Source organism: Microvirga lotononidis, assembly GCF_034627025.1.
Lineage (GTDB): Bacteria > Pseudomonadota > Alphaproteobacteria > Rhizobiales > Beijerinckiaceae > Microvirga > Microvirga lotononidis.
Genome location: NZ_CP141050.1, coordinates 564,373 through 793,039, shown reverse-complemented (window position 1 = coordinate 793,039; position 228,667 = coordinate 564,373). Strand labels below are relative to the sequence as shown.

The 228,667-nt window shown below is 61.4% G+C and carries 212 protein-coding genes, 10 pseudogenes and 2 riboswitches (2 of these 224 running past the window's edge); of the genes and pseudogenes, 109 read left to right on the top strand and 113 right to left on the bottom strand.

From position 1 onward, the window contains the following. The 4 genes from virB10 to U0023_RS33385 form a co-directional block, all read left to right on the top strand. A protein-coding gene (gene virB10 / locus U0023_RS33400; protein ID WP_009762566.1) for a type IV secretion system protein VirB10 crosses the window boundary here: on the top strand, nucleotides 1-231 show its 3' end. The gene continues 1,017 nt to the left of window position 1, outside the view; only the last 231 of its 1,248 coding nucleotides appear in the window; the start codon falls outside the window, past its left edge; its stop codon occupies nucleotides 229-231. Continuing rightward, entirely contained in the window at nucleotides 197-1,267 is a 1,071-nt protein-coding gene (virB11, locus tag U0023_RS33395) for a P-type DNA transfer ATPase VirB11 (RefSeq protein WP_009762565.1), read from the top strand. The genes virB10 and virB11 overlap by 35 nt, the downstream gene beginning before the upstream one ends. After that, entirely contained in the window at nucleotides 1,264-3,354 is a 2,091-nt protein-coding gene (locus U0023_RS33390) for a type IV secretory system conjugative DNA transfer family protein (protein WP_009762564.1), read from the top strand. The genes virB11 and U0023_RS33390 overlap by 4 nt, the downstream gene beginning before the upstream one ends. Nucleotides 3,355-3,485: 131 nt before the next feature. Next, nucleotides 3,486-3,565, top strand: a riboswitch (ZMP/ZTP riboswitch). A gap of 15 nt (nucleotides 3,566-3,580) precedes the next feature. Beyond that, the gene (locus U0023_RS33385; protein ID WP_009762563.1) at nucleotides 3,581-4,183 is read left to right on the top strand and encodes a hypothetical protein; all 603 of its coding nucleotides are present in this window, start codon (nucleotides 3,581-3,583) and stop codon (nucleotides 4,181-4,183) included. 54 nt (nucleotides 4,184-4,237) lie between these two features. On the opposite strand, the gene U0023_RS33380 is transcribed toward U0023_RS33385, so the two are convergent. From U0023_RS33380 to U0023_RS33365, 4 genes are all read right to left on the bottom strand, one after another. After that, nucleotides 4,238-5,173: an IS30 family transposase gene (locus tag U0023_RS33380; RefSeq protein WP_456085533.1), complete on the bottom strand. Its 936-nt coding sequence runs from the start codon at nucleotides 5,171-5,173 to the stop codon at nucleotides 4,238-4,240. 302 nt (nucleotides 5,174-5,475) lie between these two features. Next, nucleotides 5,476-6,438: an MBL fold metallo-hydrolase gene (locus U0023_RS33375; protein ID WP_009762562.1), complete on the bottom strand. Its 963-nt coding sequence runs from the start codon at nucleotides 6,436-6,438 to the stop codon at nucleotides 5,476-5,478. Between the two features lie 637 nt (nucleotides 6,439-7,075). Next, the gene (locus U0023_RS33370; RefSeq protein WP_009762561.1) at nucleotides 7,076-7,876 is read right to left on the bottom strand and encodes an alpha/beta fold hydrolase; all 801 of its coding nucleotides are present in this window, start codon (nucleotides 7,874-7,876) and stop codon (nucleotides 7,076-7,078) included. 589 nt (nucleotides 7,877-8,465) lie between these two features. Continuing rightward, nucleotides 8,466-9,101 carry a transposase gene (locus U0023_RS33365; RefSeq protein ID WP_009762560.1) on the bottom strand — a complete coding sequence of 212 codons (636 nt, stop codon included), beginning with the start codon at nucleotides 9,099-9,101 and terminating at the stop codon, nucleotides 8,466-8,468. Between the two features lie 664 nt (nucleotides 9,102-9,765). On the opposite strand from U0023_RS33365, the gene U0023_RS33360 reads away from it, so the two are divergent. Both U0023_RS33360 and U0023_RS33355 read left to right on the top strand, forming a co-directional pair. After that, complete coding sequence (locus U0023_RS33360; protein WP_083861453.1) at nucleotides 9,766-10,737, top strand: alpha/beta hydrolase; 972 nt, start codon at nucleotides 9,766-9,768, stop codon at nucleotides 10,735-10,737. A 114-nt stretch (nucleotides 10,738-10,851) separates the two neighbouring features. Continuing rightward, nucleotides 10,852-11,334, top strand: a pseudogene (locus U0023_RS33355) (DUF2585 family protein). 79 nt (nucleotides 11,335-11,413) lie between these two features. On the opposite strand, the gene U0023_RS33350 reads toward U0023_RS33355, so the two are convergent. From U0023_RS33350 to U0023_RS33335, 4 genes are all read right to left on the bottom strand, one after another. Continuing rightward, the gene (locus U0023_RS33350; protein ID WP_040638589.1) at nucleotides 11,414-11,725 is read right to left on the bottom strand and encodes a hypothetical protein; all 312 of its coding nucleotides are present in this window, start codon (nucleotides 11,723-11,725) and stop codon (nucleotides 11,414-11,416) included. A 160-nt stretch (nucleotides 11,726-11,885) separates the two neighbouring features. Then, nucleotides 11,886-12,539 (bottom strand): TetR/AcrR family transcriptional regulator, encoded by a 654-nt coding sequence (locus tag U0023_RS33345; RefSeq protein ID WP_009762556.1) that lies wholly within the window; start codon nucleotides 12,537-12,539, stop codon nucleotides 11,886-11,888. A 156-nt stretch (nucleotides 12,540-12,695) separates the two neighbouring features. Next, nucleotides 12,696-14,360, bottom strand: coding sequence for an MFS transporter (locus U0023_RS33340; RefSeq protein WP_009762555.1), 1,665 nt, complete (start codon nucleotides 14,358-14,360; stop codon nucleotides 12,696-12,698). Next, a complete protein-coding gene (locus U0023_RS33335; protein WP_009762554.1) occupies nucleotides 14,357-15,391 on the bottom strand; it encodes an HlyD family secretion protein in 1,035 nt (344 codons plus the stop codon). Before U0023_RS33335 ends, U0023_RS33340 begins: the two co-directional genes overlap by 4 nt. Before the next feature lie 281 nt (nucleotides 15,392-15,672). Between U0023_RS33335 and U0023_RS33330 the strand changes: the two genes are divergently transcribed. Further along, entirely contained in the window at nucleotides 15,673-16,299 is a 627-nt protein-coding gene (locus U0023_RS33330) for a TetR/AcrR family transcriptional regulator (protein ID WP_009762553.1), read from the top strand. Here the strand turns inward: U0023_RS33330 and U0023_RS33325 are convergent. After that, nucleotides 16,283-17,392, bottom strand: a complete 1,110-nt coding sequence (locus U0023_RS33325) for an adenylate/guanylate cyclase domain-containing protein (protein ID WP_322883912.1) — start codon at nucleotides 17,390-17,392, stop codon at nucleotides 16,283-16,285. The genes U0023_RS33330 and U0023_RS33325 overlap by 17 nt on opposite strands. 571 nt (nucleotides 17,393-17,963) lie before the next feature. Here U0023_RS33325 and U0023_RS33320 point away from each other — a divergent pair. The 5 genes from U0023_RS33320 (at nucleotide 17,964) to U0023_RS33295 (ending at nucleotide 21,859) form a co-directional block, all read left to right on the top strand. Continuing rightward, a complete protein-coding gene (locus U0023_RS33320; RefSeq protein ID WP_322883874.1) occupies nucleotides 17,964-18,317 on the top strand; it encodes a hypothetical protein in 354 nt (117 codons plus the stop codon). An 845-nt stretch (nucleotides 18,318-19,162) separates the two neighbouring features. Next, nucleotides 19,163-19,699, top strand: coding sequence for a hypothetical protein (locus tag U0023_RS33310; protein WP_040638588.1), 537 nt, complete (start codon nucleotides 19,163-19,165; stop codon nucleotides 19,697-19,699). A gap of 20 nt (nucleotides 19,700-19,719) precedes the next feature. Continuing rightward, nucleotides 19,720-20,136, top strand: a complete 417-nt coding sequence (locus tag U0023_RS33305) for a response regulator (RefSeq protein WP_195904194.1) — start codon at nucleotides 19,720-19,722, stop codon at nucleotides 20,134-20,136. Between the two features lie 196 nt (nucleotides 20,137-20,332). Next, entirely contained in the window at nucleotides 20,333-20,668 is a 336-nt protein-coding gene (locus U0023_RS33300; protein WP_154661077.1) for a hypothetical protein, read from the top strand. A 165-nt stretch (nucleotides 20,669-20,833) separates the two neighbouring features. Next, complete coding sequence (locus U0023_RS33295) at nucleotides 20,834-21,859, top strand: IS110 family RNA-guided transposase (protein ID WP_009762545.1); 1,026 nt, start codon at nucleotides 20,834-20,836, stop codon at nucleotides 21,857-21,859. A gap of 467 nt (nucleotides 21,860-22,326) precedes the next feature. Here the strand turns inward: U0023_RS33295 and U0023_RS33290 are convergent, their stop codons facing one another. Further along, nucleotides 22,327-22,782, bottom strand: coding sequence for a carboxymuconolactone decarboxylase family protein (locus U0023_RS33290; RefSeq protein WP_009762544.1), 456 nt, complete (start codon nucleotides 22,780-22,782; stop codon nucleotides 22,327-22,329). A 175-nt stretch (nucleotides 22,783-22,957) separates the two neighbouring features. On the opposite strand from U0023_RS33290, the gene sigJ reads away from it, so the two are divergent. The 5 genes from sigJ to U0023_RS33265 all read left to right on the top strand — a co-directional run bounded on the left by sigJ (nucleotide 22,958) and on the right by U0023_RS33265 (nucleotide 30,765). Beyond that, nucleotides 22,958-23,890 (top strand): RNA polymerase sigma factor SigJ, encoded by a 933-nt coding sequence (sigJ, locus tag U0023_RS33285; RefSeq protein ID WP_040638587.1) that lies wholly within the window; start codon nucleotides 22,958-22,960, stop codon nucleotides 23,888-23,890. Nucleotides 23,891-24,586: 696 nt separating this feature from the next. Then, complete coding sequence (locus U0023_RS33280; protein WP_009762541.1) at nucleotides 24,587-26,746, top strand: mechanosensitive ion channel family protein; 2,160 nt, start codon at nucleotides 24,587-24,589, stop codon at nucleotides 26,744-26,746. A gap of 241 nt (nucleotides 26,747-26,987) precedes the next feature. Beyond that, nucleotides 26,988-28,280, top strand: a complete 1,293-nt coding sequence (locus U0023_RS33275) for a flagellar hook protein FlgE (RefSeq protein WP_322883873.1) — start codon at nucleotides 26,988-26,990, stop codon at nucleotides 28,278-28,280. A gap of 26 nt (nucleotides 28,281-28,306) precedes the next feature. Then, nucleotides 28,307-28,783, top strand: coding sequence for a hypothetical protein (locus U0023_RS33270; RefSeq protein WP_009762539.1), 477 nt, complete (start codon nucleotides 28,307-28,309; stop codon nucleotides 28,781-28,783). 398 nt (nucleotides 28,784-29,181) lie between these two features. Next, on the top strand, nucleotides 29,182-30,765 hold the full coding sequence (locus U0023_RS33265; RefSeq protein WP_009762538.1) for a winged helix-turn-helix domain-containing tetratricopeptide repeat protein: 1,584 nt from the start codon (nucleotides 29,182-29,184) through the stop codon (nucleotides 30,763-30,765). A gap of 145 nt (nucleotides 30,766-30,910) precedes the next feature. Here the strand turns inward: U0023_RS33265 and U0023_RS33260 are convergent, their stop codons facing one another. Then, nucleotides 30,911-32,392, bottom strand: coding sequence for a mechanosensitive ion channel family protein (locus U0023_RS33260; protein ID WP_009762537.1), 1,482 nt, complete (start codon nucleotides 32,390-32,392; stop codon nucleotides 30,911-30,913). A gap of 541 nt (nucleotides 32,393-32,933) precedes the next feature. Between U0023_RS33260 and U0023_RS33255 the strand changes: the two genes are divergently transcribed. The 6 genes from U0023_RS33255 (at nucleotide 32,934) to U0023_RS33230 (ending at nucleotide 40,869) form a co-directional block, all read left to right on the top strand. Further along, nucleotides 32,934-33,704, top strand: a complete 771-nt coding sequence (locus tag U0023_RS33255; protein ID WP_009762536.1) for an SDR family oxidoreductase — start codon at nucleotides 32,934-32,936, stop codon at nucleotides 33,702-33,704. Nucleotides 33,705-33,819: 115 nt separating this feature from the next. Beyond that, a complete protein-coding gene (locus U0023_RS33250) occupies nucleotides 33,820-35,112 on the top strand; it encodes a cytochrome b (protein WP_009762535.1) in 1,293 nt (430 codons plus the stop codon). Nucleotides 35,113-35,400: 288 nt separating this feature from the next. Next, complete coding sequence (locus tag U0023_RS33245; RefSeq protein WP_009762534.1) at nucleotides 35,401-38,919, top strand: PAS domain-containing sensor histidine kinase; 3,519 nt, start codon at nucleotides 35,401-35,403, stop codon at nucleotides 38,917-38,919. Nucleotides 38,920-39,137: 218 nt separating this feature from the next. Beyond that, on the top strand, nucleotides 39,138-39,785 hold the full coding sequence (locus U0023_RS33240; protein ID WP_009762533.1) for a response regulator transcription factor: 648 nt from the start codon (nucleotides 39,138-39,140) through the stop codon (nucleotides 39,783-39,785). Then, entirely contained in the window at nucleotides 39,782-40,159 is a 378-nt protein-coding gene (locus U0023_RS33235; protein WP_009762532.1) for a response regulator, read from the top strand. The genes U0023_RS33240 and U0023_RS33235 overlap by 4 nt, the downstream gene beginning before the upstream one ends. A 2-nt stretch (nucleotides 40,160-40,161) precedes the next feature. Then, on the top strand, nucleotides 40,162-40,869 hold the full coding sequence (locus U0023_RS33230) for a response regulator transcription factor (protein ID WP_009762531.1): 708 nt from the start codon (nucleotides 40,162-40,164) through the stop codon (nucleotides 40,867-40,869). A 6-nt stretch (nucleotides 40,870-40,875) separates the two neighbouring features. Here the strand turns inward: U0023_RS33230 and U0023_RS33225 are convergent. After that, nucleotides 40,876-41,675, bottom strand: a protein-coding gene (locus U0023_RS33225; protein ID WP_085985158.1) for an IS5 family transposase whose coding sequence is annotated in 2 segments (ribosomal slippage) — nucleotides 40,876-41,348 and nucleotides 41,348-41,675 — 801 coding nt in all. Because the reading frame shifts where the segments join, the coding sequence is not laid out codon by codon here. Between the two features lie 314 nt (nucleotides 41,676-41,989). On the opposite strand from U0023_RS33225, the gene U0023_RS33220 reads away from it, so the two are divergent. The 6 genes from U0023_RS33220 (at nucleotide 41,990) to U0023_RS33195 (ending at nucleotide 48,800) form a co-directional block, all read left to right on the top strand. After that, nucleotides 41,990-42,517 carry a carboxymuconolactone decarboxylase family protein gene (locus U0023_RS33220; protein ID WP_009762529.1) on the top strand — a complete coding sequence of 176 codons (528 nt, stop codon included), beginning with the start codon at nucleotides 41,990-41,992 and terminating at the stop codon, nucleotides 42,515-42,517. A gap of 74 nt (nucleotides 42,518-42,591) precedes the next feature. Continuing rightward, a complete protein-coding gene (locus U0023_RS33215; RefSeq protein ID WP_009762528.1) occupies nucleotides 42,592-43,347 on the top strand; it encodes an SDR family oxidoreductase in 756 nt (251 codons plus the stop codon). A gap of 51 nt (nucleotides 43,348-43,398) precedes the next feature. Continuing rightward, nucleotides 43,399-43,821 (top strand): cupin domain-containing protein, encoded by a 423-nt coding sequence (locus tag U0023_RS33210; protein WP_009762527.1) that lies wholly within the window; start codon nucleotides 43,399-43,401, stop codon nucleotides 43,819-43,821. 297 nt (nucleotides 43,822-44,118) lie between these two features. Further along, complete coding sequence (locus U0023_RS33205) at nucleotides 44,119-44,955, top strand: alpha/beta fold hydrolase (RefSeq protein ID WP_040638840.1); 837 nt, start codon at nucleotides 44,119-44,121, stop codon at nucleotides 44,953-44,955. A gap of 157 nt (nucleotides 44,956-45,112) precedes the next feature. After that, nucleotides 45,113-45,751, top strand: coding sequence for an HD domain-containing protein (locus U0023_RS33200; RefSeq protein ID WP_154661075.1), 639 nt, complete (start codon nucleotides 45,113-45,115; stop codon nucleotides 45,749-45,751). Between the two features lie 376 nt (nucleotides 45,752-46,127). Next, nucleotides 46,128-48,800 (top strand): PAS domain S-box protein, encoded by a 2,673-nt coding sequence (locus U0023_RS33195; RefSeq protein ID WP_009762524.1) that lies wholly within the window; start codon nucleotides 46,128-46,130, stop codon nucleotides 48,798-48,800. Between the two features lie 728 nt (nucleotides 48,801-49,528). On the opposite strand, the gene U0023_RS33190 is transcribed toward U0023_RS33195, so the two are convergent. Continuing rightward, nucleotides 49,529-50,320 (bottom strand): alpha/beta fold hydrolase, encoded by a 792-nt coding sequence (locus U0023_RS33190; protein WP_009762523.1) that lies wholly within the window; start codon nucleotides 50,318-50,320, stop codon nucleotides 49,529-49,531. An 847-nt stretch (nucleotides 50,321-51,167) separates the two neighbouring features. Here U0023_RS33190 and U0023_RS33185 point away from each other — a divergent pair. The 4 genes from U0023_RS33185 to U0023_RS33170 all read left to right on the top strand — a co-directional run bounded on the left by U0023_RS33185 (nucleotide 51,168) and on the right by U0023_RS33170 (nucleotide 56,909). Continuing rightward, the gene (locus tag U0023_RS33185; RefSeq protein WP_009762522.1) at nucleotides 51,168-52,220 is read left to right on the top strand and encodes an alpha/beta fold hydrolase; all 1,053 of its coding nucleotides are present in this window, start codon (nucleotides 51,168-51,170) and stop codon (nucleotides 52,218-52,220) included. Nucleotides 52,221-53,043: 823 nt separating this feature from the next. Then, nucleotides 53,044-53,793: an SDR family NAD(P)-dependent oxidoreductase gene (locus U0023_RS33180; protein WP_009762521.1), complete on the top strand. Its 750-nt coding sequence runs from the start codon at nucleotides 53,044-53,046 to the stop codon at nucleotides 53,791-53,793. Between the two features lie 103 nt (nucleotides 53,794-53,896). Next, complete coding sequence (locus U0023_RS33175) at nucleotides 53,897-55,468, top strand: Re/Si-specific NAD(P)(+) transhydrogenase subunit alpha (protein ID WP_009762520.1); 1,572 nt, start codon at nucleotides 53,897-53,899, stop codon at nucleotides 55,466-55,468. A 10-nt stretch (nucleotides 55,469-55,478) separates the two neighbouring features. Continuing rightward, nucleotides 55,479-56,909, top strand: coding sequence for an NAD(P)(+) transhydrogenase (Re/Si-specific) subunit beta (locus U0023_RS33170; RefSeq protein WP_009762519.1), 1,431 nt, complete (start codon nucleotides 55,479-55,481; stop codon nucleotides 56,907-56,909). Between the two features lie 351 nt (nucleotides 56,910-57,260). On the opposite strand, the gene U0023_RS33165 is transcribed toward U0023_RS33170, so the two are convergent. Then, nucleotides 57,261-58,172: a LysR family transcriptional regulator gene (locus U0023_RS33165; RefSeq protein WP_009762518.1), complete on the bottom strand. Its 912-nt coding sequence runs from the start codon at nucleotides 58,170-58,172 to the stop codon at nucleotides 57,261-57,263. Between the two features lie 389 nt (nucleotides 58,173-58,561). Here U0023_RS33165 and U0023_RS33160 point away from each other — a divergent pair, with 389 nt between their 5' ends. The 3 genes from U0023_RS33160 to zwf all read left to right on the top strand — a co-directional run bounded on the left by U0023_RS33160 (nucleotide 58,562) and on the right by zwf (nucleotide 63,764). Further along, on the top strand, nucleotides 58,562-59,314 hold the full coding sequence (locus U0023_RS33160) for an SDR family NAD(P)-dependent oxidoreductase (RefSeq protein WP_009762517.1): 753 nt from the start codon (nucleotides 58,562-58,564) through the stop codon (nucleotides 59,312-59,314). A 1,943-nt stretch (nucleotides 59,315-61,257) separates the two neighbouring features. Further along, complete coding sequence (gnd, locus tag U0023_RS33155) at nucleotides 61,258-62,253, top strand: phosphogluconate dehydrogenase (NAD(+)-dependent, decarboxylating) (protein ID WP_009762515.1); 996 nt, start codon at nucleotides 61,258-61,260, stop codon at nucleotides 62,251-62,253. Further along, nucleotides 62,250-63,764 carry a glucose-6-phosphate dehydrogenase gene (gene zwf / locus U0023_RS33150; protein ID WP_009762514.1) on the top strand — a complete coding sequence of 505 codons (1,515 nt, stop codon included), beginning with the start codon at nucleotides 62,250-62,252 and terminating at the stop codon, nucleotides 63,762-63,764. The genes gnd and zwf overlap by 4 nt, the downstream gene beginning before the upstream one ends. Nucleotides 63,765-64,176: 412 nt before the next feature. On the opposite strand, the gene U0023_RS33145 is transcribed toward zwf, so the two are convergent. Beyond that, nucleotides 64,177-65,214 (bottom strand): IS30 family transposase, encoded by a 1,038-nt coding sequence (locus U0023_RS33145; RefSeq protein WP_009762513.1) that lies wholly within the window; start codon nucleotides 65,212-65,214, stop codon nucleotides 64,177-64,179. A gap of 714 nt (nucleotides 65,215-65,928) precedes the next feature. Here U0023_RS33145 and U0023_RS33140 point away from each other — a divergent pair. Both U0023_RS33140 and U0023_RS33135 read left to right on the top strand, forming a co-directional pair. Further along, nucleotides 65,929-66,399: a gluconate 2-dehydrogenase subunit 3 family protein gene (locus tag U0023_RS33140; protein ID WP_195904164.1), complete on the top strand. Its 471-nt coding sequence runs from the start codon at nucleotides 65,929-65,931 to the stop codon at nucleotides 66,397-66,399. Beyond that, the gene (locus tag U0023_RS33135; RefSeq protein WP_009489791.1) at nucleotides 66,392-68,035 is read left to right on the top strand and encodes a GMC family oxidoreductase; all 1,644 of its coding nucleotides are present in this window, start codon (nucleotides 66,392-66,394) and stop codon (nucleotides 68,033-68,035) included. The genes U0023_RS33140 and U0023_RS33135 overlap by 8 nt, the downstream gene beginning before the upstream one ends. Nucleotides 68,036-68,046: 11 nt before the next feature. Here U0023_RS33135 and U0023_RS33130 read toward each other — a convergent pair whose 3' ends face one another. Further along, nucleotides 68,047-69,558, bottom strand: a complete 1,512-nt coding sequence (locus U0023_RS33130) for a M81 family metallopeptidase (protein ID WP_009489790.1) — start codon at nucleotides 69,556-69,558, stop codon at nucleotides 68,047-68,049. Nucleotides 69,559-69,968: 410 nt separating this feature from the next. Here U0023_RS33130 and U0023_RS33125 point away from each other — a divergent pair, with 410 nt between their 5' ends. The 9 genes from U0023_RS33125 to U0023_RS33085 all read left to right on the top strand — a co-directional run bounded on the left by U0023_RS33125 (nucleotide 69,969) and on the right by U0023_RS33085 (nucleotide 81,475). Then, nucleotides 69,969-71,186 (top strand): ABC transporter substrate-binding protein, encoded by a 1,218-nt coding sequence (locus U0023_RS33125; RefSeq protein ID WP_009489789.1) that lies wholly within the window; start codon nucleotides 69,969-69,971, stop codon nucleotides 71,184-71,186. A gap of 243 nt (nucleotides 71,187-71,429) precedes the next feature. Beyond that, nucleotides 71,430-72,320: a carbohydrate ABC transporter permease gene (locus U0023_RS33120; protein ID WP_040638068.1), complete on the top strand. Its 891-nt coding sequence runs from the start codon at nucleotides 71,430-71,432 to the stop codon at nucleotides 72,318-72,320. Beyond that, nucleotides 72,317-73,147 (top strand): carbohydrate ABC transporter permease, encoded by an 831-nt coding sequence (locus U0023_RS33115; RefSeq protein ID WP_009489787.1) that lies wholly within the window; start codon nucleotides 72,317-72,319, stop codon nucleotides 73,145-73,147. The genes U0023_RS33120 and U0023_RS33115 overlap by 4 nt, the downstream gene beginning before the upstream one ends. Nucleotides 73,148-73,189: 42 nt before the next feature. Continuing rightward, complete coding sequence (locus U0023_RS33110) at nucleotides 73,190-74,350, top strand: ROK family transcriptional regulator (RefSeq protein WP_009489786.1); 1,161 nt, start codon at nucleotides 73,190-73,192, stop codon at nucleotides 74,348-74,350. A gap of 94 nt (nucleotides 74,351-74,444) precedes the next feature. Beyond that, entirely contained in the window at nucleotides 74,445-75,809 is a 1,365-nt protein-coding gene (locus U0023_RS33105; RefSeq protein WP_009489785.1) for a M24 family metallopeptidase, read from the top strand. A 40-nt stretch (nucleotides 75,810-75,849) separates the two neighbouring features. Then, the gene (locus U0023_RS33100; RefSeq protein ID WP_009489784.1) at nucleotides 75,850-76,944 is read left to right on the top strand and encodes an ABC transporter ATP-binding protein; all 1,095 of its coding nucleotides are present in this window, start codon (nucleotides 75,850-75,852) and stop codon (nucleotides 76,942-76,944) included. 28 nt (nucleotides 76,945-76,972) lie between these two features. Next, nucleotides 76,973-77,998 carry an aldo/keto reductase gene (locus U0023_RS33095; protein WP_009489783.1) on the top strand — a complete coding sequence of 342 codons (1,026 nt, stop codon included), beginning with the start codon at nucleotides 76,973-76,975 and terminating at the stop codon, nucleotides 77,996-77,998. 12 nt (nucleotides 77,999-78,010) lie between these two features. Further along, on the top strand, nucleotides 78,011-80,341 hold the full coding sequence (locus tag U0023_RS33090; RefSeq protein ID WP_009489782.1) for a molybdopterin guanine dinucleotide-containing S/N-oxide reductase: 2,331 nt from the start codon (nucleotides 78,011-78,013) through the stop codon (nucleotides 80,339-80,341). A 6-nt stretch (nucleotides 80,342-80,347) separates the two neighbouring features. Then, nucleotides 80,348-81,475: a M20/M25/M40 family metallo-hydrolase gene (locus U0023_RS33085; RefSeq protein WP_009489781.1), complete on the top strand. Its 1,128-nt coding sequence runs from the start codon at nucleotides 80,348-80,350 to the stop codon at nucleotides 81,473-81,475. Between the two features lie 43 nt (nucleotides 81,476-81,518). Here the strand turns inward: U0023_RS33085 and U0023_RS33080 are convergent, their stop codons facing one another. Further along, complete coding sequence (locus U0023_RS33080) at nucleotides 81,519-82,157, bottom strand: nitroreductase family protein (RefSeq protein ID WP_009489780.1); 639 nt, start codon at nucleotides 82,155-82,157, stop codon at nucleotides 81,519-81,521. Nucleotides 82,158-82,377: 220 nt separating this feature from the next. Between U0023_RS33080 and U0023_RS33075 the strand changes: the two genes are divergently transcribed. Continuing rightward, entirely contained in the window at nucleotides 82,378-83,982 is a 1,605-nt protein-coding gene (locus tag U0023_RS33075) for an ABC transporter substrate-binding protein (RefSeq protein WP_009489779.1), read from the top strand. Nucleotides 83,983-84,105: 123 nt separating this feature from the next. Beyond that, complete coding sequence (locus tag U0023_RS33070; RefSeq protein WP_009489778.1) at nucleotides 84,106-84,927, top strand: creatininase family protein; 822 nt, start codon at nucleotides 84,106-84,108, stop codon at nucleotides 84,925-84,927. Nucleotides 84,928-85,082: 155 nt separating this feature from the next. Here U0023_RS33070 and U0023_RS33065 read toward each other — a convergent pair whose 3' ends face one another. After that, nucleotides 85,083-88,136 (bottom strand): LPD7 domain-containing protein, encoded by a 3,054-nt coding sequence (locus U0023_RS33065; protein ID WP_009489777.1) that lies wholly within the window; start codon nucleotides 88,134-88,136, stop codon nucleotides 85,083-85,085. After that, nucleotides 88,133-88,525: a plasmid mobilization relaxosome protein MobC gene (gene mobC, locus U0023_RS33060; RefSeq protein ID WP_009489776.1), complete on the bottom strand. Its 393-nt coding sequence runs from the start codon at nucleotides 88,523-88,525 to the stop codon at nucleotides 88,133-88,135. Before mobC ends, U0023_RS33065 begins: the two co-directional genes overlap by 4 nt. Nucleotides 88,526-89,073: 548 nt before the next feature. Here mobC and U0023_RS33055 point away from each other — a divergent pair. Then, a complete protein-coding gene (locus tag U0023_RS33055) occupies nucleotides 89,074-89,778 on the top strand; it encodes a ParA family protein (RefSeq protein WP_009489775.1) in 705 nt (234 codons plus the stop codon). A gap of 61 nt (nucleotides 89,779-89,839) precedes the next feature. Further along, complete coding sequence (locus tag U0023_RS33050) at nucleotides 89,840-90,274, top strand: hypothetical protein (RefSeq protein WP_009489774.1); 435 nt, start codon at nucleotides 89,840-89,842, stop codon at nucleotides 90,272-90,274. A 512-nt stretch (nucleotides 90,275-90,786) separates the two neighbouring features. On the opposite strand, the gene U0023_RS33045 is transcribed toward U0023_RS33050, so the two are convergent. Continuing rightward, nucleotides 90,787-91,176 (bottom strand): type II toxin-antitoxin system VapC family toxin, encoded by a 390-nt coding sequence (locus U0023_RS33045; protein ID WP_009489772.1) that lies wholly within the window; start codon nucleotides 91,174-91,176, stop codon nucleotides 90,787-90,789. Beyond that, nucleotides 91,176-91,439, bottom strand: coding sequence for a type II toxin-antitoxin system VapB family antitoxin (locus tag U0023_RS33040; RefSeq protein WP_009489771.1), 264 nt, complete (start codon nucleotides 91,437-91,439; stop codon nucleotides 91,176-91,178). The genes U0023_RS33045 and U0023_RS33040 overlap by 1 nt, the downstream gene beginning before the upstream one ends. Before the next feature lie 42 nt (nucleotides 91,440-91,481). Between U0023_RS33040 and U0023_RS33035 the strand changes: the two genes are divergently transcribed. Beyond that, a complete protein-coding gene (locus tag U0023_RS33035) occupies nucleotides 91,482-91,700 on the top strand; it encodes a hypothetical protein (protein ID WP_009489770.1) in 219 nt (72 codons plus the stop codon). 327 nt (nucleotides 91,701-92,027) lie between these two features. On the opposite strand, the gene U0023_RS33030 is transcribed toward U0023_RS33035, so the two are convergent. The 3 genes from U0023_RS33030 to U0023_RS33020 all read right to left on the bottom strand — a co-directional run bounded on the left by U0023_RS33030 (nucleotide 92,028) and on the right by U0023_RS33020 (nucleotide 94,577). Then, the gene (locus tag U0023_RS33030) at nucleotides 92,028-92,399 is read right to left on the bottom strand and encodes a DUF2958 domain-containing protein (RefSeq protein ID WP_009489748.1); all 372 of its coding nucleotides are present in this window, start codon (nucleotides 92,397-92,399) and stop codon (nucleotides 92,028-92,030) included. Between the two features lie 750 nt (nucleotides 92,400-93,149). Then, nucleotides 93,150-93,872 carry a hypothetical protein gene (locus U0023_RS33025; RefSeq protein ID WP_040638065.1) on the bottom strand — a complete coding sequence of 241 codons (723 nt, stop codon included), beginning with the start codon at nucleotides 93,870-93,872 and terminating at the stop codon, nucleotides 93,150-93,152. Between the two features lie 183 nt (nucleotides 93,873-94,055). Further along, complete coding sequence (locus U0023_RS33020; protein ID WP_009489744.1) at nucleotides 94,056-94,577, bottom strand: GNAT family N-acetyltransferase; 522 nt, start codon at nucleotides 94,575-94,577, stop codon at nucleotides 94,056-94,058. Between the two features lie 325 nt (nucleotides 94,578-94,902). Between U0023_RS33020 and U0023_RS33015 the strand changes: the two genes are divergently transcribed. After that, the gene (locus tag U0023_RS33015; protein WP_009489742.1) at nucleotides 94,903-95,931 is read left to right on the top strand and encodes an IS110 family RNA-guided transposase; all 1,029 of its coding nucleotides are present in this window, start codon (nucleotides 94,903-94,905) and stop codon (nucleotides 95,929-95,931) included. A 326-nt stretch (nucleotides 95,932-96,257) separates the two neighbouring features. Further along, nucleotides 96,258-96,623: a VOC family protein gene (locus U0023_RS33010; protein WP_040638092.1), complete on the top strand. Its 366-nt coding sequence runs from the start codon at nucleotides 96,258-96,260 to the stop codon at nucleotides 96,621-96,623. Nucleotides 96,624-96,691: 68 nt separating this feature from the next. On the opposite strand, the gene U0023_RS33005 is transcribed toward U0023_RS33010, so the two are convergent. Both U0023_RS33005 and U0023_RS33000 read right to left on the bottom strand, forming a co-directional pair. Further along, the gene (locus U0023_RS33005; RefSeq protein ID WP_154660944.1) at nucleotides 96,692-96,964 is read right to left on the bottom strand and encodes a hypothetical protein; all 273 of its coding nucleotides are present in this window, start codon (nucleotides 96,962-96,964) and stop codon (nucleotides 96,692-96,694) included. Between the two features lie 73 nt (nucleotides 96,965-97,037). Continuing rightward, nucleotides 97,038-97,526, bottom strand: a complete 489-nt coding sequence (locus U0023_RS33000) for an NUDIX domain-containing protein (protein ID WP_009489736.1) — start codon at nucleotides 97,524-97,526, stop codon at nucleotides 97,038-97,040. A 227-nt stretch (nucleotides 97,527-97,753) separates the two neighbouring features. On the opposite strand from U0023_RS33000, the gene U0023_RS32995 reads away from it, so the two are divergent. Next, on the top strand, nucleotides 97,754-99,052 hold the full coding sequence (locus U0023_RS32995) for an ISNCY family transposase (protein ID WP_009489734.1): 1,299 nt from the start codon (nucleotides 97,754-97,756) through the stop codon (nucleotides 99,050-99,052). Here the strand turns inward: U0023_RS32995 and U0023_RS32990 are convergent. The 5 genes from U0023_RS32990 to U0023_RS32970 form a co-directional block, all read right to left on the bottom strand. Beyond that, nucleotides 99,049-100,245 carry an IS256 family transposase gene (locus U0023_RS32990; RefSeq protein ID WP_009489732.1) on the bottom strand — a complete coding sequence of 399 codons (1,197 nt, stop codon included), beginning with the start codon at nucleotides 100,243-100,245 and terminating at the stop codon, nucleotides 99,049-99,051. The genes U0023_RS32995 and U0023_RS32990 overlap by 4 nt on opposite strands. Before the next feature lie 1,396 nt (nucleotides 100,246-101,641). Next, nucleotides 101,642-102,226 (bottom strand): dihydrofolate reductase family protein, encoded by a 585-nt coding sequence (locus U0023_RS32985; RefSeq protein WP_009489768.1) that lies wholly within the window; start codon nucleotides 102,224-102,226, stop codon nucleotides 101,642-101,644. Further along, nucleotides 102,226-102,741: an SRPBCC family protein gene (locus U0023_RS32980; protein WP_009489767.1), complete on the bottom strand. Its 516-nt coding sequence runs from the start codon at nucleotides 102,739-102,741 to the stop codon at nucleotides 102,226-102,228. Before U0023_RS32980 ends, U0023_RS32985 begins: the two co-directional genes overlap by 1 nt. Then, on the bottom strand, nucleotides 102,741-103,076 hold the full coding sequence (locus U0023_RS32975) for an ArsR/SmtB family transcription factor (RefSeq protein ID WP_040638066.1): 336 nt from the start codon (nucleotides 103,074-103,076) through the stop codon (nucleotides 102,741-102,743). The genes U0023_RS32980 and U0023_RS32975 overlap by 1 nt, the downstream gene beginning before the upstream one ends. Before the next feature lie 291 nt (nucleotides 103,077-103,367). After that, a complete protein-coding gene (locus tag U0023_RS32970; protein ID WP_009489764.1) occupies nucleotides 103,368-103,544 on the bottom strand; it encodes a hypothetical protein in 177 nt (58 codons plus the stop codon). Between the two features lie 480 nt (nucleotides 103,545-104,024). On the opposite strand from U0023_RS32970, the pseudogene U0023_RS32965 reads away from it, so the two are divergent. From U0023_RS32965 to U0023_RS32955, 3 genes and pseudogenes are all read left to right on the top strand, one after another. Further along, nucleotides 104,025-105,015: pseudogene (locus U0023_RS32965) on the top strand (DDE-type integrase/transposase/recombinase). A 540-nt stretch (nucleotides 105,016-105,555) separates the two neighbouring features. Further along, nucleotides 105,556-110,496, top strand: a complete 4,941-nt coding sequence (locus tag U0023_RS32960) for an Ig-like domain-containing protein (protein WP_009489762.1) — start codon at nucleotides 105,556-105,558, stop codon at nucleotides 110,494-110,496. A gap of 104 nt (nucleotides 110,497-110,600) precedes the next feature. Next, nucleotides 110,601-111,365, top strand: a complete 765-nt coding sequence (locus U0023_RS32955) for an outer membrane protein (RefSeq protein ID WP_009489761.1) — start codon at nucleotides 110,601-110,603, stop codon at nucleotides 111,363-111,365. A gap of 212 nt (nucleotides 111,366-111,577) precedes the next feature. Here the strand turns inward: U0023_RS32955 and U0023_RS32950 are convergent, their stop codons facing one another. The 4 genes from U0023_RS32950 to U0023_RS32935 all read right to left on the bottom strand — a co-directional run bounded on the left by U0023_RS32950 (nucleotide 111,578) and on the right by U0023_RS32935 (nucleotide 113,394). Continuing rightward, nucleotides 111,578-111,931, bottom strand: coding sequence for a transposase (locus tag U0023_RS32950; RefSeq protein WP_280940660.1), 354 nt, complete (start codon nucleotides 111,929-111,931; stop codon nucleotides 111,578-111,580). Beyond that, nucleotides 111,928-112,455: a helix-turn-helix domain-containing protein gene (locus U0023_RS32945; protein ID WP_322883872.1), complete on the bottom strand. Its 528-nt coding sequence runs from the start codon at nucleotides 112,453-112,455 to the stop codon at nucleotides 111,928-111,930. The genes U0023_RS32950 and U0023_RS32945 overlap by 4 nt, the downstream gene beginning before the upstream one ends. 295 nt (nucleotides 112,456-112,750) lie before the next feature. Continuing rightward, on the bottom strand, nucleotides 112,751-113,146 hold the full coding sequence (locus U0023_RS32940; RefSeq protein WP_009489756.1) for a type II toxin-antitoxin system VapC family toxin: 396 nt from the start codon (nucleotides 113,144-113,146) through the stop codon (nucleotides 112,751-112,753). Continuing rightward, entirely contained in the window at nucleotides 113,146-113,394 is a 249-nt protein-coding gene (locus tag U0023_RS32935; RefSeq protein WP_009489754.1) for a hypothetical protein, read from the bottom strand. Before U0023_RS32935 ends, U0023_RS32940 begins: the two co-directional genes overlap by 1 nt. Nucleotides 113,395-113,477: 83 nt before the next feature. On the opposite strand from U0023_RS32935, the gene U0023_RS32930 reads away from it, so the two are divergent. Then, entirely contained in the window at nucleotides 113,478-113,678 is a 201-nt protein-coding gene (locus U0023_RS32930; RefSeq protein ID WP_009489752.1) for a hypothetical protein, read from the top strand. Between the two features lie 323 nt (nucleotides 113,679-114,001). Here U0023_RS32930 and U0023_RS32925 read toward each other — a convergent pair whose 3' ends face one another. From U0023_RS32925 to U0023_RS32890, 8 genes are all read right to left on the bottom strand, one after another. Then, a complete protein-coding gene (locus tag U0023_RS32925; RefSeq protein WP_009489748.1) occupies nucleotides 114,002-114,373 on the bottom strand; it encodes a DUF2958 domain-containing protein in 372 nt (123 codons plus the stop codon). 312 nt (nucleotides 114,374-114,685) lie between these two features. Beyond that, entirely contained in the window at nucleotides 114,686-115,018 is a 333-nt protein-coding gene (locus tag U0023_RS32920; RefSeq protein ID WP_009489794.1) for a hypothetical protein, read from the bottom strand. Next, nucleotides 115,011-115,145 (bottom strand): hypothetical protein, encoded by a 135-nt coding sequence (locus U0023_RS32915; protein WP_009489795.1) that lies wholly within the window; start codon nucleotides 115,143-115,145, stop codon nucleotides 115,011-115,013. The genes U0023_RS32920 and U0023_RS32915 overlap by 8 nt, the downstream gene beginning before the upstream one ends. A 279-nt stretch (nucleotides 115,146-115,424) precedes the next feature. Continuing rightward, a complete protein-coding gene (locus U0023_RS32910; protein ID WP_009489796.1) occupies nucleotides 115,425-115,799 on the bottom strand; it encodes a helix-turn-helix domain-containing protein in 375 nt (124 codons plus the stop codon). A gap of 9 nt (nucleotides 115,800-115,808) precedes the next feature. Beyond that, entirely contained in the window at nucleotides 115,809-116,060 is a 252-nt protein-coding gene (locus tag U0023_RS32905) for a type II toxin-antitoxin system RelE family toxin (protein ID WP_009489797.1), read from the bottom strand. 18 nt (nucleotides 116,061-116,078) lie between these two features. After that, a complete protein-coding gene (locus U0023_RS32900) occupies nucleotides 116,079-116,531 on the bottom strand; it encodes a bile acid:sodium symporter (protein ID WP_009489798.1) in 453 nt (150 codons plus the stop codon). A 42-nt stretch (nucleotides 116,532-116,573) separates the two neighbouring features. Further along, nucleotides 116,574-117,365, bottom strand: coding sequence for a YoaK family protein (locus tag U0023_RS32895; RefSeq protein ID WP_009489799.1), 792 nt, complete (start codon nucleotides 117,363-117,365; stop codon nucleotides 116,574-116,576). A 3-nt stretch (nucleotides 117,366-117,368) separates the two neighbouring features. Beyond that, nucleotides 117,369-117,521 (bottom strand): hypothetical protein, encoded by a 153-nt coding sequence (locus U0023_RS32890; protein WP_009489800.1) that lies wholly within the window; start codon nucleotides 117,519-117,521, stop codon nucleotides 117,369-117,371. 104 nt (nucleotides 117,522-117,625) lie between these two features. Here U0023_RS32890 and U0023_RS32885 point away from each other — a divergent pair, with 104 nt between their 5' ends. The 6 genes from U0023_RS32885 to U0023_RS32860 all read left to right on the top strand — a co-directional run bounded on the left by U0023_RS32885 (nucleotide 117,626) and on the right by U0023_RS32860 (nucleotide 123,221). After that, nucleotides 117,626-118,327 (top strand): FadR/GntR family transcriptional regulator, encoded by a 702-nt coding sequence (locus U0023_RS32885; protein WP_009489801.1) that lies wholly within the window; start codon nucleotides 117,626-117,628, stop codon nucleotides 118,325-118,327. A 159-nt stretch (nucleotides 118,328-118,486) separates the two neighbouring features. Further along, on the top strand, nucleotides 118,487-120,040 hold the full coding sequence (locus U0023_RS32880) for a sensor histidine kinase (protein WP_009489802.1): 1,554 nt from the start codon (nucleotides 118,487-118,489) through the stop codon (nucleotides 120,038-120,040). Further along, on the top strand, nucleotides 120,037-120,663 hold the full coding sequence (locus tag U0023_RS32875; RefSeq protein WP_009489803.1) for a response regulator transcription factor: 627 nt from the start codon (nucleotides 120,037-120,039) through the stop codon (nucleotides 120,661-120,663). Before U0023_RS32880 ends, U0023_RS32875 begins: the two co-directional genes overlap by 4 nt. 110 nt (nucleotides 120,664-120,773) lie before the next feature. Further along, nucleotides 120,774-121,262, top strand: coding sequence for a GlcG/HbpS family heme-binding protein (locus U0023_RS32870; RefSeq protein WP_009489804.1), 489 nt, complete (start codon nucleotides 120,774-120,776; stop codon nucleotides 121,260-121,262). A gap of 56 nt (nucleotides 121,263-121,318) precedes the next feature. Further along, nucleotides 121,319-122,011 (top strand): ankyrin repeat domain-containing protein, encoded by a 693-nt coding sequence (locus U0023_RS32865; RefSeq protein ID WP_009489805.1) that lies wholly within the window; start codon nucleotides 121,319-121,321, stop codon nucleotides 122,009-122,011. A gap of 277 nt (nucleotides 122,012-122,288) precedes the next feature. Continuing rightward, nucleotides 122,289-123,221, top strand: a complete 933-nt coding sequence (locus U0023_RS32860) for a LysR family transcriptional regulator (protein ID WP_009489806.1) — start codon at nucleotides 122,289-122,291, stop codon at nucleotides 123,219-123,221. A gap of 56 nt (nucleotides 123,222-123,277) precedes the next feature. Here the strand turns inward: U0023_RS32860 and ctaD are convergent, their stop codons facing one another. Further along, nucleotides 123,278-124,903 (bottom strand): cytochrome c oxidase subunit I, encoded by a 1,626-nt coding sequence (ctaD, locus tag U0023_RS32855; RefSeq protein ID WP_009489807.1) that lies wholly within the window; start codon nucleotides 124,901-124,903, stop codon nucleotides 123,278-123,280. Nucleotides 124,904-125,193: 290 nt separating this feature from the next. Between ctaD and U0023_RS32850 the strand changes: the two genes are divergently transcribed. The 13 genes from U0023_RS32850 to U0023_RS32790 all read left to right on the top strand — a co-directional run bounded on the left by U0023_RS32850 (nucleotide 125,194) and on the right by U0023_RS32790 (nucleotide 134,127). Next, on the top strand, nucleotides 125,194-125,325 hold the full coding sequence (locus U0023_RS32850; RefSeq protein ID WP_280940661.1) for a hypothetical protein: 132 nt from the start codon (nucleotides 125,194-125,196) through the stop codon (nucleotides 125,323-125,325). A gap of 36 nt (nucleotides 125,326-125,361) precedes the next feature. Further along, nucleotides 125,362-125,694: a hypothetical protein gene (locus U0023_RS32845; RefSeq protein ID WP_009489809.1), complete on the top strand. Its 333-nt coding sequence runs from the start codon at nucleotides 125,362-125,364 to the stop codon at nucleotides 125,692-125,694. Nucleotides 125,695-125,786: 92 nt separating this feature from the next. Further along, nucleotides 125,787-126,119 carry a carboxymuconolactone decarboxylase family protein gene (locus U0023_RS32840; protein WP_009489810.1) on the top strand — a complete coding sequence of 111 codons (333 nt, stop codon included), beginning with the start codon at nucleotides 125,787-125,789 and terminating at the stop codon, nucleotides 126,117-126,119. Nucleotides 126,120-126,182: 63 nt separating this feature from the next. Next, entirely contained in the window at nucleotides 126,183-126,587 is a 405-nt protein-coding gene (locus tag U0023_RS32835; protein ID WP_009489811.1) for a DUF488 domain-containing protein, read from the top strand. A gap of 128 nt (nucleotides 126,588-126,715) precedes the next feature. Next, nucleotides 126,716-127,408: a CBS domain-containing protein gene (locus U0023_RS32830; RefSeq protein WP_009489812.1), complete on the top strand. Its 693-nt coding sequence runs from the start codon at nucleotides 126,716-126,718 to the stop codon at nucleotides 127,406-127,408. A gap of 854 nt (nucleotides 127,409-128,262) precedes the next feature. Then, nucleotides 128,263-128,682 (top strand): DUF5602 domain-containing protein, encoded by a 420-nt coding sequence (locus U0023_RS32825; RefSeq protein ID WP_009489814.1) that lies wholly within the window; start codon nucleotides 128,263-128,265, stop codon nucleotides 128,680-128,682. Continuing rightward, nucleotides 128,682-129,209, top strand: a complete 528-nt coding sequence (locus U0023_RS32820; RefSeq protein ID WP_009489815.1) for a plastocyanin/azurin family copper-binding protein — start codon at nucleotides 128,682-128,684, stop codon at nucleotides 129,207-129,209. The genes U0023_RS32825 and U0023_RS32820 overlap by 1 nt, the downstream gene beginning before the upstream one ends. A gap of 91 nt (nucleotides 129,210-129,300) precedes the next feature. Then, complete coding sequence (locus tag U0023_RS32815; RefSeq protein ID WP_009489816.1) at nucleotides 129,301-131,103, top strand: family 1 glycosylhydrolase; 1,803 nt, start codon at nucleotides 129,301-129,303, stop codon at nucleotides 131,101-131,103. Continuing rightward, on the top strand, nucleotides 131,096-131,644 hold the full coding sequence (locus U0023_RS32810) for a hypothetical protein (RefSeq protein ID WP_009489817.1): 549 nt from the start codon (nucleotides 131,096-131,098) through the stop codon (nucleotides 131,642-131,644). Before U0023_RS32815 ends, U0023_RS32810 begins: the two co-directional genes overlap by 8 nt. 84 nt (nucleotides 131,645-131,728) lie before the next feature. Beyond that, nucleotides 131,729-132,439 (top strand): RNA polymerase sigma factor, encoded by a 711-nt coding sequence (locus U0023_RS32805; protein ID WP_009489818.1) that lies wholly within the window; start codon nucleotides 131,729-131,731, stop codon nucleotides 132,437-132,439. 141 nt (nucleotides 132,440-132,580) lie between these two features. Then, on the top strand, nucleotides 132,581-133,057 hold the full coding sequence (locus tag U0023_RS32800) for a DUF2231 domain-containing protein (RefSeq protein WP_009489819.1): 477 nt from the start codon (nucleotides 132,581-132,583) through the stop codon (nucleotides 133,055-133,057). Between the two features lie 40 nt (nucleotides 133,058-133,097). Then, nucleotides 133,098-133,538 (top strand): PAS domain-containing protein, encoded by a 441-nt coding sequence (locus tag U0023_RS32795; protein ID WP_040638102.1) that lies wholly within the window; start codon nucleotides 133,098-133,100, stop codon nucleotides 133,536-133,538. Between the two features lie 7 nt (nucleotides 133,539-133,545). Beyond that, complete coding sequence (locus tag U0023_RS32790) at nucleotides 133,546-134,127, top strand: DUF488 domain-containing protein (RefSeq protein WP_009489821.1); 582 nt, start codon at nucleotides 133,546-133,548, stop codon at nucleotides 134,125-134,127. Here the strand turns inward: U0023_RS32790 and U0023_RS32785 are convergent. The 3 genes from U0023_RS32785 to U0023_RS32775 all read right to left on the bottom strand — a co-directional run bounded on the left by U0023_RS32785 (nucleotide 134,061) and on the right by U0023_RS32775 (nucleotide 136,180). Next, nucleotides 134,061-134,558, bottom strand: a complete 498-nt coding sequence (locus U0023_RS32785) for a nucleoside deaminase (protein WP_009489822.1) — start codon at nucleotides 134,556-134,558, stop codon at nucleotides 134,061-134,063. The genes U0023_RS32790 and U0023_RS32785 overlap by 67 nt on opposite strands. Before the next feature lie 23 nt (nucleotides 134,559-134,581). Continuing rightward, nucleotides 134,582-135,217, bottom strand: a complete 636-nt coding sequence (locus U0023_RS32780; RefSeq protein ID WP_245272879.1) for an ankyrin repeat domain-containing protein — start codon at nucleotides 135,215-135,217, stop codon at nucleotides 134,582-134,584. A gap of 153 nt (nucleotides 135,218-135,370) precedes the next feature. Continuing rightward, nucleotides 135,371-136,180, bottom strand: coding sequence for a pseudouridine synthase (locus tag U0023_RS32775; protein ID WP_009489824.1), 810 nt, complete (start codon nucleotides 136,178-136,180; stop codon nucleotides 135,371-135,373). Nucleotides 136,181-136,813: 633 nt separating this feature from the next. Between U0023_RS32775 and U0023_RS32770 the strand changes: the two genes are divergently transcribed. The 3 genes from U0023_RS32770 to U0023_RS32760 all read left to right on the top strand — a co-directional run bounded on the left by U0023_RS32770 (nucleotide 136,814) and on the right by U0023_RS32760 (nucleotide 138,059). Further along, nucleotides 136,814-137,263 carry a GreA/GreB family elongation factor gene (locus U0023_RS32770; protein ID WP_009489825.1) on the top strand — a complete coding sequence of 150 codons (450 nt, stop codon included), beginning with the start codon at nucleotides 136,814-136,816 and terminating at the stop codon, nucleotides 137,261-137,263. Nucleotides 137,264-137,280: 17 nt separating this feature from the next. Further along, nucleotides 137,281-137,715, top strand: coding sequence for a GreA/GreB family elongation factor (locus U0023_RS32765; protein ID WP_009489826.1), 435 nt, complete (start codon nucleotides 137,281-137,283; stop codon nucleotides 137,713-137,715). A 164-nt stretch (nucleotides 137,716-137,879) separates the two neighbouring features. Next, nucleotides 137,880-138,059 (top strand): hypothetical protein, encoded by a 180-nt coding sequence (locus U0023_RS32760; RefSeq protein WP_009489828.1) that lies wholly within the window; start codon nucleotides 137,880-137,882, stop codon nucleotides 138,057-138,059. Between the two features lie 74 nt (nucleotides 138,060-138,133). Here U0023_RS32760 and U0023_RS32755 read toward each other — a convergent pair whose 3' ends face one another. From U0023_RS32755 to U0023_RS32725, 7 genes are all read right to left on the bottom strand, one after another. Further along, complete coding sequence (locus U0023_RS32755) at nucleotides 138,134-138,859, bottom strand: uroporphyrinogen-III synthase (protein ID WP_009489829.1); 726 nt, start codon at nucleotides 138,857-138,859, stop codon at nucleotides 138,134-138,136. Continuing rightward, nucleotides 138,859-139,314 (bottom strand): GreA/GreB family elongation factor, encoded by a 456-nt coding sequence (locus U0023_RS32750; RefSeq protein WP_009489830.1) that lies wholly within the window; start codon nucleotides 139,312-139,314, stop codon nucleotides 138,859-138,861. Before U0023_RS32750 ends, U0023_RS32755 begins: the two co-directional genes overlap by 1 nt. A gap of 33 nt (nucleotides 139,315-139,347) precedes the next feature. Further along, nucleotides 139,348-139,812, bottom strand: coding sequence for a RidA family protein (locus tag U0023_RS32745; protein WP_009489831.1), 465 nt, complete (start codon nucleotides 139,810-139,812; stop codon nucleotides 139,348-139,350). A gap of 106 nt (nucleotides 139,813-139,918) precedes the next feature. Beyond that, the gene (gene speE, locus U0023_RS32740) at nucleotides 139,919-140,803 is read right to left on the bottom strand and encodes a polyamine aminopropyltransferase (protein ID WP_009489832.1); all 885 of its coding nucleotides are present in this window, start codon (nucleotides 140,801-140,803) and stop codon (nucleotides 139,919-139,921) included. Next, the gene (gene speD / locus U0023_RS32735) at nucleotides 140,800-141,318 is read right to left on the bottom strand and encodes an adenosylmethionine decarboxylase (protein WP_009489833.1); all 519 of its coding nucleotides are present in this window, start codon (nucleotides 141,316-141,318) and stop codon (nucleotides 140,800-140,802) included. Before speD ends, speE begins: the two co-directional genes overlap by 4 nt. Nucleotides 141,319-141,428: 110 nt before the next feature. Beyond that, nucleotides 141,429-141,854, bottom strand: coding sequence for a nucleoside diphosphate kinase regulator (gene rnk, locus U0023_RS32730; protein WP_009489834.1), 426 nt, complete (start codon nucleotides 141,852-141,854; stop codon nucleotides 141,429-141,431). A 538-nt stretch (nucleotides 141,855-142,392) separates the two neighbouring features. Next, nucleotides 142,393-142,935 (bottom strand): PTS sugar transporter subunit IIA, encoded by a 543-nt coding sequence (locus U0023_RS32725; protein WP_280940667.1) that lies wholly within the window; start codon nucleotides 142,933-142,935, stop codon nucleotides 142,393-142,395. A gap of 526 nt (nucleotides 142,936-143,461) precedes the next feature. Between U0023_RS32725 and rnk (U0023_RS32720) the strand changes: the two genes are divergently transcribed. Then, entirely contained in the window at nucleotides 143,462-143,941 is a 480-nt protein-coding gene (gene rnk, locus U0023_RS32720) for a nucleoside diphosphate kinase regulator (RefSeq protein WP_009489837.1), read from the top strand. A 44-nt stretch (nucleotides 143,942-143,985) separates the two neighbouring features. Here the strand turns inward: rnk (U0023_RS32720) and hpf are convergent, their stop codons facing one another. Continuing rightward, nucleotides 143,986-144,333, bottom strand: a complete 348-nt coding sequence (gene hpf / locus U0023_RS32715; protein ID WP_009489838.1) for a ribosome hibernation-promoting factor, HPF/YfiA family — start codon at nucleotides 144,331-144,333, stop codon at nucleotides 143,986-143,988. Between the two features lie 281 nt (nucleotides 144,334-144,614). Then, nucleotides 144,615-144,803, bottom strand: coding sequence for a hypothetical protein (locus tag U0023_RS32710; RefSeq protein WP_009489839.1), 189 nt, complete (start codon nucleotides 144,801-144,803; stop codon nucleotides 144,615-144,617). A gap of 512 nt (nucleotides 144,804-145,315) precedes the next feature. On the opposite strand from U0023_RS32710, the gene U0023_RS32705 reads away from it, so the two are divergent. The 12 genes and pseudogenes from U0023_RS32705 to U0023_RS32650 form a co-directional block, all read left to right on the top strand. Then, nucleotides 145,316-145,567, top strand: a complete 252-nt coding sequence (locus U0023_RS32705) for a helix-turn-helix domain-containing protein (protein ID WP_009489840.1) — start codon at nucleotides 145,316-145,318, stop codon at nucleotides 145,565-145,567. A 12-nt stretch (nucleotides 145,568-145,579) separates the two neighbouring features. After that, on the top strand, nucleotides 145,580-145,801 hold the full coding sequence (locus U0023_RS32700) for a hypothetical protein (RefSeq protein ID WP_009489841.1): 222 nt from the start codon (nucleotides 145,580-145,582) through the stop codon (nucleotides 145,799-145,801). Between the two features lie 274 nt (nucleotides 145,802-146,075). Next, the gene (locus tag U0023_RS32695) at nucleotides 146,076-146,975 is read left to right on the top strand and encodes a CBS domain-containing protein (RefSeq protein ID WP_009489842.1); all 900 of its coding nucleotides are present in this window, start codon (nucleotides 146,076-146,078) and stop codon (nucleotides 146,973-146,975) included. A gap of 17 nt (nucleotides 146,976-146,992) precedes the next feature. Continuing rightward, a complete protein-coding gene (locus U0023_RS32690; RefSeq protein WP_009489843.1) occupies nucleotides 146,993-147,202 on the top strand; it encodes a hypothetical protein in 210 nt (69 codons plus the stop codon). 229 nt (nucleotides 147,203-147,431) lie between these two features. Beyond that, nucleotides 147,432-148,250 carry a TIGR02587 family membrane protein gene (locus U0023_RS32685; RefSeq protein ID WP_009489845.1) on the top strand — a complete coding sequence of 273 codons (819 nt, stop codon included), beginning with the start codon at nucleotides 147,432-147,434 and terminating at the stop codon, nucleotides 148,248-148,250. Between the two features lie 7 nt (nucleotides 148,251-148,257). Continuing rightward, entirely contained in the window at nucleotides 148,258-148,677 is a 420-nt protein-coding gene (locus U0023_RS32680) for a Protein of unknown function (DUF2393) (RefSeq protein WP_009489846.1), read from the top strand. A gap of 1,103 nt (nucleotides 148,678-149,780) precedes the next feature. Continuing rightward, nucleotides 149,781-150,518 carry an ABC transporter ATP-binding protein gene (locus U0023_RS32675; protein WP_040638106.1) on the top strand — a complete coding sequence of 246 codons (738 nt, stop codon included), beginning with the start codon at nucleotides 149,781-149,783 and terminating at the stop codon, nucleotides 150,516-150,518. Further along, a complete protein-coding gene (locus U0023_RS32670) occupies nucleotides 150,515-151,270 on the top strand; it encodes an ABC transporter permease (protein ID WP_009489848.1) in 756 nt (251 codons plus the stop codon). Before U0023_RS32675 ends, U0023_RS32670 begins: the two co-directional genes overlap by 4 nt. After that, entirely contained in the window at nucleotides 151,267-152,061 is a 795-nt protein-coding gene (locus tag U0023_RS32665; protein ID WP_009489849.1) for a nucleoside phosphorylase, read from the top strand. Before U0023_RS32670 ends, U0023_RS32665 begins: the two co-directional genes overlap by 4 nt. Nucleotides 152,062-152,085: 24 nt before the next feature. Continuing rightward, nucleotides 152,086-153,087 carry an ABC transporter substrate-binding protein gene (locus U0023_RS32660; protein WP_009489851.1) on the top strand — a complete coding sequence of 334 codons (1,002 nt, stop codon included), beginning with the start codon at nucleotides 152,086-152,088 and terminating at the stop codon, nucleotides 153,085-153,087. A gap of 49 nt (nucleotides 153,088-153,136) precedes the next feature. Beyond that, nucleotides 153,137-153,907 (top strand): ABC transporter permease, encoded by a 771-nt coding sequence (locus U0023_RS32655; protein WP_009489853.1) that lies wholly within the window; start codon nucleotides 153,137-153,139, stop codon nucleotides 153,905-153,907. Nucleotides 153,908-154,091: 184 nt separating this feature from the next. Then, nucleotides 154,092-154,371 (top strand): annotated as a pseudogene (locus U0023_RS32650) (transposase); the annotation flags it as partial. Nucleotides 154,372-155,521: 1,150 nt separating this feature from the next. Here the strand turns inward: U0023_RS32650 and U0023_RS32645 are convergent. From U0023_RS32645 to U0023_RS32635, 3 genes are all read right to left on the bottom strand, one after another. Next, nucleotides 155,522-156,682, bottom strand: a complete 1,161-nt coding sequence (locus U0023_RS32645) for a hypothetical protein (protein ID WP_009489859.1) — start codon at nucleotides 156,680-156,682, stop codon at nucleotides 155,522-155,524. 8 nt (nucleotides 156,683-156,690) lie between these two features. Continuing rightward, nucleotides 156,691-156,831: a hypothetical protein gene (locus U0023_RS32640; protein ID WP_154660949.1), complete on the bottom strand. Its 141-nt coding sequence runs from the start codon at nucleotides 156,829-156,831 to the stop codon at nucleotides 156,691-156,693. 127 nt (nucleotides 156,832-156,958) lie between these two features. Beyond that, the gene (locus U0023_RS32635; RefSeq protein ID WP_009489861.1) at nucleotides 156,959-157,114 is read right to left on the bottom strand and encodes a hypothetical protein; all 156 of its coding nucleotides are present in this window, start codon (nucleotides 157,112-157,114) and stop codon (nucleotides 156,959-156,961) included. Nucleotides 157,115-158,041: 927 nt separating this feature from the next. On the opposite strand from U0023_RS32635, the pseudogene U0023_RS32630 reads away from it, so the two are divergent. Next, a pseudogene (locus tag U0023_RS32630) lies at nucleotides 158,042-159,724 on the top strand (type IA DNA topoisomerase); the annotation flags it as partial. Nucleotides 159,725-159,733: 9 nt separating this feature from the next. Here U0023_RS32630 and U0023_RS32625 read toward each other — a convergent pair. Both U0023_RS32625 and U0023_RS32620 read right to left on the bottom strand, forming a co-directional pair. Beyond that, nucleotides 159,734-160,294: an IS630 family transposase gene (locus U0023_RS32625; protein ID WP_083861334.1), complete on the bottom strand. Its 561-nt coding sequence runs from the start codon at nucleotides 160,292-160,294 to the stop codon at nucleotides 159,734-159,736. Then, nucleotides 160,266-160,799, bottom strand: coding sequence for a winged helix-turn-helix domain-containing protein (locus U0023_RS32620; protein ID WP_009489870.1), 534 nt, complete (start codon nucleotides 160,797-160,799; stop codon nucleotides 160,266-160,268). Before U0023_RS32620 ends, U0023_RS32625 begins: the two co-directional genes overlap by 29 nt. A 1,020-nt stretch (nucleotides 160,800-161,819) precedes the next feature. On the opposite strand from U0023_RS32620, the gene U0023_RS32615 reads away from it, so the two are divergent. After that, nucleotides 161,820-162,140 (top strand): hypothetical protein, encoded by a 321-nt coding sequence (locus tag U0023_RS32615; RefSeq protein ID WP_009489874.1) that lies wholly within the window; start codon nucleotides 161,820-161,822, stop codon nucleotides 162,138-162,140. A 185-nt stretch (nucleotides 162,141-162,325) separates the two neighbouring features. On the opposite strand, the gene groL is transcribed toward U0023_RS32615, so the two are convergent. Then, complete coding sequence (gene groL, locus U0023_RS32610) at nucleotides 162,326-163,975, bottom strand: chaperonin GroEL (RefSeq protein ID WP_009489876.1); 1,650 nt, start codon at nucleotides 163,973-163,975, stop codon at nucleotides 162,326-162,328. A gap of 45 nt (nucleotides 163,976-164,020) precedes the next feature. Then, entirely contained in the window at nucleotides 164,021-164,335 is a 315-nt protein-coding gene (groES, locus tag U0023_RS32605) for a co-chaperone GroES (protein ID WP_009489878.1), read from the bottom strand. A gap of 223 nt (nucleotides 164,336-164,558) precedes the next feature. Here groES and U0023_RS32600 point away from each other — a divergent pair, with 223 nt between their 5' ends. Next, nucleotides 164,559-164,840, top strand: coding sequence for a hypothetical protein (locus U0023_RS32600; RefSeq protein ID WP_009489880.1), 282 nt, complete (start codon nucleotides 164,559-164,561; stop codon nucleotides 164,838-164,840). Nucleotides 164,841-165,019: 179 nt separating this feature from the next. On the opposite strand, the pseudogene U0023_RS32595 reads toward U0023_RS32600, so the two are convergent. Then, a pseudogene (locus U0023_RS32595) lies at nucleotides 165,020-165,379 on the bottom strand (molecular chaperone HtpG); the annotation flags it as partial. A gap of 58 nt (nucleotides 165,380-165,437) precedes the next feature. Beyond that, nucleotides 165,438-166,067: pseudogene (locus U0023_RS32590) on the bottom strand (IS6 family transposase); the annotation flags it as partial. Between the two features lie 139 nt (nucleotides 166,068-166,206). On the opposite strand from U0023_RS32590, the gene U0023_RS32585 reads away from it, so the two are divergent. From U0023_RS32585 to U0023_RS32575, 3 genes are read left to right on the top strand one after another with little or no spacing between them, the layout of a single operon-like run. Beyond that, nucleotides 166,207-166,713, top strand: a complete 507-nt coding sequence (locus tag U0023_RS32585) for a GNAT family N-acetyltransferase (protein WP_083861314.1) — start codon at nucleotides 166,207-166,209, stop codon at nucleotides 166,711-166,713. Then, nucleotides 166,682-167,338: a hypothetical protein gene (locus tag U0023_RS32580; RefSeq protein ID WP_009489884.1), complete on the top strand. Its 657-nt coding sequence runs from the start codon at nucleotides 166,682-166,684 to the stop codon at nucleotides 167,336-167,338. The genes U0023_RS32585 and U0023_RS32580 overlap by 32 nt, the downstream gene beginning before the upstream one ends. A gap of 43 nt (nucleotides 167,339-167,381) precedes the next feature. Beyond that, a complete protein-coding gene (locus tag U0023_RS32575; RefSeq protein ID WP_009489887.1) occupies nucleotides 167,382-168,167 on the top strand; it encodes a Protein of unknown function (DUF3624) in 786 nt (261 codons plus the stop codon). Between the two features lie 419 nt (nucleotides 168,168-168,586). Here the strand turns inward: U0023_RS32575 and U0023_RS32570 are convergent. Further along, a protein-coding gene (locus tag U0023_RS32570; protein ID WP_085985140.1) for an IS3 family transposase occupies nucleotides 168,587-169,689 on the bottom strand; the annotation gives its coding sequence in 2 pieces (ribosomal slippage) (nucleotides 168,587-169,428 and nucleotides 169,428-169,689; 1,104 coding nt in all). A 97-nt stretch (nucleotides 169,690-169,786) separates the two neighbouring features. Here U0023_RS32570 and U0023_RS32565 point away from each other — a divergent pair. After that, nucleotides 169,787-170,976, top strand: a protein-coding gene (locus U0023_RS32565; protein ID WP_407667448.1) for an IS3 family transposase whose coding sequence is annotated in 2 segments (ribosomal slippage) — nucleotides 169,787-170,039 and nucleotides 170,039-170,976 — 1,191 coding nt in all. Because the reading frame shifts where the segments join, the coding sequence is not laid out codon by codon here. Nucleotides 170,977-171,350: 374 nt separating this feature from the next. On the opposite strand, the gene U0023_RS32560 is transcribed toward U0023_RS32565, so the two are convergent. The 7 genes from U0023_RS32560 to U0023_RS32530 all read right to left on the bottom strand — a co-directional run bounded on the left by U0023_RS32560 (nucleotide 171,351) and on the right by U0023_RS32530 (nucleotide 181,533). After that, nucleotides 171,351-171,656, bottom strand: a complete 306-nt coding sequence (locus U0023_RS32560; RefSeq protein WP_009489897.1) for a hypothetical protein — start codon at nucleotides 171,654-171,656, stop codon at nucleotides 171,351-171,353. Between the two features lie 766 nt (nucleotides 171,657-172,422). Then, nucleotides 172,423-173,745 carry an MFS transporter gene (locus U0023_RS32555; RefSeq protein ID WP_245272880.1) on the bottom strand — a complete coding sequence of 441 codons (1,323 nt, stop codon included), beginning with the start codon at nucleotides 173,743-173,745 and terminating at the stop codon, nucleotides 172,423-172,425. A gap of 186 nt (nucleotides 173,746-173,931) precedes the next feature. After that, nucleotides 173,932-174,318 (bottom strand): tautomerase family protein, encoded by a 387-nt coding sequence (locus tag U0023_RS32550; RefSeq protein ID WP_009489901.1) that lies wholly within the window; start codon nucleotides 174,316-174,318, stop codon nucleotides 173,932-173,934. Between the two features lie 181 nt (nucleotides 174,319-174,499). Further along, a complete protein-coding gene (locus tag U0023_RS32545; protein WP_083861315.1) occupies nucleotides 174,500-175,126 on the bottom strand; it encodes an LbetaH domain-containing protein in 627 nt (208 codons plus the stop codon). A gap of 92 nt (nucleotides 175,127-175,218) precedes the next feature. Then, on the bottom strand, nucleotides 175,219-179,676 hold the full coding sequence (locus U0023_RS32540) for an autotransporter domain-containing protein (protein ID WP_322883871.1): 4,458 nt from the start codon (nucleotides 179,674-179,676) through the stop codon (nucleotides 175,219-175,221). A 267-nt stretch (nucleotides 179,677-179,943) separates the two neighbouring features. Next, nucleotides 179,944-180,870 (bottom strand): MarR family transcriptional regulator, encoded by a 927-nt coding sequence (locus U0023_RS32535; RefSeq protein WP_009489908.1) that lies wholly within the window; start codon nucleotides 180,868-180,870, stop codon nucleotides 179,944-179,946. 225 nt (nucleotides 180,871-181,095) lie between these two features. Further along, the gene (locus U0023_RS32530) at nucleotides 181,096-181,533 is read right to left on the bottom strand and encodes a GNAT family N-acetyltransferase (protein WP_009489909.1); all 438 of its coding nucleotides are present in this window, start codon (nucleotides 181,531-181,533) and stop codon (nucleotides 181,096-181,098) included. 119 nt (nucleotides 181,534-181,652) lie between these two features. On the opposite strand from U0023_RS32530, the gene U0023_RS32525 reads away from it, so the two are divergent. Beyond that, nucleotides 181,653-182,180 (top strand): GNAT family N-acetyltransferase, encoded by a 528-nt coding sequence (locus U0023_RS32525; RefSeq protein ID WP_009489911.1) that lies wholly within the window; start codon nucleotides 181,653-181,655, stop codon nucleotides 182,178-182,180. 22 nt (nucleotides 182,181-182,202) lie between these two features. Here the strand turns inward: U0023_RS32525 and U0023_RS32520 are convergent, their stop codons facing one another. From U0023_RS32520 to U0023_RS32510, 3 genes are all read right to left on the bottom strand, one after another. After that, nucleotides 182,203-182,562 (bottom strand): hypothetical protein, encoded by a 360-nt coding sequence (locus U0023_RS32520; protein ID WP_009489913.1) that lies wholly within the window; start codon nucleotides 182,560-182,562, stop codon nucleotides 182,203-182,205. 156 nt (nucleotides 182,563-182,718) lie between these two features. Next, complete coding sequence (repC, locus tag U0023_RS32515) at nucleotides 182,719-183,873, bottom strand: plasmid replication protein RepC (protein WP_322883870.1); 1,155 nt, start codon at nucleotides 183,871-183,873, stop codon at nucleotides 182,719-182,721. Nucleotides 183,874-184,048: 175 nt separating this feature from the next. After that, on the bottom strand, nucleotides 184,049-184,189 hold the full coding sequence (locus U0023_RS32510; protein WP_009489918.1) for a ribbon-helix-helix domain-containing protein: 141 nt from the start codon (nucleotides 184,187-184,189) through the stop codon (nucleotides 184,049-184,051). Nucleotides 184,190-184,886: 697 nt separating this feature from the next. Here U0023_RS32510 and U0023_RS32505 point away from each other — a divergent pair. Further along, nucleotides 184,887-185,066 (top strand): annotated as a pseudogene (locus tag U0023_RS32505) (aldehyde dehydrogenase family protein); the annotation flags it as partial. 266 nt (nucleotides 185,067-185,332) lie between these two features. On the opposite strand, the pseudogene U0023_RS32500 reads toward U0023_RS32505, so the two are convergent. From U0023_RS32500 to U0023_RS32490, 3 genes and pseudogenes are all read right to left on the bottom strand, one after another. Then, nucleotides 185,333-186,796: pseudogene (locus U0023_RS32500) on the bottom strand (MFS transporter); the annotation flags it as partial. A 6-nt stretch (nucleotides 186,797-186,802) separates the two neighbouring features. Continuing rightward, nucleotides 186,803-187,363, bottom strand: coding sequence for an IS630 family transposase (locus tag U0023_RS32495; RefSeq protein WP_322883911.1), 561 nt, complete (start codon nucleotides 187,361-187,363; stop codon nucleotides 186,803-186,805). After that, the gene (locus U0023_RS32490) at nucleotides 187,335-187,868 is read right to left on the bottom strand and encodes a winged helix-turn-helix domain-containing protein (RefSeq protein ID WP_009489928.1); all 534 of its coding nucleotides are present in this window, start codon (nucleotides 187,866-187,868) and stop codon (nucleotides 187,335-187,337) included. The genes U0023_RS32495 and U0023_RS32490 overlap by 29 nt, the downstream gene beginning before the upstream one ends. Nucleotides 187,869-188,343: 475 nt before the next feature. Here U0023_RS32490 and U0023_RS32485 point away from each other — a divergent pair, with 475 nt between their 5' ends. Beyond that, nucleotides 188,344-188,472 carry a hypothetical protein gene (locus U0023_RS32485; protein ID WP_280940663.1) on the top strand — a complete coding sequence of 43 codons (129 nt, stop codon included), beginning with the start codon at nucleotides 188,344-188,346 and terminating at the stop codon, nucleotides 188,470-188,472. Between the two features lie 663 nt (nucleotides 188,473-189,135). Here U0023_RS32485 and U0023_RS32480 read toward each other — a convergent pair. The 3 genes from U0023_RS32480 to U0023_RS32470 all read right to left on the bottom strand — a co-directional run bounded on the left by U0023_RS32480 (nucleotide 189,136) and on the right by U0023_RS32470 (nucleotide 192,206). Continuing rightward, a complete protein-coding gene (locus U0023_RS32480) occupies nucleotides 189,136-189,489 on the bottom strand; it encodes a hypothetical protein (protein ID WP_154660954.1) in 354 nt (117 codons plus the stop codon). Beyond that, nucleotides 189,482-191,620 carry a cadherin domain-containing protein gene (locus tag U0023_RS32475; protein WP_009489931.1) on the bottom strand — a complete coding sequence of 713 codons (2,139 nt, stop codon included), beginning with the start codon at nucleotides 191,618-191,620 and terminating at the stop codon, nucleotides 189,482-189,484. The genes U0023_RS32480 and U0023_RS32475 overlap by 8 nt, the downstream gene beginning before the upstream one ends. Nucleotides 191,621-191,981: 361 nt before the next feature. Next, the gene (locus U0023_RS32470; protein WP_009489933.1) at nucleotides 191,982-192,206 is read right to left on the bottom strand and encodes a hypothetical protein; all 225 of its coding nucleotides are present in this window, start codon (nucleotides 192,204-192,206) and stop codon (nucleotides 191,982-191,984) included. A gap of 118 nt (nucleotides 192,207-192,324) precedes the next feature. Here U0023_RS32470 and U0023_RS32465 point away from each other — a divergent pair, with 118 nt between their 5' ends. Both U0023_RS32465 and U0023_RS32460 read left to right on the top strand, forming a co-directional pair. Beyond that, on the top strand, nucleotides 192,325-192,696 hold the full coding sequence (locus U0023_RS32465; RefSeq protein WP_009489935.1) for a response regulator: 372 nt from the start codon (nucleotides 192,325-192,327) through the stop codon (nucleotides 192,694-192,696). Nucleotides 192,697-192,740: 44 nt separating this feature from the next. Continuing rightward, a pseudogene (locus U0023_RS32460) lies at nucleotides 192,741-192,890 on the top strand (DUF1330 domain-containing protein); the annotation flags it as partial. 116 nt (nucleotides 192,891-193,006) lie between these two features. Here U0023_RS32460 and U0023_RS32455 read toward each other — a convergent pair. The 11 genes from U0023_RS32455 to U0023_RS32405 form a co-directional block, all read right to left on the bottom strand. After that, nucleotides 193,007-193,768 (bottom strand): ABC transporter ATP-binding protein, encoded by a 762-nt coding sequence (locus tag U0023_RS32455; protein ID WP_009489937.1) that lies wholly within the window; start codon nucleotides 193,766-193,768, stop codon nucleotides 193,007-193,009. After that, nucleotides 193,765-194,796, bottom strand: coding sequence for a FecCD family ABC transporter permease (locus tag U0023_RS32450; RefSeq protein WP_052600459.1), 1,032 nt, complete (start codon nucleotides 194,794-194,796; stop codon nucleotides 193,765-193,767). Before U0023_RS32450 ends, U0023_RS32455 begins: the two co-directional genes overlap by 4 nt. Next, complete coding sequence (locus tag U0023_RS32445; protein ID WP_009489941.1) at nucleotides 194,793-195,803, bottom strand: ABC transporter substrate-binding protein; 1,011 nt, start codon at nucleotides 195,801-195,803, stop codon at nucleotides 194,793-194,795. Before U0023_RS32445 ends, U0023_RS32450 begins: the two co-directional genes overlap by 4 nt. 151 nt (nucleotides 195,804-195,954) lie before the next feature. Next, nucleotides 195,955-196,157: riboswitch (cobalamin riboswitch) on the bottom strand. A gap of 28 nt (nucleotides 196,158-196,185) precedes the next feature. Then, nucleotides 196,186-197,496: a hypothetical protein gene (locus U0023_RS32440; RefSeq protein ID WP_009489943.1), complete on the bottom strand. Its 1,311-nt coding sequence runs from the start codon at nucleotides 197,494-197,496 to the stop codon at nucleotides 196,186-196,188. Between the two features lie 735 nt (nucleotides 197,497-198,231). Then, a complete protein-coding gene (locus tag U0023_RS32430) occupies nucleotides 198,232-198,537 on the bottom strand; it encodes an integration host factor subunit alpha (protein ID WP_009489949.1) in 306 nt (101 codons plus the stop codon). 224 nt (nucleotides 198,538-198,761) lie between these two features. Then, the gene (locus tag U0023_RS32425; RefSeq protein WP_009489952.1) at nucleotides 198,762-199,463 is read right to left on the bottom strand and encodes an IS6 family transposase; all 702 of its coding nucleotides are present in this window, start codon (nucleotides 199,461-199,463) and stop codon (nucleotides 198,762-198,764) included. A 90-nt stretch (nucleotides 199,464-199,553) separates the two neighbouring features. Beyond that, nucleotides 199,554-202,538, bottom strand: a complete 2,985-nt coding sequence (locus U0023_RS32420; RefSeq protein WP_322883869.1) for a hypothetical protein — start codon at nucleotides 202,536-202,538, stop codon at nucleotides 199,554-199,556. A 33-nt stretch (nucleotides 202,539-202,571) separates the two neighbouring features. After that, a complete protein-coding gene (locus U0023_RS32415) occupies nucleotides 202,572-204,053 on the bottom strand; it encodes a beta strand repeat-containing protein (RefSeq protein ID WP_322883868.1) in 1,482 nt (493 codons plus the stop codon). Nucleotides 204,054-204,499: 446 nt separating this feature from the next. Then, a complete protein-coding gene (locus U0023_RS35845) occupies nucleotides 204,500-204,790 on the bottom strand; it encodes an FCD domain-containing protein (RefSeq protein ID WP_083861320.1) in 291 nt (96 codons plus the stop codon). A 69-nt stretch (nucleotides 204,791-204,859) separates the two neighbouring features. Further along, nucleotides 204,860-205,168, bottom strand: a complete 309-nt coding sequence (locus U0023_RS32410; RefSeq protein WP_009489958.1) for a hypothetical protein — start codon at nucleotides 205,166-205,168, stop codon at nucleotides 204,860-204,862. A gap of 193 nt (nucleotides 205,169-205,361) precedes the next feature. Then, nucleotides 205,362-205,727, bottom strand: a complete 366-nt coding sequence (locus U0023_RS32405; protein ID WP_009489960.1) for a nuclear transport factor 2 family protein — start codon at nucleotides 205,725-205,727, stop codon at nucleotides 205,362-205,364. Between the two features lie 220 nt (nucleotides 205,728-205,947). Here U0023_RS32405 and U0023_RS32400 point away from each other — a divergent pair, with 220 nt between their 5' ends. Continuing rightward, complete coding sequence (locus tag U0023_RS32400; RefSeq protein WP_009489962.1) at nucleotides 205,948-206,448, top strand: cupin domain-containing protein; 501 nt, start codon at nucleotides 205,948-205,950, stop codon at nucleotides 206,446-206,448. A 72-nt stretch (nucleotides 206,449-206,520) separates the two neighbouring features. Here U0023_RS32400 and U0023_RS32395 read toward each other — a convergent pair whose 3' ends face one another. Both U0023_RS32395 and U0023_RS32390 read right to left on the bottom strand, forming a co-directional pair. Beyond that, entirely contained in the window at nucleotides 206,521-206,754 is a 234-nt protein-coding gene (locus U0023_RS32395) for a hypothetical protein (protein WP_009489964.1), read from the bottom strand. Nucleotides 206,755-207,303: 549 nt separating this feature from the next. Continuing rightward, nucleotides 207,304-207,495, bottom strand: a complete 192-nt coding sequence (locus U0023_RS32390) for a hypothetical protein (RefSeq protein ID WP_009489966.1) — start codon at nucleotides 207,493-207,495, stop codon at nucleotides 207,304-207,306. 398 nt (nucleotides 207,496-207,893) lie between these two features. Between U0023_RS32390 and U0023_RS32385 the strand changes: the two genes are divergently transcribed. Further along, entirely contained in the window at nucleotides 207,894-208,592 is a 699-nt protein-coding gene (locus U0023_RS32385; RefSeq protein ID WP_009489968.1) for an IS6 family transposase, read from the top strand. Between the two features lie 220 nt (nucleotides 208,593-208,812). On the opposite strand, the gene U0023_RS32380 is transcribed toward U0023_RS32385, so the two are convergent. From U0023_RS32380 to U0023_RS32320, 13 genes and pseudogenes are all read right to left on the bottom strand, one after another. Beyond that, complete coding sequence (locus U0023_RS32380; RefSeq protein ID WP_009489970.1) at nucleotides 208,813-209,301, bottom strand: chemotaxis protein CheW; 489 nt, start codon at nucleotides 209,299-209,301, stop codon at nucleotides 208,813-208,815. 2 nt (nucleotides 209,302-209,303) lie between these two features. After that, nucleotides 209,304-212,090 carry a hybrid sensor histidine kinase/response regulator gene (locus U0023_RS32375; protein WP_009489972.1) on the bottom strand — a complete coding sequence of 929 codons (2,787 nt, stop codon included), beginning with the start codon at nucleotides 212,088-212,090 and terminating at the stop codon, nucleotides 209,304-209,306. Between the two features lie 219 nt (nucleotides 212,091-212,309). Beyond that, the gene (locus tag U0023_RS32370; RefSeq protein WP_009489973.1) at nucleotides 212,310-212,978 is read right to left on the bottom strand and encodes a response regulator transcription factor; all 669 of its coding nucleotides are present in this window, start codon (nucleotides 212,976-212,978) and stop codon (nucleotides 212,310-212,312) included. 405 nt (nucleotides 212,979-213,383) lie between these two features. Further along, nucleotides 213,384-213,479: pseudogene (locus U0023_RS35970) on the bottom strand (IS6 family transposase); the annotation flags it as partial. 154 nt (nucleotides 213,480-213,633) lie between these two features. Beyond that, complete coding sequence (locus U0023_RS32360) at nucleotides 213,634-213,828, bottom strand: type II toxin-antitoxin system ParD family antitoxin (protein WP_009489977.1); 195 nt, start codon at nucleotides 213,826-213,828, stop codon at nucleotides 213,634-213,636. A 575-nt stretch (nucleotides 213,829-214,403) separates the two neighbouring features. After that, complete coding sequence (locus U0023_RS32355; RefSeq protein ID WP_009489979.1) at nucleotides 214,404-215,258, bottom strand: PCC domain-containing protein; 855 nt, start codon at nucleotides 215,256-215,258, stop codon at nucleotides 214,404-214,406. Nucleotides 215,259-215,337: 79 nt separating this feature from the next. Next, nucleotides 215,338-216,219 (bottom strand): alpha/beta fold hydrolase, encoded by an 882-nt coding sequence (locus tag U0023_RS32350; RefSeq protein WP_009489980.1) that lies wholly within the window; start codon nucleotides 216,217-216,219, stop codon nucleotides 215,338-215,340. A gap of 33 nt (nucleotides 216,220-216,252) precedes the next feature. Then, nucleotides 216,253-217,056: an SDR family NAD(P)-dependent oxidoreductase gene (locus U0023_RS32345; RefSeq protein ID WP_009489982.1), complete on the bottom strand. Its 804-nt coding sequence runs from the start codon at nucleotides 217,054-217,056 to the stop codon at nucleotides 216,253-216,255. Between the two features lie 11 nt (nucleotides 217,057-217,067). Next, on the bottom strand, nucleotides 217,068-217,868 hold the full coding sequence (locus tag U0023_RS32340; protein ID WP_009489985.1) for an SDR family NAD(P)-dependent oxidoreductase: 801 nt from the start codon (nucleotides 217,866-217,868) through the stop codon (nucleotides 217,068-217,070). 74 nt (nucleotides 217,869-217,942) lie between these two features. Continuing rightward, nucleotides 217,943-219,580, bottom strand: a complete 1,638-nt coding sequence (locus U0023_RS32335; RefSeq protein ID WP_009489986.1) for an acyl-CoA synthetase — start codon at nucleotides 219,578-219,580, stop codon at nucleotides 217,943-217,945. Beyond that, nucleotides 219,577-220,746 carry an acetyl-CoA acetyltransferase gene (locus tag U0023_RS32330; RefSeq protein WP_009489988.1) on the bottom strand — a complete coding sequence of 390 codons (1,170 nt, stop codon included), beginning with the start codon at nucleotides 220,744-220,746 and terminating at the stop codon, nucleotides 219,577-219,579. The genes U0023_RS32335 and U0023_RS32330 overlap by 4 nt, the downstream gene beginning before the upstream one ends. Before the next feature lie 89 nt (nucleotides 220,747-220,835). Further along, nucleotides 220,836-222,731 (bottom strand): TRAP transporter large permease, encoded by a 1,896-nt coding sequence (locus U0023_RS32325; RefSeq protein WP_009489991.1) that lies wholly within the window; start codon nucleotides 222,729-222,731, stop codon nucleotides 220,836-220,838. 5 nt (nucleotides 222,732-222,736) lie between these two features. Continuing rightward, a complete protein-coding gene (locus tag U0023_RS32320; protein ID WP_009489993.1) occupies nucleotides 222,737-223,756 on the bottom strand; it encodes a TRAP transporter substrate-binding protein in 1,020 nt (339 codons plus the stop codon). Between the two features lie 196 nt (nucleotides 223,757-223,952). Between U0023_RS32320 and U0023_RS32315 the strand changes: the two genes are divergently transcribed. Further along, complete coding sequence (locus U0023_RS32315; RefSeq protein ID WP_009489995.1) at nucleotides 223,953-224,825, top strand: IclR family transcriptional regulator; 873 nt, start codon at nucleotides 223,953-223,955, stop codon at nucleotides 224,823-224,825. A 543-nt stretch (nucleotides 224,826-225,368) separates the two neighbouring features. Here U0023_RS32315 and U0023_RS32310 read toward each other — a convergent pair. The 5 genes from U0023_RS32310 to U0023_RS32290 all read right to left on the bottom strand — a co-directional run. Beyond that, nucleotides 225,369-226,181: a transporter substrate-binding domain-containing protein gene (locus U0023_RS32310; protein WP_009489997.1), complete on the bottom strand. Its 813-nt coding sequence runs from the start codon at nucleotides 226,179-226,181 to the stop codon at nucleotides 225,369-225,371. Between the two features lie 78 nt (nucleotides 226,182-226,259). Beyond that, a complete protein-coding gene (locus U0023_RS32305; protein WP_009489999.1) occupies nucleotides 226,260-226,988 on the bottom strand; it encodes an amino acid ABC transporter ATP-binding protein in 729 nt (242 codons plus the stop codon). Continuing rightward, the gene (locus U0023_RS32300; RefSeq protein ID WP_009490001.1) at nucleotides 226,972-227,613 is read right to left on the bottom strand and encodes an amino acid ABC transporter permease; all 642 of its coding nucleotides are present in this window, start codon (nucleotides 227,611-227,613) and stop codon (nucleotides 226,972-226,974) included. The genes U0023_RS32305 and U0023_RS32300 overlap by 17 nt, the downstream gene beginning before the upstream one ends. Before the next feature lie 20 nt (nucleotides 227,614-227,633). Next, nucleotides 227,634-228,317 (bottom strand): amino acid ABC transporter permease, encoded by a 684-nt coding sequence (locus U0023_RS32295; RefSeq protein WP_009490003.1) that lies wholly within the window; start codon nucleotides 228,315-228,317, stop codon nucleotides 227,634-227,636. 43 nt (nucleotides 228,318-228,360) lie between these two features. Further along, a protein-coding gene (locus U0023_RS32290; RefSeq protein WP_009490005.1) for an SDR family NAD(P)-dependent oxidoreductase crosses the window boundary here: on the bottom strand, nucleotides 228,361-228,667 show its 3' portion. It continues 458 nt past the right edge of the window; 307 of the gene's 765 nt are visible here — the last part of the coding sequence; its start codon lies off the right edge, out of view; its stop codon occupies nucleotides 228,361-228,363.

The window sequence follows — 228,667 nt, the reverse complement described above, 5'->3', positions numbered from 1 at the left end:
ATCCAGCAGCAGGCGCAAACCCAAGCGCAACAGACCATCGCTCAAACGATGTCCGACCTTGCCAACCAGGCGCTCAAGGACTCGATCAACATCCCGCCGACCATCCACGTCGATCAAGGAACGCGGATCATGGTCTTCGTGCGCAGAGACCTTGATTTCTCCGGTCTGTATCAAGATCCGGTCAAAGAGGCATTGAATGAACTACGTCGTTCAAAAGCCGTCTACAAGTGAGCCGGTGAGCGTGTGGCACACGCTCCCGGTTTTCCTGCGGCAAGCCTGCGAGCCGATTAGGCCCTGGCTCGAAGATCCCCAAGTGATCGAGATCATGTGCAATCGGCCTGGGGAGGTCTGGATTGAATCCACCCGCCATGCCGATATGCAGCGCCATGAGGTCCTGGCCCTGTCGAGCCTCCAGATCCAGCGCATCGCGCAACAGGTTGCGAGCTACACCAACCAGTCTGTGAATGAGGTCACGCCGCTTCTCTCGGCCGCCATGCCATTCGGGGAACGGTTTCAGGGCGTGCTTGCGCCTGCGACCCCAAGCGGTGGGGCCTTCTCGATCCGCAAGCAGGTGATCCGCGATTACTCGTTGGAGGATTACCTTGCGAGGGGGGCGTTCGATGCCGTCAAGGCGTCAGGACCGCATGAGGTCGACCCTGACGACATCGACGCAACCGATGAGGTCTTTCTTGAACTCCTGGGCGATCCAAGCCCGCAAGGGCGCATGAGGGCGCTCAAGTTCGCCGCCGAGAACAAATATACGATCCTCGTCTCGGGCGGCACGTCCTCGGGCAAGACAACCTTCCTCAATGCGCTGCTCAAGGAAGTTCCGCTACGCGAGCGCATTGTCACGCTCGAAGACACGCTAGAGCTCAAGCCGCCGCAACCCAACTGGCTCTCCCTCCTGGCCTCGAAGGGCGATCAGGGGCTCGCCAAGGTGACGGTCCTGGATCTGATGGAAGCCGCCTTGCGCTTTCGGCCGGACCGGCTCCTCCTCGGGGAAATCCGCGGGGCGGACGCCTTCACCTTTCTCCAGGCGGTCAATACCGGGCACCCCGGCTCCCTGAGTACGGTTCACGCCAACTCGCCTCAGACGGCGGTCATCCGGGTCGCGATGGCCTGTTTGCAAGCCGGTCTCGGCCTGACCAAAGCCGAACTGATGGACATCATTCGCGCCACGGTCCCGGTCATTGTCCAACTCCGCAAAGAGCCGACGCGCGGCGTGGCGGACATCTATTTCAGCAAGTTCAAGAGGGCAGGGCGGTGAACAGGAAACTCGGCCGGTATGTGAAAGCCGGCGCTCTCGTCGTGTGCGCAATCGCAGTCCTGAGCGGGGCGTTCGTCGTCTGGTCGTTCAACTATGCGGCCGCCACGTACCTCCTGAGCCGCCAAACGGCCATGTGGAAGGCTGTCGTCGTTGATGGCTCTTGGCGCGCGGCTCTTGACCAGGTGGTTGCCTATTGGGGGCATCCCATGGTCATGAAGCTTGTCACGGTCTCAACGGTCGCCCTCTTCTGTGAAATCCTCGCCCTGGTGGCGATCGGCGCGTTGATCTACTTCCAGCCCTGGAAGGTGAAGGCGCCCAAGGGCGCGGCACGCATTGCGACCGAAGCCGACTTGAAGAAAGCCGGTCTTCTCGATGGGGTGCCGGGCAAGTCTATCGTCCTCGGCTCCTACAAGGGCAAGAAGATCCGCTACAGCGGCGATAGCCATATCTATGTGAACGGCCCTACCCGCTCCGGTAAGGGCGTCGGCTTCGTCCTGACCAATGGTCTCGAATGGCGCGGCTCGCTGATTGCCCTCGATGTCAAAAAGGAGATGTGGCAGGAGGTCGGGCCTGCGCGCCTCGCCATGGGCCAGGAGGTCTTTCTGTTCAGCCCTGGCTCGGCCGAGTCCCATTGCTGGAACCCGCTCGATAGCGTGTCGGACTGGCCGCGCCGCTCCACGGAAATTGAGAATATCGCCAATACCCTGATGCCGTCACCGGAGAAGGGAGACGCCTTCTGGACCGCGACCGCGCGAAGCGTGTTCGCGGGGCTCTTAGGGTACGTCCTCGACAGCAAGCGGATGGAACGGCGGCGGACAATCCGCTCCGTGGTCCGGCTCTTTAGCACCGGCAAGGACCTGGCCTCCGTCATGAAGACGATCTTGAATGAGGAACCGGACCTGCACCCTTATGTGGCGGACAAGTTTCGGCAACACATAAGCCGCGATCCCGAGCAACGGCCCTCGTTCGAGGCCCATATCATGACCGCGCTCAACGCCTGGAACGGCGCACTCATGGCGGCCGCCACAAGCCGGAGCGACTTCGATATTGCGCAACTGCGCCGGAAACCCTTCACGGTGTTCATTGGAACGCCTGCCGGCGATCTCGGGTCGGCGGAAGCCCTCATTCGCCTGTTCATCCAGCAGGTTCACGATGTCCTCATGCGCGAGCTGCCGGGGAAAGATGAACCTCACAAGCTCCTCATGATGCTCGATGAGTTCTACCAGTTCGGACGCCTGCCGGAGATTGTCGACAAGACGCCGCTCGTCGCCGGCTACGGCTTCAAGATTGCCATTATCGCCCAAAACATCCCGCAATTGGATGCGCGCTACGGCAAGCCCATCCGTGAAATGCTCCTCGGCAACATGGATGTGAAACTCAACATTGCGGTCGGTGACAAGGCCACGGCGGATTACGTCTCGGAAGAGCTCGGCCGCCACTACATACTGCGGGAAGGATGGAGTTCGTCACCGGGGAAGGGGGGCATGGGGCTTCGCTCCAACTCCCGATCCGGCCGGTTTGAGGCGGAACCTCTCATTAGCTCGGACGCGGTTCGCCGCTTCGACAACCGCAAGTCTCTGCTCCTCGTGCGCGGTCACAACGGCGCGGTCCTCGACAAGCTGCATTTCTTCTTGGATCGGGACTATATCGAGGCGCGCAAGAAAGTGGCGGGCTTCGGCGAGGCGCTGAATGTGCCGGTCCTCGAACCGCTCAAAGAGGGGCCGCTGTTTGAACCGGCTCCCGAGGCCGTGACGGCTGCACCCGAGCCAGAGTCTGTGAAACCGGCGATTGCCGCGCCGGAACCTGTAGCGGCGATTGCGACCCCAATCTCTGAGCCGTATGCCGTCGAAGTGCTAGAGCGGACTGCCTCTGAGGGCGTGGTGGCCGCAACTGCTGTCGAGGATGAAGAGGAGGTAATCAGCCTCGATCTGCCTGCCTTCGGTAGCCTAAGGAAGCTGCTGAGCGAGTCGGAAGCGGTAGCGAAAACCCATCCTGTCGTCGCACGGCTTCGGAACGTGGTTGCAGAGGAGGCGAGAACCGGATTTTTGGAGCCGGGAACGGACATAAGCGCCTTCATTCGCGCCTGAGCCGCGCCCTAAAAACCGTGCCAATGCAAGATAGAAATGTCCCGCTTCCTGCCAAATAGACAGGTCAGTCGAAGGGCAGGGCGGAGGGACTTGGATCAGACTTGCTATCGTCCTCGCTGCCCTTCACAATGGACTGTCTGCGTGACTGGCGACCGAGGTGGATACCACCGGGGAGCGCAGATCGATGATGCCGCTCGCCTGGGCACCCTTCCGACTCTGGTGACCCATGACTGCATCAACCAATATGCCTTCCTTTGCCACCCACTATTACCTTGGCTCCCGTTGTCCCTTCCTGAACCTCTCAGACCTGTCGGAAGCCGAGCTGGTCCGGGTCCTGAGCGAACTTAACCGGCAAGGGGCTTCCGGCTCGTCCAAACGGATCTTCGGACGGCGCTACATGGAGTTGAGGCGGCTAACAGAGACAAAGTTGCGACGGCTCTTCATTGAGGTGGGAGGCCAGCCGGAGCGTCATGCACCTCACTATCTGATCCTGGGGCAATCTGAGTGGTTCAAGGGGCTCAGTCCAGATACCCGGGAGCTTCGCATTCCCCTGTCCCAACTCCCGACGCATGTAACGAGCGCAACTTACCCTGACAGCTTTACGGCCATGGCCTATGGCCCTCAATTCAGCCTTCCATACGAACCAAAGCCCTATCACGAGAAAGCCTTCAGGCTCGAAGAGTTGCCAGCCCTTGTCCAAGAGTACGGCCTGCCTAGTGATGTGGATGAGCACGGATATGACGGTTACTCTCAGCGCCCCTTCGAAAAATACATCGAAATCCAGGTCTGGTCAGACGCTCCGCTGCGATCCTTCCTTGAGGGGAGATGACGCTGTGGAATCAAGCCGAAGTGCGACGGTTGGCGGGCATCGGTTCCCGGTCGGTCAGGGACTGCCGGGGCGGAGCTGATCAGGGTTGCACAGCTCCGGCAGTCCCGGATCCAGAGAACTCATCAGGACCTCTTTGGGTGTGCGATAGCCCAGGCACTTGCGCGGTGTCCCGTTGAGCCGATCACAGATCTCAAGCAGAGCCTCCTCGGGCAAAGTGGCAATGTCCGCGTCCCGTGCCAGAAAGCGCCGAACCCGGCCATTGGTGTTCTCGACCGTGCCTTTCTGCCAGGGGGCCTGTGGCTTGCAGAAATAGCTGTCCATGCCGAGCCTCTGCTTGAGCAACGGGTAATAGGCAAACTCCGTCCCGCGGTCGAACGTGATCGACAGACGCGCCGTCTCCGGCAGGACTTTCAGCTTCTCGATCATGCCGGTCATGACCCCTGTCGAGTTGCGATCTCGGTTGCGGGTCAGGATCGTGTAACGGCTCTGGCGCTCCGTAAGTGACGTAAGGTTGTGCTTGCCCAGCTCCTTGCGAAACATCATCAGATCGCCTTCCCAGTGACCAAAGCTGGTGCGGGCTGCGATCTCCGGTGGACGCTGCTCGATGGTGTTACTCGCCGGAATGAAAAGGCCGCGAGGTTTGCGCTGGTAGCGCACACGCCGCCGGCGCCGTGCCATGGGCAGATCCTGGTACAACCCGAGCTTTTGTCCTTGGGAGCTGTAGACGAACCGGTAGATCGTCTCGTGCGACAACCGTTCAGGAGCACCGGATGCCCGCAGACGGCCAGCAATCTGCTCTGGCGACCATCCAGCTTTGAGGCGATCCATGACATAGACCGCGAGCACCGGTTTGCGGGAGAGTTTGCCCAGACGCTGACGCCGGGCGCGGGCTTGCATGTCGGCGGCCACATGGAAATAGCCGCGATACAACGGCTCTTCATCGTGAACCCAGTTCCGTTTGATCTCCCGGTATATGTAGCGAACTATCAGATGATGCCGGGCATCGGTCGAACAGAGGGTTGTGGCCGAAAAGCAGAACGGCGTGGGGACACTCTACAGACCTCCCATAACGCGCCACTTGACATGTCGAATCTGTCCTGAGTTTAGCCCTTGTACCAGCATGACGCTGGAGCAAAAGCCGGTGCGGCACAGGCGCGAGCAGGTTAACCTGCTCGCGGTAGAGGAGCCGGATTCTAGGCTGGCTAAGATACCGGCGGTGTCACACAGGGCAGCAATCGACCCGCTGTCCGATCACATGCAGTCGTCTGGTTCCGACCTAACCCAACAAATGGTCAGTAATCCCAGTAGACCGGCACCCAACGGAAAGCGTCGCCGTCGACCGCCACCCGGCCGACGGAAGGGAACGGCAGGTGAGTAGCCACCAACTGTTCGCCCGTCGCCGCCAGTTCCTTCAAAAGGCGGACGCGGACGCGGGCCGCCTCCTCGGGGTCGTGCTCGAAGCCGTTGTGCCAGTCGGGATGGTCGAACCCGACCGCGAAAACAGCGTCGCCGGCAAACGTCAGGCGGTCGCCGCCGGATGCTAGGCGGACTACGCTGTGCCCGGGAGTGTGGCCGCCGGTGCGACGGACAACCACGCCCGGCGCCACCTCGTGCTCCTCATCGAACTGCACCAGTTGGCTGCGGTACTCTTCCACGAACCGCTTGGCGGTGGCTCTAAGCGCGTCTGGGAACCCTGGCGGCATGTGGACATGGGTGAAGTCGGGCGACTCCCAAAACTTGACCTCGGCAGCGGCCACATGAATCCGCAGGTCCGGACGTAGCCGGTCCTTCACTCCTTCGACGAGGAGCCCGCCGATGTGGTCCATGTGCATGTGGGTAAGTACTACGTCGGTCACCGAGGCAAGGTCCATGCCGGCCGATTCCAGTCGCTTGATCAATTGCCCGGCCCGCGGCAAGTTCAAGTTCGGGTCTAATCCCAGCCCAGCGTCGATGAGTATGGTCTGATTGCCGCTACGGACCATGACCACGTTCAGCGCCCAATCGAAAGCGTCCGATGGCAAGAACATGTCGTTCAGCCAGGCCGCTCGCGTAGCCGCGTCAGCGTTGTATCCCAACATCTCGGTCGGAAGCGGCAGCACCCCATCGCTGACCACCAGCACGTCAATCTCACCCACTCGTACCGCATAGCGCGACGGAACCAACTCTTCGGGCCCACGTCTAACGGTGGGCGAGGTGTTGTCCAAGTTCATGTTTGTCTCCTGCTGACTAATCGCACGGGGTTTTGTTTCAGGCATCATGCGCTCCTGCTTTGCGTGATCGAGGCTTGTCGATCATGAGCCACGTCATTGACGCTATGTTGAAGCGTGTTCGCGGTCGAGCTATCCTTGGGCATACTCGGTACTCGACCTAATGCTACTGTGCTCTCAGCGGACCGCAGCGACGAATCGTTGTGAAGAGGCTGGTAAAGGAGCAGAGGCTCTCGCGCGCCGAACGATGCCGTTGACTGCGGGGTACTGCTGCACGCGATGGAACGTCACAAAAACACGCCAACAGATTTTATCGTGGTTTGGCGAGTGGCGAACTGCCAACGTAACGCACAGTGCACCTCACGACTTTCACCAGACGCTGGAAAGCAAGGCGGTTAAGGCACCGCTGTGCACTGACTAGCTTGATCTCTACTATTGACGTACAAGGAAACTCCTGTGTTTGGTTGTGAGGCGAGTGGAGCGGAAAGCGGTAATCCCTGTCGCTGCGCGTACAACCGCATTGTTATCGTGGCGCAGGTTACGAGGCCAGCCGAGGCAGCTTCATAAAAGGGAAGAGAGCGCCCCTAACGCCGCCGACGCTGACTGGCTCATCGGAAATGAAGCGATGCTTGCTACTGCGCGTCGCAAGTTGGGAAACTCCCTCGTTGGTTGCCTAAGAGACGTCTCAACCGGATCGTTCGACGTTGAACAGTCGAGCCGAAAAGCCCGCCAAATAGCGGTCAGCCCACGCTGCGATCACTCTAGCAGCAAGCTGGGCTTCGGCGGGCTGGGCGAGCAAATGATCCGCGTCACCAAGTGAGACAAAGCTCCTCGGATGTTTGGCGGATGCAAAGATACTCGAAGCGTTTGACAGCTCAACTGTATCGTCATTCGGTGCATGCATAATCAACAACGGCAGGTGAAGACGTTCGACATGCTGCTTCAAGTCATAATTCTGGACATCATCAACGAAAGACTGACGGACGATGTACGGACGACCAGCTAGATACACCTCGGCTTCGCCATCGGACCTAATCCTCTCAAGGGCCCCTTTATCGAATTGACGCAGGATATCGGCAACACGAGCTGGAGCCGCTATTGTCGCGACTGCTCGCGCAGTTCGAATTTTGTCTGCGGCTGCCAGTACTGCTGCTCCGCCCAAGCTATGCCCGATAAGCACCGACGGAGGCATGCCAGCAGCTGTCATTGCTTCAGCGGCAGCCGCTAGATCATCAACGTCAGCCGAAAAAGTTGTCTCTGCGAAATCACCGCCGCTTTTGCCGATTCCGGCGAAATCGAATCTAAGGACACCAATCCCGGCATACGCAAGGCCCCGAGCCAAGCGTGTGGCGGCGAGACTATCCTTGCCGCAAGTGAAGCAATGCGCAAGAATCGCCCAGCCCAGGGGCGTAGTCTCGGGATGCTCGACAAGTCCTGATAGCTTATTCTCCTTCGAACTCTGGAAATCGAATCGTTGGCTTGGCACTTCCGGTTTCTCTTTCTGGCCGATTTTTCTTGGCCTCAGCGCTGGCGACCGAATCTGGGACCATTGATCGCAGACGGACCTTTACCTCGCACCGAGGCTACACCGAGAACTTACGAGGCTTTGGGACTGCAGCGTGGTGTTTCCGCGTCGTACCTAGATTCTCCCTAATTCGGTTCTCCTTGAATCTCGTCAGCATCCATCTTGCGCATGAGAGATAAGTCTTGGAACCGAAAGCTGGCCCTGTCGGTTCTTAGTTGTGACGGGACTGATCTGCAGGACGCCTGTCTCATATGGTGGGCCATCCCCGAGTAGATGACCCGAGTCCCTGGCATTACCAGCCGCTGACCCACAGCGAGGCGCCGGAGATCAGGACCGCGCTACTTTGTATTTGCAGTAGCGCAGCCCGCCGGCCCGTAGTTGCCCCCACGGGTAGAAGTGCCTGGAACCCATTTCCATGTAACCCAAGCATTTATCTAGAGCTTAGAGAAATTACCCCCCAAACATAGCTATCCGGTGGTCTATAGGGATTTGTCCGTCGTATAGATCGACACACGCTCAGCGACGGCTCGATCAGACGTCAGTCTACGTATTATTGATCAGGCTCGGGCGATCTTGAACTACGCGGCATAACGGAAGGATGAATGCCCAAAGTAGCTGCGGATCCGGTCGGGCAACTTGGCGAGCCGACGCATCTAGCTGATGACAGTGCATTTGAGTTCGGGCTTGCTGCGAGCGGGCGGCTTGCGGTCGCGGCTTGCTTCAGGTCGGCGTTCAGACCCTCGTCTGGGTCGGGCTCGCGGCTGAAGGGAGGCAGGTAGAAGGCCTCGATCTGCTCCGTGTGCTCAGCCAACCAATCCTGCCGCGCCCGGGCACGAGGGACCGGCAGGTTGTCCCAGATGAGGAACACCTTGCCGTTCTGGGCCGTGAAGCCCCCGCGTGCCAAATAGGTGCTGATGGTGCGCACCGCCAGCCCGACGCTACAGTGCCGCTCGATCAGCATCTGCACCGCAGCCCGGCTCCACAGGGCGAAGGGCAGGCCGAGTTGCTCGGGCGTGTGCCGGCGGATCAGAGCGCGGATCTGCGCCTCCTGCTCGACCTCGAGAAACCGACTCGTACCGGATGCCGGGCCCCGCGGTCCACGGACCAATCCGGTCAGGCCCTGCTCGGCGAAGCCGCGGCAGATATCGAACACGCCGGTGCGGGTCAGGCCCACCTGTGCAACCATGGCCTTATAAGTCCGGCCGCTTTAACGAGGCCGACGACCTGCCGGCGACGCTCCTCTTGAGCGGCTGCTGGCAACTTGCGCATATCGACATGTTTCATCCCGCCGAACTGGATCGAGTGGACCTCGATTTCAAGGTGACCTAAGCCGGATCAAGATCATACCCTCGTGTCTTCTACAGGTAACGTTTGGGACGTGCTAAAGAGTAAGACGACTAGATGGCGGGTTATGAAAGGAAGTAGGGCGCAAGGTCTGCCTATGCTCTCGCATAGGAGAGTGTCGACTTTCAGTTGATAGCCGATCGCCTTCCGATATTGAATGGTGATTGTCGGCACAAGGAAGCGCAGGTGCGACAACGTTCGTTGGTCCTTAAAAGGAGCTCGGACAACCTCCTGCAAAGGAAAGTACGTCCCACGAGCGGAGGCCTTCCGCGTTCCAAGATTGCCAGGAATGAGGCTGAGATTGGCTTGAGGGACGCCATCCAAAATGATGGCGGGAGGAGTGGCAGGTGGCTCTTTACGAAGGAAGGACGAGCCCTATCGGTGGAGGTTGGCCGGACCTCTTTCGCGGGGTTATGATCGCTGCGCTCATGGTAGCACTCGCCGCATGTGTCACACGGCCCGGACCCGAAGTCCTGAGGCCTGCAGATGCCATGGGTAGTGGCAGGATGGTCACGATCTTTGTTGCGACACTTCGAACGCCAGACCTGCGATTAGCGACGGCTTTCGATACCGGGCAATCGCAGACGCTTCGCTTTGCCCGGTACGTGATCTCCATCCCACCAGCGCACCGAACCGATGCCATCGAGTGGCCGAGTGACCCACCTAACCCCGCCACCGATTTCGTCACAATTGAGGCAGCGCACCTCTCGGAGGCTGAGTTTCGCACCAGCATCAAGTGGGCGGGCGGCAATCGACGATCCATCCGGCTTTTCGTTCATGGATATAACAACAGCTTTCAAGAAGCAGTTTACCGGCTCGCGCAGATCACCGCGGATGCTCACGATCAACGGGTCGCGGTAGTTTTTGCCTGGCCGTCCAAGGCGACTCCGCTTAGCTACAACGCGGACCGAGCAGCGGCAGCGGCGTCAACGGAGGGCCTCGCAAGGACAATTGAGATTTTGGCTGAGCGACCACGCACGCAGATTGTATTGGTGGCACACAGCATGGGAGGATGGCTTACAATGGAGACGCTGGCGAAAATGAGCCGAGAGCATCGTCAAGCTAAGTTCCAGCAATTTTCGAACGTCATATTGGCTGCTCCGGATATCGACGTCGCCGAGATGGTCCGTCAGCTTGAGATCATCGGTCAGCTTCCTCGCCCACTCACGCTGCTGGTGTCGCGTGATGACACCGCTTTGCTGCTCTCTCGCATTATCAGCGGCGGCCGGCGTGTCGGCGCAGATGATGTGCATGATCCATGGGTTCAGGCTGCGGCCAGGCGATTTGGCGCTCGGGTTGTGGATATCTCGGAATTGACGACGGCTGACGGCCTCGGGCACGCGCGCTTCGCCGCGATGGTAGCACTCTACTCAAAATTTCATAGTCAAATCGAAGACCCGCTGAAGAGGCACTATGCTGGGCCCGGCGTGTTCGTGTTCAGAACCGCAACGTCGACGTTGGAGCCTGTCGACCGCTGAGCAGCTAATCTGATCAGACTTGTAAAAGGTGGGTCATGTCAAGATGACGCCGTCGCGCTTTTTGCGGGTCTTGCCCTGTGCCTGATCGTGCTCACGGCGGACGTCCTGCTAGTTATGGGTCCGACCCCGATCGGCAGGCGCGGTACGATTGAGCTGTGGCATGGGACGATCAACCACTCAGGCAATTCTCAGCACCTGACGGACTGGTACACTCCGCCCCCCATCATCCACGGCTTCCTGCTCTATGGTGCAACGTCGCTTACCGGTTAGGTGCGAAAGAGGTCGCCCCCGCGCGACGTGGCGCGCTTGGTCGTCCTCGGACCCGAGTGCGCGTGGGAGGTTGCCCAAAATACAGACACGGTCATTGACCGCTATCGGGCGACAAATATCGCTCTCGAATATTATGGCAACAGTGTCATCAACTCGGTCATGGACATTGGTTCGATGGTGGCCGGCTTTAGGGTTGCCCGCCCTTGTCCGGCTTGGCTGACGGTGATGCGGGCCCTTCTCATGGAACTGATCGTCAGATACTGGATCGGAGGTAACCTCATTCTCAACATCATTATGTTGATCTATCCCGGAGTGGCGATCAACTAGTGGCAAGGGGCGTGCTGACCGAGCTGCCGTCAAACGGATTCGAACACCTTGATATCTTCAAGCTGTCGGCCTGCCAGGACTACTCGCGTGATCTCAGTTCGGCGATGGCGGCAATCAACCCGGATCGATACTTCTCGCGCAGAAGCGCAACTACATTACTGGAGCTGGTCCTGCCGATCCGCTTGATCAGAAAACGGTTCAGACCGTCCTGCCTTGCACGGCATCGATCAAGTGCTTGCTCCGCAAGCCGCTCCTCCGTCTGGTTCGCCTGGAGTCTCCCGTTGATGAAGGTCGCGGCACAGGCCTGCCATTGATCGTTCAAAACTCTCGCCTCCTCATAGACGATCAGAGGGTTGAATTCGTCAGCTTGGACTGCGAGACCGCCAGTCAAGGCCGCGATCAGACCTCCAAAAGCGAGTAGGCCCTGCCATCCACTTAATCGAGTGCGAGCGGAATTTCTGATGTCCCGCCGTCTGACCAATAGAGGAGAGCGACGTGAAGGGTGCCGCAGAAGAACACTAGGGTGACGACGGGTAAGAGCAAATGGGATGTCATGCATGATGATGCGCGCCGGCTGAAATTCCTGATGCACGAAGCGCCTGCCTGACCCAAGCGGAGCAATCCGCCCCCGTATTCCGGGGACGGTCGGGCATGAGAACGCGCTCCGCCGCATGCGCCAGACACCACCTTGTGAACTGTTCGGCTGTGGCAAGACTGTCCTGGATCTGGATGCCACCAGCAGCCCCATGAGTATCGAGATACTCCGCAATCCTTTCGACCGTGGGACCAAGGCTTCGCGTCAGGAACTCCTCACCGAAATTGGGGAACCGGCCGACGGCTCCAATGATCAGGCGCAGGGTCATCACCGTGGTCGAGTCGTCCATGACCTGAAGAATGGCAATTCCGATCGGCATAAGAGCAGAGACTGAGTTGGGCTCCTCCAGGTTGGGGGAGGGCAGCTTTCCTGCGACGCGTGATGCTTCCACGTCGATCAGCGATTTGAACAGGTCATCTTTGTTACGGAAGTGGTTGTAGAGCGTGCCCTTCGAGACCCCGGCCTGGACGGCGATCTCCTCCATGCTGGCATCTGCATAGCCGTTTTGGAGGAAGATCTGTCGCGCACCGTCGAGGATCTGGCGCTTCTTGCAGACGATCCGAGGATTAGAGCTTGATCCTTTATTCAAAGAAGGAATGTTACTGAGCATGTCTCATCCTAGAGATCTGTGACGTTGATGCGAATGAGCCCTGGCTGCGGCGGCCAGGGCTCGACGGGATGCTGATGGAGCCTGTGTGGAGGGTGCACAGGTTCGCGATCTAGGCGTCCCGCATTCGGCGACCGCAGTTGGACGGCTTCGGGACCCTCAACCGAGCATCCGAAGGGGTGTCTTCTCCGCTCCTTGCTCGACTCGTGCCCGGGGTTGTAGCTCGACCGTTCGCGTTAACTTCGCAGTCTGCGATTTCGCATATCGGCCCAGGCCAATTTTGATGGCCACCAGCACAGGCGCGGCGACGACGAAGAGCAGGGCGACGGCGTTGAACGCCGTATCGAAGGCAATAACCGTGGACTGGCCCGCGACGGCCCGGCCCAGCAGGCTCAGGGCGGCGCGGCTCGCCGCGCCGGCATCCATGCCTCTTGCCAGCAGCATGGCTGTCGTGTTCGCTAATCTTTCAGCGCTCGCCGGAGAGCCTGGCGTGACGTGGGAGCCAAGCACCGCTGCGTTGGCTGTGACGTTGTGATCGATCAGCGTCTGGAGCCCGGCGACTCCCAGGAGACCACCGAGCTGGCGACCTGAGTTGAAGAGACCGATGGCGAAAGCAAGATTGTTGCCGGTGAGATTGCCGAAGGCAATCAGAGTGATCGACAGAAACAGGAAGCCGAGGCCAAAGCCGCGCAGAAGAATGGCGTTCATCATGTCGTCCGCACCGCTTTCGCTTGTCGAGCCGGACAGCATCCACATGGCGGCCATGATCATCAGAATTCCAAAGGGCACGGTCGCGAACGGAGGAACACGACGCGCCTGCATGAGGAAGGCTGCGAGAAAGAGGGTGGCGACGAAGAGGGCGCTGCTCGGCAACAGGAGCAGGCCCGCATCGGTCGGTGTAAAGGCGAGGACGGAGACGGCAAAGGAGGGTATCAGGAACGCGCTTCCGAACAGCGCGGCTCCTGCGACGAAACTGACGATGAAAGCGAACGTAAAATCCTCGGATCGGAACGCCGTCCCATCGAGCAGGCCCGGGCCGTTGGCCATGGCTTGATGGCCGAGAAAGGCCAGCAACGAGGTTGCGCCGCTCACGGTCAGCCACAGAATGCGCGGCTCCGCAAACCAGTCCCATCGGTTGCCCTGACTGAGCACATAGGTGAAGCAGAAGAGAGCGATGGACATCAGCGAGAAGCCTATCCAGTCGAACGGACGGAGCGCGACCTTTGCGGGAGGTGCCGCATCAACCATCAGCAGCAGCCCGGCGGCCGCCAGTGCAACCGGTACGACAGTGAAGAAGATCCACGTCCAGGAATGCGTGTCGAGCAGCCAACCTTGAAGGGCAGGGGCGATCGTCCCGGGGGCGACGACGGATCCTATCGCAAACAGGGCTTGCAGGATCGGCTGGAGGGACCGCGGATAGGCGAGGAACAGGAGGGCCTGGCCTGTAACAAGGAGGATGCCGCCGGACAGGCCTTGCAGAACGCGAAGCGCGACCAGCAGGTCCAACCGTGCCGTGAGGGCCGCCCAGCCGCAGGCTGCACCCATGAGGAGGGTCGCTCCGGTGATCAGGCTGCGCGGGTTGATCCGGGTCATCAGCCAGGGAGCGGCGATGAAGCCGATCAGCTTAAAAGCCGTGTAGCCGACATCCAGCCAGGCGAACTCGTCCGGCGTTGCATAGGTGTCACCGATGATGTCACCCCGCCCGAGCGACAGGATGGTGCCAGCGATCGCTTCGGTCAGCGCGGCTAGCACAATGCCTATGATGAGAAGGAGGCCTGCCGCAGGCTCAGCGCGGCTCCGCAGGGCGACGACCGCCGAGGTCATGAGCCGCTTCCTTCCGTGATCTCGACCCGCGCGGACAGGCCGGGCACGAGGCGGCCAGGCAACGGGTTGCTGGAAAACCGGATCTTGACAGGGACGCGCTGGACGACGCGTACGAAGTTGCCTGTCGCATTGTCTGCTGGGAGCAGGCTGAAGGCGGACCCGCTTCCTGGCGCGAAGCTGTCCACGACCCCCTCGAGCGCCTCACTCGGATAGCCGTCCACCGTGATCCGGGCGTGTTGACCGGCTCGGATATGTTCGAGCTGGGTTTCCTTGAAGTTCGCCACGATCCAGACATCCGCCACCGGGACGATGTCGAGCAAGGCCGTGCCCGGCGCGACCAGCCGTCCGATGCGTACCTGGCGGTTGCCAATCACCCCGCCGACCGGCGCACGGACGACGGTGTTGTCCAGATCGATCTGGGCGAGATCGCGTGCGGCCTGTGCCTGCGCAACGGCCGCCACGGCAGCTTCGCGTTGCGTGGCAAGGACGGCGATGCGGCGCTGCTGGGCCTCCACTGTCGCGGCCGCCGCCGATACGCCCGCCTCGGCGCGAGATCGGGCTGCATCGCTCTCGTCGATCTGCGCTTGGCTGACAGCATTGCTGCGGATGAGCTGGCGGTGGCGATCCGAGGCTTTGGTCGCGCGGCTCAACTCGGCCTCCGCCGATTGCTTCTGGGCCTCGGCCTGCCGGATGAGGGCATGCTGAAGTTCGCCTTCCGCATCGACATTGGTCAGGCGAGCTTGAGCCGCCTCGAGACTGGCAACGGCCTGAGCGACACGCGCGCGGTAATCGCGGTCGTCGATCCGGAACAACACATCACCCGCTTGGACGGTCTGGTTGTCCTCAACGTCGACGGCCGTGACATACCCCGCGACTTTCGGGGCAAGCGAGGTCACGTCGCCCCGGACATACGCGTTGTCGGTCGATGTTGCATCGCTCGAGTTGGCCCAACTCCACCCTGCCGCGGGGATGGCTATGGCACCGAGGCATAGCAGCAGGCCAATTCGTTTCTTTTCGCTGAGACGCGCCATGGCGCCCTCCGGTAATATACGTTACCAAAGACGTGTACGGTAATGATCGTTACCGGTCAAGGGAAGCTTACCGACGGGGACGACCGCCCCTGATTGCTGCCGGCGCATTTCCCTTAAAGATGCCGTTCCCTCGACGATCCGGCCAGTATCCGGATAGCCAGGAGGGCCTCGCGATAAATTCAGGACGGCTAGACCGAAGGTTAGGCTGGAGCCTCCGTTGACAGGATTGGTAACGAACATTACCTTCGCGGCGAAAGTGGTGCGGAGAGAGGTTGGCATCTGTGCCGGCAGCAAAGACAGCTCGGCCTAGCGGCCGTCGGGAAGCCCTCCTGCAAGCGGCAGCCGAGGTCTTTTTCGAACAAGGCTACGCGGCGACGAGCATCGACGCGATCATCGAACGCGCCGGTGGATCGAAGCGCACCATCTACAATGAATTCGGTAACAAAGAGGGGCTCTTCCTGGCCATCGTTGCCGCAAATGTGGAGGAGGCGTTATCGCCCTTGGCGATTGAGGAGATTGATGGACAGGATTTGCGAAAAACGCTCACCGCTTTCGGTCAGCAGCTTATGACCATTTACATGTCACCCGCCTTGATCGGCATTTATCGCGTGGCTGTCACCGAGGCCAATCGCTTTCCTAAGCTTGTGAAATCCTTCTACGAACAAGGACCGGGCCGGGCCACCTCCCGGCTCGCCGAGGTCCTCGACGGCGCCAGGAGGCGAGGGGACATCCGCACGGACGATTGCTTGCGCATTGCCGGACACTTCGTCAGCATGATCCGAGACAACCTTCACCTGCAGGTGGTTCTTGGGCTGCGCCCGCCGCCATCGAATAAAGAAATGCAGGCCGCGGTCAATTCGGCCGTCGAGGTCTTTTTGAACGGGGTTCGATCTAGCCAGGACAAGTAGGCGAAAGCCGGGCGTCTATGTTGCAGCAGCCGACGCCATGACTGCACGGACGGTCGACCTGATCGGCAACCACGGCGAAAACCTCGTGCTCTCCGACCAACCCTTTGAGCTCGAACCGGCCGATCGTTCGGGTGGACGTACCTGGCAGGGCAGAGGCGAAGGTTCCAGAGCACACCACCGTTTCGCCTGTCGCCTTGGCGATCCCCTCCAGCCGGCTGACCATATTCACTGCCGGTCCGACCGCGGTAAAGTCCAGGCGATCGCGGCTGCCGATATTGCCGTACATCACGGATCCGGCGTGCAACGCCGCGACGAAGGGCGGCAGATCTTCCGCCCGGGCCGCCAAGACCCGCGACGCGGCCCGCACTGCAGCCGCACAGGCGGAGGAGCAGCCATCATCGCTGACCCGAAAGATCGACAAAACCCCATCTCCGACAAACTTGAGAACGTCGCCGCCCTCCGCCCGCACGGCATCGACCACGGCTTCGAAATAGCGTCCCAGCGTGGCCAGAAGGTCCGACGGCGATGCCGTGAGCGAGAGGGGCGTGAACCCGCGCATATCCGTGAGTAGGATGGCCGCTTCCGTCTCAATGATGTTGCCGCGGCGGATTGCACCCGCTTGCACGCCCGCCGCCGGGCCCTCGCCAAGGAAGGTGGCCAGCAGGCTTGCCGTGGAGCGGCGCATGGCAATGGCTTCCAGCGCAGCCGAAAGGGGAACGGCGAGGTCCTCGATCAGAGTGATATGGTTCTCGGCAAACCCGCTGGCGTGCCGCGTGGCAAACATCGCTGCCTGGATGATCCCGTTGCCGAACGTCACCGGCACTCCGAGATAGTCGGTAAAGCCGGCATTCGCCAACTCCTGGAGAACGGTATGACCCTCGGGCTCAAGCTGATCGAGCCGCTGCCGGAACCAGGTTTGGGTCTCCATGACATGTTGATATGGGCTGCCGATATAAGCAGAGGTATCGAGCACGGCGTGGGGGATGGTAAAAATCTCGGCTGCCGTTTCCGGCGTCCAGATGATGCCCCAGGCAGTCAGCAGCGGGTTGTCGACGCGCATACCAATCCGCAGTCGGTGCAACGGAACGCCCATCGCGGTCAACCTCTGTGCAAGTCCGGAGGTGACCGCAACCGCGTCGCCGGACAGGCGAGCCGGGCCGATCAACCATGCCGCGAGTTCTTCCCTCTGGCGTCTCCAGGCGTCTGAGGCTGCGGTTCTGTGAAATGGCACCATAGCGGCGATCCTAGATCCTTGGCGATCTACTCTGGCACAAGACGTCTCCCATCCATACCACACCAAAGGACAGGTCGACCTATCCGCTCAAGCCATCCGGACTAGACTCGCTGCACGCTATCGATACGCAGGCGCCTGCGTCATCATCATCGCAAACCTATCAGCGGCAGCGGTCTCTCAGCCGCGCCCGAATCGCGTCAAAGCGGATGACCGAATGTTCAACGGCGTCCTGCCAATGTGGAGATCGTTCGAGTGCTTAAGCCAGAGCCGCTTTGTATGGGTGCAGACCTTTCCTGTTTGGCGATCGCCTGTCGGAAACAGCATTTGCTCTGCAAGCCCGTCAATGGCTCTGGCGTGGCGGAGGACCCGGTCCGATAGATTCCAGACCAGGAGCTTGGTGACAGGAGAAAGGCATAGTACGAGGGAGAAATTGACCATGCAATACTTGGAAACCGCGTCCACAGGTGTGACTTGGGCGAGACTGGATGCCGACGAGATCGAACGACGGATTATCCGGGCCTATGTGCAGCTTGCCTACAGCCCTTGGGAGAGAGGAGGCTTCCGCAGTCTGATTGTAGCCCGCCTGAGTTGGCTGGATGTGCGGTTGACCGAAGTTTCATCCGAGTTTCTGGGCATGCCGCCATTCTGGCTCGACGTGTATTCGAACGCGAGCCAATCCGTCATCGACAGCTATGGATGCTCGGGATTCGACGAGGATGACCTGGCCACGGCAGCACAGATGATCCTGAGCGCAGATCTACGGGCGCACGATCTTCGCCATTAATAGCAGGACAGCCCTAAGCCGATCGAAGACAGACATCGCCGTGAACAAGGAGTGGAGGCTGTACCACACGGACGCCTGAACGATTAATCAACCGGAGTCAATCACATGCGACTTGTCATCATAGATTCCGGCTTTGCCAGCATTTACGCGGCACTCTCCGCTGCCCGCCTGCGCGACCTCAAGGAACACATCAGCCAAGAGTAAGCGACGAAGGACCTTATGGCCGAAAAGCAACCGTCGTTGCAAATTGTCTCTTCGGCCCAACTCGGCGGCACGGTGGCCTTCCAGTGTTTGCCTGCGGCAGACCAGATCACGGGCGCGGCGATTTCCGGCGACGGAGGCTGGACGGCACGGTACCCCAACGGGTCTAATAAGGCTCTGAAAGACGAATTCCTCACCGGTACCAGCTGGGGCAGACTGGCCGACGCGAGGTTATGCAGACCGACAGATACCTCCCAAGCGCCTGGGTCCGCAGCGACGGCCGGCCTTTTCCTCGGGGCCGGCCGTTGTCATTTTTTCGGGCCACACTGCCGCCCTTGCTGCAGGTGAGTAGGCTGCACGAGGGAAGCAGCACCGCCCAATACATGGAGCACGAACTAAAACACGGCTCCGCGCGCTTCATTCACCCTCCCCACATGTGTTCGCCGTGTGCGTCGACAATCGAACGGCAGATCGACAGCCGCATGCCCAGGCCCGTCGCCTTGGTCGTATAGACGGTGTCGAACACGTGCGCCGTCATGGCCATCCTCAGCCAGGCTTGAATCTCGCACGGTAACAAGCACGTCCCCTGCGCCAGCTGTGCCGATGCTGATCAGGATGCTCCGCTCACGGTCGCTGACGCCGCTTTGGGCTTCAATGGCATTGAGGATCAGATTCAGCATGACTTGCTGCAGTTGCACGCGATCGCCGCGAATGGGCGGCAAGCCGTCCGCCAAGACGGCCGTGACGCAGACGGTGTTCTTCATCGCTACGGCGCGGGTGAGTTCAATCACCTCGCGAATGGCGCCGTTGATCTCCAGCAGATCAAGCCGCGGCGGCGCCTTCTGGATGAGGTCACGGATCTGGTGGATGACCTCCCCCGCGTGCTGCTCTTGACGATCTGGGCGAGCAACTGCCGCACCTTATCCAGAACGGGCGATCGGTTCGACGAGTTGAAGACGGGCTGCGAGACCATCTCCGCCGACGGGTTCGAGTTCGGCGGCAGCGCCGAGGGCCTGTCGAGCTACGGTAATGCCAGAAAGGCTAAACCAAAGTATCGCCCTCATGAACCTTGCGATTGCCGACATAGATGCCGGCATAGTGGGAATCGGGCAGCGGTAATTGATATACTACTAATATTGAAAGTCTCTATGGAATTACCTCTGGACTTTCCAAAGCGATGAATTGGTATCAGGAGGTTGCTTTGAATACAACCTATCAGGAACGCATCCTCATCGTCGATACCAACCCGCTGTTTCTGGAGAGGCTCGCACAGGAACTTCGGGCCAGGAACTTCGATGTCGTGGCGACCGAGTCCGGCGCACAGGCCTTCCACGTGCTGAGGGACTGGACCCATCCTGTCGACTGGCTCTTCAGCCGTGCAACGATGCCGGGCCTGATCGATGGCTGGATCCTGGCTGATGAATACCGCGACAGCCATCCCACGCGGGCTGCCGTGATTGCCACCCCGCACGCGAAGGCCTCAGCTCAAGGGCATGTTGTCCTCGAGGATCCGTCACCGGCCGTCGTGCTCGACACACTAAGGGGTATCACGGCCAAGCACCTCGTGTCGGAGACACCGAGTCAGACCAAACCCGACGAGATTCCACTGGTTGCGTAAGGATTACGATATCAGGCAATGGCCGGAGATTGACGCGAGTTCAATCCGGATTCCACTCCATCGGTCGTGCACTGATCGAGCATACGGACTAAGCCGGGAGGCTAAAGGATCTCGCGTGTACTCAACACTACGCTGAACTTCGCTTTATCCCTATCGGCAGTCTGAATCCCTGCATCCAAAAGGATTGGCAATGTCTATGAACGCGAAGCAACGATGTGTCGACAACTCCATCTTGTCCGATCTCTGTGCCGATGACGTCGAACAGGCTATCGTTCGGGCTCTGGTCCAACTCGGGTTTCAGGATGAGAAGACAAACAACTCGCGACCCGTCATGATGCGGCTCGGACCACTTAATGTCCAGCTGAGCGAGACCCCTCCAGAATACGCCACTGCCGGCCTGCCGCCATTCTGGATCGAAATCTTCGATGGGGCGAGCCAGGGTTCCATCGACAGCATTGGTTTCAACGAGCTTGACGGCGCCGAACTGGCTGCCGCTGTCGAGATGATCATTTGCGCCGCAGGCAGCCGGTAGCCCGGTGATCCCGATGAATTCTGTGCCTTGCGTGGGTAATCGCGGAGCGAGTCACCCTGGAGCCAGATAGTCATTGCATGGAAGAGCGGGTGGTTGTTCCCCGATAAGATGAAGATACGGGCTCTCGACTGGACGCCGGGCCCAAGCATCGAACGGAGAACAACCATGGGTGAGGATATCGGTCTTGACGTGTCGCTGAAAGAGACGGCGATCTCGGTGCGGCGGGACGGCAAGCGGATCTGGCGCGGCAAATGCCCGTCGGATCCAACCCTGATCGCCGAGGTCCTTCGCAAGCGTGCGCCTGAGCCCAAGCGGGTGGTGTTCGAGACCGGGCCTTTGTCGGTGTGGTTCTATCATGCGCTCCAGGCCGAGGGGCTGCCGGCAATCTGCATTGACGCTCGCCATGCCAAGGCCGCCCTCGACATGGCGCCCAACAAAACTGACGCCAACGATGCCGATGGCCTGGCCCATCTGGCCGAGGTCGGCTTCTACCGCGCGGTGCGGGTAAAGGGCTATGACAGCATGTTGGCCCGCACGCGGGTGGCCGCACGGTCCCGGTTGGTCCAGATCACAACCGAGCTGTCCAACCAGATCCGGGGGCTCATGAAGACGTTCGGGCTGGTTATACCCCGCGGCAAAGGCGCCACATTCGAAGCCGAGGTTCAGCGCCTCCTGGTCGGGCAGGATGAACTCGCCCGCATCATCCTGCCGATGCTGGAGGCCTGGCGCAGCGTGCGCAGCCGGGCATCTGCCCTGGGGCGCCAGCTTCTTGCCAGTGCCCGGCAAAGCGCGGCCTGCCAGCGGCTGATGGCGATCCCCGGCGTGGGGGCGATCACCGCCACCTCGTTCACGGCTGCGATTGAGGATCCGGAGAACTTCAAGACGTCGCGCTCGGTCGGAGCCTGGCTGGGTCTGACGACCCGACGGTACCAATCAGGCGAGGTCGATTATGACGGCCACATCTCCCGGCGCGGCGACGCTCATCTGAGAGGGCTGCTCTATGAGGCCGCGACCGTGATCCTGACGCGCAGTCATGCCGAGAGCGACCTGCGTCAATGGGGGCTGATGCTGCGCGAGCGGATCGGCTTCAAGCGGGCAGCCGTGGCTGTAGCCCGCAAGTTGGCTGTCATCATGCACGCGATGCTGAAATCCGGCGAGCCGTTCAACCGGACGGACAGCGCCACCGCCTGACCCGGAGAGTTCGATGCGCCTGCCCCGGGGCGTGCTGAGGCGTCCCTGCCGGGACGTGGACGAACCATTCCGCCGAGCCTGTTGCACCTACGCGCCCCAAGCCCGCAGCGTGCGTTTGACACCTTGGAAGGTTCCCCCTGCGAAGCCCCATCATGCGGCGACTGCTGTCGACCGCGAAGACGACACTGCTCCCGGCAAACCACAGCCTCGACACCAAAAAGGGCTTGCATTCCACCGCGCGATTAGACGACAGCCAGGGTCACGCACTGACGATCCCCTATGCTCTAGGAACGTCCGCTGCTCCCCGCGAGAGCAGACCATCGGTTTACTTCAGAGAAGTGCAATATGCGACATTCCCGGCCTCCGGGTGGAATTTCTGGTCCAGTGTCTCGCAGCCATGGGTTGGATCCTGAATGGTGGAAGCGGAACGGCGCCGGGGCCGTTCCGTGACGATACAAAGAAGCGGATTAGGCCCTGGCCTTGACCGGAAGCCGAAAGGGCGCGCCCAGCCGGTTGAACGCGTTCATTGCCGCGATTGTGATCGTGAGGTCCACGAGATCCTTGGGCGCGAAAGCCGCGCTTGCGGCCGCATAGGCTTCGTCGGAGGCGTGCGTCTCGCTGACGAGCGTGACTTCCTCCGCCCACGCGAGCGCGGCGCGGTACTTGTCGGGGAACAGGTGGGGCACCTCGGCCCAGACCGGAACGAGGGCGACCTTCTCGAACGGCATCGTGTCCAGGAGGTCCCGGGTGTGCAGGTCGATGCAGTGCGCGCAGCCGTTGATCTGCGAAACCCGCAGGAAGACAAGGTGGATCAGTTCGGGGGGTAGGTCGGTGGCCGTGGTGATGTAGTGGTGGATGCCGAAAAGGGCCTTTGCACCTTGCGGCGCCACCTCGTTCCAGACCAGCCGTTTGTTCTCGCTCATGACACATCTCTCTGTTCGGAACGCCCGAAATCGACGTTCGAAGCCATGACGGGCCAAGCGATCAGGATGTGACATGCCACTCCGCATTTCCGCTCGCAGCGGCCGATGTCACATCCGGGCCCGTCCGATCGTCTTATCCTCGGGTCCGGGATGCGCGTGCGACGGGAAAGCGGATATGGTCGGCGAGAAAACGGGGCGGATGGAGGCGATGGACGATCGGCGGACCACCGAGTTCGAGGCGGAGCGCAGGCGCCTGACACGTCTGGCCTACCGGATGACGGGCTCGCTCACCGAGGCGGAGGACGTCGTGCAGGACGCATGGCTGCGGTGGGTTGGGGTGGAGGGTGGCATCGATTCGCCTCCCGCCTATCTCACCCGCATCGTCACACGCCTGTGCCTCGACCGACGCCGCTCCGCGCGGGCGCGGCGGGAAACCTACGTCGGACCCTGGCTGCCAGATCCTCTCGTGGGTTCCGTGGAGCCGGACGAGACGGTCGTCGACGACGTCACGGTCACGTTGATGCTGGCCCTCGAGCGTCTGTCGCCTCTGGAGCGGGCCGCCTTCCTTCTTCATGACGTCTTCGACGTGCCGCTGGCCGAAGTGGCCACGACCCTCGACCGTAAGCCGGCCGCGGTTCGTCAGCTCGCGGCGCGCGCCCGCAAGAACGTGCAGGCCGCCCGTCCCCGCTTCAACGTCGAACCCGCGGATGCGGACCGGATCACTCGTGCCTTCTTCGCCGCGGCGCGCGACGGGGACGTGGCGGCGCTATCAGTGCTTCTGGCAAGGAATGTCGAGATTCATACCGATGGCGGCGGCAAGGTCCTTGCCTTCCGCAATGTCATCCAGGGTGTCGAGCGGGCCCTGCGCCTTTTTACCGGGCAGCGGCGCAAGGATGCCCTGCCGCCGACGCTGCTTCGTGTCGTCACCATCGACGGCCTACCAGGCTACGTCAGCCTTGATGGAGGCGGCGTTCTTCAGACAACCGCGCTCGACATCCGCGAAGACGGGATCACCGCGATCTACATCGTCAAAAACCCGGATAAGCTGTCTCACTTGGCGGCAGACGTGGACTTTCCAAAACGCATCTCGCCGATACCACCAGCCTGATAAGCCGTCTGCGTGACTGCAGTAAGGCGGATAACCGTTCGATAGGCGGCACACGTTGCTCGTTCACGGTCGAACGTCCCCTTGGGGGCGAACTGAGAAGTAGAGCCGAACAAAGGAAGTGCCGTTTTCAGGTCGGGATGAGGCCTTTGAGGCATCGGACTTGCTGAAGTGGCCGCTCCCACGATTGATATGGCCGGAACCGCTCCCTCGCCGAGGATCCCGAACGTTCTATGATCGATAGCGCGAAAGTTCTTTGCCCGTCTAGGCACTTAGCTGACTCTTGGTGGTCGTTGCTACCGAATGCCGGAACTGAAGGCGGATGGACGCTACCGGACTTTCCTGGAGCGCAGGGCAGGGTAGCTCCCGCTCACCGATTGTCCCGGCAGGCCCGAGCCCGTTGCCATGTGGCGCTCGAAGGACGACCGCGGCATGGGACAGCGTCCGGTTGTCAATCGGCTTCCAAGTATGACCCTCGATCAGCATCCAATTCTAACCCTGCCGCCGTCGGTCGAAGGAGCGCAAGTGGCCGTCGCCTCCGTCTTGGACGTGTTATTGGACGGCGTTCGATTTGGCTCGGGCGAGTCGAACGACTGACGGTTTCGGCGGGCAACACAAGCTCGCCGCCTCAAAGAAATCCCTGATATCGCCTGGCCCGAAATCGAGATGAGATGGTCCCTGGATTGGGGGTAGGTGACCATGGTCGTCGAGCGAGTGATTATGTTGGCACCGGCGAAACCGGGGCGATGGGCGATGCTCATCCTGCTCGCACTGGTCTTCCTTGCCGCGCCGCTTGGTGCCGTCGCTCCTGCCCAGGAAGCCCAGACACCACCGTCCGTGCAAGAATTCGTTAAGCTGCTCGAAGATCCGGCTGTGCGCGTTTGGCTGGAGCGGGCCCGGAGCGCGCAGGAGGCGCCTTCATCCTCCGAACCTATAGCCGACCGCATCCAGATGGCGTCGCGGTTGTCTGGGATCCACGAGCATTTTGCAAAGGTCGTACTGGCCATCCCACATTTTCTGTTCGAGTTGCGCCGAGCGTCCAATCGTCTGTTGCAGGAGCTCCGAAACCGCGGGCTCTCCACTGTGGTGGCGCTCATCGGTGGGTTCGCTGCTCTGGGCTATGGCTCCGAGTGCCTGTTCTGGCGCGCCACAAAGCGAAGCCGCCGCTGGATCCGACACCATCCCATGACCACCGTCGCGGACCGCTTGCGCATGATCGCCATGCGCCTTGGCTTCGGATCATTGGTTGTGGCGATATTCGGACTCGGCAGTGTCGGGGCATTCCTCTTGTTCGAATGGCCGCCGCTCCTGCGGCAGGTCGTGATCGCGTATCTGGCGGCCGCGGTGCTCTTTCGTCTGACGCTCGTTCTCGGCCGTGTGGTGCTGGTGCCGAACGGCACTGTGGAGCTGGATGATTTAGCGCGGTTCCGGGTCGTACCGATGCCAGCCGAGCACGCCCGCTTCTGGCAGCGTCGGTTGGGACTGTTCATAGGATACTGGGCGTTCGGGCGCGCCACTCTGGATCTCTTGATTGTGTTCGGCTTCAGCCCGGATCTGCACGAGGCGGCTGGCTATTTCCTCGGCATGGGACTGCTCGGGATCGCGCTGGAGGCGATCTGGCGTCGACCGTGCCCCAAAGTGGCGCCTCCGCATACCAGCTGGGGCCCTGCCTGCCTCAGCATCCTCCTCACGGCTTATGGTGTCCTGCTCTGGTTGTTGTGGGTCGCAGGCCTCGACCACCTGTTCTGGCTGATCGTGGTCGCGATGCTGCTGCCCAAAGCCATCGCGGTTGGGCAATTGGCGGTCGCGCACCTTCTGCGCCCCACGGCCGAGGATGAAGTTCCGAAGCGGGGTGTTCTGGAGGTCGCCATCAAGCGGGGATTGCGGATGGTTCTCATGCTGACTGCGGCATTGTTCCTGGCGGATGTCTGGGGCATTGACCTCGTCGCCATCACCGCGCGTGACACCCTCGCGACGAGAATGGTCCGTGGAGCTCTGACGAGCATCATGGTCCTGCTGCTGGCCGACTTTCTCTGGCATGTGAGCAAGGCCGCGGTGGATGCTAGACTGGCGGAAGCGGGTGCAGCGGCATCCCCCAACACGAAGGATGCCATTCATCAGGCACGGCTTCGCACTTTGCTGCCAATCTTCCGCAACATACTATTTGTGGTCATCACCACATTGGCGGCGCTCACTGCCTTGTCGGCGCTCGGGTTTGAGATTGGGCCGCTGATTGCAGGCGCCGGCGTGTTTGGCGTGGCTGTCGGGTTTGGCGCCCAGACAATGGTCAAGGACGTCATCAGCGGGATCTTCTATCTGCTGGATGATGCATTTCGGATCGGCGAGTATATCCAAAGCGGCTCCTACAAGGGGACGGTCGAGGCCTTTTCCCTGCGCTCGGTGAAACTACGGCATCATCGCGGGCCGGTCTACACAGTTCCGTTCGGACAGCTCGGGGCAGTACAGAACATGAGCCGCGACTGGGTCATTGACAAGTTTCAGATCAACGTCACCTACGACACCGACCTGGAGAGGGTACGCAAGCTCATCAAAACGATTGGCCAAGAGCTAGCGGAGGAATCTGAATTCTCTCAACACATCATCGATCCGCTGAAGATGCAGGGAGTTGAGCAGTTCGGGGACTATGCCATCGAGATCCGCTGCAAGATGACGACCAGACCGGGCGAGCAGTTCACGATCAGGCGCAGGGCTCTTGCCCGGATCAAGCAGGCTTTCGACGAGAGTGGCATCCGTTTCGCCACGCCGACGGTTCTGGTATCGGAGCGGGAGGCGACCGGCCCGGCCGCAGCACGACACGTGATTGAGCGCACCAGCTCCAAACGGCCTGCGGCAGAATAGCCATCCTTTAACCTCAGATCCGGCACAGGTGACTCGTGCGCGCCTCGGACAGCTTCGACGGATTCTCCGGATCGGTTCCCCAGAACTGGCAAATGCCGTCTTGGACAAATTTCCAAGATAAACTCATGAAATTTCCAAGGTCGCCGCAAGGACTTTCCGCCGGCCCATCGCCATCCTGTGTCCGAAACATAAGGTGCCGCGTCTGCCAATCGACGCGACGGCATGAAACGCATCATTAGAGATGGGGGCAAGCATGGGAATATACGGTGCAATGCGGACAAGCCTTTCAGGCATGAACGCTCAGTCCTCCAGGCTGTCGACCATCTCCGATAATATCGCCAACCAAAACACCACGGGCTACAAGCGCGCCTCAACCGAATTTGCTACGTTTGTGGCTACGAGCGGCCATGGCTCCTATGATTCTGGCTCCGTCACGAGCAGCGTCAGATACAGCATCAGCCAACAAGGGGCCAAGCAGTATACGACCTCGGCCTTCGATCTTATGATTGACGGGAATGGATTTTTCCCTGTGGTGGATGCAGGAGGAGCCGTGGCCTACACACGCGCAGGCTCTTTTGTGCCCATTGTTCGGCTCGTTGAGACAGAGGACGGCACGAAGCAGGCCGTTACCCGTCTGATCAACCCGGCCGGATTTGAGTTGCTGGGGCAGAAACTCAATGCGGATGGAACCTCCAGCGGGGCGGGGGCTCTCGTGCCGATCGAATTGCCATCGGGAGAGCTGAAACCGAATGTCTCCAGAAGCGGTGTATTCAAGGCGAACCTGCCGGCCAGCACGAGCGTCCGCTCGCCATGGACACCCCCAGCTGGCACCCTCCCTGCAGAAGGGACCTACGATATCAAGACAAGCATCGTGACCTATGATCCCTTGGGAACGAAGGTCACTCTCGATGTCTACCTTGCCAAGACGGGCGCCAACGAGTGGCAGGTGGCCGTCTACGATCGCGGCAGCGAATCCCGCCCGGCCAGCCTTCGCGGAACGAGCACGCTCGCCTTCGATCCGATGACCGGGAAAGGTTCCGGCGGATCGCTGTCATTCGACATCCCCCATGCGACGGAAACCGGAGCGACCTTTCCATTCACCCTCGATCTGACGGGCATGCAGCAGGTCGATGCTCCTTATACGGTCTACAAGGCCGAAGCGGACGGAAACGCTGCGAGCTCGCTGGAAGGCTTCGAAATTTCAACGGATGGAACCCTGTATGAGGTTTACGCGGATGGAACGCGCAATCCGTCGTACCAGATTCAGCTCGCCAGCTTTCAGAGCCCTGACCGGCTGAGCACCGAGCCAGGCAACGTCTACCGGGAAACGCAGCAATCAGGGGGCGTTAAATTCGGCACGGCGGGAAGTGCCGGCTATGGAAGCGTGAACTCGGGAACTCTCGAAGCATCGAACGTCGACCTCGGCACCGAGCTCGCGGAGATGATTCAGTCCCAGAGCGCCTACACGGCGAACTCGAAGGTCTTCCAGACCGGGTCGGAACTCCTAGACGTCCTCATCAACCTTAAGCGCTGAAGCGTCAGAACCGTCTGAGGCATATCATGCAGGCTCGTGCAGCGTCACTCATTCTGGCTGGCTTTATCGAAGCGGAGGGAGGTACCGCAACTTTAGCGCCGGACAGCTCCCGCCTCATCTCCCTTCGAGGTGTGGCTGGCGGCAGGCCATTCAACATTCATGTCGCGGGCGCCAAGCCGGGTGACGGGGCGTTCCGATGGATGATCTCGGTTCCAGGCGAGATCTTGGACGATGATTCTGGTATCACTGTGATCGGGGCGATCAAAGCGATGTCCATGGTGTGTACCTACATCTTCATGCCAAGAGTATTCCTTCAAATTCTAGGTGTGAGGCAGGGTGCGGACGTCCGTGTGGGGCTGTCGGTGAATCCATTCAAAGGCGGCTTTGTGACGGACAATCGTCCTTGGCCGATCATCCAAGGGACGTCGGAAGGGTTCCCGTTCGAGCCAAAGCCCCGTTTTGACGATGATGAAGCCGACGTCCGTCCTGCCTTCCCATCGTAGTTCAGCATGCACTCCGCTGTCGACCCTCAGCAGACACGCAAACTCCTTCGAACCGATGAGGGACGGCTCTATGTATCTGGCAGAGCAAAGCTTTACGGTTACCAGATCGGCGACGCTGTCCGTCGTCTCCAGACCCACTTCGCATTGACACCGGGTCAGCCCCCTTGCATAGCAAGAAGAGTGAATGAGCTGCCTTCCACGGCAAAACCGGATTGACGAGTTTCCGTCATGCCGCCGTTGGATCGTAAGGATGACTGCTCCTTTGAAACCGACATCGACAGAACCCGCCAGCAATCACCGGAGATCATGGTCTCCTCAGAGGCCGCATTAACAGAGTTTTCCGGACTGCAAGGGCCAATAAACCGAGCAACCGGATCAGTCTCATCAGGAGCAACCTGGTGCAATTTACTTTCGGCAGCTACAGGCTCGATCCGGATCGGCGCGAGCTCACCAGAGGACCTGATACGATCGCGCTGGGGCCAAGGGCGTTCGATCTGCTGCTCTATCTAGTTCAGCACAGCGCGCGCGTCGTCAGCAAACAGGAATTGCTGCACGTGATCTGGGGTGGGCGGATCGTCTCTGAGTCGACGATGACGAGCCACGTCAACGCTGTGCGCAACGCTATTGGCGACAGCGGGTCGGAACAGCGCCTGGTACGTACTGTCGCCCGAAAGGGGTTCCGGTTTGTTGCCGATGTCCGGGTGATCGACCGTCCAAACCAAACTGGTCTGCCCGGCCAGGATTTCACCGCAGCGACTCCGTTGCCATCATCCGTACCGAGGGTTGACAGACGGCCGTCCATCGCCGTCATGCCGTTCCTGAACCTGAGCGCGGACCCCACGCAGGAGTACTTTGCCGACGGGGTGGTGGAGGATATAATCGCAGCGTTGTCGCGCCTTGGCTGGCTCTTCGTCACCGCCCGCAACTCGAGCTTCACATACAAGGGCCGTACGGTCGACGTGACTCAGGTCGGCCGCGACCTGGGGGTCCGGTATCTGCTTGAGGGCAGCCTACGCAGGGCCGAGGATCGTGTGCGTATCACAGGTCAACTGATTGAGGCGGCCACTGGGATCACCGTTTGGGCTGAACGCTTTGAAGCCTCGCTTACTGACATCTTCCAAGTGCAAGACGAAGTAGTGGCCAGTGTTGTCGGCGCAATCGTTCCTCAACTGGAACGAGCTGAGATCGAGCGAGCCCACCGCAAGGCGAATGACTGCCTCGACGCCTATGATTACTATCTGCGCGGCATGGCGAGATTCCACCAGGGAACCAGGGAGGCCGTCAACCAGGCCCTGCCGCTGTTTTACAAGGTGATCGAGCTCGACCCAGACTACGCAGCCGGTTACGGCATGGCAGCGTGGTGCCACGTTTGGCGCAAGGTCAACGGCTGGTTGGCCGATCCCGCGCAGGATGCCGCCGAGGGCGCCAGATTGGCCCACCGGGCCATTGAACTTGGCAGGCATGACCCAATCGCCCTGACGCGCGGCGGTCACGCCCTTGGCCATTTTGGAGGCGACCTCGACGGTTGCATAGCTTTGCTTGACCGAGCGCTGGTGCTCAATCCCAACCTCTTGGCGGCGTGGTATCTCAGCGGGTTCCAGAGGATCGCCCGAGGAGAGCCAGACGATGCCATCGAGCGCTTCGCGAAGGGAATGCGACTGAGCCCCCTGGACCCTGAGATGCCTCGTATGCAGACCGGAACGGCACTGGCCCATATGCTGGCCGGAAACTATGATCACGCGTCATTATGGGCCAGCAAAGCGCTCAGAGAGTTGCCGACCTTCGCACTCGCAGCCGGAGTTCTTGCCGCCAGTGATGCACTTGCCGGTCGGACGCGTGAGGCAGCGCGCACCCTTCGCGAGTTGCGGCAACTGAATCCCTCCCTGCGAATCTCGAATATCAGTGACTGGCTGCAGCTCCGCCGGCCGGCGGATCTCGACGCTCTGACCGAAGGGTTGCGGAGATCAGGTCTGCCGGAGTAGCACCTGTCAATTAAGCGGCCGTCAGCATCGCAGCGACGAGTTCCTAAAGCATCGACCGTAGAAGCAGGACTTGGGTTCATCGTAACGATGAATGGAACTATCAGTTGAGACCTTCGGACGTCAGCGCCACTTTGCGTCCGATGGTTTAGCCACGAAAGATTGATTGGATCGCGCTAAGTAGAACCCGCCCCCCGCGGGCGTCCGACGTCGTCTGAGATTCACTCTTAGGAGATTGCTGCCCCCGCAGGGACAGCGCGCTCGTCAAGGTTCGCGTCAGAGCGGGTCGCTCTGCAAGCAACGCAGCCAATGCTTGCTGTTTGATTTCATAAACGACGACGTTCTCCAGCGCCTCCAAGGTGCAAGCCTCCTCGGTATCCACGAACAAACCGGCTCCCCCGTAATAGTCGCCAGGTGCAAGGCGGGCGATTTCCTCGTGATCCATGCGGGCTGAAATGACGCCGGAGCGCACAATCGCCAGGTTTGTGGCCGGCTTATCTCGCCGACCGATCACCTCTCCAGAACTGAACTCACGGACGATCACAGCCTCTGCTAGAGCCTTCTTTTCATCGAGATCAAGAGATTGGAAGATCGGGACGGCCTTGATGAGCTGGAGAGGTGTTACAGGCGGCGGCTCGGCGCTCTCCTCGGTTGGGAGATCACGTATTGCCACGAGAGCATCGGATGGCGTCGCAAGGAGCAGGCCGTACGATTTACAATGGCGGTAGACGAGATCGAGGATCTCGTTCTTTGCCGCCATGCGTTGAGAAATGCTTGATACCCAGAATTGCAGTTCAACCTCGAGTGCGACAGCGTCCAATGTCTTGAGGGACACGAGAGGAGCGGGCTCCTTGAGGGCTGTTCTGGAGTTCGAGAGAACTACCTTCATCACGTCGCACACGACAGACGGCATGCGTGTCGGCGCGATCCTGACGATGACGCTCATTCTGTGCGTTTCGGACGGCCGGTTTACGTTTTTGAGCACGAGCTTCGCCAGAACGCTGTTGGGCAGAACGGCGATGTTGCTTTCGGCAGTTAGAATATGGGTCGACCGCCACGTGCTTTCGACGACACGTCCTTCCGTGCCATCACTGAGGTCGATCCAATCCCCGAGCGCATAGGGGCGTCCAAGGGTCAGGGCGATGCCGGAGAACACGTCGCTCAGCGTATTCTGGAGTGCGAGGCCGAGAATGATCGCCACGACCCCGGATGTAGCCACGAGGGTTCCGATCGGGACGCCAAAGACGAAGGCGAGGACGGAAAGACCCATGCCCAAATAGACGACGCCGACGATCAAGTCCTGGACAAGGCGGGCCTCCCGCGGCTTGCCATTGAGAATGAGGTAAAGGCGGACGATGCCGATGATGGCCCAGGCAAGATGCACCCACCACAGGATCTTCGCGGATGTCAGCAGCAGGGCATTCACGTCTCGCGCGCCGCCGTCGGCATAGCTCAAGGGCGCCAGATGAGCGTGGATGAGAGCGAGGGTCATGGCTCCGAAAAAGACGAGCTCAACAAGCATCCGCTCATTCGCACGCGCCTGCGGAATCAGGTGCCATACGATGATGCCGATGACGCCGAGGGAGAAGAGCGGCATGGCCGGATCGGCAAGCATTGCGGGAAAGGACATCGGTTCACTCGAATTCAAAGGTGGATTACGAAATCCGAAAATCGCGGGGCCCGAAGGATCAGCTCACGGATGCGGCTTGCCCGGCCGGCGCATTATCACCGCCATGCCTGCTCGCATCAGCTATACCGAGGTCTAGAACCTGAATCGGGCTAATTGTCTGCGGGCCGAGTGAGTCTAATCGTGAGGATCAGGCCGACTATGCTCTGCTGCACAGAGCGAGCGATTTGAGCCTACAGGACGCGCCCAGACTTCTCATCTGCCCGCCTGTCAGGACTATAGGGATTGCGGACCTAAACCTTGGTATAGCCGCAACTGAACCTCGAGTCGTGTCGCCAGCAAGGCTGCCGGCGCGTAGAACATCAGCATTGCTCAGCTGGAATGGCCTGCCGCTGAAACCGGCGAGGATTGCCGTGGCGGTCCGCAATCTGACCGCCTCTCCGATCAAGCCTGCGGCCGCTTCTACCGGGGAGCCAAATCGGTCAAAGCGGCGTGAGCGTCAGAAGGCCGAAACCTCGCCCTATTCAGCACAGGAGTGGATCCAATGAAGGTTGTTGTGGTTGGTGGAACCGGCTTTATCGGGTCGAGGCTCGTGACGATGCTGCGAGACCGCAGCCTGGATGTGGTTGTTGCCTCGCCATCGGCGGGGGTCGACACAATCACCGGCGAAGGGCTGTCCGACGCGCTGAACGATGCCCAGGTCGTGGTGGATGTCTCGAACTCGCCGTCGCCGCAGGATGATGTCGCACTTCGGTTCTTCAATATGTCAGGGAAGCATCTCTTGGCCGCCGAGGAAGCTGCGGGTATCAAGCATCATATCGCGCTGTCCGTTGTCGGGACGGATCGCTTGCCCGAGAGCGGCTATTTCAGGGCGAAGATGGCGCAGGAGAATCTGATCCGCGGGTCACATGTCCCCTATACGATCCTGAGAGCGACCCCGTTCTTCGAGTACATCACCGGGATTGTTGAGGATGCGGCCGATGGGGATGTGCTTCGTCTCTCCCCGGCTTCGATCCAACCCATTGCGGCCGACGATGTGGTGATGGCCTTGCGGGATATAGCGCTGAGCCGCCCGCAGAACTGCGAACTCGAAATTGTCGGCCCTGACAGGTTCCGCCTCAACGAACTCGCGGAGCAAATTCTCACGGCGAACGAGGATCCTCGGACGGTGATCGCAGACGAGAAGGCTTTGTACTTCGGAGCCGTTCTGCGGGACGATACCCTGGTCCCGGGCGACCATCCGCGGTTTGCGCCGACGCGGTTCGAGGACTGGATCAGGCTGTACATTGCCCAGGAACTGGCCCCCGCCTTCTGAATATCCAAAACGAGCGTCGGCCGCGCGGAACGGTCGCCGCCACAACGCCCTGACGGCCTTTCAACGGCAGGCATGGCCATCAGTCGCCTTCAGCATAGCACGATCGGATCATGACATGAGGGATTTTAGCACCTACAGACCTGGGGGCCGGTTCGAGCGCTGGATCGATGGGAGGCTGCCCGTCATCCGCTTCGCCCACGATACGGCCGTGTCCTATCCGGTCCCACGAAATCTAAACTACTTCTGGACGTTCGGAGGAATTCTCACGTTGATGCTGGCCTCGCAGATCATGACCGGCGTCTTTCTTGCAATGCACTATGTGCCGCATGCCGCCCTGGCGTTCGATTCGGTCGAACGCATCATGCGCGACGTCAATTATGGCTGGCTGATCCGCTATCTGCACGCCAATGGCGCGTCGATGTTCTTCATGGCCGTGTACATCCATATTTTCCGCGGCCTGTACTATGGATCCTACAAAGCACCCCGAGAGATCATCTGGGTTCTGGGCATCACGAACCTCTTGATCATGATGGCCGCTGCGTTCCTGGGCTATGTGCTTCCCTGGGGCCAGATGAGCTTCTGGGGCGCCACCGTGATCACGAACCTCTTCTCGGCGATCCCGGTCGTCGGCGACACGATCGTGAGCTACCTCTGGGGCGGCTATTCGGTGGGCAACCCGACCCTAAACCGCTTCTTCTCCCAGCACTACTTGCTGCCCTTCATGCTGGTCGGCACCGTCACATTGCACATCTGGGCGCTGCACCATGTCGGGCAGAACAACCCGACAGGCATCGAGATTACCGATTTCAAGAAGGATACGGTGCCCTTCACCCCCTATGCGACGATCAAGGACACCTTCGCCATTGTCTCCTTCATGGCCTTTTTCAGCTACTGGGTGTTCTACATGCCGAACTATCTCGGCCATGCGGACAACTACATCCCGGCGAACCCGGCCGTGACGCCCGCGCATATCGTCCCGGAATGGTACTTCCTGCCGTTCTACGCGATCCTGCGCGCCATCCCTGACAAGCTCGGCGGCGTCATTGCTATGGGCATGGCGATCCTCCTTGTGGCGTTCCTGCCCTGGCTCGACACCTCGAAGGTGCGCTCGATGCGCTATCGTCCAGTCGCGCGGCCGTTGCTTTGGATGTTTGCTGCCACCTTCATAGGCCTGGGCTATCTCGGCAGCATGCCGGCCGAGGGGGGATACGTGATCGCCGCGCGGATCTTCACGGCACTCTACTTCGGGTACTTCGTTGCGCTGCCGGTGATCGGTCTGCTGGAGCGGCCATTGCCACTGCCCTTAGCCATCACCGAACCTGTGCTCGCGAGGCGGCTAGTCAACGGCCGTCCTTCGTTGCCACTGGACGATTCTGTAGGAGAGACGATCAACCGTAAGGTGTCGTAACCACCGGGTAGGAGCGCTGTTCGTGGCAGATGCCACGACCGTGCGGGGCCAAGCTATTCCTTGATATGAAGCGAGCATTCTCTACATCAGATTTATAGATCGTTATTTCGTAACAACTGTAAGCAGTCTGATACACTCACGCTATCCTGGCTCATGGATTTCCATGAGGTGCGATTAGCTCCCAGTCCGACTAAGATCGGATCGTGAGTTCGCTAACTGCATTCATGAGAACCGGTGCTATACAGGCGCTGACAGTCCCCAGGCTTTGCTTGTTTGTGGGAGAAGCCAATGACGGCAGCGCCTGACCTACCTCGCGAACCCGTCTCTGATGAGACGCGTGCGCTGCAGATTCTTGAAAGCATGCCCGGCTTCGCGTGGTCGGCGGACCCGTCCGGGCATTTCACCTATGTCAGCCCGAGCACACTGACGTTTCTCGGCCAAGTGCCCGAAGACCTTAACATGTCCGAAGGCGAGGACGAGTTTGGCTGGCGCCGGGTCGTGCATCCGGACGACTACGATCGTGTTGCAGCCCGATGGCGGCATTGTCTCAAAACCGGCGAACATTACGACACGGAGCACCGCCTGAGGCGGTCCGATGGCGTCTATCGATGGTTTCGAAACTCGGGACGCCCTTCGCGCGATGGTCAGGGGCGTATCGCCCAATGGTATGGAACAACGCTGGATATCGAGGATCAAAAGCGGGCCGAGGCAGCGTTGCACGATCGGGAGCGAGAGCTCTCCCAGCTGGTCACCATGGTTCCGAGCCATGTCTGGCGCCTGACGCCCGGAGGTGAGCCGACCTTCTTCAACAAACGCATGGTGGATTATCTCGGGCTCGATGTGACTGATACGGACAGGCTGGGAATGAGCCGGCTGGACGCTCTTATAGAAACTGTCCACCCGGACGATGCAGCAACGTTTCGAGACACACTGATGCGCTCCTTGGCGACCGGAGATAGCTTCGTCTTGCGATACCGGCTGCGCCGTGCCGATGGTGTCTTTCGCTGGATGTCGAGCCGCGCGGAACCCTTGCGAGACGAGGAGGGGCGCATCGTCCAGTGGTATGGTCTCTGCCACGACATTGACGATCAGGTGCATGCCGAGGAGGCCGTGCGGAGAAGCGAGCACCGGCTGCAACAGATGATCGATGTTGTGCCCGCGCATATCTGGTGCATGACCCGCGAGGGAAAGCCGTCCTACATCAACAAGCGTTTCATAGACACGCTCGGCGTCACCCTCGCGGACCTGACCGCGTCGGACGGATCGCGGTCCCTGGCTGATGTCCACCCGGACGACAGGAATCGTGTCGAGCACTCGCTCGCCCGGTCGGTCGAGACAGGCGAAACGTTTGCCATGGCCTTTCGGCAGCGCCGCGCCGACGGTTCGTATCGATGGGTCGAAGGGCGCGGGGAGCCGCTGCGGGACGAGACCGGTTCCATCGTCCAATGGTACGGCGTTTGCGTCGACATCGATGACCGGGTCACCGCCCAGGAGGCGCTGCACAACCGCGAGCGCGAGCTCTCGCAGCTTGTGGACATGGTCCCTGTCCATATCCGACGGTTGTCTCCGGACGGTGAGCCGACCTTCTTTAACAAGCGGTTGATCGACTTCTTCGGGTTGGACTTGGGCGACCTGGAACAACCGGGCGCGAGCCGGCTGGTGACAAACATAAACTCTCTGGTCCATCCTGACGATGCAGAGGGCCTGCTGGCCGCTGTGCGCCACTCTGTCACCACGGGCAAGCCCTATGCCATGAAGTACCGTATGCGTCGAGCCGACGGCGTGTATCGTTGGGTCGACGGCCGCGCCGAGCCGCTGCGGGATCAGCACGGGACCATCGTGCAATGGTATGCGATTTCCATTGATATCGATGACGAGATGCGCGCGCAGGAAGCCTTGCGCGACCGGGAGCGGGAGTTGTCCCAGCTTGTCAACATGGTCCCGAGCTACCTCTGGCGGTTGAGCCCGGACGGGACGCCGGGCTTCTTCAACCAGCGTCTCATCGACTTCCTAGGCTTGGACATCGCCGGAGCGGACAGGCCGGACACGAGCAGGTTGGAAGCCTTAATAGCAGCTGCCGTCCATCCCGATGATGCGGCCGGCCTCAAGGAAGCGTTCAATCATTCCTTCGCCACCGGCGAACGTTTCTCAAGGCGGTACCGTCTGCGGCGCGTCGACGGCGTCTATCGCTGGGTGGAAGGTAGCGCCGAGCCGCTGCGAGACGAGAGCGGGCGCATTATCCAGTGGTACGGACTCACGCACGACATCGACGATCAGCTGCGGGTAGAGGAGGCGCTGAGACAGAGCGAACGGCAGCTGCAGCAGCTGATCGATACCGTGCCGGTTCAGATCTGGTGTGTCACGCCCGTTGGCGAGCCGGCCTACATCAACAAGGCTATGATGGATTACATCGGGCTAGGGCTAGAGGATTTCGACGCTCAAGGCGGGCTGCCCAGCGCGATCAGCACCATTGTTCATCCGGACGACAGGGCTGCCCTGCAGCAAGCCCTGTCGCATTCCTTCCGCACGGGTGAGTCGTTCGAGCTGAAGTTCCGCAATCTTCGGTGGGATGGCTCCTACCGGTGGCAGGAAGGCCGCGCGGATCCCCTGCGCGATGAGAACGGCCGCATCATCCGTTGGTACGGGGCGAATGTTGACATCCATGATTTCGAGACCGCGCAGGAAGCCTTGCGCGAGAGGGAGCGCTCGCTCTGGCAGTTGGTCGAGACGCTGCCGATCATGATCGATTGTGCCGGGCCAGACGGAGAGCCGTTATATCGCAGCAAACAACTCCGCGATTTCCTCGGTTATGAACTTGACGCATTGGATGGGACTGGGAAGGGTCGCTTGGACGGCACCCTGGACGCTGGCGTTCATCCTGACGATCTGGCCGGCGTTAAAGAAGACTATGCCCATTCGTTGGCGACCGGAGAACCCTATGCGCGCAAGCACCGGTTGCGGCGTTTCGACGGAGAGTACCGCTGGGTCGACACGCGCGCTGCTCCCATGCGCAATGCCGAGGGGGAGATCGTGCAGTGGAATGTCGCTTGCCTCGACATCGATGGTGAGGTGCGCGCCCAGGAAGAACTGCGCCTGGCGCGAGAGAGGTTGGCGCGTGCAAGCCAGGAAGCAAGTCTTGCGGAGCTTTCGGCGTCCATCGCCCATGAGGTGAACCAGCCATTGGCCGCGATCGTCGCCAATTCCAATGCTTGCCAGCGCTGGCTCATGGCGAAACCTCCGAATCTGGAGCGTGCACAAAAAACGGTCGAGCGCATCGTGCGTGACGCAAATTCCGCCGCCGACGTCGTGAGCCGCATCCGGGCTCTGTTCAAGCAATCCATGGGGACAAGGACCAGAACGGCACTTTCCAGCGTCATGGCTGAAGCGCAGAGCCTCATGGCGGAGGAGGCCGCGCGCCGCCGCGTTCGCCTGGACGTTGCGGTCGACAGCCATCTTCCGCTCGTTGCCATCGACCGGATCCAACTCCAGCAAGTTCTCGTCAATCTTATCCGGAATGGCATGGATGCCATGGACGCTGTTCAAAGCGACAAAGTCCTCGGCATTCGCGTTCGCCAGATGGGCGATGCCGTCCAGATTGAGGTCAGCGATCGAGGCCAAGGTATTGAGTTCCCTGAGAAGATCTTCGAGCCGTTCTTCTCGACCAAGGAGAACGGCATGGGGATGGGGCTAGCGATTTGCCGGTCGATCGTCGAGTCGCATGGAGGGCGATTGTGGTCACAGGCGAACAATCCGCAGGGGGCAAGGCTCATCTTCACATTGCCCGTGGACCCGAAACCGGACGTGTGAGGTCTGCATGCCTCTGGACAAGGCATGGATTTCCATAGGATGCCCTTGGAGTGGGTCGAGAATACCATGGAACACGAGTTCAGCGGCCAAGATGAGATCAAGCGGATGTCCATGTGGTCAGATATCCGATCTCACAGTGGACGATTGTGGTCGGAGAGGAATGACCTTCGGGAATCGCCGTTCGTCTTCGCATCATCGGCTGGAGTATAAGCGCCGCCATGAATACAGAAGAGCATATCATCTTCATCGTCGACGACGATGAAAGGGTCCGCGAGGCGCTCGGGGAGCTTCTGGCCTCGCATGGCATGCGTGCTGTCGCGTTCGGCTCGGCCGGCGAGTATGTCCGCGCGGACAAGCCGGATGTTCCGGCCTGCCTCATCCTCGATGTCGAACTGCCGGATATCAACGGTCTCGAGCTGCAGCGCCAGATCGCCGAGGGCGATCATCCGGCGGTCGTCTTCATCACGGGGCACGGCGACATTCCATCGTCCGTACGAGCGATCAAGCGCGGCGCCGTGGATTTCCTGACCAAACCTTTCAGCGATGCGGATCTCATGGCGGCTATCGAGGCCGCCCTTGCCGAAGATCGGGAGGTTCGATCGGAGCGCGCTGACCTCAATTCATTGAAGCAACGCTACATCAACCTGACGCCACGCGAACGGGAAGTACTGCCGCTCGTGGTGAGCGGTCTCCTCAACAAGCAGGCGGCGGCTGAACTGGGCATCAGCGAGGTCACGCTGCAGATTCATCGAAGGAACGTGATGCAGAAAATGGCGGCGCAATCGCTTGCGGATCTCGTGCGGATCGCGGAGCGGCTAGGCATTCCGATCACTCACTCGCGCAGGACAGGAGGGGCTGGAGTGTGAGCAAGCAAAGGCCGGTCGTTGCTGTCGTCGACGATGATCCGAGGATCCTGGAGTCGTTGGAGGACCTCCTGGAATCGGCGGGCTACACGGCCTGCAGCTTCTCCTCGGCAAGGTTGCTGCTCATCAACGGACTGGCAGGTCTCGACGTGCTCATCACGGATATTGGGATGTCGGGCATGAACGGCCTCGAATTGCGTGACCTGGTGAGAAATGTGCGACCGGATCTGCCGGTTTTCCTGATCACGGGACGTCACGAGATTGCCGACCAGGGCCGAGCCCAGGGCATCAGCGGATTCTTCCGCAAGCCCTTCGACTCTCAGGCCCTCCTGGCGGCGATCGGCGATGCCCTGCCACATGAGAGAAACGGAGGATGATCATGAGAGTTGATCAGCCGAGTCGACAGGGACCGGCGTCATTGTCACTGCCAATGGCAAGGGATGCCGGGCAGCCCCTCGTCATCATCGTCGACGACGATGCGTCCGTCCGGGAGGCACTGTCTGAATTGATCCAATCGGCAGGCTTCCAGTCGGTCAGCTTCGCGTCGGCGCATGATCTGCTCGCGACACGCGTCCTGGACAATCCCGGGTGTCTGATCCTCGACGTGCGCATGCCAGGCGCAAGCGGCCTCGACCTGCAGCATTATCTCATTCGCAATGGGAGCCCCAAGCCGATTATCTTTTTGACTGGGCATGGGGACATCCCCATGACGGTTCAAGCGATGAAGGCCGGAGCGGTCGATTTTCTCACAAAGCCGTTTCGCGACCAGACGCTTCTGGACGCTGTCGCTGTCGCCATTGAAAGAGATGTTACCCAGATGGCTGATGCGCGTCGCGCCAAGGAGTGTTACGAGCGGTTCGTCACCCTGACCTCGCGTGAGCGGCAGGTCATGCGTGAAGTGGCGCGAGGGCGTCTCAACAAGCAGATTGCTTACGATCTCGGCATCAAGGAGATCACAGTCAAACTTCACCGAGGTAACGTCATGCGCAAGATGCAGGCAGCCTCACTCGGCGAACTCATCCGGGTTTGGCAGATCCTGCCTGAGGATGTCCGGGAAGAGCGACAGCCAAGAGAAATTCTCGATTAAGAGCGTCTAACAAAACTGTTTGCATTGGTTGAAGCAGATGACGGCGCCTCCAAGCGTGGTGAAAGCCAGATGGATGTCCTCGCGTCGTTCATGGCAAATGGTGAGACGGCGGAAGCGGTTGAGCCACGCCAGTGTGCGCTCGACCACCCAGCGATAGCGTCCCGGGCCCTTGCTGGCATCCACGCCGCGGCGGGCAATCCTGGGCACGATGGAGCGCCGCCGGCATTCCGCGCAGCAGCGGCGTTGGTCATAAGCTTTGTCGGCGTGCAGTTTGTCAGGGCGGCGTCGCGGGCGACCCGGTCCATGCCGCACCGGCGGCACGGCATCGAGTGTGGGTGCGAGCATGAGGCTGTCATGCCGGTTGGTCCCGCTCAGGCTCAGACCGAGCGGTGTGCCCGTCCGGTCGACCACAACATGGCGCTTCGTGCCCGGTTTGCCGAGATCCGTCGGGTTCGGGCCGGTGGCAGCGCCCCCTTTTTCGCCGCAATGGATGAGGCGTCGAGCGCAGCCCGGTTCCAGTTGAGTTTGTCGGCATCGGCCAGGCGCTCGAGCAGGATGCGATGCAGGCGCGTCCACACACCGGCTGCCTGCCAATCCCGCAACCGCCGCCAGCACGTCATACCCGAGCGGCCGATCTCAAAGGGCAACATCTTCCAGGGAATGCCCGAGCGCAGGACAAAGAGGATTCCGGCCAAGGCGGCTCGGTCATCGACCCGCGGCCGTCCTCCTTTGGGCTTGACCGGTTCACGGGAAAGGAGCGGCTCAATCACCGCCCACAGAGCATGGGAAACAAGAGGTTTGGCCATGCCAAACCAACGCCCTCACCTCGGTTTTGTTAGACGCTCTAAGTACCTCCGCTTCACCGTCAATGAATGCAGACGAGCAAAGACGAGGGATGATCCCGGCAGGGGAAGCAACTATAGTCTCTGGGTGCAGGTTCAACAAAGGCTGCTCACCCGATCGTCGGCCGTGTCTCCCAATTACGTCGTAGCCGCCCCTAAACTTCGGTCTAGGTAACGTACACTTATCGAGAGGAAGCCCAGGCCGCCGGCATAATAGCGCGAACTCCCCTTCAGAGACATGCTTCACGGGCAATGCACTCGCATCAGGGAGACAGCGCATGGACACATCGACCTCAGAATACGCCACGGCCGCTCTGGCAAAGACTTCGGCTCCACGGCTGAATTATGCGGCCATCTCGTCCGAACTTTTCAGGAAGCTGTCGGATCTCTCTACGGCTATCCGAAAGAGCAGTATCGATGAAACAGTCATCGATCTGGTGGAGATCCGCACGTCGCAGCTCAACGGCTGCAGCTTTTGTCTCGACATGCATGTGAAGCAGGCAAAGCTCCATGGAGAGCGTGAACTGCGCCTCTACCATGTTGCGACCTGGCATGAATCGCCCCTGTTCGAACCGCGCGAGCGCGCAGCCCTGGCCTGGGCGGAAGCGCTCACGAAGCTACCGGGGGGCGGGGTATCGAACGAACTCTACGAGCGCGCTCGCGGTCAGTTCTCCGACAAGGAACTCGTAGACCTGACCTTCGCTGTCATGGCCATCAATGCCTGGAACCGGGCCGGCATCGCGTTCCGCTCGGTTCCTGGATCGGCCGACAAGATCTACGGCCTGGACAAGGCCGGCTTAATCTGACGCTCAAGACGCCACCCCAAGATCTATCGGGTCTCGAACGCGACCGCAAACGCTCTGCAAAACGGAGATTCACGATGAAGATTGTTATCAATGGCGGAACCGGCCTTATCGGTTCGAAGACGGTCGCGCGCCTGCGCGACTCAGGACACGATGTAGTGGCCGCATCGCCGCAAGGTGGCGTCAATTCCGTAACAGGGGAGGGGGTCACGGAAGCGGTCAAGGGCGCACAGGTCGTTGTCGATTTGTCGAATTCTCCCTCGTTCGAGGACGCTGCTGTCCTCGACTTTTTCAGGCGCTCTACAGTCAACCTCATTGCGGCCGCGAAAGCGAGCGGAGCCAAGCACTATATTGCCCTGTCCGTCGTCGGCACGGAGCGGCTGCAGGCGAGCGGATATTTCCGGGCGAAAATGGTCCAGGAGGAGTTAATCAGGAACTCCGGTCTCGCCTACACAATCGTGCATGCAACGCAGTTCTTCGAGTTCCTGGGAGCAATCGCAAACTCTTCCAAAGCTGATGAGAAGGTTGTTGTTCCCGCGGCCTTGATTCAGCCGATTGCCTCCGACGATGTTGCCGAGGTCATGGCGGAAGTGGCGCTCCAACCACCACGCAACGGCATCCTCGAAATCGCCGGTCCGGAGCGCTTTCGCATGCGGGACCTGATCGCGCGGTATCTGACCGCGACGGGTGACTCCCGCATCGTCGAAGCCTCGACCGAGGTCCCATACTTCGGCGCGAAGCTCGAAGAGGGCACCCTTGTTTCCAACGGCACCCCCCGTCTTGGAAAGATCGATTTCCTCCAGTGGTTCGGATCCAGAGCAAAGGCGGCCTGAGCTGCCGCCATCCTCGCGACCCGACACGATTATTCCAGAAAGGCATTACCAATGATCAGAGAACTCAGCTGTGCGGCTATTCTGTTGGCTATGACTCCGGGTGCTGCCGGCGCTCACGACACTCGCGCGGCTAACGAAGCTGCCAAGGTTACGGTCGTATATGAGCAGGAGCTTCCGAACGTGCCCGGCAAGAGCATGAAGGGAGTCTTGGTTGAATACGGCCCCGGCGGTTTCGACCAAGCCCACACACATCCATCATCGGCCTTCATCTATGCGACCGTTCTGGAGGGTGCCATCCTGAGCCAGGTCAATGACGGCCCAGTGAAGACATACCGCGCCGGGGAAAATTTTTCAGAGTATCCGGGGGACCGCCACGGCGTCAGCGCCAATGCCAGCAAGACGGAACCTGCTCGATTGCTGGCGGTATTCGTCGTCAATACCAATGAGACAGAGCTGCTGACCCCTATCAAGTGAACGTTCGGCCTGGAGCTCGTTCTGGCCCAATCTTTCGGGCGAGTGCGCGCAGTAGCGATCCTGTTCCAATACTAATGCCCTAAGCAGCTGATCCGCAGGCTTTGGGATCTCACGTTTTCACGGCTTTGTCACACAGAGCCTTCGTCAAGGGAGCCGCGTATGGTCAAGCAACACTTGTTCTATCCGGTCCGGCGGGATGTGATCGGGTTCGGCCTTGGGGCCGCCCTCGTCGCCAGCCTGCCCGCGGCCGCTCAGGCAGCAATACGCGTCAGTTCGGAAGACCAAGAGGAGGCCATTATGGGTACAGTCACCACCAAGGACAATGTTGAGATTTTCTACAAGGATTGGGGTCCCAAAAACGCTCAACCCATCGTCTTCCATCATGGGTGGCCGTTGAGCTCCGACGACTGGGATGCCCAGATGCTCTTCTTCCTGAGCAGAGGCTATCGTGTCATCGCCCATGACCGCCGCGGCCACGGTCGTTCGACTCAGGTCAGCGATGGTCACGACATGGATCACTATGCAGCCGATGTCGCAGCCGTCGTTGAGCATCTCAATCTCAGGAACGCTGTTCATGTCGGTCATTCGACCGGGGGCGGAGAGGCAGCGCATTATGTAGCGCGGCAGGGGCAGGTGCATGGCCGCGTCGCCAAGCTCGTGCTGATCGGCGCCGTACCACCGCTCATGGTCAAGACCCCGGCGAACCCCGGCGGGTTGCCGCTGCAGGTGCTCGACGGCTTGCGGGCGCAGCTCGCAGGGAACCGCTCGCAGTTTTATGTCGACTTCGCGAGTGGGCCCTTCTACGGCTATAATCGCCCGGGGGCGACACCATCGCAGGGGATCATCCAGAACTGGTGGCGCCAGGGCATGGCGGGCAGTGCGAAGGCCCATTACGATGGCATTAAGGCCTTCTCCGAGACCGACTTCACTGAGGACTTGAAGGCCATTGCTGTTCCGACACTTGTCATGCACGGCGACGACGATCAGATCGTGCCGATTGCAGATTCTGCACTGCTTTCGATCAAGCTGCTGAAGAACGGCACGCTCAAGGTCTATGACAAGTTCCCGCACGGCATGTGTACCACCCACGCGGATGTGGTGAACTCCGACCTTCTCGCCTTCATCCAGGCCTGAAGACTACTGTCCGCAGGGACTGCCCGGGTCGGCCGGATATTCGGCCGACCCACCATAGGCAGCAGCGACGTTGTGAAGAATTGGCTCTGCTGTTGCAGGGTCTCTTTGACGCCGAGCGCACTGCCAATCTGACACGGGGGGTATGATGATAGCTAGGATGGATAGCAGAGCGCTTGCCGGTGTCACGGTTCCGGACACACCGATTGTTGATCGTGCACTCGAATACGCTCGGCAGAGATGCGAACCATACCTGTTCAATCATGTTGTCCGTTCCTGGCTCTTTGCCACCCGGCTCGGACAGTTACAGGATATTCCGCACGATGCTGAGGTTATCGCAGTTGGAACATTATTGCACGATATCACACTCAATGAGCGATTTGCCGGACCACGGCGCTTCGAGGTTGAAGCTGCCGATCTTGCCATTCGCTTCGCAAGGGAAAGCGGATTCGAAGAACGCCGCGCCCGATTGATCTGGGATAGCGTCGCCCTTAACTCGACCCCCTCGATCGGGCTCTACAAGGAGGCCGAGGTTGCTCTATGTACCGCCGGCATTTGCCTCGATGTCGTAGGCTGGCAGTATAACCGCATTCCGCGCGAAGAGGTGGAAAGAATTGTCGCGGAGTTCCCGAGGCTAGGAATGAAGCAGCGAATGACGCGATGCTTCTGCCATATTGCGGAAGTAAAGCCCGAACTGACCTACGATAACTTTGTTCGGGACTTCGGAGAGCGCTTTGTCTCGGGCTACAAAGCTCCTTCAGCTGCCGATTCTGTGGCGAATGCGCCGTTTCAAGAGTGACGCAGGGCGAGATGTGACGAGACACAGCGCATAGGACATCGCCGCCCGGATTGTTGTCCTGCCTGGTCACCGGGCCTAGGCCGCAATCAGCGCGATGATCGGATTGCCGTTCACGAGGGCAGCAGGTCCTAACACCGTCGGATGGATAGTGTAGCTGCAAGACCAGCCACACTTCCAGCGCCGCAGACGTTCTGTTCCGGATGACTAACCACGATATCGCGAGCATTCCAATCCAACCCGGAGGTCACGCGGACGCCGCACCGAGGACCGGGTGGATCCTGTCATCTGCTACAGTTCGGACGCTGCCGCGTGCTGTCCGAGCCAGTGTGGCAACGTCCATGCTCTACCGATCGGGGACTAGGATCAGGGTTCTTTAATGCCGACCAGATTTCTTCGCCAGCTTGCTACTTCGGACCGCGAGCGCGTCCTGGAAAGCATGCTTGAGAGTGCCATGGACTACGCGATCATTACCCTCGATTCTGGGGGCCTTATCACCGGTTGGACTGGCGGTGCCGAGGAAATCCTGGGCTGGGGCGAGGCCGAGGTGCTTGGACGTCACGCCGATCTGCTTTTCACGACTGACGATCGAGCCGCCGGCATCCCCGGAAGCGAGATGGCAAGGGCTCGTCGGACGGGAAAAGTAACCGGCGAGCGCTGGCACATCCGGAAGGGCGGCAGCCGTTTCTGGGCCGACGGGTCCCTTAGGCATTTGGTGGATGGAGACGCCTATCTCAAGATCCTGCGCGACCGCACCGCGCAACGTGAGCGGGACGAGGCTACCCGCGACAGCGAGGCCTTCCTGCGCAGCGTGCTGGAAAGCTCGGGCGACTGCATCAAAGTGCTCGACCCTGACGGACGCCTGGAGTTCATGAGCCCGGGTGGCCAAAGAGTGATGGAGGTTGATGACTTCTGCTCCATTCAGGGAAGCTACTGGCCCGACTTCTGGCAAGGTGAAGGCAGAGCCGCAGCCGAAGCCGCGATGGCGCTGGCTCATAAGGGCGGTGTCGGTCACTTCCTGGGGGTCGCTAGGACAGCCAAGGGATCATCTCGGTGGTGGGACGTGCAGGTCACACATATTCCCGCTCCCGACGGTGCATCCGGTAAGCTGCTGTCCATCTCGCGCGACATCTCGCAGGATCGCAACCGGCAGCTTGCCATCCACGCGCAGAATGCACGTCTCACGCTCCTGTCGGATATGGCCTCCCAGCTCATCGGCGGGCATGATCCCGACACGGTGCTTGAAACCCTCTTTCAAGGCGCAGCGGCTCACCTTGGCCTCGACGTTTGCCTCCACCTCACGCCTGATGCACGAGGGGCCCTGCGTCTGCAATCATGTGTCGGCATCGAGCCGGGCGAAGCCGCTCGGCTGGCGCGGCTCGACCCAGGCGAAACCATCTGCGCTTGGGTTGCTCAAACCCGGCAGCCCTTGTATCTGCAGGACGTCCAAGTGTCCCAGGAGGCCCACGCGCGCGAAGTGCAAGGTCTCGGTGTGCAAGCATACGCCTGCAATCCTCTGATCGCGAATGGTCAGTTTCTCGGTACGCTAGCGTTTGGGTCGCGCAACCGGGTCGCCTTCAGTGAGGAGGATCTCGCGTTCTTCCGCACAATCAGCACCTATGTGGCCGTCATCAAGGAGCGGATGGGGGCCGAGATTGAGCTCAGGGAGACTGAGGCAAGGCTGCGCCTGGCCGTCGAGGCCACCGACATCGGAATCTTCGATCACGATCTGACGACCGGGGTGCTGCGTTGGGACGCGCGGACAAAGGAGCTATTCGGCCTGCGCGGGGAGACAGAGGCCAGCTACGAAGGCACTTTCCTGGCTGGACTTCATCCCAATGACCGCGGGGCGGCGGATCGGGCGGTTCAGGATGCTGTTGATCCCGCAGGACCCGGGGTGTTCGACATCGAGTTCCGAGCCATCGGTCCATCCACCGGGAGCACGCGCTGGATCGCGGCCCGTGGTAGGGCTGTTCGGGAGCATGGCCACACAATCCGCCTCATCGGGACCGTCCGTGACATCACTGAGAAGCGGCAGGCGGATGAGGTCCTTAGGAGCACAGTCGAACGTCACCGCCTGGTTACGCAGGCCACCAACGACGCAATCTGGGATTGGGACCTCGTGGCCAATCATGTACTTTGGAATGAGGCACTCTGTACGGCCTATGGCTACAGCCCCGATGAGATCGCAGCAACGGGGGAGTGGTGGATCGACCATATACACCCTGACGATCGGGAGCGGGTCGAGCGGGACATCCGCGCGGTCATCACCGACAGCGCCAGCGAGTGGTCACACGAGTACCGCTTCCGGCGTGCCAGTGGTCAGTACGCAGACGTGCTTGACCGGAGCTACATGGTGCGCAGCCCGACAGGCACTCCCGTCCGAATGATCGGAGCCATGCTCGACATCACCGATCGCAAGCGCGCTGAGCAGCAGCTCCGGCTCCTGCACCGGGAGCTGGGCCATCGCCTCAAGAACGTGTTGACCATGGCGCAGGCCATCGCCACGCAGACGCTACGCAACGCTGAGTCCATGGAGGCGGCGCAAGACAAGCTGGCTGCACGTCTGGTCACCATGGGCCGAGCGCAGGATGTGCTGATTGCTGGAACCGCGGAAGAGGCCGACATCCTGACGGTGCTGGCCTCAGCGCTCGAACCTCATGATGATCCTCATTCAGAGCGCTTCCGCCTGCAGGGCCCGAAAGTCCGTCTCAACGCCAGTGCAGCGCTTTCGCTGTCCCTCCTGGTGCACGAGTTGGCCACCAACGCTCTCAAGTACGGCGCACTCTCCGCGCCACAGGGCTATGTTGAACTCAACTGGGCCCTCACGGACAATGATCAGGATCCCTGTCTCGTGCTGAGTTGGTCGGAGCACGGCGGTCCACTGGTCGTCGCCCCGAGCCGCAAAGGGTTTGGAACGCGTCTGATCACGCGCGGGCTGGCAGGCGATGTGGGGGGCAACGTCCGGCTCGACTATGCGCCGACAGGTGTGATCTGCACGCTGACGGCTCCGCTGGCTGGGCTCACAGAACCTCATCGCACCGAGAGTTGAGGCACACCGATCGCAGCGACCAAGAGGCCTTCACCCCGTCAAGTCCAACATGGGATGGGATAGAGTTAGCTAACCAAGCCATTCGACTTGGCCGTGGAGGACGAGCCAATCCTGCCCCACAATGCCCTCGGCGCGGATGATGGAGCAGGCTCTGAGTCCCGGACGTACAACGTCCCGCCACAACAGTGCGGATGTTCGAGACTCCCCGCTATGATGTACGGCTCTATGTTCGCAGATATCCGGATGCCGGAGCCGAGGCGCGAGAAGCACCTATGAGCCGTACGAGACAGCTGATTTGCTTAGCAGTGTGGGAACCGGTGCTGCAGACGATGTGGGGCCGGTGAGATGCGGCGCACGGTGGGATCTGCTCGGGTGCCTTCCAGGCCTCCGCTCGCATCGCGCACCACAATTGAGCGATGGAATAGGGGCGATGCCAGGTTCGAAGAGCGAAACCGCAGTTCCTCAAGCGATGGCGCTGTGGTCGATCGCGATGAGACGTGACGACGCCGAGCAGACATGTCTCAGCATGGCGGCTGTCCTCGCCCCATCAATGCTGCCGCCAGACTGCGAATGAGCAGGCATTGCGGTGAGCGCAGGTTAGGATCCCTTGCCCGCTGCCTCGGCCGCTTTCGAGCTCATGAGCCCGGTGTCACCGCTAACCACAATCTTCGGATCGACCCTCGCTCGCCTTTCAAGAACTAAGTTTCCAAATGAGCAGGCTGGTTGGCTCAGCGTTCCGGAGCCTTCACAGCGTCCTCGATCAGCGAAACAACCTCATTGGGATGCGAGACCATCAAGGAATGAGACGCACCTTCGATAACCATGGTCCTCACCGAGCGCGCGCGCTCCGCCATGAAGCGCATGACAGCCGGCGGAATGTTGCGGTCTTTCGAGCCGTAGATCACGTATGACGGAAGGCTCTTCCATGACGCCACTCCCGAAGCCTCAGCGAGAGCTGCCTGCGCCACAGGACGCTGGGTCGCTGCCATCAACTTGGCCTGGTCTTCCGGAAGATCCGCCGCGAACTGGGCGTGGAACATATCGGGTTTGATGTAGAGGTCTTGGCTGCCGTCCGGCAATGTGACGGCAGCAATCGCACTTGCTAAGGTGCTGCCGGGAAACTTGCCGGAGAGCGTGAGGCTGGATTCTCCCGCGTCGGGAACAAAGCCTGCCACGTAGACGAGGGCCCTCACATTGGCGTTGCCATTGGCAGCCGCAGTGATGACCGGTCCACCGTACGAATGGCCGACGAGTACGACCGGCCCCGGGATCGAATGGAGCATGGCCGAGACCGCCGCCGCATCACCAGCGACGCTGCGAAGCGGGTTGGCCGCAGCGACAGCTGTATAGCCATCCTTGCTCAATTTGGCGATGACTGCGTTCCAGCTCGATGACTCCGCGAAGGCGCCATGCACCAGCACAATGGTCGGACGGACCTGAGATCCTGCAGGCTGCGCAAGCACGCTACCCGACGCACCAAAAAACGTAGCAAGCAACAGAAATCTTGTGACCCTCTGCACTGAACTTCTCCCTAAGCCGGTAGGATCCGACGCTGGCAGACAATGCCGCCGCGCGCCGTGTTGAACCACCCTACGGAGGCAGCGGTTGCCCAATACAAAGGTCTATGATGAGGAGTTCAAAGTCGGAAACCTCTAGTCAACACGAGGCAAAGAGCATCGCCTTCATCGTTCGCTCAGATCTTGTTGGGCTAAAGCCGGCGGTGTTGCAGCACTTGATTGTAAAATGGAGTGCTGCATCAGTGGCACACACCAGCCCTTCTAACTCGGCCAAGATGCTGTGTATCTCGACGAGGCACTCGGCCGTCGTTGAGGAGACTTGCTCTATCGACACTGAAACGGGACATATACCCACGTATAGAAGACTCTCTCCGTTGATCCAATCGATCACGAGTGCCCGTCGATATAGGCTCCTCCAAGGCTGAAGGCTGTATGGGATTGATCAACCAAGTGGGGGGCGGAATGGGTCGTATGCGGAAACAGAATCGGACTCGGTTCACGATAGTATCCGCGATTCGTGTGCTGCCGGCGCGCTGTCCAGCCGGTGAAGGGAGCAGGCCGCAGGTCGCATCGCCTGAGACCTGGGACACTCATTCAAGTTGTTTCATCGGCGTTGAGACATTCGGGACCAGATCCGAGCATTCTCTCGGCGCCGCCTCCCGTGCCCACGTTGACAGGGGCGGATACTGTACGGCGTGCGAAGAGCTGGCGCTCTTCAATGCCAACCTCCGATCCGCGTTCGGACTCCTGCGCTGATCTGAAGGAGGCGAGCGATATGCACATGGTTCGGGTCGTAATGATGCGCCACACTCGATATTTCCGGTCCGAAGCCAATTGAGGAGAGAGATCAATGTCCGAACAAATCGATCAGGAACGCCGCCACTTCTTGAGCACAGCGGTCGTGACGCTTGCGGCAGCCGAACTCCCGGTGATAGGCTCGGCAAAGGCGCAACCCAGCCGAGGCAGACCGTTTGAGCCGCCTGCGTTCGGGCCAGGGACAAACAGGTCATTCGGTTCGCTGAAGCAGATCGATGCCGGCGTCCTCAACGTCAGCTACGCGGAAGCCGGACCTCCGGATGGTCCTGCGATCCTTCTCCTGCACGGCTGGCCGTACGACATTCACACCTATGTCGAAGTGGCCCCACTGCTGGCCTCGGCGGGCTATCGGGTGATCGTACCGTATTTGCGCGGCTATGGACCGACCCGTTTTCTGTCCAGTGAAACGTTCCGAAATGGCCAGCCGTTGGCACTCGCCGTCGATGTGACCGCGCTGATGGATGCCTTGAAGATCGACAAGGCTACACTCGGCGGATGCGACTGGGGCGCGCGGACGGCCAACATCGTTGCGGCACTCTGGCCGGAGCGTTGCAGGGCCATGGTGTCCGTGAGCGGTTATCTGATTGGCAGCCAGGAAGCCGGCAGGATGCCGTTGCCTCCCAAGGCCGAACTCGAATGGTGGTACCAGTTCTACTTCGCGACGGAGCGCGGTCGGATCGGGTATGACAAGAACCGGCACGATTTCGCCAGGCTCATTTGGCGGCTCGCCTCGCCGAAATGGGAATTCGACGATGCCACATTCGAGCGCACGGTAGCATCCTTCGACAACCCGGATCACGTGGATGTCGTCATTCACAATTATCGCTGGCGGCTCGGCCTGGCGGACGGCGATCCAGAGCTTCAGGACCTGGAGAAGCGTCTCGCCGCATTCCCGCCGATCAGCGTTCCGACGATCACCCTGGAAGGAGATGCCAATGGCGCACCCCACCCGGACCCGGCAGTCTATGCCCGGAAGTTCTCCGGCTGGTATGAGCATCGGCTGATCACCGAGGGCATAGGCCACAACCTGCCGCAGGAGGCCCCTCAGGCCTTTGCCAGGGCGATGCTCGACGTCGATCGCATTTGAGCGATGTCAAGTTGATGTTGCCAATGGACCTCTGGAGTTATGCTAGCCGGTAATCTTATAGAGTCCTGAGCGGCAGCAGTCGGGGAGGTGGGGTTTTGGTCAGTAGTCATGCGGGCGAAGGGGGCGCGGCTCTCCCATTTGGTCGCCTTCTCACGGAAGCATATGAGCAAGTGTCGAAAATCTTGATAGATCTTGCATCGACGACGGGTCTTTCCTGAGCGGACAGCTGATGACGAGTATAGTCGATTTGCCAATCTCAGCCCGGCCGTCAAATGCTCCACCAGTCCTCATGCTGCTTGAGGCGGAGGTCACCCGTTGCACACCGGAATCCGTCCTGATGAGATCGGCGGGTCGTATGATCGCGTTGCTGACATGGAGTTTGAGAGAATTGCCGCGACGGTCCGGAGCTTGGAGTGAGAACGCGACCGACGAGATGTTTCTGCCAAATCCCTGAAGTAAAACCCGAAGCGGCCTATGGCAAAAATGTCCTCGACTTCGGCGAGAACTGTCGATGTTGTGGCGCATGCTTGTTGCCAGAGTAATGCGGCGCTGGTGTTGACGCCCTATGCATGGGAAGTCAGCGCGAGGCGCCTCACGGCCTGCTTCGAGGACACTGCTGGCGCTCAGCTCGAGACCGCTTGTCCGGTCGGCAATGCGGTTTTGCCTGAGAGCGTCGTGGCTTCCTTGCGGAAGCGGCCGGTATACCTAGCCACGCCCTATGCTCCTGATATGTGACACGCCAGAACAACTGAATGGCACGATGAAGGACTAACGGCATCGTTTGGATAGAGCCAAAATGGGTCGTTCGATATCGGAGACGAATATGAAAGAGCTCATGAACAAGGTCGCGGTGGTCACTGGCGGAAACAGCGGCATTGGGCTCGCCGCAGCCAAGGCATTCGTTGCGGAAGGGGCCAAAGTTGTCATCGTCGGACGGCGTGATGATGCCGTTGCAGCGACCGTCGAGACACTCGGTTCCGACGCAATGGGGCTCACTGGTGACGTAGCTGAGCTAACTACCCATGATCGGCTGGTGTCGCTCATTAACAACCGGTTTGGTGGCATCGATATCTATTTCGCGAACGCTGGCACAAACATCATCACGCCAACGGAGGCAGTGAGTGTCGAGGAGTTCGACACTCAATTCGCGACGAACACGCGCGGAGTCTTCTTCGGCGTTCAGCGTGTTCTGCCGCTTATCCGTGAAGGAGGTTCCATCATCCTCACCAGCTCGATTGCCAGTGAAAAGGTCCTTGAAGGTCATGCGGTTTACGCTGGCACCAAGGCCGCAATCGAAGCGTTTGCACGAAGCTGGGCGCTGGAGCTGAAGGATCGCCGTATTCGCGTGAACGTGCTTAGCCCTGGGCCGGTCGATACACCAATTCTTGCTAAACTGGGCGTTGCTCCCGAGTCGCGTCCAGAATTCGAGGCCCAGACGGCGCAGGCAATTCCACTCGGGCGCCTTGGTCGTCCGGACGAGCTCGCTAGTGCTGCTCTGTTTCTGGCCTCAGACGACAGCAGTTTCGTGACCGGGGTCAACATCCGCGTCGATGGTGGCATGACGTTAGCCTAACACTTGGACCTGCAGGTAACCAACGGATTCCCCTTTGGGATAGCGGCGTACGGGATTTCGGCACCGCTATCGTCAAAGGTGCAACACACCGATAGGAGACGCGGTGAAAATTGGAGCATTGAGAGAAATCTCGCCAGGCGAGAACAGGGTTGCGATGACACCCGACTCGGCCACTCAATTGAACAGACTGGGATACACTTGCGTTATTCAGGCTGGTGCCGGCATGGCAGCGGGATTTTCCGACGCTGCCTATGCTGCAGTCGGTGTTGAAGTGTTTCCTTCCGCCGAAGCTGTGTTCGCAGCCGCCGATGTGGTCGTCAAGGTACGCGGGCCCGAGAGCACCGAGGCAGAAATGCTCCGCCAGGGTCAGACGCTGATCTCTTTCTTCTGGCCGGCCCAGAACTCCGATCTTCTGGAGCAGGTGAGGGAACGGGGCGCCACCGTCATTGCCATGGACATGGTCCCGCGCATCTCGCGCGCCCAGAAGATGGACGCGCTCTCGTCCATGGCCAACATCGCCGGCTACCGCGCCGTGATCGAGGCCGGCAACCACTTCGGCCGCTTCTTCACCGGCCAGGTCACCGCCGCCGGCAAGGTGCCACCCGCCAAGGTGCTGGTGATCGGCGCCGGCGTGGCCGGTCTGGCGGCCATCGGCACCGCCACCAGCCTGGGTGCCATCACCTATGCCTTCGACGTCCGGCCTGAGGTCGCCGAGCAGATCGAGTCCATGGGCGCCCAGTTCGTCTTCCTCGAGTTCGAGCAGACGCAGGACGGGGCCGCCACCGGCGGCTATGCCGCGCCATCCAGCCCGGAGTTCCGGGACAAGCAGCTCGCCAAATTCCGCGAGCTCGCGCCCGAGATCGACATCGTCATCACCACCGCCCTGATCCCCGGCCGGCCGGCGCCCAAGCTGTGGACGGCCGACATGGTCCAGGCGATGAAGCCGGGCTCGGTGATTGTCGATCTCGCGGCCGAACGGGGCGGCAACTGCGACCTGACCGTGCCGGACGAGAAGGTCGTGACGGAGAACGGCGTCACCATCATCGGCTATACCGACTTCCCCAGCCGCATGGCCGCTCAGGCCTCGACGCTCTACGCCAACAACATCCGTCACTTCCTCACCGACCTGACGCCCAACAAGGACGGGGTGATCGTCCACAACATGGACGATGACGTGATCCGCGGCGCCACGGTCACGCACCAGGGCGCGATCACCTATCCGCCTCCGCCGCCCAAGGTGCCGGCGATCGCCGCTGCCAAGCCCAAGGAGAAGGTGAGGGAGCTCACCCCGGAGGAGAAGCGGACCCAGGAGGCCGAAGCCTTCCGGAGCCAGACCAAGACCCAGGTCGGGCTGCTCGTGGCCGGTGGCCTGCTGATTGCGCTGGTCGGCGCCTATGCGCCGGCGAGCTTCATGGCCCACTTCATCGTCTTTGCCCTGGCGTGCTTTGTCGGCTTCCAGGTGATCTGGAGCGTCAGCCATTCCCTGCACACGCCCCTGATGGCGGTGACCAACGCCATCTCGGGCATCGTGGTGCTCGGTGCCCTGCTGCAGGTCGGCTCCAGCCACTGGCTGGTGGTCACCCTGGCCTCGCTCTCGTTCCTGATCGCCACCATCAACATCGTCGGCGGCTTCCTGGTCACCCGCCGGATGCTGGCCATGTTCCAAAAGTCGTGAGGATCTCGCAATGAGCTTTGGACTAGTCTCTGCCGCCTATGTGGCGGCTGCCATCCTGTTCATCCTGGCGCTCGGCGGCCTGTCGGGCCATGAGAGCGCCAAGCGGGCCGTCTGGTTCGGCATTGCCGGCATGGCGCTCGCCGTCGGGGCCACGGTGTTCGGGCCCGGCATCGGCAATTACGCCGTCATTGCCGCCATGCTGGTGATCGGCTCTGGCCTGGGCTGGTACGTAGCGAAAAAGGTCGAGATGACCGAGATGCCGCAGCTGGTGGCGGCCCTGCACTCCTTTGTGGGCTTGGCTGCCGTGTTCATCGGCTTCAACGCCGATCTCGAGCTCACCCGCGTGCTGGCGCTGGACGGAGCCTCACGGCAGGCGCTGACCGGCTTTGCCGGGGTGCTGGCGCACAAGAGCGGCGTGGAGATCGCGATCCTGAAGGTGGAGGTGTTCCTCGGCGTATTCATCGGCGCGGTGACGTTTACCGGCTCGGTGATCGCGTTTTGCAAGCTCGCCGGCAAGGTCGATGGCAAGGCCAGGAAGCTGCCCGGCGGGCATGGGCTCAATGCCGGGGCGGCGCTGCTCTCGCTGCTTCTCCTGGTGCTGTACGTCAATGGTGCTGGTATCTGGGCCCTGGCGGGCATGACGCTGCTGGCGTTCTTCATCGGCTATCACCTGATCTTAGGGATCGGCGGGGCCGACATGCCGGTGGTGGTCTCGATGCTCAACTCCTACTCGGGCTGGGCGGCAGCCGCGATCGGCTTCACGCTCGGCAATGACCTGCTGATCGTCACCGGCGCCCTGGTCGGCTCCTCGGGCGCGATCCTGAGCTATATCATGTGCAAGGCGATGAACCGGAGCTTCCTCTCCGTGATTCTAGGCGGGTTTGGCGCCACCACCGGTCCGGTGATGGCGATCGCCGGAGAGCAGATCGCCATCGATGCCGATGGGGTGGCGACGGCCCTGGAGGAGGCGGACAGCATCGTGATCGTGCCGGGCTATGGCATGGCCGTGGCGCAGGCCCAGCAATCGGTGTCGGAGTTGACCCGGCGCTTGAGAGCCAAGGGCAAGCAGGTGCGCTTTGCCATCCATCCGGTGGCCGGGCGCCTGCCGGGGCACATGAACGTGCTCCTGGCCGAGGCCAAGGTGCCGTACGACATCGTGCTGGAGATGGACGAGATCAACGAGGACTTCCCGGAGACCGACGTGGTGATCGTCATCGGCTCGAACGACATCGTCAACCCGGCCGCCCAGGAGGATCCGAACAGCCCGATTGCCGGCATGCCGGTGCTGGAGGTCTGGAAGGCCAAGCAGGTGTTCGTGTCGAAGCGCGGGCAGGGGACCGGCTACTCCGGGATTGAGAACCCGCTGTTCTACAAGGGCAACACCCGCATGTTCTACGGCGATGCTAAAGCCAGCATCGACCAGCTCGTGCAGGCGATATAGGACTTAGCTGCTGACATGAGTTCAGCCGGGAAACAACCTCCATGACGTTGCAAATCTAGCAGTTGTTGCGGGCTCGAGGAGACGTTTTGACCCGGTCGCCATAGAAAGTAGGCATTGGGATGTCCATGAGCAGGAGGATGGCGGTGCAATCTGGTGCCGCCATTCGCTTACGATACGCCTGAGGTTCCCAAACGTCTCCAATTGAACCGGTTGGCGGGGTCAATGTGCCACGTCTCTCAATGGCACGCTCATTGCTTCCGCCTCCATGTCAATGAGGGCGGTTCCCGACCTCATCCTTTTGAAAGTTTATCTGAGTGGCGAAGCACAGGCTTCACTGTCAGGCGGCACACTTCAAGCATGGATCGAATCGAGAAGCCTACGCCACTCGTGTATTCTGGCCGCTACGAAGTCGAGGAACACACGCGCACGAGATGGCATGATGCGTCCAAAAGCGTGAAGAGCCTGCACTGGGACCGACGGCATCGGGATTTCTGGCAGTACGACGCTCAACAATCCGGCACTTAGCTCCTCATGGACATTGGTACGCAGTATCTGTGCAATACCTAAACCGTTCACCGCAGCAATCCGGAGCGCATCGCCACTGTCGGCATCGAGGGCACCTTCGGGTGTCAAACTTGTTCCGTCCGCAAACGTGATGGGGAACGGCCGTCCTGCCAGCATATAGCGGACATGAGCATGATGGCGTAGGTCATCGGTACTCCGCGGCTCACCTCGGGCAGAAAGGTAAGCAGGAGATGCAACCAGAACGAGCGGCAGCTCTCCCAATGAGCGAGACATCAGACCTGTGTCAGCCACACGGCCGACCCGGATGGTCAAATCGAATCCTTCACGGATCAAATCGACATGTCGGTCGGTCAAGCTTACGTCGAGTTTCACATGTGGGTGATGGGGCAGAAATTGCGTGGTGATAGCCTGCATGAGAAATCGCCCAAGGTCAGCCGGCATGCTTAACCGAAGGCGGCCCACTGGCTCCTGCCCCGAGCGGAGACTATCACTTGCCTCTTCCAAAGCGCGCATCAAAGGGGAGATGCGGTCAAAGTAGTCTTGACCTTCGGCAGTTAGGCTAAAGGACCGGGTGGATCGATGAAATAGTCGGGCGCCGACGCGCTGCTCAAGCCGTGCTATGCTTTTTGATATGGCCGAAGGCGTCGTGCCAAGGAGCTTCGCTCCCCCTGTAAACGACCCTGCTTCCACCGCACGGACGAAAGCGCTTAAGCCCTGCAACCTTTCGATATCTGCCATTTGTGACTTACCGGCATTTGTGATTGGCCGCCTGAAGGACTAACCCTGCCTCCTGAAAAGGTCCAGATAAACCTTGTCGGAACTGGAGCGAAAGGTGGAGAAATCTGGGTGAGCAGCCACGCCAATACTAACGAAGACGATGGGCGTATGGCCATACGTTCAGCTCTCCACCCACAGATGACCCATCTCCTTCCTTTGAGGGATCAACCACCTCACTGAGACGGCTCGCACCACACGGTCTCTCAGATCCGATGAAAGCAGCGTGACAACTGTCATAAGTACTCAGCTGGATAAAAGCCAACCTTATAAGCTCGGTTGTGTAAAAGACGGTCACGATAATCGCGGGATTTCGGATGCCCGTTGTCGATATCTTACATTTGGGGATTCAAATGAGTTCGTTCGAAGGCAAAGTCGTCATCGTTACAGGCGGGGGTGCCGGCATCGGGTTAGCTGCTGCGAAACTCTTTGCATCAAGGGGAGCGCGCGTCCTTATCACAGGACGCCGTGCGAACGTCTTGCAAGAGATTACATCGACGAATCCCAATATTCTGGGCTTTGCCGCGGACGCTTCGGACCCAGACGCAGCATCGAAGACTGTCGCAGCAGCGATTGACACCTGGGGACGGTTAGACGTCCTCGTCAATAACGCAGGTGGAGGTGCTATTCAGCCTCTTGGAGGAGTCGACATCAAAACGATATCAGAGGTTTATTCCGTCAATGTCGTTGGTCCTATCCTTCTCACGGCTGTCGCCGTTCCTCACCTCGTGAAGACGAAGGGAGCAGTCGTCAACATGTCGAGCACGTTCGGAAGTAAGGTAGCTTCTGGGCTGTCCCTTTACGGGTCTAGCAAGGCAGCCATTGAGTACCTCACACGCGCCTGGGCGATTGAACTTGCGCCATTTGGTATCCGCGTCAACGCAATCGCGCCTGGCCCTGTGGAAACCGACTTTCTGCGGGAAAGAATGCGGCTTACAGACGAGGAGATTAAAGCTGTGAAGGATCAGGAGACCCGGAGAATCCCTCTTGGACGCCGCGGAGATCCGAGCGATGTCGCGCCGTGGATGTTGGCTCTTGCCGACCCTGCCACAACGTGGGTCACAGGACAGATCATCGCCGTTGACGGCGGACTGGTCAACGCGTGACTGATGCTCGTATGGCGTCGTCAGAAGAGCGGCTCGCAGAGCGCCGAAATGCATCGTAGGATAGGGGCAGGCTTTCTTGTGCGACCAGTGCCACCTGACGCCTGCAACCATTCGACGTATCATATGTGGGCCGTTCTCTTTTGCCTGAGTCTCTCATGACCTCAGTCTGACAAGCAGGGTCCAAGGACGCCGTTCCGCTTCAATCCAAGGTCTCACGCTCTTTACGTTTGCAGTGACGTCGGCGAGATCGACCACCATCGGTTCTCGTGTAATCAGGATTGCCGGGGAGGCTAGGGCGGCAAGCAGCAGTGCGCATAGAGGAGAGCATGGCTGCCTTTCCAGGCTTCGGCGATGAGTGTCATGTCTAGAGCCCCCCCCCGACCTGAGCCAACCGTAAGGCAGCACAGCGGACATGAGAATTAGCACGAGGGCGACGACGTTGCCGGAGTGCGACTGCGACTCCGGCGTGCCCAAGGAGTGCATGGCGGAGATCGTGCCCAAAAGGGTCGGCGCCAAAGACATCACTGTGGCGATTGAGAAACCATAACCATGTGAGTCTGGGCTATGGAGGTTCGGCTAAACTCAACGTCGTGCAGGTATACAATCTCGGACGACAACCGGTTCTCGTAAGCTTAGAGCGAGTGTCTTGACTTGACCTTACAGTGACGCGTCTTTGCAGAAGCTATCCATCTGATCGAGTTGCGCCAAACTCGCTTGCTCTAGGCACTTCAATGCGTTGACTGTCCGACCCGGGTTGCGACCACCATTTGTAAGGCGGAGTTGATAGAGAGCATTCGGGTTATGCAGGAGCCGGGATAGAGGCCCTCGGCGTAATCCCTACGCGGCGCACCGCTCCTTAGGATTGGCGTACTCTGGAAGTTCATGCGAATGACACTCAGTCATGATGCACCGCATAGCGTCGGGCACGGCAATGGGCGACGGGTCATCGAGGATGATATGACCTTGGGAGGAGACCCTCATGTGCGATGAGGCAATCACAGCGGGCCGATTGGAACGCCTGCCGTGAAACTCATCGGCCAAGATTCGCTCATCAATCGGTCCAAATAGAGACGCGCGGGTAAAGAGCCAGTCAATCGGGCGGCTGCAGATTCTCATAATTTGAAACGCATACAGGCCGGACTCTGTCGCTATAACGACAAAGTTTTCCGGCCGTAGTTCAAGTGCAATCCTCTCCAAGAACAGTGAGTTATCGCCCACGATGAGGATGCGTTCCTGCTTCGACGAAATCATAGCGTCGTCCCGGCAATAAGAGGATCATATAATGCGCCGTGTGAGAGTGGCAATCGCTCCTGGAAGGCTCATACTTTACAAGCAATCCGCTCCGGTTCTCTAGTGCGCTTACACATGTATGCGAAGGCGCAAACTTTCGGGAGTAATATACTATAGGCTAGGTCGGTTGCTACGAGGGTCACGCAAGGATTTAGCCTTCGAAGCCTCGATGATTGAATGCTTGATGCTTAAGGGAGTATGTTGTGGCCGTTTAACAGTTGCTTTCGGTGATGGGCCATGCACTCACTACCACAAGAGCGTCTCGTCGTTCATGGGCGTGTTCTGCCTTGCCGCCGCTCTCGACCGGCTCAATCGCTAACAGGACTCTGCAGAATGAGCCTAATCGTCTGCTCCTCGCCTTCTTTAGCGCAACCTTTCATGGTCGGCCGCATGCCTCCTTAGGTTGGGGGCAAGGCCTTCTGAATGTGCCCGTCAACGTGAGGCAAGGAAAGGTTTGGCGGGATCACGTCGATCAGACGGCAGACGTACGTCGGGGAGGAGGTCGGGGCGTCTGCGGCATTGAGATCGAGGATCTAATTCGTTTCGTTCGCAAATATGGGGATCTCGAACTATTTGATGATTGGTATCGTGGCTCATTTGACTGTGCTGAGTAGAAGCGAACCAGCGGGACCGACAGCATTGGGAGATTCAGAATGCAAGTGGGAATGGTCGGGCTCGGCCGGATGGGCGGAAACATTGTTCGCCGCCTCATGCAATCAGGGCACACGGCTGTTGTGTATGACCACCATCCAGACGCAGTCACAGGTCTGGCAGGCGAGGGCGCGACGGGATCCGAGAGCCTCGAGGATCTTGTCGCCCGGCTTGATGCCCCGCGGGTTGTCTGGGTCATGCTGCCCGCTGGTGACATCACTGAGGCCACCATCCAGCAGCTTGCTGGCCTTCTCGAGGACGGAGACACCATCATCGATGGCGGCAACACCTTCTGGCAGGACGATGTCCGGCGAGCAGGCGAGCTCCGCAGTCGCGGCCTGCACTACATCGATGTGGGCACCAGCGGTGGGGTATGGGGACTGGAGCGCGGGTACTGCCTGATGATCGGCGGCGAGACAGTCATCGTCGAACGCCTGGATCCGATCTTTGCTGCCCTGGCGCCCGGACGCGGCGACCTTCCGGTCACCCCGGGGCGCGAGGGCAGGGATCCGCGGGCCGAGCAGGGCTACATCCATGCCGGGCCGAGCGGCGCCGGCCACTTCGTCAAGATGATCCACAACGGCATCGAGTACGGCCTGATGCAAGCTTACGCCGAGGGCTTCGACATCCTGCGCAATGCCGCAAGCCCAATCCTGCCGCCCGAGCATCGCTTTAACTTCGACGTGGCCGATGTCGCCGAGGTCTGGCGCCGGGGCAGCGTGATCACCTCCTGGCTGCTTGATCTCACGGCCACCGCCCTGGCCGAGGATGAGCACCTCAGCACCTACTCAGGCTATGTCGAGGATTCCGGCGAGGGGCGCTGGACCATCCAGGCCGCGATCGATGAGGCGGTCCCGGCCGAGGTCCTCACCGCTGCCCTTTACGCCCGCTTCCGCTCGCGCCAGGAGCATACCTTTGCCGAGAAGATGCTCTCGGCCATGCGCAAGGGCTTCGGCGGCCATGTCGAGGCCAGGAAGCCGGAAGGAGAAGGGGCATGACGCAGTCTCACGCACCTGCCGCCGACCCGTGCTGTTTCGTGATCTTCGGCGCCTCCGGAGATCTGACAAGTCGTTTGCTCCTGCCGGCCCTCTACAATCTGGCCGCCACAGGCCTGCTGCCGGAGCGCTTCGCCATCGTTGGTGTCGCGCGCAGCGTCCACACGGCGGATGAGTTCCGCCAGGAACTGCTCGATGCTCTGCAAGCCCATGCAACCCAGGACGTGGATCCACAGCTGGCCGAGTGGCTGGTGGCTCATGTCGCTTACGTGTCCGGCAGCGTCGATGACCCTGAGACCTTTTCCAAGCTTACAGCGACCCTGGAGGAGATCGAGCCGACGGCCGGCACGCAGGGCAACCGGCTGTTTTACCTGGCCATGCCACCGGATACGTTCGAGCCGATTGCGCGCCATCTGGCGAGGGCCGGCCTTTCCCAGGAGGGAAACTCAGGGGGCTCGTGGCGCCGGGTGGTGGTCGAGAAGCCGTTCGGGCGAGATCTGGCCTCAGCCCGGGCCCTCAATCGTGCCCTTCTGGAGGTCCTGACCGAAGATCAGATCTACCGCATCGATCACTATCTCGGCAAAGAGACGGTCCAGAACATCCTGCTGTTGCGCTTTGCCAATGGCCTGTTCGAGCCGATCTGGAACCGCAACCACATTGACCATGTGCAGATTACCGTGGCGGAAACCGTCAACGTCGAGAGGCGAGGGCGCTTCTACGACCGGACGGGGGCCTTGCGGGACATGGTGCCTAACCACCTGTTCCAGCTACTGGCGTTGATTGCCATGGAGCCACCCGCCCGCTTTGAGGCGGAGCGGGTCCGGAATGCGAAGGCCGAGGCCCTGGAGGCAATCCGGATCCCGGGCGAGGCTGAGGCGCTGGCGAACTCGGTGCGCGGGCAGTATCGCGCCGGCCGTGTTCACGATGAGCCGGTGGTGGCGTACCGGGACGCCGAGCATGTGGCACCCAGCAGCGTCACAGAAACCTATGCGGCCCTTCGGCTTGAGGTCGACAACTGGCGCTGGGCAGGCGTGCCGTTTTACCTGAGAACCGGAAAAGCTCTCTCGGCCCGCCGCACGGAGGTGGCGATCAAGTTCAAGCAGGCGCCGATCTCGATGTTTGAGCAAACCTCCGTCGATCACCTTGGTCAGAACTTTCTGGTTTTGCGGATCCAGCCCAATGAGGGCATCACGTTGCGCTTCAATGCCAAAGTGCCTGGACCAGTGCTGGCGGCGGAGAGTGTCGACATGACCTTCAAGTACAAGGATCATTTCGACGTGGCCCCGAGCACCGGCTACGAGACACTGATCTATGACTGCATGATGGGAGATGCCCTGCACTTCCAGCGGGCTGACGGTGTAGAGGCGGGATGGGCCGTCGTTCAGCCGTTTCTTGATGCCTGGGCCAGAGATGGAGCCAAGGGACTGGAGTTCTATCCCGCCGGTTCATCTGGGCCGGAGGAGGCGGGTTTCCTGCTGGCGCGCGATGGGCGACGTTGGAGAACGATCGATTAACGGCTTCCTGTCGTTCATCATGATGGATGTAGGGATTGTATCTCCGGCGCGAGTTGGGTTTCAGGTTAGTGGCTCGCGACCGGTGAGATAGGTTTTCGGCCCCAAGCTTTGAATCACGAAAATCAACACCAGGCGGTCATGTATGCCGCCCAACTAAGCCTCGTCTCTCCATGGTCGGATATAACACATGGAGGCCTGGCGTCTGCGAAACCCTCGGCGCGGGACTGATTAATGCGCAAGCAGCGCGCTTCTGCTCCTGATTGACGCGAGACGGTTTGATTGCCTGCGTCGCTCTATTTGGTTTCCGTTTCGCCGTATTTGCTTAACGGTCCAGCTACGGTGGGACATTTTAACTTTGCGCTGTGGAATCAAGCCGAAGTGCGACGGTTGGCGGGCATCGGTTCCCGGTCGGTCAGGGACTGCCGGGGCGGAGCTGATCAGGGTTGCACAGCTCCGGCAGTCCCGGATCCAGAGAACTCATCAGGACCTCTTTGGGTGTGCGATAGCCCAGGCACTTGCGCGGTGTCCCGTTGAGCCGATCACAGATCTCAAGCAGAGCCTCCTCGGGCAAAGTGGCAATGTCCGCGTCCCGTGCCAGAAAGCGCCGAACCCGGCCATTGGTGTTCTCGACCGTGCCTTTCTGCCAGGGGGCCTGTGGCTTGCAGAAATAGCTGTCCATGCCGAGCCTCTGCTTGAGCAACGGGTAATAGGCAAACTCCGTCCCGCGGTCGAACGTGATCGACAGACGCGCCGTCTCCGGCAGGACTTTCAGCTTCTCGATCATGCCGGTCATGACCCCTGTCGAGTTGCGATCTCGGTTGCGGGTCAGGATCGTGTAACGGCTCTGGCGCTCCGTAAGTGACGTAAGGTTGTGCTTGCCCAGCTCCTTGCGAAACATCATCAGATCGCCTTCCCAGTGACCAAAGCTGGTGCGGGCTGCGATCTCCGGTGGACGCTGCTCGATGGTGTTACTCGCCGGAATGAAAAGGCCGCGAGGTTTGCGCTGGTAGCGCACACGCCGCCGGCGCCGTGCCATGGGCAGATCCTGGTACAACCCGAGCTTTTGTCCTTGGGAGCTGTAGACGAACCGGTAGATCGTCTCGTGCGACAACCGTTCAGGAGCACCGGATGCCCGCAGACGGCCAGCAATCTGCTCTGGCGACCATCCAGCTTTGAGGCGATCCATGACATAGACCGCGAGCACCGGTTTGCGGGAGAGTTTGCCCAGACGCTGACGCCGGGCGCGGGCTTGCATGTCGGCGGCCACATGGAAATAGCCGCGATACAACGGCTCTTCATCGTGAACCCAGTTCCGCTTGATCTCCCGGTAGATGGTCGACCGATGACGCTGCAGGCGGTCAGCGATCACACTGATCGGGATCTTGGCCGCGTGCATGCGGGCGATCTCACGCCGTTCAGCCAGGCTCAGATGGATGTAGGGCAGGGTCATTCAGCCTCCGAGTGCAAATCCTTTGGTTGTAACGGGATTCGCACTTCAGAATAGAATCCACCCGCCTACATCCATAATTCGCATAACCAACATTTTGACAAGAAGTCTGTAACCGGTGCCGTGGCGGTGACCTCAGCATAGGTCCAGATTGACCAGTCCGTATCGTAGAGATCCAGGCCGAGAGCTGCCCGGGGTGAGATCGATGTTCGCTGCCCAATAGGGATTGAGCGTGCCGACATCCGCGAATAAGCTCCCGCCTAAGCGGACGACCGAACGCACGAGTGCGTAAATCGGTGCGCGATCGCCTTGCCATGCCCACAAGGTACGGGAGTACACCATTCGTCGGCGAGTACACCCGCTGTGGCGCCCAGCAAGCCTTCAAGGAAGCTGCATACAGCAAGCGGAAGGCACAACAGACACATTCATCGCGAAAGAACCCCTACAATCCACCGTTCCCCTTCGTACCGTGCCTTACGATCGAATTTGCCGAATTTGCGCTATTGCGTGATGTGGCTGAAACGTTAGTCTAGACATCCAGGGCGGACCTTCCAGCTTGTTCCTGGCTAGTCTTTCCGACAGGTACCGCGCCGCATCAGACCCAGATCGATAGGCCGAAGTGTTTCACAAACTCATCTTATAATCGGCGTCTTTCCCGGAAGGTATCGCATCGTGGAAACTAGGGCCCTGAAACAGATGGAGCTCCTGCATGCGGTGATGGACCGCATAATCCCCCGCGATCAAGATCCGTCGGCGACCGATCTTGGCGTAGATCGTTACGTCCTTCATCAATTTCAGACTGGTGCCGTTCCCGAAGCGGACAAGATCCTGGACGGCCTCGCGGCATTGGCCGAAGCGGCGCACATCCGACGCGGGCACATGTTTCAGGACCTGTCTGACGACGAGCAGGACCAAGTCCTGCGGGACGTAACCTCGGAGCCATGGTTCGGTGCGCTCACCGAGCTTGTGGCTGAAGGTTATTACGCGGATCCAGGCAATGACGGCAATGCAGGCGCACGGTCCTGGGTCATGATTGGCTACGAGCATCGCCTGCCGGAGGGGCCGAGTGGTCCTGCCACCGCGGAGGCTCCTGCCGAGGCAGCACGGACCCGCACGGGAGATGCGCCGGACGATATAGAAGGCCTGCGTCCGGGTGAGACGGCACAGGGGGCCCGGAGTGATGGCTGAGTACGACGCGATCGTTGTGGGCGCAGGCGCAGGGGGCGGCATCGTTGCGGCCGTTCTGGCTGAAGCCGGGAAACGGGTGCTTCTGATCGAACGTGGATTGGCCCGCACCTATGCGAATAGCGGCCGGCGGGATCACTTGAGGAACCATCGGCTCTCGACTTACGGCCACAACACGGGCCCCGACCTCGACGGCAATCCAAGGGTTTTCGTTGACCCGAGTGGAAACGAGAAGATCGTGCGTCCTCATGAGAACGGTTATCACGCCAATGCCGCCTGCCTGGGCAGCGGGACCTTCGTGTATGGCGGGATGGCCTGGCGCTTCCTGCCAGACGACTTTCGAATGGCATCACGGTATGGTGTGCCGGAAGGCTCGTCGCTGACGAATTGGCCAGTCTCCTACGATGACTTGGAGCCGTGGTACGACCGAGCCGAGTGGGACATCGGCGTCGCAGGGTCGAATGATGGCAATGCGCTCCAAGGCCCGCGCCGACGGGGCTATCCCATGCCGCCTGTCGCGCCTCAGGCCCCTGCCCCTGTGCTCAGGCGCGGAGCTGCCGCTCTCGGCTTGCCAACATTCGTGCCACCATTGCTGATCAACACCGTGCCCCGCGATGGTCGGGAGGCCTGCGTGCAATGCGGATCCTGCGTAGGCTTCCCCTGCCCAAGCAACGGCAAGAACGGGACTCAGAACACGGTCATTCCGCGGGCTCTTGCGACAGGCCTATGCAAACTCGTCACGGGCGCAGCGGTCGAGAATGTGGATACGGATGAGCGAGGTCACGTCATCGGCGTAACCTTCGTGGAGGACGGCGAGTCGGGGCCGCGGCGAACCACGGCGCGATCGAAAGCCGTCGTCCTGTCCTGCGGCGCGATCGAAACCGCGCGCCTTCTCCTGCTGTCAGCCTCGCGCATCCATCCGAAAGGACTTGGCAACGAGCGCGATCAGGTCGGCCGGCATCTCCAGGGTCACTACTACCCAACCGCATTCGGCCTGTTCGACGAGGAAGTACACGACCCCCGCGGCCCGGGGCTGACGACGGCGACCTGCGCGTACAACCATGGCAATGACGGCATCATCGGCGGCGCCATGCTGGCAGACGATTTCATCATGCTACCGATCATCTTCTGGAAACACGCCCTTCCACCCGACCTGCCCCGGTGGGGTGCAGAGGCGAAGGAATTCATGCGCAGGAATTTTCGACGGGTGACCCAGATCAAGGGGCCCGTGCACGAGATCCCTAACCCGGACTGCAGGGTCGAGCTCGACGGGCGGGTGAAGGACCGGCTCGGCTTGCCCGTCGCACGCCTTTCAGGCGTTGCCCATCCCGAGACGGTCAGGACAGCGCGGTTCATGCTGAACCGTGCCAAAGAGTGGCTCGAGGCCGCCGGCGCGGTCCGGACTTGGGGGGTGGACCCGAAGCCGAGGCTCTCCGCCCACCAGCATCAGGCCGGCACCTGCAGGATGGGCAACGATCCCCGGCTGTCTGTTACCGATCCCTGGGGCCGTGTCTGGGGGCACGACAATCTGTTCATCTCGGACGCGTCAATCCACCCGACTAATGGCGGGTTCAATCCTGTCCTAACGATCATGGCCCTCGCCTTCCGCAACGGCCACCACGTTGCAGCCTCGCTCTGAGCGCGGCCGCGTCAGGTCGACAAGCGGGAGCGTTCTACTGAGAACAATCCTAACTCGGCGCTCCATTCCATGTCGGCATCCAGCGGGTAGACGGGCCGGATTACCTGCGAATAGGGAAGCCGGCGATAGTCCAGATCGCCGAGGCCCTCGCTGATCAGGCAGATATGCCGGTGCGCAACATCCTCGATCTGCGGATGAAGGTAGCCGAGCTTGACCACATAGATTTTGTGCTCTGTCGGACTGATGCCCATGGCCTTGAAGTGACCGAGGCCCGTGAGACCAACCCGCGCCGCATGAAACGTTGCAATCACGCCGTCGATCCGCACCCGACACCACGGTGCCTGCGATCCGCGCAGATCCGGATAGCTGCTCGTATCGAGCGACTCGCCGTAGGCCTCAATGATGGCGTCGACCGATCTGGGCTTTTGGGTGGCCGTTACATGCCGGCCGAGATCGAGGCGCACCTGCGATCCGGCGCGGCCATTCCTGCAGGCTTCCACGATGTCCGGCGCATAGATGCCGCCGACCACGATATCGCTCAGACCGAGGTCGAGAGCCTCCTGGAGCACGAAGGTAAGGTCCCCACCCGCCCCCGCCGTGACGTTGTCACCGGAATCGCTCAGATACACCGGCCCGCAGTCCGCTTCTGCCGCGCGGACAAGCCCTTCTCGGACGCCTGCTGTTTCCATGTAGAGAGCAAAACCCTTTCGGTGCGCCCAGACCTCCTCAGCAAGTTCTTTTGCATAGCGGACCGCGAGTTCCTGATCGCCCTCGCTGACGACGACTACCTCCATGCCGGCCCAAGGTCGGTCGTTCCATCCAAAACCGATGAAGAGATGCGCCTCCATGACGCCGGGACGCGCATCGTACTCGGCGAGCTTTGCGAACAGTTCCTTCGTGGGTGAGTAGGCCGTCATGGCCATTTCGCCCGGAATCAGAATGGGAATGCGAACCGCGGCCTTTTTGGGAGATAGGCCCTCCTTCATGACCCTGATGAGTTGATCGGCCGCCCGATAGCTTGTTTCGAAGTAATCCCGGTGCGGAGCCGTTCGAAGGCAGCTCAGAACCGTGATTGCATCGAGGATTTCCGGCGTGACCTGTCCGTGCATGTCGAACGGCACGGCAATTGGGGCTTCAGGGCCGATAAGGGCCCTGATAGCGAGGATATAATCAGTGTCGCCGTGGATGTTAAAGCCATCCACCTCCGCAGCGCCGTGATTAAGGACAACGATCCCGTCGAACGGGCCCTGTTCTTTCAGAAGAACGAGCGACTCGCTCTTGATCGCCTCGTAAAAGGATCGCTCAAAGGGTCCCCCAGGCAAAGTTCGCGCGATCAGAAGGGGCACGGCCTCGAAGCCCTCCTCCTCGTCAAGGCGGGCAAGTGCTCCTGACACGGGGGAGTAAGACACCTGACGCATCTCCCCGCCCCGATGAATTTGGGTCGTCGACGGATCGGTGAGGAAGGGGCACGAGATCATAGCCTCATGTCGAAAGCCGATCAGCGCAACACGTTTGGACGACATAACTGACGCTCCTAGATTCACTAGACCACGACCGCAGCTTGTTCAGATGCAGCCTCGATTAAACCGCAGGATGAAGGTCGATCCATCATACGCCTGCAGAACAGGCGGAACCGACGCCGGATCTGCGTATTGACGCGCCGCGCCGCTGCCTGTTTTGCATGCGCAGCCTGCCGCGTGAGCAGTCATTGGGATGGGAATTTGGGCGAATGCCAAAATGGGCCTGGACACGTGATTGACAACCTCCAAAAACGAAGCCTATTATTTTTTCTGACACTCGCACAAGATAATAAAAACCAAGTAAATCGGGGTAATCGATCAACCGCTCCATGATTTCCCAGGGGAAAGGGAGAACATCAGTGTTTTGGAATACGACACGTCGAGTAATGTGCCTCGCTCTCGGATTGACCCTGATGGCTCCCATCGCCCAAGCCGGGCAGGTACCCGAGTTCTGGCACTATATGGGCGCCGGCGGCGAGTATCAGGCCGTGAAGGCCATGGTAGCCGAGGTGAACAAGCAATACCCTGCTACGCCCATCACCGAGCGCGTGATCCCAGGACATGCCGCCGGGTTGCGTCAGCAGATTCAGGTCTCCCTCATGGGCGGCGACCCGCCGGCCGTCTATCAGGTGGATATCGGCGTGGAGATCAGCCTCGTGGCGAAGGCTGGCCGCGCGCTCGACATTGAGGATGTCTGGAAGGACATCGACGGCGACCGCATCTTCCCAGAAGGTCTCCGACGGATCATTACGTTCGAAGGGAAGCATGTCGCGATCCCGATCGACATGAGCATCGTCAATAACGTTTTTTACAACAAGTCTGTCTTCGAGAAGCTGGGGCTCACACCACCGAAGACTTGGGAAGAGTGGGATGCGGTCTGCGCAAAACTGAAGGCCAATAACATCGGCTGCCTCGCCAATGCGTCGAGCGGGCCGTGGAGCTTCTACAACATGTATCCGGCCCTGCTGGAGACGCTCGGCACGGACGGATATTGGAAGTTCGCGCGCGGTGAAATTTCCCTCAAAAGCCCTGAATTCCGACAGGCTCTGGAATTGTATCGGAAGAGGTTCGCGCAGAACTACGTCGCCAATTGGACCGGCGCGAAATGGTCGGACGGTGCGGATCAACTCATGCGCGGCAATGTCGGCATGTACATGGTCGGCGACTGGGCATCGGGCTACATGAAGGAGCGTGGGTTCAAGCCTGGAATCGACTACGATTTCTTTGCAGCCCCCGGAACGGAGAAGATCTCGATCTTCCAAGCCGACACGGTCGTGGCCCTCAAGGGCGAATTGGCGCCAGCCGCCAAGAACTTCATGAAGGGGGTCGCCAGCCCGCCTGCGCAGGCTGCCTTCAACAAGCTAAAGGGAGCATTGGCGCCCAACACCCAAACGCCGACAGACATCTACGATCCAATCCAGAAGAAGGAGTTCGAGAAGCTGAACGCGGCTGGCAACACGACGCTCCCCAATCTGATTATTCTGATGCCCGTCGATTACCGGACAGCACTTCGGACGGAGATCGAACGATTTGCGTCGAACCCGACGGATGAAGCGCTCAATGCCGTCATCGAGAAGATGGAGCCGCAACGTCTTCAGGCTGAAAAAGGCAATCTCTTCGTCAAGTGGTAATCCAATGACTCAGGCGGGCCCCAGCGAGGAGCAGCGGTGGAATTGCCGCTGCTCCGCCTGCAGAATGCAGGAACGTGCCCTGCGAGGTCCAAGTCCCTTCCTCAGGATCGATCGTGCTGTTCGATGAGCTTCGATGTCAGTGTTTCCGAACCCGGCCGGAGTGAGTCTGCTTTGACCCTCCCACCAACCGATTCATCCCCGTCACGGAATTCGAAATCCGCCTGGCCGACGCTCGCGGGTCGCTTGACCTACAAGCAGCAGCGTACGCTGACGTACACCCTCTTCCTGCTTGTTCCCGTCGTTCTTTTCCTGGGCGCCTTCGTCTATCCCATTATCGACACGATCATTCTGTCTTTTCATGAATGGGACGGCATCTCCCCGGAGCGGACCTTCGTCGGGCTGGAGAACTACAGAACGCTGTTCGGTCTCGAGCGGTTTCACCATGCCCTGGCCAATAACCTGAGGTGGCTGGCCTTCTATCTCGTGGTTCCCACCCTGGCCGGACTTGGGCTAGCGCTGCTGCTCGATTCCGACGTCCGTGGGACTTACCTGTTCCGGACGATCTTCTTCATTCCCTTCACGATCACGACCGTGGCTGTCGCCTCCGCTTGGCGTTGGCTCTACGAGCCGACGGCGGGCATGTTCACGACGGTTCTGACGGCCCTCGGCCTCGCGCGATACAATCAGAACTGGCTCGGCGATCCCGAGATTGTGACCTATTCGATCATGGCCGCGAAGCTCTGGGCTTGGAGTGGCTTCACGTTTCTCATCTACTTCTCTGGCCTGCGGAACCTGCCGGCGGAATACATCGAGGCGGCGCGCATCGACGGGGCCTCTCCCTTGACCATTCTGCTACGGATCAAGCTGCCGCTCCTGTGGCCGTCGACGATCGTGGTCCTGGGCATCGCAGGCGTCGATTCCATGCGCGTCTTCGACATCGTGTGGTCGATGACGCAAGGCGGACCCTTCGAGTCGTCGAGCGTACTTGCGGTAGCCATGTACGAGACATCGTTCGCCCGCTACCTCATGGGACTGGGCGCAGCCTTTGCTGTCGCTCTCCTGATGCTCGCGGCCGTGGTAGTCATGCCTTACATCTACTATCTCTCATCGCGCGTAGAGGACATCCGAGAGTGAGTGCCCGTCGCCTTTCCCGGCGCAGCATTCTACGCGCTGCCCGGTATGCCCTCCTGATCGCCCTAGCGATTGCATTCCTGATGCCGCTCCTCGTGGCGCTCAACGCCTCGTTGAAGCCACCGTCGGAAATCTCCGCCTCCATGAGCCTTCCCTCGCAGCTCTACCTCGACAATTACGTGGAAGGCTGGGAGCGGATCGGGCGTGGCGTTCTCAACAGCTTCATGATCACCGTACCGGCCGTGGTTCTATCGGTCTTCGTGGGATGCCTGGCGGCCTATCCGCTGTCCCAGCTGAAGATTCCCGGAGGCCGCGCCGTCTATATGATCCTGCTTGCCGGCATGCTGGTGCCCTATCAGGCCGTGCAGATTCCGCTCTTCCTCATTATGCGCAACCTCGGGCTCTACAACACGATCCCGGGCATGTGGCTGGTCCATACAGCCTATGCGATTCCATTCTGCACCTTCTTCATGCGCAATTTCTTCATCACCGTCCCGCGATCGATGTTCGAGGCGGCGCAGCTCGACGGCTGCGGACCGGCGGGCTACTTCTTCAAGATCCTGTTGCCGGCATCAATTTCCGGCATCGCGGCTCTCTCTATTGTCCAGAGCCGTTCGATCTGGAACGACCTGTTCTTCGGTCTGACCATCACCAACAACGTGCGCACGAATCCGGCTCCGGTGGCGCTCTACTCGATGATCGGCGGAATGGACGTGGACGAGGGGCCGGTCATGGCGGCGACCATCATCTCCATTCTGCCGATGATGATCGCATTCCTGCTATTTCAGAAGGCGTTCACCCGCGGCCTGCTCGGCGGAAGCTCCAAATGAGTGAATCCTTCTACCTCGATCCCTGGTCCGGAGGACGCTGACGTGCACCCTTCCGTGGTCCGCCAGATCCACGCGTCGCGCATCTTCCACGCGATCCGACTGTACCCGTTCATGTCCCAGAGGGAAATTGCCGAGAGAGTCGAGGCCGACAAGTCGACGGTGTCGGCCATCGTGCGCGAATTCGAGGCCAGCGGGCTCGTCGAGCGCACGCGAGGCCCCGGCACCGGGCCGGGACGCCCCGGTGAGCGCATCTCCCTCTCGCCGCACGGCGGGCTGCTGATCGGCGTCCATCCCCGCCCCAGCGAAATTCGGTTCGTCGCCGCAGGCCTCGACGGCAATCCCCTGGGAACGCTCTCCCGCCCGATGCCGTCCGCCGCCGCTGACCTGTCGCAGGCGGTGTCCCTCGGCATTCAGGATCTGACCGGTGAGATCGGGCGCCGTCCGATGGACATCCGCGCCATCGGAGTGTCGATCTCCGGCCTCGTCGACACGGAAGGTCACCTCGCCCAGTCGCCGAACCTGGGATGGCACGACGTCCCGCTGCGCAAGCTTCTGCGAAAGACGGTCAAGCACCCCCTCTATATCGGCAACAACAGCAATTCAGCTGCTATTGCCGAGCAGATGTTCGGCCACGGGACTGAGACGGACAACTTCCTGTACGTGGAAAGCGGTTCCGGTGTCGGCGGCGGCCTCATCCTCGACGGATCGCTCTACCGCGGCGCGGCCGGTTTCTCGGGCGAGATCGGCCATATCAAAGTCGTCCCCGGCGGGCGCCCCTGCCGCTGCGGCAGCAGCGGCTGTCTCTCGGCCTACGTGGCCGATCACGCCATCCTCCGGCAGCTGCAGCACGATGGCGTCGACATTCATACGCCCGCCGAGATCCTAGCCCGGGCCGAGGCGGGCGATAAGGTTACTCTGGCGACATTGGAAGAAGCCGGAAACCATCTGGGCCTCGCCCTCGCTAATCTGGTGAACCTGCTCAATCCGCCCCTGATCGTTCTCGGCGGCGGCCTTGCACGCTTCGCCCCGCACATCATGCCAAGCCTGCGCCAGACACTCAGCGCCATGTCGATGCCGGCGCCATTACGTGCCTGTTCGATCGAGGTCTCCACCGTGAGTCTCGAGCCGATCCCCAGGGGCGGCATCGCCCTCGCCCTCGAAGGCTGCACCAGCCTGGCTGCGAGCGAGGACACGCCATGGTGATGGCCACCTCCTCTTCCATCTGCTCCCGGCCGTCTGCTGGTTCCCAGCGTGCTCTTCAATCCATTGCTATCAACTTTCTGAGGATGCCTTTGCCATGACGATTCAACTCCGCTCCGTCGATGTTCCGGATTTCGGGATCCCCCTGGACCAGCCGGCCATTCCGGCAGCGACCTTCGAGGCCCGGTGCCGATCGGCCTACGAGCGGGCGGGCTGCGGCTGGGTCGTGGTCTACGCCGACCGGGAGCACTTCGCCAATATCGCCTTCATGTCGGGCTTCGAACCGCGTTTCGAGGAAGCCCTGCTTTTGCTGGGTCCTAAGGACCGCCGGATCCTTGTGGTCGGGAACGAGAATCTGAGCTACGCGCCCGTCGCCGGTCTCCCGGGCCTCGAGGTCGTTCTCAGCCAATCCTTGAGCCTCATGGCTCAGGACCGAACGCAGAAACCCAGCCTCGCGGCGGTGCTGCGGGATTGCGGCCTGGGCGCCGGACAGACCATCGGCCTCGTTGGCTGGAAATATTTCGAGGCCGAGGAATGGGACGATCCGGTGCCGGGCTTTTTCGTGCCGGCCTTTCTCGTCGCCGTGCTAACCCGGATCGCTGGCGACGCGGCGGCCATCCGCGACGTCACCCCGGTCCTCATGCACCCGGGTACGGGCCTGCGCGCCGTCGTGGATGCGGACCAGATCGCGTCCTACGAATGGGCTGCGGCCCGGGCCTCGGCAGCGCTCTGGCGGATCGTAAGGGGCGTCCGGGAAGGCGACAGCGAACTCGAAGCGGCCTCCCGCATGGGCTATGCGGGCGAGGCCCTCAACTGCCACATGATGCTGGCCTCCAGCGACGCCTCCGCGCCGGTGATCGGCCTGCGCGGCCCGACGGCCCGCATCCTGCGCCGGGGCGACGGCGTCTCATCGGCCGTCAGCTATTGGGGTGGGCTCTCCTCGCGGGCCGGATTGATCGCGGACCGGGACGATGCCTTCCTCGAGACCGCCAAGGCCTATTTCGAGGGTCTGATCGCCTGGTACGAGACTGCCGATATCAGTGTGCCGGGCGGCGCGATCTTCGATCGGGTGGTGGAAACGCTTGCCAAAGGCAACCTGCGCTCCGCTCTCAATCCCGGGCACCTGACCGGTCACGACGAATGGGTGCACAGTCCGGTCCGTCCGAACTCCACGGATACCATCGCGTCTGGAATGCCCTTCCAGGTCGATATCATTCCGGTTCCCATGCCGGATGGCTGGTCCCTCAATTGCGAGGATGCCGTCACCTTCGCGAACGAGGACTTGCGGAACGATCTCCGCACCCGCCACCCGCAGGTCTTCGAGCGCATCGAGGCCCGTCGCGCCTTCGTGCGGGACAGGATCGGCGTCGAGATCCGGGACAGCATCCTTCCGATGTCGTCGACCCCGCTCTGCCTCCCGCCGTTCTGGCTCGACTCCGATAAGCTGCTCGTGCGCGGCTGACGGGCATCCTGGACACCCGAAACCCGAAGGAGAACGGATCATGGCACGCGTGTCGCTCCGAAAAGTCACCAAAGCCTACGAGGCGTTTCCGGCGGTTCACGGCATCGATCTCGAGATCGAGGAGAACGAGTTCGTCGTTCTCGTCGGACCGTCGGGCTGCGGCAAGTCGACGACCCTGCGCATGCTCGCGGGCCTGGAGGACATCACCAGCGGCGAGATCTGGATCGGTGACCGGCTGGTCAACGACGTCGAACCGGGCGCCCGTGACATCGCGATGGTATTCCAGAACTACGCCCTCTACCCACACATGACGGTCAAGCAGAACATCGAGTTCGGTCTGAAGCAGCGCCGGTTCCCGAAGGCGGAGATCGAACGCCGGGTGGCGGATGCGGCGAGGATGCTCGACATCACGCCTCTCCTTGACCGCAAGCCGCGGGCGCTTTCTGGCAGCCAGCGCCAGCGTGTCGCTATGGGCCGTGCCATGGTGCGCAGCCCGGAGGTGTTTCTGTTCGACGAGCCCCTGTCCAATCTCGACGCGAAGCTGCGCGTGCAGATGCGCACCGAGATCAAGCGTCTTCACCAGACTATTCCTACGACCACGGTCTACGTGACCCATGATCAGGTCGAAGCCATGACCCTGGCAGACCGGGTGGTCGTGATGAACAAAGGGCTGATCGAGCAGATCGACGAGCCACAGACGCTCTATCACCGTCCGTCGAGCCGATTCGTGGCCGGCTTCATCGGCTCGCCTGCCATGAACTTCTTTGACGGGCGCCTCGAAGGAACGGAGCAAGGGCTCCAGATACGCCTCGCCGATGGCACCGCGCTGCCGGTCCCGGCGGCGCGTGCGGAGGCCTATGGGACCTATCGCGACCAGTCCATCACTCTCGGGCTACGACCGGAGCATCTGACGGCAGCGCTGGGCAAGCCCGGCAGCGCGCCGCTGACGGTGGTCGTGGATGTGGTCGAGCCCCTCGGTATCGAAGTGCTCGTCTATTTCTCCCTCGGTGGCGAACTCTACTGCGCCCGGCTCGATGCGGAGGCGCGCGTCGCCCCGGGCGAGTCGGTCCAGTTGTGGGCCGACATGAATCACATGCATCTCATCGATCCCACCAGCGGACGCGTCGTGTACTGATGGGCAAGCGGGAGCGAGACTGAAATCCATGAAAGCGACCGACCGCCGCCTGTTGGGCTCCACAGGCATGGAATGCACGGTGCTGGGCTTTGGCACATCACCTATCGGCAATCTGTTCCGGGCCATTCCGGAACAAGAGGCGCAAGCCATGCTCGATCGGGCGTGGGACACCGGACTTCGCGTCTTCGACACATCTCCTGCCTATGGAAACGGCTTGAGCGAGCTGCGCACCGGCCACAGCCTGCGCAAGCGTCCCCGTGAAGAATTCCTACTCGCCACGAAAGTAGGACGCCTGCTCAAGCCGACGCGGGAGCCCGTGGATGGCGGCAGATGCGTCGACATCCCGCCGTTCCGGCTGGTTCTAGACTACGGCTATGACGCGGCCATGCGATCCGTCGAGGACAGTCTGCAGCGCCTCGGTGCGAGCCATATCGACGTCGCTCTCATTCACGATGTCGACACCCCGAATTTCGGGCCCGAACTCCAGAAGGTTCATTTCAAGACGGCCATGGACGGGGCCTTCCGCGCCCTCTCCGATCTTCGCTCCCAGGGCGTGGTCGGGGCGGTCGGGCTTGGCGTGAACGAATGGCAGGTCTGCTACGACGCCCTCGGCCATGGAGATTTCGACTGCTTCCTCCTTGCCGGACGATATACGCTGCTGGAGCAGGAACCGATCGAGAAGTTTCTCCCCCTCTGCCTGGAGCGGAACGTGTCGCTCCTCATCGGCGGCGCCTTCAATGGCGGCATTCTGGCCACTGGGCCGGCTCCGGGAGCGAAGTACAACTACAAACCAGCGCCCGAAGCGATCCAGGAACGAACTGCAAGGATTAAGGCCGTCTGCGATCGTTACCATGTCGCCCTGCCAGCCGTCGCTCTCCAGTTCCCCCTCGGCCATCCGAGCGTGGCATCCGTGCTGCTCGGAACCCGGACCGTGAGCCAGCTCGATCTGAACATCGGATGGTTCGAAACGCCTGTTCCGGCGGATCTGTGGGAAGAACTGAAGCGCGAGGGGCTGCTGCATACCGAGGCGCCGGCGCCTCGTCTGGCTGCCTAGTGGGAGAACGTCATGGGACTGACCTCCACCCATTGGGGTGTCTACCGGATCCGCAAGTCGGAGGGACGTCTCGTCGGTCTCGATCCTGTCGAATGGGACCGAGACCCATCACCGCTCGGGCGATCCATGCCAGAGGGCGTGCGCGCTCCATCCCGCATCGCCCGTCCGGCCATCCGTGAAGGCTTCCTAAAGAATCGGGGAGCTTCCCGTGAAGGCCGCGGCAGCGAACCGTTCGTCGAAGTCGGGTGGGACGAAGCCTTCGATATCGTTGCCGAGGAGCTGCAGCGGGTCCGGAGAGATTTCGGGAACGAGGCGATCTATGGCGGGTCTTATGGTTGGTCGAGCGCGGGCCGCTTTCATCATGCACAGAGCCAGCTCAACCGCTTCCTGCGGCTGATCGGCGGCTATACCGACAGCGTCGACAGCTACAGCCTCGGCGCGGCTCGGGTTATTCTCCGCCATGTGGTGGCGCCCTGGGAGGATCTCGTCCTTTCGCATACGGGTTGGCAAACCCTTGAACAGAACACCGAGCTGTTCATGGCCTTCGGGGGATTGCCCGGCAAGAACACCCAGGTGAATCCCGGCGGCGCCAGCGAGCATATCGTTCGGCCGGCCCTTGCCCGGATGGCGGCCGCAGGCGTCCATTTCGTCAATGTAAGTCCCGTCCGCGCAGATCTTGGCGACGTGGCCCAAGCCGAGTGGGTGCCGGTCCGGCCGGGCTCGGATACGGCCCTCATGCTGGGGCTGGCCCATGTGCTGGTGACGGAGACCCTGTACGATCGCGACTTCATCGAGCGGTATGCGGTCGGGTTCGAAACCTTCCGTGACTACCTTCTCGGACACAGCGATGGCATCGCGAAGGATGCCGACTGGGCAGCGGTCCTGACGGACATTCCCGCCGGACGCATCCGTGATCTGGCGCGCGCGATGGCATCCCGCCGGACGATGATCAACGTCGCGTGGTCCCTCCAGCGCGCCGAGCACGGCGAGCAGCCGTATTGGATGGGGATCACGCTGGCGGCCCTCCTCGGCCAGATCGGTCTGCCGGGTGGCGGGTTCGGTGTCGGGTATGCCTGCATGAACAGCGTGGGAGCCGGCCGTTATCCCTTCTCCGGGCCGCGCCTGCCCCAGGGCACCAATCCGCTCGCGTCGTTCATACCGGTCGCGCGTGTGGCCGACATGTTCCTGAACCCAGGCCAGCCCTACGACTATGACGGAAAATCCTATCGGTACCCCAATATCCGCCTGGTCTATTGGGCCGGCGGCAATATCTTCCATCACCATCAGGACATCAACAAACTCATCCGGGCCTGGCGCAGGCCCGAGGTGACCATCGTGCATGACGCCTTCTGGACGGCCCATGCCAAATTCTCCGACATCGTGCTCCCCGCCACTACGACGCTGGAGCGCAATGACATCGGAAGCGCCTCCCTCGACCGGTTCATGATCGCCATGCAGAAGGCCGTGGAGCCTTTTGCCGAAGCCCGCGACGATTACGCGATCTTCAGCGGCATCGCTGCACGGCTAGGACTCGAGGAGGCCTTCACGGAAGGACGCACGCCGGAGCAATGGCTGCGCGTGCTCTATGAGGAATCGCGTCCGCGCGCGGAGACGTTCGGAATCGAACTTCCGGACTTCGACACGTTCTGGCGCGAAGGGTTCGTGGATCTGCCGAGACCGCGCACCGACTCGCTCATGCTCGACGATTTCCGCCGCGATCCCGATCGCCATCCCCTCAAGACCCCATCCGGCCGCCTGGAGATCACCTCCCAGGCCATCGGGAGCTTCGGGTATCGAGAGATTCCGGCTCATCCCGCCTGGCAGCCTCCTGCCGAGTGGCTCGGATCGGCGACGGCTGCACGCTATCCCCTCCATCTCCTCTCCAATCAACCGCGCACCCGCCTTCACAGTCAGTTCGACCATGGCGCCGTGAGCCGGGAATCGAAGATTCAAGGCCGTGAACCGCTCACCATGAACCCGGCCGACGCTGCGGCGCGGGGATTGACGCCGGGCGCCGTCGTGCGCGTCTACAACGACCGGGGCGCCTTTCTGGCGGGACTGGCCGTGAGCGACGATATCCGGCCGGGCGTGGCCCAGATCGCCACCGGTGCCTGGTACGATCCAGTCGAGCGCGGCACCGTCGGCAGTCTGGACGCGCACGGCAATCCGAACCTCGTCACGCAGGACGTGGGAGCCTCCCGGCTCAGCCAGGGCTGCGCGGCGCAGAGTGTCCTTGTCCAGGTCGAAGGTTTCGAGGGTCCGCTTCCCCCCATCACGGCCTTCGACCCGCCACCCTTCATCCAGCCGGATCTCTCCGGCATTCCGTCAACCGACAGAACGTAAACGCCCATGGATCTCAGCCATTTTCCCATCCAGCCGGATTCCATCCTCAAGCGGCTTCGCCGATGGGTTGAATGTGAAAGCCCCTCCTGGGACGGAGCAGCCGTCAGCGCCATGGCAGGCTTGGCGGCGGAGGATCTCCGGCAGATGGGTGCGACGGTGCACACGATTCCGGGCAACAAGGGATACGGCGATTGCGCTCTTGCAGAATTCGGCCCCGCTGGGGCTGGTCCGGGCATTCTCGTCCTGGGCCACCTCGACACGGTTCATGAGAGAGGCTCCCTGGCCGGACCGATGCCCTGGCGCGAGCACGAGGGACGCTGCTACGGGCCGGGCGCCTATGACATGAAGAGCGGCATCTGCCTGGCCCTCGAAGCCATTGAGCGCCTCCGCCGTGAAGGCATTTCGCCCAAACTGCCCGTGAGGGTCCTGCTCACCTCGGACGAGGAATCGGGCAGCCCGAGCACCCGGTCGCTTATCGAGCAGACAGCCCGGGAAGCGAAATACGTCCTTGTTCCGGAGGGCTCGGAGCCGAACGGAAACCTCGTGTCCGGCCGGTTTCCGACCACGAGGTTCCAGCTTTGGACCTATGGCAAGCCGAGCCATGCTCTACTCCAGCGCAGCGCAGGACGCTCGGCCATCAATGCCATGGCAGCGCTCCTGCCGAGGATCGAGGCCCTCAATACGCCGAACTGCTCGTTCACGGTCACCTACGTGCGCGCCGGACAGATGGTGGCGACCGTGCCTATGGAGAGCTATGCGGAAATCATCTGCACCGCGCGGGCGCAGGATTACCTTGACGAGGCGCGAGCACTCCTCGAGAAACTCGGGTCGGAGGAAGGCGTGGAGATCAAGGTCGACATTAAGGCCCGCCGGCCCACATGGACGCCGGGTCCGGCGGATGAACGCCTGTGGCTGCAGGCTCGGGATCTGGCCCGCAGCACGGGCCTGGAGTTGAACTGCGAGATGCTGTTCGGAGGCTCGGACGGCAATTTTACCGGCGCCCTCGGCGTTCCGACCCTCGACGCCCTCGGGCCAGTCGGGGCCGATGCGCATCAGCTGACGGAGAACATCGAGTTGAGCACACTTGTGCCGCGGGGCCGCGTCATGGCTGGCCTGCTGGCAACCTTGGAGTGAGCAGAGCTCTTCGTGGCAGAGTTCTCATAAGCCCCAAGTTGCTTCAGATGGGCGGCTCCGCATCCGGATGCCATATCTGAAGTAGTTCCGGTGCAGGCTCAGGCGGGGCTCCCTTCACCTTCCTCGGCGTACCGAGACCGACGAAGCAGAGAAGCTCTTCGTTGTTCGCGAGCCTGAAGGCATGACGCATCGCAGCCGTTGCGACCTTGCGGCCGCTCACAGCCATGGCGCCGTAGCCGAGGAGGTCAGCTGCCAAGACCACATAGCCCAGGGCAGCCCCCGCCGATGCGCGCTGCTCGATTTCGGGTACCTCATCGCTCTCCTGCAGACGGGATATGACAGCTAAAAGGACCGGCGCGTGATGGGCCTTCTCCCGGGCACGTTCCAGCCGCTCACCGCCGATACTCGGATCGAGCTCCCGCTCGGCCGCCTCGAAAACATCTGCCAAGGTTTCTCTTTCATCGGCGTTGATGACGAGGAAGCGGAACGGCCTCAGGCGTTGATGGTCTGGCGCTCGCGAGGCAGCCCGCACGAGCAACTGGATTTCGTCGTCCGTTGGTCCAGGCGCAGTCAGATGTCGGGGCGGGGTCGACCGTCTGGCAATTATATGACCCAGCAGCGTCCATCCCTCCGCTTTTCTGACTGGGTCGTTTCCGTCAGAGATGGTTCCAGAGACTGCCATCTAACATAACCTCCAGTGTTACTTGGGCAACAGTCGATGAATAAGTCACAGAGCAGCTCCAGATTGGCCACTTCGACCGTCGGGCGTAGCATCGTACACGTCTAGACGGCATTCGACCGATTTTCTTGCAGCGCCGGACGCTCGTAGAGTCCCTGTGACCTTGCTGTCTGGTTTGGGCTGGCTAAGATCGCCAAGGTGATCTGTCACTCAGGAGAACACAATGCTCTGCCGCACGTCAGCTGCCAGCTTCGCACTCTTTGCCATGATGAGCGTCGCCTCGGCTGAGACCCTGGTGGTCTGTACTGAAGCTAGCCCGGATTTCCTCAATCCGCAGTTCTCCACCGCCAACACGTCATTCGATGTCGCGGCCCAAATCTATGACAGGCTCGTGGGTGTCGAGCGTGGAGGTTCCAAGATCATTCCGGGTCTTGCCGAGTCGTGGGCCGTCTCGGACGATGGCCTCACCTATACCTTCAAACTCCGGGAGGGCGTGATTTGGCATTCGAACCGGGCGTTTACACCAACCCGCCCGTTCAATGCCGATGATGTGGTCTTCACGTTCCAGCGGATGATCGACAAGAATCATCCCTTCCACGGTGTTGGAAGGGGGAGCTACGAGTACTATGAAGGTCTGGTCGCCCCTTTTTTAAAGTCTGTCGAAAAGGTTGATGACCGCACCATACGGTTCGTGCTCAAGGAGCCTCAGGCTGCACTGCTTGGTGCGCTTTCCGTCGAGCCCATGTCCATTCTTTCGGCTGAATACGCGGATGCTATGCAGAAGGCCGGCACCCCAGATCAGGTCAATCAGGTCCCGATTGGAACAGGTCCGTTCAGCTTCGTTGCCTATCAGAAGGATGCCACTGTCCGCTTCAAGCGTTTCCCCCAGTACTGGGGCGAGGCCGCGGGTCTGTCTGATCGGACTGCTCAGGTGAGTGATCTCGTCTTTGCGATCACGCCCGATCCCAGCATCCGCTACGCCAAGGTGAAGGCTGGCGAATGCCACATCGCACGCTATCCCAATCCTGGCGATCTCGCCGCGATGAAGGCTGATCCCAACCTGAATGTGCAGTCGGGTACGATTGCGGACATGAGCTACTTGGCCTTCAACAACCAGAAAAAGCCGTTTGACGATCGCCGTGTTCGTGAGGCCCTGATCCATGCGATTAACCTGCCGGCGCTCGTCGAAACTGTGTATCAAGGTACTGGCACTCCAACTGCTGCCCTCATTCCTCCGACCCTGTGGGGCCACAGCGACGAGCTCAAACTACGCGACTATGATCCTGAGAAGGCCAAGAAGCTTCTCGCCGAGGCTGGATTTCCCAATGGGTTCAAGACAACCTTGTGGGCGATCCCAGTGGTCAGGGCGTATATGCCAAACGGACGTCGAGCTGCTGAGTTGATCCAGGCGGATTGGGCCAAGGTTGGTGTTCAAGCTGAGATCATGACGTATGAGTGGGGCGAGTACCTGAAGAGGACGCGTCAGGGTGAGCACAACGTCGCCATGAGTGGCAGTACGTGGGATTATCCGGACCCGAGCCAAATCCTGTCATTGAGCTGGAGCTGTGATGCGGTCAACACTGGGGGCAACCGAGGCCGCTGGTGCAATAAGGAGTTCTCGGACAAACTGGCCCGGGCGAACTCCGTCAGCAATCAGGAGGAGCGCACCAAGCTCTACCTGGAAGTTCAGAAGATCTTCCACAATGATGCGGCCTCACTTCTCTTCGCCAATGCCCAGGCCTTTACGCCAGTTCGCAAAGAGGTCTCCGGCTACAAAATGCACTTCTTTGGCGGGCAGCCCTTCTATGGGGTGTCTCTCAAGCAATAGGGCACGCACGACGCGGCTCTAAACCTCAGAAACTGGCAGCATCTCGGGATGCCACCAGTTCGCACCAAAGCCGCCGGGCCGCTGCGGCCCGGACCGTAACCAAGAACGAGGGGCAGGAACTCTATGACGATTGAGGTAGAATGGGCTCGGATGACCGCACCCGAGCTGAGGGCACTAGCGGCTCGCGCGAACGCGTTGGTAGTGCTTCCGGTCGGCTCTCTTGAGCAGCATGGTCCTCATCTGCCTGTGATCACCGATACAGCCAGCGCCAGCGCGGCTGCGATCCGCGCGGCGCAGCTGGTAGCCGACGACATTCCAGTGGCTGTTCTGCCAGGCCTTTGGCTCGGCATGAGCGAACATCATCTTCCATTCGGCGGCACAATCAGCCTCGACTACGACGCATATCACGGTATCCTGCGCAGCATCGTGCGCTCCTTGAAGGCCCTTGGGTTCAAGCGTCTCCTCATCGTTAATGGCCACGGTGGCAACATCGACCCGCTGGCGGTTGCCGTACGGGAGCTGGCGGTGACCTTCTCCATGCCGATCGTTGCAACCACGCCATGGATGCTGGCGTCTGACGAGATCGCAGCCATAGCCGAATCCGAAACACCAAGGCACGCCTGTGAGGGTGAAACCTCAGTGATGATGGCGATTGCCGGCGACATTGTGCGTACGGACAAATTTGACGAGGCCGTGCAGCAGGCTCCCAAGCGTGTTGAAGCACCTCCTGGCTTCTCGCGGTTTTACTCGTTCTCGGAGCGGGCTCCTGTAACTGGAACTTGGGGTGACCCGCGTCCGGCAACGCCGGAGAAAGGCGAATGCTTTCTTGCGATCCAGGCAAAAGCGTTAGTGCAAGCCATGCGCGATGAGCGCCTCTGGTCCGCACCTGATCCCGTCTGGCAGCAAGATCGGGGCCAGGGGAGCACCTCTGGAACGCTCGACTGATAGGGATGCATGTCCAACCCAGCTGAGGCTGTAAACAGCAGTTGGTCAGCTTCCAACATGCTGTCGAAAGGATGGCTCCGGCGATCCCGACGATTGCTAGAGCCCCCCAAAGTCGTATGATGCTGCATTACGCTACAAAGTAGAGAGGCAGAGGCTCAGGGCCGGTTGCGCGGCTTCTGCGTCTGACGACGCTGCTGCTCCCGGCGCTGATCCTCGGCGCGATCGCGCTCTTGGCGCTGCGCCTGCTGCTCGGCATTGGCGGAGGTCTCAGGCGCGGCGGCCTGGCCCTCCGGCTGCTCCTGCTGCACCTGGCGCACAACCTCTGTCCGCCACACGCCGCGCTCAACCGATTTCTCCTCGCGGTGAGTGACTTCGCCGGTCTTCTCGTCCTTCACAGGAACCGGCTTGGTCACATGCTCATTGCCGAGATACTGCGCCTTCACGGTCTCGCCGGATTTGGCGTCGGCGGCTTTCAGATCCTTGGCAACCTGCACGCTCCAGATCCGGTGAACGCGGCCGTCCTCGGTGCGAAGATCGACATATTGCGAAACGTCGTTCTTCGGATCGTCCTTGTAAGGCCCCTTCCCGACCTTCACCAGAACGCCAACCATGGGCGGACGCTCGGCGCTGTCCTTCTCAGGTCTCGCGGCCGGGCTCGCCTCGGCCTTCGACGCGGGGGCCTCCGGCTTGCTGGCGGTCTCGGTCTTGGGTTCGGCGGCTGCCGCGCTCGAGGTGGGATTTTGCGCGGGGGCGCCTTGGGGCTTCTGCGCCTGCGGGGCGGCCTCGCGGACCTCCGCGGTTTCCTTGACCGGCTCGGGCTTGCCAAGGCGCTGCCGCTCGGCCGCGATCCGCTCTTGCAGTTCGGGGTTTGTGATCTTGAAGCCGTGTTCGGCGGCAAGGCTCACAACCATGCTCTTGTACTCGTCGTTACCCTTGATCACCAAGCCGTTCCACTTCTCCGACGACAGTTGCAGGGCGGCGCGAACGCTTTCCCGGTCCTTCCAGTCGTAGATTTTCACTTGGCGGCCGTTATCGACAAAGGCCAGCTTCTCGCCCGTCGGCGTCTCGCGGAAGAAGTGAATGTCCGTACCCCTGGCCTTCGAGCGGAAGCCCTGAATGGTGGTGGGCAGCGGCTCAACATAACGGTCGCCCTCGATGCCCGGACGGCGGCTGTCGGCCTGCTTGCGCTTCTCGGCAACCGCCTCCTCCAGCTCCTGCATGGCTCCTACCGCCCACACCTCCAGGTTCGGACGTGTCTCCTCAGGGGCGGCCTCAATCATGGCGTCGATGTTGGTCTTGATGGAGTCAATCGTGCTCTCCATCCGCTCAAGGGTCGGCATGGTGGGCTTTCCTTTCTGCTCTGTCGGGGTTTCGGATTGCTGCTCGGCGCGCTCAATCGCCGTGCGGGTGCGGTCTCGAAGCTCCAACACCCGCCGCTCCGGTGCCGGCGTCAACGGCTGCTGCCGTGCGGCCAAGTCGCGGCTGACCGTGACGTAAGCCTCGGGGTTGGTGCGGGACGGCGTGACTTCGGACAGGCGCGACCGGGGCACGTCCACATAGGAGACGCTGCCCTTGAAGGAGGCCGCCAAGGTCTCGGCGGTGGCGCGGTCGCGGGCGAACAGGGGCGCGCTCGACGCATTCGCTCCGGGCCGCTCGGCGCGGTAAAGTCGGATCGTATCGGCGGCCTGGGTCGGCTCGGGACCGGAGGCCCGGGCAACCGCAACAGCCTGCCACCCGCGCGCAGCCTCGTTGGCGCGCTTGCGGCCTTCCTCGCGGGTCGGAATGTGAATGGCGCGGGTCTGGGCCGCCTCGACACGACGACGGGCGCTCTCGGGGGCTAGCCCACGCTCGACGCGGCGGATGTCCTTGAGCTTGTAGCCGGGAACGTTGGCCTGCTCGAACCGGCTTACCGCCTCCATGGGAATGTTCCGCTGCCGGGCTTCCTCGGCCAGGGTCTCGCGCCAACGCTGGAGGTCCTGAATGCGCGGGTCCATCTTCTTGCCGTGGCTGTCCCGCATTCTGACGGCGGCGTGAACATGGATGTGCTGCCGGTTGGTATGGAGGGCGAACACATATTCCCGGCCTGCAAATTCCCGGTCCAGGGTGGCGCGCACAGCGTCCACAAAGGCCGCTTTGTCAGTGCCGGGTTTGGCCGAAAAGATGATGTGCGCCACCTCGCGCTGATCGGTCGAACGCAGATCCCGTTTCCACGACTTTGCTTCGGACCGTGCGGCCTCCTCGCCGGTCAGAACCTTGCCCTTGCTGGTGATGACGGTCTGCTCGCCGCGCTTGGACAGGCGCAAGAGGCTGATCGACGCTCCTTCGACCCCATGCAGGAACCCTTGAGCCTGGAAGGTGGCTCCCTCAAAGGAATCCGACAGGCGGCTTTCCAGGGCGCCGAGCGATTTCTTATTGTCGAAGATCCGAACCGCCCTGCCCTGCTCGTCGCGCTGCGAGCTGGCGGCCGACATCACCACATGAAGCCGGGAGGAGGCGCCTTCCTCCTCGATGCGAAAGGCATAGCGATGACCGGCAAGCACCTCGGCAAGAGCCGCCTCGGCCTGCCTTTGTGAAACCTCGCCGTCGATCGTCAGGGTGAAGCTGAGAACGTCCTTCGACGGCTCGCGCGCGGGGGCGTCCTCCTGCCAACGGGCCACAAGCGCCTGGATGGCCTCCCTGCCCTGCACGGTGGAACCGTCCTCACGCTCAAGCGCCTCTTCGCCGTTGTGGCTCTGATAGGTCAGAAGCGCCGACACGCGGGCGCGGCCATTCGCGAAGCTGGCGAGTTTCACGACGGCGGCTTGCGATCCCAGGGCAAGGGCGGCGCGTTTCACTTCGACCGAACGCACCTCAACCGCATAAGCCTCCTGCACGGCTCCAACCGATTGCACGGCGAGGATCGGCCGCGCGGCAACGATCCCGGCTCCTCCGGCTGCGACCGGACGGCGGCGGCGCTGTTCCTCCTCGGGCATGACGATGACCCGCGACCCTGACGCGGGGCGGTAGCTCGCTGGCCGGGGCGCGCTCGATGCTGCCGGCATCCCACGGCTCGGAGTGGGGCTCTGCGGTGCAACCGAAGACCTGGCCGGAGCCTCGTCATAGAGACCGGATGCAATCGCAGCATCATTCGCCATGGCCTGACGACGGGCGCGCAAACGAAAGCTGCGAGCGCCGAAGTCGAGACCGTCAAAGACCCCTGCCCCGATCATGCCTGCTCATCCTTGAGCGAAGCGGCCGCCAATTTCCGCGACTGGGCAACCATGAAAACAAACAACTGATCGTAGCCGTCGATGGTCTCTGCGATGTCTTCCAGAACCTTGCGCAAGGTCGCATCAGCCGGAACAAGGCCCTGGTTCATGGCGCGTGCGATCTGATTGAGGTTCACGCCCACGGCGCGGGTTTGGGCGGAAAGCTCCTCGACGGCGGCCTTCGCCTCGCCGTCAAACGTCGGGCCGAGACCGCTTGCGGCACGGACCAGACGGCGCAATCCCTCGCTCTCGGTGACATTGTGAGCCTTGCATTCGGCAGCGAAACGGGCGCGCTCAGTCGGCTGGAGCCTGACCTTGATCACGTCGCTGCGCGTCTCTTTCGCGGCCAAAATTGCGGTCCTTTGTGAAGTCTGGAGGCTCCGGTTGCCGCTGGGTGGCAACTGCCGGAGCCTCGAAAACCCGCCCGGTCAGAGCACATGGAAGATTGTGTACCACGATGTTCCCTATCCTGCCATTCAAGAGACAGACTTACGAATTTTTTGCCCTCCGAACCTTTCCAAACTTTTGAGGGTTCGAAAGTCGCAAAATACCGCAAAGGCTCCGAAGCTTCCGAGGCCACAGAAACTTCCGAAGTGCGGAAAGGTTTGCGCCCCTCACAAGCCGAGGAAATTTCAGAACCGTCGGAGGGTGGATAAGTCGCCGAAGCTTAAAATATTTGTTGCGCTTTTCACCATGCATAATTACGAACATATCTTGTATATTCGGAAGGATTCAAAGGCGCGCAAGGCCCGGAAAGTTCGGAATGCCGAGAAACTTTCGCGCATTCAAAACTCCCGAAACCGCCACAAGCCGCAAAACCTTCGGAAGACACAAAAGCTTTGAAACGTCGGCGGGTGGTCGAAGGATTTTTGGCTGCCGGTGAAGGAGGGTGTGAGAGATGGCGCAGGTGCCGATTGTTGCGTTTGCGACCTCAAAGGGTGGAAGCGGCAAAACCACGAGCTGCATTCTCGTGGCCGGGGAAATCGCCGCCCGAGGCGAGCGCGTGTTGATCCTCGATACCGACCCGCAACAATCCGCCGTCAAATGGTTCAACCGCTGCCGGGCCGCCAATCGCCTGCCGGAGCGGATCGAAGTTGTATCGTGCTTAGGTGAGGCCGCGTTGGCCGAACGCCTCAAGGCGCTGCCTGATGACGGCTTTGTTCTCATCGACGTTCAGGGCATCCTGTCCCCGGTCATGGCGATTGTCGCGGCGCGCGCTCACGTTGTGGCTGTGCCAAGCCGAGCCAGTCAGCTTGATTTGGAAGAAGCGCTTCCCTTTGTGCAATACACTGCTCATTTCCGGAGCGGCGGAGTGCGGGTGTTCCTCAACGAGGTGGAGGGCATTGCCCGGACAACGCAGGTCTTCAAGGACGCGGTGGCTTACCTGCAAGACAACAAGATCCCGTACTTCCGCACCATGTTGCAGCAACGGCCCATGTACCGGGCCATCACCAACGACAAGGGCATGCTCGAAACCTTGGGTGCCGACCCGGAGAGTGTGCTCAAGGCACGCGCGAACGTCGCCGCCCTGATGGGTGAAATCCTGGACCTTCTGAGCCCCCTGCGCAACAGCCTGCCCCGGTTCCAACCGGCGAAGGCGTAGCCGAGCCGGACACGCGCGAAACGGCTCTCGCCGCTGAGGCCGTGTGAGCCGGGATCATACCATGTCCAAGTTTATGCTGCCTGACCCGGCACTCGGTGGAGGGAAAGAGCTTTCCCTTGATGAAATCTTGGCGAGGGGCCGCGAAGCGGCCGCCGCCACAGGGCAGATCATCACGGGCGATAAGCCCCCTGCCCCGCAACTGTCCACGCTGGCGCCGGAGCCTGTGAAAGCGCCTTCCGCTCCGGTGCCGCCTGAGCCTGTTCGATCCTCAAAGGCGGCTGGTGCGGAAACGTCTGCGCCCGGTCCAAAGAAGATGGGACGGCCGCCGCGTCCCAAGCCGGACGAAAAGCGCGAGAAGTGGGGCGTTCAATTGCGGACTGATTTCATTCTCGGTGTGCGCCGGATCGCCCTCGATCGGCGGGTGTCGCCCTTCGACGTGCTGGAAGAGGCCGTGGGTGCCTATCTCCAAAACAGATCCACCAAACGGGAATCCTAATCTCTCAAGAGGGGCATATGTCGAGATCTCCCGGTAAATCTAGAAGCACAGCAGGGGTCAAGTCCACGGCGAAAGGCAAACGCCCTGGCCGTTCTCCGGTCAATGATGTTGAGCGTGAGCGATGGGGCGCAATGATCCGGCCCGATTTGCTCCTGGGGCTGCGCAAGCTGGCTCTGGATCGGGGTGTTTCCCCTTACGCCGTCCTCGATTACGCGGTTGAGGCCGTTCTGAGAAAGGCGACCTCGGCACGATAGGGTGGCGATCTGTGAATGAGATTTTCCTGACCCGGCGCGACCCGGAGCGCGACATAGCTCGGCTCTCAGTCATGCGCCTCGAACCCGACTTGTTCGGGGCAATCGTGCTGGTGCGGGAATGGGGATCGGCGGCGCTAGCCGCGCTTTGCGGCAGCCTTTCGCAACAGCGGAAGCCGCCGACAAAGCCTGCGCCGTTCTACGGCGCGGCAAGATCCGGCGGGGCTACAGGGAAGCCGGATCAAGCTCATGATGCGCTCTTTAGGCCAGATCGGTTTTGGCGAAGTCGTTGCCCTTGTAGAGCAACGGGACGCGATAGGCTTTCGCGCAAGCATAGGAGAAGCAATCGCCCATGTTGAGGGCGGCGGGATGGCGGCCTTTGCCGTACTGCTCGAACGCGAGCGTTGCATCAAAGCCAATGCTCTCGGTGACGTGCATCACCTTCACGGCAAGGATGGTCAGAAGCTCCTTGATGATGGCTCCTGCTTCCGAGGCATTAGCCTTGCGCTCCCGCATGATCGCAGCGGTGGCCTCGAAGATGGCGACCGGCGACGTGTAGCAGGCGCTTTGCGCCTCGATTGCTTTCAGCAGAGCCGGAGCTTCCGGCTCGTTGTTCAAGATTCCGACCAAAGCGGACGCATCAACAAACATCAGTGTTCCCCGCTCAGGTCGTCCATGAATGCCTTGTCGGCGACCTCGCCGGTTTTCGGGAAGGCGCTCAAACGCTCCTGCAACGCACGCACTCGATCGAGGACCGGCGTGGCCGCCTCGTCGCGGTTCAGGGCATCCTCAAGAGCCTGGATGACGGCATCTGTCAGCGTGACCTTGCGCGCCTTCCCGAGCTTGCGTTGCATGCGCCCCGCAAGCTCGGCGGCAAGATCGTGGGCGCGGGGATCTCTGATCTGTAGCGGCATGGTGCCCTTCATCCTCTGTAATGACAAATATGTAATGGCAACATGATGCAAACGTCAATACAAAATGGAGTGATCTCACCTGCTGAGGCTGTGTTCCTGTTCCTCAAGCTCGAATGGATCGACCGCAAAACGGGAACCCTCGACGCGACTTGGTTTGCTCGCGCGTATGAAAACAATGCTCCGGAGAGAGATTTCAGCGTCTATCTTGAACGGCTGGAAGCGGGGCGCGCGGCCTTCTGTGAAACCGGATCGACGCCCTGAGACTTGGATCAGGGCGCGGCTTGCGCTATATTCAGGCCCGGAGTGGATGACAGGCTTTCGCCTGCCATCCGTTTCCTAGGCTATGAAGAATCGGACCCGGATTGACAGCGACCAGGCCGTCCGGGTCCTTTTCATATCTAGGGCAAAGCTGATGGGTAGAAACCACATTGCTTTGTCCTCCGGTTTGAGGGCGAGGCGCTTGCCTCGACCGGGGAGCCTATCTCCCCGGATCGCGCCGCTTGGCCCGGCGCTGCTGCTTTCGCCCTCAAAACTTGCTGTCTTCCTAAACCCTCTCCCCTTTCGGTTCTGTAAACCGCGCGCCTGGCGCTAGATCGTGATCGCGCCCGCCTTCACGGCGTCGGCGTAATGCTCCGAGAGGGGCCGCTTGGGGCGCAGGTGAAAGTTGAGGTCTTTGTAAACCGGGGGCTTGGATGGGTCGGTGATGTCGGACAGGCGGAAATAGCCTTTGACCGGAAAGCCCTGGCCATTGTCGATCAGGCCCATGGCGGTGTCGCCGTCCTCGGGGTGGATCTCGGCCACAAGCCAAACCCAGTCCGCATGAGGCGTGAAGGGTTTGACGACCGGAACGGGGTCGGTGTGAACGCGGTTGGCGATCCGGCCGTTCATGAGCAACTGGCTCCACTCGTCGGCATCAAACAGATGGGCGATGGTCGGGTGAGGGGCTGTGAGGGTTTCCATGCTGTCTCTCTCCTTCCTTCTCGGGCGCAAGCGCCTGCGCCCCTGCCTTCGTGGCGAACAGCGGGGAGAGAGGGGGGCAACCGGAAAATCCGGAGGGGGATCACCCACCCGGAGGGCGCGACAAGCGCCCGGAGGGCCGCCATAGGCGATCCTGGCAGGGCCTTGGCCCGAAGGATGGGGAGGCCGGATTTTCTGGTTGCGTGGGGAGAGAGGGCCGCGCGCCTCTCTTCCCTTCCTTCCGGCATGGCTGTGTGAATGTCGGCGCCGGCCACGGCGGCGGCTTTGCGAACGGGGAGGCGCAGCCTCCCGCGAAAGCTGTCCAGGCGCGTTCAACGGCAGTAGCGCCCGAAGCGCAGCGCAGCAGGCCCGAAGCCTCCGCGCCTTCGTAGAGCGCCATAGGTGCGCTGAGGGCCTTGTTGACAGCTTGAGGCTTAAAAGTAAGAGGCAGGCCGGATCATGCTGTGCCAAGTCTCGTGAATGGCCTCATATAGGCGGAATTCAGTCTCCTCCGACAAACCCTCAGAATTGGCCTTTGAACGATCATAAAGTTCACGGTAGAGCGCACTGAGAGCTTTTCGGCTGCGGCGGCGGTAAGGTTTCTCGGCTTCAACCGCATCCCATTCTAGACCTGCTGCGGTACAGCGGGGTGGTAGAAGGGCATTAAGCTGTTCAGCACAACTCCACCAATCGCGTGTCGTGAAAGGTCGCATGGTCGTGTCCGTGATGTGCTCATTGCAGAATATTGTAATCCTAGAAAGCTCCGTAGCCGCTACGGGGCTCGTAGGTCTCGGTCTTGCCTAACCGTTGGCTCTGAGCTGGTGCAAGAGCGGTGGCGCTCCAAGTCCTCTCGCCGTCCAGAACCCACGTTGCGCCGTAGCTGTCATAAGGCTCGGGGCTGTTGGCGATCCGCTCCGCGGTCGCCATCTGTTCCAAGATGTCTTCCGTCGTCGAGACAAGCAGAGTGTCGGCCGCCTCGGTGTGCCAGGTGGCCAGTTCGTTGAAGGCCCACAGGAGAACCGTCAGCACGCTCCCGATCATGAGCCAAGTCAGGAACGGATAGGTGACGCCGGCACAGAACAGGCACGCGGCGGCCGAGACGGACAGGAGGAACGCGCTTCCTGGGAAGGAGTACCGCTCGATCCCCTTCATGATGTCCGCGAACAGGGACGGCCTTAACCGGATTGGCACATGGCCCTGTGGCATGGAGCAATATCGGTCGCTGGAATGGTCGATCATGCCGACCAGGACGCCGCTCGGGATCCCGGCGCGGCGCGCGTAGACAAGTGACACCTCATGATCCGGCTCAATGCGGATAGTCGGCTGTACGGTGATGGTGCGCCGAAGTCCGTTCCGCGATTGGATCAGGATCTCGCGGGTGCGGTTGGTGCGTCCGAAGGACACGACTTTCCGAACCGTTCCGCGCCATGCGAAGAATGTGAAATCCTGATCGGCAATTTGGGTCGAAACGTGCACAGTGCCTCGGGCTCCAGAGTCGCGGCGCATTATGGAGGCAGGGCGAGGACTGTTAAGAGGTTGTTAACCGTTGTCCACCGGCAATGGTCGAACCCCACTCAGCGGCGTTCCATGAGGCCCGTTCCGCGAAATCCGTGCATCCGAGGCACGATCGATTTTCCCCTCATTCAGCGCGGGCCTTCCTCAAGCCAGGGACTTGCTCAAGATCACACTGCGGTAGACTTTCCCCCGCCACTGCGCATGTTCGATGAAGCGGTAGCCACACCGCTCGTACCAAGCCACAAGGTGGGTCGCTCCTTCGGCGGTATCGAGGGCGAGCTCACGGATGCCAGCTCTGATGGCTTCTGCCTCGACATGGTCCAGCAGGCGGGCTCCGACTCCCCGGCCTTGCAAGTGTGGTTCAACGCCAAACTGTCCGATCTTGGCCACCTCGGGATTGTCATACCACGGACAGCCGCCGCCCTTTCCTGGCGGGTAGAACATGATCGCCCCGACGATTGTGCCATCCAGATCCGCGACGAAGCACTGGCCGTCCCTGATCCGGGAACGGGTCACTTCGGCAGTCTGATCGACGGCCGTGTAGTTGAACCCTAAGGCGGCGAGACCGGCATAGGCTCGGTGCAAGAGAGCGGTTAGCGCCTCAATGCTGTCGCCCTCGGCCAGGGGGCGGATGGTCAGACTGGTCAGCTCCTCAACGTCGGACATCAGTTGGTGCTCTATGGCTGGAGAGTTCGCCTCTTTCTATAGGCTTGCCTGAGACGGCAAGACAATACTCCTGCCGTTGGCGTGTCGGGGCGCGCTTTCCGTCGGCAAGCATTCCCGAGTATTGAGATCCTATAAAAGTCCCTATTGGGAGGCCTTTAGACTAACTCTTTACTCCCCCGCTATCTGATCTGCCGTTCATTTCTTCCGAACACTTCAAAAAGACACACTATCCGGTTCCATAAATGATGGAGTGGACGGCGCCTGCTCCCGGCAGCGCCCTATGAGATAGGGTGATTGCCTCAGCGCCAGACAGGGAGCCGCTCCGATGCATGTCACGACTGTTGGTCTCGATCTCGCCAAGCATGTGTTCCAGGTCCACGGCATCGATCAGAACGGACAGGTTCTGATCCGCCGGCAGCTTCGCCGGGGCGAGCTCATCGGCTTCTTCCGCCGATTGCCGCCCTGCCTGATCGGCATGGAGGCGTGTTCCACCGCCCACTTCTGGGCGCGAGAGCTGGCGGCTCTCGGGCACGAGGTCCGGCTCATGCCGGCGGCTTATGTGAAGCCTTATGTCAAACGCGGCAAAAGCGATGCCCTTGATGCTGCGGGCATTTGCGAGGCCGTGACCCGCCCGACCATGCGCTATGTCGCCATCAAGAGCTCTGAGCAGCAGGCCGTGCTGATGCTCCATCGTACACGCGAGTTGCTCGTGCGGCAGCGGACCATGCTGGTCAATGCTCTGCGGGGTCATCTGGCCGAATACGGCATCATTGCTCCCCAAGGGCTGCCGAGCGTTCCCAAGCTCATCGAGCTGGCCGAGAAGGCACGCAGCACGGTCTTACCGGAGCTGGCATGGCGCTGCATCCGCTTGATCCTCGCTCAGATCGAGGACGTCCACGGCCGCATTGGTCAAGTCGAGCAGGAGATCCTGGCCTGGCATCACACGAGTGAGGTCAGCCAGCGCCTGGAGACGATCCCCGGCGTCGGCATCATCACGGCCAGCGCGATAGCGGCCACCATTTCGGATCCGGGCTCCTTCCGCTCGGGTCGCCACCTGGCCGCTTGGATCGGCCTGGTGCCACGCCAGAGTGGGACGGGCGGCAAGGTGCGGCTCGGGCACATCTCCAAACAAGGGGATCGATATCTGCGCCGGCTTCTGGTGCTCGGGGCCACGACACTCTTGCGGCATGCCCGCGGCAAAACCTCGGTGACGGTAGGCTGGATCAACGCGCTCTTGGCGCGCCGCCCGGCGAGCATCGTCAAGGTCGCCATCGCCAACAAGTTGGCTCGGGTCGCCTGGGCCGTCTTGCAGGGCAACCAGGGTTATCGCGCTCCGGCTGCTGCGGCCGCATAAGCTGCCCCCCCGGGAGCCGGATGAGGAGTTTGCAAGGTTGGTGGAGGTGGTGATGGTGTGATGACGAACCGGTCGAGCCGGGGATCAGACAAACCCGTGATAAGCCGTTGCGCTCTGACGCAGCATAAATGTTGGGGACCTGATCCGCGAACTTCATCAAGGCCCGCGGTCATGAGGCCGCATCACAAGGCCGAACACATGGCTGCCCACGACCAGATCGTCAAAAGACCAAAAACCCTCTTGCCACGCAGGCGCCGTCCACACAGGGCTTATCGGAAATTCGCCTCGGGCTTGGTACAAGGTCGAGCCACTCAATGGGGAACAGGATGCACATTGTTGGAATGGACCACGTCCAGTTAGCCATGCCTGCTGGTCGTGAAGATGATGCCCGGGCCTTCTATGACCACCTCCTAGGCATCCCAGCGGTCGCAAAGCCGCTGCACCTGGCCGCCCGAGGAGGATGCTGGTTCGAGAGCGGAAGCGTGAAGGTTCACCTGGGAGTGGAAGAGCCTTTTGCCCCGGCGAAGAAGGCTCATCCAGCGTTCATCGTCCGGGACTTGAACGCCCTGTCACGGCGGCTGGAAGAGGCCGGGTACGAGCTGAAAGAGGATCAACCTTTGGAGGGGTTTGAACGCAGGTATGTGAGCGACCCGTTCGGCAATCGGATCGAATTGATGCAGCCAAACCGCTGAATCCACCCGGATTGGGCGGCGTCTAGGTGCATTCCAGAAACGGCCTTCTCGGAAATTTTTGCGCCGCTTCAGGGCCAGAACGGAGGGGATGGAAATAGATCCCATAGCTGCTTCCAGGGGATCCTTGGCCAGCCAAAGATCCGCCTGACGCCGGCATAGAGAACCAAGAGGGCAAGGGAGATCGGCGCGAAGGCCATCAGCGCCAGGAGCAGATCGTCGGTGAGAACAGCGACACCCGCCGAGGACGCAAGTGCAAGGAGCGCAAGGATCAATGCAGCTCCGCTGCCGTCATTAGGCAGCCTGATCTTCGGTCCGGTGGCCTGCTTTGTGAAGTGCGGCATCTCGATCCCCATGCCCGATCCAGAGCAGTCTACTCAGGTTTCGTAAAGGGGCTTACGCGAAATTCGGGGTGCCTCAGATCAAGCGTTTCAGACGAAGCAGCCCGAAGCAGGCAACGGTCCCTGCATCCTGGATGATCCCGTCCAGGATCATTCTCTCGAGCTCAGGCACAGGAAATGCCCTTGTGATCAGATCCTGTTCCTCCCGGTCTGGCTGCTGGCGTCCCATGCTCAATCCAGTCGCCAGGAAGATGCGATAGCTTTGCGTCACCGTCCCATAGAGCGGGAATAGGTGTCCGACCTCCTGGACTTCATCGGCCAGAAGCCCCGTCTCTTCCTCCAACTCTCCTCGGGCGACGTCTTCCGGGCGCGCGTCCGTCCTCTCCTCCCAACTGCCCTGGGGGAACTCCCACTGCCGTTGTCGGATCGGGTAACGATACTGCTGAACCAGATGCACGATCCCGTCCTGAATCGGCACAATGATCACGAAATCAGGCTTGTCGACGAAGCCATAGATCCCCGAAGAGCCATCCCTGCAGCGGATCTGATCCTCATGGACCCTCATCCAACGGTTCTCGTAGACCGTCTTGCTGCTGATTGTCGTCCGATCCGGATCAAGATCATCCACTCTGCTACCCCTTGCTCAGATGCCCTGGAGCATGGCACGGCGAGGTGCATTCCATAAACGGCCTTCTGCGAAATTTTAATGTAGAACCCCGTTAGAAAGGTCACTCCTCTCCTCGTTACAAATGTCACTCTCCCTGGGTGATCGTGCTGGGGAGATTGGATCTGATGACGGTGATCGGGATGAGCCGGGCGGAGATCGATCGGGTTCACATTCTGCGGGACGTCGTGGCGGAGCGGATTACGGTGCGCGAGGCCGCCCAGCTGCTGCGGATTACGCGGCGCCAGGTATTCCGATTGCTCAAGGCCTATCAGGCCGGCGGTCCGGCGGCGTTAGTGTCGTCACGCCGCGGCAAGCCCAGCAACCGCTCCTATCCGGCGGTGCTGCGAAGCGAGGTGCTGGCGCTGATCACGGCCACCTATGCCGATTTCGGTCCGACCCTCGCCTGCGAGAAGCTCGCCGAGCGGCACGGCATCGATCTGGGCGTCGAGACGATCCGGCGCTGGATGATCGCTGCGGGCCTGTGGCAGGACCGCAAACAGCGGCTCAACCGCGTGCACCAGCCGCGCTATCGGCGCGATTGCGTTGGCGAGTTGATCCAGATCGACGGCTCCGAGCACTACTGGTTCGAGGATCGCGGCCCACCCTGCACGCTGCTGGTCTACATTGACGATGCCACCAGCCGGCTGATGCATCTGAAGTTCGTCGCGACCGAGTCGACCTTCGACTATTTCCGATCGACCCGGGAGTACTTGGAGGCCTACGGCAAGCCGGTGGCGTTCTACTCCGACAAGCATGCCGTCTTCCGCGTCAACGGCAAAGGAGCGGTGGGAGGTGACGGCATGACCCAGTTCGGGCGGGCGCTGCATCAGCTCAACATCGACATCATCTGCGCCAATGCTCCCCAGGCCAAAGGCCGCGTGGAGCGCGCCAACGGCACCCTGCAGGACCGGCTGGTCAAGGAGCTGCGCCTGGCTGGGATCGCGACCCTTGAAGCGGGCAATGCCTTCCTGCCGGCGTTCATGGCGGACTTCAACCGCCGCTTTGCCAAAGCGCCCTTCAGCGACAAGGACCTGCATCGCCCGCTCAGCGACAACGATGGGCTGGATGATGTGTTCGCCTGGCGGGAGGAGCGGACGGTCTCGCGCAGCCTGACCCTGCAGTACGACCAGGTGCTGTTCATTCTCGAGCCAAACGAGATCACGCTCGCGCTCGCCCGCCAGAAGGTCCAGGTCTACGACTATCCGGATGGACGCTTTGCCATCAAGCACAAGGGCCTGGAGCTGCCGTACAGACCCTTTGACCGCCGCCAGCAGGTGGATCAGGCGGCGGTTGTCGAGAACAAGCGGCTGGGGCCGGTTCTGGCCTATATCGCCGAGCGGCAGAAGGAGCTCGACATGAGCCGCAGCCGCAAAGCGATTGTGTGCGTCAAGTTCTGCAAAGCGGGCGGCCGACAGGCTGGCTAAGCGGCTTGGCGGAGTTGATCCTTTTTGTGCTCCTTCAGATCGTCCATGTTGAGGTAGCGGTGAGCTTCGAGCCAGTTCTCGTGCATCTCCACCGCTAGCGCCCGCACCAGCCGGCAGCATGAGGCGGCATTGGGGAAGATCCGCACCACGTAGGTGCGTCGGCGGATCTCCTCGTTCAGGCGCTCGAGCATGTTGGTGCTCTTGAGATGCTTATGGTGCTGGCGCGGCAGCCGGTAGAACGTGAACGTCTCCTCGATTGTTTCCTCGGCCCAGGCGATCAGGCGCGGGTAGCGCGCCTCCCACTTGGCGATCCAGGCGGAGAGATCCCGCCGCGCCTCCTCGACCGAACGCCGGTCGTAGAGCCAGCGCAGCTCCTGCAGGCAGTCGTCATCGGCCTTGCGCGGCAGGTGATCGAGCGCGTTGCGGAGGAAGTGCACATAGCAGCGCTGGTAGGCGGCCTCACTCAGCACTTCGCGGATCGCCGCTCTCAGCCCGGCATGATCATCGGCCACCACCAGCTCGACCCCGGACAGCCCGCGCTCGCGCAGGCCCAGCAGAAACGTGCGCCAGGAGGACTGGCTTTCCCGGTTGGCCATCTCGACGCCCAGGATCTGGCGCCGGCCATCCCAGTCGATGCCCACCGCAATCAGCACCGCCTGCGAGCGGACGATGCCGCCCTCGCGCACCTTCTCGTAACGGGCATCCAGGATCAGGTATGGGAACGGCTCCTCGAGCCGGCGGGAGGCGAACTGGGCCAGGCTGTCGTCGAGCCGCTTGTTGATCGAGGAGATGGCGGAAGCCGAGAAGCTGTGGCCGCACAGCTCCTCGGTGATGGCCTTGACCTTGCGGGTAGAGACCCCCTGCACGTACATCTCGGCCAGGGTGGCGACCAGCGCCTGCTCGGAGCGCTGATAGCGCTCGAACAGCTCGGTCGAGAAGCGCCCGTCCCGGTCCTGCGGCACCCGCAGCTCGAGTTTGCCCACGCGGGTCACCAGGGTGCGGGTGTAATAGCCCGAGCGGTAGCCGAGGCGGGAGGCGGTGCGCTCGCCCTTCTCGGCCTGGAGCGCATCGGTCATCTCGGCTTCGAGCATCTCCTGCATGACGGCCCGCACGATCTCGCGCAGCCCGTCCGGGTTCTGGCTCAGAAGGTCCTTGATGGCGGCCGCGGCAGGTTTATCCTTGGAGTTGGTCATGGTGGGGCTCCTCTCGGAGGGTGACGTTGAACATCACCATCCTGCCATGACCGCCCCGATCAGGCGATTTGCAGAACCTTCACCACACTACTCGCAAAGCACCTCGCCGGCGAGGGCAGGGTAAGAGCCTGTTCAAGGTGGGCTGAGCTCTCAGCCGTCACTCCCTGGAGGTGACATCTCTAATGAGGACAATCAGAGACTTGTCTAATGAGTTCTGACATCGGAGGCTCCACCTGCATCAGGTTCTAATGGATCGTTGCATGTGCTGTTCCACACACTGCCCTGCGGGGCGCGAACGGACTTTCTTCCTGCATATGCATGGGGCTGGTAGGCTGACCTGATATAAACGATTTCATGGTGGACCGTGCCGCGCCAAAACTCCAACTTCGACAAGCAATGCCGTAAGGTTGAGGCGACCCACACCCAATTGGCCCGTCACGAAAGACTGAGCCGGGTGGCCCTGCTTTTGGTTCTGCTCCTGGCTCTCGATCTTCTGGCTTTGGTGGTCAGCCATCTCTGGACCAGCCCGAACGATACGCTTACGCGGCTTTCTGCAGCTGAGATTGAGAACGCGTTTTCACCTGGAGCAGCATCCCGTGGACATGCGCCTTCACGCGGGCGGCTTGGGCTTCTTTGATCAGGGCGAGGGCGGTGCGGAGGGTGGAGGCGGCGTCTGACAGCGGCTCTAGAACCCTATGGCCAAGCTTCAGTTCCAGCAGGATCCGGTAAAAATCAGCAGAGGTCCGACGGAGGGGGAATTCCGTCGGACCTCACCATGGAACGCTCCTGGGGAGTGTGATCAGGAGCTCCACGGGCTGAGGTAAGCCTACCCCTCACAGTGAGGCCGATTTGTGGCCCCGGCCAGGACCATCCCCAGGCGATCCAGCTCCTTGGATTGAGGGCGAGATCCGCGAAATTCGGTGCTCGACGGGTGGATGTTTCCTGCCCCTTTGGCGTTGTCCAGTCGGGCACGGGCGCCGAGATAGCCCCCATGATGGCGCAGGCCGTAGTCCCGCTTCGTGAACCCTCGACGCTCCATCACGATCAAAGCCAGCACATCACTGATGGCCGACATCACCGCCACCAAGTGCGATCGGTAGAACGAACGGGATGTGCATAGGAATTTTCACAGGTTCGGAGCCTCGCTGTACACTTCCACAGGTCACGTGCAAAGGATCGTTTGGAGACGTTTCCGAGTGCGGGGAAAGCCTATGTGGAAAAGGGCTTTTCAGCACCTCAAGAGGCCTACGAGCGTCCGACCGCCGGTCGATCGGCGTAGGTAGTGAATCTGGATTCCTGCAAAGCGAACACGACCGCTCTGAATTGACAATTGCGTGCTCAAGGGCCGTTTCACAGTCAGTCCAGACGATGCATCATCCCAGCTCTGTCCCGCCGATCAGGCCATGGCCTTTTGACGCGGCTCGTAGCGCAGCGCAACTGCGCCCGTGCTGAGCACCTTCTGGCCGATCAGCTTCAACTCCACGTACCGTGAAAGGCTGGCGAACAGAGTGGGTCCATGGCCGGCAAGTCTCGGTTGCACCACGAATTCGTACTCGTCGATCAACCCCAGTTCGGCGAGCGCCATCGGCAACTTGACGCCGCCGGTGAGCAGAGCTTTCCCGGGCTGTTGCTTGAGCTTCCGGACCTCTGTACCCAAATCGCCCGGCACGAGTTCCGCATTCCAATCGACCTGCCCGAGCGTGGTCGAGACGACATGCTTCTTCATCGCGTCGATGGTGCGCGCGAACGGATCGGTCCACTCAGGCATCGCGATCGTGCGCGTCGCCAGTCGCCATGCCTGTTCCATCATCTGATAGGTGACGCGACCGAAAAGGAGAGCGTCGGCGCGTCCGACGGTCTCCGTGCCGTGGAGATGCAGCGCGCGCAGTGTCGTCTCCTGCAGTGTTGGGTCGGCTGGGATTGCCTCGTGACTACAGCAGCCATCGAGCGTGATGTTGATGGAATAGATGAGAGGTCGCATCAGGCTCGCCGCCCCATTCCGGCTCGCTTCGCGACAGCCCTGTCGAAGTGCAGTAGCTGACTGGTCAGCCCGATGATGGCGCCTTGGGTCATCTCGGCATCGGGGTGACGATCGGCCGTCACGATCATCCGGACGCGCTCCCCCTCACCATGGAATTCGACGGCAATGTAGTAGGGGTAGGCCTCGACATCAGGAACGAAATCGATGTCCAGGCGGATGCGCAGCCATCGGTGCGGCAGGACCTCAACGAAGCGGCCGCTCACCTGTGTCCTGATGGGCCTGCAGAGCTTAGCGAAATAGGCGATCTGGTCGGCGCCCACCGCGGTCATCACGTGATCGAACGCGCCACCAACCGTCGGCTCGAGAGCCAGCACTTCCACGTGCATGCCCTCGGGCGCGAACCACTCTTCCAGCCCATCCTTCGTCGTCCAGAGCGACCAGACCTCCTCGATCGAAGCGTCGTAGAACCGCTCGAAACGGAGTGTGTTTGCCCCAATCTCATAGGTCTGCGTCATCACGATTTTCCCTCTTGTTTCCGCTGGCTCCGGCGGCGGGCCAGGGCTGCGTCGAAGCGATCAAGGCGGCCCTCCCAGAGCGTCCGGTAGGTGCGGACCCAGGCGTCGAGCTCGCGGAATGGTTCGGGTCGCAGCGAATAGAGGCGCCTTGCTCCATCGGGTCGCATCGCAACGAAGCCGGCTTCGCCCAGGATCCGCAGGTGGCGAGAAACGCCGGATTGATCGATATCAACGGCGCGGACTATGTCGCCCACGGCCCGCTCGCCCTCGGCCAACGCTTCGACGATGCGGAACCGCGTCGGGTCGGCCAGCATTTGGAATGTTTGATATTGCATCATCGTGCATATGTATGAATATGCATATCGCAGGTCAAGTGATTGTTGACTCCGGACGGGAGCGGCGCGTTTCTTCGCCAGATCAGGTTTCTTCGCCAGATCAGGAAGACGAGCGACATGCAGAGCAAGTCAACCAGGGGGAGATGAGCCGGCGGTTTGAGCCCCGGAGGATCGACGGAGAAGGCAATCGTCACCGCGTTGGATCGAACCATCGCCGGCGGCCTTCCTGGCGTAATACCGGTGCGCCTATGAAGCGACTTTTTCGAAGATCTCGACCGCCTTGGCACCGCGCTAGGACTGGCGCTCGATCCCGATTACCCGCGCCGCATCGGCCCGGCTCATGCCCTCTAGGGCATTGGCAATCGCCAGCATCCGTAGGGCTGATCGGCGGTTGGGCTCATTCTTGGCCCGACGGCGCAGACTCACGGGACTGTCGAGATCGGTTCGGATCGCAAGCATCTGGCCCATGGCCACCTCCATCCTACCGACCCGGATGGAATCACGATCTCGCCCGAGAGAAAAGTTCTTCTAGAGTCACTTCAACCGCACGGCGGTATAAGACCAAAGGCGCTTTGTCACTCACTTAGAGCGAAGCAAAGCGCCCTATTCCTCCACCTAGATGGTCCGGCTAATGGTGAATCAACAGTTTGCGACTTCGGACCTTTCAGGTCGGCAAGATACTCTCTGATAGCTGGATCCGCTTTGCACTCTGCTGAAAGGTTTTCTTCAAGAGGCTTTCTTTGCTCTTCGAGATTGCGAACTGCTTTCCAGCAGTCCTCCTGCTTTCGCGGATCGCCGGGCCAGTATTTCCAGACGAAGTATCCTCCTGCAACAGGAGCCGTGTTTGGTGGCGGAATGTTGTTGGGATCAGGTGCGTTGCGCGATTGAGGAGTATGCTTGGCGCTTTGACGGCCTGCGACGCCGTGCTCCTCGCTGCAGGAGGATGTGATGTACTCCGTTCATCCGCAAGCCCGCACCACGCCAGCCGTTCGCCAGGAGATTGCCCGCTCGAGAGAGCCCACCGGCGTACTGGCCCAGCGCTTCAGCCTCGGCACCGAGACCATCCGCAAGTGGCGCAACCGCGGGGCCAAGGACTGTCAGGACCACTCCAGTCGGCCGCACAAGCTGCCCTGGAAAGCCACGGACGAGGAGCGCGCCATCGTCTGCGCCCTACGCCGCTCGACCGGCTTTCCGCTCGATGACCTCACCTTCGTGATCACGCACTTCCTGCCGCATCTCAACCGTGATGCCGTCTATCGCATCCTCAAGGCTGAGGGTCTGGGTCGCCTGCCGCCGGCGCAGTGGCGCCAGCGCAAGATCGGCACGTTCAAGGACTACGATCGTGGCTTCGTGCACATCGACATCAAGCACCTGCCGAAGCTGAGAACCGCCAATGGCGAGAGCCGCAAGCGCCTTCTCTATGTCGCCATCGGCCGCTGCTCGCGCTGGGTGCATCTGGCGGTCAAAGACGACGAGCTGGCCACCAGTGCGGTCGCTTTCCTGACCGAGGCGGTGCGCGCCTTCCCCTTCAAGGTCACCCACGTGCTCACCGACCGTGGCTCGTGCTTCACGGCGGATGGCTTTGAGGACGGCTGCCGTCAGCTGAAGGTGGAACACCGCAGGACCAAGCCGTACACGCCGCAAACCAACGGCCTCATGGAGCGCTTCAACGGGCAGGTGCAACGTGAAGTGCTGGGCATTACGATCTAGGGCCATCGGGATCTTGAGACGCTGCTCAAGGGCTTCAACCAAGCTTACAATATGAGACGCCAGCACGTGTTGAAAGGGCGATCCCCGGATGAGGTTGTGCGCAGCCGGTCTGTCCGCCGAGCCGACGCTGGCCAACCGCCGCTACAAGCCGCCCGATTCAGATGCTTTGCCGCCAGCCCTCCAGGTCGTCGCTCATGCCAAGGAGGTCTCGCATCCAGACAACGAGTAACCCCGAGGAAGAGTTAAGCGGTGCTTATTTGTGAAATCAGTTGTTTGGCATTGAGAATTGGCGATTTCCTGATCGGGAAAGGGCGGCTTAAATGCACTATTATACTGGTTCAGTAACTAAGGTATATTTGTCGCACGGGTCGCGTAAGTATAAGTATTTATTCATATTCGTCTTGACTGGTGGTAGCCCGACGATAAGGATCGACGAACGCTCCGCATGTCACTCTGTACAGTCAGATTAGAGCAAAGTGACTCTAGAGAACGACGTGCGGTGAAGAGGGGCAAAAATGACCGTCGAGGACTTGGAAGGGACTTTGTGCGCTTCCCTTTATACCGCGCGCTGCTTGGCATCGGCCAAGAGGCGGACTGAAGCATCAGTCTTTAATAGAGAGCGGTAGCCGCTCCCCGCCGATCAGAATTTCATTCTGGTTTGATCGCACCCGCTTGTCGGCTGTTTTAGCCGACGCGGCGAACGACAACTGCCTCAATCGCTCTCCTCAGGCCACCGGCCGTACCTGACAATTCTCGAACGGAATAACACATGACTGACAGCGCTTTCGTGACCGGTGAGATTCCGACATCCGACGCTAATTGGAAGCTTCCAGATGCCATGGTTGGCGCCGACGGCAAGCATTACGTGGGGTCCTTCAACGACAACGATTCATTTGTCGTGTCCCGGTACGATGATGGAGTTTGGACCCAGGTTGCCTTCTACGACCTGTACGAGGAGGCGACGGGCGGCGCTGCGATGGGCCATATCATCGACTTCATGGTCGATGCGGCCGGTGTTATCCATGTTGTCTTTCCCAGCTACGCCGCCGACGGCGATCCCAACGGCAACTTCGGCGAGCGCATTCTGCAATATGGCACGTTCGTACCGGGTGGCGGCTGGACCCTTTCCGAGGTGGACCGCCGTTCGAAATCGTTCGGCTTCGACGATTCCTTAAGTCTCGCACAGGATGCCGCCGGCAACGTCCATCTGGCGTACAAGGTCTATAGCCCTGCGACGGGTTCGGATATCATTCATGCCACGGCGGATGGGGTCGGCGGGTGGGTTCTCGAGACCGTCGCGCACAGTGATACTCCTACGGGCGAAGCAAGCGTCGCGAACCCTGAGCTTGCGATATCTCCCGACGGGTCCTTGAAAATCCTCTATACGCAAGGCGACGGCCCTAACGGTTCAAGCTATTGGGGAGGATCGGTCCACCTCGGAACTCTGTCGCCTGGCGGTACATGGACTTCCGACACGGTTTTGACTGTCGGTGGCTCTGCCCCCCAATACGGTACGACGCAGTTCTTCGATGATCATGGGAATCTGCACGTATTCTACGTAGACGTCGGTGACGAAGCCGCTGAACTCACGAAGCCCACAACCCTTTATGAGATTACAAACGCCTCAGGCTCCTGGACCACAACTGAGATTTCGACGGGCTCAGGCACGATTCCTGTTGGCAGTGGATACCTTGCCAAGGATGGGGTGGAATACCTGCTTGTCGAGGACCGTGGGTACTGGCTGGATGGTGTCACCAGCGCAAAGGTCTACATCCGTACGACTGGCGGCGACTGGGAACCCGGCAGCGACGTACCTCTACCATCTGGAGCTTCGTACAAAGACATCCCTTTAGCTATGGGGGCCGACGGGAAGCTGATGATCGTCGCCCAGGGCGCGTCGATGGAGCCGTTGTATTTCTACTACGGCGATCCGAGCGGAGCTGACACCACGTCGCCGGTTGTCCTGGCAGTATCTGTTCCAGCCAGCGGAACCTACATTGCGGGCCAGGACCTGACACTCACGGTCAACTTCAACGAGGCCGTGACCGTTGTGACCGATGGCGGTACGCCGCATCTCGAACTCGTCATCGGCACGCAGACCGTTTATGCGGCCTATGTATCCGGCTCCGGCACAACTGCGCTCACCTTTGTGTACAAGGTGCAGGCAGGTCAGTTGGATACGAACGGCATCATGGTCGGGTCCTTTCAGGCGAATGGCGGTGTACTCAAGGATGCCGCTGGCAATGAAGCTGTGCTGACCTTGCAGAGCGTTGGCTCGACAGCAGGTGTCTTGGTCGATGGTGTCGCGCCGACACTGAGCATCACGAGCAACGTCTCCGAGCTCAAGATCGGCGAGAGCGCGACCATTACCTTCACCTTCAGCGAGCCTCCGATTGGGTTCAGCTCGGCCGACATCAGTGTCACGGGAGGCACGCTGGGGCCTATCTCGGGGAGCGGTTCGGTGTATACCGCAGTCTTCACGCCATCCCCTGACACCAATACCTCGACCGCCAGCATCACGGTTGCGGGCGGCAGCTATATAGACGCTGCGGGCAACAATGGCGGTGCGGGCACGACGCCCACACTGACCTTTGACACCAAAGCACCTGGGGCACCGTCCACTCCGGAACTGGACCCGGCGTCCGACACGGGTCCGGACAATGGCGATGGCGTCACAAGCGATACAACGCCCACCTTTACGGGAACGGCTGAGATTGGCTCGACCGTCAAATTGTATGATGACGACATGACTGAGATTGGGTCCGCGGTTGCTACCGACGGCACGTGGTCCATTACCAGCAACGTCCCGCTGGCGCAGGGTCCTCACACCATCGTTGCAATTGCGACTGATGCCGCCGGCAATAGCAGTCTTGTGTCAGACAGCCGGGTGATCACCATCGATACCGCGACGCCGAGCACCGAGATTGCGACGGTGCGTCTGTCGGCGGACAAGGGTACGTCCAGCGGCGATTTCATCACCAACGTGGCCACTCAGACCATCTCCGGCACGTTGAGCAAAGATCTGGCGTCCGGGGAGCAGGTTCAGGTGTCACTCGACGGGGGCGAGACCTGGAACTATGCCACCGCCGCTGTCGGCAGCAATGTATGGTCGTTGAATACGAGCCTGGTGTCTGGCAGCCATGAAATCTGGATGCGGGTGACCAACGTGGTCAACAACAGCGGCCCAATCCTGAAGCAGGAGTACACGCTGGACACTGCGGCGCCGACCGTGGCCATCACGAGCAACGTCGCTTACCTCAAAGCGGGCGAGACGGCGATCATCACCTTCACATTTTCGGAGGATCCTGGTGCAACCTTCACCTGGAGCGGCTTCTCAGGCGACGTAACGGTCACCGGCGGAACGCTTTCGGCTATTTCAGGCACCGGGACAGTCCGGACAGCGATCTTCACACCAACCCCCGACACCAGTGGCGGCAGCGCCAGCATTACCATTGCAGCCAGCAGCTATGCCGACAAGGCTGGCAACCTCGGGGCCGGTGGTGTTTCACCATCACTGCACTTTGATACACTGGCGCCTGGTGCACCGTCCAATCTCACGTTGGCTCCTGCAAGCGACAGCGGAGCCAGCAACAGCGACCGAATTACCAATCTCAACCATCTGACCTTTACGGGACTGGGTGAGACCGGTGCGACGGTGATCCTGTTCGCCGACCGCAACAATAACGGTGTTCTCGACGCGGGTGAGGAACTCGGGACCGATACGGTGTCCGGCGGAGCGTTCTCGATCGCTGCAACTCTGACTGAAGGCAGCCATACCATTCGGGCTGTTCAGACGGATCCTGCTGGGAACAACTCACTGGTTTCTGGTGCTCTATCGGTCAGGGTCGACACGCAGGTTGAGGCGCCGGACCTGGCGCTTGCCAATGACGCCGGGACGGCCGGTGACAGGCTGACCAATTCAGGTTTGGTCAACGTCGCTGGACTGGAAGCTGGTGCGACCTGGGAGTTCAGCACCGACGACGGACAGAGCTGGACGAGAGGCACGGGCAGCAGCTTCACGGTCTCCAGGGAGGGAGAGAACCATGTCCAAGTTCGCCAAACCGATCTCGCCGGCAACGTTTCGCTCGTCTCGGACGCGCTGAGCTTCGTCCTCGATACGGTCCATCCGGCTGTCGGGATTGAACTGTCAACCAGCAATCTGATGCTGGGCGAGACGGCAACCGTGACCTTCCGGTTCTCCGAGGTTCCGGTTGGATTTACCGCAAGCGATGTGACGGTGGAAAACGGTATTCTGACCGGACTGACGGTCTCCGCCACGGATCCGAAGGTCTATACGGCGGTCTTTACATCGGTCGGCAATGTCGGACAGAAGATCAACCATATCACGGTCGGAACTGGCTGGAGCGATGCCGCTGGCAATGCACCTGTCTCCAGCACCGCCTCCCTGCCCTACAGCGTCGACACGCACCAGATTGATGGTGTGAGCGTCGTCGAGGCTCCGATTACCTATCCTGATGGCAGTTCAGGTCGCGTGCTCACCATTCCGGTGATTGCGCCCGGACGGAGTGAAACCGACGGCAACCCCTCGTATGCGGACATTCCCCTCGTCGCTTCCGGCGGGCAGACCCTGCTGCTGGCTCAGGTTCCGGTGGGTTATGGTCTGCTGGTGACCGGCCCATCCGCTCCGAAGACGGCGGGCACGTCGCTGACTGACCTGATCCGCGAGATCCGTGCCCATACCCCGGTTGGATCGGCCGATCAGGATCAGCTCTCAGGTGGCGGAGTGAGCTTCCTGGGGCTCCTGTCAGGGAATACCCCGATGTTCGTGCAGACGATCACGCCCACCCTGGCGCCGGGTAGCGGTGTAATCCCCGGTCAGCCTCTTCTGATCTCGGGAAATCCAGCTGCCGCAGGCATGCCGCAGACGGCCTTGGTCATTGACGGCAGTAGCATCTCCGGCGGTCACATCATGCTGGACAATGTGGAGTTCGCCGCGATCATTGGAGCCCTGACAGTCACCGGTGGTGCCGGCTCGCAGAAGGTCTGGGGCGATAGCGCCAATCAGACCCTCATTCTCGGCGCCGACGATGACACCCTGCATGGCGGAGGTGGCGACGACTATGTCGGCTCCCACGGCGGTGACGACTGGCTCTATGGCGACGACGGCAACGACACCGTTGCCGGTGGCGAGGGCAATGACTGGCTCTTCGGCGGCGACGGGAACGATCGCCTGTATGGCGAGACCGGCCACGATCATCTTGATGGTGGTTCCGGCAACGACTGGCTGTACGGTGGAACCGGCAATGACACCATGTCCGGCGGGACTGGCAACGACACCCTTAAGGGTGAAGCCGGCAACGATCGTATCACGGGCGGGCTCGGCCGTGACCAGATGTGGGGCGGCGCCGGCAAGGACGTGTTTGCCTTCACCTCGGTCAAGGACAGCAAGGTCGGCTCGCAGCGCGACATCATCTACGACTTCAAGTCGGGTCAGGACCGGATTGATCTTCGCGACATCGATGCCAACACCCATCTCAAGGGCAACCAGAAGTTCTTCTGGGCGGGCTCGAACGGTCCCTTCCTGTTCCCGAAGGAGCGCGCCTATTTCCTGAACGCAGGGTTCACCGGCAAGGCCGGCGAACTGCGCTACGATCGCGGCATTCTGATGGGCGACGTCAACGGCGACGGCCGGGCCGACTTCGAGATCAAGATCGTCGGCAAGTTCGCCTTCGGCGATGTAATCCTTTAAGAGCGCTCCATTAAGACGCGGAGTCGGGCGGGTTCTCCGCCCGGCCCCTTTCCAAACCACCGACACTACCCTTCTCTCGTCTGATGCTCTGTCCGGAGATACTCATGAAGCGCCTTGTGTTGTCCCTGTCCGTCCTGATCGCCGGCACGGCTGCGGCGACGGCCGCCGATCTGCCGCGGACGGCGGCACCCGCCATGCTGGTGGCGCCTCTCGCGATCAACTGGAGCGGCTTCTATGCCGGCGTGCATGGGGCCTGGATCGGCGACGGCGGCGAGGCGGTGCGCCGGGGCGTGATCGGCGTTGCGTCCGAGGCGCTGCCGACCCGCGTTGGCCTGAGCGGGTCCGGCCTCGGAGGCGGGGCACAGGTCGGCTATCTGTGGCAGTTCGGGAATGTCGTGGCGGGCCTGGAGGCGGACCTGACCGCGATGGACGTGGGCCGCTCGCGCAGCGGGTTCGGCACGGATGGCGGGTTCGGGCTGCGCACCGACCTGAGTTCGCAGATGAACTGGTTCGGGACGGTCAAGGGCCGGATTGGTTTCACGATGCCGAGCCTGCTGCCTGTGGTGCAGGAGACGCTGGTCTATGTGACAGGCGGCCTGGCGGTGGCGCAGGTCGATCGCGAGGCGCGGATCACGGTGCTTCCGGTTGGCGTTGGTCCGCAGGCGAGCGGCGACGACTGGACGACCGGGTTCGCGGTCGGCGGCGGCTCGGAGCACCGGCTGACGCAGAACATCTCGATCAAGAGCGAGACGCTGTACTACCGGCTGCAGGATGAGACGCTGACGCTGGCGCGCGCCGGCGATCAGGCAAGCTACCGCTTCAAGAACGACGGCTGGATCAGCCGCATCGGTGTCAATGTGCGGTTCTAATACCAAGCTCCGTGAAGGCTGACTCATACCCGGTCAGGGAATTGCTGATGCAGTGAGATACGGGTAGGCCGTCAATGTTGTGAGACGGCCTGTCTCATCGAGGAGCCGGTTCCAGGCGCGGCAGACCGCGTCCAACACCGCTTCATAATCGTTGAGCACGCGATGCGAGAGATAGCGCTCACGCAGGAAGAGCCAGACCCCCTCCACCGGGTTCAGCTGGGGGACGCCGGCGGCAAGGGCAACAGCGTGATCGTCTCCGGCACGTGCAAGGCCCGTGCGTCACGCCAGCCGGCCTGATCCAGCACGAGCACCGCGTGCACGCCGGGCTCCAGCTGACGCGCGAAGTGCTCCAGAAGCATCGTCATCGCGTCCGCACTCACCCGCGGCAGCGCCAGGGCGAAGGTCTCGTCGGTGCCGGGTCGACAGGCGGCAAACAGATACAAGCTCTCGAAGCGCTGATCGACCACGCCCGGCGGACGCTCGCCGCGCTCGTACCAGATTCGGGCGGTGCGGTCCTTCTCGCCAAAGCGCCTCGTCCTGACACCAGAGCTGAAGGCGGGTGTCAGGATGCTGTGCCGCGAGGCTCTGCAGCTGTGACGGCAGCTCCTTTCTTGAACGCCGCCTGTGCGGCCGGATGGCCATTCGAGTGCGAGGGCCGGGTCTTCTGCCGCGACAGGTTGAGCCGCTTGAGCGGGCCCGAGAGCCCCCATTCGCTGTCGCCGTACGTCCGCTCGACGTACTCGCATAGGTCGACCAGATGCCAGGCGCTCACCCCATCGTGCTCGGGCTCCGGCCCGTGCAGGATATGGGCCTTGAGAGCGGCCTGCTGACCAGGGCTAAGCTGCTCCGGGCGACCGGTCCGAGGGCGGTCATGCAGACCGTCCGGTCCCTCGGCATTGAAGCGCTGGATGGCATCGTGCAGGGCCTGGCACTTTATCCCGGCCAGCCCCGCCGCCTCGGCCCGGGGCATGCCCTCGAGCGCATTGGCGATCGCCAGCAACCGCAGGCTGGCCCTGGTGTCCCTCTCGCGAGCGGCCCGCTGGCGTAAGTCGGGGGCTGAGTAGTCCTGCCGGATCTGGAGGGCAGCCATGCTGATCTCCCGCAACAGCGCCCCGCTGCGCAGTGGATCACGTAAGGCACACCGACGCAAATCCGGGTCAGCAATTCTCTGGGCGGGTATCATTCAGGGTTTTCAGCCGAGCGCATGTCTGATTCCATGCTGGCGGCCAGGAGGTTCGCCATGCGCCCGGGGATCACTCTTCGCAGAGCCCTTTGCGGCGGCCATTCCCGACAGCGGAAGCCGCCGACAAAGCCTGCGCCGTTGTACGGCGCGGCAAGATCCGGCGGGGCTACAGGGAAGCCGGATCAAGCTCATGATGCGCTCTTTAGGCCAGATCGGTTTTTGCGAAGTCGTTGCCCTTATAGAGCAACGGAACGCGATAGGCTTTCGCGCAAGCATACGAGAACACGTCGCCCAAATTCAGCTTCGCGCCGTGGCCGGTGCCCTTGCCATACTCCGCATAGGCACGGATCGCCTTGTTGCCGATCTCCGGCGTGATGCTGATCGTCTGCACCTTCAAGGCGCTCAAAAGCTCACTCACAAGCTCCTGAGACGCGGGGATCTCAATTCCCTTGATGCTGGCAAACCGGACCACGGCCTCGGTCACGGAAACCGGCGACGTGATGAGGTTCGTTTTGACGGCGTCGATTTTGCGCGCCATATCCTCGGCCTCTTCCTCGCCGGCAAGCATGGCGATGATGGCGGACGTTTCGATATACATTACTCGCCCCATTCCTCGTCAGACGCGCGCTTCTGCTCTTCCCAATTGATCCGTCCGACTGGCTCCCCGAGGGCGCGAGCCTTCGCCAGAACAGGCGCTAGTTTCTCCATGGTGCTGGTGCGGGAATCCTCGCGCTCGATCTCCTGCACGATGACCTGCCGCAACACGTCGGCCACGGTCTTGTTCTTGCGCTGCGCTAGAATCTTAAGCTGCTGGACCACCGTTTCGTCTTTGATCAGATAAGTCATTCTCGGTTGCCTGCGGTATATCCAAATAGCGTATATACGTATATCCTATTTGGTATATACTGACAAGCCCAAAGAGAGATAAAGTGCCGGAATGCCTGACGCCCTTCGATGCTGCCGCAACCTTCCGGCGGCTCGAAGCGATGGATCGGGCAACCGGCTCCTCCGAGACTGCGCGGTTTGCGCGCGCCTATGAGGATGAGGCTCCGGAGGGAGATTTCAGTGTCTATCTTGAACGGCTGGAAGCGGAGCGCGCGGCCTTCTGTGAAACCGCATCAAGCCCCTAAGACTTGGATCAGGGCGCGGCTTGCGCTATATTCAGGCCCGGAGTGGGAAGAGGGCCTTCGCCCCCTCCCCGTTTCCTAGACGATCCAGAATTGGACCCGGATGCGAACTTGCCAGTACGTCCGGGTCCTTTTCATGTCTAGGGCAAAGCTAATGGGAATCCACATGCTTTGTCCTCCGTTTGAGGGCGGAGCCGTCCGCCTCCGTCTAGGTGGCTCATCCTCCTAGATCGCGCCGCTGGCCCGGCGCTGCTGCTTTCGCCCTCAAAACTTGCTGTCTTCCTAAGCCCACTCCCCTTTCGGTTCTGTAAACCGCGCGCCTGGCGCTAGATCGTGATCGCGCCCGCCTTCACGGCGTCGGCGTAATGCTCCGAGAGGGGCCGCTTGGGGCGCAGGTGAAAGTTGAGGTCTTTGTAAACCGGGGGCTTGGATGGGTCGGTGATGTCGGACAGGCGGAAATAGCCTTTGACCGGAAAGCCCTGGCCATTGTCGATCAGGCCCATGGCGGTGTCGCCGTCCTCGGGGTGGATCTCGGCCACAAGCCAAACCCAGTCCGCATGAGGCGTGAAGGGTTTGACGACCGGAACGGGGTCGGTGTGAACGCGGTTGGCGATCCGGCCGTTCATGAGCAACTGGCTCCACTCGTCGGCATCAAACAGATGGGCGATGGTCGGGTGAGGGGCTGTGAGGGTTTCCATGCTGTCTCTCTCCTTCCTTCTCGGGCGCAAGCGCCTGCGCCCCTGCCTTCGTGGCGAACAGCGGGGAGAGAGGGGGGCAACCGGAAAATCCGGAGGGGGATCACCCACCCGGAGGGCGCGACAAGCGCCCGGAGGGCCGCCATAGGCGATCCTGGCAGGGCCTTGGCCCGAAGGATGGGGAGACCGGATTTTCTGGTTGCGTGGGGAGAGAGGGCCGCGCGCCTCTCTTCCCTTCCTTCCGGCACAAGAGCCATGACCCGGCCGCCACAGGCGGCCGCCGCTTAGATGGGCTATTCTGTGAAAGGCACGGCGTCAGCCGTGACCGCTAGAATGCTGGGTTTTCAGGTCGGGGACGCCATAGAAGCCCGCCATGCGGCGATAGCACTCGATGACGCGGCGTCCTGCATCCCCACGCCGGGCTTCGGTTCCGTTGGTTGGAAACGGGAAACGGGGGCCGGGGTTGGTGCAGATCATGGACCAAAACCAAAGCCCTTTCTGCGGTCCGTGCAAATGCTGCATCACTCGGCCAATATACTGCTCCGGCTCCGATCCTGGCCGCTCGGGATCAATGGCCGTGAAGTCCGTTGGGTCGCCTGCTTCGTCGCCCCAAACGTCACTGGTACGCTTCCAGTAGATGTCACTCATGGGGACGGCCCTCCCGTAGCCTGTCCAAGAGGCTACGGGCTGCCTCCTGCACCATGGTCGGCCAGTAGAGCTCGACGTCCTGGGCGATCCGCTCCCGGCGCTCCTCCTCGGACAAGCCGGGAAACATCCCAGGCGCTCGATCCTGCGCCACAGGATGGCCCTCGCCTCTGCCTCGAGCTGCTCTGGTCCTAAGCTCGCCATGCGGCCGAATTTAAGCGAGAGGGGGTGCGCGAGCACCTTCCCTTGCGGCATTGGGGATCTGCAAACAAGAGGCCGCCGGTCACGGCGGCGGCTGTATGGAAGTGGGGAGGCTTGCCCTCCCCTGCTGCTCGGCGTTTTGTGAAAAGCCCTTGCGCCGTGAGAGAGACGGCGCAAGGGCTGGAGGAGCTTGTTCGATCCCTGGTGATCAGGCGAGATCATCAAGAGATACGGACAAAGCTTGCGCGATCTTCTTCATGGTCTCGAAACTGCCGTCGCGCTCACCAGTCTCGATCTGACTGATATAGGCCGGACTGAGGCCGGTCTTGGCCGCGAGGTCTTTCGCGCTCATGCCGCGATACTCGCGCCAAACCCGAACCGGGCTCTCGCCGTCGAGAATGCGGTTGGCAAACTCGGCCGGGACAAGCTCATCTTCCCCACTGGCGATCCGGCGCTTCACCTCATCGTAAGCGCGCACGTCGGAAGACTGTTCCGCCGAGGCGACAAGGCTTTCATAATCCGCAAGCGGCATGATCGCCAAACGGTCGCCGCTCGGAGTCGTGATGATGTCGGGCTTATTCATGCTCATCTCCTAACCGTAAATTCCGCCCCTGGGGCCGATTTCCAGGATGGCAAGAACGTTACCATCCTCATCGAAGATCACGCGCCGGTCACCAACCCGCAGCCGATAGCTCTCACGCCCCTGAAGCTTTGTCACATTGGCGGAGAGCGAGGCAGGATCGGCGGCGTACTGCTCAATCTTGCCCTTGATCGTAGCCGCGACATTCGCCGGAATCCGGCGAAGGGTCTTCAGGGCTGATTTGCTGTAAGCAATCTGCTTCATGGGAGAGATAGCATACAGCTAACTGAATACAAGAGAAAAATAGCAATTTGCTAACTGAAAAGCCCTTGCGCCGGGAGAGAGACGGCGCAAGGGCTTCCGCGTGGGCGGCGGCTTAAGCCGCCGCCTCCATTGGCTGCTCGGGGACGCAAACCGGGGCGGCCATGGCAGGGGTCTTGAGCGGCGTCGGCAACCATCCGCGACCGGACACGGCAGCACGCCGAACGGCAGCACGGCCACGGGAAACACCACGAAGGTGATGGCGAAGATGAACAGGTGCAGCCGCCACTGAACCAGGCCCTCGATCACCACCTCCCGCGGCAGGGCCGCGCCGTGGACGAAGAACAGCAGCGCAATGCCGAGGATGCCCAACGTGTCGAGCATGTGGGCACCTTCGCCCTGAGCCGGAAAGACGCTGGCCACGGCAACGGCTGCCATGATCAGCAGGAGAAACGGGTCGATCTTACGCATCATTGGGGTTCCATTGGTATTTCGGGGACCTTGCGGCGGCAGGGCTCAGTCGTGCGGCCACACGATGGGACGATCCCGGCTGGCACCGGCAGGGAGCGGCCTCCGCCGGGTGGGGCTGCCGGCGTTCAGCGCTGCCGCGGCGCTGAGCATGGCCAACCCGGTGACCAGAACGGCCGGAGCCATCAGGGCTACCGGGCCGAATTCCCTGTGCAGGATCGCGCCGGTCGCCGCCCCGACCATCAGGGCGGCCCACGGGAGGGCATGAGCTCCGAGAGGCCACGTTTGAGGGTATCCAAGGAGGGCCTGCCCCAGCGCCTGCCCCAGGCTCACCAGCGTGCCGGTGATGAAGGTCACGCCCAGCCGCACCCCGCTCACCGACTGCAGGGCGGTGTTCTGCACGCCCATGGCCGCCACGACCGGAAGGATCGAAATCGCAAGAGCGGCGTCGCAGGTGGCCAGCAGAGCCGATCCCGCCAGGAAGAGCCCCTCCAGCGCCAGCACGGCCGAGAGGGCCCACACGCCCGTGATCCCGCCCAGAACCGTTCCGAGCGTGACGCCGCCGAGGAACGAGGCGATCATCATGCCGCCCTGGTGCACGGGGCCCCAGGAACCATCGCCCACGCCGACGCCGAGCGATACGCTGGCCGCGCTCATGAATGAGGCGAACAGCCCTCCCAGGCCGATGTACCCGATGGCGTCGACGAAGCCCGCCACCGCCGTCAGCAGCCCACCCAGGAGGAGCCGCGCGCGAAGTCCCAGCGCGATCCGATCAGGCGGATTTGTCCGCCCGTGGCCGGACGGCGCCGTCCCAATGGTGCGCGGGGGCGGCCGGCTCACGGCTCACAGGATCCGAACGAGGCCATCGATGACGATCCAGACTAACATCAGATAGATCGACAGTCCCAGGACGGTGCCGACCAAGCGGCCCACGCGGACGGCCGGGTCATGGGCGGGCTCGTCACCGAAGAATCTGTCATCAATCGTGGCTCTCATCAGACGTTTCCCTCCGCTCCTCCGCCCGGGCGCACCTTTCGCACCGAGCCTGGACCTGCTACATAGACCGGATCGGAATTGGTCTAAGGATTGGTCTGCAGATTATGGCGAGCACACGCCTGTCGACAAGCGATGCCACCCGGCGGCTCCGTGCCCATCTGCGGCAGCAGGCCTATGGGCCGCAGGACAAGCTGGAGTCGGAACGGGCCCTGGCGCCCAAGATCGGCTGCAGCCGCGAGACCCTGAGGGCAGCACTCGATGTGCTGGAGAAGGAGGGCCTGATCTGGCGGCATGTGGGTCAGGGCACCTTCGTCGGGCCGCGCCCGGCCCACGAGCCGATCCGGCCGTCGGTTCTGGCCGAGATGGCGTCTCCCGCCGACGTGCTCGCTGCCCGGCTCCTGATCGAGCCGCCCATCGCGGGCGAGGCGGCGCTGCGTGCAACACCCGACGAGATCGCCCTTCTGCGCGGCCACGCGCTCCGGACCAGCGACACGCCCGACTGGCAGGCCTACGAGCAGGCGGACGATGCCTTCCACAAAGGGATCGCCAGGATCACCGGCAATCCTCTGCTGATCGCTTTCCTCGATGTCCTGTCGTCGGTGCGCGGCCGCGCCCGCTGGCAGCGGCAACACGACCTCGCCTTCCGGCGGGCCCGCAAGAAGGAGTACGCGGCGCAGCAGGGGCGCATGCATCTCGCCATCGTCGCGGCCATTGCGGCACGGGATCCGGAGGGGGCCCGGCAGGCCATGTTCGATCACCTCAGCGCCATTCGCGCCATCATGGTGCATGAGACGGTCTCTCCGTAGGCGGACTGAACTGAAGCAACCATCGCGTCAAGGTACCTCTGTCCGTGCGCAATGGACCTGGCCGAGCCGGTATCCACCTCCGGCGCAGCAACGCCGGGCGGTCGACGGGCGGCTGTCTCGACGCTAGTCTCATGACCATGCTTGTTCTGTTCCCCACTCATGAATAGTCGTGCCGCACGAGCTCTTGGTGTCTGGTTTGCGCTGACGGTCGTCGCGGCGGCCGCTGTCGCGGCCATCAACTTCGTCGGCGTCCGCGACGGCTTCGAGGTCGAGGCGCGTACCCTGCACCGTGTTGTCTCACAACGGGCGGATCAGCATGACGCGCACTTGACGAGCCTCGCCGCTGTGCTGACCAGCCCCGACCGCTCGTTCACGACCTTGAGTGCGGTCGCCGAGGCCGTCTTGCGCTTCTACCCCCGGATCACGGCCATCGACGTCGTCGGCTTGGCGCCCCTGCCGAACCTTGTGTTCACGACCCGGGAGCTTCAGCCCGGCAGGCCGGGGATTGATGGGCTTGCGGCAACCGCTGCCAATCTCTCGGCTGGACAAGCGGTTGTGCTGGCTGAACCGAACGGAGCGGAAGCCTATCACTTGGTCAAAAGACTCCCCGAGGCCACGGCCCCGGCGGGTGTCCTTGTGATGACGGTCGACGCACGGCGGTTGATCGAACCAGAGGGCGACCTGCCCGTGGGGACGAACTTGGCCCTGCGCGAACCGTCTGGACGCGAGATCGTCCACGTGGGAGAGGCGACCTCATCTGGTGGGCTTCTGCCGAACCTCGACTTCGAGAAACCGCTCGGCAGCCGCTCCCAGCCACTCCTCCTGCGGGTTGCCCGGCAGCCCGGATTCGGCGAGCTTCTGCCGCCCGTGGCCGTTGCGCTTGTGGCAGCCGTTACCGGGATCGGAGTGTTTCTCGCGGGGTTGGTGCTGCGCGAGCGGCGGGCGGCCCGGGAGGCCCGGGAGCGGGCGAGCTTTCACGAGCACCAGGCCCGGCTTGCGCATGCCATGCGGGTCAACACGGTCGGCGAAATGGCCTCCGGCATCGCTCATGAGCTCACGCAGCCTCTGACCGCCATCCTCAGCCGCAGCCAGGCGGGCCTGCGCCTCGCCCGCTCCCCTTCTCCGGATCGAGACGAAATCATCGGCGCGCTCGACGCGAACGTTCGTTTCGCCAAGCGGGCGGGCGACATCCTTGCGCGTTTGCGCGCCTACGTGTCGAACAGCGGACCACGCTCTGAACCCGCGAGCCTCAACCAGCTGGTTGGCAACGTCGCCGAGCTGATGCAAGGCGATCTGGAGCGCCGCGGCATTGCTCTGGACCTCGATCTCGACCCAGGCGATCCTGTCTGCGTGGTTGACCGGGTGTCTGTCGAGCAGGTCGTGCACAATCTCGTGCGCAACGCCGCGGATGCCGTCGAAGTGCTGCCGCAGGAGCGGCGGACGGTGACGATCACAACAACCGCTGGCGGCGACATGGCCGTGATTGCGGTCAGGGACCGGGGGCCGGGGATCCCCGCCGTCGACCTGCCGCGCCTGTTCGAGCCGTTCTTCACCACCAAGCCGGGCGGCATGGGCCTCGGTCTGCCGCTCTGCGAGCGCATCGTCGAGGCGTTCGGCGGGCGGATCACGGCGGCGAATGCCCCGGAGGGTGGTGCCGTGTTCACGATCCGCCTGCCGCGGCTCGGTGACCAACGGAAGGAGGCGGCCGAGTGAAGACATTGTCCCGCACCGTGTTCCTCGTCGACGATGACGAGGACGTCCGCGACGCGCTCCAGATGCTCCTCCGCACGGCTGGGTTCGCTGTCGAGCCCTTCCCAAGCGCCCTCGCCTTTCTGGAGCGGCGCGACCACAAAGCCGAAGGATGCATCGTCGCCGACGTGCGGATGCCCGGCGTCTCGGGCCTTCAGCTCCTGGAGCGGCTTGCCGCAGAGGGCGAGCGCATGCCGGTAGTGGTGATCACCGGCCATGGCGACGTCAGTGCCTGCCGGCGCGCCTTCAAGGGCGGCGCAGTCGACTTTCTGACGAAACCGGTCGACGAGCAGGTGCTGATCGAAGCCATCGAGGCGGGCTTCATGCGGCTTGACGCGCAGCGACGTGAAGCCAGCGAAGCCGATGAGGCGCGGGCGCTGCTAGCCCGCCTTACGCAACGCGAGAACGAGATCCTCGACATGGTGGCCCGCGGCTGGATGACGAAGGAGATCGCCCGGGCCATGGGGGTTTCACCGCGCACGGTTGAAACCCACCGCGCCAATCTCGCGGAAAAGCTGGGCACGACTTCGGTTGCCGAGATGGTGCGCCTCGTGCTCCTGGCCCGCCCGCCTCACACGTCTCCGTAGGACTACGGAGGCCGCTCCGGGGCCGCACCGATAACCCGCCGGGCATCGTCTGGCTAAGGTCCAGGTGTCGAACACGCGGGGATCCGAACGATCCCCACCGGAGAATCCTCATGCCGAAAATGTATTTTGCCTTCCTCGCAGCGCTCACCCTGTCCCCTGCGGCCGCCGGCGCCCAGGTCCTTCAGGAACGGAACCTCCCGCTGGCGATTGCCCAGGAGCTGGCCCAGGCCACCGTCGAGGCGTGCGCCGCCAAGAACTTCAACGTGACGGCGACGGTGGTGGATCGCGCCGGCCTCGTGCGCGCAGTGCTCCGGGCCGACCGGGCCGGACCCCACACCGTCGAAGCAAGCCGCGCCAAGGCCTACACGGCGGCGTCCGCCCGCAACACCACCACCGCCATCATGGAGAATGCCGACAAGAATCCGGCCGCCCGCCACTTGGCGGCCATTGAAGGGTTTCTGCTGCTTGGCGGCGGCGTGCCGGTGAAGGCTGGTGACGAGGTGATCGGGGCCGTGGGCGTTGGCGGCGCCCCGGGCGGGCATCTTGATGAGGAATGCGCGAATGCCGGTCTTGCCAAGATCCAGGCGAAACTGAAGTGATCGCCAACGCGGTGGCTGGCAGTTGTGCCGGCCACCGCACCACCTGGAGACAGACCATGGCCAATCCACTCACGCTGGTCGGACTGCTCGTCATCCTAGGCCTCCCCTGGGGCGCGGCCTCCGCGCAAACGCCGCCCACACAGGTTGAACTCTCCGTCTACCGCGGCCTGCACGCGGCCGCAGCCCAAGGCTCGGACGAGGACATCCGGCGCCTGGCCCAAGCGGGCGCAGACCTCAACACCCGCGATGGCAACGGGCGCACGCCGCTGCATGTGGCGGCGTTTCAAGGACACGGGGCGGCAGCCCGGACCTTGATCACCGTGGGGGTAGATCCCAGCCTTCTCGACAATCAGCGCTATGACGCCGTTACCATCGCGGCGGTCCGGGATGACGTGCCGACATTGAAGGCACTGCTCGCCGCCGGCGCCAGCGCGAAGTTGATCACCAGCGTGTACGATGGCACGGCCCTCATCGCCGCGGCTCACCTCGGCCACGACGGCATTGTCCGCGAGCTTATCCGGGCCGGCGCACCGCTCGACCACGTCAACAATCTCGGCTGGACCGCCCTGATCGAGGCAGTTATCCTGGGCGATGGCGGGCCTCGTCACACCCAGACCGTGCGGGCGCTCCTCGAAGCCGGCGCCGACGCCAGGATCCCTGACCGCAACGGAGCGACGCCGCTCCAGCTCGCACACGCCCGCGGGTACGGCGGCATGGTGTCCCTGCTGCGAGAGTCCTCCGACCGCTAGGGTGATGGTAGGCTCCGTTTGACTTCCCCGCCGGGGGGCATATCCTCGATGAACCATGTTGAGCTTGCCGAGTTTCAGCCGCGGCTTGCATCGCGCAGGTAACCTGATCGCGGGCACCTAGCCCCGGGCTCATTCGGGCGCCGCCGCGGCCCGAGCCCGGGGCCCACGGAAGCAGCCGGAGCTGCTCCAGAGAGCTCGGCCGCCGGTGCGGCCGCGACCTGCGGCGGTTTTTCCCATCAAGCCCCGTGCGTCTCCAGACCCAACGAAGGGTGCCGCCATGGACATCGAACTCGCCCGTACCTTTCTGGCCATTGTCGAGGCTGGAAGCTTCGTCCGCGCCGCGGAGCGGCTGAACGTGACGCAAACCACCGTCAGCGCCCGCGTCCGCTCCCTGGAGGACCAGCTTCGGCGCCCGGTCTTCATCCGCAACAAGGCCGGAGTGGCCCTAACCGCAGCCGGGGAGCAGTTTCTGCGGTTCGCGCCGACCCTGGTTCAGGTTTGGGAGCGGGCCCGCCACCAGGTCGCGGTTCCGGCCGGCCGCCGGGCGGTCCTCGCCATGGGGGGCGAGCTGACCCTCTGGAACCCGCTCCTCCTGAACTGGATGGTGTGGATGAGGCGCAACGCCCCCGACCTTGCCCTCCAGACCCAGGTTGGCCTCTCGGACGGCCTGTTGCGCCAGGTTGCCGACGGGGTGCTCGACCTGGCGGTGGTGTATTCGCCAAGACAATGGCCGGGGCTGCAGGTCGAGATGCTGATGGAGGAGACGCTCGTCCTGGTCACGACGGATCCATCAACAGAAGGCGTGTCGGATCCGGACTACGTGTATGTCGATTGGGGTGCGGATTTTGCGGCTCATCATGGCCTGAACTTCCCACAGTTCTCCAACCCCGGCCTCTCCATCGGCCTAGGGCCGCTCGGGCTGGACTACGTTGTGCAGGTCGGTGGAACCGGCTACTTCCGCAAACGCTTGGCCCAACCCTATCTCGCCAGCGGCCGCCTGCATCTGGTGCCGCATGGGCCGGAATTCCCTCTCCCGGCCTATGCCGTCTACCCGGAGAATGCCGGGAATGACGATCTGGAGTCTGCCTTGGCAGGCCTTCGAGCGGTAGCCCAGGCGGAGGAGCCACAGCCCGGGAACGGCCCAGCGCCGGCGGAGGCGCCGAAGGCAAGCTTGGGGCACGATGCTGGCGTCCCCATTCCTGCGGAATGAGGGCCGAGCGCGGCAAGGCTGATGAATGCACGGAATGACCGCGGATCGCGCCCCGCTCAGTGACGGGTGTCCACAATGCGCGGCAGCGTCTCGAACTGGTGGAACGGCGGCGGGGAAGACAGGGTCCATTCCAGCGTCGTCGCGCCTTCGCCCCACGGGTTGTCGGCCGCTTGCTGCTTGCGCCGGAAAGCGGCGATCACACCGTACATGAAGACGAACAGGCCGGCGAAGAAGATGTACGCTCCGACGGACGACACAAGGTTCCAGCCCGCAAACGCGTCCGGATAGTCGGCGTAGCGGCGCGGCATGCCGGACAGGCCGAGGAAATGCTGCGGGAAGAACAGCACGTTGGCGCCGATGAAGGCGATCCAGAAGTGCAGCTTGCCGATGCGTTCCGAATAGACGTAGCCGGTGATCTTCGGGAACCAGTAGTACATGCCGGCGAAGATGCCGAACACGGCGCCCAATGACAGCACGTAGTGAAAGTGCGCCACCACGTAGTAGGTGTCGTGCATGTAGCGGTCGACGGGAGCATTCGCCAGCACCACGCCGGTGACGCCGCCGACCGTGAACACGAAGATGAACCCGATGGCCCAGTGCATCGCCGCCGTGAAGCGGATCGAGCCGCCCCACATGGTGGCGATCCAGGAGAACACCTTCACGCCCGTGGGAACCGCGATCACCATCGTGGCGAACACGAAATAGGCCTGGGTCTGCAGCGACAGACCGACTGTGTACATGTGGTGCGCCCACACCACGCTCCCGACCACCCCGATGGCCGCCATGGCGTAGGCCATGCCGAGATAACCGAAGATCGGCTTCTTCGAGAAGGTGGAGACGATGTGGCTGATGATGCCGAAGGCCGGCAGGATCATGATGTACACTTCGGGGTGGCCGAAGAACCAGAACAGGTGCTGGTAGAGAACCGGATCGCCGCCGCCCGACGGCTCGAAGAAGGTCGTGCCGAAGTTGCGGTCGGTCAGCAGCATCGTGATCGCGCCCGCGAGCACCGGAAGAGTGATCAGGAGCAGGAACGCAGTGACGAGCATGCCCCAGGCGAACAGCGGCATCTTGTGCAGCGTCATGCCCGGAGCGCGCATGTTCAGGATCGTGGTGATGAAGTTGATCGCACCCAGGATCGAGGAGGCGCCGGACAGGTGCAGCGCGAAGATCGCAAAATCGAAGGCCGGCCCGGGATGACCGATGGTGGAGAGCGGTGGATAGGCGGTCCAGCCGCCGCCGAAGCCGAGCGAGCCCGGGGCTCCCTCGGAGAACAGGGACAGGATCATCAGGCAGAAGGCGGCCACGAGGAGCCAGAAGGAGATGTTGTTCATGCGCGGGAAGGCCATGTCGGGTGCGCCGATCATCAGCGGCACGAACCAGTTGCCGAAGCCGCCGATCAGCGTGGGCATGATGACGAAGAACACCATGATGAGGCCGTGGCCCGTCACGAAGACGTTGAACGCCTGCGGGTTGGAGAAGAACTGGAGCCCGGGCTGCTGCAATTCCAGGCGCATGCCAATGGACAGAAGTCCGCCGATGATGCCGGCCGTGAAGCCGAACATGAGATAGAGCGTGCCGATATCCTTGTGGTTCGTCGAGTAGAACCACCGCCGCCAGAACGTCGGGTAATCTCCATGTCCGCCAGCGTGCAGCGCGCCATGGTCAACTCGCTCGTTCATGTCATTGGCCTCCAACCGGCGAAGGTTCGAGCAATGACCAGGTTCTGGCAAATGCATTTTCTTGCTGGATATGAGCGAGAAACTTGCACGATGCCCCGCCAGGAAGGCGAAAGCCTGCTGTCCTCCTCGTGGGAGCCCGAACTCCAAAGATCTTGATCGAACAGAGCAAACAATTTCGTTTGCCAGGCACTCAGGCCAGAGAGAGGATTCTTTCGCCATCCTGCCGGATAGCCTCTTCATCCGGGATGGGGGCACCGGGCGAACGGTCCAGTCGCACGAAGCAACGGAGGATGATGATGCAGCCCGCCAGAACAACACACTCCGCGGCCGTCGTCGGCGACAACACGCGCGAACGATGGCCGTCTCTCAGTCTTCTGGCCGGCTCCCTGGCCCTGTTCGCCTGGTGCGTGGTCGCGCTGTAGGCCGAGGAAGGATCAGCAACACGGGAGGGCCCCAACATGTGCAACTACAATCTGTTCCGTCACACCGACCGCGCGGAGCTCCTCTGCGCGGTTCCGGAAGTACGGCCCGTGCCCGCGTTCATCGCAGGTCCGCCGTGGAGTTTCGTCGGCCGTGTGAGGGACTGCACCAACGGCTCCTCAGGTTTTGATCATCGGGCGGCGGAGGAGAGCGTCCACTTCAACGGCTTCTACCTGTTCCAACTGCTCAACGCGTCGGACATCAAGCTGTGGACCATCGGGGACGCCGCACGGCGATACGGCGGTGAAGCCCCCGTCTGCGACACGGACCGACAATCGGAGCCTTCGGCACTCCAAATGGCCGTGAGCTGAGGCAAAGTGGCCTGCCCCTGGGCGCGGGCATGACCTGAGCCCTCAGGCGCAGGGCCGATTGAGATGCACTGGAATTCGATGGGGAGGTGAACATGGGCAGCCCGCTTTACCCGGAATCGTCGCCCGAGCTGGCGCGCAGGCGCCGCGAGCTCGCACCCGACGTGCAGGCCGCGTTCGAGGCGTTCGGACGCCAGGTGTTCGCCGCCGGCGCCCTGGACGCCAAGACGAAGCAGTTGATTGCCGTTGCCGTCGCCCATGTCACCCAGTGTCCCTATTGCATTCAGGGACATACGAAGGCGGCCCAGCGCGCCGGCGCGACCCCGCAGGAATTCATGGAGGCCGTTTGGGTCGCAGCCGAGATGCGGGCCGGAGCGGCCTGCGCGTATGCCGCGGTCATGCTCACCTCATTGTCCGAGGATCAATAGGCAGGCGGTCATCAGGCGCTCCGATGGCGCCCGCCGCTGAGGACTGTCATCTGGAGCATTCCGATGAGCGCAAAGGTTCCCAACACCAATGTCCGGCTGAAGCGGGCTTACGAAACGCCTGCCGCCGATGACGGCGCCCGCATCCTTGTCGACCGGCTTTGGCCCCGCGCGGTCTCCAAGCAAGCCCTGGCCCTTGACAAATGGATGAAGGACATCGCGCCCAGCACCGGGTTGCGCCGCTGGTTCGAGCATGATCCCGGCCGATGGCATGAATTCTGCCGCCGGTACGCCGCCGAGGTGCAGGAACACCAAGATCTGCTGGATGAGTTGCGCGCCCGCGCCCGCAAGGGCCGGATCACCCTCGTGTTTTCCGCCCGCGACGAGGTGCACAACGACGCGGTCGCCCTCCGGGACTTTATCCTGCACGGCCTGGCGGATCGGGAGGACGCCAAAGTGCAAAGAAAGTGATCAGAACCGGCAAATCTATTCGTTTGTCACGCAACCCGCCCACACATACCCTCTTTCTGTCGACCGATGGCGCCGATGACCAGCCTGGCCCCTAAAGCCTCTCGTCAGCGCACCCAGAGGAGGCAGGGATGCTCACCGCCGCGGATGTCATGACGACGGCCGTCATCACGGTCAGGCCAGAGATGTCAATCCACGAGATCGCCAAGCTGCTCTGCGATCATCACATCAGCGGGGTTCCGGTGGTCGGGGACAACGGGCAACTGCTCGGCATCGTCAGCGAAGGCGACCTGATCGGGCATGCTGGGTTGGCCGGCGAACAGCGCCGGTCCTGGTGGCAGACTTTCCTCAGCGGTCCCAAGGTGCTGGCTCAGCACTACGCCAAATCGCATGGCCGCACGGCCAGCGACGTCATGACGAAAGAGGTGGTCACGGTCCTGGAGACCACGTCGGTCGCCGACACAGCCCGCGCCCTGGAGCAGCACCGGATCAAGCGTCTCCCGGTGCTGCGGAATGGGAGGCTCATCGGCATCGTGACCAGAAGCAACCTGCTTCAGGTGCTGGCAACCACCGACGTGTCGAAGCCGATGAACGTTGCCGACCGCATCATCCGGGAGCGGCTGACCGAGGAGCTTGAAGAGCAGCCCTGGGCCCATCTCCTGTCGAAGGACATCGTCGTCGAAAATGGCGTCGTTCACCTGTTCGGCATCGTCCAGTCAGACGAGGAGCGACACGCGATCCGTTTGGTTGCGGAGAACCAGGCCGGCGTGAAGGGCGTGGAGGATCACCTCTCAGTGGTACCGCCCGTCTCGTATGTCTTCTGAGGAGCTCACGCCGGATCAGTTCAACGCTGGAGAATTGGGGAACGCCAAAGTGGCTGCCGGCGCGACCCCACGAGCTCACGCAAGCAAGATTTGTCCTGCTTTACCTCTCGAAGCGCCCGGACTTGTCATGGAGCCGCTATTGTTAAATGTGCAGTCCTCCACGCCCGTCCGCCTTGAAACGTGTCGGTCCTTTCTGGTGCCGGCCCTCGCGATTCGATGGCCCGGCAACGTCAGGCTCTTAGAACATGGTGGTGCAGACATGAAACCTGCTCGGGGTGAAGCGACGTCATTACTGAACTTCAGAGCGGTTCTATACGGCATCGCGCTCGCGGCACTTGCCAGGGCCTCTCTTGTGCTGGCCGTGTGCATCATCATGGATGCGTTCGGAGGCCAGAGTCTCGGACTGAGCCTGCAGAAGCGGTCCTTGCCTTCGGCCTCCTTGGGGGAGCCGCGCTTGGCCGCGGGTTGAGGGCGGAGCGGACTTCAGAATTTGAACAGGCAAGCCGTTTGTATGCCCTCGCCCTTGTGAACTACTTCATCTGCTATGCCGCGCTTCTGGCTGGCAGCTTGTTGAGCGCCGATGAAAGTCAAGGAACGTAAGCTTTGCATGGCAGCCCTTTCTTGACCTCATCCACCGAGCAAAGGCCCATTGCCCTCATCACCGGCGCAACCGGCGATCTGGGCCGCCCGCTCGGCAAGGTGTTCGGGGGCGACTCCGCACCTCCTGGAGCCGGGTGGTGGTGTAGCGAAATGACTGGCTCCAGAACGCTCTTGCCGGGAACCTTTTGGGGCAGATGCCATCCAATGGTGACGCGCTGGCCACCGATGGATCCGGCGCGTCACCGGAGGATGCCATGAGAATTGCTTTCGCCACACTCGCCTTGGCTGCCGCCTTCAGCCTGCCGGCGATAGCCGCCGATCAGGTCGAGAAGGCTCCGCCGACAGGCGCCTACAAGAAGGTGAGCGAACTTGTGAAGATACCAGACTTCCTGCCGGGGCTTGGCCAGCTCTATGTCGATCCCAAAACCCTCCCGGCCGGGCCGTTCCTGGCCTACGACCGCGAAGGGCGCCTCGTCAGCACCGTCTACATGCTCCCCATCGAGGACCTGTCGAACAAGGACAAGCGCTTCGACGATCTCGCCGCCCCCGGCGGCAAGGTCGACCACGTCGACATCTACTTCAACGCCGGCCATCCCGGGGTCGAGAAGCCGCATGCGCATGTTGTCCTGTGGCACGTGCCCAAGGCCGACGAGCAACGGGTGGCGGCAAAGTGATGGTCTCGCGCAGACACATCCTGCGGATCGGCGGGGGTCTCCTCGCCGGTCTGGCTCTGCCCCGGCTCCCACTCGCCGCTGAGGCAGTCGAAATCCAGATGCAGGGCAATGCGGACGGCTCGCAGGTCTGGTTTAACCCAATTGGCCTGCGCATCAAGCCGGGCCAGACGATCCGCTGGGTCAACCTGGATCCGGGGAATTCCCATACCGCGACAGCCTACCATCCGAAGAACTTTGAGCGCCCGTTGCGTATCCCTGAGGGTGCCGAGCCCTGGAACTCGGACTACCTGCTGCCGAACGAGAGCTTCTCGGTCACGCTCAAGGATGAAGGCGTCTACGACTTCTTCTGTGTTCCGCACGAGCATGCCGGCATGGTGGGGCGGATCATCGTTGGCGAACCGGACAGGTCTTCCATCGACAGCGGGCCGGCACAAGCAGCCGGCGGGGAACCGATCCCCGAGATTGCTCTCCGCGCTTTCCCGTCCGTCGACGAGATCATGCGCCGCGGCATCGTCAGGCCCGCATAGGGGCCGGTTCCGACAACGGCGGGAACCTTCCGGGCTCCCGCTCATCCAATAATCAGCCACCGTGGCCCTGCCGGACGCAGATGAGGGCGCCATGATCCGCTCGGTTGCCTACGCGAAGGCGGTTCTCGCCGGCATGGCGGGCGCCATGACATGGGAAGTCGTTGCCCGGCTGCTGATTTGGGCCGGCGTGCCGTTCTTTGATCTTGTCATGACGCTCGGGACCTTGGTCCTCCCCCATGCGCCGGCATGGGAAGCCTGGCTGGCCGGCATGGCAATCCACCTGCTGGTCGGCGCCATTTGGGCTGTCTTCTACGCCTACTTCTTCTGGTCCGTCCTGCCGCTGCCTCCAGCCCTGCAGGGCATGGTGTTCGCCTTCGTACCGATGCCACTGGCGATCTTCATCATGCATCCGCAGTTCGACCTCATGCACCCGCTCGTCCAGAGCGGCCAGTTTCCCTCCTCAGGGCTGTTCGGGTTGAGCGGCGGGGCGCACGAGCCGCTCTCCATTGCCACTGGCCACCTGATCTGGGGCACCGTGCTGGGCCTGCTCTACACCCGCCCTGTCGGCTACCGGGCAAATAGGGCACCGCGCCTGAACCGACGGGCCATCGGAGCACGACCACCGGTCAGCTCGGCTGCCGAGCCCACCGATCACCGGTTCATGTTCGCCACCGGGATCGAGTGCAGCTATCCCACCCTGGAGGGCGGTCGGTGGCGCATGGACCAGATGGCGGCTTGCGGCCACTATCACCACTGGCGCACCGACTTTCACCTCGTGCGGGATCTCGGCCTGCGCTACCTGCGCTACGGTCCTCCCCTGCACCTCATCCATCGCGGCCCCGGCCAATGTGATTGGAATTTCCTGGACGAGGTCGCCGCCGAGATGCAGCGGCTCGGCATCGTGCCGATCATGGACCTGTGCCACTTCGGACTGCCGGGCTGGCTGCAGAACTTCCAGAACCCGGAGGTGCCGCAGGCGCTGGCCGACTATGCCCGGGCGTTCGCCCGGCGCTATCCGTGGGTGAAGCTCTACACGCCCGTGAATGAGATGTATGTCTGCGCCAAACTCAGCGCCCTCGAAGGATTGTGGAACGAGCAGCGCCGGGACGAGCGCGCCTTCGTCACGGCGGTGCGCCATCTGGCAAGAGCCAGCGTGCTGATGATGCAGGCGATTGCGGAAGAACGCCCCGATGCCATCTTTGTCAACAGCGAGAGCGGCGAGTTCTACCAGGCCTGTTGCCCCGATCCCGAGATCCGCCGCATCGCTGCGTTCGAGAACGAACGGCGCTTCCTGCCGCTCGACCTGCTGTACGCGCATCCCGTGCACGAGGACACGCGCGCCTACCTCCTCCAGCACGGCATGCCAGCGGAGGAATATGCCTGGTTCATGCAGCAGGACGTGCGCAGCCGTTCAATCCTCGGTGTCGACTATTACGAGTGGAACGAGAAGCTCATTAACAGCACCGGCCGCGCGCAGACGCTGGGTGAGCTGTTCGGCTGGTACGCCATTGCCGGCCAGTACTATGAGCGCTACCGGCGGCCGATGATGCACACCGAGACCAATCGCATGGACGCCCGCGACGGGCCGCGCTGGCTCTGGCGCCAGTGGCACAACGTGCAGCTGATCCGCCAAGCAGGCGTACCGGTCGTTGGCTTTACCTGGTACTCGCTCACCGATCAGGTCGACTGGGACATCGCCCTGCGGGAGCCGCTCGGCAACGTCAATCCGGTCGGCCTGTTCGACCTCAACCGCGATCCGCGAACGGTTGGCCTCGCCTACCAGCATCTCGTGCGTCTCTTCGGGGCCGACCTCAACGAGGCGCCATCCATCGAGGCGGTGCTGGACGAAGCGTCAAAGATCGCAGCGCAAAAGGTGAGGAGACTCCATGCTTAGGATGCTGCGGGCCCACGGCCTCGATGCCGGCCCAACCCAACGGCCGCTTCTGGCGGGCGCCATCGCAGGCATGTTGGCAGCGGCCCCGGCCCTGGCGGTCCTCATCGGGTTCCAGGCGCTGGATGCGCCAGCTCGGGCAGCTGGCGCGTCCGTGTTTGCTGCCGGTCTTGCCTATGTGGGCCTGATGCTTCTCGGCGGCATCCTGTACGGCTGGCTGTTCCAGCGCGCGGCCAATGACCCTCGCGGCGGCTGGCTCTTCGGGATGGCGTTCGGCTTTGTCCTCTGGATGCTTGGACCGGTTCCGCTGCTGCAATGGCTGCCGGACCAACCGATCCTGCACGGCTATCCCGCCGCTGGGCTGCTGTTGGCTCAACTGCTCTGGGGGCTGGCGATGGGGGTGGTATTCCCCCTCATCCACCGTCATCTCCATGTCAGCCTGGAGCACGGATCAGGCTCCACATTCCAGTCCACCGGTCCGGAGGTGGTCGCCCAGACGCGGATGCTTCGGCCGCTCCCACCATCCGGGCACCCTCCGCACTGACAAGGTTTCCCTTTCCGTCCTTGGTCCGCTCCGGGAACCTTTGTCCGGATGTTCCATCTAATAGGCAGCAACAGGAGCTTGGCCATGCAGACGGCAACGGTCGCGGCAACACGGTTGGACGGGCTTGATGATGGGGCACTCGTGGCGTTGGCCCGAAGCCGGGACGGGGCTGCGGTCCGACTCATTATGCAGAGGCACAACCGCCGCCTGTTCCGCGTGGCCCGCGGCGTCCTGCACGATGATGCCGAGGCGGAGGACGTGGTTCAGGAGACCTACGTTCGCGCCTTCACCCATCTCGACGGCTTCCGCGGCGAGGCGCAGCTCTCGACCTGGCTCACGCGCATTGCGCTGAATGAGGCGCTCGGACGACTCCGACGTCGGCGCATCACCGTTGGATTGAAGGACATCGATGCCATCAACGACCAGGGGGAAGCCCGCGTGATCTATCTGCCGTCGGCTCGCCAGGACAGCGATCCGGAAGCCGCCGCCGCTCGGGCTGAGGTGCGGCGTCTGCTCGAACGCGCCGTGGACGAACTGCCCGAATCCTTCCGCATCGTCTTTGTCCTCCGGGACATCGAGGAGATGAGCATCGAGGAGACCGCCTCCCATCTGGGCTTGCGGCCCGAGACGGTGAAGACGAGGCTGCACCGCGCCCGGCGTCTTCTGCGGCAATCTCTCGACAGAACCCTGTCCTCCGCCGTGAGCGATGTCTTCCCGTGCGCAGGCCCCCGCTGCGCCCGGATCACGGAAACCGTGTTGGAACGGCTCGGCTTGTCGGAGCCCAGTGAAGAATGACTGTGCCAAGGCAGAAACCTGATGGGTATCGGACGGGACCAGCGCCGCGCCAATCCCTGCGAACCCCCATCCAAAGGGGCCGAGACACCATGACGAGGGACAAATTCACTGCCGATATTCCTGCTGAACGAGGAGAACGCCATGCGAGCCGAGAACCCTGTACGAGACCGCAATCCCCAAAGCACGGCGCAGATCGCCGGACATCCGCTGCACCCGATGCTGATCCCCTTCCCAGTCGCCTTTCTCGTATCCACCCTCGTGTGTGACCTGCTGTTCTGGAACACAGGCAACAGCGCCTGGAGCACGGCCTCGCTGTATCTCCTGGGTGCAGCGCTCGTCATGGCGGCCCTGGCGGCCCTTGCCGGCCTGACCGACTTCCTGGGCGACCGGCGGATCCGAAGCCTGTCGGCGGCCTGGCACCACATGCTCGGCAACGTCGTTGTGGTCCTCCTGTCCTTGTGGAACTGGTATCGCCGCTACGAGGCCGGCGATGCCGCCGTGCTGCCCATGGGACTTCTCATCTCGCTCGTCGTCGTTCTCCTCCTGCTCTACACTGGCTGGCGGGGGTGGGAGATGGTCTACCGCCATCGGGTGGGGGTGTCGGATCAGGGAGCCTGATCCCGTGGCTCGTCATGCCCAGTGTACGGGAGGAGGATAAATAGATCTGAGCCGGCTTGCGGCGGACGCGATCCTCGCGGCTGCCGCCGACGCCGTGGTGGCGACGGACCGCGACGGGATCATTCAGGTGTGGAACCCTGGGGCCGAGCGGATCTTCGGCCATCGCGCGGACGAGGCGCTCGGGCAGTCGCTGGACCTGATCATCCCGGAGCGCCTCCGTGCTCGTCACTGGGAGGGATTTCGCCATGTCATGGCAACCGGCGAGAGTCATTACGGCGCGGGCGACCTTCTGTCAGTGCCGGGCGTCCGCAAAAACGGACAACGCATCTCGCTGGAATTCACCATCGTGCCGCTCAAGGACGAGCAGGGCCGAATGCAGGGCCTCGCCGCCGTCATGCGCGACGTGACCAGCCGCTTCGAGGAGATCAGAGGCCTGAAGAAGAAGTTGGCGGAGGAAACCGTACCACCAAGCCCGCATTGACCCGGCAATGGCTAACCCGTTCTACACTATCGGGCATTCCACCCGCACCATTCCGGAATTCGCGGACATCCTCCGTGAGGCGAAGGTCGGCCTCGTGGTGGATGTCCGGACCGTTCCGCGCTCCCGGACGAACCCGCAGTTCAACCGCGACGCCCTACCCGAGAGCCTTGCAGACTACCAGATTGGGTACGAGCACATCGCCGAACTCGGCGGCCTGCGCGGCAGGCAGCGCCTAGCTGTTCCCTCACCCAACACGTACTGGGAGAACACGAGCTTCCGGAACAATGCCGACTACGCCTTGACGGACCGGTTCCGGGAGGGGCTTGGCCACCTGACCGTCCTCGGCAGCGAGAACATCACGGCGATCGTGTGCGCCGAGGCGGTGTGGTGGCGCTGCCACCGCCGGATCATCGCCGACTACCTGCTCGCCTCCGGCCATATGGTGTTCCACATCCTTGGACCTGCCAACATCGGGCCAGCGTCGATGACGCCCGCAGCCCGTTGGACCGCTGACGGGATTGTCTACGCGGACCTGCCGGCGCCGGACCCGTCGAGCGAGACCGAGGCGGCGTCGCGCCACAGCTCGTAGAGATCCCCGTCCTCGCAACGAACGGGCACATGGGCGATCTTGAGCGACTGCTCCGCCAGCGGCTTTGCCAGTTCCGCATAGATGGCGGCCGTCGACAGGCCGTACGGCTCGCCGTCGGAATTGGAATAGGCATAGGTCACTTCGCGAATGCCCGTGAGATGCATGGCCGACAGGCACATCGGACAGGGATGGCCGCTGGCATAGATGACGCAGCCGTCGAGGCGCGGGCTGCCGAGCGCCCGGCTTGCGGCGCGGATCGCCTGGAGTTCGGCATGGGTGGTCGGATCTTGGGTTGTGTGGATCTCATTGACACCCGTGGCGATAACGGCGCCGTCCTTGACGAGGACCGCACCGAAGGGGCGGCCGCCCTTGCGCACGTTCTCGCGCGCCAGATCAATGGCTTCACAGAGGAAACGCTCAGCTGGGGACATGTCGTTTCTCCTCGTCTCTCGGTTCAGCGTGCGCCAGCCGCGGTCAGGAGTTGTTCGATCTCATGGTAGCCACGTCGGCGCGCATGCTGCAACGGCGTGACCCCGTCGCGGTCGGCGAGGTTGGCATCCGCTCCCGCATCGAGCAGCAGCCGGACGATTGCAGCATGCTTCGGCCCGCCGTCCCCGAGGATGATCGCCTCCAGCAACGCGGTCCAACCCAGCTTGTTCACGTGGTCGACATCCACACCAGCTTCAATCAGGGTGCGGACCGTCTCCACGTGCCCGCGCTCCGCAGCGGGAATGAGCGCCGTGCCGCCATAGCGGTTCGTGCTCCTGAGATCAGCGCCATGGGCGAGGGTCAGGCGGAGGATCTCAAGGTAGCCCCTGGCGCCGGCGAGCAGGTAGGGAGAGTCGTTGATCTCGTCCTTCGCGTTCACATCGGCGCCTGCCTCGATCAGGGCTCTCGCGGTTGCAACGTGGTTGTTCTGGACCGCTGCCATGAGGGCCGTGCGCTGGCGGCTGTCACGGGCGTCCATGCTCGCCCCTTCACCCAGGGCGCGCCTGACGCCGTCCGAATCCCCCCGCTCCGCGGCAGCGATGAGTTGCTGGTTGAGCGGCGAAGGGGAACCGGACGAACCAAGACCCGACAGTGTGCTCATCAGCAAGGCTCCCAACACCATGACGGGGAACAACAGTCTCATCGTCGTGCCGTCCACAACACCATTCCGACCCTTCCTGGTCCGGGATATTGGCTCGCCACGCAATTTGGGAAGAGCACGCACGATGCGAAGGGCGATTGATCGCGGCATTCCTTACCGAACTCCGAAATGGCCGGGCTGGCGCGAGGCGGTCTGGACCGGCACATCCAGCATCGCCTTCTCGGCGGGTGTGAGGTGCCGGACCGCACCCCTGGGCAGATCGCCCAGCCGCACGCCGCCCACATCGATCCGCACGAGGCGGAGCACGTCCGCCCCGACGGCGTCGAGCAGTCGCCGGATCTGGCGGTTCCTGCCCTCGCTGAGAACAATTTCGAGCCATGCGTTGCGTGCTCCGGCACGGAGCAGGCTGGCCGATTTCGCGACGAGGCGTTCGCCGTCGAGCACCATGCCAGCCTGAAGCTGATCCAGCATCCCCTCATGGGGCAGTTTGTCGATCTGGACGTGGTAGACCTTCTCGACGTTCGACGCGGGATCGAGCACGCGCTGCGCCCAGCGCGTGTCGTTGGTCATGAGCAGCAGGCCCTCGCTCGCCTTGTCGAGGCGTCCCACGGGCGCAACGAATGGGAGTTCGATGCCTTCCAGGCAGTCGTAGACCGTCGCCCGCTCCTGCGGATCGTCGCGGGTCGTGACCAGACCGCGCGGCTTGTTGAGCATCAGGTAAACCTTGCGCTCGGCCACAATCCGTTCGCCGTCGACCCTGATGCCGGCGCGTGCGGGATCGATGCGGGTCGTCGGATCACGAACGATCCTTCCGTCAACACGGACGCGTCCTTCTGCGATGAGGGCTTCGGCCTGCGTACGGGAGCAGAATCCGAGCTTCGACAGGGCGCGAGGCAGGCTGACGACGGCGCCGTTCGGACGTCGCGGCCCACCCGCGCCCCGCAATCGGAGCGGTGGTTTCATGGTCTCAGTCGGCCCTCAGACGGCAGGGGATAGGATCAGACGACGGAGACCGGCATTGCCGAGCAGCCAACACGCCCCGCTCGGTTCAAGCAAGTGTTTGATCGGATCGAGGACCTCCGCGTCGGAATGAAAGTGCCTTGCTGGTTTATCGAGATCCGTCAAAGCCTGGTCCGGCATGGAGGCTGGGTGCAATCTATCTCGCTCCTGTGTGTCTCTGGTGGCGATGCGTTCTTGCAGGCTCCGGGCTCGCAATGCAACGAGCATCCGACATTCCGACCTCCTATCCGGCCGCTGGCAGCGGCTCCGTTTCCCCGACCCCGTTCGCCGGCGTTACGGGTGGGAGCCACGGCTTGCATTCGCAGGCAAGAGGGCTATCTTGAGAGCGTCATGATCAAGCTTGTGAAATCTCTTCGGTTTTTAGCGCACGCGGGCCGCCTCCAAGCAGGCATGTAAGCCCCAGCAGCCGGCGCTTGACCCGCTCAGGTCGCCGGCGCTCCGGGGCATCCAATCTCTCTCACACATTCATTAGGCAGTCGCATGCGCCTTCCAGGCGCCTGTTGGCTTGCCACGTCCGTCTGCCCTGCGGGAGCGCACGTCTGCGCGTCCGTCAGTTGACCGTCTTGAGGAGGCTTTATGAACACGCAACACGCGCTCCCCCCGATCACCCTCGCGGCCAACGACTACAACCGATTGCTGTTCACGGCGATGTTCCGGCCGAAGCCGGGGCGCCGGAAGGCCAATTTCCTGCTTGAGGAATTGCGTCGCGCCAAGGTCTGCCACCCGGCCGCCCTGCCGGAGGATGTCGTCTCGACGAACTGCCGCGTGATCTACCGCGTCGACGACGAGGCGAAGTCGCGTGCGCACCTGCTCGCCCATCCCGAAGACCTGATCTGGCCTGGCGCGGAGATCTCGGTGACCACACCCCTGGGAGCAGCGCTCCTGGGCCTGCGCGTTGGCGACCGCATGCCGTTTGTGGAAGCGGATGGCCAGGTTCACGAGGTGTTCGTCGAGGGCATCGGTCTCCGCTTCCTTGACGACAGCTCGATGGTCACCCGCGCCCCTGATGTCTTTGCCTGGTCCTAAGGCATATGGAGGATACGATGATCAAGCAGGAGATCCTTCCGCCGGTGACGATCTCGACGGGCGACTATGACCGTCTCGCCTTTCTGGCGACGTTCGGCTTGAACTTTCAGCAGGATCGCCCGACTGCGGCGATGCTCGCCAACGAGCTGGTCCGCGCGACGGTCCTGGCGCCCCGTGACATTCCGCCGTCCGTGGCCATGATGCATTCGCGGCTGGAGTTTCGCGACGACGTAATCTGGGACGTTCGGTGCGCCACGCTGGTCTACCCTGACGAGGACGATGGCGAGCCGGACAGGGTTTCGGTGCTGTCGCCGGAAGGCGCGGCGCTGATCGGCCTCGGCGAGGGGCAATCGATCACGTGGCGTACGCCCAAGGGATGGCGCAGCCTGACGCTGCTGCGCGTCCTCTACCAGCCGCACGACTTCGTCGAGCCATGGAGGGAACTGTCGTGATGAACCAGGAGCTTATTTCCATCGGGCTCATCCTGGCCTGTTACCTGGTTTACCGGGTCGTCATTCACTCGGGAGCCCGACACACCTCTGGCGACCGCAAGGTTCGGAAGTGAAGGTTCGGTGGCTCGCCCGGAGCCGCGTCACCATCGGGGCAGGAGGATGAGGTGAACAGAGCGTGTTCGGGCCATCTGCCCAACAGGAGCATGACCGGAGCCCAGCGGGAGCCTGTGTGCTGCCTCTGTCATCCCCCGGAGCCGGTGATGGAGCGTGTGGTGCGCTGGGTCGCCTTTGCGCTCATGGTGCTCGGCACGGCCGCCGGACTCTGGGAGCACTGGCCGGCTTGAAGGGCCACAAAGCCGTGGCGCAGTTGCGCCGTGGAGGCCGGACCATCAGTGAGGCTGCCCGCTCCAATGGCGCCTCAGGCATCCTCCGTCGTCCGGCGCAGAATGGCCTCGACGATGCTGTCCAGGCTCGGGGCGGCGGCGACCACCACCTGGCGGAAACCGGCCGGCTTGAGCGCTTCCGCCACTTGAAGGCTGATCGCAAACGCCGTCATGCGGGCGCAGGCCTCCACGAGGCCCGACGCAATAACCAGGCTGCAGAACACTGCCGCCGTCCGGGCGGACAGGAACACGGTCCCGTCGATACGGTTCCAGGACATCTCGTGCAGGGTCCGTGCGCTCAGCCGCTCCACCGAACTGGCGCGGTAGACGATCACCCGGTCGACCGCGAACCCGACCGGGGCCAAGCCGGCCGCCAGGTCGAGTGAGATGTCGCGGCCGCTGAGGTAGAGCAACCGCCCCGCGCGCGGATCGACCTTTTGGCGGACATGGACCATCAGGTTCACCGCGGTACCGCCCGCGGCCTGCACGTTCGAGAACCCGGCGGTCTGCAGCGGCGCCTCCGTGGCCGGACCGACCGCAAAGACAGGCAGGTCACGGCGCGCGCCCGGGATCTTGAGCAGTTCGCGCGAGGCATTGGCGGATGTGAGCAGAACCGCCTGCGGCCCGGCCAGCACGGCCGCATTCCACGGCACCGGCATGATCCTCAGCAAGGGCTCGCCGAGCCACTCGATGCCGCGCGCTTTGAGCACGGCCCCGACCTCCTCCAATTGCCCCTGCGGACGGGTGAGCAGAACCCGCATCAACGCCTCCCCTCCTTCAGGAGACCTGGCCACGGCGTCCCCAGCGGCACGAAGGCGCCGGTCACCCGCGGACCAACAGCCCGGACCTCGACGCATGCATCCGCCGACCCGTCGGCTCCAAGCAGCGGCATGCTGTCCCCGGCACGCGCGCCCAGGAGGGATAACCCAGCCGGGGTCAGGACCGACAGCTCGGCGGGCGGCCACATCCGGTCGTCCGGGTGGATCAGCATGCGCTTTTCCGGTGTGTCCTCGTCACCGAGGCGATAGGTCACGAACGTATCCAGGGCGACGACGTCGTCCGGGAGTTCGTCCGGTGCGCACAGCCTGGCTCGGCGCAATTCGTGCAACAGGTGGGCCGCAAGCGGGTGCGCCTGTTCGGCAAGGCGTTCCGCCGTGTGCAACAACCGACGATGGTCGCGCACCGTGACGGTGATGGCGGGCAGATCGACGATCATGGCGTTCCTCCTCGTCCCAGGCAATTCGGTAGCCTACCGGTTCAAAGGACTGTCAACGGGCGAGGACGGGCACCCGACCGGGAGGATCGCCGTGGCCGCAATCTCCACGATGGCGGCCGGTTCGACGAGTGCGGAGACCTCGACCAGCACCATTGCGGGATAGTGACTGCCCATGATCTCGCGGTAGACCACGCCGAGCTCCCTGAGCAGGGCCCGGTAGTGCTCGATGTCGAGCACGTACCAGGTCATCTGCGCGATGTGCTCGGGCGTGCCGCCCGCCTCGGCGAGGACCGTGCGCACGTTCCGCAGCGCCTGGCGCGCCTGGGCCACCAGGCCGACGGAGGTGATCCTCCCTGCGTTGTCGGTGGCGATCTGCCCGCCCACGAACACGAACGTGCCGGTGCCGGCCATGGCATGCGAATAGCCGCGGGGGCTCGGCCATTTGGGTGGATTAATCTCGCGCAGCGGGGTCGAGAGAGGCGGCGGAACGATGGTCATGGTGTCCTCCTGCTCGGCTCCACGACAGGGGCAGAGCCGTGATGATCCGAAATGCAGCCGAGAGGTGTCCCCGGAACGGCGGCCTATCGGCCGCCGCCCGCGGGGTTCAGGATCCTGTTTTCAGGAACCTTGTGGGCATCGGATCCTCTCTCAGGGAGGATGGCTCGAACGAAGGGGCCAGCGTGAACGCCGCCCGGTGCACCTCGGGCGTGTAGTAGCGGGTCCGGCTCTGCAGCACGCCGAAGCGCTCCCGCAGAACATCGGTCGATGGGCGCAGAGCATCCCGGGACTCGCCCGCCGCCACGAGCGCAAGCATGCCGCCTGCGTAGGTCGGCACCGGCGCAAGGTACGGACGCACCTCGGCAAAGGATCCGGACAGGCGTTCGCGCACCATCGCCAGTTCATCAGGCTGGAAGAAGGGGGCGCCGCTCTGCACGACGATCCTCCCGCCGGGACGAAGGCGACGCCGGCACGCCCTGTAGAAGGCTGGCGTGAAGAGCGGCTCCCCCGGACCCATCGGGTCGGTCGAGTCGATGATGATGACGTCAAACATGGCCTCGGTCTCGGTGACGTAGCGCGTCCCGTCCATGACGAGCACGTTCGCCCGTGGATCATCGAAAGCTCCGCCCGACACTTCGGGGAGGAAGCGGCGCGACAGGTCAATCACCTCGCCATCCAGTTCGACCAGCGTCGCGCTCTCGACCGGATGCTTGAGCACCTCCTTGAGCGTTCCGCCGTCGCCGCCGCCGATGATGAGCACGTCCCGCGCGGAACCATGCGCCATCAGCGGCACGTGCGCGATCATCTCGTGATAGATGTGGTTGTCGCGTTCCGTCAGCTGCACGATGCCGTCGAGCACGAGAACCTTGCCGAAGGTGGCGTTCTCGAAGATCAAAACATCCTGGAACTCGGTCCGCCAGTGATAGAGGACGCTTTCCATCGAGAGGATCTGCTTGTGGTGCTCGTAAAGCTTCTCCTGGAACCAGTTCATAGGATCACCCCACGCTTGTGCTCGGCGAGCGTGACGTGCCCCGGCAGGAACGCACCCTTGAGAACCTCAATGGCCTTGTGCGGCTGCGCGGCGCCGCACATGAAAATGTCGACGGCCGCATAGGATATCTCGGGCCAGGTGTGGATGGAGATGTGGCTCTCCGCGAGCACCGCGACGCCGGAGATGCCGCCATTCGGCGAGAAATGGTGGAGGTCGATGTTGAGCAGCGTCGCGCCCGCACGGGAGGCCGCGTCCCGCAGCGCCTGTTCGACCAGTTGCAGGTCGTCCAGGTTTGATGCATGCCAGAGATCGACGATCAGATGCGTTCCCGCGAACAGCATGCCGTCGCGTTGGATGAAATGGTCGAGGCGGCCGTCGTTGGCCGGCACAGGGATTGAGGGAAGGATGGCAAGAGGTGTTGTCCGGTCAGCATGACGCGGGCGTCCCTCAAATCCGTGGGCGGGCGGGCGTGGGTCGGGGGTGGCAATCACGCTGAGACGGTTGGTTTCGGCCATTCAGTTCTCCATGGGCAGGGCGTCTGCCGGTTGCAAGGTAAGGGTGGGCCACGCGGCCGACGAAGACCGCATGGCGTCTTGTTCGTAGGGTATGCACGAGGCATGCGGGCTTAGGCGGGCTGGAGCTCCGCAGCGGCCGGCTCACGCACCTGCAGAACTGTCAGCCTTTTCAAGACGCCGGTGCGCGTGGTCCAATCAATCGACTTGCCAACCGGCAGCCCGATCAGCGCCGTGCCGATGGGCGTGAGCACCGAGATGCGCCCCTTTGCGATGTCGGCCCCGTTCGGATAGACGAGGGTCACCGTCTGCACACGCCCGGTCATGTCGTCGCGGAATTCGACCGTGCAGCCCATGCACACCGTATCGCCGGGATGGCGTCCCGCGGCCAGAACATGCGCGCGGTCGAGTTCGTCCATCAGCTCGGCCGCGACCTCGGGCATGGTGTGCGCGGCTGCGTTGGCGAGCACCGACAGCTTCTCGTGATCGGCTGCGGTCAGGGTGATGCGCGGCTTCGCGCCGCCGGCTTTCTTTGTCATCTCTGGTCTCCTGTTCTGGTGTCGTTGCCGGGGCCGCTCACGCGGCGCTCGGTCCGGGATCATCATCATCGCCCCGCGGCGGGTCGGGGAGCCGCTCCGGTACGGGTCGGCTCCGCGGCATAAGGCGGACCACCTTTCCATCCGGCTCCTCCGCTCCGTGCGGCTCGGGCTTGGACGGCGGCTCATTCGGGGACTGATGCATGCCACGGCCTCCTTTTGCGCAGGACGGTTGAGGGTTGGATCATCTGCGTCAGACGTTCGGGAGCAATCGGCTCCGGACACGCCATTTCCGCCGGCAACCCGGGCTCCGCGCCCTCCGGGGATCGGTTGTGCTACGCTTGGCGGAACATGGGTTGGAAGCAGCGTTGAAGCATACCGCCACACCGGATGCCTCAGCAGCCGGCCTCACAAGATGTCCGAAGGTTTGGGAATCCTGCACTGCCCCGAACTCGGGGCGCGGATGCGCGTCGAGCCCGGGGCTAGTTGCCCGCGATGAGGTTGCCTGCACGCAGCAGGCCGCGACGATATTGTTCGAAGCTCAACATGATGCCTCTAAGCTGGTGCACATTGCCCCGTTTGTCAAATCGTTGGCGGGCCGTGTGTCGGAATGCCCGGGCTCGGGCTCGTCGGGCTCGCGCCAGGCGTCGCTCGTAAGCACGACATGAATCGCCTCCCCGTCCTTTGCGGATCTCAGGCGCGCCGCAACCTCACGGTCACGCAGTCGCCGTGCCGCGCAGGCCAAAGCCTGCAGATGCGTGGGATCATCCCCTTCTGGGCTCAGCAGCAGGAACACGAGATCGGCTGGGATGTTATCGGTGGCGCCGAAATCCTGCGCTAGCTTGAGACGCGCGAAAGCGCCGATGGGCCGGTCGAGGCCGAGGATCGCGGCGTGAGGGATCGCCACGCCGCGCCCAAAGCCGAAGGTGGACGCCTCACCGCGCTCCAGAACCGCACGGCAGACAACATCGCAATCCAAGGCGGCTTTCGCCGTCGCAAGACGGACGAGTTCGCCAACGACCTGCCGGACGTCACGGGCACGCATGCGCGGAGCCACGCGTGCCGGAGAAATCAAGGATGCCATCATGGTGGGTGCCATCGTCGCCGTCGGCCGGATCCTGGGCCGCCTCATGTTTTCAGGAACAGGACAGGGTCGCTCGCCCCGGGCGGCATGCCGCCGCCGCGGGCTTAACGGCCCGTTTGCAGAAGTCCTTTCCGGAACAGCATGCGCTGCATGAGAAAGCGTGTGTTCATGGCACTATGGCAACGCTTGTCGGCAAGGTAAGTTCAAGCTCGCGCGGGGGGCTATCCCGAAGGGCCATGGCACACCGCATCCGGCGGCACGGGCCCCACGACTTGAACGGCCACGCTTTCCATCTATCTTGAGGACACCATGCCGACGCCCGCCACCACCGTTTGCATCGCCGTCCGGGTCACCCGCTGCGCCTCAAGCGCCTGAGCCGGGGCAAGACGCCCGTCTTGCGCCCGGGAGCCTTCGCCAACCAACAAACACGCACCAGCCAGCGGCCGGATGCCGTTCATGGCTGCCCGCAACATCGGCTCAGGCGTCGGATCCGTCTGGCTGATGTCATTCGTTTCAGGAGAATGAGGTGTACGCATCATTTGTCACCCCGACCGTTTCCGCACTCGACCACGAACGGCTTCTGAGGATCGCCTCGGCCGGCCTGCGGATCCGCAGGGTGCCCCCATCCGCAAAGTTGCTCGCGTCGGAGCTCGAAAGAGCCCGGGTGGTCAGCCCAGCCAGCCTTCCTCCAAATGTGATCTCCATGCATTCCATCTTCGATTTCCGCGATGGGATCACCGTCCAGATCCGCCGCGGAGTACTGGTTTATCCAGGCGAGGAGGATGAAGGCTTGGGACGGATCTCGGTGCTGTCGCCGCTGGGCGCGGCGCTGATCGGCTTGGCCGAAGGACAGTCATTCCAGTGGCGCAGCGCCACGGGTGTACGGCGGACGCTGCAGGTCATCCGTGTCGTGCATCAGCCTGAACGCGCGAGCGCGGACGAGGAGCACCATGCGAGAGCGGCTCCTGCGCCGATGCAAAGCGAATTGATGCGGAGCACACGCTAGTATCGCGCCGGGCCGGAGAGGTGTTCTCCGGCCCGGCCATATCCTTAAGCGAGTGCAGCGGCTGACATTTGAACCCGCCTGCTGTCGGCCACCCGTTGCTTCCTCCGGAGCAGTTGCCGGCCGACCTTGGCGAGCGATTGGTCAAAGGCCTTGTGGCAGTCTGTGGCTGAGGACTCGGCGATGATCACCTTCAGATTGCTGACCTGCACATTGATGGTGCAGCAGTACCAGTTCCCGTCGCGCGTGAACCCGACGGTGGCATGGTTCAGATGCCCGAAGTAGGTTTCGGCGACGTGCGCGAGTTCGTCCTGGATCTTGCGCGGCAGCGCCTCGCCGAGATCGATGTTGGAGCCGTTGATTTTGATGGGAGCGGGTGTGGGATTCTGCTTCATGAGAGCCTCCTTCATGGGCTGACGGAATGGGAGCATTCTGATGGGGTGTGCCCCTCATCAGGCGGCACGGGAGCGTGCGGCGTGTCAGGTTTGGCTGGTTTGTTGTTTCCATAGGAACACCAAGGGCACCGGGCTGCGGCCCTTGGCAGATCGCGGTTGCAGATCCTGCAGACGTCCCGTCGGGCGCGCCTCAGCATCATCGTTCTCCTTTCGCGAGCTTCTGCTCTGCAAAGCCGTTGTCGTGGTTGGTGCGGGAGGCGGTCAGGACGGCCGCAGCCGTGTCATTGGCCTCTTCCGTCGAAGAATTTTTGGGTTGCGGCGGCCTGAGCCATCACGATCAGCGTGAGGGATGCGAACAGACCCAGGACGCTGACCGACGCCGCGTAGCCGAATGCTTCGCCCAGACGCTCCCAGAAGATGAGTTGCGCGAGCGTCAGGACAAAGAAGGTTGCAAGGATGACAATGGACATGACCTCACCATGCGGCAGCCTCTGCGAGACGGCCGCTCATTGCGATTGGATGGTGATTGCAGAAACCCGTGTACGCCGGATCAATCCACGCGGCGGATGACGATGGGATTGAGGCGGGTTGGGTTTTGCCGTGGACCGTTCAACCCCGGACTGGAAGCGTCCGGGGCTCAGGCTCCCGTCTTCAGACGGCCTGCGCGCAATGCGGAAAAGGTACGGATCCTGGACATGACCTCTTCAATGTCGGCTGCGCCAGGATGATTGTCAAGGTTACTGCCCGCGTCGGAAGGCGCGGTTTGACAAAGCCGTGAGGCAGCCTAAGCTTGCTCCATCATGGTGCCGTTTCTCACACATCATCGCGGCCGCTGCCGCGCCGGAACTCTGGTCGCGGGACGCTAGCCCGGGTCCGCCGTGCGGGCACGCGGACCCGGGGTGAGGAAGCCGATCAAAACATCAAGTCGGATTGAGGTGCGGGCGCATGCACGTCCCGCCGCCGCGCTTTTCGGCAGGGTATCATGAGCAGAGAATCGAAGAAGAGATCCTTGAGTTATCGGGTGACGACACCCGAGGAGCGTGCCCGCCGCGAGGCCGAGATCGAGCGGCGGTCCTCGCACATCATGGCACTCAAGGCGCGGGGCCTGAACTACGCCACCATTGCGGTCCGTCTGGGCCTGAGCGCCAGCACCGTGAGCCGCCTTGCGCGGGAGTACGCCCAGCGAGCACAAAATCAGGCTCATGTGGGCCTCAAGCCCATGTCGCATCTGTGAGAGGAGAGCAAGATGTCGAGTCATGCCCAACGCACCGCGAGCCTGCGCAATGGGGCATCCACCTCGGAGGACATCGAAGCCTTGGCCCGCGAGCAGTTCGAGCGCGCCTGCCGCGACGACAGCTTCGATGACCTCAAACGCCGCGCCGCGTTCAACCGGCAGGATGCCGGCCGCCTCAGGCACTGGATCAGGGTCGCACAGGCGGTGGCGGCCGGGGCTCCCCGTCGCTCGTGACGGCCCTAGCTTGAATTCGTGGATCTTCTACTTACCTTAAGGGTGTCATGAATACGCTGCGTCACTTTTCCGATCATTGCGCGGGGCACCTCCTCCCAGGCTGCTGAACCCCGAAGGCCGGCATGCCCCATCACGGCGGCCCGCCATTCGGGGCCATGACGACTCCTGAACCATCCTCGGATTCCTAGTGCCCTTTCAGGGGCCGGCGCGGCATGCGCCCCATCAGGATCGTCCTTCAGCCTTTGGCATGCTGCGCCGCGTGGGAGAAGACAACATGACTGCACGCCATCACCGCTTGACCGAGCCGTTGACGCCGCACCGGCTGCTGTCCCTGGCCCTTGGCCAATCGTCCATGCCGGACGATGGCGGCCGCATCGCGCTGATGCCATGGCGCCTGCGGCGCGAGGCCTTCGGCCGCTCGACGCCCCGCGGTCCCCATGGTCAGGGCCGCAGGCCGCAGCACCCGCTTTCGGGCGCGGTATCATCCCCGCTCACAGTCGCGGATGTGATGACGCGCGATGTGGTCTCCGTCTCGACGGCCACCCCGGTGAGCGAGATCGCCAATGTTCTGGCCGGCAAGCGCATCAGCGCCGTGCCCGTGATCGGAGCCGACGGGCGTCTGCTTGGCATCGTCAGCGAGGGCGACCTGATCCGGCGGGCCGAGATCGGGACGGAGCGCCGGCGGCCGTGGTGGCGCAAGGTCCTCACCGACGTGGAGGCGGAGGCCGCCGACTACGTGCGGACCCATGGCCGCAAGGCGCAGCACGTGATGAGGCCGCAGGTGGTCACGGCCACCGAGGCCATGACGCTCGCGGACGCTGCCGACATCATGGAGAAGCGGCGGCTCAAGCGGATGCCCGTCGTCCGCGGGAGTCATCTTGTCGGCATCGTCAGCCGCAGCGACCTCGTCAAGGCAGTGGCACGTCACCAGGCCGCCGTATTCGCGGATCCTCCCACGGATGATGCCATCCTGCGTGACCTCATGGACCGGGTGAAGGCGGTGACGCCCTCTCATCCGCTGATCAACATCTCGGTGCATCGCGGCAACGTCGACATCGCCGGGGTGGTGGATTCGGCGGCCGAACGCGAGGCGATCCTCGTCGCCGCCGAGAACACGCCGGGGATCCGTTCCATCCAGGACCGCCTGGTCCTGCGGCCCCGCTCCGTATCCTGAACAGGGAGGAGGGTCCGATGACGCGATCTCGTGCCATCCTGAATGCCGCCATCCTGTTCGGTGGCGTGTGCCTGATGCTCGGAACCCTCGGGGCGATGATGATCGATTCCGGGACGGTCCTTGCGGCCTACGCCGCCGCCGTCCTCGGTTTCGCCACGTGGGTGACCCGGGAGACGTACCGGAGTTCCCGCGGAGCGCCGGACATCCCCCGATCTCGGGAGGCATAGGGATGGGCCCCGTGAGCCTTTGCATGTCGACCTCATTCGCGCCGGATCTGCCATTGCCGGCATCAAGCCACGGCACGGGTCCGGCCGCCGTGGTGGTGGCGCGGGAGGTCGGGGCGAAGGCATGGGTCCTGAGAGGGAGGGGGAACCTGGAGCCGGACGGCGGGTTCCCCCTCAAGGCCAAGCTTCCTCGGCCTGAGGCGTGGGAGCAGGGCCGACAAACGAGGTGACTGTGACCAGCGAACGCTATGCCATCGGCCTGACGCGTGCCTTCGGCGGCGCGATCCTGTTCGGCCTGCCGCTGCTGATGACCATGGAGATGTGGTCGCTCGGCTTTGCCATGGGTCGTGGTCGCCTGCTGCTGCTCATGGGGTTCACTCTCGCGGTGCTTGTCGGGCTCTCCTACTTCTCCGGCTTCGAGAAGACCTTCAGCCTCAAGGAGGACGCCATGGACGCCTTCGCCGCCTTTGGGGTCGGCGTGATCACGTCCGCCCTGCTGCTCGTGGCGCTTGCGGTGATCACCTTCGACATGGGCTGGGGTGAAATCGTTGGCCGGGTGGCGCTGCAGAGTGTGCCGGCCAGCATCGGCGCCATGCTCGGGCGCAAGCAACTTGGGGCCGAGCAGGACATGAAGGCCGAGGAGGAGCGCAAGCAGGAGGCCGGCTATGCCGGCGAGCTCTTCCTGATGCTGGCCGGCGCTCTGTTCCTGGCCTTCAACATGGCCCCGACGGAGGAGATGATCCTGATCGCCTTCCAGATGACGCCATGGCACGCCTTGGCGCTGGGAGTGTTCTCCCTCCTGCTCCTGCACGCCTTCGTCTACAGCATTGGGTTCTCGGGCCAGGAGAGCCGGCCCGAGGGCGGAACATTCCTGTCGACGTTCCTGCACTTCACCATGGCCGGCTACGGCATCGCCCTGTTGGTAAGCCTGTATGTGCTTTGGAGCTTCGGACGGACGGACGGCGTGGCCGTGGCCGAGATCGCGAACATGCTGGTGGTGCTGGGCTTCCCGGCGTCGCTTGGCGCCGCGACGGCGCGGCTGGTAGTGTGAGGCAGCGATGAACCGGCAATACAAGACGGGCGAGATCCAGACCGGAAAGCCGGCGCAGCGGGTACCATGGTTGGAGTGGCTGGCCGCCGGGATCGGACTTTTCCTCGTCCTCGGCGTCTTCGGCGTGATCGGCTGGCAGGCGTTCCACGGGGCTACCACACCGCCCGTGATCACCGTCCAAGTCGAGAACGTGGCGCCCGTAGAGGGTGGCTACCGGGTCCTGTTCCGCGCGCGCAACGGCGCAGGCGAGGCGGCCGCTCAGGTTGAGGTCGAGGGCAAGGTGTCCGCGGATGGCGGGGAGGAGGTCAGCCGGGTTGTGCTCGACTACATCCCGGGGCATTCGGCCCGGCGCGGCGGGCTGTTCTTCACCCGTGATCCGCGAACCGGAGCATTGGCCGTACGGGCCACGGGGTTCGCCGAGCCCTGAACCGGTGGTTCGCACCTGGGGCGCAACGGTGGTTGGGCTCGGCTCTTCAACTCTGGCCAGCGCGCCACGGCATGGGCTGGGCACAACAGCCAACCCAATACATCCGCTGTTGGCTGCGGTGCAGGTTCTCAAGGGTGTGCTGCCCAACGAGGCAGTCACATATTCATCAAGTGGGCAGCCTTGAGGCCTCGTGGGCTACCGCCATTGCGCCAAGGATCTGATACCTGATCGTCGTTGCCGTGTGCTCCAAGGGAGTGCTACACAGGGCTCTTATTGGTGCCGTTAAGTCATTGATATATCATGGGTTATGGAAGATTATGCGGTGTCTCCCCCTCTCCGCCATTTAATTCAATGAAAAGAGCATCTTAGTTTTTTCGACTTCCGCTACCGGGCTGAAGTGCGAGCTGCTGTTTCTCTTATAATGTGTGACCGTCACGATCGCGGCACTCATCCTCTAATCTGCTGCCTACACAGCTATGACCATCTAGGCAGATAATGTTGTTTCGGCCGTGCAGGCAATGAAGACAGCAGAAAGATCCTGGTCTCACGTTTAGTTAAAGTGCGGATAAGGGCTCAGCCTGGTAGTCCTACCAGTCCCTTGACCAAGGTTTTCTCTGCGAGTGACACTCTCTTTTCATTCATGAGGCGAGCGTCACAGCATCGCTGTGGCCGTGCATCCCGATCGGGCTTCAAATTTCATAATATAACATTGTTCTCAGCGCCCCGCACGCTGCAGCGGCTCTTCAACTCGCTTATGACGACCTGTGTCTCGGCCGAGACCTACCTCTCGGCCACCGAGGAGCCTAGCAATGCGCCTTGTCAGGAGTAGCTCAGTTGGCTGCTTGAACAGGTCTGATTATCCGAGGCTTAGGCAGGCTTTCTAAAGAAGTTGCCATCGGCTTTATGGCGCTGATCAACCGACTGCCCACATCGTGATGCTACGGAGTTTCAGTGCGCGGCCGCCGGTGACCAGGATTTGCCCAGTTTTTGACAAAAGAAGTCAGGATGCATGCTCGTCGAAGCTTGTCTGCAAGGGGCTGAGTGTGTCAGTGCAACGGGGACTTTCAAGTCCATGGCTAACACCCTCAGGTGCGAACAGACGAATGATTAAAATCCGAGGTGTTCACAAAGACTTTTCGATCAATGGCGCTGCGGTAACGGCGTTAAGTCCAACTGATCTTGATGTGAGCCGCGGCGAGTTCGTTAGCATCATCGGCCCCTCTGGTTGCGGGAAGTCGACTCTATTGCGCATTCTCGCTGGTCTAGAGACGGCAAGTGGTGGATCTATCGAGGTCGACGATAGAAGTTCATCCCGGCAGCGCGTCGGCTTTGTGTTTCAAGAGCCGGTTCTCCTACCGTGGCTCTCCGCGCTTGAGAATGTTCGCTTCCCTCTTGATACAGCGGGGGTCGCCCGGGTTGAGGCTGATAGCCGTGCTGTGGACTTGTTAAAGCTCGTGGGGCTGAATGGTTTCGAAACTGCCTTACCCCGCGCATTGTCGGGTGGAATGCGTCAGCGGGTCTCTATCGCGCGTGCACTCTCGTATGATCCGTCGCTGCTCCTGATGGATGAGCCTTTTGGCGCCTTGGATCTCATCACTCGCGATAGACTAAACGATGAGCTCCTTTCGATCTGGGCGCAAACGAAGAAGACTATTCTGTTCGTAACGCACAGCGTCGAAGAAGCTGCTTACCTTTCCGACAGGGTAGTTGTGATGTCGTCACGTCCCGGCCGTATCAAGAACGTCTACAATGTGGATCTTGTTCGCCCTCGAGGGGAAGGCACGAAATTGGATCCAGCGTTCCACCAGTTGATGGCTGACCTTCGGCGGGACCTACGATGAAAGGCTTTTGGAGAGTCATTGAGACCACTTTCGCTATCGCAGCCATCGTTGTCGCGTGGGATCTCTATACGCGTATCTATGATGTTCCTGAATTCCTGCTGCCTTCTCCGATCTCTGTTTGGAATGCTCTTCTAGAGGCTGCTAAAGGACAGCTTTTCAGCCATCTTATTTATACCGTCACTATTCTCGTCTCAGGCTATGCCGTAGGAGTGCTCTTAGGTATTGCGAGTGGGCTTCTTCTGGCAAAGAGTGCGCGGGTAGAACGCTGGCTGTCTGGTCCAATCCTATTCTTGCAAACCGCGCCAAAGATTGCTCTAGCGCCCCTTTTTGTCATTTGGTTTGGTCTGGGCGTCACATCCAAACTCATCCTAATTGTATCGCTTGTCTTCTTTCCGGTTCTGATCGCGACCCTCATCGGCATCCGCTCAGTCGACAGACGCCTCCATGATCTAGCGCAGGTGCTTCATCTCAGTCTATGGCAGCGCTTCCAACGAATTGAGTTCCCGTCCGCCCTTCCCGAGATCTTCATTGGTCTTCGCGTGGGGGCCGTGCAAGCTGTAGTCGGTGCTATTCTTGCTGAATGGATGGCTGGCAAGCAGGGCCTAGGATACCTGATGACGTTTGCGACGGCCACTTACAAGACGCCTCTTCTTTTCGCCGCTGTCATCGTAACGGCGCTCTTGGGCATTGCCGTCTACCAAATCATCGAACTTCTCGAGCGTCGCTTCCTATCTTGGCGAGACCAGCCATGACCAACACAGCATCACGTTCAGCTGCCTTCCCCTGGCTTGAGGGGCGCCCTACTCATTTACCCTGCGAGGCAACGGACGTGATGCCGTCGGTCCTTCTTCCAGGGGATCCAGACCGGGTTTCGAAGACGGCAAGTGTCCTAAAGCAAGTGAAAGAGATTGGGCGTCGGCGGGAATTTCAAATGGCCCGTGGCATGTGGAACGACGCGCCGATCACGGTTTGCTCAACAGGAATAGGGGGTCCCTCAACCGAGATTGCAGTGGTGGAGCTTGCTAACCTTGGGATGAAAAGAGGGATCCGGGTTGGAGGCATGGGAGCAACTGACCCGAGCATGCCTCTTGGCTCGTTCCTGATTGTAGACACAGCCCTTCGCAATACAGGAACTGCCCGTGTCTATGATCGCTCAAGTGAGCCAATCCCCGCATCAGCAGAGATCGTGGAGGCGCTTGAGCGTGCAGCGAAGGCGCTCAACCTTCCGTTCCGCAGGGGCGCAATCTACACCACGGATTCCTACTACTGGGGCCAAGAGCGTTTGGCTCGGCCCGGCGCCGACCCTCGGGAGTTGCCAACAGCTGGCCTGATGCGACAGCTTACCGAGGCAGGCGCTGTCGGTATGGACATGGAATGTGAAGCGCTATTCGCTGTCGGCCGGGCCCTCGGAGTTCAGGTCGGCGCTGTTTTGGCGGTCCATGGCAATCGCGCGACAGATCAATGGCTAGAAGACTACGAAGAAACTCAGCACAATCTTATTCGTCTTGCGGCAACAGCAGTATCATTTCTCGACGCTCGGTAACGCGTCCAATCCGGGAGCTCTCTGATGAAGCGTAGAACATTTCTCGCAAGTGGTGCATTTGCCACAGCCGCAGGCTTCTTCCCCCGTATCGCGGGGGCTCAAAGCACTGAGGCGGTGACCCTGCAAATCGATGGGGCAGCCGTTCCATTTTACGCTCCGATCTATGTAGCCCAAGAGAAAGGTCTATTCGCGAAGAATGGCCTCGAGGTTCGCATCGTTTACGCCGCCGCCGCGGACATTATGCGCAACGTGGCAGCCGGAAATGTCCAATTCGGCTTTCCGAATGGCGATGCGGTCATTGCTGCGAAAGCCAATGGTCTTCCCACCAAGGTCGTTCATACCACTTACCAACGTGGTATTGGAGCGACCCTTTTCAAAACCTCTAAGAATATCAAGAGTTTCGCTGATCTGAAAGGGAAGACTGTTGCGGTCACAAGCCTCGGAAGTCCTAACTACCTTCAGCTTCAAGTCGGGCTGAAGCAGGCTGGTCTGAAGCTGGATGATGTCAATGTAGAAGTGATTGCCACCGGGGCGATTGTGCAGGCTCTGCAAGCCGACAAGGTTGACGCCATCGTTTTCTCGGAACTGCGGCGCTACAACCTTGAAGCGGAAGGTGTGCAGGTCGGCATGATCTCGTCAAACGACTTCCTGCCGTCGTTTGGTAACGTCGTTGTGACTGGCGATCGGTATCTTCAGAGCAACCCAAAGGCAGTGAGCGGCTTCAATACTGCCCTTAGTGAGGCAATCCAGTGGGTTATCGATGGTCATGTTGATGAGGCTTTAGCAATCGCAATCGATAAGCATGCCCAGACTTGGAAGGGGCAGGAGGCTGTGCTGAAGCGCGCTTTCACAGATTCGTTCATCCCATCAATTTGGCAAAGTTCACTAACGAAACAGAAGGGGATTGGCGCGGCTGATCTCAGCGCTTGGCAGAAGAACATTGATATCCTGGCCGAATACAAAGTGATCGAGAAGGGCTTCAAGGCCGAAGATCTCGTGATCCAACCCAGCGATATCAAAGCTTAGTCCTGTGGCCTCCGCCGTCAGGCGGGGGCTAACTCACCCACGGGTCACAATGACGGTAATCAACATACTGACCGCCTTACGCTCGCTAGCCATTGCGATAGCCATCTGGTGGATTTTTGTCCTTGTGACGAATGTGCCGGCCTATTTGCTCCCCGCACCGGATGCGATTGCGTCACGCTTTGTTTTCCTCGCGCAAACCGCCGAGCTCACGAAGCACATCCGCGTGACTCTTGCTGAGATTGGCGCTGGATTTATTCTTGGGGGCTTTCTCGGTGTTGCGTTCGGGTGGCTATTCGTGCGAGTGCCCCTCCTCGGTCGCCTGCTGTCCCCCCTTGTTTTGCTCCTGCAGACGGCACCCAAGATTGCGATCGCACCCTTGCTTCTCCTGTGGCTTGGATTGGATATGGGGCCGAAAATAACCCTTATTGCGGTTGTGACCTTCTTCCCAGTAATGGCTGGTGCCGCGGCGGGATTTGCGGCTGTCGAAAAGCCGTATCAAGATCTTGGCACGCTTCTCCATTTAAGCGCGTGGCAGCGCTTTCGACGTATAGAGCTACCTTTTTCGTTGCCGCCTATCCTGGCCGGTTTTCGCATTGCTTCGACCCAGGCTGTTACCGCGGCTGTCATCGGCGAGCTCATGGGAGCGACCTACGGGCTCGGTTACCTCCTCAGCTTAGGACAAGAGAATGGCGATGCCAGCGTGGTTATCGTTGCAATTCTGATTTTATCCACGATCGGCTGGGGCTTCCACGAGGTCATCCGGCTCTGCGAAAGACACATGCTAAGCTGGCATACCAGTCAGATAGCCATAGAGGGCTGATGGACAACGCCCGCTGCAATGTGCGCTGGTCGGGAAAAGGTCCAGTCGGTTAGATGTTAACTCGGCAGCATAGGTCTAGCCTCTCCTTCCGGTGACCAGCAATGATCTGATCCCTTAAAACTGAACCAGTTTGGGTTAGAGGTTTCCGCGGTATTTTCCCTGGCTGGGAAGGAGCGGGAGACCCATGAAGGCAGCACGGTTCACGGACGCCCAGAAGGCGTTCATCCTTAAGCAGGGCACGGATGGAACGCCCGTGGCGGAGATCTGCCGCAAGGCGGGGATCAGCCAAGCGACCTACTTCAACTGGAAGAAGAAGTATATGATGGCCTTCTGCCGTCCGAGATGAAGCGCCTGAAGCAGCTCGAGGACGAGAATGCCTGCCTCAAGAAGATCGTCGCAGATCTGACGCTCGACCGGGAGATGCTGCAGGACGTCATCAAGCGAAAGCTTTAAGGCCTGCTCGCCACCAGTTCTCTTTCCACCAATAGCGCCCAGAGCGCTCCATCGCCGTCCTATACCATCGACGACGGGAATGCTTGAGCCGGTCGTGGCCACCATCGCAAGTCTGACTTGGCCCTGAGAAGATGAGGGCGGAGATCAACACCATCCGATCCAGAGTACGGAATGACATGCCGGCACATTCTGGCTTGGGCTTTGCCACGGACCGTCGAGCGACTGTCAAGGATTGCTGTTGCCGTGACATGGATATCGGCAGGCTAATCCTTCGACATCATTTGCATCTCCTGACGGCAGGCGCCGGACCGGAACTTCCAGCGGAGCTCAGTCTTGGGACCCCCGCAGAATGGATCGCGGGCACGCAAAGTGCCAGACAACTCCCAGACTCGGCAATTTTGTCCCTCTTAACCCTTTGACGTTTCTGGGGCTTTTACATTCATGGCATTCGGTCTCCAAAACCGCAGGTTCGGGGTTCGAGTCCCTGCTACCCACCGACCCCGTCAAGTCCCTGAGATTGAAGGGTTTCCGACATTGCGGCGTGTCCGCCCAGGAGGCACGCGCCGGAAGCGGCCAGGCCCTGGAACGGCACCGAAATGCAGGGATCGGCGCACAGGGTCCCAGACTCGTTCAGGATTTGTTCCTACGTCGCAACCGCCTGCCAAGTCACGTGGCCAGGGATTTATGCCCCGCGAAGCCACGCTCCAGGGCGCCACCATTCTCATGATCATGGGCGGCAATCCTTGCGTATCGATCAGCCAATCAAAATCCGGCTTTAACCGCTCCTCGAATGATCGAGCGGCACGGGCTCGGGTTCCCAGCCAATAAGGCTCTGGTCACGAGGAGCGAAGAACGGAGCTTGGCCGCCAACCGAGGGCAAGCTTGGCCGCTTCAATGATCTTTGCGACCTCTCCACTCAGACGGTGCGCGGCAAACTCTTTCAACGGAAGCTACCATTCGGAACCTCCGCTGACGGCTTCCCTCGGGAGGAGCCGGATTTCAACGGGTTGAAGGCGGGAGAAACCGTCGAAATCGGGAGTATCCAGGGCTGTCTCCGCCAAAAAGTTCCGCCAAGCCTTTTGCCGTTTGGACGACATCTTCGAACCAACACTTGGTGACGTGATTCAGGCCTCAGACCCGAGACGCTCCAGTTGCGGCGGCTCACGGCTGGATCACCACATGCATGTCGTACAGGCCCTTCTCTGTCTTGGTGATACCGAAATCCTGGAACGGCACCTTAGCGTCCTCCATCTTGGCGATGGCCTGCTGGTAGCCCTTGACGCCGGCGGCGCGCACTACAGAGGATTTCGGGGCGAAAATGAGCCGGATGCGGCGGAAGTCGGGGGCGCCGAAGAACTCCTTGCCCCCCTTGCTAAGGCCGTCCAGCTTCGCGATGGCGTCCCGGGCGCGCTTCTCGGCCTGTGGCCCACTGCGGATGCTCTCCGGGTTGGTGAAATCGAGGTCGACACTGTTGATCCCGAACAGGACGGGGATGGAATCGGACATGTTGGGCCCTCCGGAGATGGAGCCCACGCCGTTGGTCTTGTCGGTGAGCGCGTCGACGGACAAGCCGTTGATCTGCGTCTCGACCCGACTGATGCCCTCCTCGGTGAAGGAGACGGTCACGGTGCCCTTGGCACCATTGCCGCCGAGGCCGGCGGCGAAGCCGCCCTCGACTAGATCGAAGCAGACGTCCGCGAGGCTGCATTCCTCCGCGCCCTTAAGCGCCAGGACATCGTCGCGCAGCATGTTGCGCCTCAGGGGGCCGAGGATCACCGCATCCTTGGCCGGGGCCTTGGTGAACGAGCACTCGCCGGCGGGCTTCAGATCGCCGATCTTGACCGACGTGAGGAACTTCTCGATGTCGGTTGGCTTGCGGGCGTCCATCTCCGTCCAGCCCTCGATGGTCTTTGACCGAGAGAGCATCACATCAGCCTCGCGGGCGAGGTTGGCCAGGCCTTGCCCAGGCTCCTGCGGGAAGGAAAGGATGCGCGTACCCTTCTGTCCCTGGTTGAACAGGTAGCCGTAGCGATAGCCGCCCTTGCCCTTGAGCTGCACGAGGTACAGGTCATCCTCAATGCGCTTGAAGGTGTACTCCTCGCCGTTGCGCTTGTAGACGGTGCCGCCAGCCGCGTCCTTCTCGGGCTTGGTGAAGTCCAAGGCGTAGTTCTTGCCGTCCAGTGTGCAGACGGCATTGTCGCCCCAGGGCATGGCGTCGCCCTTCTGGACCACCGGGTCGCTGGTCATGTAGCAGCCCGAGAGCGCCACGCTGGCTGCCAGAACGGTGCCGAGGCCGAAGAGATGCTTGTAAGAACGTGCCATGGGTTTCACTACTTGTCGTAGCGCTGGGCGCACCAGCGGTAGGTTGTCTGGGTCTTACCGTCGCAGACGGCGGGATGGGTCACGATGAAGGTCTGGCGGTCCGGGATCGTCAGGTCGAGCGGCGGCGGGTCCTTTGGATTGCCAGCCACGAAGGCGATGTGAACGACGAAGCCGACCTGGCAAACTTGAGGGAAGTCATCTAGGTCCTGGGAAAGGCAAAGAAGGAACAGGCAGCCTAGCCTTAGGGCCAGGCGCCTTGGTCAGGTGGCGATTCGATCAGTCGAACATCTTGTACGCGCACCAGCGGTAGTCGGTGGTACCGTCCTCGGTCTTGAGCGTGAAGGATTTCTTGTCCTTGACCGTGACGACGTACGGCATCTTGTAGCGGTCCTCGGAGCCGTCATCCGCGCAGCTCGCGGTGAAGGAGTACACATTGGCCTCAGTCTTGAGGCCCGTGATCTTACACTCGGTGCGGGAGCTGTTCAGGGCATCGCCCCAGAAAGACCGCGCGGTGGCGTTGCTGCGTTGCTTGCACGGGATCTCGGCTTCCTCGTAGATGCCGCGGCTCTAGCGGGATGAGGTTTTTGGACTTGCCCTGCGCGAGCGCCGGGGCGGCGCAGAGGACGAGGGTGACAGCGAGTGTGGTGTGCTTGAGGTGGTTCATCATTGCCTTTGGCCCGGATCTAATCTGGCGCCACTGGATAGAACCGTTTTCGTTATTTTAGGGTTGATTGCGGCTCATTCTGCTGCTCGCCGCATGTCTGACGTTTGCACCGGCGGGCCGAGGACATTGGCTGACGGGCAGCTTATGACCGAGGCATACGCTCAACATGGATTAAGATATTCTCTGAGCTACCACTCTTGGCTCAGATTCTCATGCCAAATGCTGGTTGCCGAGAGCAGCACCGGGGTGCTACACAGGACGGGCATGGGGTACCGCTAAATCCTTGAAAAGCCTTGGGTAACGGGAAGATCCCGGAGAGTCTCCCCCTCTCCGCCACTTTATTGAATCAGAAGAGTAACTTAGCTGCTTCGACTTCCGCTGCTGAACTGGCGTGCGAGCTGCTGTTTCTTGGATAAAGTGTGACGGTCACAATCGCGGCACTCATCCTCTAACCTGATTCAGCCCAGCTATTCCCCTAGCCGGATAACGCTGCTTCTGCCGTGCAGGCTCTGAAGACATGAGAGAGCTTCCTGTCTCCGGTTGGGTCAGAGTGCCGTTAGTGCTCCTCGGGCTCCAGGCCCACCCTTCCGTTGACCAGCAAGGTCACTGCGAGTAGTGTTCTCTATCCGTTCTCAATTGCAGGCTTGCACCCGCTTTGGTCTGTAAGCCGCAATAGTATTGTTCGATTGTAGGTTATGATCGCCCAATCATCCTCGCGCACGCTGTTCTTCTTCGAGAAGCCTTCGGCCATGCGCCAACTGCAGCGGTTCTTCAAATCACCCAGCACAGTCTGTGTCTCGGCTGAGGGCCACCTCTTAGCTGCCGAGGAGCCCGGCAATGTTCGGGATGAATGGAAGTCTTGGCGCCTTGATACCCTGCCGATCGTGCTCGATCGTATCCCTGTTACATATGGCACTAATCGCTCCGGCCAGTCGCACAAGCCAAAAATCGAGGCGATCAAGCAAGCTCTTCAGGGCGTGGAGCGGGTCATCATTGCCACCGACCCAGGCCGGGAGGGCTCGATGATTGCCTGGGAGGTGCTCGAACATCTTGGCTATCGAGGTCGGGTAGATCGCCTCAAGCTCGGTGCCCTTGACGAGGTCTCGATCCGGCGGGCCTTTGCGGCCATGGCCAAGGAGCCCGACTCGGGTGAACGCGACTATGCCGCGTATCTGGAGGCCCTGTGCCGCCAATATGAGGACTACCACCTGGGGCTCAACGGCACGCGCGCCATCTCTTTAAGGCTCCGGCCACCAGCTTTCCGACAGCCCTGGCGCTTCGGTGGCGTGCAGACTCCGACGCTCGCGATCCTGGCTGATCTCGAGAAGCGCATCCGTGATTTCGTCCCGCAAGATTATTTCAAGATTGCTCTGACTGTCGCGACAGATGGCCGAGCTGAGATCACCCTCTGGCACGCACCAAAGGACAAAATCCTCGACAAACAGGTGGCCGAGACGATTCAGCAGGCAGCCGCTTCCTGGTCCGGTCCGCTTGGTGTCGAGCAGAAGGATGTGCGCCGGGCACCCCCTCGCCTGTTCTCAAAAGACACCCTCGCCCGTCGCTGCGCCAAGCGGTTCGGCTGGGATCCTCAGCACACGGCGAAGCTGGCACAGGAGCTCTACGATCAGGGCTACCTGACCTATCCTCGCACTGAGTCCGAGCACCTGCCCGAGAGTCAGACAGGCGATGCCAGTGCTGTGATCGCGAGTGTTGTCGGGAGACTGACTGATCTTGCCAGCCTCGTGCCAGCCGCCAGCAACCTCGTGTTCCGCAAGGGCAACAAGGGTCATTACGTCAAAGATCCAGGCGAGCACCACGCCATTGTGCCGCTGCGTAAGGTGCCGCAGCCAGGCAGCATTAGCGGAGAGCATCTCCGCCTCTGGGAGCTGGTCGCCAAGAGCTTTCTAGCAGCACACCTGGCGGACGGTATCGACGCTCGCACCACAGTCGCTGTGCAGGTCCCAACACAACTTGGTCCGAAGCGCTTCTCGGTCAGCGGCAGCGTGATCAAGTCGCCTGGCTGGCGGGCGGTGTATGGAGCCGAGGCTGACGAGGAGAACGAGGCTGTCCCAGGCAAGGCCAAGCCGGACGAAGAGCCCACTACCGGACGTCTCCCGCTGATCCGCGACAACGAGCCTGGAAAGGCAACCAACGCTCGGATCGAGACAGCGAAAACTGAACCACCACGCCGGATCACCCGCGGCGAGTTACCCGTCGTCATGGGTCGCCTCGTCGATCAGGTGGAAGACCCCAAACTCAAAGCGGCTCTCGAGAACCCGGCCAACCCAAATGAGCCCAAGGGCCTCGGGACTGCCGCAACCCGCGACACGATCCTGCCGAAGCTGCATAAGAGCCAGTATGTTGAGTTGCTGAAGGGTAATACCCGCTCATGGAATTCCTGACGCAGTGAGATACGGGTAGGCCGTCAATGTTGTGAGACGGCCTGTCTCGTCGAGGAGCCGGTTCCAGGCGCGGCAGACCGCGTCCAACACGGCTTCATAATCGTCGAGCATCCGATGCGAGAGATAGCGCTCACGCAGGTAGAGCCAGACCCGCTCCACCGGGTTCAGCTGGGGTGACGCCGGCGGCAAAGGCAACAGCGTGATCGTCTCTGGCACGTGCAAGGCCCGCGCGTCGTGCCAGCCAGCCTGATCCAGCACGAGCACTGCATGTACGCCGGGTTCGAGCTGCCGGGCAAACTGCTCCAGAAAGATCGTCATCGCGTCGGCATTCACCCGCGGCAGAGCCAACGCGAAGGTCTCATCCGTGCCGGGACGGCAGGCGGCAAACAGGTACAAGCTCTCGAAGCGCTGATCGACCACGCCGGGCGGACGTACCCCACGCTCGTACCAAACGCGGGTGGTCCGGCCCTTCTGGCCAAAGCGCGCTTCGTCCTGGCACCAGAGCTGAAGACGCGCCTCAGGATGCTCTGCCGCGACGGCCTGCAGCGCTGAGGGCAGCTCCTTTTTTGAACGCCGCCTGGGCGGCCGGATTGCCTTTCGGGTGCGAGGGCCGGGTCTTCTGCCGTGACAGGTCCAGCCGCTTGAGCAGGCACGAGAGCCCCCACTCACTGTAGCTCACGCCATACGTCCGCTCGACGTACTCGCACAGATCGACCAGACGCCAGGCGCTCACCCCATCGCGCTCGGGCTCCGGCCCGTGCAGGATGTGGGCCTTGAGAGCGGCCTGCTGACCAGGGCTGAGCTGCTCCGGGCGACCGGAACGATGGCGGTCATGCAGACCGTCCGGTCCCTCGGCATTGAAGCGCAGGATGGCATCGTGCAGAGCCTGACGTTCCATGCCGGCCAGGCGGGCGGCCTCCGTTCGGGTCATGCCCTCAAGCGCATTGGCAATGGCCAGCAACCGCAGGCTGGCCCGGGTGTCCCTCTCACGAGCAGCCCGTTGGCGTAAGTCGGATGGTGAGTAGTCCTGGCGGATCCGGAGGGCAGCCATGCTGATCCCCTCAACAACGCCCCCGCTCCGCAGTGAATCACGTCAGGCGCCCCGACGCAAATCCGAGTCAGCAATTCCCTGGCTGGGTATAAGGACCCGCCGATCCAGGTGACGGAAGTTGGTCTCGCATTCATTGCAGCTGTCCGCTGTGTTTTTCCTAGCTATGGCGACCCGGTTGGCCGGGCGATGTTCGAGGCGGATCTGGCTGAGATCGGGCGTGCATCCACGCGAACTGAGGCGATCGGCAGAGCCACAGCCTATCAGGAGCGAACCCGAAGCCGTGTAAGGGAGCTGATCACGACGATCGGACAGTCGGGCGCTGTTGCTCTTGATCCATCGTATCTCCCAACGCCTTCCGCAGCGGATGGGAAGCCCCCAACAAAGGCGATGATTGCTTTCGCGACATCTATTGCTGCCCAGCGTGGCCTGAAGCTCCCCCGCGGGCTCAAAAGCAATAGTGCAATCTGTCGAGCCTTCCTTGACCAGCATGCCCCGCAACGATCATCTGGGCCTGCAAAGGACGCTCCGCAGGCGGGGCCGCGTCCTCCGAGTGAAGCAATGGTGCGCTATGCTCAGTCGCTTGCCGAGCAACAGGGGATTGAGTGTCCACCAGCAGTGTTAGCTGACTTTGCCGCTTGTCGAACTTTTCTCGATGAGCACTCGTCAAATGCACAGCGTCCTCACGAAAAGAACCGGACTGTCGCTCCCAAAGGCCGACTTCCTGCTGTCCGGACGGGCAGTGCTAGTGATGGTCATAAGCGGGTATCTGCGCCTGCAAGAAGACCTGCAGATAGAAGAACTGAGGCCCCTCGTCGCCGCACACGAGCACGCACTTTAGCTTCCGGCAGAGACGAATAACCAAATTTTCTGACGGCGCTTACGGACCTGCCGCTCCGATTCATGCATCACAGCCGCTCTGCACGACAATGCTTGGAGGGAGCATCGCGCCCTTGACATGCAGATTCTCTGGCCAGACAGTCGCTCATTGGTCCCAGCCCAGCTTTTATCGAGGGCACTGCTATGACGATCGACATTGACCAGCTGACCGAGGCCGAGCTGATCGATCTCAACCACCGTATCGTCGAGCGCCTTCGCTTTCTCGACCAGATGCGCGCCCATGTGGAGATGCTGGAGTTCAAGATTGGTGACCGAGTCAGTTTCCATCCTCCCGGCCAGGGTCAACTTGAGGGCATGCTGACGCGCTACAACAAGAAGACTGTGACGGTGATCACTGACACTGGGCAGAGGTGGAACGTCTCGCCCGCCGTCCTCAGCAGGTCCAAGCCGGCTAAGAGCACTAACACGGCTGGATCCAACGTGGTCCTGCTGAACAAGCGCTGACGCGATCACTGCCTCAGGCGCGGTCGGACGAAGAACGGTAGTGACCTGGTCTCACAGCCCGTGTAGTGCGGCGCACCTGTCCGTCCAATCTTCGCCTGTATGATCGCCTATAGAGAATTCACGACACAAACGAAAAGGCCCCGGAGTAGTCCGAGGCCTTTCCAGTAGGATGGTGGGAGCAGGACTTAGAAGTCCATGCCTCCCATGCCGCCGCCCATGCCACCACCTGGCATAGCCGGAGCAGATTCCTTCTTCGGCGCGTCGGCAACCATGGCCTCCGTGGTGACCAGGAGACCAGCGACCGACGCTGCATTCTGCAGAGCCGTGCGGACGACCTTGGCCGGATCGACAATGCCAGCCTGCAGCAAATCCACGAATTCTTCCGTCTGAGCGTTGAAGCCGAAGGTGTCGGAGGAGGTGTTGTCGTTGATCTTGCCGACCACCGTGGAGCCTTCAACGCCGGCGTTCTCAGCGATCTGGCGGATCGGAGCCTCAAGCGCGCGCAGCACGATGTTGATGCCGGACTTCACGTCCGGGTTGTCGCTGGAGAGCTTGGCAACCGCAGCCTTGGCGCGCAGGAGGGCCGTGCCGCCGCCGGGGACGATGCCTTCTTCCACCGCAGCGCGGGTGGCATGCATCGCGTCGTCGACGCGGTCCTTCTTTTCCTTCACCTCGATTTCTGTCGAGCCGCCGACGCGGATCACCGCGACGCCGCCTGCGAGCTTGGCCAGACGCTCCTGGAGCTTCTCACGGTCGTAGTCCGAGGTGGTCTCCTCGATCTGTGCCTTGATCTGCTGAACCCGGGCCTCGATGTCCTGCGTAGACCCAGCACCATCAATGATCGTGGTGTTCTCCTTCTCGATGCGGACGCGCTTGGCGCGGCCGAGCATGTCGAGGGTGACGGTCTCGAGCTTGATGCCGAGGTCTTCAGAGATCGTCTGACCGGCGGTCAGGATCGCGATGTCCTCGAGCATGGCCTTGCGACGATCACCGAAGCCCGGAGCCTTCACGGCGGCGATCTTCAGGCCGCCACGCAGCTTGTTGACCACGAGGGTGGCGAGCGCCTCACCCTCGATGTCTTCCGCCACAATCAGCAGCGGCTTGCTGGTCTGCACCACGGCCTCGAGGATCGGCAGCAGTGACTGCAACGACGAGAGCTTCTTCTCGTGGATGAGGATGTAGGGATCCTCAAGCTCAGCGATCATCTTCTCGGCATTGGTGATGAAGTAGGGAGACAGGTAGCCGCGGTCGAACTGCATGCCTTCGACCACATCGAGCTCGGTCTCGGCAGTCTTGGCTTCCTCGACGGTAATGACACCCTCGTTGCCGACCTTCTGCATCGCCTGAGCAATCATCTCACCGATGGAGGCATCGCCATTGGCCGAGATGGTGCCGACCTGGGCGATCTCCTCGGACGAGGCGACTTTCTTGGCGCGAGCCTGGATGTCCTTGACGGCTTCCGCTACGGCCAAATCGATGCCGCGCTTGAGGTCCATCGGGTTCATGCCGGCGGCAACCGACTTGGCGCCCTCGCGCACGATGGCCTGGGCCAGGACCGTCGCGGTGGTGGTGCCGTCTCCCGCTACATCGCTCGCCTTCGAGGCGACCTCGCGCACCATCTGGGCGCCCATGTTCTCGAACTTGTCGGAGAGCTCGATCTCCTTGGCGACGGTGACGCCGTCTTTGGTAATCCTTGGAGCCCCGAAGCTCTTTTCCAGCACCACATTGCGGCCCTTGGGGCCGAGGGTGACCTTCACAGCATTGGCGAGGATGTCGACGCCGCGCAGCATCTTCTCGCGGGCATCAGAGGAGAATTTGACGTCTTTGGCAGCCATGATCTGAAATCCTGTTGCGTTGATCTTGTGAGGGTTGAGGCTGTCTTAGGCGGCCTTCTGCGCTTCGGCGGACTGCTCGATCACGCCCATGATGTCGGATTCCTTCATGATCAGGAGATCCTGACCATCGATCCGCACTTCGGTGCCGGACCACTTGCCGAACAAGACGCGGTCGCCGGCTTTCACGTCGAGGGCGGCAACCTTGCCGTTCTCGTCACGGGCGCCGGGGCCGACGGCGACGACTTCGCCCTCCTGCGGCTTTTCCTTGGCAGTATCGGGAATAATAATGCCGCCGGCCGTCTTCTCTTCGGCTTCAATGCGGCGGACGACTACGCGGTCATGTAATGGGCGAAAGGTCATGGGTGTGCCTCCTTGTTCTCGGAATTGGGGGCACTCGTCTGCGCCGAGCAGCACGATTAGCACTCGACGCATGAGAGTGCTAGAACGAAGTGATAGCCCAGGGTTTTTGGTGAGGCAAGGTCATCCCTTAGTGGATAAGCTGAGCTTGGGGCGAACAGCAGCCTAGTAGACGCGTTGACCCTCAATGGCGGCTGACCAACCGCCTTTGCAGCGAGGTTCAGCCGTGTTGAGTTTCGAAAGCGTCGAAGAGGTCTGCGAGAGCAAGAGCCTCACCCTTGTCGTTCATCCCGCCATTCGTCGGGCTGTGAAGGGCTACGAGGAAAGCTTCTACATTGGGTTGCGCTGTTTTCTAAAGGGCGAAACAGGCGGGCTTTACTTTTTGCCTCTAGAGAGCGGCGGTTATGAGCGGCTGCAATTTTCACGGCGTCGCTCCTCGGGTGGGCACCCAATCTTACGAGTGGATCCAGTTGCGGCTGAGGGGCTCCAGCGGATCAAGGGAAACTGAACATCATACGCTTCAGCAGCTACGTTGAGGGCAACTTCCCGGTATAAACATCACTTTGCGGCAGTCGGCATATGAGAGACCGCGCGCTGTATTACCAGGGCTAGGATGCCGGCCCTGTTGATCGGCAATCGAGGCAGGACCTGCGATACGGTGTCTGAGCGCCCACGCGCGCCCCCTGATCAGGGAGCAGACCGCCGCATGACTCGAGCGAGACGTTGCGAGAATGCCTTGGCATCAGCCGGGAGTTCTCCATCCAGGATGCGCGCCTCATCCAAGAGCGGATGTGCAACGTCGTCACATAGGCTCTGCTCCTCATCATCGAGCCTTGCCAAGGCAATGATTAGGTCATGGCGCGGATTGATTTCGAGAATAGGCTTAGCGGCTGATGGCAATTGCCCCGCTCTCGCCAGCAAACGCTCCAGCTGGCGATCCATGCCACTTTCAGGTGCAACCAGGCAAACAGCGCTTTCGGTGAGCCGGTCGGAAGCACGGACATCGGAGACTACCTCGCCGAGCGCTGCCTTGAGACCGGCAATGAATGGTTCTGTTGCAAACGCGCAGCAAGGATGAGGAGGGAACAGGTGCCTCGTCGTGCGCCTATAGGGCGAGCAGGTCAAACTGCTCGGCGAGAGATCGCTGCGAACGGCAGGCATACTTCGCCTGTCCTTTTCGCATCATGTGGATCATCTCAATACCGCCCAGGATCGCTCGAGCGGACGTCATCGACTTAAATCCGAGCATCGGTCGAACCCGGCATTTGATAGCACGATGGTTCTGCTCGATGCGATTATTCAGGTAGGCACTTCTTCGGATCCGGATCGGCTTCAACTGACGTCCTGATCCGTCCTGGAGCCGGCTTTCCGCATCGCAGGCCAGGATCGCCTCGCGGTTGGTCTGGCTGCCGTCGATCACAATCCGCTCAGGTCGTCCATGCCGCTTGAGTGCCTTGCGCAGGAACCGCTTGGCAGCAATCAGGTTGCGCCGCTCGCTGAAGCAGAATTCCCCGGTGTTACCATTGCTGTCGATGGCGCGGTACAAATACATCCAACGCCCACGGATTTTGATAAACGTTTCATCCACATGCCATCTGCCGGTGACCGGGCGCTTGCGCCGATTGAATTGCTCGAGCAGGAGCGGAGCATAGTGAACGGTCCAGCGATAAATGGTCGTGTGATCAACGGAGATGCCGCGTTCCGCCATCATCTCCTTGAGATCGCGCAGGCTCAATCACAACAGCTTGATTGCACTCTCAGGCTGGACAAGGTCTCTAAGACATACTCCTAAAGATGTCGAAGCTCTACTATGTAGTATGTGAACGCACAGTTGTATCTGATAAACTCTGATAAGGCGGCTCGCAGGTGATCGAATGACGAGATCCACGCTTAGTCTTCGTGACGCGACCGACGACGACATCCCTTTCGCGTGGAAACTTTACTCTGATCACTGCCGTCCCGTGCTTACCCCGTTCCTTGGTGGACATTGGGATGAAGTACAAGAGCAGCAGAAGTTTCGTACCATTTGGCGCCCAGAGATGACAAAGGTCATCCAGTTCGGTTCATCTTGCGTCGGATGGTTATCTACTAGGACGGCCCGAGCAGAGGTGATTCTGGAGAACTTATACATTGCTAAGCGATTTAGAGGGCGGGGAATCGGTTCAACAATACTACGTGAAATCATCGACATCGCAGCATCAAACGGCAGGTCTGTCCAGTTGGAAGCCCTTAAAGAAACTGCAGCAGTTGAGTTTTACAAAAAGTTGGGCTTCGAAAGAATTGGCGTTACAGAGATGACAGTTGAGATGAAATATCAATTTTCAACTAAACTGATGGGAGGACACAGCAATGTTCCACAAGTCAATAGAGGAGATTTTTGAACTCACCGACGTAGAAGTTGAAACCGTTCGCAGGGCGGCGCTAGTTAGGCGACTGAGGTTCGACCCCGAAAAACGCTTATACACTCGCGATCAACTTCGCGGATACGGTGTTGTTCGAGAGGCATACACATCGGACGAACTTAGGGAGTTAGGCTACAGCGACCGAGTTGTAACCAGCCATGACTCGGCCGCTGAAGAGGCAAAGATCCGTTTACGTGTCGATACTCCGTTTGCTGCTGGAATAATGAAATGGCAGCTACCAATCGACATGCGAGAAGTGCGAGTGCTTCAAGTAATTTTTCCCGCTGCTTCGACCGTAACCCCTCACGTGCACCACGAAAATGAGCCAGGAGATCCGGGGGGCAGCCTTCGTATCGTGACGAAGGGGTACATAAAATACAGAAATGAAGTATTTGGCCCAGGAGATTGGTTTTACGTTCCGAACGGCGTTTCGTACAGCTTCAACACAGACCCAACTGGGGAAACGCATGTTATGTACCTGTACCGGTTTTTCGCCGGCAAAGATGGCAACCGGTTCTCGCATCCCTCCGCAGTGAATCACGGAGACAGCATGGAAACTGTTGCGGACGGCTGTGCGGTGCTGCAGCACGAAGAGCAAGTTTAGCAACAGCAAGAAAAACACAGTATCTCTTCAATGGAGAGACAACATGTTTATGAACCGGATTGTTATGCTTCTGTGGAAAAATTTCGGCCACTGCCAGAATTGTATGCGACAGGCGTTTAGACTGACATTTCTCTGGTGGGCGGCAACAGCCATTAGCTTTGTACTGCCGTTTCCAAATGTCTTTTTGGCTTGCATTGCGGCCTCAGTTCTATTTACGTCATTATGGGTAACACATGTCATTGTTTTCGCGCTGAAGACGGCCTCTTACGCCGTCGACGATAAAGTGCATCCTCGGAGCGGTCTCTCTCGGCGCGAGCTGGGGAAAGCCTTAGTTCTGTCCTTCGGCTTTGCAGGCGCTACTAATTTTGGAACCACGTTTACCTTCGCCGCCGATCTTCCCGGTGGTGGTAGGGCCGGCCTTCCCGGCAGGGGCAGGTATGAACTGACAAGTTGCTGCCGCAATCCGAGTGGCGTTTGCCGCTGTGGCTCCGCAGCTGGTTATCGCAGCGATTGCAGCACGCCTTGCGGCGTATCCCTAACCGAGGTTCGCAATCTTGTGCGGCTTGCTTCGATGCCTACCTTTACAGTCAGCGGACAGCTCATCCACGTGCGCACGAGAGCACCTTTGAGCGGAGAAACCGTCCGTTTAGTGCTGCCTGGCGGGGAGTCACTCTCCACTGTCACTGATCAGCAGGGGAGATTCAGGATTGGTGTAGGGGCGCGCTCAACTCGCAATTTGGTGGATGTCGGAAGATTGCCATCTGTGGCATCGGAAGAGCGAGAAACGGGAGAACCTCCTGAATTCTATTTCTTTCTCCGCAGCGCATAGCCAGCGGAGATAAAGACTTTAGGACGGGCAAAGCATACGAACGAGTAATCACCTCTTGGTTCGATGGCTGAAAACAACCTGAATGCCGGCGACCTTCGACGCTAGTCCGAGGCTCTAAATTTCAGGAGCATGGCGGCAGAGTAGGCAAGTTCTCTCCTGGGCATCAGTCCCAAGTGATGCGTCCACTACACGAGTGGCAGAGAAATTTCCCGCAAAGGGGAGCCCGGAGCGCCGTCAAATTGAATGGGTCGTAGAGCGGGTCAAAACGAACGTTTAGAGTTGTCACAAGCACAAAATGAGAAGCTGAGCAGATTTTGACCTGCCCCTGAGATTTCCCTCCAACTGGAGTTAGAGTCCGGCCCATCATTGAACCGCTCCCGGATTTTGGACCACCTGCGGTTAGAGTTTTCCGGCGTTGATCAGGGTGACGGGCTGGCTGCGTCACCCGATTTCGTCAGCACAATCGGGGACTTGTTCCCGATGGCACCATGGGGCCGTTCCTCGTTGTAGTATCGACGCCAATCCTCCAGCTTTTCGCGAGCATCCGCAAGCGAAAGGAACCAATGCTGGTTCAGGCACTCCGCCCGGAACCGGCCGTTGAACGCCTCGATGAAGGCATTGTCGGTCGGTTTGCCCGGACGGGAGAAGTCGAGCGTGACGCCCTTCTGGTACGCCCACAGATCCAGATCCCGCGACACGAACTCCGAGCCCTGATCCACCCGGATGGTCTTGGGATAGCCGATCTGCCCGCAGACCCGCTCCAGGGTAGCGACCACGTCTTCGCCGCGGTAGCTGAAGCGCGGGTCCAGGGCCGGCACGTAGCGCGAGAAGGTGTCGAGCACGGTCAGCACCCGGATCTTCTTGCCGGTGGCCAGCTGGTCATGCACGAAGTCCATCGCCCAGACGTCGTTGGGCCCCACGGCCACCTGGCGGTCGTCCCGCAGTTTGGCCTTCACCCGCCGCTTGGGTGTTTTGTTGCGCAGCTGCATGCCCAGCTCCCGGTAGATGCGATAGGTCCGCTTGATGTTCGTGCCCCAGCCTTCCCGCTCCAGCAGGACGTGAACACGGCGATAGCCATAGCGCACTCGCGTCTGACAGATGTCACGAATGCGCTCCTTGAGACCGGCCTGCTCGGTGCGGCGGGATTTGTAGTGGTGGGTGGAGCGGTCAAACCGAAGAGCCGCACAGGCTCTGCGGATCGACACCGCCCACTCCCGGCACATCCCGGCCACGAGCTCGCGCTGGCGAGCAGGCCTTAAAGCTTTCGCTTGATGACATCCTGCAGCATCTCGCGGTCGAGCGTCAGATCCGCGACGATCTTCTTGAGACGGGCGTTCTCGTCCTCGAGCTGCTTCAGGCGCTTCATCTCGGACGGCAGCAGCCCGTCATACTTCTTCTTCCAGTTGAAGTAGGTCGCCTGGCTGATCCCGGCCTTGCGGCAGATCTCCGCTACGGGCGTTCCATCCGTGCCCTGCTTAAGGATGAACGCCTTCTGGGCGTCCGTGAACCGTGCTGCCTTCATGGGTCTTCCGCTCCTTCCCAGCCAGGGAAAATACCGCGGAAAACTCTAACCCAAACTGGTCCAGTTTTTAGGGATCAGATCATCATAAGGACGGACCATGAAGCGTTCACGGTTTACGGAAGAACAGATCATCGGGATCCTGCGGGAGCAGGAGGCCGGGGCAAAGGCGGCCGACTTGTGCCGCAAGCACGGCATGTCGGAAGCCACCTTGTATAACTGGAAGGCCAAGTACGGCGGCATGGAAGTCTCGGATGCCCGGCGCCTCAAGGCGCTGGAGGACGAGAACGCCAGACTGAAGAAGCTGCTGGCCGAGGCGATGCTCGATGCCTCGGCTCTGCGCGATCTCCTCTCAAAAAAGTGGTAGGGCCCGCCGCGAAGCGCGAAGCCGTCGTGCACCTGCAGGCCAGCTTCGGCCTGTCGGAGCGGCGGGCCTGTACCCTGATCGGGGCTGACCGGAGCACGATCCGATACCGCTCATGCCGGCCGGACGATGCCGTCTTGCGCGGCCGCCTGCGTGACCTGGCGCGGGAACGGCGTCGGTTTGGCTATCGGCGGCTGTTCGTGCTGCTTCGGCGTGAGGGCGAGACGGCGGGGCTCAACCGGATCTACCGCCTCTACCGCGAGGAGGGTCTGAGCGTGCGCAAACGTCAGGCACGTCGGCGGGCGGTCGGCACGCGAGCGCCCATTCTGGTGGAGGCGAAGGCCAATGCGCGCTGGTCGCTGGACTTTGTCCATGACCAGTTCGCGAACGGCCGGCGCTTTCGCATTCTGAACGTCGTCGATGACGTGACACGGGAGTGCCTGGCGGCGATCCCCGACACCTCGATCTCAGGCAAGCGGGTTGCCCGGGAGCTGACAACCCTGATCGAGCGACGTGGCAAGCCGGGGATGATTGTTTCCGATAACGGCACCGAACTCACCTCGAATGCCATCCTCACCTGGTGCACCGAGCACCGGATCGAGTGGCATTACATTGCCCCAGGCAAGCCGATGCAGAACGGCTACATCGAGTCGTTCAACGGCCGCATGCGCGATGAGCTGTTGAACGAGAGCCTGTTCTTCGGACTGGATCATGCCCGCGAGCTGATCGCGGCCTGGGTCGAGGATTACAACACGGAGAGACCCCACTCTTCCCTGGGCTATCAGACACCGAAAGCGTTCTCCCACGCCCTACGAACCGCAAGGGACCATCGCGCTGCGCAACGGACAGGCTCCGCGCGCTGGCCCCTTGCTCCTGTCGCGCCACACGGCGTATCACCTGTCGAGGCTCTAAACGCCACTGGATGAAGCTTCGGTGGCAGGTCATCACTCACTTAGAGCGAAGCAAAGCGCCTTATTCCTCCACCTAGATGGTCCGGCTAATGGTGAATTAACAGTTTACGACTTCGGACGTTTCAGGGCGGCGAGATACTCTCTGAGAGCTGGAACCGCTTTGCACTCTGCTGAATGATTTTCCTCAAGAGGCTTTCTTTGCTCTTCGAGATTGCGAACTGCTTTCCAGCAGTCCTCCTGCAACAGGAGCCGCCAACAAAAGCCCAATGTCCCCAACCCATGCAACCTTTCCAAAAACTCATCACAGCCCCAGATGGAGGGGAGTGCCCCCGTTTCTTGTTGTAGCCCTGGTCCGCGCCTAGATCGTCTTTCGTGACGCCGAAGGCGGCTTAAAAGCCCTTAGCCGCGACCCTTTGAAGGTGCGGGTACTTCGCTTCCGAGTACCCACTAGCATACATGCCGCCTGATGCGAGGGCCGCTCCGACAACAAGGAGCAGACCGAGGGCAACCGCCCATCCCTGCCTCCGATGGTTCCAGAGGCTAAGGACAACCGGGACCATGCACATGCAGAACAGGATGAACCCGAACATGAAGAACGCATGGAGGTTTGGCGAGTGATAGACCGGCCCGAGACCATAGGTCTGCTGCGGCGATGGCGGCTCTCCGAGGAAGAACTGAGCTAGGAACGTGAACACGCTGCTGCCTCCAAAGATGCGGGGAGGATCACCCACCCCTTCCCTCGATGTGGCTCAGGTCCGCGCCTGGATCATTACCGGATGGCCGAGACGTCGTAGGCGGCTCGGTGAGCGAAGCGAGTAGAGCCAGATAGGCCGAAGGCCGTAGCGCCCTCTCCTACCTTCCTCAGTGAAATCACTTACTTTGAGTTTTGTCGATTAAACTCTTCGAACTCGGGCTGTTTCTTTCCGCAGTGGCGCTTGGCGGCGTGGCCACTTCTGTCTCTTCCGGCTGGCTCACACGCCGGCCGGATCTCGGTAAGGTTCAACTCGCCGCAGCTTTCTGTTGGAGGGCTGCCTTGCTCGGAGCCGGGCTTACAGGGGAGTTGTGGAGCATCCTCGCCGTCCTGGCGATCGCAGGTGCCGCGGATACGATTGCGGTCATAGCCAGAAGCGCGCTCATTCAAATAGCCACACCCGATGAGTACCGGGGGCGTCTAAGCTCTGTTGAGCATGTTGCAGGACTTGCCGGCCCCGAAATTGGAAACTTTCGGGCAGGCTTTATGGCGACGTATCTGCCTCCGGCCGCTGTGCTGGTCATCGGGGGGCGTCCTGCGTTCTGGCTATCACATCAATCGCGCTCGCAAATCCCGAGCTGCGGCGCTTTTCGACGGCTCGCGAGCTTTGACGCCCTTGTTGGGCACACAGGAATGGTCCGAGCTTATACTACCGTCATCAGATAAATTTGATCTGGACGTCCAGCCGAAAGGGCTGGTCCTGCGGCCGTTCAGCGAGAATGCCTTGAGTTCCAAATCCTTAGGCTACTTGCACAGGCTATGATCGCGATACCGCACCCGAGATAGAGGCCAGCCTCTGTGGCCGCAGGAATGAGGGTCGGTAGAAGAAAGATCAGTCCGCCACAGGCACTCGTGATGAGGGTCGTGAACGCCTGGACCCGACCCATCATTGCATTGTCTACCACTAGAAGCAGGTAGGCATTGGCCAGCGCTCGCGCGAGGCTCCACAAGATGCCGGCCAGGGCATAGACAATGGTGGCCCCCCAGTCTGCCGTCGCGAAGGAGAAGGCAACCAAGGCGAGCCCGGCTGCGGCCAGCACCGCCAGGGTACGCTCCTGGAGCAACCGGGCGATCCGTTCGGTCGAAGCCACCATCACCGACACCGCACCGGCAATAGCCGCCGTCATCTCCAGCGTTCCGAACAGTGCGCTGCCGCCATGGAGGCTGTCGGCCACGAAACCAGGCAGCAGCAGGTTGGTGACCTGCACAACCGCGTACGCCATGCCCACGGTGATCGCAGCGATCATGCACTGAGGGTACTCTGCCAGATACCGGAATGCCTTGAGGTTGGCCGCCACCAGGCCCTGCTGCGCGGACGTCCCAGGGGCAATGGTCGTTGCCGGCACGTACCGCAGCAGCGGGATGCAAGCACTGCCGATGACTGCGAAGCTGATGGCGGTGGCGCTGGCCCCGATCTGGTGAATGGCAAGCCCCGCGATTCCTGTTCCGAGGGCAATCCCGACCTGTCGGGCAACGGATAGCCGGAGCACGAAGCTGGTCCGACGCTCTGCGGGGATGAGATCCTGAAGGATGCCGCTCAACGATCCCGACAGGACGGCGAATCCGAACGACCCCATGACCGCCGCTGCCACCAGCGCAACCGCCGCTGGGATTTCCGGCAGAACCGCCGCGGCGGCGGTGACGGCCATGCCCAGCGACCGGAGGGCCTGTCCAACCATCGCCAGCCGGTTCCGGTTGCCGCGATCGGTAAGGTGGCCTGCAAGCGGTGCCAGCACCACGCCGGACAGGCTCGAGGCCAGAAGAACCCACCCGACCAGTGGTGAGCCACCCGCCTCGAAGGCGACCCACGCCGGCAGCACGATCCCGATTCCCACCAAGGTGAATGATAGGAACGTGAACAGGACGTAGGCACACACGGCATTCAAAGGTCGCATACAGTCTCCTACCCAGTTGAAACGACGGCGTGCTCTCGGGGGCGAGGCAATCCAATGGAGCATCGTCTGCGAGGCGTGGAACCGATCTTGAATATTCAACTCAACCTTTTCAGCGGCATGGCGAAAGTACCAAGCCATCCGCTGCCGTCTTCGACAATCACAGCGTGACGGGGCTCCCATAGGCGAGCGTTGACGCACCAAACTCCTTCTTCAACGTTTGCATCAGCCTGACCCACTGATACCGGCAGCCCGGATCTTGATCAGCCGGCTGGCTGCGACAGCGGCCAACAGGCCGATGAAGGGGGCTTATCGGCAATTTGTGCCCTATACGTCGATCTTGTAGCCCAAATCGATCTCACTCGCCGGAACCCCTTGAAGACCCCAATTGACCGAGTCCACCTCGATCAGAATTGTCTTGATATCGCCCGCCGGTATGCCCAATGGCTCGAGCTCCTCGACCAAGGCAGCGTAAAGGCGTCTCTTGGCTTCGACCGACCGACCTGAGAACAACGTGACTTCGATAAGCAGATAGGAAGGCCCCTTCTCAGGAGGCGCAAGCATCGCATCGTCGTCATACTCGGTGAGACGGATGCACCGATCATTATCAGGGATGAGAAGGCCGGTTTGCAAAGCCCGTTGAACAGCTTCAACAAGCTCGCCCCGACGATTTCCAAGCCATCCCCGGCGCGTTCCAATTCGTGTCGCTGGCATCTGTTGTGGCACCTACGGCAAATTGCTTCGTCCTGCCGATGATCGTGCAGCAGGCGACTTGTTGGCTAGAGCGGATTTCGTGATCTGACCTATCAAGTTTCTTGAAAGCCCGTCTTATCCGATGGAGTACCTCAGGCCGATCCACAAAGGCGCTTGCCCGAAATTCACCCTCAGCCAGTGGTTACGTGTGGGGCTGCTGATCGATGAGAGAAAGCCTTTGGACGATGGCCCCTGCTGGCAGGATCGTCCCGGGTGCAAGAACCGCATTGGCTCCGATCCGACAGGCATCCCCAACAATGGCGCCGAACTTCACGGCGCCCGTTTCAATCACTGTCCCCTCGTAGAGGATCCTGATGGCGGGGTCAGGAAGCTCATTGCGATGGTTAGCAATGATGGAGCCAGCCTCGAGGTTCACGTCCGTCCCGAGGATGCTGTCCCCGACAAAATTGAAATGGGCCAGCCGCGACCCGGCGAACAGGAATGAGGATTTGAGCTCAGCGCCGGGGCCGATGATGCAGTTCCGGTCCAGCCAGCACCCACCGCGCACCAACGATCCGGCGGCCAGGAAGCAGCCAGGGCCGATGATCGCCGGCCCCTTTAGTGTCGCGCCATTCTCAATGGTTGCAGTACGATGGACCGCGATGTTTCCGGACAACTCATACTCTGCATCAAGGCCGGGTAGGAGTTGCTCGACGGCTTGAACGGCCTGTGCCGTCAACTCCCAAGGCATCCACGAAAAGAAGGCTGCAAGGGGTGATGTGGCATAATTTGCGATATGGTCAGCAACGACACGCATCCGCAGTTCCATCCATCGGGTTATCCGAAATCGAGAACGCCTGGGTCAGCCCTTCAGCTCTCTGAGGAAGTGCTGCGCTCGTCGTTTCGAAGTATGGGGTAGACTTAGAACCGCCAGATGAAGTTACCCTTGAGGGCATGCTCCTGCGCCCGCTCACCGATCTGGCCCACATAGGCGGCGCCGAGCGTCATGTCGGGAGTAATCTGCCAGTCGAGCCCGGCCTCCGCCACCAGCGCATTGCGGTCGATCGGCGTGCCCGCCACCGCGAAGGCCGACGCACCGCCGCTGAAGGCGAGCAAAGCCTCGGGCTCAACGTCGCCATAGGCATGGCGCCAGCCGATGAGACCGCGCACGATCAGCGGAACCGTGTCGCTCAGGCGGGCCTCGGCCCGGACGCCCAGCGTCGTGGTGGCCAGATCCTGATCCCGGGCGGAGCCGGTGAGCGCTGCGGGCCCGCCCTCCTCCTGGAAGGCGTCGGTGTGCAGCCGCAACACCGAGGCTCCAACGAACGGCTCCAGCTGCACCGGGCCTAGGCCCATCCGGTAGCCCACCTCGCCAAAGGCCTGCGCGGTCCAGCCATCATAAGAGGCCCTGACCTGATCGCTGAAGCCGGGAAACTGCACCTGACGCTGGGCGTCGATGTCATGGCCGGCATAGGAGGCGCCGACGCGCAGAGTGACGTTGCCCCAGGAGCCTGAGCCGTAGAGTGCGCCGAACACCGTCTCGTTCGAGCCGGAGGAGAGCCGGCCGTCGATGTCGAAGGTGGTGCGGGTGAAGCCGCCGGCCAGGCCGAGCCGGAAGGCCTCCGCCACCTGCGCGTCGGCGCCGAGGATGAACCCACCGGTGGAGCTGTCGAGGCCCGCGGCATTGCCGTTGCCGCCGATCTTGCCCCAGGAGCCGAAGCCCTCGCCCCACAGGGCAAAGCGACGGGGATCGAACGCGGGCACCACTGCCACAGGCTGCAAGGTCGCTCCTGGCGCATCGGCCGCGTAAGCGGCCGTGTAGGAGTCCTGCACGAAGGTGGGCAGGCGGGAGGTCAGCGGCTGGCGCAGGCGGGTGAGGATGCTGTTCTGCACCTGTGCGGCATCGCCATAGGCCACGGAGGCTGCCGAGGCATGCGCCTCACCCGAGAGCGCATCAAACGCCTGCCGAGCGCCAGCGACACTGGCGCCGAGCACGGTGTTGTAGAGCCGGTGGCCGGGCCGCAGGGCCTCGATGGCGTCGGCGGTACGGTACTGGTTCTTCGTCACCGCCACCGAATGAAAGGCCAGCGGGGTCGGCGGAAGCGGCGGGGTTGGCGTGGTTGGTGGGGGTGGGTTCGGGTCGGTCTTGCGCACCATGGTCAGGGTCACCGCGTTGGTGGCATAGCCCAGCGTCGGCGAGATGAAGGCGAACTCCGTGCTCTGGGTGCCGGCGAACTGCCCGCTCACGCCGCCCTGTGCGGTCACGATGGTGTAGGGCGAATTCTCAAGGAAATTGATGCCCTGATCGGGCAGGATCATCACCGTGCCGCCGGACAGCGTCGCGGTGCCGGTGGCGGCGAGGCGATCGCTTTGACCGGCACCGTTGATCTCCACCGCAAAGACCGAGCCGGGGGCAAACGAGACATTGCCGTTGACGGACAGCGTGCCGATCGAGTTGCCCGGCGCCACCGTGCCGCCGCTCTGCACGGCGAGGCCAGCAATGGTGCCGGAGCCGCCGAGCGTGCCGCCGGCCACCGTGACCGGCGAGGCGGTAAGGGAGCCGTTCACCGCCAAGTGCCCGGCTTCTACGTAGGTTGGGCCCGACAAGGTGCTGATGCCGGTCAGGTCCAGGTGGCCCGAACCGGACTTGGTCAGACGTCCCGTGCCAGCGATGGCGTTGGCAAGAGTGGCATCTGTCGCCTGGTCTAGCACCAGGGCAGCGTTGTTGGTGATAAGACCGGAGCCAAAGCTCGCAGCAGTCCCGATCAGTGTGCCGGCGCTGACGGCCGTGCCGCCCTTATACGTGTTCTGACCTGACAAGTTGAGCGTGCCGGTGCCCAGCTTGGTCAGGGAGCCGACGCCATCAATCGCGCCGGAGAACGTGACTGTATGAGCATCGGTATCCAGAATACCACCTCCCAGCCCAAGAGTGATGCCGCGCCCCGAGCCGAGATCCTCCAGCGCCCGCAACGTTGCGCCAGCTTCGATGGCCAGCCTTCCGGAGGCATGGCCCAGATTGTCATCCGAGCCAATGCCCAGCGTGCCTGCTGCGAGCCAAGTGCCGCCCTGATAGGTGTTGACGCCAGACAGGATGAGCGTGCCGGCGCCGCCTTTGGCCAGCTGCCCCGTGCCGCTGATCGGAGTGGCGATGGTGGCGGTGCGGCCGCTTTCCACCCGCACGTCGCCACGCGCTCCTGCAATGGTCAGGGCTCCGCCTGCGCCGGGCACGATTCTGAAGCCATCCGCCTCGAAGCGCAGGGCGGAGAAGTTCTGAGTGCTCCCCACTGTCACCGTTCCGCCGCCACCGCGGAACACGGCTGTATCCCCCTCCCATTGGGTGAGGAGGCTGCCGTTCGGATTGCTCCAGCCGGAGCTGGTCCAGAGACCCGATCCCTGGGACCAGTATTGCTGGCCCATCGCATCGATCAGGTTCAGCGTCACCTTGCCCGAACTGGTGTCGAGGACGAAATTCGACCGCTTGTAGCCAATGGGGGCTGAGGTGATGACCAGGGGAGCGCTGGTAAGCATGCCGCCATAGTGGAAGAGATCATAGCTCGTTGCCCCTGACAGATCTGAATTCTCGCCGACGGTGAGATAGCCATTCAAGGTCAGACCGCGCGCGATGTCGAAAAGCGGATCGTTGCTGCCGGAGCTGAGTTCCACCTTAAGAGTGGCAGCGGAGTTCAGAGCCACACTGCCGATGCCGAGGGTTCGACCGCTCGCGCCGGACAAGGTCGCGCCATCTGCCACGGTCACGTCGCCCTCGAGGCTGCCCGATCCGGTGAGGGTAGCGCCCGACTGCACTTGGATAGTGCTGCTCGCCAGCGAGCCATCCACCATGAGCGTACCGCCCGCCACGGTGGTCGCCCCCACGTGGGTGTTTGTTGCGGTGAGGGTCAGACGGCCAAGTCCGCTCTTCGTCAGCGTGCCCGCCCCTGAGATCGCGCCCGCGAAGCTGACATTGTCAGAGTGATCGAAAGCAAGCGCTCCGGCATTGCTCACGACCGGGGTTGCAAGCCTGCCGGCTTGCCCGCCCGTGCCGACCCGGAGCGTGCTACCTTGGCCGATTGAGACTGTGCCGGCGCTGACCTCGCCGCCAGCCTCGACGGAGAGATCACCCCTACCCTCGTAGCCAACAAACAGATCGTCGGTATTCGTCCATCTGGAGGTGTTCCCGCTGACCGTTGCCGTGCCCAAAGAGCCCGCAAAGCGGCCCAGATAGCCGATCTGGCTCGAGACATTGCCACCATCCGCCACCGTCAGGTGGCCTTGTCCACTCAAGCCGACGAAGAACTCATCGGGACTTGTCCATCGGGATCCGGCACCGGTGACTGTTGCCAGCCCTTGCGATCCGGCCCTCGCCCCAATGAAAGCACCACTGCTGGCGACATGTCCGCCGTCTTCAATCAGGAGGGTGCCATTGCCATCGAAACCGACGCCAAGGGGGGTGATGATATTCCATGCGGAGCCATTCCCGCTGACCGTCGCGGTGCCGGAAGAGCTGCCCCCCTGGGCGATTGTGCCGAACGTGGTGCTAACGGTACCACCGTCTGCGATGGTCAGAATGCCGGTGCCCTTCTCGCCGACGACAAAAGTTCTGTCGTTGGTCCATGTCGAGCCAGTGCCACGCACCGTCACGGTGCCGGATATCCCGCTTTCCTGTCCCAGAGAAACAGTGTCCGTGGTGAGCGCGCCGCGGTTCGCAATTGTCAGATCGCCGGTGCTTTGCGAGCCCACGACAAGTGAATTAGTGTTCCAGGTAGAACCTAAGCCGTTGAGCGTTACAGTGCCTTTCCCCCCCTCGCTCGCACCGATCATAGCGGTTCCCGAAGAAACGGTGCTGCCGTTTTGAATGGCTAACTGGCCGATCCCAAGATAACCGACATAGAGCTCGCTGCTGTCCCATCTGGTGCCTGTGCCGTTCACCACTATGGTGCCGAACCCTGTCGAGAAGAGGCCGACAAAGCTACGATCGCTATGGACGACACCGCCATTCTCGATGTTCAGGGTGCCCACACCCTCCATCCCGACCTGGAGCCAAGTGTTGGTCCAGGACGATCCAGCACCGCGGACTGTCGCCGTTCCGGACGAGCCCTGACGGCGGCCGAGTATCCCCTCACCACTGTCGACGGATCCACCATTCTCGATGAGAACCGTGCCAGTGCCAGACCATCCGATACGGAGCTCGCCGCCAACTGACCAAGAGGGCACCGATCCAGAGAAGTTTGGATCGACGTCACCTGACACTGATACACTTTGTGCTTGGGCCCAGTTCATCCAGCCATTGCCGGAGAGTGCCAGAAGAAGAGCTGCCGTCGAGACGGGACCTAGTATTGGGGAGCGGAAAAGCACCTTGAGGCCTCCAATTAATGCCGGCATGCTGCCGATACGTACTGAACTTCCATATCGTGATCGGCCCGCTAGCTGCGTGAGGCGGCACGGAGCGAACGGTGTCAGGTAGTGGGAGGAGCTAGCCGAATCAGGTCATGCATTGCGAATCTCAGTGGGCCGATGGCGGGTCGTTGCAGGAGCACAGGTACTTGCGCGAACAACGTTAGTCGCCTCGTCCGGTTTATCGATCGAAACCGGTGCCTTCTACAGTCCAAACTTTGCATGGAATTCGTAATCCCAGTGGACCACGATCTGTCATCCGAGCATCATTCCCGGTGCCGCGCCGCCGCAATCACACACCATCTCCGCAAGCAATCGATAATGCGCCATCTGGCCCGCCGCCCAGGTCTCGAACTCGGCGACGAGGTCCTCGGAGATCTCCGTCAGGTGACCGCCCGGGGCGACACTAAACCAGCCTTCTCTCTCTGCCTCCTTGAGCATGTTGCCGATGTGCTGACGGGAGACCTGAAAACGCTCAGACAGCGCGCGATAGGTCAGGGATGGTAAACCGGCGGCGACGCCAGATGGCGTGGCGTAATGCGTGCCAAGGACAGCAGTCATTAACGGATAGCCGCATTCGCGCTCCGTGAGCTGTACGATGGTCCGGAAGGGTGCGAAGAGGCTATCACCATCCTGATAGCAATCCACGGAGCGGCCAAGCCAGTCACACATCCGTTCCGTCGAAGCTGAGATTGCTGTGTGGAGAGGCGGTGAAGACGGTTGCAGGCGCTCGGATGCGGCAAGGAAGGCCAGCGGCGAGCGGGCGACTTCATTGATCAATGCCGCTGTCGGCCGCAGATGGTAGTGCCGCCGGTCGCTCTCTTGTTGTTCGGCAACGATGTAATTGCCGTGTCTCAAGTCTTTGATGAAGCTGGCAATCTGTCGAGGACTGGCGACAGCAGCACGTTGCAGGGCTGCGAGCGTGGGCGGGTCCCCTTCCCCCCTCCGCCACCGGGCATAGCTACCGATCAGGATATAGCAGGTCAGGTAACGCAGCTTCTGCACGAAGACCTTGTTGCTCGGCCATGCGGCTCCTGACGGCTGTGTCATCGTCACGCAATAATCCAGCAACACGTCCGAAAAGTCCGGCGTTGCGCGCAACGTCCTTGCCAGCACCCATGTTGGATGGGCCGCGTCGGCAGTAATCGTCGGAGGAAGCAACTTTCGGTTCGTGATTGGCATCAGCTGTTGCGGGGTGGATCGTCAGGTGGACTCACCAGCTGGGGATGCGGGGGCTCTATCGTTTACACGATTCCTCACGCTCTATATCGGGTCCGGCCAGGGTCACTTTGCCGTTAATTTTGAGATTCCTCGCGTTGGGTGTCGAACAGTGGCAGTCTTTGCCCTGAAAGGCGCGATGCCGATCAGGTTTGTTCGCCGCTCTTTGATCCCTTACGAGCTCAATGGTCAAGGCAGCCCTCTATCGCATCGGCCCCAGCGCTTGGCCATCCAGATCCGGTCGTGACCTGGCGGGCGATCCTTCAGGCGACCGATTTCGGCATATCCTTGTTTCTCGTAGAACCCGGCAGCCTGAAACGTCGACGTCGTCAGTTGTGCGCCGATCGCACCGTGCCTCCGGGCAGCGCCCTCGGCCAAGTCCAGCAGCCGGGAGCCGTAGCCCTGCCCACGCAGGGCCTCATCCACCCAGAAGTGGTCAACCTGAAGCCAGCACAGAGCGACGTGCCCCCGAATGCCTCCACGCACCTGGTTGGCATTGTCCCGCATGAGGACGGTCAAAGGAATCCACGGCAAGGTGCCGGTCTGCTCGATTGTATGGGCTCGCAGACCCGCCGTCACGTCGTCCGCGCCGGGAGGGCTGGCTTCCTCAAGAACCTCGATTTGCATGGTATCGCTTTGGTGGTGGTAAGAAGACCATAAGGCTCTATGGACAATAACGGGTATTCCATAAAGGGCGTTGGCCAACGATGATCACCCACGTCTAACGGTTGCGGCAGGCATTAGCGATGCGCGAGATCCTGTCCACTACCCGGCTCCTTCTCAGGGAGATCACCCCGGCTGACCTCCCTGTCCTCCATCGCATCTATAGCGACCGGGTGTGCATGCAGTTCTACCCTGCGCCGAAAACGTATCCTGAGACCCAGGCCTGGTTTCAGGAACTTGCCTTCGACAGCTACGCCAAGAACGGTTTCGGTCTATGGGCTGTCATCCGCCGAGACACCGGCGATCTGATCGGCGATTGCGGGATCACCCTCCAGACCACGCCAGCGGGCCTTGAGCCGGAGGTGGGCTATCACCTCTGGCGTGAGTTCTGGCACCAGGGCTTGGCGACGGAGGCTGCCCGCGCCTGTGTCCGGTTCGGGATAGAGTCCCTCCGGATGCCCCGGGTCGTGAGCATCACCAGCCCCGAAAACCGACCTTCCCAGAAGGTGGCCGAGAGGGTTCATCAGCGGCGCGAGGTGTTCACAAAGGTCAACCGAGCCACCGGGCAGGAGGTTCTGCGGTATCTCTATATTGCCGACGCCGAGGCCTGATCCCAAACGGGAACTCTGCGACCTACGCCGTCTCGAGATGGCAGGTGATCGCCGCCAACAGCCATGCGAAGGCGATCCAAGTCAGGCCTCCCAGCACGAACAGGGCTCCGGCCGAGATGCCGGAGGTCCGGTCCATCCAGAGTGCATTCATGATCCTGCTCGGCTGGTCCGCCGCGCTCGCGGCCATTCCCGTGGAGCCACTGATGCCTGACCCGGAGCCGACGAACATGAGCGCTCCAAGCGCACCTATTGCGAGCCCGACATAGCTGGCGATGTCGAGCAGCTGCGAGGCAGAGCTCTGGCCCAAGAACCAAGCTGTAGCTGCCGTTATGAGGCAGGATAAGACATTGAGGGCGAGCAGTCCCTTAGCGATGCTCTTCATGTCTGTTGCACCTTCGCACCGGTCGCTTAGCTCAAGAATCCACGTTTGGCATTCGAGAGCGCTCGCGACCACCGATTGGCACGTTGCCCCATCCCAGCAAAGAGGTCCTGAGCCGGACCGAAAAGGTTTGAACCTAGCCTGAAGACTGCGCGCGGCTTACATCATTCGCCGTCTCCGCATGGCGAGGAGCTCGACGGCGAGGTCGATCTTGCCGGCTTTGACCATGCGGGTGAGCGCGCGGAAGTAGCCGCCCGGGTTCTTGATCCGGCTCTCGCCACCGTTTTTGGCCACATCGTCCTCGTAGAGCTGCAGGGTGTAGATCACGGCGATCGCCGCCCTGACGGTACCGATCTCCTCCACGGCCTCGGCCCAGGCGCTCTCATGCGCCCCGAGAGAGGCCCTCAGGTAGCGCCCGGCCGAGACGATGTCGGCCAGATCCCGCACCGGTTGGCCGTAGTCGCTCAAGGTCGGGCAGGCCTCAAGGATCAATTCCGGTGATAGGTGCTCCGGGGTTTGTTCGGTTGAACGAACCGCCTCAGCTTTCTTCGGAAAGCCGTTGTTACAAGGCTCACTAGGAGATCCGTTGTTGTTATTAGAGTGCCGGACTCCGAGTCCGGCATTGCCCGCTTCAAAGAATGCCTCCTCAACCTGGGTTCTCAACAGCTGCCAGGCCTCCAGCAGGTCGGCCGGCAGCGTCACCTTCGACCGGGCTGGCGTGCGGGCCTGCAGGCTCTTCAGCTCGCCCTCGAACGCCGTGCGGTCGACCTCGGGGAAGTGCTCCGCCAGGGCGCTCAGGGCCTCCTCGGTCGCTCTCCGGCAGATGGTGACCTCGTCAAACGCCCGCTTCTGCACCTCGCGCAGCTGCTTCTGCTCCATGAGCATCACGGCCCAGTCGCCCCGGCGGGCATAGACCGGGGTCAGATCGAACCCAAAGGCGTCGACCACCTGTCCCGCTAAGTCCTTGACGGCATAGCGCTTGCCGTTGGGCGAGTCCTTGGGCGCCAGCAGCTGCAGGTCGATGAGCTGGCGCAGGATGCGCCGGATCGCCCGCTCGGTCAGGCCGGTGCGGCTCATGAGGTAGTCATTCGACGGCCACACCAGCAGCCGCTCCCATTCCTGCTCGCCCCAGCAGGCGACCAGTTCCGAGAGAACGGCCCGCTGGGCGGGCCTGAGGTCGAGCGCCTTGCCGGCGTCCCGGGCCGCGGCCGACAGTTCTTTACGCGTAACCGTGCGCTCCGCCTCGAGCACAAGTTTCCTTGTGGCCAGAGCGGCATGTCTCAGCCGCCGGCCTCCTGACGATGCAAGCTGCATCGTACCCTCCTATGTGAGGGCAAAGCGGGAGCGTTCACCGAAACCGATGCTCTTGACAGTCAGCTTGTCGGGATGGCATAAGGATGTCGTCAAACAATTCCGAATGCCCACCCTCGCGGTGGTCTCCAAAGGCCCTCGAAGTTTCCAGCTTCGTGGGCCTTTTGCTTTGCCTGGGTTACGTCACGACATTCCGCTCCTCGCGAATGAAGATTGCTTCAAGGGCATAGGCAATGGCTTCCTGACGCGATTTGAACCGACCACTCCCTACGGCGCGATCGATCGCATCACCGGCAGGTTTGGAGACCCAAACGTTCATTTCTCGGTCTCCCCGCTCACGACGGAGATTCCGAAGACGCTGAACTCTTAGGCTCCGAGATAAATCGGTCATGGCAAGCCACCCTAGACACTCTAAAGCGTTTCGAGTGTTGCCCGATTCTGAGTTGGCTGTGGAGTCGCGCGTCAAGAATCCATTCACAATAGATCGATTCAGCGGTGGGAAACTTCTTTGGCTAGAATCATTTAGCCGAAAAGGCTGAGTCAATTCGCATGTAAATACCCGGTTCCGCGCGATTCTCAGTTCCGCACTTGATTCGAGGCCTCTCAGTATTCGACCCACAACTCGCTTCGCAGCTGGAATTATGATTCGAGAATGGGCGGCCGCATGTGATTAAGAACTGTTAACGGAACCATCCTGCTGTCTGAATATTTGAATTGGATTCTGGAGTACGCCCCCGAAGGTGGGCTTTCACTTTAGGATGCATCTGATGCTCTCGTTCCAGAAGCGCACGTCGTGACTACGGAAAACTGGATCTACGGTTCGCTGATGCATTTCTCCGGGTCCACGGTTCTCTGGGCCGATTCAAGGAGGCCCTTGGACTGAATCAGCTGCCCCGCGCGCCTGAGCGAGATCAGTCGCAGAGCCGCGAGCCAGCTAGTGCCCCGCACGAGAGGCCGCGCTTCGAGACCACCAATCCGGCCACAGGGCAAAGCGGGCGGGCTTACGAGGGACCACGCGGGATGAGGCGCTGGAGAACGCGCAGCAGGCCCACCAGGCGTTCGAAGAGTGGCGGCGCACGTCATACTCCAACCGGGCTGGGCTCATGAAGGAGACCGCGGCGGTGCTGCGACGTCGGCAGGCGGACTTCGCCGACATCATGACGGCCGAGATGGGCAAGACCTGGAAGGAAGGCTAGGCTGAGATCGAGAAATGCGCCTTCAACGGTGGCCTCTTCGCCGAGAATGCCGAGCGCCATCTCGCCCGTGAACCGGTGGATCTCGGCGGCCAAGGATCACCTTCGCACTAGAGCATCGGACGCTTTGTCGGACCCGCTCGGTTCCCCACCTGTGCCCAGCAGAGAGGGATGGGGCGTCTTGGACCCGTCTTTTGGTCCGATGCTCTAGCAATAGACACAATAGACGGAAATCCGAGCGTCGGCCTCTTGGATTGTGTCGGCGACGTCTAGCGAGACGCTGCTGCGTTCGCGTCGATATGGGCGCTGGAATAGATCCTGTGCGCAAGAACAGCCAGACCAAGCAGCGTGACCGCGGCGAGAGCGCAGCAAGCCGCAAAGCCCAGCGAGAAACCGCTACGTGCCGCTTCCAGCCATGCTGGGGCGGGGTCGCCCATTGCCTTGGCGGTCTCGACCGCTCCGGCGAGCGTCGTGGAGACGGCGAGCTGCTGCGCGGCGTTCAGCCCACTCAGGTCCACGCCGTTCATCGTCATGCGATAGACAAGCGTCCCGAGGCTTCCGAGAATGGCGACGCCGAGCGCGCCGCCGAACTCCGCACTTGTTTCCGAGATGGCGGAGGCCGAACCTGCCTGTTCCGGTGGCGCGGTTCCCACGATCAGACCTGTCGTGGAGAGGATGACTGGCACGAAGCCAAGGCCCACCAGCATGCTTGCTGCAAGAACGCCGACCAAGCTCTCGGCATAGGCGGCGGCGGCCATTGCGGAGACGCCGACGGCATTGACAAGCAGGCCTAGGAGAACGGTCTTGATCGGCCCAAGCCGGCTCGTAAGCCGGTGCGACTGAAACGACATAATGGTGAAGACAAGCGCGGACGGTACGGACCACACGGCCGCTTCGAGCGGCGACAGGTCAAGAACCAGCTGCAGGAACAGGTTCTGAAACAGGAATACGCCGAACACAAAGAACACGCCGGCCAGATTAACAATCAACGAGGCGGTGAAGGCGGGGATGCGGAACAGGCGCAGATCGATTAGCGGATGGGCGAGACTTTTCTGGCGCCGCACGAACAGCAGACCGATCAACAGGCCGCCAACGATGGCCAGCAGCTGGTGCGGAGCGAAGCCGTCGGCCGCCATATGCTTGAAGCCGTAGATGATCGGCAGCACGGTCCCAAGCGACAGCGCTACACTGAGCAGATCGAGCCTTTCGCCCTCTTCGTTCCTATACTCCGGCAGCAGGAAGGGTGCAGCGATCAGCAGTGCAAGCATGATCGGGATGTTGATGAGAAACACCGATCCCCAATGAAAGTAGTGCAGCAGCACGCCGCCGATGAGGGGGCCCACCAGTCCGCCCAGCGCGAAGGCGGTACCCCAGATGCTGATCGCCCGGCTCCGCTCAGCTTCGTTCTGAAAGAGATTGACTACCAGGGCCAGCGTCGAGGGGGCGATCGTCGCGCCGGCGACGCCGAGCAGGGCGCGCGCCATGATGAGCTGCTGCGCCGTGCCCGAGAAGGCGGCCAATGCCGACGCCGCACCGAACGCGAATGCGCCGATGAGAAGCACGCGCCTGCGGCCGATCCGGTCACCGAGCGTGCCCATCGTGACGAGGAAACCCGCGACCATGAAGCCGTAGATGTCGTTGATCCAGAGCAGTTCCGAGGCCGATGGATCGAGATCCGCCACGATGGCGGGCATCGCCAGAAAGAGGACGGACAGGTCCATCGAGTAGATTATACCCGGTCAGGGAATTGCTGACGCCGTGAGATACGGGTAGGCCGTCAATGTTGTGAGACGCCCTGTCTCGTCGAGGAGCCGGTTCCAGGCGCGGCAGACCGCGTCCAACACCGCTTCATAATCGTCGAGCATGCGATGCGAGAGATAACGCTCACGCAAGTACAGCCAGACCCGCTCCACCGGGTTCAGCGCAGGTGACGCCGGCGGCAAAGGCAACAGCGTGATCGTCTCTGGCACGTGCAGGGCCCGCGCGTCGTGCCAGCCGGCCTGATCGAGCACGAGCACCGCGTGCACGCCGGGCTCAAGCTGGTGAGCAAAGTGCGCCAGAAAGATCGTCATCGCGTCGGCATTCACCCGCGGCAACGCCAGCGCGAAGGTCTCATCCGTGCCAGGACGGCAGGCGGCAAACAGGTACAAGCTCTCGAAGCGCTGATCGACCACGCCGGGCGGACGCACGCCGCGTTCATACCAGACCCGTGTTGTCCGGCCTTTCTGGCCAAAGCGCGCCTCGTCTTGGCACCAGAGCTGAAGACGCGCCTCAGGGTGCTCCGCTGCGAGGCCCTGCAGCTTTGACGGGAGTTCCTTTTTTGAACGCCGCCTGCGCGGCCGGATTGCCCTTCGGGTGCGAGGGCCGGGTCTTCTGGCGTGACAGGTTCAGCCGCTTGAGCAGGCACGAGAGCCCCCATTCGCTATAGCGCACCCCATAGACTCGTTCGACATGCTCGCGTAGGTCGACCAGGCGCCAGGCGCTCACTCCATCGCGCTCCGGCTCAGGTCCACGCAGGATGTGGGCTTTCAGTGTCGCCTGCTGGCCCGCAGTGAGCTGCTCCGGGCGGCCAGTCCGATGCCGGTCGTGCACGCCGTCAGGTCCCTCAGCATTGAAGCGCCGAATAGCATCGTGCAGAGCCTGACGCTCCATGCCGGCAAGCCGGGCGGCCTCGGCCCGGGTCATGCCTTCCAAGGCATTGGCGATCGCCAGGAGCCGCAGGGCGGCCCGGCAATCCTTCTCGCGGGACGCACGCATGCGCAGATCGGATGGCGCGTAGTCCTGACGGATCGGGAGCCCGGCCATGCTGACCTCCATCAACAGTGCCCCGCTCGTCAGTGAATCACGCCATGCCCCTCATCGCAAATCCGAGTCAGCAATTCTCTGGACGGGTATTAGACAGGCAACCGACAGAACGCAGAGCCCGATCCACTCACGACGTCCAGCAAGCGGTTGGTTTTCAACAGTTGCCTGTACTTGCATGGGGCGGCTTTCATCTTGGTAGGGTCAGGTACTTACACGCCCTCGCGCGGATTCGGCAACCCGAACGGCACTGACAGGGTGGACGCCCCCAACGGGGTGAATCAGCACCGGCCATGGACCATTGAGCCGTCGGTAGTTAGGCATATGACTTTGCTAGCGAATTCGTAGCATAAGCGGGGTCATCATCGGCACTGATCGTAACCCCGCCGGATTTCCGTTTTGTGTCGCTAAACCAAAGCGTTGCGCTTCCCCGAGGAGCGGTCAAAGCTTCGGTGCCGTTTCAGAGACCATGAATGGCATGCCTCAAAACGCCAAGGTGCCGCTCCTTGGGTTCGCCGACACGGCTGACGAGGCTCAACAGGCGGCAGACGAGATCTTCGATGTCCGGCTAGAGCGTTCGGGACTGATGATGGCCCGCCCAGCCTAAAGTACCTGGCCTTAGCCCCTAACCTGCCGCATGGGAGCCGAAATCAAATCGTATCATCGGGATGTGGAAAGCTGGGAGAAAAACCCATGTCTCTTGATGAGCCCTTTCCCCTCGACCTTCTTCCACCCCGCTTGCGAAATGTAATCCTAAGAAAATTCCATTGGCGTTGCCCCAGCCGAGGGGAGATCGCTGAGATCTCAGACGAACATTGGCTTTCAACTCTCAACATTGGTCGCGCTTCGTTGAGGCAAATTCGGTCTGTCGAGGAGAATGATTTAGCCCATCCAGGCTCAATGACTGATGACGAGTTGTTGCGCCGGTTAGTGAAGCTTCAGACCGAACTCCGATGGGTTGAACGCAGGCTCAAAGCGAAGTTGTTCCGGCAACCCCGACCCGTCCAGAGCGAGTTAGGAGAACTGCAACAACCTGTTGCGAATGAGGGAGCGGAAGCGAACAAGGCCGCTGATCAGCTCTTGGACCCCAAATAAAAGACCCCGCCAGCGGGAACCAGCGAGGCCCTTTCAGGTGATGTGCCGCATCTCCTGGGAGTGCCCGACATAGAGTCGGGGAGCTTGGCGGCAAGGGTTCAGAGCTGCGGAACGGAAACGGCCGGCAGGTCCTGCGGGATCACGCATGAACGTCGTGGTTTACGCCGATGTCCTTCTACTGTTTCGTGCTTCCGTCAGGATTGAGCACCCCGTCGGCAATCGCCTTCTGTCGGATCGCCTCCACCTTGGCGAGTTCGGCCTGAGGATCAACGCGCGGATTCTGTGCCTGCCAAACTTTCACGTTGGCGTTCATCTCGGCCTGATGCACATGCCCCACGACCATCCCGCTGATCCCTGTAGGATCGACACCGCTGGCGGCGACCATGCCCACCGCCGTCGTTGCAGGGCCGGCCGCGAGAGGACCGAGAGGATCGGTTCCTGCGATGCCTCCACCAGTCCCTGGGGCCATACAGGCGCCGAGCGCGGGAAGAAGGCAGAGGCTATGAAGGACGGTTCGGGCCTTAGACAACGAAGAAGTCCTTGTGGGTCATCTTGAGGTTCTTGGAGAGGGTGGCGATCTGAACCTGCGCCTGCGATCCGGTGCCGTCGGCATCGTAATAGAGCGTGCCGGTCTTCTTGTTGTAGATGATGTGATCGTCCCGATCGTGCGCCTTGGCGCCGATGTAGAACTCGCCCTTCTGGATCACGCCCTTCTTGGCCATCTTGGAGAACACGCTTTTGGCCAGATGGATCGTGTCGTCCTCGATCCTGAAGTCCACGATCCACTCCTGATTGGCCTTGTTCACCTTCGCCGACTTCGACAGCTTGGTGTCGAACACGAAGATGTCCTGGCCTGCGCCGCCCTCTAGCGTGTCGTGACCGGCCCCGCCGGAGAGCACGTCGTTGCCCGCCTCACCCAGCAGCACGTCGTTGCCGCCCAGACCGTTAAGCACATCGTTGCCGGCCTCGCCCTCGAGCCGGTCGGCTCCTGCCGTGCCGGTGAGGATGAACGGCGTCGTCTCGACCGCGTCCGCGACCTGGAGCGTGAAGATCTGGCTCACCTGCCCACCGTAAGCGTCTTTCGCCACCAGGGTCAGGCTATGGCTCGCCGCACTTTCGAAGTCGAGCGGCCCAGTGAGAATGAGCTGGTTGCCGTCGATCCGGAACGGGCCGTCGGCAGAGGCCAGCTCGTAGCTCAGCGCATCGCCATCTGCATCCACTGCCGAGAGCGTGGCCACGATCGTGCCGGCCAGTGTATCTTCTGACACCACCGCAGCAGACAAGCCAAGAGACGCAGGGGCCGCGTTCCACAAGGTGATGATCGTGTCCGAGAACTGCACCAGGCGGATGTCGCGCAGCAGGTCGGTGCCGTCCGGACCAGCCACGGTCCACGTACCGTTGCCATTGTTCGTCACGGCCGACTGTCTGGACGAACCGGCGAAGACGGCCGTGTTGAGGCCGGATCCGCCGTCGAGCGTGTCGTTGCCGGCGCCGCCGATGAGGGTATCGTTGCCGCCGTGGCCGGTCAGCACATTGGCGCCACCATCGCCCTGGAACCAGTCGGCCCCAGCACCGCCTTCAAGGTTCTCGATGTTGAGCACCACATCCCAGCCGTAGCCCGTGTTCTGCCGCTCACTTGGCTTCGTCAGATCAACTCGGGCTCCAACAGAGCCGGAGAACAGAGCAGTGTCGGAGCCAGCGCCGCCATCGAGAGTGTCATTGCCTAAATGACCATCGATCGTATCATTTCCGTCGCCGCCATGGATGTTGCTGGCGCCGCTATTGCCAATCAAGTAGTCGTTTCCAGCTTGCGCCCGGAAGTGCTCGACATTCTTTACTGAGAACGTGCCAATTCCAATTTTCTGGCCGTCTGTAAGGCGCAAATCAAACCTTATGTCTGTCGTCCCGTTCAAGAAGGTTAAGGTGTCCTCGCCAGCTCCGCCGTCAATCGTGCCATTTCCGGCGCCAAAGCTCACACTTTCACCGTCTTCTCCGCCATAGAAGATATCATTGCCGCCACCCATGTTGATCGCACCTTCGATGTGACCAAACCGTCCATCGTAAACGTCGCTCCCTGAGCCGAATTCGACGGATCCTTGGATGAATCCAAAGTTCTCGAGCTTTCCCCAGAAGCTGCCTGATGCTTGGTAATTGAAGCGAACGGCTATGCCCCCGAATAGAGGCGCTCCGGAAATGATCGTTCCCGTGTTGACGAGTGTGGCAAAGATGCCCGTGAGCTCTACGACTGGAGCTAAAGTCGGCCCGCTCGAAAGAACCCGGTTTGCTGCTATCAACCCTGAATTTGTGAGCGAAACTATTCCGGAATAAAGGGCAATGGCGGAGCCGGTCTCCGCAGAAATCGATCCCGATGAGGTGACATTCACAATACCCGAACCTCCGGCAGTCGGGTCCCCAACTCTGATGCCGTAATTTTTGCCTGAAATGCTCCCCGAAGAGCCAACGACTATGTTGTTGAGATCAGCACTAAGGGAAACGCCACCGTCTGCCCCGTAGATGCTGCCGAAGACTGTAAGTTCGCCTCTTCCGCCCGTGACACCAACCGTCGCCGAGTTGATTGAACCTAACCCCAGTATGCTAATCCCGTCGACGCCGAGCACTTGAGGGGTTGTGACGATGCTAGTGACAACGTTTGCAGCCATAGATGCCTCCCAAAAGACAGCCCATGCCACACCTTCCACGGTAGCGTCCCTAGATGAATAGCTAGGTTTCGGAAGCCAGATCAGCTTCGGGTGCGGTGACGCGCTTCAGCCCTTGGCGGCAAGGAAGAGAATGGCTGGAGTTCAGGTTGCCGAACGCCTCCGCGAAAATACGGGGGAGATACGGGGCGGGGTGACAGTTCCGTCCGCGGCTCCCCATTGAGGCCGATTCCCCTTGGTTCTCCAAACGGCCCCTAAGGCTCCCAAGATTGGGAGACTACGTAAGTCATTGATATCTATTTTATAATTAACTCGATCCCCCTGGTTCCCCACCAAAAACAGTATGTGTCGGAGTTTTGACGCTCTATGGGGCGCCGTAGGCCCGTTGAGCTTGCTGACGTAGCTGGTCGAGTTCATCTTGAAGCGCATTGATATGCCCCTCGATCTCATCAAAGGAGGTGCATTCAGGGGTGATGAAGAGGCGGCTATCCTCGCCCCTGGCGTAGCGCAGGAGCGCCGCTCGGACACTTGCTGGCTTGTCTGGGGTGCCGGGTTGAATATCGAGTTCAAAGGCGCCGAAGACGTGCATCAAGGGGTTTCCTTCCCGGCTGCGTGCCTAGTTATCAGGTCTCGTCAAAAGCCTTTGTCTTAGGAACTTAATTCCAGTGATTCCTCTTTCAACGGGCATGCCAGGGTCGGAGCCTGCCATGCGCCCGCTTATCCTTGTTGTTGAAGACGAAGTTCTTGTGCGAATGACCCTGGTCGATGTGCTGGAAGATGCGGGCTTCAGAGTGATCGAGGCCGCACATGCCGATGAAGCCCTGACGGTTCTAAAGGCTGGGTCTGACATTCAAGGTGTCGTTACCGATGTCGAGATGCCGCGAGGCAGCATCAATGGCTTCGAATTGGCTCGGAAGGTGCGAGCGGATTGGCAGGAAATTGGTGTCTTGATTGCCTCAGGAAGGGCGGCTCCAAAGGCCGGCGATTTGCCCGACGGCGCCCTCTTTATTGGGAAGCCCGTCCATCCAGAAACCTTGGTTCATCTCGTCAAGACACTGCTCAACCCAAGCCACCTTTGAGTCTGGAAGAATGTGCCCGCAGTGCTGCCAGACGAAGATGTCCTGATGGTAGCTTAGCGACCAATATGTTGATCATCGAGTTCCCGAACATGGACGCAATCCGCAACTTGTTTGCCGCCCCCGAGTATGCGCCACTCGCGCGTCAGCGACAGGCGGCCGCTCGTTCTCGGATCATTGCCTTGGGCGGGGTATGATTGGAATTCATGGGGCCGAAATAGAAAGCGCTCGGTGCTTCTTGCCCGGGCATATTTCGTTGAAAATGGCTAGTGGTTCCGAGTTTGCGACGCAACCGTTCTGCTCGCGCGGAATCCTACATGGCGAATTGAATGTGGAGCCGGCCGTGATGCTGAGACGTCGAGAGATGGGCGCGAACGCCGAAGACGTTGGCGATCAGCTCTTCCGTCAGGACGGCGGCGGGCTCGCCGGATGCGACGAGGCGGCCGTCGGCGAGTACAGCGATCGCATCGCAGAAGCGGGCCGCCAGATTGAGGTCGTGGATCGCCACGATGGTCGTCAGCGACAGCTCTGTGACCAGCCGCATGAGCTCTATCTGGTGTTGGATGTCGAGGTGATTGGTTGGCTCGTCGAGAATGAGAATGGCGGGCGATTGCGCCAGAGCCCTGGCGAGTTGCACCCGCTGACGCTCGCCGCCGGACAGTGTGTGCCAGGACTGTTCACGACGATCCGCGAGGCCGACCCGCACCAAAGCGTCGGCCACGATGCGGTCGTCCTCGTCGGTCCAGGGCGACAGCGCGGAGCGGTGCGGGGTGCGGCCGAGGCGGACGACGTCCAGGACGCTGACATTGGCGTCGGTGCTGGAATGCTGCTCGACGACGGCCACCCGTCTGGCAAGCTCACGCCGGCCGAAGCCAGCGATCGGCTTGCCCTCGAGGACAACCTCGCCGGAAGCAGGAGCCCTCAGTCCTGCCAGTAGCCGGATCAGAGATGACTTGCCGGACCCGTTCGGTCCGATGAGCCCAAGCGTCTGGCCCGGCTCAACCGAGACCGTGACGTCGTCGACGATCACCTTGCGGCCGGCGAGCCAGCGCACGGCCTTGGCTCCGAGGATCATGCGGCCCTCCTCAAGCGGTAGAGAATGATGGAGAAGAACGGCACGCCGACGAGCGCCGTCACGACGCCGATCGGCAGCACCTGTGGGGCGATGATGATCCGCGACACAATGTCGGCCAGAACCATGAACAAGGCCCCGGCTAGGGCACAGGCCGGCAGAAGCCGGATGTGCCCGGGACCGACGACGAAGCGCGCGGCATGCGGGATGACGAGACCGACGAAGCCGATCGCCCCCACCATGCTCACCATGGTGGCCGTCATCAGTGCCGTGAACAGGAGCAGAACGACACGAACCCTGCGGACGGCAATACCAAGAGACCGGGCCGCGTCCTCGCCGAAGGTGAAGGCATCGAGTGCCCGAGCGTGCCAGAGGCAGACGGCGAGGCCGATGGCCACCACGCAGGCCGACAGCATCACCTCGGGCCAGCGGACCCCTGCGAAGCTGCCGAGCATCCAGAACATGACGCTGCGCGCCTGCTCTGCGTTGGCGGATGTGGAGACAACGTAGGATGTGAGCGCATTGAAGAGCTGGGAGGCCGCCACGCCCGCCAGGATCGTCCGGTCCGCTGTCTGGCGGCCGCTCGACAGGAAGACGACGAAGGCAAAGGCGGCCAGCGCCCCGGCGAAAGCTCCCATCGACAGAGAGACTGCGCCGGCCCCGAACCCGAGCAACATAACGCCAACCGCCCCTGTCGAGGCCCCGGCCGAGATACCGAGCACGTAGGGCTCAGCCAGCGGATTACGCAGCAGCGATTGCAGGATCGCTCCGGACAAGGCTAGGCCCGCTCCGCAGAACGCCGCGACCAGGGACCGTGACAGGCGGTAATCCCAGATCACGGATTCCTGGATGCGCGGCAGCGCGACATTGGTCAGACCCAAGCGGTTGGTCACGGCCGTGACAATGGTGTCCATGGGGATGGTCATCTCGCCGATCGAAACGCCCGCGGCGATCGCGACGACAAGCGCAGCCAGAACCGCGGCGACGCCCCCGATGCCGACCACCCATGCCCTGCGGTGGGATCGCCTCACTTGAGAAGTCCGTACTGCTCAAGGGCAGCCGCCACCGTCTCAAGGCCCGTGATCGTGCGGATCGTCGGGTTCATCGCCTGCGCATCTAGCTCGACGATGCGCCCCTTCTCGACAGCATCGAGCCTGCTCACGACCGGGTCGGTGGTGAGGAACTTCCTCTTCACGACGGGATCGTCTGCCCCTTGCGTGCGACGGTCCATCGTGCCGATCACGATCACGGTCGGATTGGCTGAGGCAATCGTCTCCCAGCCCACCAGCGGCCATTCCTGTTCGGAGTCGACGACGTTGCGCGCGCCGATCACCTTAGTGATGTAGCCGGAGGCTCCATTCCTTCCGGCCACCCAGGCATCGCCGGCGACATCGGGCGAGGAAAACCAGTAGATCAGGCGGACGTCCTTGGCCTTGCCGGCCACTCGCTGGCGCACGGTGTCCTCTCGCTCCTTGAGTTGGGTAATCAGAGCCTGCCCGCGGTCGGCCACGTCGAAGATGCGCGAGAGCTCGTCGATCTCCTGGTAGAGCAGGTCCATGGTCAGCATCTGCTTGCGGGTGCCGTCCGAGCGGGTGTTGTCGGTGACGGCGCAGTCGGTCGGCGAGATGTAGCTCGGCACGCCGAGGTCGAGGAATTGCTGGCGCGTGCCGACGCGCCCCTGCGGCCCGACCGTGGTCAGGAACTGGGCGGCGATGAAATCGGGCTGGCGTGCGACCACGGCCTCGAAGGTCGGGGTGTTGTTGGCGATCCGCTGCACCTTGGCGTTGTCGGCGGCCAACTGGGACAGCACGGGCGAAACCCAGACCGCAGTGCCGGCCATTCGGTCGGCCAAGCCCAGCATCAGCATGATCTCGCTGCTGTTCTGACCAAGCCCGACGGCCCGCTGGGGCGCCTTCTCGATGGTGACCTTCGCGCCGCAGTTCTCAATCGTCAGCGGATACGTCGTAGGCTCAGCGCAAGCACTTATGGTCATCCATCCCAGGGCGATGATGGCGAAGGGCAGGCGTGCAACTGTCATAGGCTCGGTCTCCGATCAGAAGGGATGAAATGATCGGGGTGTCGACAAGACAGAGTACGACCTTTGACAGGCGCAGATGGGCCTGATGCGCGAGAGGCGCCGTAACGGCAAGGTTCATACGCTTCCTCCTCGGGCATCCCCGCCCGCGATAGGGAATCAAACTGTGACGGCAGGTCTCCTGGCTTGCGGGTCGTCGCCTTCCACGGCCTTCCCGGCGCGAGGCCGCGCCAGTGGCTGTTGGTGTGGAAGGCTCTCCGCTTACAGTTGCGGGGGCAGCCGCGGCATTGGCGAATGATCGCCGCACCGCGTTCCCTTTTGATCCTCGGGTGAGGAACCGTCGCCGGCAAGCTAAGGACAAAAATCCGGGTTGGCAAGGGATAGGCTAGCCGCCCCCTCCATTGGCGAGATTGGCCGGCGTGCCCTCGACAGGGAGATCGAGACCCTGCTGGAGGCTTCCGAGGCTGTACTCTCGAATGCGCTTGTTGACGGGATCGCTGACAAAGGCGTTCTCGCCGACAATCGCGAGAGACGGCGTAGGCGTCCTGGCGCCGTACGCACAGTCGAAGGCCGGGACAGCATCGAACTGAGCGACCTGCTTCCATGCCGGAGAGCTGTCGTAGATCCTCAGCTTGCCGTCAGCGGTGAGATTGGCCACGCGCTTGCCATTGGATGCGACCTCGAACTGGCACACGGCTTGCCCATCCGGGACTTGGAAGATGTCCTCCGTCTTCAGGGTAGCAGCCTTAGGATCGATGCGGATCAAGGCATCGTAAGGACCCTTGTTGCCATAGTTGGCGATCAGGTACTGACCGCCCTCACGGGCCTTGATCGTAGACATACGACGATTGTCCGGATAGGCCACCCGGCGGGCCCTCCATTGGCCGTGATCCTTCCGCAAAACGAGAACGCCGCCAGCCTTGGCGTCATCGTCCGGTCCTTGCGCGCAGCCGAAGACATGGACGTTGTTGAGGGACGCATGGCCGTGGAACTCCTTGCAGGACTTCTGCGGATCAGACAGGTCGTCGAAGGACGACACGACCTTCGAATCCTCGCCACTGACGACCCGGAAGCCGTTCGAGCGCGAACTCGCCTTCTGGTCGCCCCTGGCATAGGGTTCGTTATGGGTAGAGACGAGCCACTCGTCCGCGCCGAGCGCAAACGCGATGCCGTGCTGGGGCGCGGGGCTCTTCCAGCTCCGCGTCGTCGGCTTTGCCGTGTTCAGGGTATCGAGCTTGACGAAGGTTGCGCCTGGTTCGCTCGCCCGCTCCCACGGCCGGTGACCATCGAAGAACACGGCAATCCAACCATTCTTCGAGACGACATGGCCGGGTTTGTCGCCGCGCAGGGTATAGTCGAGCAGCCTGACCTCACCCTTTTCGACATCGGCGTGGTCACCATGGGATTCGTATGTCAGGCCTGTGTCGAGGAAGCGAACGGTGCCGGCATCGTCGCCTGCCTTGATGACGGTGTAGCGGCCATCCTCCGTCGTCGCCAGCACAGGATTCGGCTTCGGCATCTCGAAGTCATGGGTCACCTCGCCGCTGTCGAGATCGAGAATGCTGACCTTCGGCTGCTCGTGGTCGGCAAAGACGAGGCGGCCACGGGAGACCGCATGATCATGGGCGACAGCAGCTCCTGCAAGCACCGCTAGGGATGGTCCGATGACCAACGTCAGCTTCGTCATTCTGTTCATGCAACTGCCTCCTTGTTCGCATCGGTGGACTGCGCCCTGGAGCCCGGCTCCCGCTCGGGCTCTGGCTACGTATAGTATACTGTACGTACAGCCACCGTATAATATACGTCAAGCGGCGATATGCATTTTCATGGGGTGGAAGGGCGCTTGCCCTGAAGGCTGAAGTCAGTATCAGGGTATGGACATCCAGGGCTCCGGCCCTGGGTCTCAGCAATCCGATGAAGAGCAGCCGCAGGTGCCCACGGCCGCTATCGATGCCTACGCGTGTGCAACAGCACCGTACTTTGGTTCATCCGCAAGGAGTAAAAGTGGGGGACCTGAGCCACCATGGCGCACACGAAGAGTCGCTTCGGGAAGCTCAACGTATTCTGCTTTGAAACCTTCAAATATCATTTCGTCCCATACATTCTCCGACGGGGTGGAAATAGGCACATCGTGGCCTCTGTCGAGGAACCGCGGCGTTTTCGCGGAACGGAAGCTTATAGAACCCAAGTGATTTAGGTCCCTTGCATCCCCGAATGCTTGCCGCGCGTTTCAACGTAGCCCCTAGGGTTCGATCCCTAATGAATGGAGGCTCGGACTCATCGTTTATGCTCGGGCTGGCGCTCCTTCGGCTGCACGACGATGGTACCAGCGTTTGGGTGGCGATTGTCCGCCTGCTCTTCTCGCCGGACACCATCACCTTTCATCCGTCCATCGAACAGGAACGGCTGTGTTCCAGTCGTCCGACTTAGATCACGTGCCGGCAGTCTGCCCGTTCACATGGTCTTTCAACTTGTGGGATGGCGTGAAGGTCACAACCCGCCGAGGCTCGATCGGCACCTCAACGCCGGTCTTCGGATTGCGGCCCACGCGTTGCGCCTTCTCCCGAACCACGAAGTTGCCAAAGCCGGACAGCTTCACGTTCTCCCCGCGCTCCAGCGTATCGCAGATCTCGGTCAGCACCTGCTCGGCTAGGACGACGGCCTCGTGTTTCGGCAGGCCGAGGGCATAGGCCACGGCTTGCGCCAGATCAGCACGCGTGACGTTCTTGCCGGTCATCTAAAATCCCATCATCCAGAGGTGCCCTCGCAAAGGGCGTGCCCTACGGGGAATATGTCTCCTCATGCTGGAGCACAAGAGCTTTAAGTTACTCTGGCATGTCGGCCTCCATCCCACCGTCGTACAGCCTCCTTAGGGAGTTCCCGATGAAGAAGACCACTTGCCGACGATGTCACTTTAACCAAGACCGGATGCATTGAGGCAGAGTTCGCCGCTTGAGCCACTCAGGCAGCGAGGTTGGCCGCGCCTTTCCATTCCGCCATGGCGGTGCGGCGGTGAAGATGGGTAGCAAGGGCGGAGCGGCGGGTGCGGGGTGGAACGAAGAGGTTTCGTACAGCGGAGAACACGCTGACGTACTGCTGCAGGCCTCCCACAAACCGAATGCCCTGCATCACTCTCTCCCGCTTTCGCAATGGAACGTGCGAATTCTCGGCCCGGCTATTCAGGCCCTTGTGAGCGCGGGGCTCGACTGAAGGCATGATCTGACGCCGGGCCGACGCGTAGGAGCCCAGCTTGTCGGTGATCAATCGGCGGGGCGGGCAGCCCTGCTTCTTCAGCAGCCGCTTCAGGATGCGCTTGGCCGCCTTGGTGTCGCGCCGGCTTTGGACGATCTCGTCAAGTACATAGCCGTCCTGATCAACGGCCCGCCACAACCAGTGCTTCTCGCCAGCAATGGTGACCACAACCTCGTTGAGGCGCCAAACGTCACGGCGGCTCGGCCGTTTACGCTTGAGGCGACGGGCGTAGTCTGGCCCGAACTTCAGAGCCCACCGGCGAACGGTCTCATACGAGACGATGATGCCGCGCTCGAGTAGCATCTCCTCTACCAGTCGCAAGCTCAGAGGGAACCTGAAATAGAGCCACACTGCATGAGCGATGATCTGAGGTGGGAAGCGGTGACGTTTGTAGCTGACAGACTGGTTCATGCCCGAACTATCAAGCTGAAAGCCGCTGCCCAAAAATTACCGTGACATCGTCCGCGCGGCTCCTAATAGTGCAGCGATACCCTACCGGCCCTAAATGATCTTGAAGTCGTACGCGCTGAGCCAGAGCCATTTATCGATCTTGGCGAACTGGACCGCCTTGCCGGCCCCACTGCCATCGGCGTCATAGTACAACGCTCCCTTAGCGATATCATAGATGATGCGATCGTTGGCGTCAGATGCGGCCTTACCCCACGTGAACGCGTCGAGGCCGAGCGCTCCCTGCTTGCCGAGCGCCTTAAAGACCGACCGGTCCAACCAGATCGTATCCGCGCCGACACTAAACGATCGGATCGTGTCGACCTCACCCTTGCCGGGATTGGTGTCGAAGACAAAGGCGTCTCGACCGGCGCCGCCCAGCAGTTGATCGGCGCCCTTGCCACCGGACAGTACATCGTCGCCAGCGCCACCGTTCAGGGTGTCGTTGCCGTCTCCACCATAAAGGCGATCATTCCCGGATCCACCGTCAAGCCGGTCCTTTCCGTCGCGACCATAAAGCTTGTCGTTCCCTGAGGAGCCATAGAGACGGTCGCTGCCCTCATCCCCGGTGAGGACGTCGTTCCCTGACTTTCCGTCCAGGAGACTTCCGATGCTCGAAGCGTGGAGCTTGTTGGCGAGCGAGTTGCCATAGCCGCTCGTTGCCTTGCCCGTTAGAAAGAGGTTTTCCACGTTCGATCCAAGCCTGAAGCTCACGGAGCTGTACACCGTGTCCGTGCCGCCTCTCACACTCTCCAGAATCCGGTCGCCGGATGAGTCGACGATATAGGTGTCGTTGCCGGTTCCCCCGATCAGCAGATCAGCTCCGCCGGCGCCATCGAGGCGATCGTGCCCTGCGCCGCCGGAGAGCGTGTCGTTTCCTCCTCCGCCCGTCAGAACGTCATTTAACGCACTGCCGATGACGTGAAGATTGTCAGGCCTGACAGGATCAGGTTCGGTCGGGGTGGGATCAACCGGCCCCGGATCAACTGGTCCTGGATCGACCGGGCCCGGGTCCACCGGGCCGGGATCAACGGGCCGCTCGCCAACGACAAGGTTGCTGTTGGCCGCCAGCGATCCCGACGTTCCCGGGGCACGCAACGTAAGGTCGGCGCTGTTCCCCGAAAGGCCGACGATGGCGCCCCCGTTCGAACGGAGAGCGCCACTCTCCAGATATTCCAGATCGTCTGACAGGTCGCCTGGCTGCACCGTGTAATGGAAGACGAGGATATTCGTCCCCGACCCAGACACGAACGACGCGAAGCGGTCGGTCAGGCCAGTTTCGAGCGCAAGCGTTGGTAGGCCTGCACTTGTATCCACCATGACGGCCTTGCTGAACTCCACGGCGATCGCAATCTGATCCCCGGCCAAATAGGTGCCGGCTGCTGTGCGAGCGGCAACGTTAAGAACCTTTGGCCGAGCGGCATCGACGGTCCAGGTATAGGTGGCCGGTGTCGCGTCCATGTTGCCGGCGGCATCGATTGCTCTCACCGCCAAAGTATGGCTGCCGTCGACGAGGCCGGTGATGGAAAAGACGTCCGAGGCTGCGGCAAAGCTCGATCCGTCGAGGCTGACCTGGAAGGATGCGCCCGGCTCACTGGATAAGAAGGTGAAGACCGCGTTGGAACTCGGTGACGTGCCCGGCGGGCCCGCGGAGATCGTTGTCTCTGGAGCAACCCCGTCGACGAGCACGTGCGCGGTCGACCCGACCCCGTTAAGGATCGTTTCCGCGTCCAGGCCCCCCAAGCTTTGGATCGTGCCGCCTTTCAGGGCCAGGGCTCCGATTGCGATGCCGTTCGCGTCCAGGTCTCCGGTTGCCGCGACATAGCGGAAGGTCAGCGCTCCTGTTCCTGAACCGCCAACGTACGAGGCCTCGACGACCTTCGAGCCGACAACAAGGGCAATGCTGGGGACCCCGCTGACAACCACCGCCTCAGTAAAGGCCACGGTAAAGTCCAGGGTATCCCCGGCCTTATAGGTCCCATTGGCAGGCACGGCGACGGACGAAACCTGCGGGACACTCGCATTGTAGATGATCGTATTGCCCGAGAGCGCGATTGCCCCGGTAGCGCCCTTGAGCGTCAGGGCGTAGTCGACATCGTCCACCCGGAATGTCAGCGTCTCACCGGAGAGTGACGCGCCCTGAAGTGTGCCAGTAGTGATCCGGATGCTCTCGCCATTCTCGATGTCCGTGATGACGTCCCCGTCGAGTTCACTCGCTTTGCCCTCGAAGAGATCTCGTCCTCCGCCACCCGTGATGGTATCGTTGCCGAGACCGCCGTTGATCGTCGATGAACCTAAGTGAGCGGTGATCTTATCGATCCCCGTTCCGCCGATAATGGTCTCGGCGTTCAGGATCGTATAGGTGCCGCCGCGGTTGCCGAGGCTGATCCTGTCGTTCCCCGCACCAGCATCGAGGGTCTCAACGCCCACCGTGATGAGGACGTCGTCGCCATCGCTCAGGAACACCTGATCGACGCCGCTGCCGCCGACGAGGATTTCGACATTGTGCAGGGTGACGGCGCTTCCCTGGTTCCCAAGGGTAATGGTATCGTCACCAGCCCCAGCATCAAGAAACTCGATCCCAGTCATAAACAGGGTGTCGTTCCCGGTGCTGAGCGTGATCCGATCAGTCCCAACCCCGCCGATGAGTGTCTCAACCTGTCTGACGGCCACGACGTTGCCGCCATCGCCAAGGGTCACGACATCGTAATTAGTCCCGCCGATGATGGTCTCGGCGTTCAGGATTGTGACCGTATTGGATGTGTCGCCCAGGCTGATCGCGTCGTTGCCGGCGCCCGCATCGAGGGTCTCGACCGCTCTAAAGATGAGGGTGTCATCCACCTCACTGAGGATGACATGATCGATCCCAGCGCTGCCGACCAGGATCTCGACGCCTCTGACAGTGACCGTGCCCCCGGCACCAGCCAATAGAACAACGTCAACCCCGTCCCCGCCATTGATGCTCTCAATGCCGCTCGCAGTGAGCGTGTCATTGCTCTCACTCAGTGTAATCTCGTCGACGCCGGCACTCCCGATCAACGTCTCGACGTTGCGGATTGCGACAATCCCACCTTAGCCAATGAGCGTGACGCTATCGTCGCCCAGCCCTCCATCGATGCTCTCGATGCCACTGGCTGAGACCGTGTCATTGCTGCTGCTCAGAGTAATGTGATCAACCCCGGCACCGCCAATGAGCGTGTCGATCAATCTGACGGCCATCACGTTGCCGTCGCCTCCAAGGGTCACAACATCCGAGCCCGTTCCGCCGATAATGGTCTCGGCGTTCAGGATCGTATAGGTGCCGCCGCGGTTGCCGAGGCTGATCCTGTCGTTCCCCGCGCCAGCATCGAGGGTCTCAATGCCCACCGTGATGAGGGTATCGTCTCCATCGCTGAGGGTGATCTGATCGACGCCGCTGCCGCCGTAGAGGATTTCGACATTGTGCAGGGTGACGGCGCCGCCCTGGTCCCCAAGGGTGATGACATCGCTGCCAGCCCCAGCATCGAGAAACTCGATCCCGGTTAGGGAGAGGGTGTCATCCCCGCCGCTAAGCGTGATCCGATCAGTCCCAGTTCCACCGATGAGTGTCTCGACCTGTCTGACCGCTACGACGTTGCCGCCATCGCCAAGGGTCACGGTATCGGATGATGCCCCGCCGATGATGGTCTCGGCGTTCAGGATTGTGACCGTGTTGGGTGTATCGCCCAGGCTGATCGCGTCGTTGCCGGCGCCCGCATCGAGGGTCTCGACCGCTCTAAAGATGAAGGTGTCATCGGCCTCGCTGAGGATGACGTGATCGATCCCAGTGCTGCCGACCAGAACCTCGACGCCTCTGACAGTGACCGTGCCCCCGGCACCAGCCAGGAACACGACGTCCATCCCGGCCCCGCCATCGATGCTCTCGACGCCGCTCGCAGTCAGCGTGTCATTGCCGCTGCTCAGGGCAACCGAGTCGAGACCAGCCCCACCAATGAGCGTTTCGACTTGGCTCACGGCCACCAGGTTGCCGCCATCCCCTAGGGTCACGATGTCATTGGATCCTCCACCGATGATGGTCTCAGCCTTCAGGATCGTAAGAGTGTTGCCGGAACCCCCCAGCCTAATCGTATCGTTGCCTGCCCCTGCATCGAGAGTTTCGACTCCTCTCATGAGGATCGTGTCATCTCCTTCACTGAGGATCACATGATCGATTCCCGATCCGCCCACCAGGGACTCGACATTTCTGATGGCGATTGTGCCCCCGGAATCACCTAAGACGACGAGATCCCCTCCTGCCCCACCGTCGACACTCTCGATCCCGGTTAGCTTGATAGTGTCATTGTCGCTGCTGAGGGTGACCAGATCAGTACCAGCCCCGCCGGTCAGCACCTCAACGCCGGTGATCGTCAGGGTGTTTCCGGCATCTCCCAGGGAAACACGATCGTCGATGGAACTTCCGATGATCTGTTCGATACCCTCGACATAGAATTGATGGGGTATTCCGCCATTCTGAACGATGGTGAGACTATCGACTCCAGACCCGCCGGCGAGGGTAGTGATCCCAGAACCAGACACAGGTTTGACCACGAAAGCATGGCCTGCAGCAGATCCCAGGATTGTTAGCGGGGCGGTCGTGAGCCCTACCGCGTCTATCGACAGGACGGGCTCTGATCCCCCATCGACGGGAACATTACCTCCGTTCAATGTAACAATGACGCGCCCGGCCTCGTCGTACCGTACTTGGACGCTGTCTTCGGCTGCGCCTCCGGAAAGGAGCAGAACACCGCTAGAGACGGACGCGGAAAACGTCATGAGAGGCTCCGAGGAGACGGCATAACCGCAATCAGGTGGGATCAGGCGGAATTGGGGAAACCCAACTTGGAAAAGCCCAGCCCTAGGACTGGAAATTGAATAAATACCTTAACCGCTCCTGATCGTCACGCCCGCCTTTGCGCCTAGATTGGCGAATGCCGGCTTCCCATACTGCTTAATTCTCCCCGGACAGCGTTCTCCAACAGGGTTCAGACCTTATCCGAAGCCCTGCGACCATACCTGACTTGCCGGGCCTCCCTAATCACAACGCCGGTGCTCTGCACATGGCGGCGCATCAACAACTCGGCCAAAGGACCGTCCCCAGACTGAATTGCCTCAAAGATCCGGACGTGCTCGATGTTGCGTTCCCCGTCCCTTCCATCTTTCTGGCCCCAGTGCACCCGGTAGAGGATCCGATTATACCGCCAAAAGTCATTGTTCATCAGGCGTGCGAATTCCCGGTTGCCTGAGATCTCGATGATCTTTTGGTGGAAATTGATGTTAGGCTCATCACCAGCAGGTTTGACCTGCTCGCCCTATAGGCGCACGACGAGGCCCCTGTTCCCTCCTCATCCTTGCTGCGCGGTTGCAACAGAACCGGTGTGAGCGATCTCTACATATCCGAGCAGGTGGCTTGCCAGCGCTCCGATCTCCAGCTCGGAGGTGTTCTCGGTCAAGCCTGCGACGGTGAACTCGTCGAAACCTTTGTAGCGTTCTGAGGCGATGGTTCCGATCTGGAAGGCGCAATGAACAATGTCGCTCAGAAGGCGAGAGTGACGCTCGTACAGGGGTTTGCAGGCTTGGGCTTTAATCAGTGAGACCGCGTGCAAAAGCGCGCGGGTGCGATGCCCGTTCCCGAGCTTGAAGTCATGTGTCATGGGATCCTCCGGTCAACGCTGTGCCGGTAAAGGTGGGTTGCGGTTCGATCGACCCTGCGTCGAGCCCGCACCGTCGAGATTCTTCTTCTGGGGATTGAGAAATGCCGACTGGCAGGTGATCAGAACTGAAAAAGAAAAAGGCTGACCCGAACTCAATCGGGACCAGCCTTGTGACGTCTCAGGTATCGAAGGACTAGGCGCCCGCCGGAACCTGGTCGAGGAAACCCACGACCTCCTTCAGGCGCCCATTGTCCAGGGTGGCGAAGTCCGTACCTTTGATCGGCCCGTCTGCGCCCTCGGGGCCGAGCTGCCATGAGAACCGGACCCTGTCGCCGTAACCGTCGGCTTGGCCGACCAGCGCGAAGTGGAAGCCGGGGAAGCGCTCGTGCACCGCGCTGATGAGGGCGTCAATCTGGCTACGCCCCCTGCCCTGCATGAGTGGATCGATATAAGTCCCGTCCTCGGTCCAGAGATCGGCCAGCAGTGCCCCTCGGCGGTCGGCATTGATCTCATTCCAGAGAGCGATGTAGCGGTTGGCGATTGAGGTGGCGTCGGTCATGAGATGTCTCCTGGTGGCCTGGGGCAATCCCAGTATGAGGACCATGGAGAAGACGCGGCATCGGGTCGATTACGCCGGAGGTAATGCTTTACGTTGAATGGACTCAATGCGCCATTGAGAATGACTTTCTGTCATGGTGGCTGCAGAAATATGAATGGCAGACGCGCAGGCGTCCAGATGATAGTTCAGAGAACCCAGACACCCGCCAGGTAGGTCGACCATGCCACAAGCTGCACGCCCCACATTCATCCGAAACTATCAGGAGATCCAGAATGAGGACACAGTTATACTCCGCGGCACGAATGAGCGTCGGAGTATCGGTTCTCCCTTCTCGAAGGCGCTTGGTCTGACAAAACTCGGCATTCACCATGAACTCCTGCCGCCAGGGCGCCGGACCTCTCTTCCTCACGCCGAAAGCGCCGAAGAGGAGTTTGTCTATGTGATCGAGGGAACTCCAGATGTCTGGATCGATGGCGAACTCTTCCGGCTTGCCCCTGGTGATGGAGTTGGCTTCCCCGCCGGGACTGGGATTGCACACAGCTTTCTCAACAATACGGACGAGCCAGTCCGGCTCCTTGTTGTAGGCGAGCCAAACAAGCCGGAGAACCGCATCATCTATCCGGTCAATCCCGAACTCCGCGAACTTCGTGAGGACTGGTGGGACGACGCACCCATGCGTCCGCTCGGACCACATGACGGTAAGCCCCGCCCGGCGGAGTGAAGGTACTCACCGAACCTAATCCAGCAGCGCGACGGGAAATGGTCACGGGCCGGCGCGGGAGAAAGCTAAGCCCTACGATCGAACTCCTTGGGGATCCTCAGCGGTTATGGCGCCGATATCGTCGGCTGCTGTCTCCGGGGAATGGCCGGTCTCGTAGTAATCCCGAGCCTCGCCATAGCGGGCTTCGGGAAGCTTTCGCTTGGCCAATCCCCCGTTCAGCGCCAGCCACCACGGCGAGAATTCGGTGTTGGTCTTCGTTGATGCCGTCTCGAGAAGGCGAAGGCTGGCATTGGTGAAGTAGGTCACTGATCCTCCTAGGAGCCGATAACGAAGGGTGTGAACATGCCCATGCGCGCTCGATCCACGAGCGGAATGAATAGTCGGCGCATCATGTGAGATCGGGGGCAGAGCGTACGCGCGGCAGGCGGCGAGACGCAAAAGAACGCCTTGGCAGAGGTGCTGTCTTGGAAACCTCGACCAAGGCGTTCGTGGTCCAAGGGAATGACACCACACCTGGGAGATAGGCAGCAGACGCAATTCCGTCAACGCTGCTCAAACGAAAACGCCCTGACAGAGTTAGCCGTGCGGAGCTCACTGTCAGGGCGAATTGTTGTGATGCCGGTTGCAACACCACGGCAAGATAATACGCCAAGTGCCTCGTCGGTTCAACATTAGTCTGTGCATAAACAGGATTGCCCCGGCAGGAGGCTGAGCACCAGACCTCCCACCAGGGCGCTTGCGATGTGTTCCGGCATCGCAAGATCTTTGTAGATGCATGCGCGAAGCACCACTGTGTGGCGGCGCACATCATCAGTTCCGAGCGCGATCATCAGAGAAGACAATTCAGCCAAATCGCTAATCGGTCCGGCTTCTGTCGACGCCTATGTCACGCAGAATGTGAGGGCTGAAATCCCGTTTCAGCGCCTCGACAAAGTCGAAGGTCAGTACGGGTTGCTTGTGATCGTTCGCGGGCTTGCGCGGCACGCGAAGAAGTTCAAAGCGGAAGGCGAACCCTACGAAGGGCAGAGGGAACACGGTCGGTTTCATGGGAGCCACCAGCAGCGAGAGTCATGACGAGGAGAGCGGCGCGTTCGTACGTGCAAAGTCGCATGGACATGTAACGCCTCCTCTGGCTGTGGCTGTGAACCGAACGGAAGACCCGCGGGGCAGGTTCAATACCAGAATTCGTCTGTCGTTTCTACCCCTGAGAGGCACAATCGTTGATCTCGCCTGCGTGATTACTGCAGGGCGATGGGTTCAAGCGGTAGTGGGTGGATACCGATGTGCTGTTTGCGGGCACGATCAGCCCGTGTCCTTTCAGTTCATACATCGTCCTAATGCCGATACTGCGAACCATGCGACCAGAGGCGGTCTTGAGGGATCTGTTGCAAACCCTTCAATAACCCAGTTCGGCTTACGCCTCCGACACATTCCGGGGGTGCACGATGTTCAAAGGCCGTCATTTCGATCGATCGGTGATCTTGTTGCGTGTCCGGTGGTATCTGGCGTACAGCCTGAGCCTGCGCGATCTCAAGGAGATGATGGCGGAACGCGGCACCTCCGTTGATCACACGACCATTTATCGCTGGACCGTTCACTATGCTCCGCTCCTGTTCGAGCAATTCTATCGGCGCAAGCGCCTGGTCACCGGCAGATGGCATGTGGATGAAACGTATATCAAAATCCGCGGGCGTTGGATGTATTTGTACCGCGCCATCGACAGCAATGGTAACACCGTGGAATTCTGCTTCAGCGAGCGGCGCAACCTGATTGCTGCCAAGCGGTTCCTGCGCAAGGCACTCAAGCGGCATGGACGACCTGAGCGGATTGTGATCGACGGCAGCCAGACCAACCGCGAGGCGATCCTGGCCTGCGATGCGGAAAGCCGGCTCCAGGACGGATCGAGGCGCAATCCGAAGCCGATCCGGATTCGGCAGAGTGCTTATCTCAACAATCGCATCGAGCAGGACCATCGTGCTATCAAATGCCGGGTTCGACCGATGCTCGGATTTAAGTCGATGGCGTCCGCTCGAGCGATCCGGGACTGCATTGAGATGATCCACATGATGCGAAAAGGACAGGCGAAGTATGCCTGCCGTTCGCAGCGATCTCTCGCCGAGCAGTTTGACCTGCTCGCCCTATAGGCGCACGATGAGGCACCTGTTCCCTCCTCATCCTTGCTGCGCCTTTGCAACAGAACCCTTGAAATCGGCGAGGCTGCGAATATTCACGTTTGGCATTGTGACCTCATGACAAGCAAAAGCGCCGCCCGAGGTATCGGGGCGGCGCTTCAGAAGTTTCTTGGGGATTTAGATTGTCTCGTTCCTGGAGGAACAGTTCAGGATCTGGATTGGATTCCCTGCACTAAGCTGCTCTCTGCTCGGCAAGGAACTCCAGCACCGCATCAACATCCAGGATGATAAGAAGACGGCGGTCGACCTGGTACACGCCCTTGGACAAACTGGCCCAGCGGCGGTCGAGATGCACAGGATTGGGTTGGAGGTCGACCGGGTCGAAGCGCAGCACCTCCCCGACGTCATCAACGAGAAGTCCAAATGCTTCACCCTGATGCTCGATGCCTATAGTCATCCGACGGTCAACGCCAGCGGCCTCGTTGAGCCCAAGTCGCCGGCGCAGGGAGATTGCGGTTACCACACGGCCGCGGAGGTTCAGGAGGCCGGCGATCTCGGGCGGAGCCAGCGGCACGGCTGTGATGTCATTGACCAGGTAGACATCATGGACGCGGCTGATCGGCAGCCCAAGCAACTGACCGGCAACAAGGACGGTGACATACTCGACGCTGCCTGCAGAGGACGTGACGTCATGAAGGGAGGAGATGGCGGAAGCGGTCATGGTTATGCGGCCTGTGCCAGTGCATTGGTGGCTTCTGAGAGGGCGTTAAGAAGCCCGCGGCGGTCGATCTTGGCTACCAGTTCAGAGATGTCGAGCTTGCGAGCCAGCTCGATCGTCTCGCGATCGTGCTTCACCGTCAGGCCGACGACCGGCAGCTGGGCATAACCCGGCAGGGCACGAAGCTTGGCGATGAAGTCGAACCCGAGTCCCTTGTTGTCGATCTCGCTGACCAGTACATCGATCTGGGTTCCCGACGAGAGGACCTGCAGGGCCTCCTTCACGGTACCAGCCGTCACCACCTTGTAGTGGCTGGCCTTCAGGACCGGCGCGAGCGTGTCACGGAAGAAGGCTGACCCGTCGAGCAGCAGAACCGTTTTGCTGGTGCGTGTCGCCGGCGAGGAGCGCATCCAGGCCTCCGCAACGAGCGGCAGGTAGTGAGCGACGTTGACGATCTCGGTTGTGCGACCCCGGATGACAGCGGACCCAATGAGATCAGAGCGGTCTGCGACAAGCTCGATATTGAGATGATCCTCGACAATATCGACAATCTCCTCGACTGCGAGCCCAAGGGTCAGTTCCCCATCGGAGAACACGATCAGCGATTGGCTGCCCTCGCGTTTGATGGTCATGGTCTCATCACAGGGGATGATCGGCATGAGCTTGCCACGGTACTGCAGCAAGGGACGTCCGCCGTTCGACTCGATAGAAGCGGCATCGATGGTCTCGAGACGGGTGACCAGTGAGAGCGGAAGCGCCTTCAGGGCCTGCCCGCCGCCCCGGAAGACCAGCATGGTGGTCGTGCTGTCTTCCCGACGGCCGCCCTGATCCTGGGCTTCGTCGGTGCCAAGCTGTCCCTCTTCCGTGCCCGAGCCGACCATACGGGCAAGTCCGTTCGGCTCGATGATCAGCACAACTGCACCGTCACCCAGGATTGTGTTGCCGGAGAACAGCTGAATGTGACGCAGTTTCGAGGACATCGGCTTAACCACGATCTCCTCGGTGTGGAACACGCCGTCCACCATGATGCCGAAGCGCTGGCGTCCGACCTGGGTCACGACGACGAAGCCGTCGTTTGCAGCTTCCTGATCCGAGAGCCCCATGACCTTGGCCAAGGGCACAATCGGCAACAGGCGCTCGCGCAGCCGCAGGACAGGGGTACCGTTGATGCGCTCAATCGTGTTGTCGGAGCCGGCTCCAACCCGCACCAGTTCCTGAACCGCCCCTTGAGGCACAGCAAAGCGCTGATCCGTGGAGGCCACGATCAGGGCCGAAACGATGGCGAGCGTCAGCGGGATCTTGATCGTGAAGATGGTGCCTTTGCCTTGCTCCGAGCGAATGTCGACGGTTCCGCCGATCAGTTCGATGTTGGTCTTGACCACATCCATGCCGACGCCGCGGCCGGAGACGGAGGTGACGGCAGCAGCGGTGGAGAACCCGGGGTGGAAGATGAACTTGGCGACCTGCGCCTCGCTCATCTTCTCAACGTCGGCCTCGGAGGCAATCCCGCGCTCGACAGCCTTCCTGCGGATGGCGGCAAAGTTGAGCCCCTTGCCGTCGTCGGCGATCTCGATGGTGATCGAGCCACCCTCGTGGAAGGCATTCAGGCGGATTGTGCCCTTCTCGGGCTTACCGGCGGCTTTCCGATCGGCCGGGCTCTCGATGCCATGATCGGCGGAGTTGCGCACCATGTGGGTGAGCGGATCCTTGATCACGTCGAGAACCTGACGGTCGAGCTCGGTGTCGGCGCCGAGCATCACAAGGTCGATCTTCTTGGATAGTTCGTTCGACAGGTCGCGTACGACGCGGGGCAGCTTCTGCCAGGCATTGCCGATCGGCTGCATACGGGTCTTCATGACACCGTCCTGCAACTCGGCGGTGACCTGAGACAGCCGTTGCAGCGGAACCTTGTAGCCGTGGTCTACTGTGCTGCGGCGGGCGATTTCGAGCAGCTGGTTACGGGTCAGCACGAGCTCAGACACCATCGTCATCAGGTGCTCCAGCGTGTCGACGCTCACCCGGATGGTCTGCACCTTGGCAGAGGAAGCCTCTCCACCCTCCCCTTCGTCCGAACTCACTTTCGCTGGGGCCGCACGGGTCTTTGTGGGTGGCGGCGCCTCGGGAGCAGCGAGTGAGGTGGGCTCGGGCTTTTTGATTTCCAGACCAGGAGCTTCGCGGAAGGCCCGCTCCAATTCGTCGAGAGAAACCTCCCCTGGCTTCAGCGGCCGCTCCAGTACCTGATAGGCGAGAGTGCCGGTGGCCTTTGCCGCCTCGGGGCCGGGAGCCTCCTGAAAGGCGCGTTCCAATTCATCGAGAGACACTTCGCCGGGCTTCAGTTCGCGCTCAAGAACCTGAAAGGCGAGCGTTCCAACCGTGGCCGGCTTAGCAGGCGTACTCGGTGCTGGAGCAGGTGCTGGCTCTGCCGACGCCATATGTTCCAGAGCTTCAATGAGGTCGCGATCCGAGCCTTCGGGTTCTGTTCCGCTCTGGCCGAGGTCGGCAAGGATTTCCTTAATCCGGTCGAGCGTCGTCAGGATCAGAGAGACGGCCGCACTGGTGACGGGCATGCCATCGCGGAATTTACCCATCAGGGTTTCAGCGGCGTGAGCCAGCGCTTCAAGACGAGGCAATCCCAGGAACCCGCAGGTTCCCTTGATCGTGTGGACCAGGCGGAAGATGTTGCCGAGAATGGCTTGGTTGTTGGGATCCTGCTCGAACCGGACCAGTTCCACGTCGACAGTATCGAGATGTTCTGCAGTCTCGGTGAGAAACTCTACTAATAGGTCATCCATAACGGATATTCAGCCCCCGCTGATACGCATGACGGGCGGAGCACTGTCGGCTAACAAAATGCCGATGATACGCCTGCCCATTTACTTACACTTTTGGGAGGGCGCCTGCCTGTGTGCCAGATCCTTCCTTGTGAGAAGTTAACGGGCTGGCTCGTTAAAATACCTTCAAGAGAACGATGGAAAGACGTGGCTGTTGGTAGATTTAGGATCTGTGATCCGTCAGCCGAGATAGGTGTAGCCCTCAAACCGCTTGGATATGATCGGGTCGTAGCCCAGGCGCATCCGCAGCTTCTTGCGCAGCTTGCTGATATGACCTTCGACGACGGTTTCGGAGACGTCCGCTTGGCAGTCCTGATAGACCGCACGGAAGACCTGAGCTTTGCTCACGGAGCGCCCCCGATTGCGGACGAAATACTCCAGGATGTTGAGCTCACGGCGCGGGAGCGTCAACGGCTGTCCGTTGACCTCTGCATCCTGACCATTGAAAAAAACCTTCAAGGGGTCGGTGGACTGGTCCGGCTGGCTTTCACGGTGGCGCCGCCAGATCGCCTCGGATCGTGCGAGGATCTCTTTGACGTGGATTGGCCGACGGACCACATCGTCAATACCGGCCGTCAGCAACTCGAGCGTTTTCTCCAGAGAGCGGGTTTCGCTGAAGGCGATGATCGGCGCCGGGGTGTGCTCGCGAATTGTCCTCGCGAACGTAAGCGGCACTTCGCCTTCGTCGATCAGGAAGCCGCGAGCGTCTTGGAACTTGGTCTTGGATGAATCGTCAAGCCATGTCTTGAACTCATCGGAGAACAGTCCAATTGAGGGAATTCCCTCATGCTGGAACTCAGACACATAGGCAGCCGCAGCCGATTGCTGCGAAGCAACGACGATAAACATTTGATAATTGCCCCAACCCAGAAACTGCTTCGAACGTTTGGTTCTCTATCCTCGGCTCCCTAAAGCCACTTACTCAGCTTCGGGTCCGTTCGTATTTCTTTTAGAATAGACGGTACTCGTTCGTAGGCATTGGCGATCCGACGAATCACCTGAACCTTGTGTGAAGATGTCGTTCGGACGGGTTAGGGTCAATCATGAACACTCCTTTAGTTCATGACTGACTCAAGGTGTTGCATCTGGATGACAGCTTAGGGCGCATCCAAGCGTAAGGTTAACAAATACTTAACGGTTGCACTCATTCAGGAATACTGACGGATGCTTTTGACATTGAGTCAGTGCCTTGGATGGTGTTGTTACGTTAACCCGCACCGGGCACATCGAGGCAAATTCGGCCGCGTGACAGTTTCAAGCGGCGACGTTCGCCGCGACTTTCCACGCTGCCATGGCGTTGACGCGGTGAAGGTGGGTCGCGCGGGCAGAGCGGCGGGAGCGAGGCGGAACAATGGTGAGGTCTGAGGCGAGCACCAGGAATGGCCTGGGAGTGGCATCGAACAGGGCCCGGAAGTCGGGTGATAGTTCGGTGACGCCGATCACCTCCTGCAACCGCCGCTTGCTCTCCCGCCAGGCAGCCTCAGCCTGTGCTTTCGCCGTGGCATTATCCGGCATGGCTCCCGTCCGGTGCGGGCGTGTCGCCCAGGCGCTCCTGCCGACGGTCCTGCTTGTCGAGCAGGCGCAGGGCGGCGCGGACGACCTCGCTGGCGCTGCGGTAGCGGCCGGTAGCGAGCTTGGCGGCGATGAAGGCGGCAAGTTCGGGCGTGAGGGAGACGTTCAGGCTAGATTTTGAGGGCATTAAGTTATGCGACTGGCTAGATAGCAATAATTGTCACCTGTGAGGATTGGTTCCAAGGCCCAGCTTGGGATGTCGTACTCAGGACTGATCGACCATAGCCGAGCGCCAACGATAAGCGGAAGGTCGGCTTGGGGTCAAACATTCACCTTCCGGCCGCTCAACAAATGTCGGCACTTGAGTGTGGAAGCGGACCGAACGCTTACTTCTCAGGAGTGCCAGGGTCAGACCTTACGAACCTTACAGATACCTCTACAACATCGATGATCCCAAACCAGAAGGCACGGTCCGCGTGCACATGTGGGCCGTGCTTAACGTCCCTTATAGACAAGCCGAATGCGCTACGTTTACCTGACCCGCCTAGAATTTTCTAAAGGCCGGAACCGGCACGAGCAAGGATGAAGCTGCGACACGGACCACAGTCCTGCTCGCAACGAGGCCGTGCCTCGAAGACCTCATCCTAAGGAGCAGGGAACGAAGCCTGCATCTCGAAGGAGAATCCAGTACGTACTAGAGACTCCTCGCCATCGAGACGCGAGCAAGCTCGTTCCTCAGGGTGAGGCTGCGACACGCTTTGGTCACGCGACACCCTCGATCATCAGCTCGAAGGTCACGCAAACAGGATTATCACCATGGACGAGATCTCCTGAGAAGATCCGCCCATCCGGATCGACCACGTCGACATGGAGAGGGCCTCTGAGGCGGTCGTGGGATAGCTCCACCTCGCCCTCCCGGATCAAAACCTCCGTCGCATGGGACTCCACGCGGCTCCCGTCGGCGAAGCGCACTCCGTTCAGGCTGCCGATCCCATGGACTCTGGCCTTTGTGATCCCGTGTCGTGAACAGATCTGCTCGAGAGCAAGGCTGATATCCTCGTTCGGGCGGACCTTGGTCAGCAGCACTCGGTGGCTACCATCGACCTGCACGGGTTCGCCCACCTGCACGGGTTCGAAAAGGGTAAAATTCGTCTCAGGATCAGGCAGAGCCCTGAATGTCGCGGTTCTCACGCCAATCCCCGTCACCTCGATCGGCTCCGCCACCACCGTGTCCGGGGCCAGCATGTGGCCCATCTGGACGCCCTCGGAGCTTGCCCAGACACCGTGACAGTGGATGAAAGGCTTTCCGTCACGCTCTCCGACGATGGCGCAGCCGCGCCTGATCTCGACCGGGCCCGCGGGCGCGAAGGTGTCGCTGTACCAAGCCGCGTGAAGCGCATCCGGGGATGCTGCCGGCATGACGAATCGGAAGGTTTCGAAGCGACCGCCCTGGAACGCCACGATGCCGCCGATACAGCCGGAAGCCGCGAATCCTTTGGCGATCGCCGCATCGACAGCCTCGCCCGGCTCGAGCGTGAAACGCAGCGGAACCGGCGCGGCGGCAACGGCCGTCATACGCTCCGGGGCAACCGCACCCGGATGGAGAATATGTCTCATCGTGTTGTCTCCTGCCCTGTCTTGGCCTCCGTTCCGGTCATGTGTGCCCTCCCGTGCCTTGGGCTAGGGACACCACCCCTCAATCCGCGCGCATGATCTGGCGGGGATCAGCCCGGGGGTCGCGCGGCCCCCAGCGCCCAGCCTCGACCTGGGCAATGAACTCGGCCACCATGCGGTTGAACAGGGCAGGTTCCTCCAGGTTCAGGGTGTGCCCGGTTTTGGGGAACATGACGAGGCCGGAGCGAGGCACGGTCCGCTTCAGGAAAATGCCCGGCTGAATAGAATGGTCGTCCTCATCACCCACGACTACTAGCATAGGCACCTGCATAGCGGATAGCGCATCCTCAAGATCATAAAGAGAGGGCCGGCGCATCTGGACCCCGCGCATGGTGTTGGCCGCCCCGCGCACGGGATGCTTCGCGAGCCTTTCAGCAAACAATGCCCAGCCGCGCGGGTCCTTCTCCTGGAATTGAACGCGGGATGCGCTCTCTGCGTAAAGACGAGCGAACCCTTCCGCCCCCCGTTCCTCAAATCCTCTCGCGACCTGCTCCGAATTCTTGCGGAAGGATTCCTGGTGCTCCTTCTCGGATCCGTACCCTGCTCCAGCGATGACGGCGGACAACACGCGTTCCGGATGGCGCAGCGCAGCATGCACGCACGCGAAGGCTCCCATGGAGAGCCCCACGATATGAGCCTTCTCGATGCCTGCCGCACTCATCACATCGATGATGTCGTCAGCGGCGCGCGCCTGTGAGTACTGTTCCACGCTCTCGGGAACATCCGACGGCGGGTAGCCGCGAGCCGAATAGGTGACACATTGATGCCGGCGGGAGAAATAGCCGACCTGAGGCTCCCAGCTCCAGTGGTTCCCGCCGAATTCGTGCGCGAACACGATGGGAGAACCCTGTCCGGTCACCTCATAGAAGAGCCGCACACGATCGCTCGTGGTTGCAAACGCCATCCCTGCCTCCTCTTGCCGCCTGTTTTCGATGCTTCAGTGGAATTCCGACACGGCGCAGCTCTGCCCGCCATCCACTGGCAGGCAAATTCCTGTGATGAACCGGGCCTCGTCGGAGGCCAGAAAAACGGCCGCATGGGCGATGTCCCACGCCGTTCCCATCCTGCCGAGCGGAACGGCGGCGTTGCGCGCCGCCACCATGTCCTCCACGGAGGAATATTGCCCGGAGATCTGCCTGTAGATCAGCGGCGTGTCGATCAGGCCGGGCATGATGCAGTTGGCCCTGATGCCACTGCGGGCATATTGCATGGCAAGTGCCACGGTTGCCTGGTTCACGGCCGCCTTGGTGGCGTAATAGGCGAAATACGGATAGCCCGTCCATCGAATGGCCGCGAGCGACGAAATGTTGATGATCGCGCCTCCACCCTGCCGCAGCATGTGCGGAATGACGGCCTTGGCGGACCGGTAGACCGGCCCGATGTTCAGATCGAGCGCGGCCCTGAACTGCTCCTCGCTGAGCTCGACGGGGCCGCCCATATGGGTAACGCCCACATTGTTGTGCAGAATGTCGATCCGTCCGAACGCGTCAATCGTTCGGTCCACGGCAATCTCGATGGAGTTCATGTTCGTGACGTCGGCTGCAAGCGCCAGGGCGACCCCGCCCTCGTGCGTGATGATCGCGGCAGTTTCCTCCGCGGCACCCTGTACGAGGTCGATGCAGGCCACCTGAGCGCCCTCGCGCGCATAGGCCACGGCCGCGGCCTTGCCATTCCCCCAGCCAGGTTCCGAGGAACCGGCCCCGAACACGATGGCTGTTTTGCCCTTCAGACGATCGACCATGTTCCGATGACCTATTGTCTCACGATGGAGGGCGCTGCCCCCCGTGCGGCCATGCCGTCAAGAATGCCAGCGATCGAGAAGCCGCCGTCGACGCAGATCGTTTGCCCTGTGATGTAGCTGGACTTGAGGTTATCGAGCAGGAAAACGGCAGTTCCGGCAATCTCGTTCGGCTGACCATATCGCCGCTGCGGTACGGTCGACATCCAGGCGGACCGCACCTCGGGCGTGTGCACGTCCTGGACGAGCGGAGTCTCGATCGGACCGGGTGCGATGGCGTTCACGCGAATGCCGAGCGACGCCAGTTCAACCGCCATCACCTTCGTCATCGTGATCACGCCGCCCTTGGATGCGCCGTAGGCGACGCGCCCCTTATTGCCCATGACGCCCGAGACGGACGCGATGTTGACGATGGATCCGGCCCCTCGCTCCCGCATTCTCCTGGCGGCCTCGCGGGACACCACGAAGCTGCCAATCAGGTTGACCTCCAGCATTGCCCGGAAGAGTTCAATGCTGGTCTCGAGCGCCGGCACGTCGCGCCCGATGCCGGCAGAGTTGACGACACCTGTCAGTGGACCAAACTCGGCTTCACAGGCCTCGATAACTCGGGTGACCGCATGCTCGTCCGCAACGTTCATCGACTCGAACCGCACGCGACCACCGAAGGACCCGAGAGAGTCCTTGCATCGGTCGAGGTTCCGAGGGTCCAGATCCGCCACGACGGCGCGCCAGCCCTCCGCCAGAACGGCTTCGACGACCGCCAAACCAATGCCCGACGCACCTCCGGTCACCAGTACCGTCTGTTCCTGAGCCATGATTTCTTCCCTTCCGGTGGGTGGCGGCATTCGGCAAAAGGCGCGTCGTCGGCGCGGAGAGTGCACGCCGACGTTCAGGCGGGGATCTGAGTCGGGTGGTCCAGCGGCAGGCAGCCTCGGACTTCGAGTTCCGCCCGGATATCTTTCTTGGTGATCTTGCCGTAGGCGGATTTCGGCAGGGCATTCCAGAAGAACACCCGTTTCGGAAGCTTGTAGCGGGCGACCTTGCCATCCATCCACGCCAGGAGCTCCCGCTCGCTGAGATTCGCCTGCGGCCGGAGAACGCAAACCGCCACACCAACCTCGCCCCAGGTCCTGTCGGGCACTCCCAGGATGGCAACCTCCGCAACGGCCTCGTGCGTCAGGATCTTCTCTTCGATCTCGCGCGGATAAACGTTGGAGCCGCCCGAGATGTACATGTCCGAAGCGCGTCCGGTGATGTACAGATAGCCCTCTTCGTCCATGTGCCCGAGATCGCCCGTCCGGAACCAGCCGTCGCGAAAGGCTTTCGCGTTCGCCTCCGGGTTGTCGTAGTAGCCCGCGAACACCGCTGGGCCGCAGACGCAGATTTCGCCCGTTTCGCCGGTCGCCAGCTCGCGTCCCGTCTCGTCCTGAATCGAGATCTGCATCCCAGTGCGCTCATAGCCGCAGGTTCCGACCCTCACGCCAAGGCCGTCCTCCGGTTCATGGAGCGCAGGCGGAAGCACCGTGATGTTGCCGGTGACCTCGCCAAGCCCGAAATACTGGACCAGCACCTTTCCGAGCTTCTTGAGCGCGTGCTTCTGATCCTCCCGGTACATGGGAGCGCCGGCATAGATCACGTAGCGTAGGGACGAGTGGTCGTGCGTATCCACCGCAGGATGCTCGGTCAGCATCTTGACGATGGTGGGAACGGTGAACAGGTTCGTGATCCGCCATTTTTCGACAAGCGCCCAGGCCTCATCTATGTCGAACCGGTCTCCCGAGAGCAGCACGGTCTTGACCCCGCGCGCTACCTGCGCGAGCTGGTGAACGCCCGCGCCGTGCGACAACGGCGCCACCACCAAGGAGGCATCCTCATGGGTTGTGCCCGGCATCAGGTCGCAGAGGTGGTTCGTCACCACGAATGCCATCTGACCATGAGTGAGAATGGCGGCCTTGGGGCGCCCGGTCGTGCCTGACGTGAAGAAAAACCAGCATGGATCGTCATGCTGGACGCCTGCCATCGGCACAGTCTCGGCGGAGTGCTGCGCGACAAGCGCATCGTAGTCCTGACCGAATTCAGACGCTCCGATGGAAATGACGAAGCGGATATCGGGAGCGGCCTCACGCACGACCGCAACATGCTCCGGAAAGTCGCAGTGGCAGATCAGGGCGGAGGCGCCGCTCGACTGAGCAAGGTAGGCTACCTCCGCCGGGGTCTGGCGGAAATTCGTCGGAACCCAGACTGCGCCAACATGGAAGCAGGCGAACATCGACTCGAACATCTGGTTGCAGTTCTTGGACTGCACCAAGACCCTGTCGCCTTTCTTTATGCCCCCGGCGGCGAGAGCCGCCGCCATGGCATTCACGCGCCGGTCCAGCTCGGCCCAGGTCAGGCCGGTGTCGCCCCAGACGAAGCCGATCTCCTTCCCATGCCGCCGCGCCGCCTGATGCAGAAAATTGGCCAGGTTCATGACCCGCTTGGAGACGGGCGTCACGCCGCCAGGAGGGGTCTGCACGATTGCGGTCATTTGCGGCGCTCCAGAATGGAAACGTAGTTGGCGACGGCCGCACCGCCCATGTTGAAGACGCCCACGAGCCCGGCATCCGGAATCTGCATGTCGCCCGCGTCGTTCATGAGCTGAAGGCAGGCCATGACATGCATTGAAACGCCGGTCGCGCCGATCGGATGCCCTTTCGATTTCAGCCCGCCCGAAGGATTGACGGGAAGGCGGCCGCCCTTCTCGGCGATGCCTTCCCGCACCACGCGGTAGCCCTCACCGGGAGCCGCAAGCCCCATCGCCTCGTATTCGATGAGTTCGGCGATGGTGAAGCAGTCATGTGTCTCGACGAGGTCGAGGTCGTCCAGCGTGACGCCGGCATCCGATCGCGCCTTCTCCCAGGCTATGCGGGCGCCCGCAAAGGTTGTCGGGTCGCGCCGCGACAGGGGAAGGATGTCGTTGACGTGCTGACGGGTGCGGAACGCGATCGAGCGCTGAAGCCGTTGGGCCGTTTCCTCGTCCGCCACCACGATGGCGGCCGCCCCGTCCGAGATGAGCGAGCAGTCGGTTCGCCGCAGCGGTGCCGCCACGTAGGGGTTCTTGTCCGAGACGGCGTTGCAGAACTCGAACCCGAAATCGCGGCGCATCTGGGCATAGGGGTTCGAGACGCCATTTCTGTGATTCTTCGCGGCAATACGGGCAAGCTCCTCGCTGCGGTCCCCGTAGCGCTGGAAGTAGTTCTGGGCAATGCGGCCGAACACGCCTGCAAAGCCGACTTCGGTATCACCCTCTTCCTTGCGGTAGGAGGCGCTCAGCAGGATGTCGCTCGTCTCTACCACCGATTTGGCGGTCATCTTTTCGGCACCGACGACCAAGGCCACGCGCCCCCGGCCGCTTTCGACAAAATCGAGCGCCGTGTAGAGAGCCGCGGATCCCGTCGCGCAGGCATTCTCGAGCCGCGTCGCCGGCACATGGACGAGTTCGGGCCGGCTCAGCGCCACTTGGGCCGCCTCGAAACCCTGCTTCGAGAAGCCGTTGTTCATGACGCCGACATAGATGCCGTCCACGTCCTCGGGGCCGATACCTGCATGGGCGAGAGCCTCGCCGGAGACACGTGCCATCAGGCTCTCGACATCGGGATCCTCGAGCTTGCCGAAGGGGGTGTGGGCCCAGCCCACGATGGATGCGCGTGTCATGTCCTCGTCTCCATGGTTGGCAGGTCCGCCGAGCGGTCCGGCTTCATTGCATCAGGCAATGTCCTCGCCCCCGTGGCCGAGGACGGGGCTCACGAGAGAAAGCCGATTGAGATCCACGGCACGGCCGCGACGATGATGGTGCCGATCACGAGCGCGAGCATGTAGCCCAGGATCGGCTTCATGCCCTCGGCCGGCTCGACACGGCCGATCGCGCAGGCGGCGTAGTAGCCGACCCCGAAAGGCGGAGCGAACAGGCCGATGCCCATCGCCAGAATGACCACCATCGCGTAGTGCACCTCGTGAATGCCAACGGCCCGGGCGATCGGGAACAGCAATGGCCCGAACAGCACGATCGCTGGGATGCCTTCCAAGACGGATCCTAAGATGATGAAGGCGACGATCGACACGGCCATGAACGTGACGGCTCCGCCCGGCAGGCCGGTCATGGCGGCCGCGAGCGAGCGTGAGAAGCCCGACTGTGTCAGGCCCCAGGCCATTCCCGTGGCTGTCCCGATGATGAGCAGGATCGCGCCCGACAGACAGGCCGTATCGATCAGCATCGGCTTCAGCTTCGTCCAGTCGAACTGGCGGTACACGACGAGCCCGATGACGATGGCGTAGACGATGCCAATCGTCGAGACCTCGGTCGCCGTTGCGACGCCCTCCACCACCGCGGCGCGGATCACGAAGGGCAGCGCGATGGCCGGCACAGCGACCACGAAGGCACGCCCGATCTCGCGCCGGCTCGCGCGCTTCACATGGCTGAGATCTTCCTTGCGATACCGCCACCAGACGACGAGGCAGAGGGTGACGGCGAGCACAACGCCCGGCAGAAGCCCGCCCGTGAAGAGGGCCGCGATCGACACGCCCGTCACCGAGCCAATGGTGATCAGGACGAGGCTCGGCGGAACGGTCTCGGTCTGCGCCCCTGTTGCGGAGAGCAGAGCCACGAGATCGCCGGGCTTTGCGCCGCGCGCTTTCATTTCAGGAAACAGTACGGGAGCCACCGCCGCCATGTCAGCCGCCTTGGCGCCCGAGATGCCCGACACCAGATACATGGCCCCGACGAGCACATAGTGGAGCCCGCCCCGAACGTGCCCCAAAAGGCTCGCCAGGAAGGCCACCATGGCACGGGCCATCCCGGTCATCTCGATCAGAAGGCCTAGGAAGACGAAGAGCGGCACGGCGAGCAAAATGAGATGCGACATGCCCTCGTCCATGCGCCCGACGAGGACCATGAGAGGGGTCTGCGTGGTCAGCGTCAGATAGCCGAAGATCGCGAGCCCAAACGCAAAGGCGATGGGAACCCCGACCAGAACTGACCCGGCGACGACGCCGATGAAGAAGATCACCAGGTTCAGATTGCCGAGCTGACGGAACAAAGGCTCGGCGAGCCAGAACGCTATGATGATCGCCGCGACGGCCGCGAGAGCCGTCGCAACGGTTCTGATCGATCCGATGCGCGACAACCGAAGCAGGGCGAAGATCGCCATGAGGCCAATGCCGACCGGGAGAGCCGCCGCGCGCCAAGCATTGGTAATCTCCAGCGCCGGGGTGGTGATAAAGGTTTCCTCCTGAGCGTATTCGAAAGCCGGCCAGGCAATGAGCAGGAGAAAGGCCAGCGCCGCTCCGGTCGCGAACACATCGAGGAACACTCGGGTCTGTGGTGATGCGCGGCTGACGATCGCCGTCATCCGCATATGCTCATTGCGCCGGAACGCGACGACGGCTCCCAGCATGGCGAGCCAGAGAAACAGGATCGACGCCAGTTCATCCGACCAGACCAGGGGCTGGTGAAGGACGAAGCGCGCGATCACGCCTGCAAACAGGATCACGATTTCGGCCGCGACGAGGATCGCGACCGGAATTTCGACGAGTGCGCCGAGGACGGCGTCGAGCAATGTCGTCCAGGAGCGCCCGCGGGAAGAGTTCGGGCGCTCCGCAATCAAGCTCGCCCCACCAGGATGAGACTCGATGCGGGCCATGGCCACTACACCAGCTTGCCGACGGACTTTTCTAGAATGGCCCAGGCCTCGTCGCCGTACTTGCCCTTCCATTCGGCGTAGAAGCCGGCCTGACGCAGCTTGTCCCGGAACGGGGTCGGATCGGGCTGATTGAAAATCAGCCCCTTGCTGGCGAGTTCCTGCTGCAGGTTCGCATTGAGCTTGGCGACGTCCTCACGTTCCTTCTCGGCCGCCGCGTTGATATGCTTGGCTACAATGGTGCGCACGTCCTGCGGCAGGCGCTCCCATGCGCGGCGGTTGGCCAGGAACCAGAAGCCATCCCACATGTGATTGGTGAGCGAGCAGTATTTCTGCACTTCGTAGAGCTTCGCCGTCGCGATGATCGCCAGCGGGTTCTCCTGCCCCTCCACGACCTTGGTCTGGAGCGACGAATAGACCTCGTTGAAGTTGATGGAAGCGGGAGCCGAATCGAAGGCCTTGTACATCGAAGTCCAGAGCGGGGAGACCGGCACGCGGATCTTGAAGCTCTTCAGGTCCTCGGGCGTGTTGATCGGCTTCGTCGACGAGGTCGTCTGCCGGAAGCCGTTGTCCCAGATCTTGTCCATGGCCACGAGATTGGCCTTCGCGATCTGAGCCCGGACATAGGCGCCGAGATCGCCGTCCATGGCCTTCCAGACCGCATCGTAATTCGGGAAGGCGAATCCGACCCCGTTTATCGACGCGGCCGGCACGAGCGTGGATAGGATCAGGCCGGAGAGCGTGAAGAACTCGACGCCGCCCGATCGCACCTGGCTGAGGGTGTCGGTGTCTGAGCCGAGCTGGCTGTTCGGAAAGATCTGGATATCGACGCGGCCGTTGGTTTCCTTCTTGATCGCCTCGGCCATTTCCCGAGCGCGGGCGTTCATCGGATGCGTATCGGGCAGATTGTTCGCATATTTGTAAGTGAACTCCGCCTGCTGAGCGCGTGCGATGAACGGAGCTCCAACGACGGCGCCGGCGAGAGCGGTGGAGCCGACAGTCAGCAGCCGGCGGCGAGAAAGAATCATTTAACCCTCCTGGTCGGTCCCGCGGGACCTTCACGTTCCCTTGCAATACGGGTCCATATGCCGGACCCGCTGGGTTCTTGTACGTCTCTGACGGACGCGTCCCTTGATGCTACAAGAAGGAACCCGGACGTGCCACTTGTCAAATGAAAAGTCCGCTCCTAGACAATAAGGATGCTGGCGAACCCAGAAGGTCCACATGCTGGAACACCGGAAGACCGTTTCGGCCAAGATCGCCTTACAGGGGATCGACGAAGCGGCGTCCAGCGGAGCGCAGGCGATTGACCGGGCAGCGACACTGCTTCTCCTTGTGGGGCAGGCGGGATCCGCGGGCGCCAGGCTGTCGGACCTCGTTGCGCAGTGCAGTCTCTCGAAACCGACCGTCCGCCGGATGCTGCTGGCGCTCGTGCGGGCGGGTCTCCTCGACCAGGATCTGGAGACGCGTCGCTATTATCTGGGCCCCGAGATCTATGTTCTCGGAACCCTGGCGAGCGCCCGTTTCGGCATCCATTCGGTTTCGCTCCGGTCCCTCGTCCGCCTGAGTCAGGAGACGGGCGACACGGCCTTCCTGTCGGTTCCGCGGGACGTCTATTCCATCTGCGTCCACCGCGAAGAGGGCCCCTACCCGATCCGGGTTCATGCTCTTCATGCGGGAGACCGCCACCCCCTCGGCATCGGAGCCGGAAGCTTGGCGCTGCTCGCCGCCCTGTCGGACAAGGAGGTAGATGAGATCCTGGCGGCCAACGCCGATGTGCTGGCAGACAAGTATCCGGCATTTTCGCCCGCGGTTCTCCGTAGGCTCGTCGCGGACACGCGGGCAAGAGGCTATGCGCTCAATCCCGGCATGATGTTGGCCGACTCGTGGGCGATTGGGGTCGCCATTCCCGGGTCGGATGGCCGTCCAGTCGGGGCGCTTTCCATCGCAGCGACAGAAACCCGCCTGACCGACGAGCGCCAGCGCGAGCTGGTCCCGCTGCTCAAGCGGGAAGCAGCCTGGATCGAAGCTCGTCTGCGGGGGGCGGACGGGACCGGCAAGCACCCGAATGGAAACGCGAAACGCACTCATCGCTGACGGATCCGTCAGGCCATACGCCTCATGCAGCATTGCCCAATGTTTACGCCAACAGTAATGCTTGCGCAGCCGTCCAAATGGAGGCAATGCGAGGGCTCGGAAGACGGATCTGTTCGTGCAGGGTAGGCCATGCCGCGCGGAATGTCTGCTGAGGGTCCAGCCTGTGTGGAAACGGGGATGTCACATTAACGGCGAATACTACCCTGTACTCGTCAAGGAAAAATCCCGCAGTGAGAAAAATCAACGACTTGGGCTGTGCAAAAACTGTCCTTGTCGGTCAGCCCAAGGACTATACTCAGTTAATGTGACATCTCCGGTCATGCGGGCCCGTCTCCCGCCTCTCAGTCAAACCCGAGTTAACGTGACAACACCGTCGCTGGTAGATAGGACTCCCTCTCCAGGATCCTAGAATGCACATGAGGCCCCTGTTGCTCGATCTCTCAACAGAGGCCTCAAAAACTATGCAGATGAACAGTCACTAATGTATGGATCCGCTCATCGCTACAGTCTCAGTTATGGTTACCGCACCTTGGTCTGGATGAATCACATGCCAGCCAGCTTCTCCGGATCGATCTTAACGCCGTGATATCGGTTGTAGATCTCCACGAGCTTCCCGTTCTTGAGATTGGCACTAACCCAATCATTTAACTTGGCCGCGAGCTTAGGTTCGTTCTTGCGGAATGCGATCCCGAGCGGGAAACCCTTCATGACGAACTTGGTCTCGAGGTCAACGTTCGGATTGTCCTTCTTCAGCTGATTGATAAGAGGCAGCGAGGACGCGAAGACCTGGAGCTGACCGCTGGTGATGCCCGTTACCGAAGTAGGGTCATCATCGAACCGAACGATCTGCACATTCGGAACATTGGCCGTGCCGCGGGTCAGCTCTTGATCGTTGACGGTGCCACGGGTCACGGAGACGCCCTTGCCGGAAAGATCGGCATAGGAGGAGATCGCCATGCTCTTGGGGGCGGCTACGACGCATTGCAGCTCGGCATACGGCCTCGTAAAATCGATAACCTTTTTGCGCTCGTCGGTGATCGATAGCGCCGAGATGACGACATCCGCCTTGTTGGCGAGCAGATATTGCACGCGATTGGGCGCCGTAACCTGGACGATCTCCAGCTCGACGCCGAGGTCTTTAGCGAGATTCTGGGCCGTTTCGACATCCGAACCTGTCGGCTTGAATGCTGCGTCCATCATGCCGTGCGGAGGATTACCCAGGTCAATCGCGACCAGGATTTTCTTTCGCTGCATGATGGTGTCGAGCGCGTCTGCCCAGCCGGGCGTCGTGATGAGGGTTGTCAAACCGAGAAGAGCTGTTGCGCCGATAGCGCGTCTAAACCAGGTGGCATTCATAGATGTTTCCTCTAACTTGAGTATGACTTTTCTTGGTTTTGCCCCCGCGTTCCGGCGAGGGAAGTGAGCGAACCGGAATTAGAGGCCGGTTCCAACAAAGCTTCGGAGCTCCGCAGTCGACGGGTTGCGCAGGATCTCACTGGTCCCTGTCTCGTGAATCTGGCCCTGATGCATGAAGATGATCCGGTTGGCCACACGAGCAGCGAATGCCATTTCGTGAGTGACGAGCAGCATGGTCATTCCCTTGCGAGCCAGATCCTCGATCACCTTGAGCACTTCCCCAGTCAATTCAGGATCGAGAGCGGACGTGACCTCGTCGAAGAGCATGACCTGAGGCCGCATGGCCAATGACCGTGCGATTGCAACACGTTGCTGCTGGCCGCCCGAGAGCTGCTCAGGATAATAGTCGATCTTCTCCTCAAGCCCGACCTGCGCAAGGACCTCCTGCGCAAGGTTGCGAGCCTTGTTACGATCGATCTTCTTGACCCAGCGCGGAGCCAGAGTGATGTTCTGCTCCACGGTCAGGTGTGGAAAAAGGTTATAGCTTTGGAAGACGATGCCAACATCCTGCCGGAGGCGTCTCAAGTTGATCTTCGGGTCGCTGACACGGTGTCCACAGACCGATATCTCTCCGCGATCGATGACCTCGAGCCTGTCGACACAACGCAGGGCGGTACTCTTACCTGATCCGCTGCGCCCGATTAAAGCCACGACCTCGCCCTTGGCAACATCGAAGTTCAAGCCCTTGAGTACGGAAAGCGTCCCGAAACTCTTATGAACATCCTTGAAGCTAACGATGTGCGACATTGAGGTTCCTTTCGAGGCGACGGCTAAGCCAGGACAGGGGATAGCAGAGAAGGAAGTACAAACCTGCGATCACGACATAGGTTTGGAACGGTTTGAAAGTGGTGTTGTTGATCATTTTGCCGATGTAGGTCATCTCAACCATGCCGATGACCGATGCAATCGATGTGTTCTTGATGATCTGCACCATGAAACCGACGGTGGGAGGGGTGGCTATTCGCAGAGCCTGGGGCAGAATGACCAGAAGCAGCCGCTCGACGCGCGACAAGGCTAGGCACTCTGCTGCTTCCCACTGTGCCTTAGGAACGGATTGCAGACAGCCGCGCCAGATCTCACCGAGATAGGCTGAGGAGAACAGCGTCATTGCGATGCTCGCCGCGGCCAAGGGCGGCACTTCAAGGCCGACAATGGGCAGGCCGAAGTACAGAACGAACATCTGTATCAGAAGTGGAGTGCCCTGCAAAAGAGTGACATAAGCCGACGAAATGCCGTGGATCAGCGGGTTGGCCGAAATGCGGGCCAGCGCAATCACGAAGCCGACAATGCCACCCCCAAGAAACCCTACGGCAGACAACACAACCGTCCAAACAAGGCCTTGAAGCAGAACGGTGAAGTGAACAGCGGACATTGGGATTCCTTCCGACCTTGCTAGAGGCTCGTGCCGAGGCGCCGGCGACGGGGGAAAGCAAACTGCCCCACAAGCCAAAAGAGCCCACGCATCAGGAAGGACAGGGCAAGGTAGAGTGCAGCGACCACAATGAAGACTTCAAAAGATCGAAACGTGTCGGATTGGATTCGACTAGCAGCCGCGGTCAGCTCCTCGGAGGAGATTTGGGATGCGATGCTGGTCCCGAGCATGAGCAGGACATACTGGCTCGTCAGGGCCGGATAGACCTTCTCGATCGCACTCGGTAGAATGACCGTCATCATTACTTGCCACCGCGTCAGGGCGAGACAATCCGCAGCCTCAACCTGGCCACGGTTGATGGAGGTGATTCCAGCCCGGATGATCTCGCTTGAATATGCGCCAATATTGATTGTCAATCCGATGACGGCAGATGTCGTCGCCGAGAGCTTGAGGCCGAGTGACGACAATCCAAAGAATACGACGAACAACTGGACAAGAAGAGGCGTGTTGCGGATGATCTCGACATAGGCTCCCACGATTGCGGATGCGATCCAGGAGCGGCCCGTGCTAGCGACGGCGCAGAGTGTGCCGACCAGGAAACCAAGGATCGTGGCCAGGATCGACAGCTGCGCCGTCAGGACAGCCCCTTTAACGAGCATCGGCCAATACTCGGCCAGGAAGCTGAAGTCGAATTCGTAATTCATCTCTCACTCGTTTGAGGCCTAGCACCAACCGGGATCTACGATGTCATGCCATGAACTGGCCGCCATTCACCTCGAGCACCTGGCCGGTGATGTAGCCGCTGAGGACATCCGAAGCAAAGAACAGATATGCCCCCACGCAGTCTTCCGGCGTGCCAATAATTCCCATGGGAATGGTCTTGCGCATACCCTCAAGAATCTCGGGGGTCGAGTAACGCTCATGGAAGGGAGTGGCAATGACCCCGGGTGAAACGCCGTTCACGCGGATGTTCGCAGCGGCGAGTTCCTTGGCGAGGTTGCGGGTCGCGTTGAGAACAAATGCCTTTGCGCCGGCGTAGACCAGAGCTCCGGGT

Coding starts and splice junctions, on each gene's coding strand:
- U0023_RS32390 (WP_009489966.1), bottom strand. CDS start 207,495: ATGAAACCGACCGTGTTCCCTCTGCCCTTCGTAGGGTTCGCCTTCCGC.
- U0023_RS32520 (WP_009489913.1), bottom strand. CDS start 182,562: ATGAAGAGCATCGCTAAGGGACTGCTCGCCCTCAATGTCTTATCCTGC.
- U0023_RS32835 (WP_009489811.1), top strand. CDS start 126,183: ATGAGCGCAAAGGTTCCCAACACCAATGTCCGGCTGAAGCGGGCTTAC.
- U0023_RS32700 (WP_009489841.1), top strand. CDS start 145,580: ATGTCGAGTCATGCCCAACGCACCGCGAGCCTGCGCAATGGGGCATCC.
- U0023_RS32925 (WP_009489748.1), bottom strand. CDS start 114,373: ATGGAAACCCTCACAGCCCCTCACCCGACCATCGCCCATCTGTTTGAT.
- groES (WP_009489878.1), bottom strand. CDS start 164,335: ATGACCTTTCGCCCATTACATGACCGCGTAGTCGTCCGCCGCATTGAA.
- U0023_RS32405 (WP_009489960.1), bottom strand. CDS start 205,727: ATGACCGACGCCACCTCAATCGCCAACCGCTACATCGCTCTCTGGAAT.
- U0023_RS32810 (WP_009489817.1), top strand. CDS start 131,096: ATGCTTAGGATGCTGCGGGCCCACGGCCTCGATGCCGGCCCAACCCAA.
- U0023_RS32890 (WP_009489800.1), bottom strand. CDS start 117,521: ATGAGAGCCACGATTGATGACAGATTCTTCGGTGACGAGCCCGCCCAT.
- U0023_RS33215 (WP_009762528.1), top strand. CDS start 42,592: ATGAAGATTGTTATCAATGGCGGAACCGGCCTTATCGGTTCGAAGACG.
- U0023_RS32665 (WP_009489849.1), top strand. CDS start 151,267: ATGACCAACACAGCATCACGTTCAGCTGCCTTCCCCTGGCTTGAGGGG.
- U0023_RS32940 (WP_009489756.1), bottom strand. CDS start 113,146: ATGTATATCGAAACGTCCGCCATCATCGCCATGCTTGCCGGCGAGGAA.
- U0023_RS33220 (WP_009762529.1), top strand. CDS start 41,990: ATGGACACATCGACCTCAGAATACGCCACGGCCGCTCTGGCAAAGACT.
- speE (WP_009489832.1), bottom strand. CDS start 140,803: ATGAACTGGTTCCAGGAGAAGCTTTACGAGCACCACAAGCAGATCCTC.
- U0023_RS33085 (WP_009489781.1), top strand. CDS start 80,348: ATGGATCTCAGCCATTTTCCCATCCAGCCGGATTCCATCCTCAAGCGG.
- U0023_RS33210 (WP_009762527.1), top strand. CDS start 43,399: ATGATCAGAGAACTCAGCTGTGCGGCTATTCTGTTGGCTATGACTCCG.
- U0023_RS32990 (WP_009489732.1), bottom strand. CDS start 100,245: ATGACCAACTCCAAGGATAAACCTGCCGCGGCCGCCATCAAGGACCTT.
- U0023_RS33145 (WP_009762513.1), bottom strand. CDS start 65,214: ATGACCCTGCCCTACATCCATCTGAGCCTGGCTGAACGGCGTGAGATC.
- U0023_RS32510 (WP_009489918.1), bottom strand. CDS start 184,189: ATGAACGTTTGGGTCTCCAAACCTGCCGGTGATGCGATCGATCGCGCC.
- U0023_RS32305 (WP_009489999.1), bottom strand. CDS start 226,988: ATGTCGCACATCGTTAGCTTCAAGGATGTTCATAAGAGTTTCGGGACG.
- U0023_RS33280 (WP_009762541.1), top strand. CDS start 24,587: ATGGTCGTCGAGCGAGTGATTATGTTGGCACCGGCGAAACCGGGGCGA.
- U0023_RS32525 (WP_009489911.1), top strand. CDS start 181,653: ATGCGCGAGATCCTGTCCACTACCCGGCTCCTTCTCAGGGAGATCACC.
- U0023_RS32320 (WP_009489993.1), bottom strand. CDS start 223,756: ATGATTCTTTCTCGCCGCCGGCTGCTGACTGTCGGCTCCACCGCTCTC.
- U0023_RS33245 (WP_009762534.1), top strand. CDS start 35,401: ATGACGGCAGCGCCTGACCTACCTCGCGAACCCGTCTCTGATGAGACG.
- U0023_RS32465 (WP_009489935.1), top strand. CDS start 192,325: ATGCGCCCGCTTATCCTTGTTGTTGAAGACGAAGTTCTTGTGCGAATG.
- U0023_RS32800 (WP_009489819.1), top strand. CDS start 132,581: ATGCGAGCCGAGAACCCTGTACGAGACCGCAATCCCCAAAGCACGGCG.
- U0023_RS33270 (WP_009762539.1), top strand. CDS start 28,307: ATGCAGGCTCGTGCAGCGTCACTCATTCTGGCTGGCTTTATCGAAGCG.
- U0023_RS33090 (WP_009489782.1), top strand. CDS start 78,011: ATGGGACTGACCTCCACCCATTGGGGTGTCTACCGGATCCGCAAGTCG.
- U0023_RS33040 (WP_009489771.1), bottom strand. CDS start 91,439: ATGCCGCTACAGATCAGAGATCCCCGCGCCCACGATCTTGCCGCCGAG.
- U0023_RS32770 (WP_009489825.1), top strand. CDS start 136,814: ATGAACACGCAACACGCGCTCCCCCCGATCACCCTCGCGGCCAACGAC.
- U0023_RS32830 (WP_009489812.1), top strand. CDS start 126,716: ATGCTCACCGCCGCGGATGTCATGACGACGGCCGTCATCACGGTCAGG.
- U0023_RS32440 (WP_009489943.1), bottom strand. CDS start 197,496: ATGAACAGAATGACGAAGCTGACGTTGGTCATCGGACCATCCCTAGCG.
- U0023_RS33295 (WP_009762545.1), top strand. CDS start 20,834: ATGGGTGAGGATATCGGTCTTGACGTGTCGCTGAAAGAGACGGCGATC.
- U0023_RS32790 (WP_009489821.1), top strand. CDS start 133,546: ATGGCTAACCCGTTCTACACTATCGGGCATTCCACCCGCACCATTCCG.
- U0023_RS32540 (WP_322883871.1), bottom strand. CDS start 179,676: ATGCCGGCATTAATTGGAGGCCTCAAGGTGCTTTTCCGCTCCCCAATA.
- U0023_RS33050 (WP_009489774.1), top strand. CDS start 89,840: ATGTCCAAGTTTATGCTGCCTGACCCGGCACTCGGTGGAGGGAAAGAG.
- U0023_RS33365 (WP_009762560.1), bottom strand. CDS start 9,101: ATGGTTGCACAGGTGGGCCTGACCCGCACCGGCGTGTTCGATATCTGC.
- U0023_RS33260 (WP_009762537.1), bottom strand. CDS start 32,392: ATGTCCTTTCCCGCAATGCTTGCCGATCCGGCCATGCCGCTCTTCTCC.
- U0023_RS32400 (WP_009489962.1), top strand. CDS start 205,948: ATGCCACAAGCTGCACGCCCCACATTCATCCGAAACTATCAGGAGATC.
- U0023_RS33130 (WP_009489790.1), bottom strand. CDS start 69,558: ATGTCGTCCAAACGTGTTGCGCTGATCGGCTTTCGACATGAGGCTATG.
- U0023_RS33300 (WP_154661077.1), top strand. CDS start 20,333: ATGAACGCGAAGCAACGATGTGTCGACAACTCCATCTTGTCCGATCTC.
- rnk (WP_009489834.1), bottom strand. CDS start 141,854: ATGACAAAGAAAGCCGGCGGCGCGAAGCCGCGCATCACCCTGACCGCA.
- U0023_RS33065 (WP_009489777.1), bottom strand. CDS start 88,136: ATGATCGGGGCAGGGGTCTTTGACGGTCTCGACTTCGGCGCTCGCAGC.
- U0023_RS33095 (WP_009489783.1), top strand. CDS start 76,973: ATGAAAGCGACCGACCGCCGCCTGTTGGGCTCCACAGGCATGGAATGC.
- U0023_RS32370 (WP_009489973.1), bottom strand. CDS start 212,978: ATGTTTATCGTCGTTGCTTCGCAGCAATCGGCTGCGGCTGCCTATGTG.
- U0023_RS33180 (WP_009762521.1), top strand. CDS start 53,044: ATGAAAGAGCTCATGAACAAGGTCGCGGTGGTCACTGGCGGAAACAGC.
- U0023_RS33080 (WP_009489780.1), bottom strand. CDS start 82,157: ATGGCAGTCTCTGGAACCATCTCTGACGGAAACGACCCAGTCAGAAAA.
- U0023_RS32350 (WP_009489980.1), bottom strand. CDS start 216,219: ATGGCGTTTGCAACCACGAGCGATCGTGTGCGGCTCTTCTATGAGGTG.
- U0023_RS32910 (WP_009489796.1), bottom strand. CDS start 115,799: ATGAATAAGCCCGACATCATCACGACTCCGAGCGGCGACCGTTTGGCG.
- U0023_RS33160 (WP_009762517.1), top strand. CDS start 58,562: ATGAGTTCGTTCGAAGGCAAAGTCGTCATCGTTACAGGCGGGGGTGCC.
- U0023_RS32920 (WP_009489794.1), bottom strand. CDS start 115,018: ATGAGTGACATCTACTGGAAGCGTACCAGTGACGTTTGGGGCGACGAA.
- U0023_RS32655 (WP_009489853.1), top strand. CDS start 153,137: ATGACGGTAATCAACATACTGACCGCCTTACGCTCGCTAGCCATTGCG.
- U0023_RS32775 (WP_009489824.1), bottom strand. CDS start 136,180: ATGAAACCACCGCTCCGATTGCGGGGCGCGGGTGGGCCGCGACGTCCG.
- U0023_RS32745 (WP_009489831.1), bottom strand. CDS start 139,812: ATGACCATCGTTCCGCCGCCTCTCTCGACCCCGCTGCGCGAGATTAAT.
- U0023_RS32530 (WP_009489909.1), bottom strand. CDS start 181,533: ATGCAAATCGAGGTTCTTGAGGAAGCCAGCCCTCCCGGCGCGGACGAC.
- U0023_RS32325 (WP_009489991.1), bottom strand. CDS start 222,731: ATGGCCCGCATCGAGTCTCATCCTGGTGGGGCGAGCTTGATTGCGGAG.
- U0023_RS33360 (WP_083861453.1), top strand. CDS start 9,766: ATGGTCACGATCTTTGTTGCGACACTTCGAACGCCAGACCTGCGATTA.
- U0023_RS32430 (WP_009489949.1), bottom strand. CDS start 198,537: ATGACCGGCAAGAACGTCACGCGTGCTGATCTGGCGCAAGCCGTGGCC.
- U0023_RS32900 (WP_009489798.1), bottom strand. CDS start 116,531: ATGATGCGTAAGATCGACCCGTTTCTCCTGCTGATCATGGCAGCCGTT.
- sigJ (WP_040638587.1), top strand. CDS start 22,958: ATGGTCGGCGAGAAAACGGGGCGGATGGAGGCGATGGACGATCGGCGG.
- U0023_RS32945 (WP_322883872.1), bottom strand. CDS start 112,455: ATGGCTGCCCTCCAGATCCGGCAGGACTACTCAGCCCCCGACTTACGC.
- U0023_RS33020 (WP_009489744.1), bottom strand. CDS start 94,577: ATGTCCGACGTTGAGGAGCTGACCAGTCTGACCATCCGCCCCCTGGCC.
- U0023_RS32935 (WP_009489754.1), bottom strand. CDS start 113,394: ATGACTTATCTGATCAAAGACGAAACGGTGGTCCAGCAGCTTAAGATT.
- U0023_RS33230 (WP_009762531.1), top strand. CDS start 40,162: ATGAGAGTTGATCAGCCGAGTCGACAGGGACCGGCGTCATTGTCACTG.
- U0023_RS32980 (WP_009489767.1), bottom strand. CDS start 102,741: ATGACGCAGACCTATGAGATTGGGGCAAACACACTCCGTTTCGAGCGG.
- U0023_RS33275 (WP_322883873.1), top strand. CDS start 26,988: ATGGGGGCAAGCATGGGAATATACGGTGCAATGCGGACAAGCCTTTCA.
- U0023_RS32675 (WP_040638106.1), top strand. CDS start 149,781: ATGATTAAAATCCGAGGTGTTCACAAAGACTTTTCGATCAATGGCGCT.
- U0023_RS32555 (WP_245272880.1), bottom strand. CDS start 173,745: ATGGCTTGGTACTTTCGCCATGCCGCTGAAAAGGTTGAGTTGAATATT.
- U0023_RS32750 (WP_009489830.1), bottom strand. CDS start 139,314: ATGATCGTCGATCTGCCCGCCATCACCGTCACGGTGCGCGACCATCGT.
- U0023_RS32645 (WP_009489859.1), bottom strand. CDS start 156,682: ATGGCACGTTCTTACAAGCATCTCTTCGGCCTCGGCACCGTTCTGGCA.
- U0023_RS32310 (WP_009489997.1), bottom strand. CDS start 226,181: ATGAATGCCACCTGGTTTAGACGCGCTATCGGCGCAACAGCTCTTCTC.
- U0023_RS33290 (WP_009762544.1), bottom strand. CDS start 22,782: ATGAGCGAGAACAAACGGCTGGTCTGGAACGAGGTGGCGCCGCAAGGT.
- U0023_RS32585 (WP_083861314.1), top strand. CDS start 166,207: ATGACGAGATCCACGCTTAGTCTTCGTGACGCGACCGACGACGACATC.
- U0023_RS33345 (WP_009762556.1), bottom strand. CDS start 12,539: ATGCTCAGTAACATTCCTTCTTTGAATAAAGGATCAAGCTCTAATCCT.
- U0023_RS32455 (WP_009489937.1), bottom strand. CDS start 193,768: ATGATCCTCGGAGCCAAGGCCGTGCGCTGGCTCGCCGGCCGCAAGGTG.
- U0023_RS33000 (WP_009489736.1), bottom strand. CDS start 97,526: ATGAGGGTCCATGAGGATCAGATCCGCTGCAGGGATGGCTCTTCGGGG.
- U0023_RS32340 (WP_009489985.1), bottom strand. CDS start 217,868: ATGGCTCAGGAACAGACGGTACTGGTGACCGGAGGTGCGTCGGGCATT.
- groL (WP_009489876.1), bottom strand. CDS start 163,975: ATGGCTGCCAAAGACGTCAAATTCTCCTCTGATGCCCGCGAGAAGATG.
- gnd (WP_009762515.1), top strand. CDS start 61,258: ATGCAAGTGGGAATGGTCGGGCTCGGCCGGATGGGCGGAAACATTGTT.
- U0023_RS33140 (WP_195904164.1), top strand. CDS start 65,929: ATGGACCGCATAATCCCCCGCGATCAAGATCCGTCGGCGACCGATCTT.
- U0023_RS32845 (WP_009489809.1), top strand. CDS start 125,362: ATGTGCAACTACAATCTGTTCCGTCACACCGACCGCGCGGAGCTCCTC.
- U0023_RS33030 (WP_009489748.1), bottom strand. CDS start 92,399: ATGGAAACCCTCACAGCCCCTCACCCGACCATCGCCCATCTGTTTGAT.
- U0023_RS32660 (WP_009489851.1), top strand. CDS start 152,086: ATGAAGCGTAGAACATTTCTCGCAAGTGGTGCATTTGCCACAGCCGCA.
- U0023_RS32330 (WP_009489988.1), bottom strand. CDS start 220,746: ATGACACGCGCATCCATCGTGGGCTGGGCCCACACCCCCTTCGGCAAG.
- U0023_RS32865 (WP_009489805.1), top strand. CDS start 121,319: ATGGCCAATCCACTCACGCTGGTCGGACTGCTCGTCATCCTAGGCCTC.
- U0023_RS32620 (WP_009489870.1), bottom strand. CDS start 160,799: ATGGCTGCCCTCCGGATCCGCCAGGACTACTCACCATCCGACTTACGC.
- U0023_RS33385 (WP_009762563.1), top strand. CDS start 3,581: ATGACTGCATCAACCAATATGCCTTCCTTTGCCACCCACTATTACCTT.
- U0023_RS32915 (WP_009489795.1), bottom strand. CDS start 115,145: ATGTTTCCCGGCTTGTCCGAGGAGGAGCGCCGGGAGCGGATCGCCCAG.
- U0023_RS33205 (WP_040638840.1), top strand. CDS start 44,119: ATGGGTACAGTCACCACCAAGGACAATGTTGAGATTTTCTACAAGGAT.
- U0023_RS32985 (WP_009489768.1), bottom strand. CDS start 102,226: ATGCGACCTCTCATCTATTCCATCAACATCACGCTCGATGGCTGCTGT.
- U0023_RS32765 (WP_009489826.1), top strand. CDS start 137,281: ATGATCAAGCAGGAGATCCTTCCGCCGGTGACGATCTCGACGGGCGAC.
- U0023_RS32905 (WP_009489797.1), bottom strand. CDS start 116,060: ATGAAGCAGATTGCTTACAGCAAATCAGCCCTGAAGACCCTTCGCCGG.
- zwf (WP_009762514.1), top strand. CDS start 62,250: ATGACGCAGTCTCACGCACCTGCCGCCGACCCGTGCTGTTTCGTGATC.
- U0023_RS33185 (WP_009762522.1), top strand. CDS start 51,168: ATGTCCGAACAAATCGATCAGGAACGCCGCCACTTCTTGAGCACAGCG.
- hpf (WP_009489838.1), bottom strand. CDS start 144,333: ATGAAGCAGAATCCCACACCCGCTCCCATCAAAATCAACGGCTCCAAC.
- U0023_RS32380 (WP_009489970.1), bottom strand. CDS start 209,301: ATGACCGCTTCCGCCATCTCCTCCCTTCATGACGTCACGTCCTCTGCA.
- U0023_RS33255 (WP_009762536.1), top strand. CDS start 32,934: ATGAAGGTTGTTGTGGTTGGTGGAACCGGCTTTATCGGGTCGAGGCTC.
- U0023_RS32995 (WP_009489734.1), top strand. CDS start 97,754: ATGACGGTGATCGGGATGAGCCGGGCGGAGATCGATCGGGTTCACATT.
- U0023_RS33335 (WP_009762554.1), bottom strand. CDS start 15,391: ATGGCGCGTCTCAGCGAAAAGAAACGAATTGGCCTGCTGCTATGCCTC.
- U0023_RS32490 (WP_009489928.1), bottom strand. CDS start 187,868: ATGGCCGGGCTCCCGATCCGTCAGGACTACGCGCCATCCGATCTGCGC.
- U0023_RS32695 (WP_009489842.1), top strand. CDS start 146,076: ATGACTGCACGCCATCACCGCTTGACCGAGCCGTTGACGCCGCACCGG.
- U0023_RS32975 (WP_040638066.1), bottom strand. CDS start 103,076: ATGCAATATCAAACATTCCAAATGCTGGCCGACCCGACGCGGTTCCGC.
- U0023_RS32870 (WP_009489804.1), top strand. CDS start 120,774: ATGCCGAAAATGTATTTTGCCTTCCTCGCAGCGCTCACCCTGTCCCCT.
- U0023_RS33240 (WP_009762533.1), top strand. CDS start 39,138: ATGAATACAGAAGAGCATATCATCTTCATCGTCGACGACGATGAAAGG.
- U0023_RS33200 (WP_154661075.1), top strand. CDS start 45,113: ATGGATAGCAGAGCGCTTGCCGGTGTCACGGTTCCGGACACACCGATT.
- U0023_RS32300 (WP_009490001.1), bottom strand. CDS start 227,613: ATGTCCGCTGTTCACTTCACCGTTCTGCTTCAAGGCCTTGTTTGGACG.
- U0023_RS33035 (WP_009489770.1), top strand. CDS start 91,482: ATGATGCAAACGTCAATACAAAATGGAGTGATCTCACCTGCTGAGGCT.
- U0023_RS32670 (WP_009489848.1), top strand. CDS start 150,515: ATGAAAGGCTTTTGGAGAGTCATTGAGACCACTTTCGCTATCGCAGCC.
- U0023_RS32840 (WP_009489810.1), top strand. CDS start 125,787: ATGGGCAGCCCGCTTTACCCGGAATCGTCGCCCGAGCTGGCGCGCAGG.
- U0023_RS33055 (WP_009489775.1), top strand. CDS start 89,074: ATGGCGCAGGTGCCGATTGTTGCGTTTGCGACCTCAAAGGGTGGAAGC.
- U0023_RS32485 (WP_280940663.1), top strand. CDS start 188,344: ATGCCTCAAAACGCCAAGGTGCCGCTCCTTGGGTTCGCCGACACGGCT.
- U0023_RS33340 (WP_009762555.1), bottom strand. CDS start 14,360: ATGACCTCGGCGGTCGTCGCCCTGCGGAGCCGCGCTGAGCCTGCGGCA.
- U0023_RS32550 (WP_009489901.1), bottom strand. CDS start 174,318: ATGCCAGCGACACGAATTGGAACGCGCCGGGGATGGCTTGGAAATCGT.
- U0023_RS32820 (WP_009489815.1), top strand. CDS start 128,682: ATGGTCTCGCGCAGACACATCCTGCGGATCGGCGGGGGTCTCCTCGCC.
- U0023_RS33045 (WP_009489772.1), bottom strand. CDS start 91,176: ATGTTTGTTGATGCGTCCGCTTTGGTCGGAATCTTGAACAACGAGCCG.
- U0023_RS33125 (WP_009489789.1), top strand. CDS start 69,969: ATGGCTCCCATCGCCCAAGCCGGGCAGGTACCCGAGTTCTGGCACTAT.
- U0023_RS32710 (WP_009489839.1), bottom strand. CDS start 144,803: ATGTCCATTGTCATCCTTGCAACCTTCTTTGTCCTGACGCTCGCGCAA.
- U0023_RS32690 (WP_009489843.1), top strand. CDS start 146,993: ATGACGCGATCTCGTGCCATCCTGAATGCCGCCATCCTGTTCGGTGGC.
- U0023_RS32535 (WP_009489908.1), bottom strand. CDS start 180,870: ATGCCAATCACGAACCGAAAGTTGCTTCCTCCGACGATTACTGCCGAC.
- U0023_RS32705 (WP_009489840.1), top strand. CDS start 145,316: ATGAGCAGAGAATCGAAGAAGAGATCCTTGAGTTATCGGGTGACGACA.
- U0023_RS33250 (WP_009762535.1), top strand. CDS start 33,820: ATGAGGGATTTTAGCACCTACAGACCTGGGGGCCGGTTCGAGCGCTGG.
- U0023_RS33170 (WP_009762519.1), top strand. CDS start 55,479: ATGAGCTTTGGACTAGTCTCTGCCGCCTATGTGGCGGCTGCCATCCTG.
- U0023_RS33010 (WP_040638092.1), top strand. CDS start 96,258: ATGCACATTGTTGGAATGGACCACGTCCAGTTAGCCATGCCTGCTGGT.
- U0023_RS32880 (WP_009489802.1), top strand. CDS start 118,487: ATGAATAGTCGTGCCGCACGAGCTCTTGGTGTCTGGTTTGCGCTGACG.
- U0023_RS32825 (WP_009489814.1), top strand. CDS start 128,263: ATGAGAATTGCTTTCGCCACACTCGCCTTGGCTGCCGCCTTCAGCCTG.
- U0023_RS33375 (WP_009762562.1), bottom strand. CDS start 6,438: ATGCCTGAAACAAAACCCCGTGCGATTAGTCAGCAGGAGACAAACATG.
- U0023_RS32375 (WP_009489972.1), bottom strand. CDS start 212,090: ATGGATGACCTATTAGTAGAGTTTCTCACCGAGACTGCAGAACATCTC.
- U0023_RS32815 (WP_009489816.1), top strand. CDS start 129,301: ATGATCCGCTCGGTTGCCTACGCGAAGGCGGTTCTCGCCGGCATGGCG.
- U0023_RS32725 (WP_280940667.1), bottom strand. CDS start 142,935: ATGGCATCCTTGATTTCTCCGGCACGCGTGGCTCCGCGCATGCGTGCC.
- U0023_RS32850 (WP_280940661.1), top strand. CDS start 125,194: ATGATGATGCAGCCCGCCAGAACAACACACTCCGCGGCCGTCGTCGGC.
- U0023_RS32335 (WP_009489986.1), bottom strand. CDS start 219,580: ATGACCGCAATCGTGCAGACCCCTCCTGGCGGCGTGACGCCCGTCTCC.
- U0023_RS33070 (WP_009489778.1), top strand. CDS start 84,106: ATGACGATTGAGGTAGAATGGGCTCGGATGACCGCACCCGAGCTGAGG.
- U0023_RS32805 (WP_009489818.1), top strand. CDS start 131,729: ATGCAGACGGCAACGGTCGCGGCAACACGGTTGGACGGGCTTGATGAT.
- U0023_RS32425 (WP_009489952.1), bottom strand. CDS start 199,463: ATGAACCAGTCTGTCAGCTACAAACGTCACCGCTTCCCACCTCAGATC.
- U0023_RS33075 (WP_009489779.1), top strand. CDS start 82,378: ATGCTCTGCCGCACGTCAGCTGCCAGCTTCGCACTCTTTGCCATGATG.
- U0023_RS32860 (WP_009489806.1), top strand. CDS start 122,289: ATGGACATCGAACTCGCCCGTACCTTTCTGGCCATTGTCGAGGCTGGA.
- U0023_RS33195 (WP_009762524.1), top strand. CDS start 46,128: ATGCCGACCAGATTTCTTCGCCAGCTTGCTACTTCGGACCGCGAGCGC.
- U0023_RS32355 (WP_009489979.1), bottom strand. CDS start 215,258: ATGAGACATATTCTCCATCCGGGTGCGGTTGCCCCGGAGCGTATGACG.
- U0023_RS32575 (WP_009489887.1), top strand. CDS start 167,382: ATGTTTATGAACCGGATTGTTATGCTTCTGTGGAAAAATTTCGGCCAC.
- U0023_RS32780 (WP_245272879.1), bottom strand. CDS start 135,217: ATGAGCACACTGTCGGGTCTTGGTTCGTCCGGTTCCCCTTCGCCGCTC.
- U0023_RS33105 (WP_009489785.1), top strand. CDS start 74,445: ATGACGATTCAACTCCGCTCCGTCGATGTTCCGGATTTCGGGATCCCC.
- repC (WP_322883870.1), bottom strand. CDS start 183,873: ATGCAGCTTGCATCGTCAGGAGGCCGGCGGCTGAGACATGCCGCTCTG.
- U0023_RS32410 (WP_009489958.1), bottom strand. CDS start 205,168: ATGACACATGACTTCAAGCTCGGGAACGGGCATCGCACCCGCGCGCTT.
- U0023_RS33165 (WP_009762518.1), bottom strand. CDS start 58,172: ATGGCAGATATCGAAAGGTTGCAGGGCTTAAGCGCTTTCGTCCGTGCG.
- U0023_RS32345 (WP_009489982.1), bottom strand. CDS start 217,056: ATGGTCGATCGTCTGAAGGGCAAAACAGCCATCGTGTTCGGGGCCGGT.
- U0023_RS33100 (WP_009489784.1), top strand. CDS start 75,850: ATGGCACGCGTGTCGCTCCGAAAAGTCACCAAAGCCTACGAGGCGTTT.
- ctaD (WP_009489807.1), bottom strand. CDS start 124,903: ATGAACGAGCGAGTTGACCATGGCGCGCTGCACGCTGGCGGACATGGA.
- U0023_RS32315 (WP_009489995.1), top strand. CDS start 223,953: ATGCTGGAACACCGGAAGACCGTTTCGGCCAAGATCGCCTTACAGGGG.
- U0023_RS32580 (WP_009489884.1), top strand. CDS start 166,682: ATGTTCCACAAGTCAATAGAGGAGATTTTTGAACTCACCGACGTAGAA.
- U0023_RS32470 (WP_009489933.1), bottom strand. CDS start 192,206: ATGCACGTCTTCGGCGCCTTTGAACTCGATATTCAACCCGGCACCCCA.
- U0023_RS33325 (WP_322883912.1), bottom strand. CDS start 17,392: ATGGGCGTTCCGTTGCACCGACTGCGGATTGGTATGCGCGTCGACAAC.
- U0023_RS32970 (WP_009489764.1), bottom strand. CDS start 103,544: ATGGGCCAGATGCTTGCGATCCGAACCGATCTCGACAGTCCCGTGAGT.
- virB11 (WP_009762565.1), top strand. CDS start 197: ATGAACTACGTCGTTCAAAAGCCGTCTACAAGTGAGCCGGTGAGCGTG.
- U0023_RS32755 (WP_009489829.1), bottom strand. CDS start 138,859: ATGCGGGTTCTGCTCACCCGTCCGCAGGGGCAATTGGAGGAGGTCGGG.
- U0023_RS32385 (WP_009489968.1), top strand. CDS start 207,894: ATGTTCAAAGGCCGTCATTTCGATCGATCGGTGATCTTGTTGCGTGTC.
- U0023_RS32545 (WP_083861315.1), bottom strand. CDS start 175,126: ATGGAACTGCGGATGCGTGTCGTTGCTGACCATATCGCAAATTATGCC.
- speD (WP_009489833.1), bottom strand. CDS start 141,318: ATGGCCGAAACCAACCGTCTCAGCGTGATTGCCACCCCCGACCCACGC.
- U0023_RS32360 (WP_009489977.1), bottom strand. CDS start 213,828: ATGCCCTCAAAATCTAGCCTGAACGTCTCCCTCACGCCCGAACTTGCC.
- U0023_RS32615 (WP_009489874.1), top strand. CDS start 161,820: ATGACGATCGACATTGACCAGCTGACCGAGGCCGAGCTGATCGATCTC.
- U0023_RS32445 (WP_009489941.1), bottom strand. CDS start 195,803: ATGACAGTTGCACGCCTGCCCTTCGCCATCATCGCCCTGGGATGGATG.
- U0023_RS33005 (WP_154660944.1), bottom strand. CDS start 96,964: ATGCCGCACTTCACAAAGCAGGCCACCGGACCGAAGATCAGGCTGCCT.
- U0023_RS32295 (WP_009490003.1), bottom strand. CDS start 228,317: ATGAATTACGAATTCGACTTCAGCTTCCTGGCCGAGTATTGGCCGATG.
- U0023_RS32960 (WP_009489762.1), top strand. CDS start 105,556: ATGACTGACAGCGCTTTCGTGACCGGTGAGATTCCGACATCCGACGCT.
- U0023_RS33135 (WP_009489791.1), top strand. CDS start 66,392: ATGGCTGAGTACGACGCGATCGTTGTGGGCGCAGGCGCAGGGGGCGGC.
- U0023_RS32885 (WP_009489801.1), top strand. CDS start 117,626: ATGGCGAGCACACGCCTGTCGACAAGCGATGCCACCCGGCGGCTCCGT.
- U0023_RS32955 (WP_009489761.1), top strand. CDS start 110,601: ATGAAGCGCCTTGTGTTGTCCCTGTCCGTCCTGATCGCCGGCACGGCT.
- U0023_RS33015 (WP_009489742.1), top strand. CDS start 94,903: ATGCATGTCACGACTGTTGGTCTCGATCTCGCCAAGCATGTGTTCCAG.
- U0023_RS32785 (WP_009489822.1), bottom strand. CDS start 134,558: ATGTCCCCAGCTGAGCGTTTCCTCTGTGAAGCCATTGATCTGGCGCGC.
- U0023_RS32680 (WP_009489846.1), top strand. CDS start 148,258: ATGAACCGGCAATACAAGACGGGCGAGATCCAGACCGGAAAGCCGGCG.
- U0023_RS32475 (WP_009489931.1), bottom strand. CDS start 191,620: ATGGCTGCAAACGTTGTCACTAGCATCGTCACAACCCCTCAAGTGCTC.